This window comes from Xanthomonas cucurbitae (assembly GCF_002939885.1).
In the GTDB taxonomy this organism is placed as follows: Bacteria; Pseudomonadota; Gammaproteobacteria; order Xanthomonadales; family Xanthomonadaceae; genus Xanthomonas; species Xanthomonas cucurbitae.
The window spans coordinates 1-227,488 of record NZ_MDED01000002.1; the positions used below are offsets into that span (position 1 = coordinate 1).

Annotated in this window: 206 protein-coding genes, 1 tRNA gene, 1 other RNA gene and 4 pseudogenes (1 of these 212 cut by a window edge); 84 read left to right on the plus strand and 128 right to left on the minus strand. The window is 66.4% G+C overall.

Going from position 1 to position 227,488, the window contains the following annotated elements; all coding sequences use genetic code 11:
• The 5 genes and pseudogenes from XcuCFBP2542_RS19920 to XcuCFBP2542_RS01220 all read left to right on the plus strand — a co-directional run.
• A pseudogene (locus XcuCFBP2542_RS19920) lies at positions 1-206 on the plus strand (hypothetical protein); the annotation flags it as partial.
• A 49-nt stretch (positions 207-255) separates the two neighbouring features.
• Entirely contained in the window at positions 256-1,221 is a 966-nt protein-coding gene (locus tag XcuCFBP2542_RS01205; protein WP_104601818.1) for an SDR family NAD(P)-dependent oxidoreductase, read from the plus strand.
• Positions 1,222-1,473: 252 nt separating this feature from the next.
• The gene (locus tag XcuCFBP2542_RS01210) at positions 1,474-2,196 is read left to right on the plus strand and encodes a glycosyltransferase family 2 protein (RefSeq protein ID WP_104601819.1); all 723 of its coding nucleotides are present in this window, start codon (positions 1,474-1,476) and stop codon (positions 2,194-2,196) included.
• A complete protein-coding gene (locus XcuCFBP2542_RS01215) occupies positions 2,196-2,537 on the plus strand; it encodes a lipid-A-disaccharide synthase N-terminal domain-containing protein (protein ID WP_104601820.1) in 342 nt (113 codons plus the stop codon). The genes XcuCFBP2542_RS01210 and XcuCFBP2542_RS01215 overlap by 1 nt, the downstream gene beginning before the upstream one ends.
• A 192-nt stretch (positions 2,538-2,729) precedes the next feature.
• The gene (locus XcuCFBP2542_RS01220) at positions 2,730-3,320 is read left to right on the plus strand and encodes a hypothetical protein (RefSeq protein WP_372372431.1); all 591 of its coding nucleotides are present in this window, start codon (positions 2,730-2,732) and stop codon (positions 3,318-3,320) included.
• Positions 3,321-3,421: 101 nt separating this feature from the next.
• Here XcuCFBP2542_RS01220 and XcuCFBP2542_RS01225 read toward each other — a convergent pair whose 3' ends face one another.
• Genes XcuCFBP2542_RS01225 through coaBC form a run of 3 tightly spaced genes read right to left on the minus strand, consistent with a single transcriptional unit; the run spans position 3,422 to position 7,512 of the window.
• Positions 3,422-5,764, minus strand: coding sequence for a phosphomannomutase/phosphoglucomutase (locus tag XcuCFBP2542_RS01225; protein ID WP_104601821.1), 2,343 nt, complete (start codon positions 5,762-5,764; stop codon positions 3,422-3,424).
• A gap of 12 nt (positions 5,765-5,776) precedes the next feature.
• On the minus strand, positions 5,777-6,244 hold the full coding sequence (gene dut / locus XcuCFBP2542_RS01230) for a dUTP diphosphatase (protein WP_104601822.1): 468 nt from the start codon (positions 6,242-6,244) through the stop codon (positions 5,777-5,779).
• The gene (gene coaBC, locus XcuCFBP2542_RS01235) at positions 6,241-7,512 is read right to left on the minus strand and encodes a bifunctional phosphopantothenoylcysteine decarboxylase/phosphopantothenate--cysteine ligase CoaBC (RefSeq protein WP_104601823.1); all 1,272 of its coding nucleotides are present in this window, start codon (positions 7,510-7,512) and stop codon (positions 6,241-6,243) included. Before coaBC ends, dut begins: the two co-directional genes overlap by 4 nt.
• A gap of 96 nt (positions 7,513-7,608) precedes the next feature.
• Here coaBC and radC point away from each other — a divergent pair, with 96 nt between their 5' ends.
• The 5 genes from radC (at position 7,609) to XcuCFBP2542_RS01260 (ending at position 12,454) form a co-directional block, all read left to right on the plus strand.
• The gene (gene radC, locus XcuCFBP2542_RS01240; protein ID WP_104601824.1) at positions 7,609-8,286 is read left to right on the plus strand and encodes a RadC family protein; all 678 of its coding nucleotides are present in this window, start codon (positions 7,609-7,611) and stop codon (positions 8,284-8,286) included.
• Between the two features lie 86 nt (positions 8,287-8,372).
• A complete protein-coding gene (argS, locus tag XcuCFBP2542_RS01245) occupies positions 8,373-10,061 on the plus strand; it encodes an arginine--tRNA ligase (RefSeq protein ID WP_104601825.1) in 1,689 nt (562 codons plus the stop codon).
• Between the two features lie 177 nt (positions 10,062-10,238).
• Complete coding sequence (locus XcuCFBP2542_RS01250) at positions 10,239-11,129, plus strand: SPOR domain-containing protein (RefSeq protein ID WP_104601826.1); 891 nt, start codon at positions 10,239-10,241, stop codon at positions 11,127-11,129.
• A 6-nt stretch (positions 11,130-11,135) separates the two neighbouring features.
• A complete protein-coding gene (locus tag XcuCFBP2542_RS01255; protein ID WP_104601827.1) occupies positions 11,136-11,666 on the plus strand; it encodes a hypothetical protein in 531 nt (176 codons plus the stop codon).
• Positions 11,667-11,698: 32 nt separating this feature from the next.
• Positions 11,699-12,454: an SDR family NAD(P)-dependent oxidoreductase gene (locus tag XcuCFBP2542_RS01260; RefSeq protein ID WP_104601828.1), complete on the plus strand. Its 756-nt coding sequence runs from the start codon at positions 11,699-11,701 to the stop codon at positions 12,452-12,454.
• 167 nt (positions 12,455-12,621) lie between these two features.
• On the opposite strand, the gene XcuCFBP2542_RS01265 is transcribed toward XcuCFBP2542_RS01260, so the two are convergent.
• The 5 genes from XcuCFBP2542_RS01265 to speA form a co-directional block, all read right to left on the minus strand.
• On the minus strand, positions 12,622-13,665 hold the full coding sequence (locus XcuCFBP2542_RS01265; protein ID WP_104601829.1) for an acyltransferase family protein: 1,044 nt from the start codon (positions 13,663-13,665) through the stop codon (positions 12,622-12,624).
• Positions 13,666-14,287: 622 nt separating this feature from the next.
• Positions 14,288-15,619 (minus strand): glycosyltransferase, encoded by a 1,332-nt coding sequence (locus tag XcuCFBP2542_RS01275; RefSeq protein ID WP_104601831.1) that lies wholly within the window; start codon positions 15,617-15,619, stop codon positions 14,288-14,290.
• On the minus strand, positions 15,612-19,535 hold the full coding sequence (locus XcuCFBP2542_RS01280; RefSeq protein ID WP_249027593.1) for an amino acid adenylation domain-containing protein: 3,924 nt from the start codon (positions 19,533-19,535) through the stop codon (positions 15,612-15,614). The genes XcuCFBP2542_RS01275 and XcuCFBP2542_RS01280 overlap by 8 nt, the downstream gene beginning before the upstream one ends.
• A gap of 23 nt (positions 19,536-19,558) precedes the next feature.
• Positions 19,559-19,699: a hypothetical protein gene (locus tag XcuCFBP2542_RS19510; RefSeq protein WP_158251425.1), complete on the minus strand. Its 141-nt coding sequence runs from the start codon at positions 19,697-19,699 to the stop codon at positions 19,559-19,561.
• A 594-nt stretch (positions 19,700-20,293) separates the two neighbouring features.
• Positions 20,294-22,180 (minus strand): arginine decarboxylase, encoded by a 1,887-nt coding sequence (speA, locus tag XcuCFBP2542_RS01285; RefSeq protein ID WP_104601833.1) that lies wholly within the window; start codon positions 22,178-22,180, stop codon positions 20,294-20,296.
• A 233-nt stretch (positions 22,181-22,413) separates the two neighbouring features.
• Here speA and speE point away from each other — a divergent pair, with 233 nt between their 5' ends.
• Positions 22,414-23,271: a polyamine aminopropyltransferase gene (speE, locus tag XcuCFBP2542_RS01290; RefSeq protein WP_104601834.1), complete on the plus strand. Its 858-nt coding sequence runs from the start codon at positions 22,414-22,416 to the stop codon at positions 23,269-23,271.
• Between the two features lie 216 nt (positions 23,272-23,487).
• Here speE and XcuCFBP2542_RS01295 read toward each other — a convergent pair whose 3' ends face one another.
• From XcuCFBP2542_RS01295 to XcuCFBP2542_RS01310, 4 genes are all read right to left on the minus strand, one after another.
• Positions 23,488-24,093, minus strand: coding sequence for a PH domain-containing protein (locus XcuCFBP2542_RS01295; RefSeq protein WP_104601835.1), 606 nt, complete (start codon positions 24,091-24,093; stop codon positions 23,488-23,490).
• 192 nt (positions 24,094-24,285) lie between these two features.
• The gene (locus XcuCFBP2542_RS01300) at positions 24,286-25,074 is read right to left on the minus strand and encodes an outer membrane beta-barrel protein (RefSeq protein ID WP_104601998.1); all 789 of its coding nucleotides are present in this window, start codon (positions 25,072-25,074) and stop codon (positions 24,286-24,288) included.
• 424 nt (positions 25,075-25,498) lie between these two features.
• On the minus strand, positions 25,499-27,466 hold the full coding sequence (locus XcuCFBP2542_RS01305; protein ID WP_104601836.1) for a glycoside hydrolase family 84 protein: 1,968 nt from the start codon (positions 27,464-27,466) through the stop codon (positions 25,499-25,501).
• A gap of 387 nt (positions 27,467-27,853) precedes the next feature.
• Entirely contained in the window at positions 27,854-28,228 is a 375-nt protein-coding gene (locus XcuCFBP2542_RS01310) for a P-II family nitrogen regulator (RefSeq protein ID WP_274392113.1), read from the minus strand.
• A 149-nt stretch (positions 28,229-28,377) separates the two neighbouring features.
• Here XcuCFBP2542_RS01310 and ubiK point away from each other — a divergent pair, with 149 nt between their 5' ends.
• The 3 genes and pseudogenes from ubiK (at position 28,378) to XcuCFBP2542_RS01325 (ending at position 31,069) form a co-directional block, all read left to right on the plus strand.
• Positions 28,378-28,662, plus strand: a complete 285-nt coding sequence (gene ubiK / locus XcuCFBP2542_RS01315) for a ubiquinone biosynthesis accessory factor UbiK (protein WP_104601837.1) — start codon at positions 28,378-28,380, stop codon at positions 28,660-28,662.
• A gap of 15 nt (positions 28,663-28,677) precedes the next feature.
• Entirely contained in the window at positions 28,678-30,198 is a 1,521-nt protein-coding gene (locus XcuCFBP2542_RS01320) for a YifB family Mg chelatase-like AAA ATPase (protein WP_104601838.1), read from the plus strand.
• Between the two features lie 361 nt (positions 30,199-30,559).
• Positions 30,560-31,069: pseudogene (locus XcuCFBP2542_RS01325) on the plus strand (lipocalin family protein).
• A gap of 171 nt (positions 31,070-31,240) precedes the next feature.
• On the opposite strand, the gene XcuCFBP2542_RS01330 reads toward XcuCFBP2542_RS01325, so the two are convergent.
• Positions 31,241-31,417: a hypothetical protein gene (locus tag XcuCFBP2542_RS01330; protein ID WP_104601839.1), complete on the minus strand. Its 177-nt coding sequence runs from the start codon at positions 31,415-31,417 to the stop codon at positions 31,241-31,243.
• A 367-nt stretch (positions 31,418-31,784) separates the two neighbouring features.
• Between XcuCFBP2542_RS01330 and XcuCFBP2542_RS01335 the strand changes: the two genes are divergently transcribed.
• A complete protein-coding gene (locus XcuCFBP2542_RS01335) occupies positions 31,785-33,392 on the plus strand; it encodes an EAL domain-containing protein (RefSeq protein WP_104601840.1) in 1,608 nt (535 codons plus the stop codon).
• Positions 33,393-33,527: 135 nt separating this feature from the next.
• Here XcuCFBP2542_RS01335 and XcuCFBP2542_RS01340 read toward each other — a convergent pair whose 3' ends face one another.
• Together XcuCFBP2542_RS01340 and XcuCFBP2542_RS01345 are read right to left on the minus strand one after the other, a co-directional pair.
• Positions 33,528-34,649 (minus strand): fatty acid desaturase family protein, encoded by a 1,122-nt coding sequence (locus XcuCFBP2542_RS01340; RefSeq protein WP_104601841.1) that lies wholly within the window; start codon positions 34,647-34,649, stop codon positions 33,528-33,530.
• An 8-nt stretch (positions 34,650-34,657) separates the two neighbouring features.
• Complete coding sequence (locus XcuCFBP2542_RS01345) at positions 34,658-35,734, minus strand: ferredoxin reductase (RefSeq protein WP_104601842.1); 1,077 nt, start codon at positions 35,732-35,734, stop codon at positions 34,658-34,660.
• Between the two features lie 92 nt (positions 35,735-35,826).
• Between XcuCFBP2542_RS01345 and fabR the strand changes: the two genes are divergently transcribed.
• From fabR to XcuCFBP2542_RS01375, 6 genes are all read left to right on the plus strand, one after another.
• Entirely contained in the window at positions 35,827-36,474 is a 648-nt protein-coding gene (gene fabR / locus XcuCFBP2542_RS01350) for an HTH-type transcriptional repressor FabR (protein ID WP_104601999.1), read from the plus strand.
• 294 nt (positions 36,475-36,768) lie between these two features.
• Positions 36,769-37,569, plus strand: coding sequence for a hypothetical protein (locus XcuCFBP2542_RS01355; RefSeq protein ID WP_104601843.1), 801 nt, complete (start codon positions 36,769-36,771; stop codon positions 37,567-37,569).
• A gap of 606 nt (positions 37,570-38,175) precedes the next feature.
• Positions 38,176-38,457: a hypothetical protein gene (locus XcuCFBP2542_RS01360; RefSeq protein ID WP_104601844.1), complete on the plus strand. Its 282-nt coding sequence runs from the start codon at positions 38,176-38,178 to the stop codon at positions 38,455-38,457.
• A gap of 55 nt (positions 38,458-38,512) precedes the next feature.
• Positions 38,513-38,779: a hypothetical protein gene (locus XcuCFBP2542_RS01365; RefSeq protein WP_167526967.1), complete on the plus strand. Its 267-nt coding sequence runs from the start codon at positions 38,513-38,515 to the stop codon at positions 38,777-38,779.
• 77 nt (positions 38,780-38,856) lie between these two features.
• Entirely contained in the window at positions 38,857-39,450 is a 594-nt protein-coding gene (locus tag XcuCFBP2542_RS01370; RefSeq protein ID WP_104601846.1) for a DUF4142 domain-containing protein, read from the plus strand.
• 221 nt (positions 39,451-39,671) lie between these two features.
• Entirely contained in the window at positions 39,672-40,559 is an 888-nt protein-coding gene (locus tag XcuCFBP2542_RS01375; protein ID WP_104601847.1) for a TIGR01777 family oxidoreductase, read from the plus strand.
• A gap of 159 nt (positions 40,560-40,718) precedes the next feature.
• Here XcuCFBP2542_RS01375 and XcuCFBP2542_RS01380 read toward each other — a convergent pair whose 3' ends face one another.
• Positions 40,719-41,498 carry a histidine biosynthesis protein HisIE gene (locus XcuCFBP2542_RS01380; RefSeq protein ID WP_104601848.1) on the minus strand — a complete coding sequence of 260 codons (780 nt, stop codon included), beginning with the start codon at positions 41,496-41,498 and terminating at the stop codon, positions 40,719-40,721.
• A 248-nt stretch (positions 41,499-41,746) separates the two neighbouring features.
• Here XcuCFBP2542_RS01380 and XcuCFBP2542_RS01385 point away from each other — a divergent pair, with 248 nt between their 5' ends.
• From XcuCFBP2542_RS01385 to XcuCFBP2542_RS01425, 9 genes are all read left to right on the plus strand, one after another.
• Positions 41,747-43,183 carry a Do family serine endopeptidase gene (locus XcuCFBP2542_RS01385; protein WP_104601849.1) on the plus strand — a complete coding sequence of 479 codons (1,437 nt, stop codon included), beginning with the start codon at positions 41,747-41,749 and terminating at the stop codon, positions 43,181-43,183.
• A gap of 116 nt (positions 43,184-43,299) precedes the next feature.
• A complete protein-coding gene (locus tag XcuCFBP2542_RS01390; protein ID WP_104601850.1) occupies positions 43,300-43,662 on the plus strand; it encodes a hypothetical protein in 363 nt (120 codons plus the stop codon).
• Between the two features lie 3 nt (positions 43,663-43,665).
• A complete protein-coding gene (locus tag XcuCFBP2542_RS01395; RefSeq protein ID WP_104601851.1) occupies positions 43,666-44,154 on the plus strand; it encodes a hypothetical protein in 489 nt (162 codons plus the stop codon).
• On the plus strand, positions 44,151-44,534 hold the full coding sequence (locus XcuCFBP2542_RS01400; RefSeq protein WP_104601852.1) for a hypothetical protein: 384 nt from the start codon (positions 44,151-44,153) through the stop codon (positions 44,532-44,534). Before XcuCFBP2542_RS01395 ends, XcuCFBP2542_RS01400 begins: the two co-directional genes overlap by 4 nt.
• Positions 44,535-44,737: 203 nt before the next feature.
• Positions 44,738-45,844, plus strand: a complete 1,107-nt coding sequence (locus XcuCFBP2542_RS01405) for an AI-2E family transporter (RefSeq protein ID WP_104601853.1) — start codon at positions 44,738-44,740, stop codon at positions 45,842-45,844.
• Between the two features lie 122 nt (positions 45,845-45,966).
• A complete protein-coding gene (locus XcuCFBP2542_RS01410) occupies positions 45,967-46,692 on the plus strand; it encodes an HAD family hydrolase (protein ID WP_104601854.1) in 726 nt (241 codons plus the stop codon).
• Positions 46,693-46,744: 52 nt separating this feature from the next.
• Complete coding sequence (locus XcuCFBP2542_RS01415; protein ID WP_104602000.1) at positions 46,745-48,115, plus strand: leucyl aminopeptidase family protein; 1,371 nt, start codon at positions 46,745-46,747, stop codon at positions 48,113-48,115.
• 231 nt (positions 48,116-48,346) lie between these two features.
• Positions 48,347-49,438 carry a catalase family peroxidase gene (locus tag XcuCFBP2542_RS01420; protein ID WP_104601855.1) on the plus strand — a complete coding sequence of 364 codons (1,092 nt, stop codon included), beginning with the start codon at positions 48,347-48,349 and terminating at the stop codon, positions 49,436-49,438.
• Positions 49,435-49,977, plus strand: coding sequence for a cytochrome b (locus XcuCFBP2542_RS01425; protein WP_104601856.1), 543 nt, complete (start codon positions 49,435-49,437; stop codon positions 49,975-49,977). Before XcuCFBP2542_RS01420 ends, XcuCFBP2542_RS01425 begins: the two co-directional genes overlap by 4 nt.
• An 88-nt stretch (positions 49,978-50,065) precedes the next feature.
• Here the strand turns inward: XcuCFBP2542_RS01425 and XcuCFBP2542_RS01430 are convergent, their stop codons facing one another.
• The 3 genes from XcuCFBP2542_RS01430 to XcuCFBP2542_RS01440 form a co-directional block, all read right to left on the minus strand.
• Complete coding sequence (locus XcuCFBP2542_RS01430) at positions 50,066-50,854, minus strand: ThuA domain-containing protein (RefSeq protein WP_104601857.1); 789 nt, start codon at positions 50,852-50,854, stop codon at positions 50,066-50,068.
• Positions 50,855-50,945: 91 nt separating this feature from the next.
• Entirely contained in the window at positions 50,946-51,545 is a 600-nt protein-coding gene (locus XcuCFBP2542_RS01435; RefSeq protein ID WP_104602001.1) for a response regulator transcription factor, read from the minus strand.
• Positions 51,546-51,624: 79 nt separating this feature from the next.
• Positions 51,625-52,812 carry a sensor histidine kinase gene (locus XcuCFBP2542_RS01440; RefSeq protein ID WP_104601858.1) on the minus strand — a complete coding sequence of 396 codons (1,188 nt, stop codon included), beginning with the start codon at positions 52,810-52,812 and terminating at the stop codon, positions 51,625-51,627.
• Positions 52,813-53,214: 402 nt separating this feature from the next.
• Here XcuCFBP2542_RS01440 and XcuCFBP2542_RS01445 point away from each other — a divergent pair, with 402 nt between their 5' ends.
• The 5 genes from XcuCFBP2542_RS01445 to XcuCFBP2542_RS01465 all read left to right on the plus strand — a co-directional run bounded on the left by XcuCFBP2542_RS01445 (position 53,215) and on the right by XcuCFBP2542_RS01465 (position 59,127).
• The gene (locus tag XcuCFBP2542_RS01445) at positions 53,215-54,459 is read left to right on the plus strand and encodes an efflux RND transporter periplasmic adaptor subunit (RefSeq protein ID WP_167526968.1); all 1,245 of its coding nucleotides are present in this window, start codon (positions 53,215-53,217) and stop codon (positions 54,457-54,459) included.
• Between the two features lie 178 nt (positions 54,460-54,637).
• Positions 54,638-55,327, plus strand: a complete 690-nt coding sequence (locus tag XcuCFBP2542_RS01450) for an ABC transporter ATP-binding protein (RefSeq protein ID WP_104601859.1) — start codon at positions 54,638-54,640, stop codon at positions 55,325-55,327.
• A 12-nt stretch (positions 55,328-55,339) separates the two neighbouring features.
• Complete coding sequence (locus XcuCFBP2542_RS01455) at positions 55,340-56,500, plus strand: ABC transporter permease (protein ID WP_104601860.1); 1,161 nt, start codon at positions 55,340-55,342, stop codon at positions 56,498-56,500.
• Between the two features lie 7 nt (positions 56,501-56,507).
• Complete coding sequence (locus XcuCFBP2542_RS01460) at positions 56,508-57,833, plus strand: ABC transporter permease (RefSeq protein WP_170066930.1); 1,326 nt, start codon at positions 56,508-56,510, stop codon at positions 57,831-57,833.
• A 178-nt stretch (positions 57,834-58,011) separates the two neighbouring features.
• Complete coding sequence (locus tag XcuCFBP2542_RS01465) at positions 58,012-59,127, plus strand: alpha/beta hydrolase family protein (RefSeq protein ID WP_104601861.1); 1,116 nt, start codon at positions 58,012-58,014, stop codon at positions 59,125-59,127.
• Positions 59,128-59,199: 72 nt separating this feature from the next.
• On the opposite strand, the gene rarD is transcribed toward XcuCFBP2542_RS01465, so the two are convergent.
• Both rarD and yedA read right to left on the minus strand, forming a co-directional pair.
• Positions 59,200-60,117: an EamA family transporter RarD gene (gene rarD / locus XcuCFBP2542_RS01470; RefSeq protein ID WP_104601862.1), complete on the minus strand. Its 918-nt coding sequence runs from the start codon at positions 60,115-60,117 to the stop codon at positions 59,200-59,202.
• Entirely contained in the window at positions 60,114-61,010 is an 897-nt protein-coding gene (yedA, locus tag XcuCFBP2542_RS01475) for a drug/metabolite exporter YedA (protein ID WP_104601863.1), read from the minus strand. The genes rarD and yedA overlap by 4 nt, the downstream gene beginning before the upstream one ends.
• 120 nt (positions 61,011-61,130) lie before the next feature.
• Between yedA and XcuCFBP2542_RS01480 the strand changes: the two genes are divergently transcribed.
• Complete coding sequence (locus tag XcuCFBP2542_RS01480) at positions 61,131-61,520, plus strand: Rap1a/Tai family immunity protein (protein WP_104601864.1); 390 nt, start codon at positions 61,131-61,133, stop codon at positions 61,518-61,520.
• 84 nt (positions 61,521-61,604) lie between these two features.
• On the opposite strand, the gene XcuCFBP2542_RS01485 is transcribed toward XcuCFBP2542_RS01480, so the two are convergent.
• From XcuCFBP2542_RS01485 to rocF, 7 genes are all read right to left on the minus strand, one after another.
• The gene (locus XcuCFBP2542_RS01485; protein ID WP_170066936.1) at positions 61,605-63,257 is read right to left on the minus strand and encodes a M28 family metallopeptidase; all 1,653 of its coding nucleotides are present in this window, start codon (positions 63,255-63,257) and stop codon (positions 61,605-61,607) included.
• Positions 63,258-63,343: 86 nt separating this feature from the next.
• Positions 63,344-64,282 (minus strand): MBL fold metallo-hydrolase, encoded by a 939-nt coding sequence (locus XcuCFBP2542_RS01490; RefSeq protein ID WP_104601866.1) that lies wholly within the window; start codon positions 64,280-64,282, stop codon positions 63,344-63,346.
• Positions 64,283-64,365: 83 nt separating this feature from the next.
• Positions 64,366-65,655 (minus strand): tryptophan--tRNA ligase, encoded by a 1,290-nt coding sequence (locus XcuCFBP2542_RS01495; protein WP_170066931.1) that lies wholly within the window; start codon positions 65,653-65,655, stop codon positions 64,366-64,368.
• A gap of 154 nt (positions 65,656-65,809) precedes the next feature.
• A complete protein-coding gene (locus XcuCFBP2542_RS01500; RefSeq protein ID WP_104601868.1) occupies positions 65,810-66,019 on the minus strand; it encodes a CsbD family protein in 210 nt (69 codons plus the stop codon).
• A 233-nt stretch (positions 66,020-66,252) separates the two neighbouring features.
• Positions 66,253-66,387: an entericidin A/B family lipoprotein gene (locus XcuCFBP2542_RS01505; RefSeq protein ID WP_016904515.1), complete on the minus strand. Its 135-nt coding sequence runs from the start codon at positions 66,385-66,387 to the stop codon at positions 66,253-66,255.
• A gap of 77 nt (positions 66,388-66,464) precedes the next feature.
• The gene (locus XcuCFBP2542_RS01510) at positions 66,465-66,617 is read right to left on the minus strand and encodes an entericidin A/B family lipoprotein (protein WP_003486606.1); all 153 of its coding nucleotides are present in this window, start codon (positions 66,615-66,617) and stop codon (positions 66,465-66,467) included.
• A gap of 109 nt (positions 66,618-66,726) precedes the next feature.
• Positions 66,727-67,650 (minus strand): arginase, encoded by a 924-nt coding sequence (gene rocF, locus XcuCFBP2542_RS01515; protein WP_104602004.1) that lies wholly within the window; start codon positions 67,648-67,650, stop codon positions 66,727-66,729.
• A 319-nt stretch (positions 67,651-67,969) separates the two neighbouring features.
• Between rocF and XcuCFBP2542_RS01520 the strand changes: the two genes are divergently transcribed.
• The 5 genes from XcuCFBP2542_RS01520 to tmk all read left to right on the plus strand — a co-directional run bounded on the left by XcuCFBP2542_RS01520 (position 67,970) and on the right by tmk (position 71,617).
• Complete coding sequence (locus XcuCFBP2542_RS01520) at positions 67,970-68,422, plus strand: roadblock/LC7 domain-containing protein (protein WP_104601869.1); 453 nt, start codon at positions 67,970-67,972, stop codon at positions 68,420-68,422.
• A gap of 67 nt (positions 68,423-68,489) precedes the next feature.
• Entirely contained in the window at positions 68,490-68,849 is a 360-nt protein-coding gene (locus XcuCFBP2542_RS01525) for a roadblock/LC7 domain-containing protein (protein WP_104601870.1), read from the plus strand.
• Positions 68,850-68,943: 94 nt separating this feature from the next.
• Entirely contained in the window at positions 68,944-69,861 is a 918-nt protein-coding gene (locus XcuCFBP2542_RS01530) for a hypothetical protein (RefSeq protein WP_104601871.1), read from the plus strand.
• Positions 69,858-70,397 (plus strand): GTP-binding protein, encoded by a 540-nt coding sequence (locus tag XcuCFBP2542_RS01535; RefSeq protein WP_104601872.1) that lies wholly within the window; start codon positions 69,858-69,860, stop codon positions 70,395-70,397. Before XcuCFBP2542_RS01530 ends, XcuCFBP2542_RS01535 begins: the two co-directional genes overlap by 4 nt.
• A 539-nt stretch (positions 70,398-70,936) precedes the next feature.
• Positions 70,937-71,617 carry a dTMP kinase gene (tmk, locus tag XcuCFBP2542_RS01540; protein WP_104601873.1) on the plus strand — a complete coding sequence of 227 codons (681 nt, stop codon included), beginning with the start codon at positions 70,937-70,939 and terminating at the stop codon, positions 71,615-71,617.
• A gap of 406 nt (positions 71,618-72,023) precedes the next feature.
• On the opposite strand, the gene XcuCFBP2542_RS01545 is transcribed toward tmk, so the two are convergent.
• The 5 genes from XcuCFBP2542_RS01545 to birA form a co-directional block, all read right to left on the minus strand.
• Complete coding sequence (locus XcuCFBP2542_RS01545) at positions 72,024-72,383, minus strand: DUF1902 domain-containing protein (protein WP_208800414.1); 360 nt, start codon at positions 72,381-72,383, stop codon at positions 72,024-72,026.
• Between the two features lie 290 nt (positions 72,384-72,673).
• Positions 72,674-72,749 (minus strand) — tRNA-Thr (locus XcuCFBP2542_RS01550).
• Positions 72,750-72,781: 32 nt separating this feature from the next.
• Positions 72,782-73,642 carry an SPOR domain-containing protein gene (locus tag XcuCFBP2542_RS01555; RefSeq protein WP_104601874.1) on the minus strand — a complete coding sequence of 287 codons (861 nt, stop codon included), beginning with the start codon at positions 73,640-73,642 and terminating at the stop codon, positions 72,782-72,784.
• Positions 73,643-73,651: 9 nt separating this feature from the next.
• The gene (locus XcuCFBP2542_RS01560; protein ID WP_104601875.1) at positions 73,652-74,380 is read right to left on the minus strand and encodes a type III pantothenate kinase; all 729 of its coding nucleotides are present in this window, start codon (positions 74,378-74,380) and stop codon (positions 73,652-73,654) included.
• Positions 74,377-75,357, minus strand: a complete 981-nt coding sequence (gene birA / locus XcuCFBP2542_RS01565; protein WP_337999770.1) for a bifunctional biotin--[acetyl-CoA-carboxylase] ligase/biotin operon repressor BirA — start codon at positions 75,355-75,357, stop codon at positions 74,377-74,379. The genes XcuCFBP2542_RS01560 and birA overlap by 4 nt, the downstream gene beginning before the upstream one ends.
• Positions 75,358-75,432: 75 nt before the next feature.
• Between birA and XcuCFBP2542_RS01570 the strand changes: the two genes are divergently transcribed.
• Entirely contained in the window at positions 75,433-75,738 is a 306-nt protein-coding gene (locus XcuCFBP2542_RS01570) for a hypothetical protein (RefSeq protein ID WP_104601877.1), read from the plus strand.
• Entirely contained in the window at positions 75,705-76,502 is a 798-nt protein-coding gene (locus XcuCFBP2542_RS01575; RefSeq protein ID WP_104601878.1) for a M90 family metallopeptidase, read from the plus strand. Before XcuCFBP2542_RS01570 ends, XcuCFBP2542_RS01575 begins: the two co-directional genes overlap by 34 nt.
• A 106-nt stretch (positions 76,503-76,608) precedes the next feature.
• Here XcuCFBP2542_RS01575 and XcuCFBP2542_RS01580 read toward each other — a convergent pair whose 3' ends face one another.
• The 12 genes from XcuCFBP2542_RS01580 to aroE all read right to left on the minus strand — a co-directional run bounded on the left by XcuCFBP2542_RS01580 (position 76,609) and on the right by aroE (position 90,431).
• Positions 76,609-77,793: a DUF1501 domain-containing protein gene (locus XcuCFBP2542_RS01580; protein WP_104601879.1), complete on the minus strand. Its 1,185-nt coding sequence runs from the start codon at positions 77,791-77,793 to the stop codon at positions 76,609-76,611.
• A 41-nt stretch (positions 77,794-77,834) separates the two neighbouring features.
• A complete protein-coding gene (locus XcuCFBP2542_RS01585; protein ID WP_104602005.1) occupies positions 77,835-79,421 on the minus strand; it encodes a DUF1800 domain-containing protein in 1,587 nt (528 codons plus the stop codon).
• A gap of 122 nt (positions 79,422-79,543) precedes the next feature.
• Positions 79,544-80,914, minus strand: a complete 1,371-nt coding sequence (locus XcuCFBP2542_RS01590) for an ATP-binding protein (RefSeq protein WP_211292966.1) — start codon at positions 80,912-80,914, stop codon at positions 79,544-79,546.
• 74 nt (positions 80,915-80,988) lie between these two features.
• Entirely contained in the window at positions 80,989-81,672 is a 684-nt protein-coding gene (locus tag XcuCFBP2542_RS01595; protein ID WP_002808458.1) for a response regulator transcription factor, read from the minus strand.
• A 72-nt stretch (positions 81,673-81,744) separates the two neighbouring features.
• A complete protein-coding gene (locus XcuCFBP2542_RS01600; protein WP_223214472.1) occupies positions 81,745-82,050 on the minus strand; it encodes a hypothetical protein in 306 nt (101 codons plus the stop codon).
• 322 nt (positions 82,051-82,372) lie between these two features.
• A complete protein-coding gene (gene dusA, locus XcuCFBP2542_RS01605; protein WP_104602007.1) occupies positions 82,373-83,377 on the minus strand; it encodes a tRNA dihydrouridine(20/20a) synthase DusA in 1,005 nt (334 codons plus the stop codon).
• A 445-nt stretch (positions 83,378-83,822) separates the two neighbouring features.
• Positions 83,823-84,047: a hypothetical protein gene (locus XcuCFBP2542_RS01610; RefSeq protein WP_167526973.1), complete on the minus strand. Its 225-nt coding sequence runs from the start codon at positions 84,045-84,047 to the stop codon at positions 83,823-83,825.
• A 265-nt stretch (positions 84,048-84,312) separates the two neighbouring features.
• Positions 84,313-84,888, minus strand: a complete 576-nt coding sequence (locus XcuCFBP2542_RS01615; protein ID WP_104601881.1) for an ankyrin repeat domain-containing protein — start codon at positions 84,886-84,888, stop codon at positions 84,313-84,315.
• Between the two features lie 56 nt (positions 84,889-84,944).
• Complete coding sequence (gene katB / locus XcuCFBP2542_RS01620) at positions 84,945-86,450, minus strand: catalase (RefSeq protein ID WP_208800416.1); 1,506 nt, start codon at positions 86,448-86,450, stop codon at positions 84,945-84,947.
• 412 nt (positions 86,451-86,862) lie between these two features.
• The gene (gene dinG / locus XcuCFBP2542_RS01625; protein ID WP_104601883.1) at positions 86,863-88,998 is read right to left on the minus strand and encodes an ATP-dependent DNA helicase DinG; all 2,136 of its coding nucleotides are present in this window, start codon (positions 88,996-88,998) and stop codon (positions 86,863-86,865) included.
• Positions 88,999-89,215: 217 nt separating this feature from the next.
• Positions 89,216-89,569, minus strand: a complete 354-nt coding sequence (locus XcuCFBP2542_RS01630) for a hypothetical protein (protein WP_104601884.1) — start codon at positions 89,567-89,569, stop codon at positions 89,216-89,218.
• A gap of 10 nt (positions 89,570-89,579) precedes the next feature.
• Positions 89,580-90,431, minus strand: a complete 852-nt coding sequence (aroE, locus tag XcuCFBP2542_RS01635; protein ID WP_104601885.1) for a shikimate dehydrogenase — start codon at positions 90,429-90,431, stop codon at positions 89,580-89,582.
• Positions 90,432-90,483: 52 nt separating this feature from the next.
• Here aroE and XcuCFBP2542_RS01640 point away from each other — a divergent pair, with 52 nt between their 5' ends.
• Entirely contained in the window at positions 90,484-91,365 is an 882-nt protein-coding gene (locus XcuCFBP2542_RS01640; RefSeq protein WP_104602009.1) for a TolB family protein, read from the plus strand.
• Positions 91,366-91,426: 61 nt separating this feature from the next.
• On the opposite strand, the gene XcuCFBP2542_RS01645 is transcribed toward XcuCFBP2542_RS01640, so the two are convergent.
• Complete coding sequence (locus XcuCFBP2542_RS01645; protein ID WP_104601886.1) at positions 91,427-93,961, minus strand: PepSY domain-containing protein; 2,535 nt, start codon at positions 93,959-93,961, stop codon at positions 91,427-91,429.
• 196 nt (positions 93,962-94,157) lie between these two features.
• On the opposite strand from XcuCFBP2542_RS01645, the gene XcuCFBP2542_RS01650 reads away from it, so the two are divergent.
• Positions 94,158-94,910, plus strand: coding sequence for a DNA/RNA non-specific endonuclease (locus XcuCFBP2542_RS01650; RefSeq protein ID WP_104601887.1), 753 nt, complete (start codon positions 94,158-94,160; stop codon positions 94,908-94,910).
• Between the two features lie 161 nt (positions 94,911-95,071).
• Here XcuCFBP2542_RS01650 and hemB read toward each other — a convergent pair whose 3' ends face one another.
• Positions 95,072-96,067: a porphobilinogen synthase gene (gene hemB, locus XcuCFBP2542_RS01655; protein ID WP_104601888.1), complete on the minus strand. Its 996-nt coding sequence runs from the start codon at positions 96,065-96,067 to the stop codon at positions 95,072-95,074.
• A gap of 154 nt (positions 96,068-96,221) precedes the next feature.
• Positions 96,222-96,425 (minus strand): hypothetical protein, encoded by a 204-nt coding sequence (locus XcuCFBP2542_RS01660; RefSeq protein WP_208800722.1) that lies wholly within the window; start codon positions 96,423-96,425, stop codon positions 96,222-96,224.
• 248 nt (positions 96,426-96,673) lie between these two features.
• On the opposite strand from XcuCFBP2542_RS01660, the gene XcuCFBP2542_RS01665 reads away from it, so the two are divergent.
• Entirely contained in the window at positions 96,674-97,129 is a 456-nt protein-coding gene (locus XcuCFBP2542_RS01665; RefSeq protein ID WP_104601889.1) for a hypothetical protein, read from the plus strand.
• 279 nt (positions 97,130-97,408) lie between these two features.
• Positions 97,409-97,762, plus strand: coding sequence for a hypothetical protein (locus XcuCFBP2542_RS01670; protein WP_104601890.1), 354 nt, complete (start codon positions 97,409-97,411; stop codon positions 97,760-97,762).
• An 80-nt stretch (positions 97,763-97,842) separates the two neighbouring features.
• On the opposite strand, the gene XcuCFBP2542_RS01675 is transcribed toward XcuCFBP2542_RS01670, so the two are convergent.
• Both XcuCFBP2542_RS01675 and XcuCFBP2542_RS01680 read right to left on the minus strand, forming a co-directional pair.
• The gene (locus XcuCFBP2542_RS01675) at positions 97,843-99,657 is read right to left on the minus strand and encodes a DUF885 domain-containing protein (protein WP_104601891.1); all 1,815 of its coding nucleotides are present in this window, start codon (positions 99,655-99,657) and stop codon (positions 97,843-97,845) included.
• 168 nt (positions 99,658-99,825) lie between these two features.
• Positions 99,826-102,054 (minus strand): S9 family peptidase, encoded by a 2,229-nt coding sequence (locus tag XcuCFBP2542_RS01680; RefSeq protein ID WP_104601892.1) that lies wholly within the window; start codon positions 102,052-102,054, stop codon positions 99,826-99,828.
• Positions 102,055-102,318: 264 nt separating this feature from the next.
• On the opposite strand from XcuCFBP2542_RS01680, the gene XcuCFBP2542_RS01685 reads away from it, so the two are divergent.
• Together XcuCFBP2542_RS01685 and XcuCFBP2542_RS01690 are read left to right on the plus strand one after the other, a co-directional pair.
• A complete protein-coding gene (locus tag XcuCFBP2542_RS01685; protein ID WP_104601893.1) occupies positions 102,319-102,642 on the plus strand; it encodes a helix-turn-helix transcriptional regulator in 324 nt (107 codons plus the stop codon).
• Between the two features lie 3 nt (positions 102,643-102,645).
• Complete coding sequence (locus XcuCFBP2542_RS01690) at positions 102,646-103,911, plus strand: type II toxin-antitoxin system HipA family toxin (RefSeq protein ID WP_104601894.1); 1,266 nt, start codon at positions 102,646-102,648, stop codon at positions 103,909-103,911.
• A 143-nt stretch (positions 103,912-104,054) separates the two neighbouring features.
• Here XcuCFBP2542_RS01690 and XcuCFBP2542_RS01695 read toward each other — a convergent pair whose 3' ends face one another.
• Positions 104,055-104,744, minus strand: a complete 690-nt coding sequence (locus XcuCFBP2542_RS01695; protein ID WP_104601895.1) for a glutathione binding-like protein — start codon at positions 104,742-104,744, stop codon at positions 104,055-104,057.
• A gap of 252 nt (positions 104,745-104,996) precedes the next feature.
• Here XcuCFBP2542_RS01695 and XcuCFBP2542_RS01700 point away from each other — a divergent pair, with 252 nt between their 5' ends.
• The 5 genes from XcuCFBP2542_RS01700 to XcuCFBP2542_RS01720 all read left to right on the plus strand — a co-directional run bounded on the left by XcuCFBP2542_RS01700 (position 104,997) and on the right by XcuCFBP2542_RS01720 (position 112,562).
• A complete protein-coding gene (locus tag XcuCFBP2542_RS01700; protein WP_104601896.1) occupies positions 104,997-108,011 on the plus strand; it encodes a TonB-dependent receptor in 3,015 nt (1,004 codons plus the stop codon).
• Between the two features lie 154 nt (positions 108,012-108,165).
• Entirely contained in the window at positions 108,166-108,867 is a 702-nt protein-coding gene (locus XcuCFBP2542_RS01705) for a SapC family protein (protein ID WP_167526975.1), read from the plus strand.
• The gene (locus XcuCFBP2542_RS01710) at positions 108,857-109,870 is read left to right on the plus strand and encodes a cupin-like domain-containing protein (RefSeq protein ID WP_104601897.1); all 1,014 of its coding nucleotides are present in this window, start codon (positions 108,857-108,859) and stop codon (positions 109,868-109,870) included. The genes XcuCFBP2542_RS01705 and XcuCFBP2542_RS01710 overlap by 11 nt, the downstream gene beginning before the upstream one ends.
• Positions 109,871-109,879: 9 nt before the next feature.
• Complete coding sequence (locus XcuCFBP2542_RS01715) at positions 109,880-111,424, plus strand: tryptophan halogenase family protein (RefSeq protein ID WP_104601898.1); 1,545 nt, start codon at positions 109,880-109,882, stop codon at positions 111,422-111,424.
• Positions 111,425-111,554: 130 nt separating this feature from the next.
• Entirely contained in the window at positions 111,555-112,562 is a 1,008-nt protein-coding gene (locus XcuCFBP2542_RS01720; RefSeq protein ID WP_104601899.1) for an energy transducer TonB, read from the plus strand.
• A 956-nt stretch (positions 112,563-113,518) separates the two neighbouring features.
• Here the strand turns inward: XcuCFBP2542_RS01720 and XcuCFBP2542_RS01725 are convergent.
• From XcuCFBP2542_RS01725 to XcuCFBP2542_RS01750, 6 genes are all read right to left on the minus strand, one after another.
• Positions 113,519-114,712 carry an ABC transporter permease gene (locus XcuCFBP2542_RS01725; RefSeq protein WP_104601900.1) on the minus strand — a complete coding sequence of 398 codons (1,194 nt, stop codon included), beginning with the start codon at positions 114,710-114,712 and terminating at the stop codon, positions 113,519-113,521.
• The gene (locus tag XcuCFBP2542_RS01730) at positions 114,709-115,455 is read right to left on the minus strand and encodes an ABC transporter ATP-binding protein (protein WP_104601901.1); all 747 of its coding nucleotides are present in this window, start codon (positions 115,453-115,455) and stop codon (positions 114,709-114,711) included. The genes XcuCFBP2542_RS01725 and XcuCFBP2542_RS01730 overlap by 4 nt, the downstream gene beginning before the upstream one ends.
• A gap of 31 nt (positions 115,456-115,486) precedes the next feature.
• The gene (locus XcuCFBP2542_RS01735) at positions 115,487-117,043 is read right to left on the minus strand and encodes an alpha/beta hydrolase (RefSeq protein WP_104601902.1); all 1,557 of its coding nucleotides are present in this window, start codon (positions 117,041-117,043) and stop codon (positions 115,487-115,489) included.
• Between the two features lie 62 nt (positions 117,044-117,105).
• Positions 117,106-117,303, minus strand: a complete 198-nt coding sequence (locus XcuCFBP2542_RS01740; RefSeq protein ID WP_104601903.1) for a helix-turn-helix transcriptional regulator — start codon at positions 117,301-117,303, stop codon at positions 117,106-117,108.
• Positions 117,300-117,887: a hypothetical protein gene (locus XcuCFBP2542_RS01745; RefSeq protein WP_372372322.1), complete on the minus strand. Its 588-nt coding sequence runs from the start codon at positions 117,885-117,887 to the stop codon at positions 117,300-117,302. The genes XcuCFBP2542_RS01740 and XcuCFBP2542_RS01745 overlap by 4 nt, the downstream gene beginning before the upstream one ends.
• A gap of 453 nt (positions 117,888-118,340) precedes the next feature.
• Positions 118,341-118,613 carry a metal/formaldehyde-sensitive transcriptional repressor gene (locus XcuCFBP2542_RS01750; protein ID WP_104601904.1) on the minus strand — a complete coding sequence of 91 codons (273 nt, stop codon included), beginning with the start codon at positions 118,611-118,613 and terminating at the stop codon, positions 118,341-118,343.
• A 65-nt stretch (positions 118,614-118,678) separates the two neighbouring features.
• Between XcuCFBP2542_RS01750 and dmeF the strand changes: the two genes are divergently transcribed.
• Complete coding sequence (dmeF, locus tag XcuCFBP2542_RS01755; protein WP_104601905.1) at positions 118,679-119,656, plus strand: CDF family Co(II)/Ni(II) efflux transporter DmeF; 978 nt, start codon at positions 118,679-118,681, stop codon at positions 119,654-119,656.
• Between the two features lie 88 nt (positions 119,657-119,744).
• Here the strand turns inward: dmeF and XcuCFBP2542_RS01760 are convergent, their stop codons facing one another.
• Positions 119,745-120,467, minus strand: a complete 723-nt coding sequence (locus tag XcuCFBP2542_RS01760; RefSeq protein ID WP_249027591.1) for a ferredoxin--NADP reductase — start codon at positions 120,465-120,467, stop codon at positions 119,745-119,747.
• A gap of 140 nt (positions 120,468-120,607) precedes the next feature.
• On the opposite strand from XcuCFBP2542_RS01760, the gene XcuCFBP2542_RS01765 reads away from it, so the two are divergent.
• The 5 genes from XcuCFBP2542_RS01765 to XcuCFBP2542_RS01785 all read left to right on the plus strand — a co-directional run bounded on the left by XcuCFBP2542_RS01765 (position 120,608) and on the right by XcuCFBP2542_RS01785 (position 124,988).
• Positions 120,608-121,603, plus strand: coding sequence for an ABC transporter ATP-binding protein (locus XcuCFBP2542_RS01765; protein WP_104601907.1), 996 nt, complete (start codon positions 120,608-120,610; stop codon positions 121,601-121,603).
• Positions 121,600-122,412, plus strand: coding sequence for an ABC transporter permease (locus XcuCFBP2542_RS01770; protein ID WP_208800418.1), 813 nt, complete (start codon positions 121,600-121,602; stop codon positions 122,410-122,412). The genes XcuCFBP2542_RS01765 and XcuCFBP2542_RS01770 overlap by 4 nt, the downstream gene beginning before the upstream one ends.
• Positions 122,376-123,164 carry a DUF3800 domain-containing protein gene (locus XcuCFBP2542_RS01775; protein WP_104601909.1) on the plus strand — a complete coding sequence of 263 codons (789 nt, stop codon included), beginning with the start codon at positions 122,376-122,378 and terminating at the stop codon, positions 123,162-123,164. Before XcuCFBP2542_RS01770 ends, XcuCFBP2542_RS01775 begins: the two co-directional genes overlap by 37 nt.
• Before the next feature lie 115 nt (positions 123,165-123,279).
• Positions 123,280-124,218: a 2-dehydropantoate 2-reductase gene (panE, locus tag XcuCFBP2542_RS01780; RefSeq protein ID WP_104601910.1), complete on the plus strand. Its 939-nt coding sequence runs from the start codon at positions 123,280-123,282 to the stop codon at positions 124,216-124,218.
• Positions 124,219-124,472: 254 nt separating this feature from the next.
• Complete coding sequence (locus XcuCFBP2542_RS01785; RefSeq protein WP_104601911.1) at positions 124,473-124,988, plus strand: hypothetical protein; 516 nt, start codon at positions 124,473-124,475, stop codon at positions 124,986-124,988.
• Between the two features lie 6 nt (positions 124,989-124,994).
• Here XcuCFBP2542_RS01785 and XcuCFBP2542_RS01790 read toward each other — a convergent pair whose 3' ends face one another.
• From XcuCFBP2542_RS01790 to arfB, 15 genes and pseudogenes are all read right to left on the minus strand, one after another.
• Positions 124,995-125,402: an acyl-CoA thioesterase gene (locus XcuCFBP2542_RS01790; protein WP_104601912.1), complete on the minus strand. Its 408-nt coding sequence runs from the start codon at positions 125,400-125,402 to the stop codon at positions 124,995-124,997.
• Between the two features lie 255 nt (positions 125,403-125,657).
• A complete protein-coding gene (locus XcuCFBP2542_RS01795) occupies positions 125,658-125,984 on the minus strand; it encodes a thioredoxin family protein (protein WP_104601913.1) in 327 nt (108 codons plus the stop codon).
• Positions 125,956-126,450 (minus strand): flavodoxin, encoded by a 495-nt coding sequence (locus XcuCFBP2542_RS01800; protein WP_104601914.1) that lies wholly within the window; start codon positions 126,448-126,450, stop codon positions 125,956-125,958. Before XcuCFBP2542_RS01800 ends, XcuCFBP2542_RS01795 begins: the two co-directional genes overlap by 29 nt.
• Before the next feature lie 226 nt (positions 126,451-126,676).
• Complete coding sequence (locus XcuCFBP2542_RS01805) at positions 126,677-127,147, minus strand: hypothetical protein (RefSeq protein ID WP_104601915.1); 471 nt, start codon at positions 127,145-127,147, stop codon at positions 126,677-126,679.
• On the minus strand, positions 127,147-127,845 hold the full coding sequence (locus tag XcuCFBP2542_RS01810) for a DUF3800 domain-containing protein (RefSeq protein WP_104601916.1): 699 nt from the start codon (positions 127,843-127,845) through the stop codon (positions 127,147-127,149). The genes XcuCFBP2542_RS01805 and XcuCFBP2542_RS01810 overlap by 1 nt, the downstream gene beginning before the upstream one ends.
• Positions 127,846-127,886: 41 nt before the next feature.
• Entirely contained in the window at positions 127,887-128,930 is a 1,044-nt protein-coding gene (locus XcuCFBP2542_RS01815) for a ribonucleotide-diphosphate reductase subunit beta (RefSeq protein ID WP_208800724.1), read from the minus strand.
• A 167-nt stretch (positions 128,931-129,097) separates the two neighbouring features.
• Positions 129,098-131,608, minus strand: coding sequence for a ribonucleoside-diphosphate reductase subunit alpha (locus XcuCFBP2542_RS01820; RefSeq protein ID WP_104601918.1), 2,511 nt, complete (start codon positions 131,606-131,608; stop codon positions 129,098-129,100).
• 600 nt (positions 131,609-132,208) lie between these two features.
• A complete protein-coding gene (locus XcuCFBP2542_RS01830) occupies positions 132,209-133,252 on the minus strand; it encodes a DUF475 domain-containing protein (protein ID WP_104601919.1) in 1,044 nt (347 codons plus the stop codon).
• A gap of 106 nt (positions 133,253-133,358) precedes the next feature.
• A complete protein-coding gene (locus XcuCFBP2542_RS01835; RefSeq protein WP_104601920.1) occupies positions 133,359-136,067 on the minus strand; it encodes a bifunctional acetate--CoA ligase family protein/GNAT family N-acetyltransferase in 2,709 nt (902 codons plus the stop codon).
• Between the two features lie 258 nt (positions 136,068-136,325).
• Complete coding sequence (gene mgtE, locus XcuCFBP2542_RS01840; RefSeq protein ID WP_104601921.1) at positions 136,326-137,693, minus strand: magnesium transporter; 1,368 nt, start codon at positions 137,691-137,693, stop codon at positions 136,326-136,328.
• A 472-nt stretch (positions 137,694-138,165) separates the two neighbouring features.
• A pseudogene (locus tag XcuCFBP2542_RS01845) lies at positions 138,166-140,315 on the minus strand (M3 family metallopeptidase).
• Positions 140,316-140,557: 242 nt separating this feature from the next.
• Positions 140,558-142,723, minus strand: a complete 2,166-nt coding sequence (gene dcp, locus XcuCFBP2542_RS01850; RefSeq protein ID WP_104601922.1) for a peptidyl-dipeptidase Dcp — start codon at positions 142,721-142,723, stop codon at positions 140,558-140,560.
• Between the two features lie 199 nt (positions 142,724-142,922).
• Complete coding sequence (locus tag XcuCFBP2542_RS01855) at positions 142,923-143,912, minus strand: isoaspartyl peptidase/L-asparaginase family protein (RefSeq protein WP_170066938.1); 990 nt, start codon at positions 143,910-143,912, stop codon at positions 142,923-142,925.
• 120 nt (positions 143,913-144,032) lie between these two features.
• On the minus strand, positions 144,033-144,662 hold the full coding sequence (locus XcuCFBP2542_RS01860) for a lysophosphatidylcholine acyltransferase (protein ID WP_104601923.1): 630 nt from the start codon (positions 144,660-144,662) through the stop codon (positions 144,033-144,035).
• 2 nt (positions 144,663-144,664) lie between these two features.
• Positions 144,665-145,096, minus strand: coding sequence for an alternative ribosome rescue aminoacyl-tRNA hydrolase ArfB (arfB, locus tag XcuCFBP2542_RS01865; RefSeq protein WP_104601924.1), 432 nt, complete (start codon positions 145,094-145,096; stop codon positions 144,665-144,667).
• Positions 145,097-145,185: 89 nt separating this feature from the next.
• Between arfB and XcuCFBP2542_RS01870 the strand changes: the two genes are divergently transcribed.
• Positions 145,186-145,725, plus strand: a complete 540-nt coding sequence (locus tag XcuCFBP2542_RS01870; RefSeq protein ID WP_104602013.1) for a DUF2059 domain-containing protein — start codon at positions 145,186-145,188, stop codon at positions 145,723-145,725.
• Positions 145,726-145,935: 210 nt separating this feature from the next.
• On the opposite strand, the gene XcuCFBP2542_RS01875 is transcribed toward XcuCFBP2542_RS01870, so the two are convergent.
• Complete coding sequence (locus tag XcuCFBP2542_RS01875; protein WP_104601925.1) at positions 145,936-146,706, minus strand: pseudouridine synthase; 771 nt, start codon at positions 146,704-146,706, stop codon at positions 145,936-145,938.
• A gap of 80 nt (positions 146,707-146,786) precedes the next feature.
• On the opposite strand from XcuCFBP2542_RS01875, the gene XcuCFBP2542_RS01880 reads away from it, so the two are divergent.
• Positions 146,787-147,248 carry a thioredoxin family protein gene (locus tag XcuCFBP2542_RS01880; RefSeq protein ID WP_104601926.1) on the plus strand — a complete coding sequence of 154 codons (462 nt, stop codon included), beginning with the start codon at positions 146,787-146,789 and terminating at the stop codon, positions 147,246-147,248.
• Positions 147,249-147,331: 83 nt separating this feature from the next.
• Here XcuCFBP2542_RS01880 and ubiB read toward each other — a convergent pair whose 3' ends face one another.
• Both ubiB and XcuCFBP2542_RS01890 read right to left on the minus strand, forming a co-directional pair.
• Positions 147,332-149,005, minus strand: a complete 1,674-nt coding sequence (gene ubiB / locus XcuCFBP2542_RS01885; protein WP_104601927.1) for a ubiquinone biosynthesis regulatory protein kinase UbiB — start codon at positions 149,003-149,005, stop codon at positions 147,332-147,334.
• The gene (locus XcuCFBP2542_RS01890; RefSeq protein ID WP_104601928.1) at positions 149,002-149,646 is read right to left on the minus strand and encodes a ubiquinone biosynthesis accessory factor UbiJ; all 645 of its coding nucleotides are present in this window, start codon (positions 149,644-149,646) and stop codon (positions 149,002-149,004) included. Before XcuCFBP2542_RS01890 ends, ubiB begins: the two co-directional genes overlap by 4 nt.
• Positions 149,647-149,805: 159 nt before the next feature.
• On the opposite strand from XcuCFBP2542_RS01890, the gene ddlA reads away from it, so the two are divergent.
• A complete protein-coding gene (ddlA, locus tag XcuCFBP2542_RS01895) occupies positions 149,806-150,912 on the plus strand; it encodes a D-alanine--D-alanine ligase (protein ID WP_104601929.1) in 1,107 nt (368 codons plus the stop codon).
• Between the two features lie 199 nt (positions 150,913-151,111).
• Here ddlA and XcuCFBP2542_RS01900 read toward each other — a convergent pair whose 3' ends face one another.
• The 3 genes from XcuCFBP2542_RS01900 to oleC form a co-directional block, all read right to left on the minus strand.
• A complete protein-coding gene (locus XcuCFBP2542_RS01900; RefSeq protein WP_003468167.1) occupies positions 151,112-151,270 on the minus strand; it encodes a DUF1328 domain-containing protein in 159 nt (52 codons plus the stop codon).
• Positions 151,271-151,334: 64 nt separating this feature from the next.
• Positions 151,335-152,345, minus strand: a complete 1,011-nt coding sequence (gene oleD, locus XcuCFBP2542_RS01905) for a 2-alkyl-3-oxoalkanoate reductase (protein WP_104601930.1) — start codon at positions 152,343-152,345, stop codon at positions 151,335-151,337.
• Positions 152,346-152,444: 99 nt separating this feature from the next.
• Positions 152,445-154,097 carry an olefin beta-lactone synthetase gene (gene oleC, locus XcuCFBP2542_RS01910; protein ID WP_104601931.1) on the minus strand — a complete coding sequence of 551 codons (1,653 nt, stop codon included), beginning with the start codon at positions 154,095-154,097 and terminating at the stop codon, positions 152,445-152,447.
• A gap of 227 nt (positions 154,098-154,324) precedes the next feature.
• Here oleC and XcuCFBP2542_RS01915 point away from each other — a divergent pair, with 227 nt between their 5' ends.
• The gene (locus XcuCFBP2542_RS01915) at positions 154,325-154,708 is read left to right on the plus strand and encodes a YkgJ family cysteine cluster protein (protein WP_104602014.1); all 384 of its coding nucleotides are present in this window, start codon (positions 154,325-154,327) and stop codon (positions 154,706-154,708) included.
• Between the two features lie 594 nt (positions 154,709-155,302).
• Here XcuCFBP2542_RS01915 and XcuCFBP2542_RS01920 read toward each other — a convergent pair.
• The 5 genes from XcuCFBP2542_RS01920 to XcuCFBP2542_RS01940 form a co-directional block, all read right to left on the minus strand.
• Positions 155,303-156,457, minus strand: a complete 1,155-nt coding sequence (locus XcuCFBP2542_RS01920) for an AAA family ATPase (protein ID WP_104602015.1) — start codon at positions 156,455-156,457, stop codon at positions 155,303-155,305.
• Positions 156,458-156,533: 76 nt separating this feature from the next.
• Complete coding sequence (locus XcuCFBP2542_RS01925; RefSeq protein ID WP_104601932.1) at positions 156,534-157,436, minus strand: alpha/beta fold hydrolase; 903 nt, start codon at positions 157,434-157,436, stop codon at positions 156,534-156,536.
• A 139-nt stretch (positions 157,437-157,575) separates the two neighbouring features.
• A complete protein-coding gene (fic, locus tag XcuCFBP2542_RS01930; RefSeq protein WP_104601933.1) occupies positions 157,576-158,694 on the minus strand; it encodes a protein adenylyltransferase Fic in 1,119 nt (372 codons plus the stop codon).
• Between the two features lie 171 nt (positions 158,695-158,865).
• Positions 158,866-159,882 (minus strand): 3-oxoacyl-ACP synthase III, encoded by a 1,017-nt coding sequence (locus tag XcuCFBP2542_RS01935; protein ID WP_029218373.1) that lies wholly within the window; start codon positions 159,880-159,882, stop codon positions 158,866-158,868.
• Between the two features lie 101 nt (positions 159,883-159,983).
• Positions 159,984-160,304, minus strand: coding sequence for a DUF4156 domain-containing protein (locus XcuCFBP2542_RS01940; protein ID WP_104601934.1), 321 nt, complete (start codon positions 160,302-160,304; stop codon positions 159,984-159,986).
• A gap of 387 nt (positions 160,305-160,691) precedes the next feature.
• Between XcuCFBP2542_RS01940 and XcuCFBP2542_RS01945 the strand changes: the two genes are divergently transcribed.
• Both XcuCFBP2542_RS01945 and XcuCFBP2542_RS01950 read left to right on the plus strand, forming a co-directional pair.
• Positions 160,692-161,150, plus strand: a complete 459-nt coding sequence (locus XcuCFBP2542_RS01945; RefSeq protein ID WP_104601935.1) for an XAC0231 family protein — start codon at positions 160,692-160,694, stop codon at positions 161,148-161,150.
• Between the two features lie 27 nt (positions 161,151-161,177).
• Complete coding sequence (locus XcuCFBP2542_RS01950) at positions 161,178-161,654, plus strand: tRNA (cytidine(34)-2'-O)-methyltransferase (RefSeq protein ID WP_104601936.1); 477 nt, start codon at positions 161,178-161,180, stop codon at positions 161,652-161,654.
• Positions 161,655-161,728: 74 nt separating this feature from the next.
• Here XcuCFBP2542_RS01950 and XcuCFBP2542_RS01955 read toward each other — a convergent pair whose 3' ends face one another.
• The 6 genes from XcuCFBP2542_RS01955 to poxB all read right to left on the minus strand — a co-directional run bounded on the left by XcuCFBP2542_RS01955 (position 161,729) and on the right by poxB (position 169,426).
• Positions 161,729-162,952, minus strand: a complete 1,224-nt coding sequence (locus XcuCFBP2542_RS01955) for an MFS transporter (RefSeq protein WP_104601937.1) — start codon at positions 162,950-162,952, stop codon at positions 161,729-161,731.
• A gap of 104 nt (positions 162,953-163,056) precedes the next feature.
• Positions 163,057-163,680, minus strand: coding sequence for a hypothetical protein (locus XcuCFBP2542_RS01960; RefSeq protein ID WP_104601938.1), 624 nt, complete (start codon positions 163,678-163,680; stop codon positions 163,057-163,059).
• Between the two features lie 135 nt (positions 163,681-163,815).
• Positions 163,816-164,601: a hypothetical protein gene (locus XcuCFBP2542_RS01965; protein ID WP_104601939.1), complete on the minus strand. Its 786-nt coding sequence runs from the start codon at positions 164,599-164,601 to the stop codon at positions 163,816-163,818.
• A 297-nt stretch (positions 164,602-164,898) separates the two neighbouring features.
• On the minus strand, positions 164,899-166,239 hold the full coding sequence (locus XcuCFBP2542_RS01970) for a sigma-54-dependent transcriptional regulator (RefSeq protein ID WP_104601940.1): 1,341 nt from the start codon (positions 166,237-166,239) through the stop codon (positions 164,899-164,901).
• The gene (locus XcuCFBP2542_RS01975) at positions 166,224-167,666 is read right to left on the minus strand and encodes a sensor histidine kinase (protein ID WP_104601941.1); all 1,443 of its coding nucleotides are present in this window, start codon (positions 167,664-167,666) and stop codon (positions 166,224-166,226) included. The genes XcuCFBP2542_RS01970 and XcuCFBP2542_RS01975 overlap by 16 nt, the downstream gene beginning before the upstream one ends.
• Before the next feature lie 50 nt (positions 167,667-167,716).
• Positions 167,717-169,426 carry a ubiquinone-dependent pyruvate dehydrogenase gene (gene poxB / locus XcuCFBP2542_RS01980; protein WP_223214475.1) on the minus strand — a complete coding sequence of 570 codons (1,710 nt, stop codon included), beginning with the start codon at positions 169,424-169,426 and terminating at the stop codon, positions 167,717-167,719.
• 361 nt (positions 169,427-169,787) lie between these two features.
• Here poxB and XcuCFBP2542_RS01990 point away from each other — a divergent pair, with 361 nt between their 5' ends.
• Positions 169,788-170,384 carry an OmpO family porin gene (locus XcuCFBP2542_RS01990; protein ID WP_104601944.1) on the plus strand — a complete coding sequence of 199 codons (597 nt, stop codon included), beginning with the start codon at positions 169,788-169,790 and terminating at the stop codon, positions 170,382-170,384.
• 209 nt (positions 170,385-170,593) lie between these two features.
• On the opposite strand, the gene XcuCFBP2542_RS01995 is transcribed toward XcuCFBP2542_RS01990, so the two are convergent.
• The 5 genes from XcuCFBP2542_RS01995 to XcuCFBP2542_RS02015 all read right to left on the minus strand — a co-directional run bounded on the left by XcuCFBP2542_RS01995 (position 170,594) and on the right by XcuCFBP2542_RS02015 (position 173,680).
• Positions 170,594-171,619: an NAD(P)H-dependent glycerol-3-phosphate dehydrogenase gene (locus XcuCFBP2542_RS01995; RefSeq protein ID WP_104601945.1), complete on the minus strand. Its 1,026-nt coding sequence runs from the start codon at positions 171,617-171,619 to the stop codon at positions 170,594-170,596.
• A 15-nt stretch (positions 171,620-171,634) separates the two neighbouring features.
• Entirely contained in the window at positions 171,635-172,150 is a 516-nt protein-coding gene (secB, locus tag XcuCFBP2542_RS02000) for a protein-export chaperone SecB (RefSeq protein WP_104601946.1), read from the minus strand.
• Between the two features lie 109 nt (positions 172,151-172,259).
• The gene (locus XcuCFBP2542_RS02005) at positions 172,260-172,694 is read right to left on the minus strand and encodes a rhodanese-like domain-containing protein (RefSeq protein ID WP_104601947.1); all 435 of its coding nucleotides are present in this window, start codon (positions 172,692-172,694) and stop codon (positions 172,260-172,262) included.
• Between the two features lie 76 nt (positions 172,695-172,770).
• Positions 172,771-173,193, minus strand: a complete 423-nt coding sequence (locus XcuCFBP2542_RS02010; protein ID WP_104602016.1) for a hypothetical protein — start codon at positions 173,191-173,193, stop codon at positions 172,771-172,773.
• Between the two features lie 16 nt (positions 173,194-173,209).
• Complete coding sequence (locus XcuCFBP2542_RS02015) at positions 173,210-173,680, minus strand: YiiD C-terminal domain-containing protein (RefSeq protein ID WP_104601948.1); 471 nt, start codon at positions 173,678-173,680, stop codon at positions 173,210-173,212.
• Between XcuCFBP2542_RS02015 and XcuCFBP2542_RS19280 the strand changes: the two genes are divergently transcribed.
• From XcuCFBP2542_RS19280 to XcuCFBP2542_RS02030, 4 genes are all read left to right on the plus strand, one after another.
• The gene (locus XcuCFBP2542_RS19280; protein ID WP_146090289.1) at positions 173,664-173,882 is read left to right on the plus strand and encodes a hypothetical protein; all 219 of its coding nucleotides are present in this window, start codon (positions 173,664-173,666) and stop codon (positions 173,880-173,882) included. The genes XcuCFBP2542_RS02015 and XcuCFBP2542_RS19280 overlap by 17 nt on opposite strands.
• Positions 173,883-173,889: 7 nt before the next feature.
• Positions 173,890-174,663 carry a uroporphyrinogen-III synthase gene (locus tag XcuCFBP2542_RS02020; protein ID WP_104601949.1) on the plus strand — a complete coding sequence of 258 codons (774 nt, stop codon included), beginning with the start codon at positions 173,890-173,892 and terminating at the stop codon, positions 174,661-174,663.
• A 103-nt stretch (positions 174,664-174,766) separates the two neighbouring features.
• The gene (locus tag XcuCFBP2542_RS02025) at positions 174,767-175,744 is read left to right on the plus strand and encodes a uroporphyrinogen-III C-methyltransferase (RefSeq protein ID WP_104601950.1); all 978 of its coding nucleotides are present in this window, start codon (positions 174,767-174,769) and stop codon (positions 175,742-175,744) included.
• Positions 175,741-177,006 (plus strand): heme biosynthesis protein HemY, encoded by a 1,266-nt coding sequence (locus tag XcuCFBP2542_RS02030; protein WP_104601951.1) that lies wholly within the window; start codon positions 175,741-175,743, stop codon positions 177,004-177,006. The genes XcuCFBP2542_RS02025 and XcuCFBP2542_RS02030 overlap by 4 nt, the downstream gene beginning before the upstream one ends.
• Positions 177,007-177,198: 192 nt before the next feature.
• Here XcuCFBP2542_RS02030 and XcuCFBP2542_RS02035 read toward each other — a convergent pair whose 3' ends face one another.
• Together XcuCFBP2542_RS02035 and XcuCFBP2542_RS02040 are read right to left on the minus strand one after the other, a co-directional pair.
• Positions 177,199-177,744, minus strand: a complete 546-nt coding sequence (locus XcuCFBP2542_RS02035; protein ID WP_170066932.1) for a hypothetical protein — start codon at positions 177,742-177,744, stop codon at positions 177,199-177,201.
• A gap of 129 nt (positions 177,745-177,873) precedes the next feature.
• Complete coding sequence (locus XcuCFBP2542_RS02040; protein WP_104601952.1) at positions 177,874-179,169, minus strand: acetyl-CoA C-acetyltransferase; 1,296 nt, start codon at positions 179,167-179,169, stop codon at positions 177,874-177,876.
• Positions 179,170-179,257: 88 nt separating this feature from the next.
• On the opposite strand from XcuCFBP2542_RS02040, the gene XcuCFBP2542_RS02045 reads away from it, so the two are divergent.
• A complete protein-coding gene (locus XcuCFBP2542_RS02045) occupies positions 179,258-180,142 on the plus strand; it encodes a hypothetical protein (protein WP_167526978.1) in 885 nt (294 codons plus the stop codon).
• Positions 180,143-180,521: 379 nt separating this feature from the next.
• On the opposite strand, the gene XcuCFBP2542_RS02050 is transcribed toward XcuCFBP2542_RS02045, so the two are convergent.
• A non-coding RNA gene (locus XcuCFBP2542_RS02050) (sX9 sRNA) lies at positions 180,522-180,598 on the minus strand.
• A gap of 604 nt (positions 180,599-181,202) precedes the next feature.
• Between XcuCFBP2542_RS02050 and xopAG the strand changes: the two genes are divergently transcribed.
• Positions 181,203-182,720 (plus strand): XopAG/AvrGf1 family type III secretion system effector, encoded by a 1,518-nt coding sequence (gene xopAG, locus XcuCFBP2542_RS20210; protein ID WP_274392018.1) that lies wholly within the window; start codon positions 181,203-181,205, stop codon positions 182,718-182,720.
• Between the two features lie 136 nt (positions 182,721-182,856).
• Here xopAG and XcuCFBP2542_RS02060 read toward each other — a convergent pair whose 3' ends face one another.
• The 7 genes from XcuCFBP2542_RS02060 to glnA form a co-directional block, all read right to left on the minus strand.
• Entirely contained in the window at positions 182,857-183,504 is a 648-nt protein-coding gene (locus tag XcuCFBP2542_RS02060) for a superoxide dismutase family protein (RefSeq protein ID WP_104601954.1), read from the minus strand.
• A gap of 46 nt (positions 183,505-183,550) precedes the next feature.
• On the minus strand, positions 183,551-184,153 hold the full coding sequence (locus XcuCFBP2542_RS02065; protein ID WP_167526979.1) for a superoxide dismutase family protein: 603 nt from the start codon (positions 184,151-184,153) through the stop codon (positions 183,551-183,553).
• 179 nt (positions 184,154-184,332) lie between these two features.
• Entirely contained in the window at positions 184,333-185,757 is a 1,425-nt protein-coding gene (gene ntrC, locus XcuCFBP2542_RS02070; protein WP_104601955.1) for a nitrogen regulation protein NR(I), read from the minus strand.
• Positions 185,750-186,805: a two-component system sensor histidine kinase NtrB gene (locus tag XcuCFBP2542_RS02075; protein WP_170066933.1), complete on the minus strand. Its 1,056-nt coding sequence runs from the start codon at positions 186,803-186,805 to the stop codon at positions 185,750-185,752. The genes ntrC and XcuCFBP2542_RS02075 overlap by 8 nt, the downstream gene beginning before the upstream one ends.
• A 262-nt stretch (positions 186,806-187,067) precedes the next feature.
• The gene (locus tag XcuCFBP2542_RS02080) at positions 187,068-188,510 is read right to left on the minus strand and encodes an ammonium transporter (protein WP_167526981.1); all 1,443 of its coding nucleotides are present in this window, start codon (positions 188,508-188,510) and stop codon (positions 187,068-187,070) included.
• A gap of 22 nt (positions 188,511-188,532) precedes the next feature.
• Positions 188,533-188,871, minus strand: coding sequence for a P-II family nitrogen regulator (locus XcuCFBP2542_RS02085; RefSeq protein WP_002808480.1), 339 nt, complete (start codon positions 188,869-188,871; stop codon positions 188,533-188,535).
• 273 nt (positions 188,872-189,144) lie between these two features.
• Positions 189,145-190,554, minus strand: coding sequence for a type I glutamate--ammonia ligase (gene glnA / locus XcuCFBP2542_RS02090; RefSeq protein WP_064507962.1), 1,410 nt, complete (start codon positions 190,552-190,554; stop codon positions 189,145-189,147).
• A gap of 223 nt (positions 190,555-190,777) precedes the next feature.
• Here glnA and XcuCFBP2542_RS02095 point away from each other — a divergent pair, with 223 nt between their 5' ends.
• Positions 190,778-191,572, plus strand: coding sequence for an undecaprenyl-diphosphate phosphatase (locus XcuCFBP2542_RS02095; RefSeq protein ID WP_104601957.1), 795 nt, complete (start codon positions 190,778-190,780; stop codon positions 191,570-191,572).
• Between the two features lie 75 nt (positions 191,573-191,647).
• On the opposite strand, the gene XcuCFBP2542_RS02100 is transcribed toward XcuCFBP2542_RS02095, so the two are convergent.
• The 11 genes from XcuCFBP2542_RS02100 to XcuCFBP2542_RS02155 all read right to left on the minus strand — a co-directional run bounded on the left by XcuCFBP2542_RS02100 (position 191,648) and on the right by XcuCFBP2542_RS02155 (position 203,159).
• Positions 191,648-192,259 (minus strand): YbhB/YbcL family Raf kinase inhibitor-like protein, encoded by a 612-nt coding sequence (locus tag XcuCFBP2542_RS02100; RefSeq protein WP_104601958.1) that lies wholly within the window; start codon positions 192,257-192,259, stop codon positions 191,648-191,650.
• 601 nt (positions 192,260-192,860) lie between these two features.
• The gene (locus XcuCFBP2542_RS02105; RefSeq protein WP_104601959.1) at positions 192,861-194,933 is read right to left on the minus strand and encodes a tetratricopeptide repeat protein; all 2,073 of its coding nucleotides are present in this window, start codon (positions 194,931-194,933) and stop codon (positions 192,861-192,863) included.
• A 57-nt stretch (positions 194,934-194,990) separates the two neighbouring features.
• A complete protein-coding gene (locus tag XcuCFBP2542_RS02110) occupies positions 194,991-195,977 on the minus strand; it encodes a YheT family hydrolase (protein WP_104601960.1) in 987 nt (328 codons plus the stop codon).
• A 63-nt stretch (positions 195,978-196,040) separates the two neighbouring features.
• Positions 196,041-196,940, minus strand: coding sequence for a lysophospholipid acyltransferase family protein (locus XcuCFBP2542_RS02115; protein WP_211292962.1), 900 nt, complete (start codon positions 196,938-196,940; stop codon positions 196,041-196,043).
• Between the two features lie 21 nt (positions 196,941-196,961).
• Entirely contained in the window at positions 196,962-197,390 is a 429-nt protein-coding gene (locus XcuCFBP2542_RS02120; RefSeq protein WP_104601962.1) for a hotdog fold thioesterase, read from the minus strand.
• A 192-nt stretch (positions 197,391-197,582) separates the two neighbouring features.
• Positions 197,583-199,598: a phospholipase D family protein gene (locus XcuCFBP2542_RS02130; protein ID WP_104601964.1), complete on the minus strand. Its 2,016-nt coding sequence runs from the start codon at positions 199,596-199,598 to the stop codon at positions 197,583-197,585.
• Entirely contained in the window at positions 199,595-200,167 is a 573-nt protein-coding gene (locus XcuCFBP2542_RS02135) for a YceI family protein (protein ID WP_104601965.1), read from the minus strand. Before XcuCFBP2542_RS02135 ends, XcuCFBP2542_RS02130 begins: the two co-directional genes overlap by 4 nt.
• 3 nt (positions 200,168-200,170) lie before the next feature.
• On the minus strand, positions 200,171-200,647 hold the full coding sequence (locus tag XcuCFBP2542_RS02140; RefSeq protein WP_104601966.1) for a SixA phosphatase family protein: 477 nt from the start codon (positions 200,645-200,647) through the stop codon (positions 200,171-200,173).
• A gap of 16 nt (positions 200,648-200,663) precedes the next feature.
• On the minus strand, positions 200,664-201,296 hold the full coding sequence (locus tag XcuCFBP2542_RS02145) for a ParA family protein (protein WP_104601967.1): 633 nt from the start codon (positions 201,294-201,296) through the stop codon (positions 200,664-200,666).
• A 150-nt stretch (positions 201,297-201,446) separates the two neighbouring features.
• Complete coding sequence (locus XcuCFBP2542_RS02150) at positions 201,447-202,364, minus strand: AEC family transporter (RefSeq protein ID WP_104601968.1); 918 nt, start codon at positions 202,362-202,364, stop codon at positions 201,447-201,449.
• A 159-nt stretch (positions 202,365-202,523) separates the two neighbouring features.
• Positions 202,524-203,159 carry a tetratricopeptide repeat protein gene (locus XcuCFBP2542_RS02155; RefSeq protein ID WP_104601969.1) on the minus strand — a complete coding sequence of 212 codons (636 nt, stop codon included), beginning with the start codon at positions 203,157-203,159 and terminating at the stop codon, positions 202,524-202,526.
• Between the two features lie 195 nt (positions 203,160-203,354).
• Here XcuCFBP2542_RS02155 and XcuCFBP2542_RS02160 point away from each other — a divergent pair, with 195 nt between their 5' ends.
• The 3 genes from XcuCFBP2542_RS02160 (at position 203,355) to XcuCFBP2542_RS02170 (ending at position 209,002) form a co-directional block, all read left to right on the plus strand.
• Positions 203,355-207,062 (plus strand): indolepyruvate ferredoxin oxidoreductase family protein, encoded by a 3,708-nt coding sequence (locus XcuCFBP2542_RS02160; protein ID WP_104601970.1) that lies wholly within the window; start codon positions 203,355-203,357, stop codon positions 207,060-207,062.
• Positions 207,063-207,191: 129 nt separating this feature from the next.
• A complete protein-coding gene (locus XcuCFBP2542_RS02165) occupies positions 207,192-207,728 on the plus strand; it encodes a helix-turn-helix transcriptional regulator (RefSeq protein WP_104601971.1) in 537 nt (178 codons plus the stop codon).
• Complete coding sequence (locus XcuCFBP2542_RS02170; RefSeq protein WP_104601972.1) at positions 207,725-209,002, plus strand: type II toxin-antitoxin system HipA family toxin; 1,278 nt, start codon at positions 207,725-207,727, stop codon at positions 209,000-209,002. The genes XcuCFBP2542_RS02165 and XcuCFBP2542_RS02170 overlap by 4 nt, the downstream gene beginning before the upstream one ends.
• Positions 209,003-209,051: 49 nt before the next feature.
• On the opposite strand, the gene XcuCFBP2542_RS02175 is transcribed toward XcuCFBP2542_RS02170, so the two are convergent.
• The 3 genes from XcuCFBP2542_RS02175 to egtB are packed head-to-tail and all read right to left on the minus strand — an operon-like array spanning position 209,052 to position 211,610.
• Positions 209,052-209,330, minus strand: coding sequence for a DUF3253 domain-containing protein (locus tag XcuCFBP2542_RS02175; protein ID WP_223214476.1), 279 nt, complete (start codon positions 209,328-209,330; stop codon positions 209,052-209,054).
• 7 nt (positions 209,331-209,337) lie between these two features.
• Positions 209,338-210,324, minus strand: coding sequence for an L-histidine N(alpha)-methyltransferase (gene egtD, locus XcuCFBP2542_RS02180; RefSeq protein WP_104601974.1), 987 nt, complete (start codon positions 210,322-210,324; stop codon positions 209,338-209,340).
• Positions 210,321-211,610 (minus strand): ergothioneine biosynthesis protein EgtB, encoded by a 1,290-nt coding sequence (egtB, locus tag XcuCFBP2542_RS02185; RefSeq protein WP_170066934.1) that lies wholly within the window; start codon positions 211,608-211,610, stop codon positions 210,321-210,323. The genes egtD and egtB overlap by 4 nt, the downstream gene beginning before the upstream one ends.
• Before the next feature lie 65 nt (positions 211,611-211,675).
• Here egtB and XcuCFBP2542_RS02190 point away from each other — a divergent pair, with 65 nt between their 5' ends.
• Both XcuCFBP2542_RS02190 and XcuCFBP2542_RS19930 read left to right on the plus strand, forming a co-directional pair.
• Positions 211,676-212,863 (plus strand): aminotransferase class V-fold PLP-dependent enzyme, encoded by a 1,188-nt coding sequence (locus XcuCFBP2542_RS02190; RefSeq protein WP_104601975.1) that lies wholly within the window; start codon positions 211,676-211,678, stop codon positions 212,861-212,863.
• A gap of 49 nt (positions 212,864-212,912) precedes the next feature.
• Positions 212,913-213,122 (plus strand): annotated as a pseudogene (locus XcuCFBP2542_RS19930) (aminotransferase class V-fold PLP-dependent enzyme); the annotation flags it as partial.
• A 68-nt stretch (positions 213,123-213,190) separates the two neighbouring features.
• Here XcuCFBP2542_RS19930 and XcuCFBP2542_RS02200 read toward each other — a convergent pair.
• Genes XcuCFBP2542_RS02200 through XcuCFBP2542_RS02215 form a run of 4 tightly spaced genes read right to left on the minus strand, consistent with a single transcriptional unit; the run spans position 213,191 to position 217,012 of the window.
• A complete protein-coding gene (locus XcuCFBP2542_RS02200) occupies positions 213,191-214,663 on the minus strand; it encodes an ABC transporter permease/substrate-binding protein (RefSeq protein WP_104601976.1) in 1,473 nt (490 codons plus the stop codon).
• Positions 214,660-215,397, minus strand: coding sequence for an ATP-binding cassette domain-containing protein (locus XcuCFBP2542_RS02205; protein ID WP_104601977.1), 738 nt, complete (start codon positions 215,395-215,397; stop codon positions 214,660-214,662). Before XcuCFBP2542_RS02205 ends, XcuCFBP2542_RS02200 begins: the two co-directional genes overlap by 4 nt.
• Before the next feature lie 48 nt (positions 215,398-215,445).
• On the minus strand, positions 215,446-215,760 hold the full coding sequence (locus XcuCFBP2542_RS02210; protein ID WP_104602023.1) for an EF-hand domain-containing protein: 315 nt from the start codon (positions 215,758-215,760) through the stop codon (positions 215,446-215,448).
• Between the two features lie 46 nt (positions 215,761-215,806).
• Positions 215,807-217,012, minus strand: a complete 1,206-nt coding sequence (locus tag XcuCFBP2542_RS02215) for a DesA family fatty acid desaturase (RefSeq protein ID WP_104602022.1) — start codon at positions 217,010-217,012, stop codon at positions 215,807-215,809.
• Positions 217,013-217,153: 141 nt separating this feature from the next.
• Between XcuCFBP2542_RS02215 and XcuCFBP2542_RS02220 the strand changes: the two genes are divergently transcribed.
• From XcuCFBP2542_RS02220 to XcuCFBP2542_RS02235, 3 genes are all read left to right on the plus strand, one after another.
• Positions 217,154-217,993, plus strand: a complete 840-nt coding sequence (locus tag XcuCFBP2542_RS02220) for an ABC transporter ATP-binding protein (protein WP_104602024.1) — start codon at positions 217,154-217,156, stop codon at positions 217,991-217,993.
• A 177-nt stretch (positions 217,994-218,170) separates the two neighbouring features.
• Positions 218,171-219,181 (plus strand): TIGR00266 family protein, encoded by a 1,011-nt coding sequence (locus XcuCFBP2542_RS02225; RefSeq protein ID WP_104601978.1) that lies wholly within the window; start codon positions 218,171-218,173, stop codon positions 219,179-219,181.
• A 299-nt stretch (positions 219,182-219,480) separates the two neighbouring features.
• Positions 219,481-220,518: a patatin-like phospholipase family protein gene (locus XcuCFBP2542_RS02235; RefSeq protein ID WP_104601979.1), complete on the plus strand. Its 1,038-nt coding sequence runs from the start codon at positions 219,481-219,483 to the stop codon at positions 220,516-220,518.
• A gap of 170 nt (positions 220,519-220,688) precedes the next feature.
• Here the strand turns inward: XcuCFBP2542_RS02235 and XcuCFBP2542_RS02240 are convergent, their stop codons facing one another.
• Positions 220,689-221,171: an Lrp/AsnC family transcriptional regulator gene (locus tag XcuCFBP2542_RS02240; RefSeq protein WP_104601980.1), complete on the minus strand. Its 483-nt coding sequence runs from the start codon at positions 221,169-221,171 to the stop codon at positions 220,689-220,691.
• A gap of 129 nt (positions 221,172-221,300) precedes the next feature.
• Between XcuCFBP2542_RS02240 and phhA the strand changes: the two genes are divergently transcribed.
• Both phhA and XcuCFBP2542_RS02250 read left to right on the plus strand, forming a co-directional pair.
• A complete protein-coding gene (gene phhA, locus XcuCFBP2542_RS02245; protein ID WP_104601981.1) occupies positions 221,301-222,191 on the plus strand; it encodes a phenylalanine 4-monooxygenase in 891 nt (296 codons plus the stop codon).
• 152 nt (positions 222,192-222,343) lie between these two features.
• On the plus strand, positions 222,344-222,988 hold the full coding sequence (locus tag XcuCFBP2542_RS02250; protein WP_104601982.1) for a DMP19 family protein: 645 nt from the start codon (positions 222,344-222,346) through the stop codon (positions 222,986-222,988).
• A 126-nt stretch (positions 222,989-223,114) separates the two neighbouring features.
• Here the strand turns inward: XcuCFBP2542_RS02250 and XcuCFBP2542_RS02255 are convergent, their stop codons facing one another.
• The 4 genes from XcuCFBP2542_RS02255 to XcuCFBP2542_RS02270 all read right to left on the minus strand — a co-directional run.
• Complete coding sequence (locus tag XcuCFBP2542_RS02255) at positions 223,115-224,233, minus strand: GDSL-type esterase/lipase family protein (RefSeq protein WP_104601983.1); 1,119 nt, start codon at positions 224,231-224,233, stop codon at positions 223,115-223,117.
• 202 nt (positions 224,234-224,435) lie between these two features.
• On the minus strand, positions 224,436-225,092 hold the full coding sequence (locus XcuCFBP2542_RS02260) for an RpiB/LacA/LacB family sugar-phosphate isomerase (protein WP_104601984.1): 657 nt from the start codon (positions 225,090-225,092) through the stop codon (positions 224,436-224,438).
• 213 nt (positions 225,093-225,305) lie between these two features.
• Positions 225,306-226,061 carry a 2-dehydro-3-deoxy-D-gluconate 5-dehydrogenase KduD gene (gene kduD, locus XcuCFBP2542_RS02265; RefSeq protein WP_104601985.1) on the minus strand — a complete coding sequence of 252 codons (756 nt, stop codon included), beginning with the start codon at positions 226,059-226,061 and terminating at the stop codon, positions 225,306-225,308.
• A 753-nt stretch (positions 226,062-226,814) separates the two neighbouring features.
• Positions 226,815-227,488, minus strand: partial view of a LacI family DNA-binding transcriptional regulator gene (locus XcuCFBP2542_RS02270; protein ID WP_211292963.1) — the 3' portion only. Its footprint extends 385 nt past the window's final position; the window shows 674 of its 1,059 coding nt (coding positions 386-1,059); its start codon lies off the right edge, out of view; the stop codon is at positions 226,815-226,817.

Consider the following 227,488-nt stretch of genomic DNA (forward strand, 5'->3'; position numbering starts at 1 on the left):
TGAAAACGGCGAAAATCGAGGGTCTGAACGAGTTTTACGCGACCCAGGACGGCTTTTTCCGTCTCCTGGCTGCGTTGATCAGACAATCCCTAAAGCTGGAGGAAGGCAGCGACGCGTTGCTGGATCGCTTCGATGCCAGAGGAATTCAAGACATCATTACGCTCAATCGCGTCAACGTCGCCAAGAAGCGTTTCGGGTTGTTCTGATGCGCCCGCTTTTTTGCCCGACCGCTGCAAGCTTTACGGGACAACTCGTATGACCATTCTCGTCACCGGCGCTGCCGGCTTCATCGGTGCCTACACCTGTCGCGCGCTGGCTGCACGCGGTGAGGCGGTGGTGGGACTGGATAACTACAATAGCTACTACGACCCGCAACTCAAGCGCGACCGGGTGGGGGCGCTGTGCCCGGAGATCGACATCCGCACGCTGGATCTGACCGACCGCGATGGCCTGGCCGCGCTGTTCGAACAGATCCAGCCAACCCGCGTGGTGCACCTGGCCGCGCAGGCCGGGGTGCGCTATTCGCTGGAAAACCCGCATGCCTATGTCGACAGCAACCTGGTCGGCTTCGTCAACATGCTCGAGCTGTGCCGGCACCGTGGCGTGCAGCATCTGGTGTATGCCTCCAGCAGTTCGGTGTACGGCGACTCGGCCACCCCGCCATTCTCCGAAGACCAGCGCGTGGACCAGCCGCGTTCGTTGTATGCCGCGACCAAGGCGGCCAACGAGCTGATGGGCTACACCTATGCGCAGTTGTACGGCCTGCGCGCCACCGGGCTGCGCTTTTTCACTGTGTACGGTCCGTGGGGCCGGCCAGACATGGCGCCGCTGATCTTCAGCCGCGCGGTGCTGGCCGGGCGCCCGATCGAGGTGTTCAACCACGGCAGGATGCAGCGCGATTTCACCTTCGTGGACGACATCGTGGCCGGCGTGCTTGGCGCGCTGGACACGCCCAGCGACGCGCCGGTGCCGCACCGGGTGTTCAACCTGGGCAACCACACGCCAGTGGAGCTGGAGACCTTCATCGAGGTGATCGCCCAGGCCGCCGGTCGCCCCGCCGAGAAGGTCTACAAGCCGATGCAACCGGGCGACATGATCCGCACCATGGCCGACACGCGGCGCGCGCAGGCAGCCTTCGGCTTCGATCCGGCCACGCCGGTCGAGCACGGGCTGCCGCAGGTGGTGGAGTGGTGCCGGCACTACTTCGGCGAGCGCGCCTGAGCGTTTCGCGGCGCAGGTAACGCATCGGGCCAGGAGCGCCCGATCGCGCCCTTGCAGCCCGTACACTGGAGCAGATGGCACCTCCCTGGCTGCCGTCTGCGTGCCGCGGCAAGCGCGGCAGCCCTGCATGCGCAAGGCTACTGGTGCGCCTGCCGGTGCGACTGATGCGCACAGGCTTCATGCCTGGCTCAGACGCTCAGGGCACAATGCGCGATCTTTTTTGCTCTGCCCTCCTCCGGCCACCACGAATCCATGAGCCAACCTCAGCTTTCCGTCGTCGTCCCGGTGTTCAACGAGCGCGACAACGTCGCGACCCTGGTCGGCGAAATCGTCGCGGCGTTGCGCGGCCTGGTGGCCTTTGAAATCGTCTATGTCGATGACCATTCGCGCGACGACACGCTGGCTGTCCTGCAAGGCCTGAAGAGCACCACGCCAGAACTGCGCGTGCTGCATCACGTCACCCAGAGCGGCCAGAGCACGGCGGTACGCAGCGGGGTCAAGGCCGCGCGTGCCAGCTGGATCGCCACCCTGGATGGCGATGGCCAGAACGACCCGGCCGACATTCCCAAGTTGCTGGTGGCACGCAGCCAGGCGCAGCCGCAGGTCAAGCTGTTCGCCGGCTGGCGGGTCAACCGCCAGGATTCGGGCTCCAAGCGCTGGGCCAGCAAGTGGGCCAATGCAATCCGCTCGCGCATGCTGCAGGACAACACCCCCGATACCGGGTGCGGTATCAAGTTGTTCGAGCGCGACGCGTTCCTGGACCTGCCCTATTTCGACCATATGCATCGCTACCTGCCGGCGCTGATGCAGCGCGCCGGCTGGCGCACGGTGAGCGTGCCGGTGAACCACCGCCATCGCACCGCCGGCGTGTCCAAGTACACCAATCTCAATCGCGCACTGGTAGGCATCCGCGACCTGCGCGGGGTGGCGTGGCTGATTACCCGCAGCAAGCGCACCGCGGTGGAGGAGCGTTGATGGACACCAGCTTGCTGGACCAGCCGCTGACCTGGCTGTACTGGACCGGTATCCATGTCACTGGCTGGAAGTTGATCGGCTATGTGGGCGCGCTGATGTTCGGCGGCCGCTGGCTGGTGCAGTTCGTGGCCTCCAAGCGCGCTGGCAAGCCGGTGATCCCGCGGCTGTTCTGGTACATGAGCGTGGTGGGCAGCCTGATGACGCTGAGCTACTTCGTGTTCTCGGCCAAGCAGGATTCGGTGGGCGTGCTGCAGAACCTGTTTCCGGCGTTCACTGCGTTCTACAGCCTGTATCTGGATGTAAAGCATCGCGGCTGGAAGCGCGATCGGGCTGGGCATTGAGGGGCTGGGAATGGGGAATGGGGAATGGGGAATGGGGAATGGGGAATGGGGAATGGGGAATGGCGGTAAGCGGTAAGCGGTAAGCGGAATGTTGGTGCTGGCCGGCAGGTATGGCTGATCCGCAGTGGAGCGCGGCGCTTATTCGTACACGGCGTTGGGCAAACGGCCGACGCCTCGGTGCGCGGTTGGATGATGTTGCTGCCCTGGCGGCATGGGCAGGCTGTGGGCATGCCCAGTGCGCCCCTCCTTCGCTCCGTTTTCATGCCGATTCCCACTGCGGTGTATTGGCATCTATGCCTGCCCACCCACCAAGGCGTGCCGTTGTTTGCGGACTGGCGCTGCGCGCGCGCGGCTGCGGCCACGTTGGCGATGGCGCGCCATTGGCACGGTGCGCAGTTGCTGTGCTGGGTGCTGCTGCCACAACGCTGGTGCGGCTTGCTGCAGGCACCAGGCAAGGCCGGCTTGTTGCAACTGGCGGGCGCCGCACGGGTGGCAGCCGGCGACGCGGTCAATCGTGCGCGCGGGCGCGGCGGCACGGTCTGGCAACCGGCCATGCAGGCGGCAGCGCTTCCGGCCGAGATTGATCGCCGGCAGTTCGCGCGCAGCCTGGTGGCGTTGCCGTTGCGCGCCGGGCTGGTCGACCGGATCGGTGCGTATCCGTATTGGGATGCGGTATGGCTGCAGCGCGACGGCCTGCAGGCCAAAGCGCCACCGGTTGCGGCCAATGGCCTGCACCTGCATGCAGTGGCCGGCAGTGCCGGTAGCGGCCGTAGCGAGTGCTGAGCATGCCGATGCGATGCGCCCGCTTCGCCGCTGCTCTGTCAAGCCGCGTGCAACGGCGCTGCCGCCGGAGGGGCAACGCCGCCAGCGACCTCACCCCTCGCTCAAAACACCAGCGGATGCTCGGGCAGCAGCGCCTGCAATTGACTGCGAAACAGCGCGCGGATGCGTTCCAGCGCCGCCTCGCTGTCGGCTTCGAACCGCAGCACCAGGATCGGCGTGGTGTTGGAGGCGCGCACCAGGCCCCAGCCATCGACAAAGTCCGCCCGCAGGCCGTCGATGGTGGACAGCCGCGCCGATTCGAACGGCGATTCTTCGCCCGCCTGCGCACGCGCGACGAAGCGTGCCACCAGCGCATGCGCATCGCCGTCCACCGGCACCTTGATCTCCGACGTGGAGACGCTCTCGGGCAGGGCGTTCAGCACCTCGGACGGGGTTTCATCGCGCTGGGCCAGGATTTCCAGCAGCCGCGCTGCGGCATAGATGCCGTCATCGAACCCGTACCAGCGCTCCTTGAAGAAGAAGTGGCCGCTCATCTCGCCGGCCAGCTCGGCATCGGTTTCGCGCATCTTCGACTTGATGAGCGAATGCCCGGTCTTCCACATCAGCGGGCTGCCGCCATTGCGCAGCACGTAATCGGACAGCTTGCCGGTGCATTTCACGTCGTAAATGACCAGCGCGCCGGGATTGCGCTGCAGCACATCGGCGGCGAACAGCATCAGCAGGCGGTCGGGGAACACCACCGCGCCGTCCTTGGTCACCACACCCAGGCGATCGGCGTCGCCGTCGAAGGCCACGCCGATATCGGCATCGAAGCGCTGCACCATCTTGACCAGATCGTCCAGATTGTGCGGCTCGCTCGGGTCGGGGTGATGGTTGGGGAACCTGCCGTCGATGTCGCAATACAACGGCACGACGTCGGCGCCGATCGCCTCCAGCAGGCGTGGCGCGATTTCGCCGGCCGCGCCATTGCCCGCATCCACCACGACCTTGATCGGGCGGTCGAGCTGCACGTCATCGGCGATACGCTGGATGTAGGCATCGCTGAGATCGCGCTGCTCCAGCTCGCCGGGCGTGGCGGCGGTATGCAGGCGGCCTTCGTTGATACGCTGGTGCAGTTCGGCGATGGCCGTGCCGGACAACGTCTCGCCACCGATCACGATCTTGAAGCCGTTGTAGTCCGGTGGATTATGGCTGCCGGTCACCGCCACGCAGCTGCCGGCACGCAACTCATATGCGCCGAAGTACACCACCGGCGTCGGTGCCAGACCGATGTCGGTCACGTTGCAGCCGGCGCGCCGCAGACCTTCGATCAGGCCGTTGGTCAGCTCCGGACCGGACAGGCGTCCGTCACGGCCCACCACCACATCGCGCAGGCCCTGCGCCTGCATCACGCTGCCGATGGCCTGGCCGATCAGCGCCGCCACGCCGGGATTGAGATCCTTGCCCACCACGCCACGGATGTCGTAGGCGCGGAACATGTCCGTGGTGACCTGCACCGTCGCCGCCAGCGGCGGCGGCGGTGCTGCGTCCGCTTCCACCGCAGCGGCCTGGCTGGCGAGGCTGGCGTCGTGCTGCAGGCTTTGACCGAAGGTGGGTTCGTCGAGCACCGACGCGCTGGCGACACGGCGACGGGGCAACGCCACCCGACCACGGCTGGCCAGCGCCAGCAGTACGGCGATGACCAGCAGCAGCGCAGCCACGATCGCGCAGCCAACAGCGCCCAGACCCAGCGGGCCGTTGTCGCGTTGCGGGACGGCGGCGGCCACGCGCAGGCCGCTGCTGCCCAGCGGCTTGGCCAGTGTTTCGGCCGCGTCGGCCAGTGCCAGATTGCCCTGCTGGGCCACGTTGTAGCTGCCCTGGCGCAAGGCCAGATAGGCGCTGCCGGGCACCGCAATCGCGTCCAGCGGGCCGGTCAGGCGCAGCAGCGGCAGGCGTGCGTACACCACCGCCGGCTGCCCGCCCAGGCGCACCGCGGCGGCCATGCCAAGGCGCACCTGCCTGGCGTCGCGCACCACGCGCACCTGCGCCCGGTCGGCCACCTGCGCCGATTCGAGCAGGCTCAGCCGCGCATAGCCGAACTCCCTGGGGTTGGCGTAGGCTGCAGCAAGGTCGCCAGGCAACACCTGTACATCCTCGACGGCCTTGAGGCGTTCACGAATGGCCGAGGCGGCCGCCAGTGCGTCCCCATTGCCCAAGGCGGCAATCACCGGTGGCTGCTTGAGCACGGCATCGAGCTGGCTGGCCTGCGCGGCCATCGCCTGGCTGACTTGTTGCACGGCGCGGTCGCGGGCCTGCTCCAGATCCTGCGCAATGCGTTCCTCATGCCATTGCGTATAGCCGTTCCAGCCGAACCAGGCGGCCAGCAGCAGCAACACGCCCCCCAACACCGGACCGCTCGTGCGCACGCTGGACATCGATTGGCTGCGCTCGTTCGCCTTGCTCATGTGACTCCCCCGTCAGCGCACCCCGGTGTGGCCGAATCCACCCGCTCCCCGCGCGCTGTCGACGAAAGTATCCACCACTTGCAGGCCCACGCGCACGATCGGCAGGATCACCAACTGCGCGATGCGGTCGCCCGGCTCGATGGTGAAGGCCTCGCGACCGCGATTCCAGGTACTGATGAGCAGCGGGCCCTGGTAATCGGCATCGATGAGCCCGGTGCCGTTGCCGAGCACGATGCCATGGCGATGGCCCAGACCCGAGCGCGGCAGGACCACCGCACACAACTGCGGGTCGGCCAGATGGATGGCGATGCCGCTGGGGATCAACGCCGCATCGCCCGGTTGCAAGGTCATCGGCGCTTCCAGCGCGGCGCGCAGATCCATGCCTGCGCTGGCCTCGGTGGCGTAGGCCGGCAGCGGCCACACGTCGCCGAAACGCGGGTCGAGCAACTTCAGCTGCAACGCGTGGGTGGAGTGGCTCATGCCTGCAATCTCTCTGCGATCAGGGCCAGCAGTTGCTCGGCCAGTTGGGTCTTGCTGCTGCTGGGGAACACGCGCTCGCCATCCTGCCAATAAGCGGTAGCGGCGTTGTTGTCGCTTTCAAACCCGCCGCCCTCGATCCCGACCTGGTTGGCGATGATGAGATCCAGCCGCTTGGCCGCCAGCTTGCCACGCGCGTACTGCTCCACGTCGTGCGTTTCGGCCGCAAAACCGACCACCAGTTTGAGCGCGCCGGTCTGCGTGGCCACCTCGGACAGGATGTCCGGGGTGCGCACCAGTTCCAGGGTCAGGGTTTCGCCGGTCTTCTTGATCTTCTGCGACACCACCCGCTTGGGGGTGTAGTCGGCCACTGCGGCCGCGCCGATGTAGATATCGGCCGGGAAGGCGCCCAGGACTGCGTCGCGCATCTGCGCGGCCGAGCGCACGTCGATACGCTGTACGCCGGGCGGCGTGGTCTGGTGCACCGGACCGCTGACCAGCACCACGTCGGCGCCCTGGCGGGCGGCAGCAGCAGCTAGGGCATAGCCCATCTTGCCGCTGCTGCGATTGCCGACGTAGCGCACCGGGTCCAGGTCCTCGAACGTCGGCCCGGCGCTGATGACCATGCGCAGGCCTGCCAGCTGGGCACTGCTGGGAATGCATGCTGGTGCAGCGGCAGCCGGGGATGCGTCAGCCGCCGAGGGTGCGGTCTGCGCGCCTGCCAGTGCGGCGATGATCGCCGCCGGCTCGGCCAACCGGCCGGGACCGGATTCGCCTTCGGCCAGCGGGCCATCGTCCGGGCCCACCACCGCCACGCCGCGCGCGCGCAAGGTGGCGACATTGGCCTGGGTGGCTGCATGCAGCCACATGCGGTGGTTCATCGCCGGGGCCACGGTCAGTGGCGCGGTCGTGGCCAGGCACAGGGTGGTGACCAGATCGTCGGCCAGGCCGTGCGCCAGCCGCGCCAGCAGATCGGCCGTGGCCGGGGCGACGATCACCCGATCGGCCCAGCGCGCCAGTTCGATATGCCCCATTGCCTGCTCGGCGGCGCTGTCCCACAGCGTGGTGCGGGTCGGTTGCCCGGAAAGTGCCTGGAAGCTCAGCGGGGTGACGAATTGTTGCGCACCGCTGGTCATGGCGACCTGCACCTGTGCGCCGGCGTCGCGCAGGCGACGGACCAGTTCGAGCGATTTGTAAGCGGCGATGCCTCCGCCGACGCACAGCAGCAAACGCTGTCCGTCCAGGGGGCGGGCCTGAGTGGAGCCGATCACGTCGGAGTCGTCCTACGGTTACAAGGACAACTAGATTAGCCGATGGTCCTGCCTGGCCTGATGGGCGTGGGCGATAAGCACCGGCAATCTCGCCATATGCACATACACGACTGGCCCAGCACCGAACGCCCGCGCGAAAAACTCCTGACGCGCGGTGCCCCTACCCTCTCCGATGCCGAGCTGCTGGCGATCTTCGTCGGCTCGGGCCTGCGCGGCCAGGATGCGGTCAAGACTGCGCGCGAGCTGCTGCACCGGCATGGGCCGCTGCGCGTGCTGCTGGACCGCCCGGCCTCGGCGCTGGCGCGCCTGCCTGGCCTGGGCCCGGCCTCTGCCTGCAAGCTCAACGCGGCGCTGGAACTGGCGCACCGGCATTTGATGAGCGGGCTGGAGCGCGGCGAGGCGCTCAACGACCCGCCCAGTGTGGGCCGCTATTTCTCGCAGCGGCTGCGCGCACGCGCCTACGAAGTGTTCGCGGTGCTGTTCCTGGACAACCGCCACCGCGCGATCGCCTTCGAGGAAATGTTCACCGGCACCATAGACGGCGCCGACATCCATCCGCGCGAAGTGGTGCGCAAGGCGCTGCTGCACAATGCCGCGGCGGTCATCGTTGGGCACAATCATCCCTCCGGCAATCCGGAACCTTCCGAGGCCGACCGTGCGGTCACCCAACGCCTGCTGCAGGGGCTGGACCTGGTGGACATCCGCTTGCTGGATCACTTCGTGATCGGCGATGGCCGGCCGGTCTCTCTGGCCGAGCGCGGTTGGCTGGAATGAGCACGCCGCTCCCACCTGAACCATCGGCCGGACCCTGCGGCGCGCGGTCGGGTAAAATCGCTGGTTTGGTTCCAAGCAGATCCCACGTGAAAGCCCAACTCCGCGCATTGATCGGCCAAGGCATCGAAGCCTTGCGCGCCAACGGCACCCTGCCTGCCGACACCCTGCCGCCGGATTTTGTGGTCGAGCGGCCCAAGACACGCGAGCACGGCGACTTCGCCACCAATGCGGCGATGCTGCTGGCCAAGGCCGCACGCAGCAATCCGCGCGCACTGGCGCAGGCGCTGGTGGCGGCATTGCCGGCCAGCGACGAGCTGACTAAGGTAGAGATCGCCGGTCCCGGCTTCATCAATTTCCATCTGGCTCCCAGCGCGTACCAACGCGAAGTGGCGCATGTCATCAAGCAAGGCCACGACTACGGTCGCGGGCTGGCCGGCAACGGCCGCTCGGTGGGCGTGGAATACGTCTCGGCCAACCCCACCGGCCCGCTGCACGTCGGCCACGGTCGCGCGGCGGCAATCGGCGACAGCCTGGCGCGCGTGCTCGATGCCAACGGCTGGAACGTCAAGCGCGAGTTCTACTACAACGACGCCGGCGTGCAGATCGAGAACCTGGCGCTGTCGGTGCAGGCGCGCGCGCGCGGGCTCACCCCCGACAGCGCGGGCTGGCCGGAGAACGGCTACCGCGGCGACTACATCGCCGATGTGGCCAACGCCTACCTGGCCGGCGACCACGTCGACCTGGAAGGCCATTTGGTCACCGGCACCCAGGATCCGGCCGACATCGAGTCGATCCGCCGCTTCGCGGTGGCGTATCTGCGCAACGAGCAGAACCACGACCTGGCCGCGTTCCGCGTCGACTTCGATATCTATTTCCTCGAAAGCTCGCTGTACAAGGACGGCAAGGTCGAAGAAGCGGTGCAAAAGCTGATCGCCTCCGGCCATACCTACGAGGAAGACGGCGCGTTATGGCTGAAGTCCACCGACTTCGGCGACGACAAGGACCGCGTCATGCGCAAGTCCGACGGTACCTACACCTACTTCGTGCCGGACGTGGCCTACCACCTGACCAAGTGGCAGCGCGGCTACGAGCGCGCGATCACCGAACTGGGCGCCGACCACCACGGCTCGCTGACGCGCGTGCGCGCTGGCCTGCAGGCATTGGAACTGGGCATCCCGCAGGGCTGGCCGGAATACGTGCTGCACCAGATGGTGACGGTGGTGCGCGGCGGCGAGGAAGTAAAACTGTCCAAGCGCGCCGGCAGCTATGTCACCTTGCGCGACCTGATCGAGGAGACCAGCGCCGATGCCGTGCGTTGGTTCCTGATCGCGCGCAAGCCCGATTCGCAGCTCACCTTCGATATCGACCTGGCCCGCGCGCAGAGCAACGACAACCCGGTGTTCTACGTGCAGTACGCGCATGCGCGCGTGTGCAGCGTGCTGCGCCAGGCACAGGAAAAGGGCCTCAAGTACGAGCAGGCCAACGGCCTGGCCCAATTGGCGCGCCTGGACGATGAGCACTCGCTCGCGGTGATGCTGGAGCTGTCGCGTTACCCGGAAGTGGTGGAAATCGCAGGCCAGACGCTGGAGCCGTACCAGATCGCGCAGTACCTGCGTGAATTGGCGCACGCCTTCCACACGTGGTATCACAACAGCAAGGTGCTGGTGGACGATGCCGCCGAGCGCGATGCCAGACTCACCCTTGCAGTGGCGACCCAGCAAGTGCTTGCCAACGGCCTGGAACTGCTCGGCGTCAGCGCGCCGGAAAAGATGTAGCCACACCCCATGGCAGCCGGGCGTGGGCGGCATGCCCGCCTTGGCTGCGCAGTGGGCAGAGCGGTCGCGACCGCACAGCGCTGTGTCTGCCTTACCAGGGCGGTGGGTGCAGCGACAGCGACAGCCGCAGCAAGCCGGGCACACCGCCCGCAACGACACGATTCGGAGAAGTGGTAGATGGCAGCACGACGCGGTAAGAGCCAGGCACGACGCAACACCAGCAATGGCACACCCGGTTGGGTGTGGTTGGTGGCGGGCGCCGCGATTGCGGCGGTGATCTTCCTGGCCGCGCCCAACCTGTTCAAGAAAGACGGAGACGGCTTCCTGCGCGTGGGTCCGCGGGCCAACCCCGACGCGCAGCCCGAGCCTGTGGCCGATGCCGACACCGATACGCCGGCCGAGCTGCCAAAGCCCAGCACGCCGCCGCCCAAGCCGCAGGCCAAGCCCGGCGATGCGCAGACCCAGTACGACTTCTATACCTTGCTGCCCGGCAAGGAAGTCCAGATGTCCGATGCGGAACTGGCCGCCAGCGCACGCGCCGAGGAAGCTGCGCGCGCGCGCGCAGCGCTGGAAGGCAAGCCGGTGCCACCGGCACCGGGCGCCGCTGCCAGTGTCGTCGCGGCCACGCCTGCCGCCAGCGTGCCGGTGCCCTTGAACGAAACCGCCGCCCGCGTCCCCAAGCCGTTGCCGGAGGCCGGCCAGACCCGTCCGGCTGCCACGCCTGCGCCAGTCAGCACCGCCGCGCTCACCACGCCAGCGGCCGCAGCGCCCAAACCGGCCGTTGCCGCCACCACGACGGCAGCCAGCCCCACTGCGGCGCCTGCGGTGACCGACACCACCCGTTACATCCTGCAGGCCGGCTCGTTCGGCGCCTCCGGCGATGCCGAATCGACCAAGGCCAAGCTGGCGATGATGGGCCTGGCCGCACGCGTGGAATCGGCCGAGATCAGCGGCAAGACGGTATATCGCGTACGCATGGGGCCCTATGGCAGCGCCGGCGAACTGGCCGAAGCCAAGCAGAAACTCACCGGCAGCGGCTTGCCTGCCATCGCGATCAAGGCGCAGTAAGCGCAGGTGGTGCGCGGTCTCGCCGGCTCGGTACTGGGACTGCTTGCGGTGACCGGCAGCGCGCAGGCCACCGAGCAGATTCCCGATCGCATCCGGATCGACGGCCGGCAGGCACACCTGCTGGCGGAGCCGTTGTCCGGGCCGCTGGACGACCCCGCCACCTGGAAGCGCTTCGTCGCCAAGGCCGGCACCACCCTGGGCAGCTGCACGGCCAATTGGCGCGGTTACCAGGCGTTCTGGCGCCTGGACGCACGGCAGCTGGTGCTCGATCGCGTGGTGCTGGGCGCCTGCAACGACACACCGCCGGAATTGCCGCTGGAGGTGTTGTTTCCCGGCCAGCACGCGCCGGTACCGGCAGTGTGGGTCGATGGTGAGTTGATCGTCGCGATGCCGCCCGCCGCAGATGCATCATCGGCGGCGGCCAGCCATCTGCTCCTGCGGCTGCGGCGCGGCCAGGTGATCGCGCAAGACATCCTGACCGAGCAGATGCTGCGCGCCCGACGCGCTGCCGCTGCCAGCGGCCCTGCTGTTCCCTGAAACCCCCTCGTTCCCATCCCCTGGAGTTCCCCATGTCCAAGACCGTGCTCATCACCGGCGCCACCTCCGGATTCGGCAGCGCCGCCGTGCGCCGCTTTGCCGCCGCCGGCTGGAAGGTCATCGCCACCGGCCGACGCGCCGAACGCCTGGATGCGCTGGCTGCGGAACTGCCCGCCGGCCAGGTGCACACCGCCGCCTTCGACATGCGCGATGCGCAGGCACTGGCGGCGGCCATCGACGCAGTGCCGGCGGCCTTCGCCGACATCGACGTGCTGGTCAACAACGCGGGGCTGGCACTGGGCACGGCGCCGGCACAGCAAGCCGACCTGCAGCAGTGGCAGCAGATGATCGACACCAACGTCACCGCGCTGGTCACCCTCACCCACCGGCTGCTGCCGGCGTTGATCGCGCGCCGTGGCGCCATCATCAACATCGCCTCGGTAGCGGCCACGTATCCGTACACCGGCGGCAACGTCTATGGCGGCACCAAGGCCTTCGTGCAGCAGTTTTCGCTGGGCCTGCGCTCGGACCTGCATGGCACCGGCGTGCGCGTGACCTCGATCGAACCGGGCATGGCCGAAACCGAATTCACCCTGGTGCGCACCGGCGGCAACCAGGCCGCCTCCGACACGCTGTACCGCGGCGCCACCCCGATGACGGCCGAGGACATCGCCGAGCAGATCTTCTACGTGGCCGGCCTGCCGGCGCACTTGAACATCAATCGGCTGGAAATCATGCCGGTGACGCAGTCGTTCGCCGGGTTTCAGGTGGCGCGCGACGCGCAGTGAGGCCGTGCGGCTGAGAGGTGGCTGCAAACGGTGAGCACGCAGCATGCGGGATACGTTGCGCGGTGCGCCGCGCAAGGCATGTGGCGCATCGAACCGATTCATCAGAAAGCCGCGCATTGCGCGGCTTTTTTACTTGTACCCCTTCGACCGATGAACTACACAGCGCATTACGCCAGCTCGGCATCACTGCGCATTGCCGCACGCCGCCGTAGCAGCGCGCCGCGCAGCTGCAGGAAGGGAAGTTCCACCGCGTAATGGAGCAACGCGCCTGCCGCGAGCGCCACCACGCCATACCCCACGAATGCCAGGAGGCCTCGGCCTTCCAGCGTGGCGGCAAACCATTGTTGAGTCACATGAAACATCGCCTTGTGGGTCAGATACAGGCTGTAGGAAATCGCCGCCAGCCAGGCCGCGCCGGGTACGCGCAGGCGGCCAAACCTGCTGTCGGTCGCGGTGCCTGCCAGTACCAGCAAGGCCAGGCCGAAAGAGAGCACCGGCCAACCCAGCGCATTGCCGATCAGACCGGTGCGCTCGCGAAACAGCCACATTGCCAGGGCCGTTAGCGCACTGCCGGCCAACAGGCCGTCGAGACGGTTCCAGGTGGGGTAGTAGATGTCTTCGACAAACCAGTTGCGCTGCTGCCCGCTGCCGATCTGGTCCAGCGCGGTGTTGTGCAGCCACACGCTGCTGCGCAAGGCGATGCCGGCCACCACGACCGCCACGCACAGCGCGATGAAGCGGGCCGCCGACGGGCGTCGCAGCAATAGCGTGGCCAGCAGCGGAAACACCAGATAGAAATGCTCTTCCACGCACAGCGACCAGGCGTGCGAAAAGGCGGCCTGCTGGCCGTAATCGACGAACAGGTTCAGGGTGAAACTGGCGAACATCCACCACGGCGCCAGCCCGGGCGCTTCGCGAAGCCCCGGCCACGCCATGTAGACGATCAGCACCACCGCAAACGCCGGCAGGATGCGGAAGGCACGCCGCAGGTAGAAGTCCTTGAAATCCAGGCGCTGCCCGCGCGCCAGCGGCATGAGCACCTGGCTGCCAATCAGGAACCCGCTCAGTACGAAGAACAGGTCCACCCCCATCCAGCCGTAGCGCGACAGCCACGCCCAGTCCGGCCCCAGCCCGCCGACCACGAAGGAATGGAACAGCATCACCCAGACGATGGCGATGCCACGCAGCAGATCCAACGCCGGATAGCGCATGGGGAAATGGAGAACCAGGGAAGCCGGATTGTGCCGCACGCCAGAGTGCCTGTATGCATCAGGACGCCAAGCATCCGGCCCCTGTCACCCGGCAGCATCGCGGGCGCAGAACCTGATTGTGGTGCGCCCGCGATGCTTCAGCCACCTGATGCAGGTGCCAAACATGCTGCCGCAGACGCGATGCAGCTGCACGATGCGGTGATTGGAAAGCGCGACCACGTGCGGAGCGCGGGCGATCAGGCAGCGGACACGCGACTGGAACGGAGCAATGTTCGGAAGGCTCGCTCGCCATGGCGTCGCGGACGCCTGCGCGCCTGGCGGCGACGCTCGCCGGCAGCGCGCCACTGATGGGTCCGTGTCATTGAACCCCGCCTGCGTCGGCACTGCTAGCGCTCGTGCGGCGATCCAGGCCGCGCGTCGCCTGTGCAACTGGTGCTGGTTGGAAACACGGCCGTGTCTCTGCAACTGCACCTGCCTCTGCCTCTGCCTCTGCCTCTGCCTCTGCCTCTGCCTCTGCCGACGCAGCGTGACTCAACCGCACCGCCGGCAGTAGAGGCATGCGATGACGCGTCGGCGCACCGTGCGGCCGCGTGCTCGCCTTCGCGGCCCGCCTGTCTCTTCGTCAGGCCACCGCTGCCTGCGCCACCCGTGCGTGCGGCCTTGCTGCCTCCAGCAGTCCCCAGGCTTGCAGCTGATCCACAGCGGTGCGTACGCCATCTTCATCGCCGATGCGCTGCCCCAACGCACGCGCGGCCGCACGCATGGCCGGCGTACCGGCCTGACGCAGTGCGTCGGCCAGCCGCTGCGGCTGCAGCCCGACGCGAGCAAGCGCCGGCGGCGCCACCCCGCGTTGGGCCAGGCAATGCGCCCAGAACGGCTGGTCGTACCCAAACGGCAACACCACCGATGGAATCCCCGCCGTCAGCGTCGCACCGGTGGTGCCCGCGCCGCCGTGATGCACGGCCACGGCCACGCGCGGAAACAACCAGTCGTGCGGTGCGTGCTCCAGATGGAAGAAGCGCTCTGCATCGTCGGCAGCGGTCTCCTGGTTATCGGTCAGCCCGCCCCAGCCGCTGGCCAGCAAGGCGCGCTGCCCGGTCAGACGCACCGCCGCCTTGACCGTCGCGGTGAGCTGCGCCGCGTCGGTGCTGGTCATGCTGCCGAAGCCGATGTACAGCGGCGGTGGCCCGGCCTGCAGGAATGCCTGCAACGCTGCCGGTGGTTTCCATTGCGGCTGCGGCAGTTGCCAGAACCCGCAGACCTGTGCTCTGGCCGGCCAGTCCGGTGGGCGTGGGCACAGCTGCGCGCTGTAGCCGTAGATCACCCTGAGTGCGCTGCGGTCCGGGCCGCGCCACGGATAGGCCGGCAGTCCCAGGGCCGGGCGTACGATGTCGTTGAGCGCCGGGCGCAGCAGTTGCCAGCCGGCAAAGCGCGCCAGGTGATGCAGCGCCACGCTCACCCGCCCGGGCAGGCGGATGCCGGGCATCGCCATCAATGGCAGATGCCGCGAGGCGGTCAACGGCTGCAATTGCGCGAACACTACTGGCAGCCCGTAGGCCTGCCCCAGGCTGTGGGCCAGGAAGCTCGCGCTGCCCACCCCCAGGATCAACCCGGCATCGGTACAGGCCGCGCGGCCCTGCTCGGCCCAGTCGCGTGCCCCGCTCAGCAGCTGCGCGCGCAAGGTGCCCCAGATGCCGCGCCAGCCGCCACGCATCTCGGCCACGCTCGGGTTGCCCTGCAGCAGTTGCTGGTGGTCGCCGCTGAGTGGGAAGAAGTCCAGCCCGTTGGCGCGGATCAGCGCTTCGAAATTGCGGCTGGTCAACACCCGCACGGGATATCCGCGCTCGCGCAGGCCACGCCCCAGCGCGATGATCGGGCGCACGTCGCCGTGGGTGCCCAGGGTGGCAATGACGATCGGCCGATGCGCTGCAGGGCTTGCCGGGATCTCAGGCATATTCGGCCACCCCGTCGCTGGCGGTGGCAATGCTGCCGTCGCACTGGGATGCAGGCGCGGTGGCGGCGTGCAGCAACCTACAGAGCCTGGCCGAGTGCGTGGCCGACAGCATCGAATGATGGTCGCTGTCCAACCCATGCAGGTGCAACGTGCGCACGTAAGGACGCCAGGCCTGCGGCCGGTAGTCCACCCAACGCGCATCGTCGCCACCGGAGCTCATGCGAACATTGGCCTCGACGAACAGCACGTCCTGGTTCAATGCCCGGGGCCGGTGACGGCGCGCCAGGTGCAGATGGTGCTGAGTCACAGCGCCCAGGTCGTTCAGCAGCGTGGGGCGCTGTTCGAGCAGCTGGCGCACGGCTGGCAAGGTGGTCAGCCCATAGTGGTCGCACAGCAGGCTGGCCAGCTCGGCCACGGTGGTCGGCATCGGCTGGTTCGCGTCGAGGGTCAGGCCCAGCGCATGGACCGAGGCGCGCACGTTCTCCGACTCCGGCAACGCCGCGGCCTGTTCCAGATGCGGGTAGCTGTCCAGCATCGCCAGCAATTCGACGTCCTCGCCAAGGTCGTGCAGTTCGGCCGCAATGGCATGGGCGATCAGCCCGCCCAGTGACCAGCCGATCAATCGGTAGGGCCCCTGCGGCTGCACGCTGCGTAGCCGCGCCAGATAGTCGCGCGCAATCGCCTCGATGCTGTCCGGGCGATGCTGCGGGTCGCTCAATGCCGGCGACTGCAATGCGTACACCGGCCATTGCGGGTCCAGCTGCCCGAGCAGGGTGAGATACGACCAGCCCAGCCCGATCACCGGGTGGATGCAGAACAACGGCGTGGTGCCGGGCGTGCCTGCACGCAATGGCAGCAGCACGCCCAGGGGATCGTTCGCCGGCTGCGCGCTACGCCTGATCACCTCGGCCAGGCCGGCGATCGTCGGGGCATGGAACAGCGTGCCCAACGGCAGTTCGACACCGAACAGCTGCGGGAAGCGCGCCGCCATTTCCGCCGCGCGCAGCGAGTCGCCGCCCAGCTCGAAGAAGTTGTCGTCCACGCCCACCGCCTGGATGCCCAGCACCTCACGCAGCAGGTCTGCCAGCTGCAGTTCCAGCGCATCGCGCGGCGCCACCTGCGCACGCACCGGCACGACATCTGGCGCGGGCAATGCACGGCGGTCCAGCTTGCCGTTGGCCGTCAGTGGCAAGGCCGCAAGCATGACCCACAGGCTTGGCATCATCGCCGCCGGCAAGCGCTGCTGCAGATGCGCGCGCAGCGTATCGGTCGACGGCGCCGTGCCGTGCCTGCCCACCACGTAGGCCAGCAGCTGCACCGCCGTATCGCCGTCCTGGTGCGCCACCACGGCAACCTGCGCCACCTGGGCATGCAGCAGCAACGCGTTCTCGATCTCGGCCGGCTCCACACGATGGCCGCGGATCTTCAACTGCGCATCGGCGCGGCCGATGAATTCCAGCAGGCCATCCTCACGCTGACGCACGCGATCGCCCGTGCGGTACATGCGGCTGCCGTCTGCAGCGAACGGGTCGCGCAGGAATCGCTCGCTGGTCAACTGCCGCTTGCCGCGGTAGCCCTTGGCGACGCCGGCACCGCCGATGTACAACTCGCCGATTGCACCGGTCGGCAGGGGCTGCCGCTGCGCATCGAGCACGTAGACACGCGTATTGAGCAGCGGCCTGCCGATCGGCGGTGCCGCGGCGTCGGTCAACTGCAGCGGCATGATGGTCGACCAGATGGTGGTCTCGGTGGGCCCGTACAGCTGGGTCAGGCGCCCCACCCGGCCCAGCAACTGGCTGGCCAGTTCCGGCACCAGCGCCTCGCCGCCCACCAGCGCATGCAGGCGATCCAGTGCAAGGTCCTGGTTTGCCAGCAGGATGCGCCACAGCGACGGCGTGGCCTGCACCAGGCTGATCTGCTCGTGGGCGATCAAGCGCGCCAGGCCGCGCGGATCGTGGCTGATCCCGGCCGGTGCGATGACCACGCGCGCGCCCACCAGCAACGGAAGGTACAACTCCAGCCCGGCAATATCGAAGGTGATGGTGGTGACCGCCAGCACGCGGTCGCGCGGGCGTAGCGCCAGCTCGTTTTCCATCGCATGCAAGAAATTGAACAGATTGCGATGGCTGATCTCCACGCCCTTGGGCGCGCCGGTCGAACCGGAGGTGTACAACACATAGGCCGTGCCATCGGGCGTCGCCAGCGGCGCAATCGCTGCCGGCAAGAGCGCAGGGCGTGGGTCCAGCCAGACCATGCCGCCGATCAGGTAGCGCTTGCACAGCGCCGGCTCGCACACCAGCGCGATGGCACCGGAATCGTCGAGCATCTGGCGGTTGCGCGCGGCCGGGCTCTCCGGATCCAGCGGCAGGTATGCCGCACCGCTCCACATGATCGCCAGCAGCGCCACCAGCAGGTGCTCGCTGCGCGGCAAGGCCACGGCCACCACATCGCCGGGGCGCACGCCATCGGCGACCCACTGCGCAGCAATCCGCGCGGCCAGCTCGCACAAGGTGGCGTAATCCAGCGTGCGGTTGTCGTACTGCACGACCACGGCGGCCGGCATCAGTTCGGCACGCTGCAGCATCCCGTGCAGGAGTGTGGCATCGGCCGGCAGTGGCGCGTCGGTGCGGTTCCAGGTGTACAGCAGGCGCTGACGTTCTTGCTCGCCCAGTACGTCCACCTCGCCCAGTGCACAGGTGGGGTTGTCGAGCACGGCATCGGCCAGCTGGGTCAGGCGCCGGCAATGCTCGGCCAGCTCGTGGCTGTCGTACAACGCCGGGTTGGCATCCAGATCAAAGCGCAGTGCCGCGCCATCGCCACGTTCGTAGCAGAAGATGGTCAGGTCGTCGGCCGGACCGTTGGAGAGGTTGTGCGGCGTCGCATACGCCTCGCCGAAGCGCAGCGTGTAATCGAAGGCTTCGATGTTCACCGCCAGGCGTGCGAGCTTCTGCTCGATGCCGAACATGCCAAGGTCACGGCGCACGTCCTCGAAGCGGTATTGCTGGTGGCGCAGCGCACTCTTGACCACCGAGGCCACCTGTACGAACAAGGTGTGGACCGGCTGCTGCGGGTCCATCTTCAGACGCAGCGAGATCACGTTGGCAACCAGCCCGGCGGTGTGTCGGTAGCGCGCGTTGATCCGGCCGGTTACCGGCATGGCCAGCACCAGGTCTTCGGCGCCCGTGCAGCGGTAGTAGTAGGCCGCAATCAGCGAAATCAGCATCTGCGGCAGGCTGGCGCCGTACTCCTTGCCCAGCGCACGCAGGCGCACCATTTGCTGCGGCGAAAACTGCCCGATGCCACGCAGCAGCCCGGTGGACAGGTGATTGCCCGGCCGCGCCAGGGTCACCGGCGGCGGGAGATCGGCCAGCTGCTGCATCCAGTAACTGCGGTCGCGCTGAAAGCGATCGGAGTCGCGGTACTGTTGTTCCATCTCGATCAGCGACAACGCGCTGCCGTACTCGGCAGGCTCGGGCTCCACGTTCGCCGCATAGGCGTTATAGAGCACCGCCATCCGCTGCATCATGATCGAGGCGCAATAGCCATCCATCACCAGGTGGCTGACGCACTGCACCCACATGTGGTGATCCTCACCGAGGCGGAACACCGCGCAATGCCACAGCGGCCCATTGCGCAGGTCCTCAGGCTTGCGGATCTCCTCGGCCACCCAATGCTCGGCGGCATCGCGCGGCGCCGGGTCGTCGCTGACGTCGAAGAACGGCACTGGCGCGGTGTAGTCGGGCAGCACGACCTGGTGCGGCATACCCTCGTGCTCTTGGATGCACAGGCGCAGCGTGTCGAACTCGCGCGCCAACTGCAGCGTGGCGCGGATCAACAACGCAGGATCCAGTGGGCCGAACAACTCCAGTGCTTCGGACAACATCAATGTGTTGTCGGTATATAACTTACTGGTCACCCACAGGCCACGTTGTGCCATGGTCAGGGGAAACGATTGAACAGCGTCAGCGCGCATTGCAGGCATCCTTCTGTGTGGCGCACGATCGAACGGCGTGCCTGCATCGCAATGCGGCAAAGAACACGCCGGATCAGCGCCTGGCGATATGCGGGGTCGTTGAACATCGACGACTGCCGACAGTCGTCGGCAATGCACGATGGAAACGCACAATGAAACAAGGCGCACAACCAAAGCCACGACAGGCAGGCAGGTTGTTTAGGCGCTTGTCCCCGAACAAATTAGGACCAGGCTAGCAACTCGCGAATCTTTTGGACCGTGCAACAATCACGAAATGCATGCATCCAAGGAAATTCATTCTCAAAAATGTGATTTCTGATATCCATCAGAAAGCATATCGGCACTCATTCCCGGTTCTGCAAACCACCGGTCACTGTGCGAGCGGAAGATACCGAACGCACCTGATCCTGAAGCTGGACAACACACTTGCGTCGAGGCGGCAAGCATGACGCCAAGCAGCGGCACGTGCTTCCGTTGAGCATCATCGGCAGTTGCAGACACCATCCGGCAGCATCGCTGCGGGCACTGCTGACCATCACGGTGACGCACGTGCAAGATCGTCAGTCCATCACATCACATGCGTCTTGCACGTAGATGACAAAGAACATCTCGCGACGATACGCACACCGCTGTTTCGATTGGCATGTATCAGCGCCCTCGGCGCACGCTGCGGCACGCAGGCCGCAGCGCGTGAGCAGACTTCAACTCAAGGGTTCGTCGGACAGGTAGGTGTAACCAGTCAATCCGGCTTCCAGCGCCTGGCTCAACTCCTGCGCGCGTTCCGGCGTCAGCTGCGCGGCGGCGATGCGCTCGGCATAGGTCGCGCGCAACGTGTCCAGGTGATAGCCCACGTAATCGAGCATCACATCGGTGGTATCACCACGCCGCTGCTGCACGATGCGATATCCATCGCCGTCCACCGCTACTTCCACCGCGTCGGTATCGCCGAACAGGTTATGGATGTCGCCCAGGATTTCCTGGTAGGCACCGACCAGGAAGAAGCCGATGCGATAGCTTTCGCCGGCATTGAGACTGTGCAGCGGCAGCGAGCTATCCAGGCTTTCGTTCTCGACATAGGTCTTGACCATGCCATCCGAGTCGCAGGTCATGTCGGCGATGATGCCGCGCCGCTGCGGCGCCTCGTTCAGGCGCTCGATCGGCACGATCGGGAACACCTGATCGATCGCCCACACATCCGGAATTGATTCGAACACGCTGAAGTTGACGAAGTACTTGTCCACCAGTCGCTCGTTGAGCTCGTCCAGCACCGGGCGGTGGCTCTTTTCGTCGAAGCTCAAACGTGCGCGCACGCCGTGGGCAATGGCATAGAACAGGTCGTCGATGCGCGCGCGGTGGGTCAGGTCGATCTGGCCCAGCGCATAGGCGCTCAAGCCTTCGGCATGGAAGTGCTGGGCCTCCTGGAACAGTTCCACCGCCGGACGCACGTCCAGTTCGCCGTGGATCTCCCGCAGGTGGCGGATGGCCGCCGGCTCGTCGTCGTGCGCATCCGGCACGCGGCCTTCCGGCGCCTGCTCCACTTCGGAGACGTTGGCGATCAGCACCGCGTGGTGGGCGGTCATCGCGCGGCCGCATTCGGTGACGATGCGCGGTGGAGTCAGGCCGTGTTCTTCGCAGGCGCTGGCCAGCGGCTGCACGATATTGCTGGCGTAGGAATGCAGGCCGTAGTTGATCGAGCAATAGCTGCGCGAGCGCGTACCTTCGTAGTCGATGCCCAGGCCGCCACCGACGTCCACGTGGCTGATCTTCGCGCCCAGGCGCGAGAGCTCCACGAAATAGCGCGTGGCTTCGCGCATGCCATTGGCGATGTCGCGCACGTTGGAAATCTGCGAACCCATGTGGAAATGCAGCAGGTTCAGGCTGTCGGCGTATTCGGTGTCACGCAGCGACTTCCACAGGTCCAGCACCTGACGCGGCGACAGCCCGAACTTGGCCTTGTCGCCGCCGCTGTTCTGCCATTTGCCCGCGCCCAGCGAGGCCAGGCGCATGCGCACGCCCAGGCCCGGCTTGATGTCCAGCGCGCGTGCCTCTTCCAGCACCAGCGTCAGCTCGGACGGCTTTTCGATGACGATGAAGGTCTGCAGGCCCAGCTTGCGGCCGATCAGCGCCAGGCGGATGTATTCGCGGTCCTTGTAGCCATTGCAGACGATCAGCCCACCCGGACGCGACAGCGCCAGCACCGCCATCAGCTCCGGCTTGCTGCCCGCTTCCAGGCCGAAGCCCTCACCGTGATGGCCGGCCAGGGTGCCGGCCACGCCACGGTGCTGGTTGACCTTGATCGGGTACACGGCCGTGTAGCCGCCGGCGTAGTCCCATTCCGACTGCGCCTGCGCGAAGGCCGCCTGCAGCTTGCCCAGGCGCTGGCCCAGGATGTCAGGGAAACGCAACAGCAGCGGCAGTTTGGCCCCGGCCGCACGCGCGGCATCCACCACTTCGGGCAGCGACACTGCCGGGCCATCGGCGGTCGGTTTGACCACCACATGGCCGGCGGCGTTCACATCGAAATACCCATCGGCCCAATGCGGGATCGAGTAGGTCTTGCGGGCTTGGTCGAGGGACCAATCGCTCATTTCGTTGTCTCGGCTGGGGCAAAAGGGCGTGAATTGTAACGCCTGGCATGGACAGGGTCCGTTACAATCCGCGCCGACTTCACGCCCCGCTCCTGGTCGGATCGGGGCCGAGCAAGGGTCAGCCGCTGCGCCATCTGACTGCACGCGGCTGCGCCCAGCCCTCATCCGGCGCTTTGCGCCACCTTCTCCCGGTGGGAGAAGGGACAGCTCCCCTTCCTTTTTAGGATTTTTGCATGAGCAGCAACGACAACTGGTACATCGAACACTTCCAGCCCACCGGCTCGGCCATCGGCTTTCGCATCAGCGGCAAGCTGGACGAGGTGCAGTCCCCGTTCCAGAAGATCGAGATCTACCAGACCACCGATTGGGGCAAGCTGATGCTCATCGACGGCGCGGTGATGCTGACCAGCCGCGACAATTTCTTCTACCACGAGATGATCAGCCACCCGGCGTTGTTCACCCACCCCGCGCCCAAGCGCGTGGTCATCATCGGTGGCGGCGACTGCGGCACGCTGCGCGAGGTGCTCAAGCACCCGGGCGTGGAAAGCGCCACCCAATGCGATATCGACGAGCAGGTCACACGCATGTCGGAGAAATATTTCCCCGAGCTGTGCGATTCCAACCACGACGCGCGCGCCGAGCTGCTGTTCGACGACGGCGTGGCCTACATGGCCAACTGCCCGGCCGGCAGCGTGGATATCGTGATCGTCGATTCCACCGATCCGGTGGGGCCAGCCGAAGGCCTGTTCAACAAGGCGTTCTACGAGAGCTGCTTCAAGGCACTGAAGGACGACGGCCTGCTGGTGCAGCAGTCCGAATCGCCGCTGGCATTGCTGGACCTCATCAACGCAATGCGCACCGAGATGGGCAAGGCCGGCTTCCAGTCGTTCAAGACCCTGCCGTTCCCGCAGCCGTGCTACCCCACCGGCTGGTGGAGCGTGACCATGGCCAGCAAGCAGGCCAGGGCCGATTTCGCGTTCCGCAAGGCCGATGCGCAGGCCAAGGGCTTCGACACGCTGTACTACACCGCGCACCTGCACACCGGCGTGCTCGTGGCCCCGCCGTTCGTGGCCAAGGCGCTGGGTGAGTAAGCGCGCTTGGCATCGCGGGTGCCGCTGCGCGCTCGCGATGGCCTGGTCACTGCCGGCCTTGCGTAGGCACCAGAGTCAGGCGGAAAGGTCGTTGTCAGCGGCCTGCCGGCGGAGGCATCACCGGTCACGACCGTGCTGCTTCCCACACGTTCGCAGGTGCACCTGCCTGTCGGCCTCGCCGTCGTGTTTTCACGTCACGCCCAGCGGCGCGGCCGCTTACAGCCTTGCCAGTATCTCAGCCTTCTTCGCGTCGAATTCCTGCTGCGTGACCAGCCCGGCATCGAGCAGCTGCTTCAACTTGCCCAGTGCCTGCATCGGATCCTCTGCCGCAGGCGCTTGTGGCGCCGATGCGGGTGGAAGGTGCGCTGGCGGTGCGTGCACCACCACGCCACCGGCCGACACGCGCAGCTTCTCGATTTCCAGCTGCTGGCGTTTCTCGTAGGCGGCCTCCTCCACTTGCTGCGCGTAGGCGTACACCCGCCGCGCCTGCTTCTTGGGCAGGCTATCCACTGACAGATAGGCGCCCTGCGTGGTGCGGCACATGACCGTCGCCCCCAGCATCTGCTCGCTCATGTGTACATCGAGCACTTCACGCCAGGGGACATCACGAAACGTCATGCCGAACAACTTCGGATAGACCACGATGAACCGGCGGTTGGTCAGCACCACTGCATCGGGCGACAGGTTCATCACCATCTTCTTCTGCACGGCGATGTACTCGACCTGCTCGTCGCGGGTCAGCAACTCGGTGACCTTGGGCAGGATCTTGCCCACGGCCACCGGGTCTTGCTCGTCTGTCAAAAATTGCGCCAATGCGTCCATCTGCCCTTTCCAATGGCTGAGTCACTGCGTTGACCGTGACACTACAATACCCCGCATGGATGCCTGTGCAACGCCGGTGACCGTGCGCGGTGCGGCTCAAACAGGATCTTTGGCTGCAGCGTTGCTGATGCCACGCTGCCTGGGGCAGAAGGGCGGACGCTGCAGCCCGCCCTTCTGGACTATTCGCTCAGCTTAGAAACGGACTTCGAGTGAGGCGTTCAACACATCGGCTCGGTTGATGGTGAAGTCTTCTTCGCTGTAGTCGTTGGCGTAGAGATAGCGCGTGAACTGACCACTTAAACTGACATGCCGGCCAAGATCGATGCCCAATCCAGCGCCCAGATAAGCCCCATAGAAACGATCGCCGTCATAGCCGACAGACTCACCGCCCCAGTAACCCAGGCGAACCGAGGCGAACACCGGGCTGTCGCCGAAATTGAACCGCGCGTTCCCACCTAATCCTCCGAAACGAGCAGATGGGGCGAAAGCATCATCGGAGCTAAAGCGCTCGATATGTCCTGCAAAAGCCTCGATGCCGATCAGCGTGACCGCACCAGCACGCCAGCGATAGCCCACGCTCCCGCCAAGCATGTCCTGTTTGACGTCTTCAAACACCTCTGCCCTGCCACCCTGCACACCAAGGAAGACACCGCTTTTGAGGCGCTGTTCTTCTTCGCGCGGCGGCGGAGGTACATAGGCAGGCGCGACAGGCGCTGCCACTGCCGAGGTCTGCTCAGTCACCGTGCTGAAACCACTGGGCTCACCCGTTCCGCTTCCACCGACGGCCACCGGCGCTCCGCCGGTGCCGGCTTGCGCAGGGCGCGCCGATGGCGCTGCCGGCGCGGCGGCGCCCTGAGTGCCGGCCTGCTGCTTTTGCTGTTGACGATAATTATCCCAGCCGCGCGACAAGGATTGCGCTGAGGCCTGAGCCGTGACGCCAAGCGCCGTGCAGGCCAATAGCAGTGTTGCGGTCCTTTTCATCACATCCCCCTGAATGGTCGTCCCTCGTTTCCGCATCCTTACGCGCGCAGGCGGACCTGACGGGCGTCGGAAGTGGCATCGCTGCCGGTCATCTTTCGGGGGCGTCCCCACAGCGCGCGATACCGCCAAACCATCGCAGGCGACCTGGACAGGTATGCAAGCATGGGCGCGCTGCAGCCCCCTTGACCGCAGCGCGCACAGTGTCTGGAGTCGTTGTCGCTGTCAAGAAGCGCTCGGCCTGGTGGGCGACCGGGAGCGAACCCTGGCCGCACCTGCCCGCTGACTGGGTGCGTTCGAACGTCTCCATCCCGCGATACCAGCCTGTCGCAACGGAAGCCGCAGGCGACAGGCTGGTTCAGGGCACGCCCGTCTCGGGTACCCGCCAGGTCACCGAAGCGGGGCATGCCCGCCGCCACGCCCGCCGCTATGGTGTGGTGGCAGACGCCGCCGCTGGCGACCGATACGCGATCAGCTGCGGCGCCTCGGCCACGAACCGATCCAGCACGCCATCGGCGATCTTGACCGGTCCGCCGAAGCGCGTGGCGCCGGGAATCGATGGAATCGCGGCCGCCTTGGCCGCAACCGCGGCCGCATCGGCAAACAACGCCGTTGCCTCGCTGCTGCCGCGATTGGCCGCCTCCAGGCCGGCTGCGGTCTGCCGCAGCGCGCGGCCCCAGCCTTCCATCGCCTCCAACCACGGGCGTGATTGCTCGGCAAAGCCCTTGTCGGACACGCCGTCGCGGATGCGTTGCGGTGCGGCGGCGATCTCGTCGGCGGTGCGCGCCAATTCGGCAATCGCCTGGCTGCGTGCTGCCGTATCGCCCAGCGCGATCGCTTCGCGCACATGGTCGAGCACGGCCTTCAGGCGCGGCGCCTGTTCCTGCCACGGCTGGCTGCCGAAGGTGGGCGCCAGGTGCTGGGTATCGAAGAAGGTCAGCAATGCCGCCGTGACACGCGCATCGCCACCGGCCAGGTCGCGCGCCGCCGCATGCCAGGTGCGTTGCGCGTCGTAGCCTTTGTCGTTCCAGGCGTACGCCGTCAGCCCCATCACCGCAACGCGGCTGGGTACTTCCTGGTTCATCGGGTTGGATACGATGCCCGACAGCTCGGCCGACAGCCCCGCCTCGCGCCGTGCATACGGCGCCATCAGCAGGCGCCCGGCCGAGGTTTCGAAATCGTTGACCGGGTAGTTGTCCCACAACAGCGTCTTGCGGCCGAACGTCTTGGTGGCCGCGCGTGCATCCGGAATGGAAATGGCCGGCGGCACCACGTCGGTACCGGTCCACTGCACCACGATCTTCGGGTCCAGATGCTTGCGCAGCGCTTCCTTGTACGGGCTCTCCTTGGCGTCGAAGTATTCGGTGGGCACCATGATGAGTTCCGATGCCGCATCGTGGCGGGCAACCAGATCGGCCTGCACCAGGTTGAGCAGATGCGATTGCGCAATGCCTGCCGCCTGTGCGCCAGACTCACCGAAGGTGGTCTTGTCACGCTCGCAGTTCCATTTGGTGTATTCGATATCGTCCAGCGCCACGTAGAAGCTGCGCACGCCCAGCGCGCGGAAGGCATCGAACTTGCGCAGCAAGGCCTTGGCATCGGCCGGGTCGGAGAAGCACACCGTCGGACCCGGCGAGATCGCGTAGACGAAATCGACATGGTTGCGCTTGGCGGTGGCCACCAGTTGGCCCAGCGCCTTCAGGGTCGCCTTCGGGTACGGCGCGCGCCAGCGGTCGCGCGCATACGGGTCGTCCTTGGGGCTGTAGATGTAGGTATTGGCCTTGGTGCGCGCAAGGAAATCGATGTGCTTGATGCGATCGCTCATCGACCACGGCGCGCCGTAGAAGCCCTCGATCGTGCCGCGGATCGGCATGGCCGGGTAATCCTGGATCGTCAGCGTCGGAATGGCCGGCCGCTCGACCAGCTGGCGCAGCGTCTGCGCGGCATGGAACAGGCCATCGCCGTCGTGGCCGGCCAGCGTGATGAGGCCGCTGCCCAGCGCCACGCTGGCCAGCGTATAGCCTTCGGCATGGGTGTCCTGGCTGGCCTTGCTACGCGTCAGCGCATCGCGCACCACCTCAGCCTCGCCGGTCCCGACCACCACATGCGGACGGTCGAAGCTGGCAGGCAGACGCGAGGCAGTGGCAATCTTGGAGACCCCGGCCGAACCGAGCACGCGGCGCACCAGCGCGACTGCGGCCGGGTCGGCGCCCGGCGCCACCACCAGTACCACCGAGTCTCCCAGCGTGATCGTCCGGCCATCCAGGCTGATCGACACCGGGGTGGGGAAGATGGGCGGCTGTGTGACCGGTTCGGCCAGCGCCGGCAATGCCAGGGCCAGCGCCATCAATACCGGGAGCAGGCGCGCGCCCCGCTGCCTGTTGCCTAGCCGCATATCGAACTCCGGTATTGGAATGGTATTACTGCCTAGAGTAGGCAACTCGCGCCCCCGCGACAAGCGCAACCGGTTCTGCGCCCGCGCACCTTCTCAAGCAAGCTGGCACAGTCTCCGGCAGTCCGTGAGATCACTCAGACATAGCGACAGCCGAGCGTCTTCGGTATTGAAATGGTATGAATTCCGGGATCATTCGCGGCCTGCCGCGCCCGCAGCGCGCCCAGGCCGGCCACTACCGGCACGGCCAGCATCGCGCAGAGGTGGTTTCAAGACGCCAATGGAGCAGCCGGGGGCTTGCAACATGAGCGTGCAAGGTGATTCCAGGCACCCTCGCAGGCGCCGACCTGGCGACACTTCCGTCAGGTGGGCACGCCGGCAGCGTGCGCGTTACAGCGCGTCGCCGTCCAGCTCGCCGGTGCGGATGCGCACCACGCTGCCCAGATCGTAGACGAACACCTTGCCATCGCCGATCTTGCCAGTGCCCGCCGCAGCGACGATGGCTTCGACCACGCGCTCGGCCTGGTCGTCGGTCACCGCCACTTCGATCTTCACCTTGGGCAGGAAATCGACCACGTACTCGGCACCGCGATACAGCTCGGTGTGGCCCTTCTGGCGGCCGAAACCTTTCACTTCGGTCACCGTGATGCCTGCCACCCCGCAGCCGGCGAGCGCTTCGCGCACATCGTCGAGCTTGAACGGTTTGACGATGGCCATAATCATCTTCATCGGTGCAGGTCCCAGGGCGTGGCGGGCGCGCAGCATACCGTGGACGGCTGCAACACTCATCCACGCCGGCCCCTCCGTTTGGACGACAGCCGAATGGGACTATCCTTACCGCCTGCCGACTGCCTTGCCGATGTCCCGCGTGTTCCGGCCTGCATTAGGCTTCTGACGAACCTGCGGAGACCACCATGATCGATTTCAATCAGCTCGACGACCTCGCCCGCCGCCTCAGCGACCTGGTGCCGCCGGGCCTGCGCCAATCGCGCGAAGAACTGCAGAGCACCTTCAAGGGTGCCTTGCAGGCCGGCTTGGGCAAGCTGGACCTGGTCACCCGCGAGGAGTTCGACGTGCAGCGCGCCGTGCTGCTGCGCACGCGCGAAAAACTCGACGCACTGGAGCAGGCCGTCGCCGCCCTGGAAGCACGCGCAACCGGCACGCCGCCCAGTGCGGCGCCCGCCTCCAATACCCCCTGACCCGAGCCTGCCACCATGAGCCTGGCGCTGGTGCACAGCCGTGCCCGCGTGGGAGTGCACGCGCCTGAGGTTCGGGTGGAGGTGCATCTCTCCGGGGGACTTCCCTCCACCCAGATCGTGGGCCTGCCCGAAGCCGCCGTACGCGAATCGCGCGAACGCGTGCGCGCTGCGCTGCTGTGTGCGCAGTTCGAATTCCCGGCCCGGCGCATCACCATCAATCTGGCACCGGCGGATCTGCCCAAGGAGGGGGGCCGCTTCGACCTGCCGATCGCGCTCGGCATCCTGGCCGCTAGCGGGCAGATCGACCGGCAGGCGCTGGCCGAGTACGAGTTTCTGGGCGAGCTGGCGCTGACCGGCGAGCTACGCGGCGTGGACGGCGTGTTGCCAGCCGCCCTGGCCGCCGCACAGGCGGGACGACGGCTGATCGTGCCACTGACCAATGGCGCCGAGGCGGCCATCGCCGGGCATGTCCAGGCCTTTACCGCACGCACCCTGCTGGAGGTCTGCGCAGCTCTCAACGGCACCCAGCCGGCGCCTGCCGCGGAACTGGCGGTTGCCGCAGTCGGCGCGCGCGCGCTGCCGGACATGGCCGATGTGCGCGGGCAGCCGCATGCGCGCCGCGCCCTGGAGATCGCCGCCGCCGGTGGGCACCATCTGCTGCTGGTCGGCAGCCCCGGATGCGGCAAGACCTTGCTGGCCTCGCGCCTGCCCGGCTTGCTGCCGGACGCCAGCGAAGCCGAAGCACTGGAAACCGCCGCCATCAGCTCGGTCAGCGGCCGCGGGCTGGATCTGGCCCGCTGGCGCCAGCGGCCCTACCGCGCCCCGCACCACACCGCCAGTGCGGCTGCGCTGGTCGGTGGTGGCACGCATCCGCGCCCCGGCGAAATTTCGCTGGCGCACAACGGCGTGCTGTTCCTGGACGAATTGCCCGAATGGCAACGGCAAACCCTGGAAGTGCTACGCGAGCCTTTGGAATCGGGACTGGTCACGATTGCGCGTGCGGCGCGCAGCGTGGACTTTCCGGCACGCTTCCAGTTGGTCGCCGCCATGAACCCCTGCCCCTGTGGCTGGGCCGGTGATGGCAGCGGGCGTTGCCGCTGCAGCAGCGATAGCATCCGCCGCTACCGCAGCCGCATCTCCGGGCCGCTGCTGGACCGTATCGACCTGCATGTGGAAGTGCCGCGCCTGCCGCCCCAGGCGTTGCGTAGCGGCCACCCTGGCGAGGACAGCGCCAGCGTGCGCGCCCGCGTGGTCGCCGCACGGCAGCGGCAGCTTGCGCGCGGCGCCCTGCCCAACGCACAGCTCGATCAGCCCGACACCGACCGCCACTGCCGGCTGCACGGCGACGACCAGTTGCTGCTGGAACGCGCGATCGAGCAGCTGCAGCTGTCCGCACGCTCGATGCACCGCATCCTGCGGGTGGCGCGCACCATCGCCGACCTGGACGACAGTGCGGCAATTGCCACCGGTCATCTCACCGAAGCCATTGGCTACCGCAAGCTGGATCGCGCGCCGGGTACTGCCAGCGCGGCATAGGCGCAACCGCGACCGGGCTGCCTGACAGCAGCGCAACCGGCCCCCGGCAAGCGCTGTGCCGTATTGGCCGCTTGCCGCACCTGCAACTGGCACAGCGGCCGCCCCAGCCATTGCCGCCCCATCGCAGAAGGACAGCCTCCACGACGCTACCTGCCGCCATCCGCAGACTTGCACGATTGCCGGAATAGGCGATCGCCTGATTGCAGGACGCGATCGGCGGAGACCGGGTGGGCGAGCGATCGCGAACGCCATGGCGAGGGCCGCGGCTCCATGCGCCGTCGGTCGCCACAGGCCGTATCCCGACATGCACTTCATGGCCGTGCACGTACAACATCAATCATCCACCTGTCCGGAAGCCGTCATGCGCCAGCACCCCGAATTGTCCACTGTCACGTCGCTGGATCTGGATCGCTATCTGGGCACCTGGTACGAAATCGCCCGGCTGCCGATCCGTTTCGAGGATGCGGACTGCACCGACGTGTCGGCGCTTTACACGCTGCAAGACGATGGCTCCGTACGTGTGCAGAACCGCTGCCTGTCCGTGGACGGCAAGCTGGAAGAAGCCATCGGCTAGGCGCGGCCCATCGACGACTCCCGCGCCCGACTGGAGGTGACCTTCCTGCCCGAAGGACTGCGCTGGATTCCCTTCACCAAGGGCGACTACTGGGTGATGCGCATCGATGCCGACTACACCGCCGCCCTCGTCGGCAGCCCGGACCGCAAGTACCTGTGGCTGCTCGCACGTCTGCCGCAACTGGACGAGAACATCGCCCAGACCTATCTGTCGCACGCCCGCGAGCAAGGCTTCGACCTGGGCGCGCTGATCCATACCCCGCATACGGGGCGATTGACCGAACAGCCCCTGTCCTGAGTCCCGACAGCCGCGCCAGGCAACCGCCGTTGGCGCGATCGGGCGGGCGCCATGCGTCGGGTCCGATCGATCCGGCAACGCCAGGACCTGGAACGGCGGGGCGTCCTACCGACTGCATCACCGACCGCCCCGCCATCACGCCGGCTCGCCCTTGACCGACAGGCGCATGTTTCACCGGTTGAGCGTATCCAGATCCCTGGCCGCTGCCTGCGCGCCCTCCAGGCTGTCGAACGCAACGCCGGTCTCGCCGACCACGTACTTGATGAGTTCGCCATCGCGGGTGGTTTCGTGCATCTTGAAAATCGGCACCGCGTCGGTGCCGCCGACGCGCTCTTTCTGTGTTGTCATGAGTCGTTCTCCACTGCGGGGAGCGGGCCGAGCCGGTGAGCCCGGCAAAACCCGCATGGATGCATACGACCCTAGCGCGTGCACGCACGCGTGCGCGTGAACGTTGCCGCGACCGATGGCAATGGGTGCAAGAGGCGGCGATGGCTAAGGAATTCATCATTAATTCGCAGCGACAGCGCGCGCAGCACGCGCGCGTGGCGTACATTCGCCGCGTGCAGGCTCATCCGTTCCCATCCGTGTTCTTCATCGCATCGTGCTCCATGCATCGAGGCCGTTCCGTGACCAAGTCCGATGCAACACCTGCATGTCTGGCGCGTCAGTCGACGCGCCGCCATGCCGGATGCTTGCCACGCCTGCGGGCAGACGGGTGAAGCGTCAGCGCATCATCCGCGTCACCGTGCTGTTGGTCGTGTTGTGCGCCAGTGTGCCGGTCGGCCTGTCCTACTACTTGGCCTGGCGCCTGGCGCTGTCGCGCGAGCAGAGCAGGCTCAGCCAGTTGGCGTCGCTGTCGATCCGGCGCACCGAGGCCGCCTTTGGCCAGGCGCATGCCATGCTGCTGGACATGGCCAAGACGCGCACGCCGGCGTGCTCGCCCGCGCATCTGGCACAGATGCGCGCACTGGTGCTGACCAGCCCTGCCATCGAGGAGCTGGGGCACTTTCGGCAGCAGCGCCTGCGCTGTACCTCGTGGGGCAAGCTGCCCAAGGCACTTCCCCAGGCCCCGGCAGACTTCCTCGTGCGCAGCGGCATCTCGGTCACCACCCGGCTGCGCCCATTGGCCAATCCGCAGCACCCGCTGATCGCCCTGCGGCTGGGCGATTACAACGTGCTGATCGATCCAACCACGTTGGTGGATATCGATGTCCCGCCCGGCCTGCAGCTGGCAGTCGGAACACCCGAGGGGCACATCCTCAGCAGTACCGGCGCTGCGGCCGAGCGGCTGCTGACGGCTACGCATGCGCAGCCCACCGCACACGCCACGCAGGAGCAGGAACAAGAGCAGGTGCTGTACGGACGCGATCGACGGGGCGATTGGGTCGCCGTGGTCACCGAGCCGGTGGCCTATCTGCGTGGGCCGCTGGCAGCGGCTCGTTTGCAGGTGGTGCCGGCAGGCATCGCCGTGGCGGTGCTGCTGGTGACGCTGGTGCTGTGGGTATCGCGGCGGCGATTATCGCCATTGGCGCGGCTGCGGGTCGCGGTGCGGCGCGGCGAATTCGTGGTGCACTACCAGCCGATCATCGCGCTGGAGAGCGGCGCCTGTGTCGGCGCCGAGGCGCTGGTGCGCTGGCAGCAGCCCGATGGCCCGCTGGTGCCGCCGGACGCCTTCGTTCCGCTGGCCGAAGAAAGCGGCCTGATCCTGCCGATCACCGACCTGGTGGTGGCGCAGGTGGTGCGCGAACTCGGCCCCACCCTGGCGGCCGATCCCACCCTGCATGTGGCCATCAACGTCTCGGCCGAAGACATCAAGAGCGGCCGCGTGCAGTCGCTGCTGGCCGAGGCGCTACGTGGCAGCGGCGTTGACAGCGGGCAACTGTGGGTGGAGGCCACCGAACGCAGCCTGATGGATATCGAGGCCGCGCGCGCCACCATCATCCACCTGCGCGGTGCCGGCCACACGGTGTCGATCGACGACTTCGGCACCGGCTACTCGAGCCTGCAATACCTGCAGGGCCTGCCATTGGATGCGTTGAAGATCGACAAATCCTTCGTGGACACCATCGGCACCCACTCGGCCACCAGCGCAGTCACCGCGCACATCATCGACATGGCCAAGACACTGCGGCTACGCACCATCGCCGAAGGCGTCGAGCGCCAGGAACAACTCGACTACCTGCGCGCGCACGGCGTGGATCTGGCACAGGGCTGGCTGTTTTCCCGCGCACTACCGGCACTGGGTTTCATCGCCTACCACGCACGCGCCCGCGCGCGGGGCGCAGCGCAACACGCTAGAACCAGTCCCGCGCAGCCCGGTTGATTGTCCGCTGCGATGTCGAACGCGCATCGGCATCACATGCCTCGCGCGCCTGCCACGATCCGCCCCCCGCGCCTGGCCGCCACCGCTGGCCGCACGCCCACAACGCAGAAGGCCGCCCACCGGCGGCCTTCTGCGTCACGCGCGCTGCAACGCTGCGCTGTCCTGGGCAACCGGCCTGGGCCGGCTGGGGAAGGCATGCCGCACGATCCGCCACATCACCTGCCCGAACTGCCGCGGCAGCGAGCCGGTGTTGTAGTGCTGGCCGTAGCGCGCACAGACCTGCTTCACGTCGACCGCAATCTGCGCATAGCGGTTGGCCGGCAGGTCGGGATAGAAATGATGTTCGATCTGGTGGCTCAGGTTGCCCGACAGCACGTTCATCAGCTTGCCGCCGGTGAGGTTGGACGAGCCACGCAGCTGGCGCAGGTACCAGTGACCACGCGATTCGTTGCGGATCGACTCTTTCGGGAACACTTCCGCATCGGCGGTGAAGTGGCCGCAGAAGATGATGACGAAGGTCCAGATGCTGCGCAGCACGTTGGCGGCCAGGTTGCCCAGCAGCACGGTCAGGAAGAACGGACCGGCCAGCGCTGGGAACACGATGTAGTCCTTGAGCATCTGGCGGCCCATCTTGCGGCCGACCGGCAGGAACGAGGCGCGCAATTCGGCCGCCTTCATCTTGCCGGCGAACCAACGGCCCAGACGCAGGTCCTGGATCGCCACGCCCCATTCGAACAGCAGCGCGAACACCACCGCGATGAACGGCTGCAGCAGGTAGAACGGGCGCCAGCGCTGCTCGGGGAAGATGCGCAGCAGACCGTAGCCGATGTCATCGTCCATACCGCGCACGTTGGTGTAGGTGTGGTGCTTGTAGTTGTGCGTCTTGCGCCAGTTGTCGCCGGTGGCAACGATGTCCCACTCGTAGGTATTGCCGTTGAGCTGCGGGTCGCCCATCCAGTCGTACTGGCCGTGCATGACGTTGTGGCCCAGCTCCATGTTCTCCAGGATCTTGGACAGTGTCAGCAGCAGCACGCCGGCGATCCAGGCCGGAATCAGCACGCTGTGCACGAAGGCGCCCAGGAACAGCAACGCGCGGCCGGACACACCGGTCCAGCGCACCGCGGCCACGATGCGGCGGATGTAGCGCGCGTCGTCGGCGCCCACCTGGCGCTGCACGCGGGCGCGGATGGCATCGAGCTCGTCGCCGAAGGACTGCAGTTCGGCAGCAGACAAGGCGCGGTTATGGACTCGGCTCATGAGGTTCCTTACAGATCCAGGATCAGGTCGGTGCTTGGGGCACTGATGCACAGGCGCACCTGTGCGGTGGGTTCGTTGCTGCGCTCGCCGGTCAGCAGATGGCGCGTGGTGCCGGCCTGGCGCGCGCAGGCGCAGCTGTTGCAGATGCCCATGCGGCAGCCGTGCTTGGGCCGCAAGCCCTGGGCTTCCAGCCCTTCCAGCAGCGACTGGCCGCGCGACAGGCTAACGGTGCGGCCGCTGCGTGACAGCTGGACCTGCACCTGCCCGGCCTCTGCCTGTTCCAGCGTCGGCACGCTGAAGGCCTCGGCCTGAAATGCCGCCACGCGGCCCTCCAGGCGTGCACGTGCGGCCTGTACAAAGCCGCCCGGGCCACAGGCCATGACATGGCGCTGGTCCAGCGCGGCAATCTCATCCAACGGATAGGTGTCGATACGTGCAGCCGGTGTCTCGCCTTCGCGGGTGGTCAGCAGCTGCACATGCAGGCGCGGGTGCGCTGCAGCGAGCGCGTGGAACTCGTCCAGGAAGCAGGCGTCTTCGCGCTCGCGCACCCAATACAGCAGGTCGATGTCAGCCGGCATGCCGGCCTGCGCTGCGGACCGCAGCAGCGCACGCATCGGCGTGATACCGGAGCCGGCGGCCAGCAGTAGCAAGGGGGTCGGCGTAGCCGGCAGCAGCATGTCGCCAAACGCCGGGTCCAGCGACACCACCGTCCCCAGCGCGACCGCGTGTGCCAGGTAGCGGCTCACCTGCCCGCCCTCGATCGGCTTGACCGTGATCGCCAGGCGGCCGTTGTCCAGCACCGTCGGGCTGTAGCTGCGCAGCAGACGACGGCCGTCGATCTCTACGCCCAGGCTGACGTGCTGGCCGGCCTGCAGACCCTGCCAGTGGCCATTGGGCTGAAACACCAAGGTCACCGCATCGCGGCTGGCCGCACTGCGCTCGACCAGGCGGGCCATCGGCCGTTCCAGTGTCCACAGCGGGTTGATCCGGGTTGCCCAGAAGTCGAACAACTGCGGCGACACCAGGCGGCGCGCCAGCCGTGCGGGCAGCGGGGGGGAAGACTTGAGGGGAGGTGCCAGGCTCATGGAAGGAACTATACGCGTGCATGCACAGCCGTGTATACACTTGTATACTGAAGTAAGCGGCTATGATTCAGGCCCAAGCCTGGCTGTTGCCCATGACCTCCATCGCCCTGCCGTCTCACGACGCGTCGCCGTCACGCAAGCCGGCGATCTCACGCGAAGACCTGATTGCCGCCGCGCTGTCGCTGATCGGCCCGCACCGCAGCCTGTCCACGCTGAGCCTGCGCGAGGTCGCGCGCGAAGCCGGTATTGCGCCCAACAGCTTCTATCGCCAGTTCCGCGACATGGACGAGCTCGCCGTGGCGCTGATCGACCTGGCCGGGCGTTCGCTGCGCACCATCATCGGCCAGGCCCGCCAGCGCGCCACCTCCACCGACCGCAGCGTCATCCGCGTCTCGGTCGAGGCCTTCATGGAACAGCTACGCGCCGACGACAAGTTATTGCACGTGCTACTTCGCGAGGGCGCGGTGGGCTCGGATGCGTTCAAGCAGGCGGTGGAGCGCGAGCTCGCCTACTTCGAAGACGAGCTGCGGCTGGACCTGATCCGCCTGGCCGCCGCCGACAACGCCACCCTGCACGAACCGGCGCTGGTGTCCAAGGCGGTCACCCGGCTGGTATTTGCGATGGGCGCAGTGGCGATGGACCTGCCTCCGGAGAAGGACCCCGCGCTGATCGAGCAGATCTCGCAGATGCTGCGCATGATCCTGACCGGCGCACGCACGCTGGGCACGCACGGCCACTGAGCCCGACCGCCCGGCGCCAGCGGGCAATGGCCGTGGCCACGAACAGCGTCCGCGGGCCGACAGCATCCAAACCCGCATGGCGCAATCGGGCCTGGCAAGGGCGCCGCACAAGCGGCGCTTATCGTCCACAGCGGTGCAAGGCAACCTCATCCGCATGCGACCTGCATGGTTCAGTCATGTGGCCGCAGTACTCACCTCTACGCACATGCGTTTTACTCCTGCGACGCCATCGTGGCCCCACATTCGCGAGCCTGCCATCAGTCAGGACGCGTCCTTGAGCAACCCGGAGGCGACATGACCAGTGACGACAAGCAGCAACGCAGAGCAGAAGCGCAGGACCTCAACCGCGACCCAATTTCGGGTGCACCCGGGTCACATCCCGTGGGTGTGGGTGTAGGCGGCATTGCCGGCGGCGCGGCAGCAGGGGCGCTGGCGGGCACAGTGTTCGGGCCGCTGGGCACCTTGATCGGAGCCGCTGTGGGCGTGGTTGCAGGCGCCGCCGCCGGCAAGGGCGTCGCCGAGCGCCTGGACCCCACCGTGGAAACCGAATATTGGCGCCAGGAACATCGCAATCGCTCCTACTACAAGGAAGGCACTGATTACGACCGCGACTATGCCACGGTCTATGGATTCGGCCTGCAGGCGCGCGAGACGCGGCCCACCAGTACCTGGGAAGAAACCGAAGCCACGCTGGCGGGCGAGTGGCCGCGTAACCGTGGCCAGTCGCGCCTGGAATGGGACGACGCCCGCCATGCGGCGCGCGATGCGTGGGATCGTGCCGATCGCACCCACGCCGTGTACCGCGATGGCGATACCCATTATGAGGGCCGCTTCGATAGCGCCAGCTACCGCGATACCGAATATTCCTACGACGATTATCGCCCCGCCTATCGGTACGGCATGCAGGCGCGCCAGCAACATGCCGGTCGCCAGTGGGACGATCATCTGGAGCGCGATCTCGGCGACGGCTGGGACCGCTTCAAGGCCGGTTCGCGGCTGAGCTGGGAAAAAGCCAAGCACGCGGTACGCGACGCATTCGATTCGGATCGTCACGACGACGCGGCACGGCGCTATTCCACCGACCCGCGCGTCTGATCCATTACACCAGTCCAGCTTCAATCGCTGCAGCGAGGACGGGTCTCAAGCGACCCGTTCTCGCACGCGGATCGACGTTGCTCATTGCACCATCAGGCACAGGCCAAGGACGAGCAAAGCGACGACGACAAGGCTAAGGATCACGCGCCCGCCTCGCAATTCCAGCAAGGCATGCCACCACGGGTTCGCTGGCGGTGTAACGCTCGCGGTGTGCCGTTGGCCACGACCGTCCTGACTCTCCTGCATCCTGGATGCTCGCTCATTGCGTCCTCAGCGCACCGTAGCAACCGGACGTTACAAGTGCGTGGAACGCAGCAATCAGCGGGCGTGAACTGACAGTGCCGTGGTCGGATTGGCAAGCTGGCGACCGCTCACACGCAAGCTGCGCGTCTGCATGCATGCGCGTCGATTCACACCCGCAACGCCGCAGCTAATCGCACGCTGCCCATCGCATGCATGCGAAGCGTGTACATCCTGGACGCAAGTCTGACCAGTTAAGCGCATCGGCCTGCGCGATGGCGACATGGTCCGGTTCGATGATCGTCCGTTGACATAGCCGCAGCTACCCTGAGGGTCAAGTTTGTTTACGTTGGACTATTTCAGATCATGAGCAGAGACCCATCCGTCATCGATGTGCAGGCCGAGATCGCGCATTGGCAGGCGCGGCACGCCCAGGGCAATCTGGGTGCAGGCAAGTTCAGCGAACTGTCCCCGGTGGTGAAGATGGCCTGCGACATCTATCTGCAGGCGCCACGCTCCAGCGATCAGGAACGGCTACGGCTGTTCCGCGATCGCCTGGAGCATCACTTCATTTCGTCCAGCACCCAGTCCAACTACGAACAGTTGGCAACCGATTGCTGGCAACGCCTGGGCGCAAGCAACAACTGAGCATGCAATCGCTGCAACCGTGTAGAGCAGCACCCGTTATCCCTTGGAGATCGTCATGAAAACCCCGTATCAAGTGCAGCAGGAGCTGGAACGACTGGAGCGGCTGGTGCCGCACATCATCAGCGACCAGGGCGACCGCGCGGAGGAAATCCTTGGCTTCCATGTTGCCTGCCTGCTGGGCAGCGCACCTGCCAGCGAACACGGTCTGGTTCGCGAACGCACTGCGCGGATGGCGCGCCAGTGCCGCACCGCGCAGGATGCGCTGCGGGCACCGGTCCGCTCCTTGGGGATTGGCGCGGTCGCGCAGCCGCAGTGGGCCTGATCGACATCTCCCCGATGCCGCGCGGCGGCTGTTTCACATTTCAACGCCGGCACCTGCCGGCATATGTCAGGACATCCATGAAATCCCTTCTTGTCGCTGCTTCACTGTTGACCGTACTGTCCCTGACTGCCTGTGATCGCCCTGGCGGCGACGCGTCGCGCACTGCCCCTGCGGTGTCACCCAAGCCGACCGCTGCGCCGGTTGCCGGTAGCGGCACGACGGAATTGGCCAAGGGCGATGGTGGCGCGTTGGGCGTGTTGGCAGCCATCGACGAGAACGAAATCGCGCTGGCCAAGCAGGCCATCGCACAGGACCTGGGTGGTGCGGCCGGCCCATTCGCCGAACAGATGCTGCATGACCACCAGGCCAATCTGGAAAAGACCAAGGCGCTGGGCGCAGCCGACAGTCCGCGTGCGCAGGCCATCCGTGCCAAGGGCAAGGCAGCGACCGATGCGCTGACCCAAACGCTGACCCTGCCCGATGGCAAGGATGCGTACCGCAACGCCTTCATGCGCACCATGGTCAGCGACCACGGTGACGCCATCAAGATCCTCGACGCCGAGCTGCTGCCCGCCGCCGAAAGCGCGCCGGTCAAGCAGCATCTGGAACAAACCCGCCGGGTGGTCTCGGCGCACTTCGAGCGCGCTCACGCGGTGTCCTCGTCGAGGTAATCCGGCCGCACGTTCCGCCGAGCAACGAACGCGCCGGCTCGCCCGGCGCGTTCGCGTGAGCCAGCAAGCGATGCACTGACGGTTACTGCCAACAAGGATGCGCCGCTGACCCCACGGCACCAGGCGCAAACCGTCAGCGCGATCATGTCATCGCGTAGCTTCACCCGACTTGGGTGCACGCTGGCCTATCGTGCCGCATCGACTCGCTCCAGGACTTGCGCATGCGTCTGCTCATTACCGGTGGCACCGGCTTCATCGGCCAGGCCTTGTGTCCGGCGTTGTCCGCTGCCGGCTACCAGGTCTGCGTGCTGACCCGGGATGTGCAACGGGCCACGCGTCACTTCCCCGACATCGTCGCCGTGGACACGCTGGAGGGCGTGCAGGCCGATGCGGTCATCAACCTGGCCGGCGAGCCATTGGCGGAAGGCCGCTGGAGCGCCTCGCGCAAGCGACGCTTCCGTGACTCGCGGCTGGGCACCACGCGCCAGCTGCACGACTGGATCGAACACCAGCCTGCTGCGCAGCGCCCGACAGTGCTGATCTCCGGCTCGGCCGTGGGGTACTACGGTGAGCGTGGCGACACTATCCTGACCGAAGCCGATGATGCCGGCGACGACTTCGCCGCAGTGCTGTGCCGCGACTGGGAGCACGCCGCAGCCGGGATCGCGGCACTGGGTCCGCGCGTGAGCTGGGTGCGCACCGGCATCGTGCTGGACCGCGACGGCGGTGCGCTGGCGCGCATGCTGCCGGCGTTCCGGCTTGGCGGCGGTGGGCCGTTCGGCAATGGCCGGCACTGGATGAGCTGGATCCATCGTGGCGACATGGTCGCGTTGCTGTCATGGCTGCTACAGCACGGCCAGGCAGGCGCCTACAACGCCACCGCACCGACACCGGTCACCAACGCCGAGTTCGCACAGACGCTGGCCCGGGTGCTGCGGCGCCCGGCCATGCTGACGCTGCCAGCCGGCTTGCTGCGCCTGGGCCTGGGCGAAATGGCCGATCTGCTGCTCATCAGTCAGCGTGTAGTACCGCAGCGTGCGCTGGAGGCGGGCTTCGACTTTCAACATGTCCAGCTGGAGGCCGCACTGCGCGCGATTCTGCTGCGCTGAAGCAGCACGTCGTCCGCTCACGCCTTGACGCGGCGGGGATCCAGACGCTGGAAACAGACGCGGCCACGCGGCCATTGCATCGCGGGAGGTGCGCGCGGCCGCGACCGCCGCGCACTACGTCACCCTGGCCTGCAATGACCACAACAACCGCGCTGCCTGTCAGCGGGAGACGCGCTTGGCGACTTTCTTGCCAACCGCCTTGCGTGCCGCCGTGGTCTTGGCCACCGCGCGCGTTGCCGGGGTCTTGGTCACCTTGGCGGCCTTCTTCAATGCGGTCTTGGTCACCGCCTTCTTGACAGCGACCTTCTTGACGGCGGCTCGGCCGGCCGCCGGCGCCTTCTTGGCAACGCTACGGGCCACCGCCTTCTTCACCGCTGCCGAGGTCGCGGCGGTTTTCTTCGCTGCGGTTCGGGCACCCACCTGTGCCACTGCCGTCTTGCGTGCGGCGCGCTTGGCGGCCGTCTTGCTGCTCAGCGCAGCGGCATCGGCCTTGGCGTTGGCCTTGGCGGTTTCCAGCTTGTGCCTGGTGGCAGCCTTGCTGTCGGCGATCTTTTTCCTGGCGGCAGTCCCGGTGTTGCTCAACGCCTGCTTGGTCGCTGTCAACCGCTGCTTGGCCGCCTCCTTGGTCGCAGTGAGTTTTTCCTTGGCCGCGTCTTTGGACGCGCTCAGCGAGCGCTTGGTCCTGGCAACGCCGCGCTTCACGGCACCTGCCGCCTTGCTCGCCTTGTCCACAGCACTGTGCTCTGCCGCAGCAACGGCCTGACGCGCCTTGCGCACGCGCGTCTTGACCTCGTCCACCGCCGCGCCGGCGGCCTGCTGCACATTGCTGGCCGCCGCACTGGTGGCGGCGGAGAGGGTTTCGCTCAGTTCGTTGGCTGTGTTCTTGACGCCATCGACGGCGTCGGACAGCGTTGTGGTGACACCATTGCCGTTGCTCATAGACCCTCCTTCAGGGCGTCAGTGCTGAAACCGCGAGCGATGCGCGACGGCATGCGTGAATGCTGAACAGGCATCGGATCAAGCGGACGCTACGCCCGGCATCTACCGCTGTCAACGCGGCGGCACCATCGGCGGCCAGTTGCTTTCACCGGCAGTTACATTGCCGGCCGGCACTCTCGTTCAGCTTGATTTATGCCGTCAGACGCCCTAATTGTCTTTCGCCCATCGCGTAACCCGGAATCCGTTCCATGCGACCGCTTCCCACCCTGCTGACGCTTTCGCTGGCCGCCGCGTTCGGTGGCTTCGCCGCCACCGGCATCAACGCCTGGCTCGACAACCGCGCCGAGGCCACGCCCCCCGGCAATGCCGCTGTTACCCTGCCGGCGACGGCGGCGTTGCCCGCCGCCGCCGCCGGGCAGCCGGTGCCTTCACTGGCGCCGATGCTGCAGCAGGCGATGCCGGCGGTGGTGAGCGTGAACACCAAGCAGGTGGTGCGGGTGCGCAATCCCTTCTTCAACGACCCCATCCTGCGCCGGCTGTTTCCCGAGATTCCGCAGGAGCGCATCAACGAGTCACTCGGCTCGGGCGTCATCATCGATGCGCAGAAGGGCTACGTGCTCACCAATCACCATGTCATCGAGAATGCCGACGACGTGCAGGTCACGCTCGGCGACGGACGCACGGTGAAGGCCGACTTCATCGGCTCCGATGCCGACACCGATATCGCGCTGATCCGCATCAAGGCCGACAAGCTCACCGACATCAAGCTGGCCGATAGCGACCAGCTGCGCGTCGGCGATTTCGTGGTGGCCATCGGCAACCCGTTCGGCTTCAACCAGACCGTCACCTCCGGCATCGTCTCGGCGGTGGGCCGCAGCGGTATCCGCGGGCTGGGCTACCAGAACTTCATCCAGACCGATGCGTCGATCAACCCCGGCAATTCCGGTGGTGCGCTGGTGAACCTGCAAGGCCAACTGGTGGGCATCAATACCGCCAGCTTCAATCCGCAAGGCAGCATGGCCGGCAACATCGGCCTGGGCCTGGCGATTCCGTCCAACCTGGCACGCAACGTGGTCGAGCAGCTGGTGACCAAGGGTGTGGTGGTGCGCGGCACGCTGGGCCTGGAAACCCAGAACCTCACCCAGCAGATGTCGCAAGGCCTTGGCCTGGAATCGCAACGCGGCGCGCTGGTGACGCGTGTATTGCCGGGTTCGGCCGCAGCCGCGGCCGGGGTGCAGCCAGGCGACGTCGTGGTGGCCGCCAACGACCAGCGTGTGGACAGCGCCGAAGCCCTGCACAACTATGAAGGTCTGCAGGCGGTCGGGAGCGCGGTGACCCTGGATATCCGCCGCGACGGCAAGCCGCTCAAGCTCAAGGCGACCCTCAAGGAACAGGACCGCACGGTCGCCGGCGACATGCTGGACCCACGCCTGGGCGGCGCGACGTTCGCAGACCTGCCCGAGTCGCTGCGCCAATCCGGTATCAGTGGGGTCATGGTCAGCGAGGTCAAGCGCGGCGGGCGGGCGGCGGCCAACGGCCTGGTCTCTGGCGATGTGATCGTGGCCAGCAGCGTCGGCGAGGTGACCGACCTGGCCAGCTGGCGTGCCAACTTCCAGCGCAAACCGCAGCAACTGGTGGTGCGCATCCTGCGTGGCAACGCGCAATACGACGCATTGATGCGTTGAGGTGATGTGCAGTGCGACGGCATTCCACTAACACCTCCTACACCATCTCGATGCTATTGCTATTGCACGACCGCACGTGAGTGGCGGCTGCCATCAACGACCGAAGGAGATATCGCATGAGCCCCACCAATACCGAACAGCTGAAGGACAACCTGAGCGAAGCCGGCACCCACCTGAAGTCGGCTGCCAGCGCCGCCGGTGAAGCCGTCAAGGGCGCCACCAGCGCTGCTGGCGACGAACTCAAGCTGGGCCGCGCCAACGTCAAGGCCGAGCTGTCCGACACCGCGCTGGCCGGCATGGCCGCCGCCGAGTTCGGCGGTGCCGCCGCCAAGGAACAGATGGACGTGCTGGTCGCCAAGGGCAATGACCTGCTCGATAGCGCCACCGACCTGATTCGCGAGCGCCCGCTGGCAGCGTTCGGCGTGGCATTCGCCGCTGGCTGGGTCATTGCCAAGCTGGCACGCAGCAACGACAACTGATCCGTGAGCGATCAGGCTTCCACGGCGCCCGGCCCGGACGCTCCCGACGGACGCGGCGCAACGCCGGGGTTGGATGAAAGCGTACGCGCTGTCGGCACGGCCGGCCGCGAGACGTTGGGCGCTGCAAAGGACACCGGTCGCGCGCTACGCCGGCTGGTGTCGGCCGATCTGCAACTGGCCCGCAGCGCCTTCGGGCACGGCCTGGCCTGGGCGTGCGTGGCGGTGGTGTTCGGCGCCTCGTCCTGGCTGTTGCTGGCGGGTGCGATCATCGCCTTGTTGCAGCGTGCCGGGTTGTCGTGGTTCCAGGCCATGTTCTTTACTGCGCTGGCTAGCTTGGTGGTCACCGGCATCGCGGCGTGGCGGGTGTTCTTCTACTTCGACCACACCGGCCTGAACGCTACGCGGCGTCAGCTGGTGGAACTGGGCATTTTCGATGACGGCAGCGGTGACGAGGACACAACGTCCTCGCCCGCCAGCGGAGGACGCGCATGAAATTCGGCACCTTGCGTCAGCGCGTGGATCGCGCTGAGCTGTTGGTTGAAGGCCGTGCGCAGGAAACACGCGCACACTGGGGTCAGTTGCGGGACAGCTGGCGCGCCGGCTGGTCGCCACTGCGGATTCTGGCAGTGGGGTTCGGAGTGGGGTTTGTCACCGGCCGTAACGAACCGCAGGCCGCACTCGGCAGCATTGCCGGCAAACTGGGCGGCATTCCCAAGATCCTGCAGATGATAAGCACGCTCTCTGCGTTGTTCACCGCCCACCGCGCGCAGGAGGCCTCCGAGCAGGCCGAACGTGCTGCGGACAACGCCGAAGAGGTGGCGGCCGATCCGCCAGTGACGGTCGTGCAGGTGCCGGTGGAACGCGCAGCCTGAGCCAGTCCTGCATTGACGATGTGGCCAACGCGCAGACAGCCAGTTGGCCTACCAGGGCGATCATCGGCATTGCATCTCCGCTACGGTCTCCCCACACGGGCGCGTGGTGAATACTGCACGCACATGTTCTGTGCGCGCTGTTGACACAGTGTGCCGATAATGGCGCACCGCTGGCAGCACGCCAGTCTGCTGCCAGGGCGCGCATGTCTCTTCCCATCGATTCACCCGATCCTGCCGCACCGGCAGATCCGCTCCCGCCGACACCGGCACCTCGCCCGCGCGCTCCCGCCTCGTTGGTGGTGCTGGCGACCCTGGCAGTGGGTTTCACGCTGTGGGCGGCGCAAACCATCATCCTGCCGATCATGCTGGCAGCGTTCTTTGCGCTAATCGGTAACCCCATCCTGCGCGGGCTGCGCAAGCTGTACATTCCGCGCTTCCTGGCTGCGTTGATGGTGTTGTGCCTGGGCCTGGCCGCCACCGTGGCGTTGGCGGTGCAGCTGGCGGGTCCGGCAGCGGAATGGGTGCAGCAGGCGCCGCGACAGATGCGCCAGATTGCGCGCGACGTGCACGACCTCACCAAGCCGGTAATGCAGGCCAACCAGGCGGCGGAGAATTTCGCGCGTGCGGCCGGCGGTGGCGGGCAACGCGGCGTGCAGATCGTGCGCACGCAGATGGATGACCCGTACAAGATGCTGGTGCGCACACCCAAGCTGGCCGCCTCGGTGCTGGCGGTGGTGCTGCTGACTTTTTTCTTCATGGTGTATGGCGAGAGCCTGCAACGGCACGCGATCGCCCTGCTGCCCAATCGGCAGCAGCAACGCTTCACCACCGAAATCATGCTGGATATCGAGCGCGAGGTATCGCGTTATGTGCTCACCATCAGCGTCATCAATACGCTGGTGGGCCTGGTGTTCGCCGGCATTCTCTACGCGTTGCAAATTCCCCTGCCGGAAGCGCTGTTGTGGGGCACGGTGGTGGCGCTGCTCAATTTCGCGCCGTATGTTGGCCCGCTGATCGGCGTGATGCTGATGTTGCTGATGGGCTTTGTGGAATTCCGCACCACGCTGTCTTCGCTGCTGCCCGCCATCCTGTACCTGGCGCTGCATACCATCGAAGGCCAGGTGGTGACCCCCATCGTGCTGGGCCGCCGCATGGCGATCTCGCCACTGATGCTGATCCTGGCGCTGATGCTGTTCGGTTGGTTATGGGGCATGGTCGGCCTGCTGCTGGCGGTACCCCTGCTGGTCTGTATCAAGATGGTGCTGAGCCGGGTGGAGGGCACGCAGCGCTGGGCAAGGTTGCTTGAGTAGCCGGGAATGGGGAATGGGGAATGGGGAATCGCAAGAGCAGTGATGCGGCCCGCAGCTGCACTGCTCTACCCATTCCCGATTCCCGATTCCCCATTCCCACGCTACAGCCGTAAAATCGCGCGATGAGCTTCCAGATCAGCGCCATCACCCTCGACCTCGACGATACGTTGTGGCCTTTCGCACCGATCGGTGCGCGCATCGACCAGGTGTTGTACGACTGGATGCGCGAGCATAGTCCGGTGACCGCCGAGCGCTTTCCGGTGGAGGCCATGCGCACGCTGCGCGAGCGCAGCTTCGCCGACAACCCGCAGCTGCATCATGACCTGAGCGCGCTGCGCCGGTTGACGCTGGAAATGGCCTTGCGCGAAAGCGGCGGCGATCTGGCGCTGCTGGAGCCGGCCTACGAAGTGTTCTATGCCGCACGCAACCAGGTGGAGTGCTACCCGGATGCGCTCGACGCGCTGGCACGCATGGCCCGGCACATGCCGGTGGCCGCGCTCAGCAACGGCAATGCCGACCTGCAGCGCATCGGGCTGATGCATCACTTTGCCTTCCAGCTGGGTTCACGCGAACACGGCAGCGCCAAGCCGGAGGCGAGCATCTTCCTGGCCGCCTGCGCACGCCTGCAGGTACCGCCTGCACAGGTGCTGCACGTAGGCGACCACGAGCGCATGGATGTACTCGGCGCGCTGGATGCCGGGCTGCGCGCGTGCTGGATCAACCGCGACGGCGCGCAGTGGTCGCATCCCACCCAGCGACCGGATCTGGAATTCGACAGCCTCACCGGGCTGGCCGATTGGCTGGATGCCCAGCACCCGCACCCCGGCGGCGCGCGCGATGGTATCTGACCTCCCGCCTGAGCCGCCCCCATCTGGCGCACGGCGCCATTGAAGGATGTCCATGTCGCACCTCACCGGTTTCACCGATCCCACCGCCGCCGCGCTGCCGCTGCACGTACTCGACCGCGAAGGCTTCGCGCAGTGGTGCGCCGCGCAGCCCACGCGCGTGCTGGCGTGGGCGCAGGCACAGCGTTTCGATGCCGCACCGGGTAGCGTGTTGCTGCTGCCGGACGAGCAGGGCCTGGCAGGGGCGGTCATCGGGATCGGCGACCGCGCCGATGCCTACGCCTATGCGCATGCGCCGATGGCGTTGCCGCCGGCCAGCCGCTGGACCGTGGCGACTCCGCTGGATGCTGCCGAGCAAGCGTTGCTGCACCTGGGCTGGGGGCTGGGCGCCTATCGCTTTGCGCGCTACCGCAAGGTACCGCGCGCACCTGCCGAACTGGCGGCCACGCCGTCTGCGGCGACGCGCGCGTTGATCGAGGCCTGCATCCGCGTGCGCGACTGGGTCAACACGCCCACCGAAGACATGGGCCCGGAACAGCTGGAAGCGGCCACCCGTGCCGTGGCGCAGGCCCACGGCGCGCAGGCGGAGGCCATCGTGGGCGATGCGCTGCTGGCGCAGAACTTCCCCACGATCCACGCCGTGGGCCGCGCCTCGCATCGTGCGCCGCGGCTGATCCAGCTGCAGTGGGGCGATGCCGCGCATCCGCACTTGGTGCTGGTCGGCAAGGGCGTGTGCTTCGACACCGGCGGGCTGGATCTCAAGCCCGCCGATGGCATGCGCAACATGAAAAAGGACATGGGCGGCGCCGCGCACGCGCTGGCGTTGGCCGGGCTGGTGATGGCGCAGCAACTGCCGGTTCGGCTCACCCTGCTGATTGCGGCGGTGGAAAACGCCGTGGGCCCGAATGCCTTTCGCCCCGGCGAAGTGCTCACCACCCGTGCCGGCGTCACCGTGGAAGTGGACAACACCGATGCCGAAGGCCGTCTGGTGCTGTGCGATGCACTGAGCTACGCCACCGAGCAGAAGCCCGACCTGATCCTGGATTTCGCCACCCTCACCGGCGCGGCGCGCATCGCGCTGGGCCCGGATCTGCCGGCGTTGTTCGCCAACGACGATGCGCTGGCACAGGCCTGGATCAGCGCCGGCGAGCAAACCCGCGACCCGGTCTGGCGCATGCCGTTGTGGCGGCCTTACCTGCGCTATCTCAACAGCCATGTGGCCGATCTGGCCAACGCCGGCTCGCGCATGGCCGGCGCGGTGACCGCCGCGCTGTATCTGGAGCGCTTCGTCGCACCGGGCCAGCCATGGGCGCATCTGGACGTCTACGCCTGGAACGACAGCGACCGACCGGGGCGCCCGGCCGGTGGCGAAGCGCTGGCGCTGCGCTCGGCGTTTGCGATGCTGCAGCAACGTTACGCCGGCTGAGCAGCCTGGCGCCGTTGGGCTGCGGCGCGCCTGGACACCCGCCCGCCCTGTGCGCGGCAGCGGTAGCGTCTGTCTGGAACCACCTGGCGTGCCAGGCGCTGCGCCGCGGCGCTGGCCTCACACGCCCACCGCAGCGTGTTGCGGATGATGCGCCCAAGGCGTGGTCGGCGGCGGCGAAGGCGCGGCCGCACGCCCTGCCACACGCCCCCCATCGCCCCGCCGGAGCCAGCCATGACATTGCCACCTCCCTCCCCCCAGCGCGCGCGCCATCCGGTGCTGCCGCTGCTGGGCATTGCGGCTATTGCCGGTGGCATTGCCATCGCCTTCGCGTGGACCGCTGGCTGGATCGGCGGCGACCGGCTGACCGCCGCGCGCATGACCGACACCATCGAATCCAGCGGCCCGCCGCACCCGGGCTTCCGGCGCGCGCATACCAAGGGCGTCTGCGTCAGCGGACAGTTCCAGTCCAGCGGCAAGGCGAGCTGGCTATCGTCGGCGCGCGTCTTCGGCCAGACCAGCACGCCGGTGCTGGGACGGATGTCGATCGGCGGTGGCGACCCGCATGGCGCCGATGGACAGGCGCGCGTGCGCAGCATGGCGCTACTGCTGCGCAGTGACGACGGACAGGAATGGCGCACGGCCATGAACAGTTTCCCATTCTTCGTGGTGGCCACGCCGGCCGGTTTCCAGGCCTTGAGCGTGGCCTCCAGACCCGACCCGGCCACCGGCAAACCGGACCCGGCCAAGCTGGCGGCATTTGGCAAGCAGTATCCGGAGGCGGCCAAGTTCCAGCAGTGGGCCAAGACCGCGCCCTGGTCCGATAGCTGGGCCAATACGCAGTACAACGGCGTCAACGCCTTCCGCGCAGTTGCAGCCGACGGGCGCGAGCGCTACATCCGCTGGTCGATGCGCCCGCATACGCCGTTCAAGGAATTGAGCGCCGAGCAACGCAAGCAGGCCGATGGCGATTTTCTCGCCACCGATCTGGACGCGCGGCTGGCGCAGGGGCCGTTGCGCTGGGACATGGTGCTGACCGTGGCCGAACCCGGCGATGCAGTGGATGACCCCTCGCAGCCGTGGCCACAGAACCGCAAGCAGATCGTGGCCGGCACACTGACCCTGGATCGTGCGCAGCCGCAGGCCACCGGGCCGTGCCGCGATCTGAACTACGACCCGCTGATCCTGCCCAAGGGCCTTGCCGCCTCCAACGACCCGATCCTGGCCGCGCGTTCGTCGGTGTATTCGCAATCGTTCAACCGCCGCGAGCGCGAGATCGCCAGCGGCACCGGCAGTGCCGCCACCGGCCAGGGAGCAGGTCAATGAGCCGCCCGACGCATTTCAATCTCCCCGCACGCGTGCTGCATTGGCTGATGGCCGCGATGATCCTGACCATGTTGTTCGTCGGCGTCGGCATGGTCGCCTCGGTGACGCAACGGCCGTGGTTGATCGACCTGCATCGCCCACTGGGCATCGCAATCCTGATCCTGGCGGTGCTGCGCCTGGTCAACCGCCTGCGCCATCGCCCGCCGGCGCTGCCTGCCGACCTGCCGGTCTGGCAGAAGGCCGCGGCGATCGCCTCGCACTGGCTGTTGTACGCCTTGATGCTGGGCATGCCGCTGATCGGCTGGGCGATGCTGTCGGCCGGTGGCTACCCGATCGTACTGTGGCCAGGCGCCAACCTGCCGCCGATCGCCCCGCACGATCCGGCGCTGTACGCCTGGCTGCGCAGCGCGCATGGCTGGCTGGCGTACCTGTTGTTCGCCACCGTGCTGGGGCATCTGAGCGCGGCCCTGTTCCATGCCTGGGTGCGCCGCGATGGGGTGTTTTCCAGCATGGTGCGTGGGCAGCGGTCGGCGCGTTGATGGATTGGATGAGTGGTGGAACTCGTCTTGCACGAAGTGATTTCACTGCGCGGATGTACTCATCCCAGGAGGGAGAGGCGGCTAGGCGTCAATCACGGCGCTTTGCTTTGGCCGCTGGTGCAGGCGTTTCGATGCCCTTGCCGGTGGCGGCCCAGTAAATCCCGCCATACAGATGCTCCAGATAGCGCGGGTCGTTGTACGCCTCGGCCTGGTGGCCTAGCGCGGTGGCGAACACACGGCCACCTTCGAAATGGTGGTACCACGCCACCGGGTGGTGCTTGCCCATGCCCTTGGCGACCTGGCCCGGCCAGATCAGCGTGGGGTCGTAGCTGGTTTCATCCACCGTCAACAGCGTGACCAGATCGTCGCTGTAGGGTGGGTCGTACTCGTACCACTCATCGCTCCATACCCAGCGCCTGGGCAGGCCGGCGGTGGCGGGGAAGTTGGCATCCACCACGTCGACCATCGCCGTCTGCAGGTAGGGATGGGTGCGGAAGGAACGGCCGATCAGGTGGTCGTACCACTCCCACTCGCCGCGCTTGATCGCAAAGGCCTTGTGCACGGCGACTACGCCACCGCCATTGCGCACGTATTGTTGAAAATTGGCGCGCTGGGCCGGGTCCAGGTCGGTGGCCGGTGTATTGAGCAGCACGATGGCCGCGTACTGCGAAAGATCGCCATCGAAGGCCTTGGCATTCCATGCCCACACCATCTCCACATAATGCTTGCGCGCCATCGCTTCGAACTGCGGCTTGGCGACGGGGATATAGTCATGGTGATACTGATTGGGGATAGCCGCCACCAGAACCTTGAACTGCTCGGCGCAGGCATTGCCTGCGCAGGCCAGCAGCAGGCCGAACAGCCATAGGGATTTCATGTGTCGCTCGCCATGTCCACGCTGGTTGCGCAGTGTAGCTGCATCCCTGCGGCATGCCTTCGCATGGGTTTGGCATGGCGGTGGCGCGTTTCTACAACCAGCCCTTCTGCCGGGCCAGCCGATACGCTTCGATGCGGTTGGCCACACCGAGTTTGCCGATGCACTCGGACAGGTAGTTACGCACGGTGCCGTGCGACAACTGCAGCTGTTGCGCAATCTCGCTGGCCGAGCGGCCTTCGCCGGCCAGGCGCAATACCGTGCGCTCGCGTTCGCTCAACGGGTCTGCTTCCACCCAGGCATCCATCGCCAGTTGCGGGTCGATCACCCGGCCACCGCGATGCACCTGACGCAAGGCGCCGACCAGTTGTTCGGCCGGCGCATCCTTGAGCAGGTAGCCGGCCACTCCGGCATCCAGCGCGCGCCGGAGAAAGCCCGGGCGCGCGAAGGTGGTGACGATCATGACCCGCACCGGCAGCGAATGGCGCTGGATGCGCTGGGCCAGCTCCAGGCCGCTCAGCCCGGGCATTTCGATATCGGTGACCAGCACGTCCGGCTGCAGCCGCTGCAACTCGCGCCAGGCGCTCTCGCCATCGCCGGCGCTGCCGACCACGGCGATATCGTCTTCCAGCCCGAGCAGGGCCACCAGCGCGCCACGCAACAAGGCCTGGTCTTCGGCCAACAACACCCGGATCGTCACTTGCGCTCGCCTTTGTGCAACGGTTGCGCACGATAGCAGCGCGGGCCGGCAAGGTGCAGCGGCCGGCCGGCGCTCAGCGTGGTTGCGGCGCCAACGGCAGCGGCGCAGGCGGTTGGGCCGGCTCCGGCACAGGCTGCGGCAATGGCACGCTCGCGCGCAGGCGCATGCCACGCGGCAACGCCTCGACCTCCAGCGCACCGCCCACGGCCTGCAGGCGCGCGCGCATGCCGGCCAGGCCGTTGCCGGGCACGATCACCCCGCCACGTCCATCGTCGGTGATGTCCAGCAGGGCCTGTCCGCCCTGCGCCTGCAGGCTGACACGCACACGCTTGGCCTGCGCATGGCGCTGCACGTTGGTGGCTGCCTCGCGCAGCACCAGGGCCAGCGCGGTCTCGTGCCCGGACGGCAGTGGCAGCGGCTCCAGCCGGTCTTCCAGCACGATCCCATCCATGTCCAGCAGCACCCGCGCCGATGCCAGCTCGGCCACCAGCCCAGCCGCACGGATGCCGGTGACGGCATGGCGCACCTGCGCCAGGGCATCGCGCGAGATCTGCGCCACCGCCGCGATCTCACCGCGCGCTGCCTGCGGATCGCGCTCGATCAGGCGCACGGCCAGGTCGGACTTGAGCGCCACCAACGACAAGGTGTGGCCCAGCAGGTCATGCAGGTCACGGCCGATACGTTCGCGCTCGGCGGTGGCCGCCAGCCGGCGCACTTCATCCTGCGACAAGCGCAGCAGCGTGTCCTTGCGTTCGTTGACGCTGTAGACCGCGCCAACCGCAGCCATGCCCAGCACCGACACCGGCAACCACACCAGCGACGGCCAGGCCATCCCGAGCCAATGCGCCCAGGCCAGATAGCCGGCATTGAGCACCAGCAACAGCGCGAAGTGCCGCCACAGCGCCTGCCGCGTGGAGGGGCGCAGACTCAGGCAGGCAAACACGAAGTAGCTGATGCCCGCCGTGTACACCGGCAGCAGGGCGGCACTGAGCAGCCCCATTGCCCAGGCATAGCGGTTCAAGGTGTCGCGTGGCGCCAGCAACATGCGCGCGTACAACAGCAGGAACAGCGGATACGACAGCAGGGTGCAGAGCAACCAGGTGGTGTCGTAGCCTCGCGGAGAAAACACCGGCACCACGAACACCCAGGCCGACCACAGCAGGTGCACGCTGTCCATCCACGGCGACTGCGCTTGCGCCAGGCGCGCCGCCACGCGCGAGGTTGTGGCCGGACGCAGCCAGGCGGGAAGCTTCACATGCATCGCGGTCGGTCCCGAGGTGTGGATGGATTCTGCCACTGCCCGGCTTGCCTGTATCAACGCAGCGGCAGGGCGATGCCGGGCGAGTGCCCCCGTGGCTGTCGGCCGCTGGCCCTTGCGACGAGATGCGAGGCCGCCGCGCGGACAGGGCTTCCGGGCTGGCGCGCTGGTCGGGCAATGCATCCTGGCCGCCAGCCCCGGCCGATGACAGTCGCGCCTGTCATCGGCGTGGAGTGACAGCTGTCACTGGTGGGTGCGACGGTGCGGCCGCATGCTGCGCAGCACCTCGCAGGCATGCCGGGCCGTGCGACCGTCTGTCGCCACGGTGCCATTGGTGGCCTCCGGCAGCTTGCAGCGGGCCTGCTGGCCCGTCACATTCTGCGCAGCCTTCCGTCCTGGTTATCGATGAACACCTCCGCCGATCTGCTCAAGCAACTCCGTATCGACCGCCAGCAGCCGGTCACACCGCCGCCTGCACGCCGTGGCGGCTGGATCATTGCCGCCATCGTCCTGGTGCTGGTGCTGGCAGCGGCGGCCTGGTGGTTCACCCGCGCGCCGGTGGTCAAGGTGCAGACCGCGCCGGTGGTGGCGATCAGTGCCGGCAGCAGCAGCGCCTCGGTACTGGACGCATCCGGCTACGTGGTGGCCCGGCGCATGGCCACGGTGTCGGCACAGGTCACCGGCAAGGTGCGCGAGGTGATGATCGAAGAAGGCATGCGCGTCGAGCAGGGCCAGGTGATGGCCACGCTGGACCCACTGGATGCCGATGCGCAGCGCACGCTGTCGGCTTCGCAACTGTCGGCCGCGCGCAGCCAGGTCGACAACATGCAAGCGCAGCTGGCGGTGGCCAATGCCGATGCCGCGCGCCTGCAGTCGCTGGTCGGCGCGCAGCTGGTGTCGCGCTCGCAGTACGAGCAGGCCATCGCGCAGCGCGATGCCCTGCGCGCGCAGCTGCAGAACGCGCAACGCAACGTGCAGGTGGCGGCCGATCAGTTGGCCATTGCCGGCATCCGTTCGGACTTCAACGTGGTGCGTGCGCCATTCGCCGGCGTGGTGACTGCCAAGGCGGCGCAGCCGGGCGAAATCGTCTCGCCGTTGTCGGCCGGCGGCGGTTTCACCCGCACCGGGATCGGCACCATCGTGGACATGGAGTCGCTGGAGATCGAAGTGGAAGTCGGCGAGTCCTTCATCGGCCGCGTGCAACCGAAGATGCCGGTGGAAGCGGTGCTCAACGCCTACCCGGACTGGAAGATTCCCGGCGAGGTGATCGCCATCATTCCCACTGCCGACCGCGGCAAGGCCACGGTGAAGGTGCGGGTGGCGCTCAAGGTCAAGGACGCCCGCATCGTGCCGGAAATGGGCGTGCGGGTGAGCTTCCTGGAGGCGGCCAAGCCGCAGCAGGCCGCCACGCCGCAGGGCGTACGCGTCCCTGCTGCGGCGCTGGTCGAACGCGATGGCGACACGCTGGCGTTCGTGGTCGGCGAACGCAACACCGTGGCCGCCAGGAAAGTCACCACCGGCCTGGTGATGGGCGACGACCGGCAAGTGCTGACCGGATTGCATGCGGGCGATCGCGTAGTGCTGAACCCGCCACAGACGTTGAAGGAGGGTGGCACGGTGGCCGAAGCGGAGCCGGATGCGGCCGAGTAGCCGTTTTCGTGGTGGCAGCGCACACGCGCTGCGGTTGCGGCCCGGTACGGGTTGTCGTTGCTGCTGTGCCTGAATGTCGCTTTTCATCGCTGCCACAGCAGCGTCCCCGCCTCACCGCTGATGCAGTTGCCGTTGCCGCCCTTCGCTTCCCTCTTCCCTTGCATCGCCAGGACTCTCCATGACCGCTCTTGTCAGCTTGCGCAACATCACCAAGACCTACCAACGCGGCGCCGAGCAGGTACAGGTGCTGCACGGCATCGATCTGGAAATTGCCAGCGGCGATTTCGTGGCGCTGATGGGGCCGTCCGGCTCGGGCAAGACCACCTTGCTCAATCTGATCGGCGGCCTGGACAGCCCCAGCGGTGGCGAGATCGAGATCGAAGGCCAGCGCATCGACCGTATGAGCGGCGGCCAGCTCGCCACCTGGCGCAGCCATCACGTCGGCTTCGTCTTCCAGTTCTACAACCTGATGCCCATGCTTACCGCGCAGAAGAACGTGGAACTGCCGTTGCTGCTGACCTCGCTCAACGCCGCGCAGCGCAAGCGCAATGCCGAGATCGCGTTGACCCTGGTCGGTCTGCAGGAACGTCGCAGCCACAAGCCCAGCGAACTCTCTGGTGGCCAGCAGCAGCGCGTGGCGATCGCGCGCGCCATCGTGTCCGACCCGACCTTCCTGATCTGCGACGAACCCACCGGCGATCTCGACCGCCAGAACGCAGAGGAAATCCTGCGCTTGCTGCAGGAGCTCAACCGCGAACATGGCAAGACCATCGTGATGGTGACCCACGACCCCAAGGCCGCCGAGTACGCCACCCACACCATCCATCTGGACAAGGGCGAGCTGGCCGATGCGCCGCTCGTGCTCTGAAGGAGCGCTGCCATGAAGTATCTCTCGCTGGTGTGGGCGCAGCTGTTCCGCAGCAAGACGCGCACCTTGCTGACGTTGTTGTCGGTGGTGGCGGCGTTCCTGTTGTTCGGCATGCTCGATTCGGTGCGCGTGGCCTTCAGCTCCGGTGGCAGCGTCAGCGGCGTGAACCGGCTGGTGGTAGCCTCGCGGCTGTCGATCACCCAGTCGCTGCCGATCCGGCTGGAAGCGCAGGTGCGCCGCGTGCCGGGCGTGCGCGATGTGACTTCGGCCATGTGGTTCGGCGGCATCTACCGCGACCCGAAGAATTTCTTTCCCAACTTCTCGGTGGCGCCGAATTTCTTCGACGTCTACAGCGAATACGAGATCCCCAAGGACCAACTCAAGGCCTTCCAGACCACACGTACCGGCGCGGTGGTGGGTGAAACCCTGGCCAAGCAGTTCGGCTGGAAGATCGGCGACACCATTCCGCTGCAGGCCACCATCTTCCCGCGCGGCGGCAGCAACGACTGGCCGTTGCAGCTGGTCGGCATCTTCCGCATGAAGGACCGCACGGTGGCGGCCAACCAGGAACGCCAGTTGATGATGAACTGGAAATACTTCGATGAATCCAATGACTACATCAAGAACCAGGTGAGCTGGATGACAGTGACCCTGAGCAATCCCGACCAGGCCTCGCGCGTGGCACAGGCCATCGATGCGCTGTCGGCCAACTCCGATCACGAAACCAAGTCGCAGACCGAATCGGCGTTTCAGCAGGCCTTCGTCAAGCAGTTCGCCGATATCGGCCTGATCGTCACCTCGATCATGGCCGCGGTGTTCTTCACCCTGCTGCTGCTGACCGGCAACACCATGGCGCAAGCGGTGCGCGAGCGCATTCCCGAATTGGCCACGCTCAAGACGCTGGGCTTCCAGGACCGCACGGTGTTGAGCCTGGTGATGATCGAGTCGGTGGCGTTGATCGGCCTGGGCGGTTTGATCGGCATGGGCCTGGCGGCACTGGTGATCCCGGCGGTGTCGGTGCGCAGCGGCGGATTGATCCCCACGCAGAGCGTGCCGCTACAGACCTGGCTGGTGGCGCTGGCCCTGATGGTCGGTATTGGCCTGGTGGTGGGTGTGCTGCCGGCATTACGCGCGCAGCGCTTGAAGATCGTCGATGCCCTCGCCGGCCGCTGACAGGAGCATGCAGATGCAAAGCAAATGGAAGAACCGTGGTGCGAACCTGCTGTCGGTCGTGCTGCTGGCGGTGGGGCTGGGAATCTGGATCGCGCTGCCGTGGATCGGCGTGCTGGGTATCGCGGTGGCATTGACGCTGTGGCTGGTCGCCACCCGTAGCGGCCGCCTGTCGCTGGCCGCCGCACGCATCGGCATCGCCAGCCTGCCCCAGCGTTGGGGCTCCACCTCGGTGATCGTGGTCGGCATCGCCGGCGTGGTCGGCGTGCTGGTGGCGATGCTGGCAATGGGCCAGGGCTTCCAGGCCACGCTCAACAGCACCGGCGACGACACCACCGCCATTGTGTTGCGCGGCGGCTCGCAGGCGGAGACCAACTCGGTCATCACCCGCGACCTGGTGCCACTGATCGGTAGCCTGCCCGGCATCGCCAGCGATGCCAACGGGCGCCCGCAGGTGTCCCCAGAGCTGTCGCAGGTGGTCAATATCGCCTCGCGCACCGATGGCACCGATGTCAACGCGCAACTGCGCGGCGTGGGCGAGCAGGCCTGGGCGGTGCACCAGAAGGTCAAGATCGCGCAGGGCCGCCGCTTCACCCCCGGCCTGCGCGAACTGGTGGTCGGCAAAGGCGCGCTGAACCAGTTTCGCGGGCTTGAGCTGGGCAAGACGCTCACGCTCGGCAGCCAGCAGTGGACCGTGGTCGGCGTGTTTGCCTCCGGCGATGCGCACGATTCGGAGCTGTGGACCGATGCCCAGACGCTGGCCACCACCTACAACCGCAGCGCTTACCAGTCGATCAATGTGCGCACCACCGGCAAGGCCGGCTTCGCGCAGTTCGAGGCCGCCATGGCCGCCGACCCACGGCTCAAGCTGGATGTGGAAACCACCCGCGCGTACTACGGCAAGCAGGGCGGCGGCTTGAACAGGGTGATCCGCATCCTGGGCACGGTGATCGGCACGATCATGGCGGTGGGTGCGGTATTCGGCGCGCTCAACACCATGTATGCGGCAGTGGCCACGCGCGCGCGCGAAATCGCCACCATGCGCGCGATCGGCTTTCGCGGCACGCCGGTCATCATGGCGCTGATGCTGGAAACCATGCTGCTGGCGCTGCTGGGCGGGCTGCTGGGCGGGTTGATCGCCTGGGCGGTGTTCAATGGCTACACCGTGTCCACGCTGGGCAACAACTTCAGCCAGGTGGTCTTCCAGTTCAAGGTGTCGCCGGAGCTGCTGTGGAGCGGGCTGAAATGGGCACTGGGCATCGGATTGGTGGGCGGGCTGTTTCCGGCGTTGCGGGCGGCGCGGTTGCCGATCACCACGGCCTTGCGCGAGGTGTAGGCGGGCGGTGGCCCGCCCGGGAATGGGGAATGGGGAATCGTGACGGCCAAAGCAGCGCAAGCACGCCGCTGCGGCTGAATGTATTGCAGGCTGTCATGGTTTTGTCACCGCCGTGCGGTAGATGCACGGGCCGGCAGGCCGTAGCCTGCCCGGCCGTTTGCTCGATTGATGTACTGCCATGACGCGCCTGCTTCTGCTGGCCTGCGCCTGCCTGTGGCTGGCCGGCTGTTCTTCGTCTTCCACCTCGCTCAGCGAGCGCCTGGTCGCGCCCGGTGGGGTGTCGCCGTTGCTGGACGAAGAGCGCATCGCCGCCGCCATCGCCACGGTGCCCAACCGCAGTGGCCATGTGGTGACGCGCGACCAGGTGCCGATCTTCTGGCGTGCGATCGATCCTGGCCAGTACGCCCTGCACTACCGCTACCTGGGCCAGCGCCACGATCCGGCGCACGCGCTGGATGTGGACTTCACCTTTTCCGTGCCCACCGCCACGCCGCCTGCGCCGCGCGGCACCGTCGTGCTGCTGCATGGCTGGATGATGGATGGCGACTCGCTGCTGCCCTGGTCGCTGCAGCTGGCGCAGGCCGGCTACCGGGTTATCACCATCGACCTGCGCAACCACGGCCATTCCGGTGGCGGCCCGTCGGGCTACGGCACGCGCGAGTCCGATGACGTGATCGACGTGCTCAATACACTGCAGCCGCGTGGCGAAATCCAGGGGCCGCTGTACCTGTTCGGCATTTCCTATGGCGCAGCCACGGCGCTGTTCACCGCCGACAAGCTGGGGCCGCGCGTCGCCGGGGTGGTGGCGATGGAATCCTTCGCCAATGCCGGGCGGGGCATCCGCGACATGGTGCCGCACCTGCTGGCCGGCCAGCCCAGCGGCTGGCGCGGGCGGGCGGTGGCCGCGTATGCGCGCTGGCGCTACGCCGACCAGAACATCGACGCGGTGATCGCCGCAGCCGATACCCAACTCAAGCTGGATCTGGATCATGTCGATGTCGCGCACGCCCTGGCCGACACGCGCAGCTGCGTGCTGCTGCTGCATGGCGATGCCGATCAGCACATTCCGGTGGCACATGGCCGCGCACTGGCGCTGGCTAGTCCGCGTGCGCATTACCTCGAGCTGCCCGGCGAAAACCACCTGAGCCTGCCGCTACGGCTGGATCTGCTCGGCGGGCCGATCGGTCTATGGCTGGCGCAGGTGCAGCAAGACCCCGACCATTGCCCTGCACTGCAAGCGCTGCCGGCCTCCACGCTGGCGGTGGCCAGCCCCTTGGCGGTGCCCCGCAGTTGAGTGCGGCAATCGCTGCGCGCTGGGGCGCAGCGCGCGTGCCGATCCACATACCGGGCCGCACGTAACGCTCGCTCAGCGCGGCGCCAGCGGTTGCCGCGAACGCAGCACACTGTCGCCGACGAACAACAGCAAACCGACCCAGATCGCGGCGAATCCAATCGCCCGCCCCTGGTCGAACGGCTCGTGGAAGAACCACACCCCCAGCAATAACTGCAGGCTCGGCCCGATGTACTGCAGGATGCCCACCAGCGACAGCGGGATGCGCCGCACACCGTACGCAAATCCGATCAGCGGCACCGCCGTCACCACGCCACCGAAGATCAGCAGCAGATCGGTCCGCAGATCCCAGCCGCTGAAGAACGCGCCGCCATGGCCCTGTTCGCCCCATGCGGCAACCAGCAGTGCCGGCACGAACAGGTACACGCTCTCCACCCCCAGGCCCGCCACCGGGTCCACCGCCACCAGCTTGCGCAGCAACCCATAGAGGCCGAACGAGACCGCCAGCCCCAGCGCAATCCATGGCGGCGCACCGGCATCGATGGTCAACCACATCACGCCGATTGCGGCGCACACCACCGCCAGCCACTGGATGCCGCGCAGGCGCTCTTTCAGCACCAGCACGCCCAGCAACACGCTCAGTAATGGATTGATGAAGTAGCCCAGGCTGGCTTCGATCACATGCCCGGCATTGATGGCCCAGATATACAGGCCCCAGTTGAAGGCGATCGCCGCGCTGCTGGCGGCCAGCATCGGCAGTGCGCGCGGTTGCGCGGCAATCGTGCGCCACCAACGCAGGCCCGAGGTCGCCAGCAGCCACGCCACCACCAGCACTGCGCTCCACACGATGCGGTGCGCAATGATCTGCAGCGACGGCACCACCTTGAGCAGATGCCAATACAGCGGCACCAGGCCCCAGATCACGAAGCTCGCGGCGGTCATCAACAGACCGCGCCGCGCCTCCACCGCCGACACCGGCACAGCCGCGCTCATCGCCGCGCCCTGGCCAGGGTGACCACCAGGACGCCGGCCAGGATCACCGCCATTGCGCCGATATCGTGCGCGGTGAAACGCTCATGCCCCAACCATGCACCCAGCGCCACCGCAATCACCGGATTGACGTAGGCATAGCTGCCCGCCAATGCGGGGCGGACGTGATGCAGCAGCCACACATAGGCAGTGAATGCCACGATCGAGCCGAACACGCACAGGTAGGCCACCGCCAGCAGCCCCTGCGCCGTTGGCCAGGCATGCGGACGCTCGCCGATCAGCAAGCCGGTACTCACCAGCAACACACCGCCGCACAGCATCTGCCCGGCGGCGGTCATGAACGGCGACGGCAGATCGCGACCACGCGACCACATCGAACCGAATGCCCAGCCGATCGGCGCGATCAGCAATAGCACCAGCCCACCCGGCGTGGCAGTGAGGCTGCTGCCGGCGTTGAGCCATACCACCCCTAAGAATCCGATCACGATCCCCAGCCATTCGCCGCCACTGGCATGCTGCCCACGCAAGGCGCCGAACAAGGCCATCCACAACGGCACCGAGGCCACTGCGGTAGCGGCCAGGCCGGAGGACACGCTGCGCTCGGCCAGCACCACCATGCCGTTGCCCAGCAGCAACAGCGCCGCACCCATCAAGGCCACGTTCTTCCATTGCGCGCGCGTGGGCGCTGCCACGCCGCGCCAGCGCAGCACGCCGTAGAGCACGCTGCCGGCGAGGATGAAGCGCGCACCGGACACCATCGTCAGCGGCTGCGCCCCACCTTCCAGCGCGAACCGGATCGCCAGATAGGTCGACCCCCAGACCACGTAGACCAGCAACAACGCACTAACGACCAACCCACTGCGCGCGGGCGCGGCAGCGTCGTGAGAGAAAGACATCGGACCTGCCAACTGCAGCGGAAGCGTCAATTCTAGATCACCTGCACGCGCCGACGCCGCACAGACGGTGCACAGCGCGCGCGGTAGGGTGCGACTGACTCTCATCACGATGGAATGCCCATGCAGCGTCGTACCACTTGGTTGGCCCTGGTCGCTCTTGGCCTGTTCTCCACTACCGCAGCCGCCGCACGCGCACCTGAGTCCTGGGAGCTCACCGGCCGCGCGCTGATCGAAGCCGGACTGGATGGCTCGCTGGCACCCGAGATCGACGCACCCGGGCAGCCTGAGCTCAAGGTCATGGTCTCGGCCAGCCGTGCCGGCGCCTACCTGCTGGGCGTGGCCAGTGCCACGTATCGCACGCAGTGGTGCATCCCCGCAGACAAGGCCGGCCCGCCAGACCTGCGGGTGATTACCGCCGATCTCGCCGCGCTGCCCGATGCACGTCTGGACGAGCCAGCACCTGGCCTGATCGTCCAGGCGCTGGCCAAACGCTATCCGTGCCGCAGGTAGAACGCTGGCAGGCAGGTGGCCGGGGCAAGGCCTGCATGACAGCCGAGGTAACCAGGGCGCCCCAGGCAACGACGCCATCACGCGTTATTGCCGCGCCGCCTCGCTACGCGCGCGGATGGCCTTGAATTCCGACCCATCCTGCCAGCTCGGCCACTGCCGGCCATTGGCCAGCGCCACACCGACGTCGTAGACCAGCGTGGTATCGGCGGCATGCCCGCTGGCATCCCACTGCGGGGTCCAGCGGTCGCAGGGCTGGTGATAGCAGTCGGCGAAATACTTGTCGCGCAATGCCTTGCCCTTCGTAACGCCGCCTTCGCGCATATCCAGGCCGGGGCCGGCGGTGATGGCCGGCACGCCCATGCGCGCGAAGGCGAAATGGTCTGCGCGGTAGAAGAAGCCCGCTTCCAGATTCGGATCCGGCGAGTACGTGCGCCCGCGCGCCTTGGCCGCCTGCTCCAGATCGCCTTCCAGCGATACCCGCCCACGCCCCCACGAGGCGATGTCGCGGGTGGGACCATCAGGGCTGAACATCTCCATGTTGAGCACCGCCACGGTCTTGTCCAACGGCGCCAGCGGGTGAGCGGCGTAGTAGTTGGCGCCAAGTAAGCCCTTTTCTTCGGCGGTCAAGGCAATGAAGTACAGCGTGCGTTGCGGCTTGGGGCCGGCGGCGAACACGCGCGCCAGTTCCAGCACGCTGGCCACGCCGGTGGCGTTGTCCACCGCGCCACGGCGCACCGTATCGCCGGAGGCGTCGGCCTTGCCGATCCCGAACGCATCCCAGTGCGCGGAGAAGATCACCGTCTCGTCCGGGTGCTGGCTACCGGTGAGTTTGGCCACCACGTTATGGGTGACCACGCGTTCGCGCTTGAGCTTGAAGTCCACCGACAGGCGCGCATCGCCCAACGCCACCGGCGCGAAATCGCGCTGCTGCGCACGCGCCTTGGCCTGTTCGAAATCCAGCCCGGCCTGCTTGAACAACGACTGTGCCAATGCGCGTTGCATCCAGCCGCGCACCGGCACATGTTGCGCACGGGCATCGGCATCGCTGCGTTCGATATCGAACAGCGGCGACAGGCCCGAGCTCTGCACCGTGGCCCAGCCGTACGCGGCCGGCGCGGTCTCGTGCACGATCAGCACGCCGGCCGCGCCACGCCGCGCGGCTTCTTCGTACTTGTAGGTCCAGCGGCCGTAATAAGTCACTGCCTTGCCGTCGAACGCCCCAGGCTGCGCGCTCTCGAAGTCGGCATCGTTGATCAGCATCACCGCGATCTTGCCGCGCAGATCCACGCCCTTGTAATCGTCCCACTGCCGCTCCGGCGCGCTGATGCCGTAGCCCACGAACACCAGCGGTGCATGCTTCAGCGCCACGGCGGCCTGCGGGCGCAGGCTCTGCAAGGTCACATCGGTGCCGTTGACCAGGGTCTGGGTCTTGCCGCCCACGCGCAGGGTGGCCTGCACTGGTCCCTCCACCTGCGCACGCACCAGCGGCACCGCCTGCGTCCAGCGGCCTTGCTCGCCACCGGGCTGCAGACCCGCCGCCTTGAATTGTTCAACCAGGTAATCGACCGTGCGCTGCTCGCCGGCACTGGCCGGCGCACGGCCCTCGAAGTCGTCCGATGCCAGCAGGCGCACATGCCGCGACAACGCCTCGGCATCGATGCCGCCACCCGGCAGGTCGTTGGCGGCCTGGGCCACACCTCCGACAAACAGGCAGGCGGACAACAACAGGATGCGCATCGGATTCACGGTGAGGCCTTGCAACAGTTGGATGACAGACAGTTTACAAGTGCGGACCCCGAAGCGGGGATCATCCTGCGAGCGCGTCAACGCATCGCACGATCGAGCCAGCAGCCCAATCCCTGCGCATTGAGTTCGATATCGGTGGCCAGCAGCCGTGCCACGGCGGCATCGTCCAGCCGGCAACCGTGCTGGCGTGCGCGCTCAAGATAGAGCGCGGTCAACGCCGCCACCATGCAGCGATGGCGGTCTGCGCGTGCTACGCAACCCAGCGCAATCTCGGTCATCGCATGGATCTGCTGTACCAACGCCTGCGCCAATACAGCGGGCGATTCGACTCGTCCATAGTGGGTGAGATACATCGCCTGCGGCGCAGCCTCCACCAGGCGTGCGATCGATTGCAGCATCGCTTCGGGCTCGAATTGGACCGGCGAAGAAGTCGGCAAGATGAAGGCGCCCTGCTCGCTGTCGAGCTGGCGATACGACAGCCCGAAGGTATCGCCGGTGAACCAGCTGCGACTGCGCGCATCCCACACGCACAGGTGATGCCGCGCATGTCCAGGTGTCTCCAGGGTGCGCAGCACGCGCTCGCCCAGCAGCACCGGCTGCCCGTCGGCGGCCTCCACCACCCGCTCGGCCGGCACCGGCACGATCTGGCCGTAACTGCGTGCCACTTCCTCCTCCCCATACACCGCGGTGGCACCGGCAATCAGCCGCATGGGGTCGATCATGTGCGGCGCACCGCGTGGATGCACCAGCACGCGCGCGTTGGGCAGGTGCTGCAACAGGGCGCCGGCACCACCGGCGTGATCCAGATGCACATGGGTCAGGATCAACCATTCCACCTGTGCCGGCGCCAGCCCGGCCGCCTGCACGGCAGCAAGCAGGTGCGGCACCGACAGCGAGGTGCCGCAATCGATCAAGGCACCGCGCTGCGCCTCGACGACCAGGTACGCCGCATCGAACTGCGCCCCGCCAAAGCCGGTGTCGATGGTGTGGATACTGCAATCAACCGATGCTGTCATGGCGACTCCGTGGCTGCACGAGGCGTGATCGCAGGACCGTCGCCACGCGCGACCGGCTGTGCCCTGCCCAGCGAGGGTGGCAATCAGGCTTCGCGCAGCGCCTGCATGGCGGCAAGAATCCCATCGGCATCCGCCTGGGCATGCACACCCGGCAACTGCAGATCGCTGGCCTGCGCGGCCTGCTTCAGCCGCGCGATCAACTGCCCGGCATCGCGCGGGGAGGCAAAGCCATCGCTCTGCAGCAGCAGTGCGCCGGCGCCATCGTTCAACTTGAAGTAGAACTGCCCATCGCTTTCCCGGTATTGCTTGAACACCGGCAAGGCGATTTTTTCGCCGGCCTGCACCGCTGCCGGGCCCGCCTGATCGGATAGATCACGCAGCCCTACCGCGTCGCGCAGCTGGGCCAGCAGCGGGGTGGCGTAGCGCGCGCGCAGGCGTGCACCGCCAGCGCGCAGAATCGCTTCGATCCTGGCCGGCTCGGCCATCAGCGCCTCGTAGCGCGTGCGCAGCGGCGCAATCTCGCCATCGATGCGCTCGAACAGCTGCTGCTTGGCATCGCCCCAGCTGATGCCTGCGGCAAACGCCTGCCCGAAGGCCACCGTCTCCGCCGGCGTGGCGAAGGCCTGGTACAATTGGAACAACGCCGAACCCTGGGTATCCTTGGGCTCGCCCGGCGCGCGCGAGTCGGTCAGGATGGAGAACACCAGCTTGCGCAGCTCCTCGCGCGGGGCGAACAGCGGGATGGTATTGCCATAGCTCTTGCTCATCTTGCGGCCATCCAGGCCCGGCAAGGTGGACACCTGCTCGTCGATCACCGCATCGGGCAGGGTAAAGAAGTCGCGGCCGTACACATGGTTGAAGCGCTGCGCGAAGTCGCGGGCCATTTCGATGTGCTGGATCTGGTCGCGCCCCACCGGCACCTTGTGCGCGTTGAAGATCAGAATATCGGCCGCCATCAGCACCGGGTACATGAACAAGCCGGCGCTCACGCCGGCATCGTCGTCCTCGCCGTCGGCGCGGTTCTTGTCCACCGCGGCTTTGTAGGCATGCGCGCGATTGAGGATGCCCTTGCCGGCCACGCAGGTCAGCAGCCACATCAACTCGGTGGTCTCGGGCACGTCGGACTGGCGATAGAACCACACCTTGTCCGGGTCCAGCCCACAGGCCAGCCAGCTGGCGGCGATTTCGAGCGTCGATCGCTGCGTGCGCGCCGGGTCCTGCGCCTTGATGAGGCTATGCAGGTCGGCCAGGAAGTAGAAGCTCTCGGCGTCGGCGGCCGCGCTGGCCTGGATGGCCGGGCGGATCGCACCGACGTAGTTGCCCAGGTGCGGTGTGCCGGACGTGGTGATGCCGGTAAGAACGCGAGTGGTCATCTGCAAAGGCCAGGGAATCAGCCAACAAGTTTAACGGTTCCGCGCCGTGCCAGCCGTCATCCAGCGCCGCCGGCCCCGCACAAAAAAAGACGGACCGCATGCGGCCCGCCTTCCGGACGACGTGCTCAACCCCAAGGCGAGCGGGCGAGGTGACTCAGCGGTCGTCGTGCAGCGACTTTTCAAAAGCGCGCACTTCGGTCTGGGCGCGGTCGCGGTCCCAGCCGTAGCGCTCCTGCAACTTGCCCTGCAGATATTCGGCATTACCTTCTGCGACCTTGAAGTCATCGTCGGTGAGGTCGCCCCACTTGGCCTGCATCTGGCCCTTGAGCTGGCTCCACTTGCCGGAAATGATGTCTTTGTTCATTGCGGTTCTCCGCTGCATGCGGTCGCGATTGACCGTGTTGCCAGAGTGGTGCCAGCAGCGTTCCGCACAGGTCAAGAGATGTCTAGCCCATGCTCACCGCGATGAATGGTTGCCACGCCGTACGCCGCTTCCGAACGACTGGACCACGCCGCAGCGTTGTCTGGGTGAATCCCGAATGCCAACAGAAAAACGGGCCTTTCGGCCCGTTCTTGTTTACCGCTTCAGCAAGTAGATCACTTGCGTGCGGCGTCTTCGACCTTCTCGCCGGCGCCCTGCACGTCTTTGCCGGCACCTGCGACGGTGTTGCAACCTGACAGCATCCCGACCGACAACACTGACAGCACCAGCAGCACGATTGCACGCTTCATAACAGACTCCTTCATGGGTAAGCGGCGCGTTGCCGCAGATCAATCAATTTGAACAAGCCCCACGCAATGGGGGCGAATCAGCACTTACCGTCGCTGCATTTTTCGGCCGTCTTCTCGACCTTGTTGCCGGCGCCCTGCATGTCCTTGCCGGCGCCGGCCACGGTGTTGCAGCCCGTCATCACGCCGGCCGAAAACAGGCCCAGCACCATCAGTGTCAGCAGTCGCTTCATCGCTCTTCCTCGGTCTGCGCCCGGTGCGGTCGCACCTCGCTTGGCGCCAAATCTGACGGCGCGGACGTGGATTTGATGTGAACGGCGGCGTATCACGTTCAGCACTGGATCAATCGCGCATCAGGGTCGACTTGCCAAACAGGCTCTCCACCAGATCCACTGCCAGTTCCGCGGTGGCATTGCGGTTGTCCAGCACCGGATTGAGCTCGACGATGTCCAACGACCCCATGCGGCCGGTATCGGCAATCATCTCCATCACCAGCTGCGCCTCTCGGTAGTTCGGGCCACCTGGCACGGTGGTGCCCACTCCCGGTGCGATGCTGGGATCAAGAAAATCCACATCGAAGCTCACATGCAGATGAGTGTCGGCACTCATGCCCTGCAGCGCCGCTTCCATGGTGCGCTTCATGCCGGCTTCGTCGATGTAGCGCATGTCGTAGACGTCGATGCGGTGCTGCTTGATGAGCCGCTTCTCTTCCGGGTCCACCGAGCGGATGCCGATCTGGCGTACCTGCTCGGGCAGCAGCGCCGGCGCACTGCCGCCCAGGTGCGTGAGCGCCTGCGGACCCAGCCCGCACAGGCAGGCCACCGGCATGCCGTGCACATTGCCCGACGGGGTCACCTCGCTGGTGTTGAAGTCCGAATGCGCATCCAGCCACAGCACCCGCAGTGGGCGGCCCTGCTCGCGGCAGTACCTGGCCACCGCCGTGATCGAGCCGATCCCCAGGCAATGGTCGCCGCCCAGCATGATCGGCATGCGCCCGGCCCGCAGCTCGGCATCGCTGGCATCCATCAACGCCTTGTTCCAGGCCACCACTTCGTCCAGGTGCCGGTAACCGGCCTGCGGCAGCTGCCACGGATTGCGTGGACCGTCCAGATTGCCCAGGTCGCGCACCTCGATACCGCGCCCGGCCAACGCCTCCTGCAAGCCGGCGATGCGTAGCGCTTCCGGCCCCATCCGTGCGCCGCGGTGGCCGGCACCGATATCGGTGGGAACGCCAATCAGGGAAACCGGCAGATACTGCGTTGCCATGCATTGCTCCAGCATCGATAAAGCCATGCAGTCTAGGGGCGCGCGCGCGCCGTGACGTGCGGCAGCGCAGCACGCTGCCGCACCTGCCGCCGTTCCGGTATCACGGCGCCGGGGTTTAGATCTGCCGCAGCGTGCCGCTATCGTGTCGTGCCGCAGACGTGGCGGCGCGCTGAACGTTGCGGATTCTGCTTGTCTGATCGCTCAGTTAAACGCCTGAGGTTGGTGTGGCTGCGTGCTGGTACCGCGATGGTATGGCGCGCCCGCCAGCGCAGACCAGGCACCACGTACGCGCCAGGGCCATCAGCAACAGGGGATCTTCATGCCGCATAACGCCGTCAACCAGGTCGTCAAGGCTGCCGTGGGCGAGGTCGCGCGGGCGTCGCATCTCTACGATTTGCAGCGCATCGGGCGCGAGTTCGCGCAGACCATCGAGCGCGAGCCGGGCATTGGCCTGCTGATGCTGTCCACCGCCGATGGCCGTGCCATCACCGAGCAGTCCAGCCTGGACGTGGATGGCCGCCGCCTGGCGGCGATGGCCAATTCGTTCCTGACCCTGGGCGAGACCCTGGCGCGCGAATCCGGCCTCAGCGAAGCCGACTACGCCACCATCAGCACCCGCGGCGGGCAGCTGGTGCTGATCCGCATTCGTGCCGACAAGCCGTTGACGCTGACCGCCGTGGGCGGCGCCGACCTCAATGCCGCCGCGCTGCTGTTCAATGCGCGCGATTGCGCCGGGCGCCTGGCCACCGCGCTGGCACAGCCTGCCGGCTGATCCGCACGACACGGCGCGTGCCCGCAGCGCCATACCGATTTTCTCACCGTTTGGAAGGGGACCACCGATGTCGAAACTCAATCTGGAACAACTGCATTCACTCGCCGGCTTCGTTGGCGCCGCCCTGGTCGACAGCGATAGCGGCATGGCGCTGGGCATGACCGGCGGCACCGACCTCAACCTGGAACTGGCCGCAGCCGGCAATACCGAAGTGGTGCGCGCCAAGCGCCGCATTGCCGAGCAGCTCGGCCTGAACGACACCATCGAAGACATCCTGATTACGCTGGCGCGCCAGTACCACCTGCTGCGCCCGCTGGAAAGCAACGGCACGCTGTTCCTGTACGTGGTGCTGGACCGTAGCAAGGCCAACCTGGCGATGGCCCGTCACGAACTCAAGGCGTTCGAAAAGACCCTGGATTTCGGTTGATGCCATTGCGGCGGCGCGCACGCGTTGCCTGCCCTGCCTGTCGGTGCAAGCCGGCAGGCGTTGCCGATTCACTGCGCCCGGACGGCGCCTGCGCATGACCACACCCATCCACGCCATGCGGGTCGCTACGGCCGGCCTGGACCTGCTGCACACCACGCGCCTGAAACTGGCGTGTTCGCTGCTGCTTGCCGAACGCATCGACGTGCAACTGGGCGAATGGCCGCAGCACGCGGCCGATGTGGTGGTACTGGGCCTGGAAACCGCCGAGGGCCTGGCCGCCTGGCCGGCCTTGCAAGGCCAGCCGGTGCGGCTGCTGGTGATCTCGCGCACTCCCGTGGCCGGCGCGTGGCTCGCGCACGGCGCCACGGTGCGCGAACTCAACGAGCAGCTGCGCCTGCTGCTGTCCTCCCCGCAGACGGCGCAGACCGCCGAACCGGCACTGCTGCTGCGGTACTGCCGCGGCGAGTTCGGGCCGGCGCCGGTCCTGCTGCAACACGCGGGCCTGCAGGTTGGCGTGGATCCCGCCAATGGCTGCCTGCGGCTACCGGCCGGGGTCCGCCTGCCCACGCTGATCGCCGCCCTGGATCGTCCCGGCTGGCAGCATCTGGCCGATACCACCGATACCGTGCTGACGCAGCGCATCTCCTGCGAGGCGCTGTATTTCGCCCTGCCCGAGCATCTGCGTCCGGCGTTGCCGGCGGTGGATCCCCGCCATGCGCTGCAATTGCGGCAATGGCCAGAACTGAGCGCCGACACCAGCTCGCCCGCACAGCTGCTCGCCATTGCCCATCTGCATGCGCGGCCATGGCGCCCGCAGGCGCTGGCCAGCGCTTGCAAGCTGCCGCTGCAAACGGTGGAATGCCTGTTCGCCGCCGCATTGGCCAGCGGCCTTGCCCAGACTGCGGAGAGTTCCGTGCCTGCACTGCCGCCACGTCCGGATACCGGCAATTCCCGGTTCTTCTCCTGGGTCGCACGCCGCTTCGGCCTTTCTCTCTTCCAGGCACAATCATGAGTCTTCCAGCCAACAAACTGGTGTTCGTTGGCGGCATGGGCGCCGGCAAGACCACCGCAGTGCGCGCCATCTCCGACGTGGAGCCAGTCAGCACCGAGATGCCGCTCAGCCAGGACGCCTACGGCGACAAGACCTATACCACCGTGGCGCTGGACTACAGCTCGATCGAACTGGAAGACGGCGAACTGCTGCACGTCTACGGCGTGCCAGGGCAGAAGTACCTGGATTTCATGTGGCCGTTGGTGTGCGACGGCGCACTGGGCGTGATCGTGCTGGCCAACGCGCGCGACCCGCAGATGCCGGCGGCCACGCTCGCATTGCTGCACGAGTTTGCCCAGATCGCTCCCCAGGCCAGCCTGGCGGTGGGCGTCACCATGACCGACGAGGTCGAACACTTCCTGCTGCCGCCCTTCCGCGACGCGCTGGTAGCCGCGGGCTTCCGCATTCCGGTCATGCGTGTGGATGCGCGCTCGGCGACCCAGATCACCTTCCTGGTCAAATCGTTGCTGTCCTATCGCTACACCAACGCAACCTGAGCCAGCGCCGCGCCGGGTACGGCAAGGACCCGCAGGAAAACAAGGAATCCGGTCACGACGTGCCTGGTGGGCGTCACGCGGGGGATGCCGCCTCTAGGGTGGCGGCGACGCGTCCATCTTCCTTGCCGCCAGAAGCACGACTCGATCATGGTATGAATGAGTCCTGCGTCTGACTTATTCAGTATGACCAGCGGACCGAAGCGCTGGCATCGGGACGTTCCCGACATCGGGCAAGACATATCCGCGATGCATTATCGGACATAACGACGCCGCAACGGCCACGTCTGCCGTCATCAGGCGTCATGCGAGCGAGACACTGGCACGCCATGTGCCGCCGGTAGTCGCCTACGGCACGCCCGATGCCGCAGGCGCATGCTGCGAGGGGACAGCCGGCCGGTCGCGCATGGACCGGACAGGTCACCCCCTGGCCTGGCACGCACCTGCACGGTGCTGTCCGGGCGGCGTTACCGTGCATGGCAGCGGGCGCGGACGGCGGCGCGCAATACTGTTCCATTGGCGCGATCGGATAAAGTAGCGCGATGACAATCGAACTGAAGCCCGGCGGGCTATTGATCGCGATCGAAGGCATCGACGGCGCCGGCAAGACCACGCTCGCGCGCAGCCTGGCCACCGCCTTGCAGACGTCCGGTGCACGCGTGGTGCAAAGCAAGGAACCGACCAACGGCCCCTGGGGCACCCAACTGCGCCAGTCCGCCGCCACCGGCCGCCTGAGCGCCGATGAAGAAGCCGACCTGCTGATCCGCGACCGCCACGAACACGTGGACACCTTGATCGCCCCGGCGCTGGCGCGCGGCGACATCGTGATCCTGGACCGCTACTTTCCGTCGATGGTCGCCTACCAGGGCGCCGCCGGCCTGCCGCTGGACACGCTGCTGGAACGCAACGCCTTCGCCCCGCGCCCGGACGTGCTGCTGCTGCTCGACCTGCCGCCAGCCACCGGCCTGTCGCGCATCCGCGCCCGCGGCGATGCGCCCAACCATTTCGAAACCCAGGACAACCTGGAACGCTGCCGCACCATCTTCAATCGCCTGCAGTTGCCGGGCAAACATGTGCTGGACGCCAGCGCCGACGCCGACAGCGTGCTGCGCCAGGCACTGGCGATTGTCGCCGCCGCCCTCGCGCAACGGCTACGCAACGATGTCCATGCCGACCACGGCACTGCCGCGCTCCACGCCCTGTCGGCCGGCCGGCCGGCGTAAACGCTGCCTGGCGCGGCCCGCCCTTGGCGCGCCGCGCAGGACGCCGCGCCAAGCGCCAGCTGCCCGACTCCACCGGATGACGCGACGCCCTGCCCTTGCGGCGCAGCCACGCCGGCATGGCGCGCGAAGCGACGGGATTGTCGTGAGCGGCGGGCTTACAAATTGTCCAGGATCTGGAAAAATTCGTGCTTGCTCAACCCTGCTTGCGCCAACATCAGCTTGAGAATTCGCCGGTGGTAGGGAGAGTTGTGCTGGTCCAATGTGACCTTCCGAAAGGCTTGCCTTCGCCCGATACCCAGTGCTCGTGCGAGGTCCCATTCTGGGGCCTGGACTCAAAGCCCAGTTGCTTCAGCACCAACGTGAACTCTTTGTGCGTGACCGGTCGCTCCTTGACCATACGATCCGATCAGCAAGACGCAGGAACAACCGGAAGCATTTCCCGGAAAGGCTTCACGTCGCGCGCTGTGCAATGGAAAGCGCGTGCGATCTTCGCGACGTATTTGATGGCGTAGTAGCGAAGCCACTCAGAGGCCGGCGCCTTACGGCGCGTCAGAAGATAGTAAGCGTGCTGCTTATCCGGCCCAGCCAGGGCGTCCTTGACGTAATCGAGGATCTGCTCGTCCAGCTTGCGCCTTGCCTCTTCAAACGAGTCGGCTTGAGCGGCAAGTGAAAGATCGAGGCAGACTGCCATCCACAGCGCACCATCGCGCTCTGCGTAGCAGCGCAAGATTAGCTCGCTTGGGCGCATAGCGGCCTCCTGAGGCATGGATCAACCACCTTCCTGGTGGGTTGATCGGCAAATTCAGCAAAAACTTCAACACCCAGTTTGCACGGATGCTAGGTGCTTGACGACGGATCCTAAACTCACACAGGACATCTTGGTTAGCCTCTCGTCACACACAACCATGCACAGCAGCACACTCCCGGCCAAGCCCTTGATCGGAATTGCTTTTTTTGACCTGACAAAGCTTGAAGACAGACGGCGCGAGGACCCAGACTTAGCATGAATCCCTGCAGGCTGCGTCTCAGACTACTACGCGACACACCCTTCCGAGGTGGTGCCGGCACCCGGATTCGAACTGGGGACCTACCGCTTACAAGGCGGTTGCTCTACCAACTGAGCTATGCCGGCAAAGGCAGGCGCGTTGCGCGCCGATGCGTAGTCTAGCGTAGCGCGGCGCATTCTAGCGACCGCAGCCGGGAGGCGCCCACCGTGGCCTGCAAGGCGCCGGCCGCCACCGTGCTGCGCACATCGATCCACCAGCGCGACTGACCGCTGCCGCTGGGCACCAGCTGCGCCGGAAACCCTGCGCTCACCAGGCTGGCCTGGCGCCGTTCGGCGCGCTCGCGGCTCTGGTACTGCCCCAGTGCAACGGTATTGCCCTCGCCTTGGGCGATCACGTAATAGTCGCCGATGCCGGCGGCCGCAATCCGCTTGACCAGGGCCTGCGCGGCCGCGCGGTCGCCCACGTTGGGCAGCATCACCCGGAAGATGCTGACACCGGCATCGGCGTCTTCGCGCACGCTGACACGACTCACCTGCCCCCGCAGCCGCGTCAGCGCGGCATCGGCATCGCTGCGTGCCGCATACGGCCCGAGACTGGCGCAGCGCTCGGCTGCGGCCGGTGGTGTCTGACCCACCGACGCGGGCGCGGACGTTGCTGCAGCAGTCGCCGCCACGGTAGGCGTGGCATCGCGCGCAGGCAGCGCTGGCTGCTCGGCGGGCGGGGAGACGCGCGCGACGCCTGGGTCCGCAGGTGTCGTATTGGAGACAGCCGCTGTCGCCACGACCGGTGCCGGTGCCGGGTCACTGGAGGCGGTGACTGCGTCAGCCTCCGTTGGCGCAGCGACGGCCGGCGGCGGCCGCGAGGCGGCGGTGGCCGGCATCGGCAACACTTCCAGCCGCGCCACGCCGGTTGGCTGCGGCGGTGCCACCGGCGGTGCCGGCGGCGGCTGCATCGCCCACCACAACGCCACCCCGGCATTGAGGACGATCAACACCACGATGAGCGCGCGGACATACATGCGGCGATTCTAAGCGCAGGACGAATGGGTCGCCCAGGTGGCCAGGCCGTCCAGCACCAGTGCGGCGCGGAAGCTGGCGTCGGGCAACAACGGCAGCAGTGGCGGCGCGCCACCGCCATGCACCAGCAGTCGCACCGGCTCGCCCAGGCTGCGTTGCGCGTGGTGCAGGCTGCGCTCGATCAACGCCACCGCGGCGCCGTCGCAGCCGGAGGTCAAGGCATCGTCGGTGTCGTTGGCCAGCTCCACATAGTCGCCACCGCTGGCCGGCAGCTGCACCGCGCGCGCATGCAGCGCTTGCCGCATGGTGGTGGGCGAGGCGGCGATGCGCCCGCCATGATGCTGGCCGTCGGCACCGAGCACATCGATGGTCAGTGCCGTGCCCACCCCGGCCACCAGCACAGGTGCATTGCCCCGCGCACCCAGCAAGGCCAGAAACCGATCCACGCCAAACCGGCTGGGGTCGGCGTAGGCGATGCGAATGCCGGCGCAGTCGGCCACGGTGCGTGCGATGCGCACCTGCGCGAAACGCTCCTGCAGGCAGCCGATCATGCGCTGCGTCAATGCCGGCGCCGCCACGCTGGCCACGTAGGCAACGCGCCCGCACGGCAACGCCGCCAGTGCGGTCGCATCCATCGCTTCGGCGCCATGCGCCCAGGCCTGCACCTCGCCTGCGCGGTTGCCGTGCAGCGGCGCGTACTTGAACCGCGAATTCCCCAGGTCGAACAACCACTCGCTCATGCAGGTCTCACACTGACTTCTCCGGAGTGGAACAGCCGCTCGGCCTCGCCCAGTTGCACCCGCAAGGCACCGTCGGCGGCCAGGCCGAGGGCGACACCGCGATGCAGGCTGCCGGCCTCTTCCACCTGCACCGTACGGCCTTGCAGCACATCCAGCGCCGCATAGCGGGCCAGGAACGGGGCCAGCCCCTGCGCCTCGAACAGGTCCAGCGCCGGCAGCAGCGCCGACAGCACCGCGGCCACCACGGTATCGCGCGTCACTGCGCGGCCGGCCAGGGTATCCAGGTCCACCCACGGTTGGTGGATGGTGGCCGCGGCCGCTGGCGGCATATGCACGTTCAGGCCCAGGCCGATCACCGCGCGCGCGTTGCCCGCCATCTCCCCGCCGCCTTCGATCAGCAGTCCGCCCAGCTTGCGCCCGCGCGCCAGCAGGTCGTTGGGCCACTTCAGGCCGACGTCCGCAAACCCGCAGCCGCGCAAGGCCTCCGCGACCGCCACCCCGACCGCCAGGCTCAGCCCGGCGAGCTGGCCCAGCCCGCCGCTGAAACGGCGCGAGGCCGACAGATAGACATGCGCCCCCAGCGGTGAGGTCCATTGACGGCCGCGGCGGCCGCGCCCGCCGGTCTGGCGCTCCGCCAGCAACACCTCCACCCCGCACTGCGGTGCCGGACGCGCCAGCAGGCTGGTATTGCTGGATTCCAGCGTCCAGGCCACCTCCAGCGCCGCCAGCCCGGCGGCGGCCTCAGCGGTCATGGCGGCACGGATGCGCGCGGCGTCCAGCAGGTCCAGCGGTGCGGCCAGCCGGTAGCCATCGCCAGCGCGTCCTTCGATGGCGACGCCTGCGGCGCGCAAATTTTGAATGCGCTTCCACACTGCGGCGCGGGTCAACCCCGCATCACGCGCCAGCGCATCGCCGGACAGCCGGCCGCTCGCAAGTTTGGCCAGCAACGCGCGGTCATCCACGGCAACGGTTCCCAAATCGATCCGCGAAAGTATGCGCCAAGCCTTCCCCCCCGCCCAGCGCGGCTTGCGTGAGGGAGTGAAAACCGCGTTATGATCGGCGACTCACGCCGCTTGCCCTGGATGTGGACGATGCGCCGACTCACGGTTTGCCTGCTGCTGTCATTGGTTCCGCTTGCCGTCCTGGCATCGGACCGGCCGGTCGACGGCGATCATGACGGCTGCGTCAGCGACAACTCGGCCGCACGCGGCAGCGCGCATGGTGGCGAGCCGGCAACACGCACGCAACCGCACAAGCCGGCGCCATCCAGCGGCGGCGGCGGCGATACCGAAGGGCTGCTCCCGCGCGCGCGCATGCTGCCGCAATGGCACAGCTTTCTGCCCGGCATGTTCCGCTGATCCAGGGATGGCTGCGCTGGCTGCGGCGGCGCCCGCTGGAGATTCCCGATGCGCTATGGAACCCGGTACGCAGCGAATGCGCCTGGGTGGCCGCACTGGATCCATTGCGCCAGCAACGCCTGCGCACGCTGGCCGCAACCTTTCTGCATCAGAAAACCATTTCGCCGGTTGATGGCCTGCAGTTGCAGCCCGGGGATCAGGTGTTGCTGGCCGCCACCTGCTGCCTGCCGCTGCTGGAATTCGGGGCCGCCGGGTGGCGTGGCTGGTCGCAGCTGATTGTCTATCCGGATGCCTTCCGCGTGCAGCGCAGCCACATGGATGCGGCCGGCGTCATGCACGCCTGGGACGACACCCTGATCGGCGAGGCCTGGGAGCAGGGGCCGCTGATCGTCAGCTGGGCCGACGTGCAGGCAGACCTGCACGACCCGTGCGCCGGCTTCAACGTGATCGTGCACGAGATGGCGCACAAGCTCGATGCCCTGGATGGCGTGCTCGATGGCACCCCACCATTGCCGCGCGAACTGCAGCGCCGCTGGGCGCGCGACTTCCAGCAGGCCTTCGATGCCTTCTGCCAGCGTGTGGATGCCGGCGAAGACACCGAGATCGACCCGTATGCCGCCGAAGCGCCGGAGGAATTCTTCGCGGTGGTCAGCGAATACCACTTCTCCGCGCCGCAGGTGCTGGAACGGGTGATGCCGGCCGTGGCCGCGCATCTGGTTAGCGTCTATGGACCATCGCCGTTTGCGCCGCAGCCAGCGCGTTGATGCTGCCGCGCGGTGGCAGTGCATGACTGCGGCAGTCGCGTGAGTGAACTGCCCTCGCCAGTCAGATAACGCAGCAATCGCTCCTGCAGGCGCCTGTTGGCCGCGCCTACACCAAGCCAAGATCCCGTGGCGTCGCGTCCGGAAATACGCGCGCCAACTGCGCCGGTGAGAGCCCCCATAGCCGCTGCAGCACGCCGCCGAACAGACTGCGGTAATTGGTCAGCACCGGGTAATCGCGATTCTGCAGCAGCTGCGCCTGTTCCACGGCAACCTGTTCGCCCGCGATGCGCCCGCCGTGCACGCCGCCGCCCAACACCCAGTAGGTGGTGCCATGGCCATGATCGGTGCCCTTGCTGCCGTTCTCGCGGAAGGTGCGGCCGAACTCGGAAATCACCACCACCACGGTGTCGTTCCAGGCCGGGCCCAGTGCATCGGCGTACGCGGCCAACCCTTCACCCAGGTTTCGCAGATTGTTGGCCAGGCCGCCTGCGACACTGCCCTGGTTGGCATGCGTATCCCAGCCACCGACATCGACAAACCCCAGGCGGTACCGCTCGCGCATCAAGCTCGCCATGCGCCGGGTTTCATCGGCAAACGTGCGCGCACTGGCAGCGCCGCGCCCGGCCTGCTCCATTTCCTCGCGCAGCTGCGCGGTGACTTGCTGGCGCAAGGCCAATCCATCGCGGGCTGCGGCCGCCAGCGGCGTGCTGTCGTACATCTGCGACAGTATCTGTGACTGGCGCGCGTCCAGCCCGCCCTTGCCGACGCCCCGCAACGAAACGTTGGGCAGATCGCCGCCGCCTTGAAAGGTCAACGGTAGCGAATCGGTGAAGGCAATCGCCGGCACGCCGCTGAGCACGCCCGACAGGCGCGCCATGAAACCGGAACGGTAATCGCGGTGCTTACCCGCCTGACCGGATTCGATATCGTCCTGGGTTTCGAAATGGCTGCGCGAGGTGTCGTCGGTGCCGGCGAACGGCACGAACGCCAATTGCCTGCGCTGCCACAGCGGCAGCAAGGCATCGCGCATCACCGGATTCAAACCCCACTGCGTATCCAGCACGATGGCGCTGTCGAGATTTGCAGGATCCGGCCGCGCAATCGCCAGCGTGGGCCGCGATTGGTAATAGAAATCGCTGGCGTGCGGTACCAGCAGGTTATTGCTGTCGTAACCGCCACGCAGGAACACCACCAGCAGGCGCGCACTGTCGCGCGGGGCGGCAAACAGACGGCCTGTCCACGGCAGGCTCGCCGCAGCGGCGGAAGCAAGCAGAAAGCGACGACGTTGCATGGAGGTTCTCCTGCGGCGATGACCACACCGCATGCGATGAATCAGCGATAGTTGAAATCCGGCGACGACAACAAGAATCCATTCCATTCCGTCGGCGAGCGCGCCTGCTCCAGCGCCTGGCGCGTGCCCGCCGACAACGACGGTGCCAACCAGCGATACGACGCGCGCGTATCGATCTGCGTCACTGCGGGGATCGGCGTGTCGGTATCGCCGTCGCGCCGGAACAATTGTTTGGGCCCACTGCCCAGCGCGCGCGCCACCTCGAACCGGCGCGCCAATTGTCCGGAGCTGGTCCAGGCCTGCGATTGCAGCGACCACCCATCCGGCGTGATACGGCCGAACAACGGCTCACCCAGTTGCTGTACCCAACTGGCCATCGGGCCGGCGTTGCGGACCGGCTGGTCCGCATAAGCCAACCGCATCGCCGACACCACGAAGCGGTTCGGGTCCTTGAACTTGCGCGGTTGTGCCTGTGCGAACTCCGCAGAATCCAGCATGGTCTGCATGACCTTGGCAATATCGCCGTCGCTGTGCTGGAAGGTGCTGGCCATGCGCGCCACCAGCGCCGCCGGTGGCGTGTCGCTGACGAAATATTCGGCCATGCGCTGCGACACGAACTGCGCGCACGCCGGCTGGCGCACCAGCAGGTGCACGGCCTGTTCGATCTCCTCCAGCCCGCCACCGGCAATGCGCTGGCCGAGCAGCAACTTGTCGCCGGGCTGGTGACGCGCCGGGTTGAATTCGAACAACCCCTTGCGCACCACCGGTGGCTGACCAGGCTTGTTTACCGGCAGCGGCGGCGCGCCCGTTGCCTTGATCGGCACCAGGCCAGCGCCTGTGAGGATCAAGGCCAGCTGCTGCACATCCTGCTGGGTGTAGCCGCCATGCACGCCCAGCGTATGCAGCTCCATCAGCTCGCGCGCATAGTTCTCGTTGACCTTGCCCTTGGCGTTCTTGGCGTTGTCCAGATACTCCAGCATCGCCGGGCTTTCCAGCGTGGCCATCACCAGATCGGCAAACTTGCCGGTGGCGTTGGGGCGGATGGCGTTTTCCATGTAATCGGCGGCCATCCACTTCACCCGGCCCTTGTCGGCATACACGCTGAAGTGATTGAGCCAGAACCACACCAGCTGCTCGCGCAGTTGGTCCGGCGCGTACACCGCCCGCAACAACTGGGCCTGGCGCGCCTGGGTGAGCATCTGTCCGCCGCGTGCCTGCCAGTCCTTGCGCAGGGCAGCCTTCTCATCGCCATCGGGCATGTCCTGCAGGCGGATCTTGTCGGCCTCGTACTGGGTCAACAGGGTCACCAACGGCGTATGCAGCGCATCGAACTGCTGCAGCTGCGTGCGGATGGGTGCCGGCAAGACGGCATCGGCGCTGGGCCGCAACAGCAGCGTGCCGTAGCCCTTGGAACCGAGCCGCCGTAGCTGCATTGCACTGTCGGCATCCACGACGTAGGTGGCGCGCTGCAGCCAACGCATCTGCATCGCCGTCAACGGCGCTTCGGCAGCGTGGCCGATGACGGCGCTGGCGCCGCTGGCGACCAGCAACGCAAAACGCCAGCGCCAGCGGCGGACGCTCGCCGAGCGCATTCCCACGCCAGGTGCCTGTGCAACGCGCTTGACCATGCGGCTCTCCATCGCAACTGCCTGCCATCGGACCAGTATGGTCAAGCCAACGCACGAGGCGTTAAACGGTTGTCGGAGCGTCGGATGCCATTGCCGAAGAGTTCATCCGGCCAGGCGGGGCATCACAGTCCCGGCGGCAGGGTCACATCGAAGCGGGCGCCGCCCAGCTCCTGCGAGCGCACCACCTGCAGTTCGCCGCGGTAGGCCTTGATCAGATCCTGCACGATCGACATGCCAATGCCGTGCCCCTGCACGCGCTCGTCGCCGCGCACGCCGCGCTGCAGGATCTTGGCGACATCTTCCGGCGCGATGCCGGGACCGTCGTCTTCCACCGACAGGATCAGGCCGGCACGCCGGCTCCCGGTGGTGGGACCCGGCTGGGCGGTCAACAGCACGCGGCTACGCGCCCACTTGAAGCCGTTCTCCAGCAGGTTGCCCAGCAGCTCCTGCAGATCGCCCGGCTCGCCGTGGAAGCGCGCCTCCGGCGCGATATCGAATTCGCATAGCACACCCTTGACCGAATACACCTTCTCCAGCCCGCGGACGATTTCTTCGGCGGTTGGCTCGATCGGCAATGGCGCGGCAAACAACTTGTGGCCGCTGGAGGCCGCGCGCGCCAGCTGATACGACACCAGGTCGTTCATGCGACGCAGCTGTACATCCATCTCTTCGTGCAGATCGCGCTCGGAGGCCCCGCTGTCCAGCTGGGTGCGCAGCACTGCGATGGGCGTCTTGAGGCTATGCGCCAGATCGGCCAGCGTATTGCGTTGGCGCTCCAGATTATCGCGCTCGCTCTCGATGAAGGCATTGATGCTGTCGGTCAACGGCTCCAGCTCGCGCGGATGCTGCTCGCTCATGCGCTGGATCTCGCCGCGCTGCACCTTGGTCAGCTCGTTGATGACCCGCCGCAGCGGGCGCAGGCTCCATTGCAGGATGAAGGCCTGCAAGACCAGTAGCACCACGCCGGCACTGCCCAGGTAGAACCACACCGCACCGCGGAACACCCGCAGCTGCGCGCCCATCGAACGGGCGTCTTCCATCACGTAGATGGTGTACGGAATCTCGCCACCATGCTCGCGCTCGACGTAGCTCACGCCCAGGCCATAGCGATACAACTGGCCGACGCTGCCGTCGATCTGGGTCATCTCCAGCGGGCCGATGAACTCTTCCTGGCGCGGTTCGAGCATGCGGCCATGCGGGATGTTCGGCCCTTCGGCCGACATCGAGGTCCAGCTTTCATCCGGGCGCACGACTTCGACATACAGCCCGCCACCGGGCACGTCGAAACGCGGATCGGGTGGCTGTCCACCGATATACAACGAGCCGTCGCGCACGAAGTCGATATTGGCCGCATAGGCGGAGGCGTAGTTCTTCAGCCGCTCGCGCAGGTTGCGCTCGGCGGTGTCGGCGAACGCCACGTCCAGCGCATAGCCGGCCAGCGCCAGAAAGGCCACCAGGCTAAGGCTGGCGGCCAGCAGCTGGCGCGCCTGCAGGGAGCGCGGGCGCCAGCGTTTGTACCATTTGGAGCGCCCCGGCACGAAATCGTCCTGCTTGCCGACGTGGGACCTCAGCCTTCGGTACGCGGGATGGCGAAGCGGTAGCCGCGACCGCGCACGGTCTCGATCGGCTTCAGCTCACCATCGGGATCGAGCTTCTTGCGCAGGCGGCCGATGAACACTTCCAGCACGTTGGAGTCACGGTCGAAATCCTGCTGGTAGATGTGCTCGGTGAGGTCGGCCTTGGAGACCAGCTCGCCGGCATGCATCATCAAATATTCCAGCACCTTGTACTCGTAGCTGGTCAGATCGACATTGGCGCCGTTGACACTGACCGTCTGCGCCGCCAGATCCAGCGCCACCGGTCCGCATTCCAGCGTGGGCTTGCTCCAGCCTGCCGCACGGCGCAGCAGCGCGTTGACCCGCGCCAGCAGCTCCTCGACGTGGAACGGCTTGACCAGGTAATCGTCGGCGCCCTGCTTGAGGCCTTCGACCTTGTCCTGCCAACTCGAACGCGCGGTGAGGATCAGCACCGGGAATTTCTTGCCTTCGTCGCGCAGCGCCTTGATCAGTTCCATGCCCGACATCTTGGGCAGGCCCAGATCGATGATGCCGACGTCGAACGGCACTTCGCGGCCCATGTACAGGCCTTCCTCGCCGTCCTGTGCGGCGTCGACCGCAAAGCCTTCACGCTTCAGGCGGGCGGCAAGGGTCTCGCGCAGCGGAGCTTCGTCTTCGACCAAAAGGATACGCATGCACTCTCCCTTAATTACGTTGGCGGCCGACGGCCTGGGAATTTATGAGACTGAACGCCTGACTATCCACGTTCAGTGGTTATCGTCGCGTGGTGGGGTGCCGGACGGCGGCGCCCGCGGCCCATCGGCCTGCGCCTGCTGTTCCGGCTCGTACACGGTGTGCACGCGCCCATCCTTCATGTACTTGACCCGGTTGAGGTTACCGCCATCGAACGGCACGCGTTCGGCACCCAGGATCTGTCCACCGGTGGACCGCTGTACGTGCCGGATGGTGTCCGACAGGGTGCGGCTGCCGCCGCGCGCCGGCGCAGGCATCGCCTCACGCCCGCCCTGGCCCATCGGCGGATAGCCCTGCCCCCACGCCAATGGCGCAACCATGGCAACCGACAAGGTAGCCAAGGCGATGGAGCGGGCGCGGTGGGAGACTTGGGTCACGGCTGAATCCTAGCGGGTTGTTCAGGAACATTCAAAATGTGTGAAATCGGCAATCCATCGCAGCATCGCCAGGCAGCGGATACGCGCCAAATTCTTGATTTTGTGGGGTGAATCCGATCTGAACTTTTTAGCACGGAGTTAACGCCGTTCAGCCAAATGAACTCTGCACTTGCCGTGCATGCGTGCTGGTATGCCTGGCCATTCGACGTCCCTGGCGTTCAATGGCCGCACGCCAGCCGTCCAGCCAATGCAAGCGGCGAGCCAATCAGGCGACCACGCGCCAGGGCCGCTCGTCGGTGCGCTGCAACGCCTGCTCGACCAGCTCCCAGCCAGCCCCGGAACGATGCGCGCCTTCACTCAGCACCTGCCGGAACGCCCGACCTCCCGGCTGACCGTGGAACAGGCCCAACACATGGCGGGTGATGTGCTTGAGCGCCAGGCCCTGGTCGAGCTGCGCCTGCACATACGGCCGCAACGCGCGCAGCAGGTCCTCGCGCGAGCGCTGCGGGCGGCCGCTCAGCGCAGCCTCCAGGCAATGCAATACATAGGGATCGTGGTAGGCAGAACGGCCGAGCATGACGCCGTCGGCCCGTTGCAGGTGCGCCAGGGCGGCGTCGACGGTGGCGATTCCACCGTTGACCACGACCGGCAGCGACGGACGTTCCTGCTTGAGCCGATAGACCCAGTCGTAGCGCAGCGGCGGCACCTCGCGGTTTTCCTTCGGGGACAGGCCTTTGAGCCATGCATTGCGCGCGTGCACCACCACCATCGCCGCACCGGCGGCAACCACCTGGTCGACAAAGCTGGCGAACACGGCGTAGTCCTCGTCATCGTCCACGCCCAACCGGCACTTGACCGTGATCGGCAGCGTGGTGGCGGCGCACATGGCCGCCACGCACTCGGCCACCAGCGCCGGCTCGCGCATCAGGCAGGCGCCGAAGCGCCCGGCCTGCACGCGATCGGATGGGCAGCCGCAATTGAGGTTGATTTCGTCAAAGCCCCACTGCTGGGCGATGGCGGACGCCTGTGCCAATATCCCCGGCTCGCTGCCGCCGAGCTGCAGGGCCAACGGATGCTCGACCGGGTCGAAACCGATCAACCGCATCCGATCGCCATGGATCACCGCATTGGCATGCACCATCTCGGTGTACAGCCGCGCCGACGGCGCCAGCAGACGGTGGAACACCCGGCAATGCCGGTCGGTCCAATCCATCATCGGGGCAACGGACAGGCGCAGGGAAGCAGCGTAGCGATCGGCAGAGACGGTCATCGACGGTGGGCCGCAGCTGGCGGCCATTCGGAATGCGAAGCAGGATCAATAGCTTACACGGGCCTGGATGAATCTGCGGCCGTGCGCGACGGCAGGCTGCCTGGGCAGCTAGCGGTCGGCAGCATGATCGCCGACCCGTTGCACGGCAGGTTCCCGAAGACGGATCGGCTACCACCGATTCGCGTGGCTGCAGATCGGACGGGCTGTGCCCTCAGGTAGGCGAAAGTGCGGGGGGATCTACCGCAGAAAGAGGCCGGCAAGAGTGCCTGGCGCGACTGGGTCTTCCGTTGTGCACCGAGGATGCAGCCATCGGGTGGCATCGCATTGGCAATGCGTAGTGCTTGCCAGCAGTCGCCTATGCGCGGCGGACGGTGTGCATCCCCGATGACGCACGCAGCGCCCTGGACCGGTATCCGACCAGGCGCGCGGGTCTGGACAGGGGCGATCAGGGGTTGCGGATACCGACGCGCTCTTCGGCGCTCAGCGGCTTGCCGAGTGCGTGATACGAGGCGACCAGGGTCATCAGTGCGGTGCCCATCACCGCATAGAACGTCCACGAGGTGGCCAGTACGTGCACCTGGCCGAACACCAAGGCGACGACAGCGGTGGCGGTGCACAGCACCATGGCCAGCAGCGACATCAGGAAAGGAATGGAAGGATCGAGCTTCATGGTCCGGGGGTTCCAAGGTGCACTGACTGCAGCATCGGCTTTCCCGGCGGATTCTTGAATTGTTTTTCGCAGGCGTTTTTTTGCGCTTTCCAGGCCAGTCAGGGTGCGCTCAGTTTAATGTCAACGTCTTGGCGCGCAAGGGATTATGCATCAGGATTTTCCCGACACCCTGGCGGTGGCAGCGCAGGGGACGTCAATGTTTCAGCGCAGTTGCGGCGGAAAACCGACGCTGCGTACGCAGCGCCGAAAAGGGCGCGCGATGCGCTCAGCGCGCCGGGGCAGTGGCGAACTCGCCGCGTTGCAGCTTGGTGACGTCGTTGCCCTGCCCGTCCTTGAGGCTGAGGTCCGCGCCCTTGGCGGCCAGGTCATTGAGCACGTCGGTGCGCTGGAACAGCGCCGCGTACATCGCTGCGGTCTGGCCGGCGTTGTTGCGTTGGTCGGGCGCGCAGTCGGCCTGCATCAGGCGCTTGGCGATTGCCAGTTCACCCTTGAAGATGGCACCCATCAAGGCGGTGTTGCCGCGTTTGTCCTGCGCGCAGGGGTCGGCGCCGGCACTGAGCAGCTGCTCCACCGCCGGGCGCTGGCCGTGATAGGCAGCCAGGATCAACGCGGTGTAGCCCTTGTCGTCGCGGGTGTTGAGGTCGTAATGCGAGCGGATGAATTCGGCCAGCATGTCCTGGCGGCCTTCGCGCGCGGCATCGAAGAAATACTCGCGCAGTTGCAGCTTGATCTGCGCGGGGCTGGCTGCCGCAGTGCGTGCCGCTGCCGGCGGGGCCACCGGCGAGGCGGCCATGGCTGGCACGCAGACCGCGCTCAGCAAGACCAGCATCAGCGTGCGCATGTCGCTCTCCTGAAGAGGGACGGCACCGCGGCCTGGCCGCGATGCCGTTGGGTGGATCAGTCCTGCAAGCTGGAGGCCAGCTGCTTGACGCGCGCCAGATCGCCCTTGGCCACGCGGGCAACGCCGGTGCCGTACTCCGGATCGGCCTTGTACAGGAACGACAGGACGATGTGCTTGCTTTCGGCGTCGGTGTTGGCCAGCGACTCACCGAAGCTTTGCACCAGATCGGCGCGGTCCTTCTTGCTGTAGGAGCGATACAACTCGCCGGCCTGCTTGAAGTTCTGCTCGCGGGTGATCTTGGCCTGCTGGGTGGTGCCCGACAGCGGCAGTTCGCTGTAGCGCGCCGCGGTGTCCTGCGGACGCGGCTCCAGGCGGCTCGGCTCGTAGTTCACGCCGCTGGTGGTCTGGCCGATGTTGCCCTGGCCGTCCTGGTTGCCGTTGTTGACGGCCACGCGCGGGCGGTTGACCGGCAGGCTCAGGCCGTTGGCGCCGATGCGATACAGCTGGGTATCGGCATAGGAGAAGATGCGACCCTGCAACAGACGGTCTTCCGAAGGTTCGATGCCCGGCACCAGGTTGGCCGGCGCCATGGCGACTTGCTCGGTTTCCTGGAAGAAGTTGTCCACATTCTTGTTCAACACCATCTGGCCGACCTTCTGCTCCGGCACGTCCGGCCAGATCTTGGTGGCATCGAGCGGGTCGAAGTCGAACTTGGCCAGGTCTTCGGGCTTGAGCACCTGCACGTACAGGTCCCACTTCGGGTAGTCGCCCTTCTTGATCGCGCCGACCAGGTCGTTGGTCAGGTGGCTGTAGTCCTTGGCCTGCACTGCGGCAACCTGCTTGGGGTCGAGGTTCTTGATGCCTTGCAGCGTCTTCCAATGGAACTTGACGTAATGCACTTCGCCCTGCGCGTTGACCAGCTTGTAGGCGTGCACACCATTGCCGTCCATGAAGCGGTAGCCGGCAGGCGTGCCTTCATTGGAGTACAGCAGGGTCAGCGTGCGGGTACCTTCGGGCACATGCGAGAAGAAATCGAAGCGACGCGAGTCGTCGTCCAGATTGGTGCGCGGGTCCGGCTTGAACGCGTGCACCATGTCCGGGAACTTGATCGCATCGCGGATGAAGAAGGTGGGGAAGTTGTTGCCGACCAGATCCCAGTTGCCTTCGCTGGTATAGAACTTGGTCGCGAAGCCATGCGGGTCGCGTAGCGTTTCCGGCGAGTGATTGCCGTGCACCACCGATGAAAAGCGCACGAACACCGGGGTCTTTTCGCCGGCGCTGAACACCTTGGCCTTGGTCAGGCTGGACAGATCGGCGGTGGCGGTGAACTCGCCTTTGACGCCGGTGCCGCGCGCATGGACCACACGCTCGGGGATGCGCTCGCGATCGAAACGCTGCAGTTTCTGGATCAGCTGCACGTCCTGCAGCAAGGTCGGGCCGGTGGCACCCGCGGTCTGCGAGTTCTGGTTGTCGCCCACCTTGGCGCCGTTGTCGCGGGTCAGCACGGATTGGGCGAAGACCGGCGGGGCGATCAGTGTGGGGGCTAGCAGGGCTAGCACCATGAGGGATCCAGGGCGCATGGCGTCAGCTCGTAGTGATGGAGCTGAATCATGGCTAGCGGGCGATGGCGTGAGAAGTCGTTAGTTCTGATCGTTCTGATAGGCGAACATGATGATGATCGCGATGCGTGATATGCATCACTTTCTGCGTGGCATGGGGTTGCAGCCAACAGCGCTTCTCTGCATGTGGCCGCGCCGCTGGCGTTTGCATTGCATGACGAAACTGCCGATGACGATCAGGAAATACTGCCCAGTGAGGCGTGTCGATACGCCACTGTGCCAAGCGGCATTGCATTGCATCATACGGATCATCTGCGTTCGATCCGCAAAGCCCGTCACCTGCGGCCCACTGTCCGATGAAGCGATCCGGCCCGATGCGCCCTTCGTCGCGGCACAGCAGGTTCAAGGCACGCCATCAGCGCCCGATCACCCGCTTGAACGGCGGCAAGGCGTCGATGATGCGCTTGCCATAGCGGCGTGTGAGCAGGCGCGAGTCGAGGATGATGACGCGGCCATGGTCGCTGGAGCTGCGGATCAGGCGACCGGCGAACTGGGTAAGCGTGCGCAGTGCATGCGGGATCGCGATCAGGTTGAAGGCGTTGTGGCCGCGGCTTTCCAGCCATTCACTCAGGGTCGAGGTCTGCGGGTCGGTGGGCACGGCGAACGGCACCTGGGTGATGACCACGGTGGTGCAGGCTTCGCCCGGCAGGTCCAGGCCTTCGCCGAAGGAGTTGAGCCCGAACAACACCGAGCCCTCGCCGGCCGCGATGCGGCGCAGGTGTTCGGTGATGAGCTGCGACTTGTTGCCCTCGCCTTGCACCAGCACGCGGTTGCGCTGCGCCAGCGGCATCAGGTCGGCGACCTTTTCCATCTTCCAGCGCGAGGTGAACAAGACGATGCTGCCCTTGGCGCTCCAATCCAGTTCGCGCACCAGGTACTTGGCCACTTCTTTGGGGTGCCCCTCGCGGTCGTCGGGCGTGACCGGGAAATTGGGCACGATCAATTCGGCCTGGTTGGGTAGATCGAACGGCGAGGCCAGCGACGCCATCTCGGCGTGATCGGGCAGACCGTTATCGATGGCGAAGGACTGGAAGTCGCCGCCACCGGTGAGCGTGGCCGAGGTCATCACCACCGAATCGACCTCGTTCCAGATCATCGTGCGCAGCACTTGTGCTGCGGAGACCGGCGAGCAATGGCAGATCAGGTCACCATCGCGCGAGAGGGTGATCCAGCGTGCCATCGGCGGCTGGCCTTCCTTGTCTTCGCGGCGCCAGCCGCTCCACAGAGCGTGTTGCTGCTCGGCCATTTCCAGCGCCAGCCCCAGGCTGCGTTGCAACCGCTCGCGCGCGGCATCGTCCTGCTTGCCCTTGGCCACGGCGCTGTGCGCGGCGTGCACCCAGTTGAACAGCGCGCGGGTGTCTTCGCCCAGTTCTTCGATGGCCGGGCTCCATTGCGACGGTAACTTGCCGTTGGCCGCACGCCACAACGGATCGCGCTCGCCGGGCTCGGGTTTCCAGACGCGTTCGACCTCGGCATGGAAGGCCTTGAGCAATTTGGAAACGCGCGCAGCCACCTCGATGGCTTCGTTGGGCAGCAGGTTGCCGATCCTGTCCTTGTCCACCGCGCGGTACGCCGCAGCGATCAGGATCTGCAGGCGGCCGGTGCGCTTGGCCATGTCGTCCAGCGGCAGGTTGGCCGCGCCCTGGTCGATGGCTACGCCGGCGATGTGGTGGCCTTCATCGAGCACCAGCAGCATGTCCGCTGGCGGGGCGATCAGCGGCTGGCCGTTTTCGGCATCGCCCAACGACAGTGAGGACAGCAGCAGGGCGTGGTTGGTGACCACGATCTGCGCTTCGCGCACATCGGTACGCGCCTTGAGCACCGGGCACTGCGCGGCGTAGCTGCAACGGCGCCCCGCACAGCCCGAGGCCGGGGTGGTGATGCGCATGCGCAGCGGCACCGAGACCTGCTCGGGGGCATCGTCCAGGTCACCGTTCCAGGTACGCGCGGCGTAGGCCTTGGCGAGGCGCTTGGCCAACTCCGCATCCACCGGGCTGAGCGGGCGGTCGTAGAGCGCCTGCTCGTCTTCGAACATGGCGTTCTGGCTGGTGTCGCCTTCCAGCTCGGCGGCATTGCGCGTGCACAGGTAACGGGTGCGGCCCTTGGCCAGCGCCACGCTGGCCTCCAGCCCGGTGGCCTTGAGGAAGGCCGGGATGTCGCGTTCCACCAGCTGCGATTGCAATGCCACCGTGCCGGTGCTGATGACCAGCTTCTTCTTGGTGGCCAGTGCGATCGGCACGCCGGCGGTGAGGTAGCCCAGGCTCTTGCCGACACCGGTCGGTGCTTCGGCGATGCCGATGCCGCCGGAGGTAGCCAGCGCGCGCGAGACCAGGCCAATCATCTGGCTCTGCGCGCGGCGGGTGGCAAAGCCGGGTGTGTTGGCCTGCAGCTTGGCATAGGCGTCGCGGATGCCGGCCTTGATCGGGTCGGTCAGCACGCGCTGGGGGGGAACGGGCGCAGACGGCGCGGCCGGTGGGGCGAGATCACTCATCGCGCCATTTTCGCATGGACTGGCGCAGCCGCTGCGACCGACCGACGGCGCGGCTGAACGTGTGTGCCGAGCGCGCTGCGGCCAGACGTAGTGCTTCGCTGCAAGGCATGCCGATGGCATGGCCGGGCACCAAGGCGCTGCAACTGCCTCGATGCAAGGCGGCGGGCATGTGCCGCCGCACCGCCCTACCCCACGCCGGCAGGCGGCCCGAGCAGGATCAGCCGGGTCGACCCACGTCCGTCGGCAAGCGTTGCAGGCTGCGCGCCAGGGTCCACACCAGCAGGCCGATGCCCACCGCCTGCACGGTGGTCAGCACGAAGCTGCCGACCCCCATCAGCAGGGCGATCCTGCGCACGTCGCCCTGCTGCAGCAGCAGCATCGGGATGGCCTGCAGCGCGACTTCGGCCAGCACGCAGCCCAGCAGCAACCCCACCCCGGCCAGGCCGGCGCGCCGCAGCGGGCCGGCCGGCGCACGCCACAACAGCACCACGCCCAGCAGCACGGCGATCAGCAGCGGAACCCGCGACAGCAGGCTGGTGACCAGGCCCAGCAGCAGTTCGGTGGTGGTCATCGCTGCCGGTTCAGTCGGCGCTGACCAGTACCGCCTCGCGGGCACGCAGCGCGGCATAGACCGGGTCGGTCTCCGGGCGCACGCCATGCCACAGCGCGAAGCTTTCGGCGGCCTGTTCCACCAGCATGCCCAGCCCGTCGATGGCGTATCGGCATTGCGCCGCGCGCGCCCAGGCCAGGAACGCGATGGCGGTGGCGCCATAGTTCAGATCGACCGCGGCGGTCAGGCTGTTGACCAGGCTCAGCGGCAAGGCGAAGGCACCGGCATCGCGGTCGCGCCCGGCCGCGGTGGCATTGACGATCAGCTCGAAGTCGCCCAGCTCGCGCAGGTCTTCGATGTAACGCGACATCACCCGCGCCGGTTCGCCCAATGCATCGCACAAGGCATCGGCGCGTTCGGGCGAGCGGTTCACCACCACCATGTCGGTGATGCCGGCCTCCAGCAGCGCCGGTGCCACGCCACGCGCCGCGCCACCGGCGCCGAGCAGCAGCACGCGGCGGCCGCGCAGATCCAGGCCGTGGCGCTCGGTGAGATCGCGCACCAGGCCGGCACCGTCGGTGTTGTCGCCCTGCCACTGACCGTCGTTGCGCACCAGGGTATTGACCGCGCCGGCCAGGCGCGCGCGCGCGCTCAGGCTACTGGACAGGGCAAAGGCCGCCTCCTTCAACGGCAGGGTGACGTTGGCCCCCTTGCCGCCTTCGTCGGCGAAGCGCTGCAGCGCGGCGGCGAAGTCTTCCGGCAGCGCATCGATGGCTGTGTAGTCCAGCGCGATGCCGGTCTGCTTCCCGAAGTCGGCATGGATGGCCGGCGACAGCGAATGGGCAACGGGGTGACCGAACACGGCATAACGGGAGACGGGCATGTAACGCTCTCTGGTTGACTAGACTGTGCGCAGGATGAGGCAGGAACACCGCATGCAACTTCGATGGATGCTGCCCGCGCTGGCGGCGAGTTTACTCTTCGCGCCGTCGGCATCGGGACTGGCCGAATTCGGCATCGAAGGCATGGGCGTGGTCTCCACGCCGGCCAACGAGGCACGCGCCACGCTCAGCCCCGATGGGCAGCGCATCGTCTGGGCCAGCGATCGCCCCGGCGGGGCTGGCGGCTGGGACCTGTGGCAGGCGCAACTGCGCGGCGGGCGCTGGCAGGACGCGCAGCCGCTTGCGATCAACACCGCCCAGGACGAGACCACGCCGGTGCTCAGTGCCGACGGCCGCTGGCTGCTGTTCGCCTCGTCGCGGCCTGGCGGGGCCGGTGGTAGCGATCTGTACCGGGTGCCGGTGGATGCGCAGGGCCGGCTCGGTGCGGTGCAGTCGCTGGGCGCAGCGATCAACAGCGCGGGCAACGAACGCGCGCCCACGCTGTCGCTGGACGGGACGCGCCTGCTGTTGGCCAGCGACGGGCATGGCGGTGCGGGCGGCATGGACCTGTTCGTGGCGCGCTGGGACGGGCGAGCCTTCACCGCCCCCATGCCGTTGGGCGACATCAACACCGCAGCCGACGAATCCGACGCGGCCTGGCTTGCCGATGGCCGCGGCCTGGTGTGGGCGCGCGGCGCGGTCGGTGGCCCCAGCCAGCTGCTGCTGGCGACCTGCATGGGTGGCCACTACGGTGCAGGCCAGCCGCTGCCGCTGTCGTTCAACGGGCCGCAGGAACGCACCTTCGGTGCGGTGGTGGATGCGGCCAAGCCGGGCGAGCTGCTGGTGACCGGCAGTGCGCGTGCACCGCGTGCGGGGCAACTGGATATCTACCGGATGAAGGCACCGACGGTGGAGGGAGAGACCAGCTGCCGCTGAGTGGGCCGCCATCGGCCGCGCATGCCCGCCGCGACGATGTTCCTGCGGCGGCGGGCTCCGCTCAGTAGACATCGCGCCGGTAACGACCGGCGGCGGTCAGCGATTCCACCCGCGTCTGGCCCAGGATCTCGCGCAGCGCGGCATCCACCGCACGCGCCATGCTGTCCAGGCTGCCGCAGACGTAGAGCACCGCACCGCGATCGATCCAGTGGCGCAACGCGTCGCCGGCCTCGTGCAGACGATGCTGCACATAGCGCTTGTGCGCCTGATCGCGCGAGAACACTTGGTCCAGCTGTTGCAGATGGCCACTGGCCTGCCAGGCCTGCAGCTCGTCGTCAAACAGCCGGTCGTGGGCGGCCTGGCGTTCGCCGAACAGCAGCCAGTGCCCGTGCACCCCGGCCAGTTCAGCCTCGCGCAACAAGGCCCGCAGGCCCGCGATGCCGGTTCCGTTGCCGATCAACACCATCGGGGCAGCCTCCACCCGATGGAAGCCGGGATTGCGGCGCAGGCGCGCCTGCACCGGCATGCCGATCGGTGCGTGATGGATCAGCCAGCCCGAGCCCAGCCCCGGGCGGCCATCGGCGCCGGTGGTCAGCCGTACCACAACGGTCGCAATGCCATCGGCGGCGACGCTGGCCAGCGAATAGTCGCGGGTCGGCAGCCAATCGCAACCCTCCAGCCAGGTCTGCGGGTCCGGGCGGGACACTGCAGCGGTCGCCGGCGGTTCGGGCAGCACGCGCTCGGCGGCCGCACGTTGCAGCGGCAGCAGTTGCGCCTGCACATGCACCGACGCCTCTGCCGGCAAACCCCAGGCCGCCAGGCAGGCGTGTACCTGCGTGTCGGCATGCGCGGGCTGCACCTCCAGGATGTCGCCAGCCTGCCAGTGCGCATCGGCTGGCGGCTGCAGATCGATGCGCCAGATCGGCGCGAATTCGCTACCCGGATTCAGATGCGTGCGCGACGCCAGCACCCAGGGCGTTCGCTGCGGCCGCACCAGCGGTGCTGCGGTCAGCGGCGTCCCGGCAATCTGCTCCAGCTGCGCATGCCATTGCGCCAACGCCTGCGGATCGGTGTTGTCCATTTCCACCGCCGGGAACAGCGCGCGCGCGCCCTGCGCCTGCATCCATTGCTCGACCCGCCGCGAAAACCCGCAGAACTGCGCGTATTGCCGGTCGCCCAATGCCAGCACCGCGTAGGCCAGCTGCGGCAGTGCAATGCGCTGACGCAGCAGCTCACGTTCGACGTTGCGCGCCGCATCCGGCGGCTCGCCATCGCCGAAGGTACTGATGACGAACAAGGCGTGCCGCGTGGCGTGCAGCTGCGGCGCATCCACCTGCCCGAGCGGGCGCACCTGCACCGGCAGGCCGGCCGCCTGCAAATGCCCGGCCGCCTGCCAGGCCAGCCGTTCGGCAAACCCGCTCTGGCTGGCGAAGGCGATCAACCACGGTTCGGCCTGCGAGGCCGGCGGCGTGCCTTGCAACACCACACGCGCCGCACGCAGCGCACGCTGCTTGCCCCGCCGATCCAGGTACAGCATCCAGCCGCTGACGAAGAACACCGACATGCCCAGGCTGGCCAGCATCACCACGATGCGCCCCGGCAGCCCAAAGAAACTACCGGTATGCAACGGAAACATGCTGAGCATCCACTGCTGCCCGCGCGCCAGCAGCGCATAGTCGCGGCGCCCCAGCAGCGCGCCATTGCCGGGGTCGATCTCCAGCGTGTCGAAGGCACGGTCGTGATCGGGGTTGTCAGGCAGGAACCGCGCGATCAGCGGTTGCCCTGCACGCGCGGGAATGCGCAGATCCAATGCCGCGTGGCGGGTGGCCGGGATGCTGCCGAGGGTGCGCTGCACCTGCGCGAAATCCACCGTGGCCTTGGCGTGCGAGCGCTGCTCGACGTGCGGCACCGGCGCGGCGTCCAGCAGCACTGCCATGCCATCGCGATACCAGGTGTAGGACCAGGTCAGACCGGTCAGCGCCACCAACAGATAGACCAGCAGGCACCAGGTGCCAAATACCGCGTGCAGGCTCCACAAAAAGCTGCGTCCCTGCCGCCGCCATTCCACCGCCAGCCAGGTGCGCGGGCTCCACCAACGCCGCGGCCAGCGCAGATACAGGCCCGAGATGCAGAAGAACAGCAGGATCAGCGCGCACGCTCCGGTGATCGCCTGGCCGCGCTTGCCGGCGGCGAGATTGCGGTGCAGATCTTCGATGAAGGCAAATGCGCCGCTCAGCCGAGGGGCCGCCACGCGCTGGCCGGTGTAGGGATCGAAATACACCCGCGCGCTGCCCTTGGCAGGCAGGCGTGCGTTGGACGGCCGCATCCCGGTGGGGTCGATCAGCATGCGCGTGACCAACGGGCCGTTGCCGGGAGCATGCTGTGCCAGATCGAGCCGCTGCAACAGCACATCCACCGGCAATGCCTGCTCACCCGCCGCATGCCGCTGCGCCAGCTGCGCGATGGCTGGGTTGGCCAGCCGCACGACCTCGTCCTCGAACGACATCAACGCGCCGGTCGCCCCCATCACCGACAGCACCAGGCCAGCAGTGATGCCGAGCACCCAATGCAGTTGAAACAGCAGCGATTTGATCAAGACGGCACGAGATTGAATGACGTGAAGGCATTGTAGATGAGAATGCGTCTCATGCGGTGCGGCGCCCGAAACGGCACGCTGCGCGCGCCGCCCCGCAGGCGTCGGCGTCGGTCATCGGATGCACACCTCGCCGTCATCCAATGGACACGGTGCCTTGCCATTTTCTTCGCTCCCCCACTGGCAAGCGAGTCATCCAATGTGCTTCCTGTTGCGCGGCTGCCTGGTCCTGGCAGCGTTGTTCAGTACCTCCGCAGCGCTGGCCGCCACCAACTGCCCCTCGCTATACGCCAACGGCACGCCGCCGGGCGTGCGCACCGCCACCACGCGCACCACCGAGGTGTGCCATACCGAATACGCGCTGTTGGCCTCGGGCGTCACCAGGGACCCGGTGTATTCGGCCGAGCACCTGACCGACCAGCAGGTGGCCGGCGCCGAGGCCATCGGCCGGGTCGGTTCGTTCCATGAAGAAGCCGGCATCCCGGCAGCGGACCGTTCCAAGAGCAGCGACTACACCAATACCGGCTTCGATCGCGGGCATATGACCCCGGCCGGCGACGCTTCCACCGAAAGCTCGGAGAAGGAAACCTTTTCCATGGCCAACGTGGTGCCGCAGGACCACAAGCTCAACACGGGCGAATGGGCGCATATCGAAGAACAGGTGCGGCAGCTGGCCAAGCAGCACGGCGAGTTGTATGTGGTGACCGGCCCGGCGTTCGACAGCGGCACGGCGCCGACCATTGGCACCGACAAGGTCGCCGTCCCGGCTTACGTGTGGAAAGCGATCTACGAGCCGGGCGTGGGTGCCGGCGCCTATCTGTGTGTCAACGACAGCAGCATCAATTGCGACGTGGTCTCCATCGACGATCTGATCGTAATGACCAACGTGGACCCGTTCCCGTCGCTCAGCGCAGGCATGAAGTCGCAGGCGATTGCGTTGGTGTTGCCTTGAGGCGGAATGGCGGTTTGCGATTGGCAACAGCGGCGGCTGAGCCAGCGATGTGAGTGGTTGGCTCGGTGCAGCACCATGCGGTGAGAACGGCTCGGCGATGCCAGCCGCGCTCATCGATGTGCGCGAGCATCCGCTTCCCGGATGCTCGCGCGGCGTGCAGATCAGCGAGTTTCCTCGCGCAACCAGCGCGCCACCTGCGGCGCGAAATAGGTCAACACGCCATCGGCACCGGCGCGCTTGAAGGCCATCAGCGCCTCGAACACGCACTTACGCTCATCCAGCCAGCCGTTGGCTGCGGCCGCCTTGAGCATCGCGTACTCGCCGCTGACCTGATACGCAAAGGTCGGCACGCGGAATTCTTCCTTCACCCGGCGCACCACATCCAGGTACGGCATGCCTGGCTTGACCATCACCATGTCCGCGCCTTCTTCCAGGTCCAGTGCGATTTCGCGCAAGGCTTCATCGCCATTGGCCGGGTCCATCTGGTAAGTGGTCTTGTCGGCCTTGCCCAGGTTGCCGGCGCTGCCCACTGCGTCGCGGAACGGGCCGTAGAACGCCGAAGCGTACTTGGCCGAATACGCCATGATGCGCACGTTGAGATGCTTGTCGGCATCCAGCGCGCGACGGATCGCGCCGATCCGCCCGTCCATCATGTCCGAGGGCGAGACGATGTCCACACCGGCCTGCGCATGCGACAACGATTGCTTCACCAGCGCCTCGACAGTGATCTCGTTGAGCACGTAGCCCTTGTCGTCGATCAGCCCGTCCTGGCCGTGCGTGGTGTACGGGTCCAGCGCCACGTCGGTCATGACGCCCAGCTCCGGGAAGCGCGATTTCAGCGCACGTACCGCGCGTTGCGCCAGACCGTCCGGATTCCAGGCTTCGGCCGCGTCCAGGCTCTTGCCGGCCGGGTCGATCACCGGGAACAGGTCGATCACCGGAATGCCCAGCTCCAACGCGTTTTCCGCCTCGCGCAGCAGCTCGTCCAGCGACAGGCGCTCCACGCCCGGCATCGAGGCGATCGGCGCGCGGCCGGGCAGTTCATGCACGAACACCGGCCAGATCAGGTCATCGGCGGTCAGCGTGTTTTCGCGCATCAAACGACGCGAAAAGGCGTCGTGGCGCATGCGGCGGGGGCGATAGTGCGGGTGGGCCATGACAAGGCTCCTGGGGACAGCGCGCAAGTCTACGCCCGCCACCCCGCGCCAAACGCGCTGCGATGCAGTGTCGCAACGCTGCAACGCACCGGCCTGGCCCTGCTCCCGCCGGTGGCGCCTGCACGGGGCCGGCCCGGCATGGACGACACCGCTCTCAGATCACCCCGCCCCCCAGGCTCAGCCGGATCACCCCGACCACGATCACCAGGCCGTTGAGCAGCAAGCCGGTCTTGGCCCGGCCGCGATTGCCGGCCGAGGTGAACAGCAACGCGATTGCAGCGATCAGCGCACCCATCGCCGCGAACGGAATCAGGAACCAGTTGCCCCAGCCCAGCAACGGGATGAAGGCCAGCACCATCCACAACAGCGCCACGATGCCCCACAACAGGCTGATGAGTCCCAAAGTCCACCCCTCGTCGTCCAAAGAAGGCGCAAGCTTAGCCGTGCGCCCGGCAAGACGCCGTGGGCGGGTGGTCACCCTGACCAATGGCGGCTTGGCGACGGCCTCACGCAGGCCTGGCTAGTGTTGGGATCTGTCCGCTCAACTGCGGCGCCGTTCAGTCCGGGCGCCGGATCATCGCCATCACTACCCACGGGGGCTTCGGTATGAACCTGCATTCGCACATCAAGCGCGCCACGATCGCCGTGGCCGCCGCCGCCCTGCTGGCCGGTTGTGCCAGCAGTTCCAAGGTGATGCTGGGGCAGGCGCGCGCACCGATCGATCCGGCGCAAGTGCAGGTGTACCCGCACGCCCCGCCCGGCTCGGTGGAGATCGCCCAGCTCGAATCCACCAGCGCCGCCGGCTTCGGCACCCAGGGCCAGACCGATGCGGCCGTGCAGCGGCTCAAGCGCGAGGCGGCCAAGCTCGGTGCCAATGGCGTGGTCATCGTCGGCGTGGGCTCGGAGCGCTCCGGCGGGGGCCTGTCGGTGGGCGGCGGCAGCTATGGCGGGCGCGTTGGCGGCGGCCTGGGCATCGGCATCCCGACCACCCAGAAGCGCGCAGCCGGCATGGCGATCTGGGTGCCGGCGGGGGCGCAGACCCCTTCGCCCACGCCACCGTAAGTGCGGTGGCGGCCATGTCCCACTTTCTGCAGATCTCTTTTGAACGCTTTTCAACATCCACTGCTAAAGCAGCCAGGACCAGCCAATCCTGAATCGTAATGGCAGAAACCAGGCATGCCTCATGCTTGATGAAATCTGACGAACACCTCGGCCAGACTTGCTGAGCTGCTTTTTGCGAACGCTGCACAGGCCTGTATGCTTGGGCCAAAATTCGCAACCCTCGGGTCGATTGTTGGCCTCAGGGCTTGCAATAAACCGTCATTGACAGAAGGAATCGTGATGAAACGCTGGATATGGATATTGATCGGGGCTATCGGGCTTCAAACCTCCGCAACGGCAAGCACACCGCACCAAAGACTGGTCTGCCGCATGGACGACCCCTTCCTGTTCTGCTCGAAAGGATGCGACGACCCAGATTACAACTGGAAGCCGATCGATCCGATTTCAGGCACCTGGGTGGCGGTTCCTCCTTATTGTCCCGGCCCAACGCCTGTATCAACGAACTATTGCCAGGGATGGACGATGACAGCCATCGCGGCGCTCCAGCAATACACCAGTGTTTGTCCGGGTGCATTGAAGCAGGGGCAGTGGAAAGGCACCAAGCAACCAGAAATGGTGCCGTTCAAACACTAAGCAGTGCAGCCCGCGCCACACATGCAGCCGCATGTGTGGTTGCCCCAGTTGACAGTGACACCACTGCCGGGTCTCTGGCTTCAGTGCCTGTGCTGCTGCGCCGGAACGAACTGCGTTTCCACCGCCTTGGCCAACTGGTCCGGCGGGAGCAGGCCCTGGTCGAGCAGGAAATTGTTGAACGCCAGGCGGTCGAACTGCTTGCCCAGCGCCAGTTCGGTGCGCATGCGCAATTCCAGGATGCGGGTGTAACCGTAGAAATAGCTGCCGGCCTGGCCGGGCGCACGCACGCTGTAGCGATCCAGTTCCTGGCGGGTCATGGCCGGGGATAGGCCGACATCGTCTTCCAGCACCTGGCGTGCGCGTTCGCGGTCGATCAGGCCCAGGTTGAGCATCGGGTCGAGCATGGCACGGGCGGCGCGCAACAGGCGGAACTGCAGGGCGATCAGCTGCCCGTCGAGCGGCTCGTACGGCACCATTTCGGCCTCGGCATACAGGGCCCATCCCTCGACGTTGACCGAATTGAACGCAAACAGGCTACGCGCCAGCGAGACGCCGCGTTCGACCATCGCCGTGAACTGCAGCTCGTGGCCGGGGCGGCCTTCGTGCGCACTGAGCGTCCAGGCGGCCGAGCCGAAGTTGAAGTCGTCGTACTGCTCCTTCTGGCTGCCATCGGCGGACGGGTTGCCCAACGGCAGCACGAACTGCCCCTGCTGGCCGGTGTTGCCGATCAGCGGTGCGGGACGGAAGTGCGGGGCCGGCGACGCCGCGCTTTCGGCGGCGCTGCCCAGCCGCATCTGCATCGGGCGGTTGGGCACAGCGACGATGCGTTGCTGGCGGATGATCTGGTCGATCTGGTCGATCACGCCGCGGTAGTGCGTTTCCAGCTGATCGTCGGCGATCTTGTTGCCCTTGAGCGCGCGAATCACCTGCACGTAATCATTACCCTGCACGCCCTTGGCCTTGGCCACCAGTGGCGCCAACTGTTGCATGACCGAACGGGTTTCCATGAATTCCAGCTGCGCGCGCTGGATCAGCAACTGCGGGGCGATATCGATCCCCACCTGCTTGAGCTGGAACGTGTACAGCGGCTCGGGTAACCGGGTGTCCTTGCGCGCCTTGGGCAGCACGGTCTTCTTCGTCCAGGCGGCATAGTCCTTGAGCTGGGTGGACATGGCCTTGAGCGCCTCATCGGCGCCGGTGATCTTGTAGTCGGCGAACAGGTCCTGGATACCGGCGACGTAGGTGTCCACGTTCGCCAGCGCCTGCTGCACCTCGCGCTCGGTCGGCTGCAACAGCGCCTTGTTGCCGAGCTGTTCTTGGTAGCGTTGGCGTGCGAGCGTGGTGATCGGGGTGCTGCCCGGCAGCAATCCGAGATAGCGTTTGAGGCGGTCCAGCGCCTTGGCCCGCCGCGCGGCCGATACCTGTTCGGACAGCAGGTCGTTGAGGCCGCTGAACACCATCTGCGGCGCATCGACCCAAGGCAACAGATAGCGCTCGTTGAGCTCGCTACCCTGGATGTTCTGCTCGGCCGCGCCGATCATGATCTGCAGGTCCTGGCGCACGTTGGCATCGCGTTCGCTGGCAAGCCTGGCCTGCAGTTCGCCGCGCGCCTTGCGCATCGCCTCGCGATAGCGCTGCGCGTTGTTCGGCCCCAGATCGGCCACCTGGTCGTCGTAGCCTTCCAGCCCGAACGCCGTCGCCGACTCGGGCTGGAACGGTGCCTGCGCGGTCAGCAGGATCTGCGCATACCCGTTGCTGGTCTGCACCCAGGCCGGGCTGGCCGATGGCGCAGGAGCGGCCTGGGTCGATGCGGAGGTACCGGGCGGCTGCGGCTGTGCCAGCACCGGCAACGAGACGCCCAAAGCGAGTGCGACGGCGATCACAAGTGGTTTCATGGGACAGCATCCGTAAGAAGTAGCGCGACCCTACCCATCTGCGTCGAGGTCGGCAATGCCTCAGGAAACTGCACGTCGTCGAGCTAGGAACGCGCCGGCGCGCGAAGCCTTCCCGGTAACGCCCGTCGCGCTCGGGCGCGCTCCTACGGGAGCGCGCTGGCGGGGGGATTACGGCATCAGGCAACGCTGCAAAAACGCCTCTGCGGTCCGGTAGCGGTGCAGCGCAGCGCTGCCGGACAAGCCGTGCTTTGCGCCGGGATAGGTCATCAGTTCGAACGCGGTACCGCGTTGCTGCAACTCGCTCATCAGCGTGGTGGCGTTGGTGAACAGCACATTGTCGTCGGCCATGCCGTGGATCAGCAGCAACCTGGCGTTGAGGCCGTCCAGGTGGGTGGCGACGCGCGCGGCGCGGTAGCCTTCGGCGTTGCGGCCGGGTAGGTCCATGTAGCGCTCGGTGTAGTGGGTGTCGTACAGGCCCCAATCGGTGACCGGTGCGCCGGCCACGCCACAGGCGTACGCGTCGCTATGCCTGGCCAGCAGCATCAAGGTCATGTAGCCGCCGTTGGACCACCCCTGCACGCCGATGCGTTGGGGATCGACCCAGGGTTGCTGCTTGAGCCAGGCCACGCCTTGCAACTGGTCGTCCACTTCCACCGTGCCCTGCCTGCCGTACAGCGCACCACCGAAGTCGCGGCCACGCCGCGGGGTGCCGCGGTTATCCAGCGAGAACACCACATAGCCGCGCTGGGCCAGGTAGTGATCGAACAAGGCATCGCCGCGGCTGGGCCAGGCATCGAGCACGGTCTGCGCCGCCGGGCCTCCGTAGACGTAGACGATGACCGGGTAGCGCCTGGACGGGTCGAACTGCGCCGGCTTGGTCAGGCGGTACTGCAAGGGCGTCTTGCCGTCGGCCGCGGTCAGCGTGCCGAACTCCACCGGCCGCTGCGCGTCACGGTATCTGGCGTAGGGGTGTTGCGGATCGGCGAGATCGTTCTTCAGCAGCGTGGCGATTTTTTCGCCATTGGCGCGAAACAGTTCGATCTGCGGCGGGGTGGTGGTATTGGACCAGGTGTCGACATACACGCTGGCATTGCTGGCGAAGCTGGCTGCATGCGTGCCGTGGATGGCAGAGCGCTTCTCGATCGCGCCGCCGCTCAGCGGCACGGCGTAGATGTGGGTCTGCGTGGGCGCATCCTTGCTACCGGAAAAATACACCTGCCCGGCTTGCTCATCGACGGCGAGCAGCGCATCGACCACCCAGGGACCGGACGTCAGCGGCGTGAGCGTGCGCCCGTCTTCCGATGCCACGTACAGATGCTCGTAACCGCTGCGCTCGGAGTTCCAGATGAAGCGGCCATCCTTGAGAAACCGCAGGTCGTTGGTGAGCGGCACCCAGGTGGGCGAGGTTTCGGTGATGAGCGTGCGCTGCCTGCCGGTGGCCAGCGTGGTTTCGATCAGCTCAAGGGTTTTCTGGTCGCGCGACTGGCGTTGGAAGGTCAGCCGCTGCGCATCGCGCCAGTCCACCCTTGCCAGATAGATGTCCGCGTTCTTGCCCAGGTCGATCCACCTCGGTGCGGAACCGGCGCGCGGGGCGATCACGCCCAGTTGCACGGCCACGTTCGGCTGGCCGGCCTGCGGATAGCGTTGTTCGATCACCTCGGTGTGGTCGGCATACACCTCGGGGCGCTTCTGTACCGGCACGCGGGATTCGTCGATGCGCGCGAAGGCGATCGCCGAATCGTCCGGCGCCCACCAAGACCCGGTGTGGCGGTCCATTTCTTCGTCGGCGACGAATTCGGCCACGCCATTGCCGATGGTGTCGCTGCCGTCGCCGGTGAGCTGCACCTGCTTGCCGCTGGCCAGGTCGATCACCCACAGGTTGCGTGCGCGCACGAAGCTGACGAAGCCGCCCTTGGGCGACAGCTTGGCGTCGGTGGCGAAGCCTTCGCCATGGGTGAGCTGGCGCACGGCCGCCGCGCCGGTCTTGCGCAGGTCATACAGATACAGCTCGCCGCCGAGCGGAAGCAGCAGCGATTGCGCATCCGGCGCCCATTGGTAATCGACGATGCCGGCGTAGGCGGCGATACGCTGGCGTTCACGCCGGGCCTTTTCGACATCGCTCAAGCTCTCGGTGCCGGGCAGCACGACCTTGGAATCCACCGACAGCCGGGTCTGGCCGCTGGCGATGTCGTATTCCCACAGGTCCAGCTGGTTGCGGTCGCTGTCCTTGCCGCGCAGGAAGCTCACCCGCGCGCCGTCCGGGGCCACCTTGGGTTTCATCAGCGTCGGGCCGGACAGCGGCAACGGGCCGGTGATGGCCTCCAGGGTGAGTTTTTCGGCGTGAGCCATGGGAACGGTGCTGAGCATGAGGGCAAGGGCGGCGAACAGGGCGCGCATCGAGGATCCTGGCGGGAGTGCGGGCACAGGATGCAGGGGTGGGGTGGGTTTGAGAAGCAGTGGCCGTCCCGGCAGGCAGACCGCCGATCCCTGGCCATTGTCCCAACGCTGCAGGACCGAGGTAGGTCGCCGTGTATCGCTTCTGGTCAATGAGGTGATTGTCCCATCCCGTTCGTTTGGCTCATGGCGTGCTCATCGCCTCCAACTGGCAGAAAATTTCTTAAATGATATGCTTCTACCTAATTCATATAGTTTATGAAATTTATGCGCCGTCTCGAGACTGCTTACGCCACCTCTGCCAGCCAGCAAACCGCGCAGCACTTGGCCACACTGGTGAAGAACGCCCGGATTGCGCGTGGCTGGTCCCAGCTGAATCTGGCAGAGCGCGCGCGGATCAGCCCCGCCACCATGAGCCGTATCGAACAAGGCAACCTAGGCGCCTCCCTGGGTACCTGGTTGGCGGTGTTCGAGCGGCTGGGGCTGCTGGCCAAATTCGCCCAGCTGAGAGATCCCGCTTCCGAGGCGATCCTCGATAGCACGCGCGCCAAGCGCCCGTTGCGCTCCAACACCCCCGACATGGACTTCTAGGGCATGCCCTATGTCTTCGTGCATCTGCCCGGAGAAACGACCGCCGTCCCTGCCGGACTGGTGACGCTGTTCGAGCAGGGCATCCAGCTGCAGGCCTCGCGGTTCGCCTATGGCCGGCGCTACCGGGACCGGAACGCGCCGGCGGCGATCGCCGTCGATCCGGTCTCCCTGCCATTGGCCGATGCCGCTGGCGACCAGGTGCCGATCAACGGCCTGCCCCTGTTCGGTGCCCTGCGCGATGCCACTCCCGACGACTGGGGCCGGCGGGTGATCGAGAACCGGCTGGGGGTTCCCGCCAACGGGCTGCCCGAATCGCAGTACCTGCTGTTGGCCGGGAGCAACCGGGTTGGCGCGCTCGACGTGCGGCCCGCGTTGGACAGCACGCCGGACACTGCAGGCATGCCGGCGACGATCGACCTGCAATACCTGGTGGCCGCCGCCGAGCGAGTGGAGCAAGGGCTGCCGGTGCCGAAAGCACTGGAGAACTATCTAGTCGGGGCCCCTTCCCTGGGCGGGGCGCGACCGAAAGCCACCATCGCCCATGACGCGCGTGAATGGATCGCCAAGTTCCCCTCCGTGCGCGACAGGTTCGACGTGCCCAGCGTGGAGCGGGCCACCCTGGAACTAGCACGGCGTGCAGGGCTGTCCGTTCCCGAAACCGCGTTGCAGACCTTGGCCGATGGCCGGCACGTCATGCTGATCGAACGTTTCGACCGGAGGCCTGTGGCTGGCGGAATGGGGCGCCGGCACACGGTCAGCGCCCTCACGATGCTGGGGCTCTCCGAACAGCAGTCCCCGGACGCGCGCTATGCGCAGATCGTCCGCGTGATCGAAGACCGGGCGACCGATGGCCAGGTGGCAGCGCAGCGCGAGGAACTGTTCGCCCGCATGGTGTTCAACATCCTGGTCAGCAACGATGACGATCACCTGCGCAACCACGCCTTCGTCCACGACGATGGCGCATGGAACCTGAGCCCACTGTACGACGTCGTGCCCAAGCCGCAGGTCGGCAGCGAGCGGACGCTGCACCTCGGGGTGGGGCCCAGGGGGCGATGGGCCACGCTGGACAACGCTCTGGCCGGCCATGGCGACTTCGGACTCAACCAGCAGCGGGCGGCCAGGTTGATTGATCGCGTCGCAGCTGCGGTGCGTGTGTGGCGCGAGGTGTTCGAGGAGCTGGGCGTGTCGGAGAAGGACTGCACGTTGGTGAAAACCGCCTTCCGGCGTGCCGCCGATGTGGGCATGCGCGAAGTGGAACGCCATCTGTAAGCGACCGCCGGCCGTCGGCCCACGACACCTCACCTCATGCAGGCGGTGCTGGGCGGGCAAGCGCCGCGTTGCACTGCACACGCATGCCTCTGCCGACGCAGCGCGCCAGCACTGCGTCGGGCCTTCGCCCGACGCGAACTGCCTCAGCGCTTGCCGAACAGGTGCTTGCGCTCTTCATCGCTGAGCGGCTTGCCGGCGTTGTGGTTGACCTTCTCTTTGAGGGCATACGCGCGCTGGGTGGCCGGGCGGGCGGCGATGGCGTCGTGCCAGCGCTGCAGATGCGGGAAGGCGGCATAGTCGGGCTTGAGGTCGCCATACACCTCGATCCAGGGGTAGCTGGCCATGTCGGCGATGCCGTAGTCGGCTCCGGCCAGGAACGCGTGCTCGGCCAGACGCTTGTCGAGCACGCCGTGCAGGCGGCGGACCTCGGCGTTATACCGCTCGACCGCATAGGGAATCTTCTCCGGGGCGTAGACATTGAAGTGTCCCATCTGGCCGCTCATCGGGCCCAAACCGCCCATCTGCCAGAACAGCCACTCCAGCGCGGCGATACGGCCACGCGCATCGCGCGGCAGGAAGCGGCCAGTCTTCTCGGCCAGATACAGCAGGATCGCGCCGGACTCGAACACGCTCTGCGGCGGTCCGCCGTCGGCAGGCGCATGGTCGACGATGGCCGGCATCTTGTTGTTGGGCGAGATCTGCAGGAACGCCGGCTCGAACTGCGCCCCCTTGCCGATATCGACCGGCTTGATGGTGTAGTCCAGCCCGGCCTCCTCCAGCAACAGGGTGACTTTGTGGCCATTGGGGGTAGGCCAGTAGTACAGATCGATCATGGTGCGCTCCGGTGGGTCACGGGGCGACGCCCAACGGCGCCGGCTGCCCACGATGGTAAGACCGCCGGGGTGGCGGACGGGCGCACCCACCGGGCTGGGCTCTGAAACACTGTGTGGCACCAGTGACTCGCGCCCGATGCTGCATTGCAAGTTGACTTTGTTAAGCCAGCGGTCACAAATGCGCGATTGTTTGACGACCTTCACCTGTCCCGGACCGGGATCGGTGTTCTTTGCCCCGGGGAATGAATCATCGTGAAAGAACTACGCACCCTGCCGCGCACGCGGCGCTTGACGTCTGCCTTGCTGTTTGCATTGTCGGCTCCGCTGGCGGCACAGACCGCTCCAGCGCCGCAATCGGCGTCTACCGTGCCAGGTTCCAGCCAGTCCGACCCGGCTACCCTCGACACCGTCCAGGTCAGCGGCATCCGCGGCAGCCTCACCTCGTCGATGAACGTCAAGCGCGATGCGCAAGGCATCGTCGACGGCATCGTGGCCGAGGACATCGGCAAGTTCCCCGACACCAACCTGGCTGAATCGCTGCAGCGCATCAGCGGCGTGTCGATCGACCGCTCGCTGGGCGAAGGCTCGCGGGTGACCGTGCGCGGCGTCGGCCCGGACTTCAACCTGGTGCTGTTGAACGGCCGCCAGATGCCCGGCGCCAGCATCGAGGAATCCAACGCTTCCAACTCGCGCGCGTTCGACTTCGCCAACCTGGCGTCCGAGTCGATCTCCGGCATCGAGGTGTTCAAGACCAGCCGCGCCAGCACGCCCACCGGCGGCATCGGCGCCACCATCAACATCAAGACCACCCGTCCGTTGGACAATCCCGGCCTGCACGCCAATGTCGGCATCAAGGGGGTGCACGATGCGTCCAACGAGAACCTGCCCGGCCGCCTGCAGGGCGACTCACTGACGCCGGAAATCTCCGGCATCTTCAGCACCACCTCGGCCGACGGCCGTTTCGGCGTGGCGGTGACCGGCAGTTACCAGGAACGCGACTTCGGCTACAGCCAGGTCGGCGTGCCCAACGGCTGGCGTGCGTTCCGTGGCGATTCCACCGCCTACGGCACCATTCCGCAGCCCGGTGCGCCGGGTTCGGAGAACATCGTCAACCGCCCCGGCCCGAACGATATCTACTCGGTGCCGCAGAACCTCAACTACCGCGTGGTCGGCGTGGAGCGCCAGCGCACCAACGGCCAGTTGACGCTGCAGTACAAGCCGCTGGACAACATCACCACCACGCTGGATTACACCTACTCGGAAAACAAGATCCAGCAGCAGCGCAACGAAATGTCGGTGTGGTTCAACTATGGCCCGTCGGCCAGCGCCTGGACCAATGGCCCGGTGGCCGGCCCGATCACCTATTCGGAAATCGTCAATCCGCCCACCAGCGACCTGGCCACCGCCGGCTCCAACGCGGCCACCCGCGCCCAGAACAAGTCGCTGGGCTTCAACGTGGATTGGGCGGTGAACGACCAGTTCAAGCTCAACTTCGACATCCACCGCTCTACCGCCGAAGCCGGCCCGGACAGCCCGTACGGGTCGAGCAACTCGCTGGGCGTGTCCGGTTTCTACCGCGGCACCTCGGTGGTGGATTTCAGCAAGGATTTCCCGGTGCTGCAGCAGCAGCTGGGCGCCGGCCTGACCGGGCTGGACCCGTCGCGCACGCTGGTCACCGGCTCGGCGTTCCGCAACAGCTACATGAAGTCGGAGATCGACCAGGCCCAGGTCAACGGCGACTTCACCTTCGAAAACTATTCGCAGTTGAAGTTCGGCATCGGCAGCACCGAGGTCAAGAACCGCTCGGCGTTCTCCAACGTGCAGCGCGATACCTGGGGCGGCAACGGCACGGCGGCCGATTATCCGGACGACCTGTGGATTCCCAGCACGTTTACGCAGTACTTCGATGCGATCAACGGCAGCGGCAATCCGGCGCAGTTCAACCAGCTGTTCCTGTTCGACTTCGAGCGCGCACGTCAGGCCGCTGCCCGGGCCGCCGGCGATGAAGCGCTGTACCGCACCTCGCCGATCTACAACACCGACCGCCGCGTCACCGAAAAGTCCAAGAACGCCTACCTGCAATGGGGCAACAGCTGGGACGATCTGCGCGTGCCGATCAGCCTGGCGGCCGGCGTGCGTTACGAAGAAACCAAGGTGCAGGCGCAGGCGCTGGTGCCGGTGGCGGTGGGCATCGACTGGGTGGCCAACAACGAGTTGCCGATCCGGCTGGCCAATTCGGCGTTTTCCGGCGGCAGCGGCAAGTACGAATACTGGCTGCCCAGCCTGGACCTGAGCTTCAAGCTCACCGAGGACCTGGTGCTGCGCGGCAGCTATGGCGAAACCATCGGCCGTCCCGGCTGGGGCGACATCCAGGGCGGGCAGACGCTCAACCAGATCGCACGCATCGAAGGTGGTACCGGCCAGGAAGGCAATCCCGGCCTCAAGCCGCTGCTGTCGCACAACATCGACCTGTCGCTGGAGTGGTACTACAGCGACGCCAGCTACGCCTCGGTCGGTTTCTTCCGCAAGAACATCGACAACTACGTCGGCGTGACCACCCGCAACGATGCCTCGTTGGGTCTGAACACGCCGATCGGCGGCGCGTACTGGAACCAGGCCCTGGCCAATAGCTGCGCCACGGCCGACCTGACCTGCATCCGCAACTACATCTTCCGCAACTTCAACGGCCAGCCGGGTGTGGTGCGTGGGACCGACGACGCCAATGGCAATGCCACCGGCGTCATCAGCGGGCGGCCGGGCGACCCAGTGGCCAACTTCGCCATCACCGCGCCGGCCAACCAGCGCTCGGCCTCGCTGGACGGTTGGGAATTCAACGTCCAGCACATGTTCGGCGAAAGCGGCTTCGGCGTCTCGGCCAACTACACCAAGGTGGATTCCGGGCTGACCTACGACAACGCGGTGATCGGCGAGCAGTTCGCGCTGGAAGGCCTGAGCGATTCGGCCAACGTGGTCGGCTTCTACGACAAGGGCCCGTGGCAGGTCCGTGCGGCCTACAACTGGCGCGACCAATTCCTGGCCGCGCGGTTCGATGGCAGCGGCCAGCCCAACCCGGTCTATACCGAAGCCTATGGTCAGCTGGACCTCAACATCGGCTACCAGTGGAACGAGAATCTGTCGCTGAGCCTGGAGGCGATCAACCTCAACGATGCGGTACAGCGCCAGCACGGCCGTCATCCGAACCAGATCGTCTTTGCCACCCAGACCGGCCCGCGTTACATGCTGGGTCTGCGCTACAAGTTCTGGTGATGTGAGGCGATACCAGGCGTCCCGGCCGCGTGGCTGCCGGGGCGCTGTGCCAGCCTTCGTGTGCAAGTGCCGGATGCAGTGCGTCCGGCACTTGCCTGGCGAAAGGCAACTGGCCGAGCATGGGCCTCGCGCCCCCGCGTAGTAGGGTTGCCCCATGAACAATGCCGTGTTGTTGAACAATCTCGATCACCACGATCTGCGCGTGATTACCGCCCATGGCGCCGCCTATGGCGACAACGTGATGTCGGCGGCGACCTTTCCGCAAGAATTCCGCCAGTTGCAGGCGCAGTACCCGATCGTCTTCCACCGCAGCAGCGAGGGGCGGTTCCAGCCATTGGCCCTGCTGGGTTTGCGGCTGGGCGAGAACCTGTTCCTGGACGGCGCACGCTGGGATGCACCCTACGTGCCGCTGGCGATCCAGCGCCAACCATTCTTGATCGGCCAGCAACCGGAGGGGCCGATGGTGCATGTGGATATGGACAGCCCGCGCCTGAGCAGGCACGACGGCGAGCCACTGTTCCGCGAGCATGGCGGCACCACCGCCTTTCTCGATCACATCAGCCAGCTGTTGCGCACCCTGCACGACGGCCTGGCGGCCAGCGATGCCTTCGTCGAGCGCGCGCAGCGCTACGAACTGCTGGAACCGTTCGTGTTCGAAGCCACCCTGGACAATGGCCTGGACTGCCGCCTGGCCGGTCTGTACACCGTGCATGAAGAGCGCCTGCGTGCGCTCGGCAATACCGCGCTGCTGGACCTGCACCGCCACGGCGATCTGGAGCCGCTGTACATGGCGGTCGCTTCGATTGCGCAATTGCGTCATTTGCTCGAACGCCTCAACCGCCGCCATGCCGGCTGAGCCGCGCGCCATCGACGAACGCCATGGCCTAGCTGCGCAACAGCTGGATCCGGCGCTGCTGCGCTCGACCACCCCGCTGGTGCTGCGCGGGCTGGTGCGTGACTGGCCGCTGGCCCGCGCCGGCGCGCAGTCCGCACAGGCCGCCGCCGCCTACCTGCGCGGCTTCGACCGCGGCGAGGCGGTGGTGGCGCAGGTCGGCCCGCCGGAGATCGGCGGGCGCTTCTTCTACAACGCGGACCTGAGCGGCTTCAATTTCCGCCCTGAGCGCGTGCCGCTGGGCGTGGTGCTGGACACGCTGCTGCGCGACCTGGACAACGCCCAGCCACCGGCGATCTATGTCGGCTCCACCACGCTGGACACCTACCTGCCCGGCCTGCGTGCGGCCAACCCGATCGCGCTGCCGCAGGCCGAGCCGCTGGGCAGCATCTGGATCGGCAACCGCACCCGCATCGCCGCCCACCAGGACCTGCCGGACAACCTGGCCTGCGTGGTCGCCGGCCGCCGTCGCTTCACCCTGTTTCCGCCGGACCAGTTGGCCAATCTCTACATCGGCCCGCTGGATCTCACCCCGGCCGGGCAGCCGATCAGCCTGGTGGACATCACCGCGCCGGATCTGCAGCGCTTTCCGCGCTATGCCCAGGCGCTGGAGCACGCGGTGGTGGCCGAACTGGAGCCGGGCGATGCGCTGTTCATCCCCAGCATGTGGTGGCATCACGTCCAGGCGCTGGACGGCTTCAACGTGCTGGTGAATTTCTGGTGGCGGCAAAGCCCGGCCTACATGGATTCGCCGATGAACGCGCTGATGCTGGCGCTGCTCACCGTGCGCGACCTGCCGCCCGAACAGCGCGCCACCTGGCAGGAGGTGTTCCGCCACTACGTGTTCGAGCCGGATGCGCACACCGCCGCACACGTGCCCGAGACCGCGCGCGGGGTGCTGGCGCCAATGGACGACAGCCGTGCCCGCACCCTGCGCGCACGGCTGCTGCAACGTTTGAATCGCTGAGGATTGCCGATGGACCCTGCCCCCGCTTCCGATCCACGCCAGCGCCCGGTGCGGCGCGTGGTCATCGCCGGTGGCGGTACCGCCGGCTGGATGGCCGCCGCCGCCCTGTCCAAGCTGCTCGGCCGGCAGCTGCAGATCACCCTGGTGGAATCGGACGAGATCGGCACCGTGGGCGTGGGCGAAGCCACCATCCCCAGCCTGGTCACCTTCCACCGCCTGCTGGAGATCGACGAGGCCGCCTTCATGGCCGCCACCCAGGCCACCTTCAAGCTCGGTATCGCCTTCGAGCACTGGCGCGACGTGGACAGGCACTACATCCACTCCTTCGGCCACACCGGCACCGATCACTGGAGCGCCGGCTTCCACCACTTCTGGCTGAAAGGCCAGCAGCGCGGGGTGGCGCGCGACTTCGGTGACTACTGCCTGGAACTGCGCGCCGCCCAGGACGGGCGTTTCGCGCACCTGCCCAATGGCGGCATGAACTATGCCTACCACCTGGATGCGGGGCTGTACGCGCGTTTCCTGCGCCGCTTCAGCGAAGGCTTCGGGGTGCAGCGCATCGAGGGGCGTATCGGCCAGGTCGAAACCGACCCGGAGAGCGGCTTCCTCACCGCACTGACGCTGCAGGACGGCACCCGCGTGGAAGGCGACCTGTTCATCGATTGCACCGGCTTTGCCGGGCTGCTGATCGGCAAGACGCTGGGCGTGGGCAGCGAAGACTGGTCGCAGTGGCTGTTCGCCGACAGCGCGCTGGCGGTGCAGACCGAATCGGTAGGCCCGCCGGTGACCTACACCCGCGCGCGCGCCGACCAGGCCGGCTGGATGTGGCGCATTCCGCTGCAGCACCGGGTGGGCAACGGCATCGTCTATTCCAGCCGCTACACCGACCAGGACAGCGCCCGGGCGGTGCTGGAGCGCAACCTGCAGGGACGCGCGCTGACCGAGCCGCGCGCGTTGCGCTTCACTCCCAACCAGCGCCACCGCGTGTGGGAAAAGAACTGCGTGGCGCTGGGCCTGGCCAGCGGCTTCCTGGAGCCGATCGAATCCACCAACATCCACCTGATCCAGCGCGGCATCGTGCGCCTGCTGCAGACCTTTCCGCAGGTCATCCACCCGGTGGACATTTCCGAATACAACCGCCAGGCCGCCGACGAGATTGCCCATATCCGCGATTTCGTGATCCTGCACTACCACGCCACCGATCGCCGCGACACGCCGTTCTGGCGCGATTGCGCGGCCATGGACATCCCCGACACGCTGCGTCACCGGATCGCGTTGTTCCGCGAGAGCGGGCGGGTGTTCCATCGCGCCAACGAGTTGTTCGCGGAAAATTCCTGGGTGCAGGTATTGCTGGGCCAGGGCATCATCCCCCGCCAGCACCATCCGGTGGCCGACCTGATGGGCGATGCCGAGCTGGGCCAGTTCCTGCAGGGCATCCGCAGCCGGGTGGACAGCGCGTTGGTGCGGCTGCCGGCGCATGCGGACTTCCTGCAACGCTACTGCCCTGCCCCGCCGCCGCTGGGGGCGGCAACACCGGCCAGCCCGGCGCGATGAAATCGACCTGCGCCCGACGCAAGGCTTGGCTTCCACCGCCCCAGCAATGCTAGATTGCGGCTTTGCCGTCCACTGCGGGAACAGGGGCCGGCGCTCACCGCAGCTTTCGCACTCGGGGTAAGGGGGACGCATGTTGGATCTGACACAGGGCCGTATGGCACGCCGGATCGCGCCGGTCATTTTGCTGGTCGGCCTGGCCGCCTGCTCCAAGCAGGAAGACAAGGCCGCCACCACCGCCGCCACACCTGCCGCGCCTGCCGCCGCACCGGCACCGACGCCGGCCACCGCAGTCTCGCCGCAGGTGCAGTCGATGGGCGCCGACCAATTGCGCGAATCGGCCACCAAGGCGCTACAGGACAACCGCATGTACGCCCCGGCCGGCGACAACGCGGTGGAGTACTACCTGGCACTGCGCGAGAAGCAGCCGCAGGACGCCACCGTCAACAGCGCATTGACCGACCTGCTGCCGTACACCCTGATCGCCGCCGAACAGGGCATCAGCCGGGAAGAGTTTCCCGAAGCGCAGCGCCTGATCGCGCTGATCGAAAAGGTCGACCCCAAGGCACCGGCACTGCCGCGCCTGAAGAGCGGCCTGGACACCGCCATGAAGACCGCCGCCAGTCGGTCGGAGCAGGACGCCGAGCAGGCCAAGAAGCTGGCCGACGACAAGCTCAAGCAGGCCGCCGAACAGAAGCGCCTGGCCGAGCAGCAATCGCGCGAGGCTGCCGCTGCCCAGCAGATTGCCGCGCAACAGGAAACCGCCCGTCAGCAGGCGGCCGAAGCCGAGCGCCAGGCGGCCGCCAAACGGCCTGCCGAACCGGCAACGCCGACAGCCGCCGCACCGCGCCCGGCACCGGCCGCTGCTGCCGCTGCACCGGCAGCGCAATCGTTGCGCGCGATCAGCACCCCGGCACCGCGTTACCCGGCCGAAGCGCTGCGTGCCGGCACCTCCGGCGAAGTGCTGGTGGAGATCACCGTCGGCACCGACGGCTCGATCACCGCCTCGCGCGTGCTGCGTGCCAACCCGCCGCGCGTCTTCGATCGCGAAGCGCTCAATGCCGTGAAGCGCTGGCGCTTCGAACCGGTGGCCGCACCAGTGACCACCCGCCGCACGCTGTCGTTCAACCCGGGCAGTTGATGCAGCACCAAGCCCGACACGCCCTCGTAGGAGCGGCCCAGGCCGCGAGGGCGTTACCGGTATCCCTAACGCGCCGTTGCTATCGGTAGTCCCCCATCGCGGCCGGGTCCGCTCCTACGTGGTTGGTCGAGCGGCTGATGGCCGAGCACAGCCTGCGGCATCCAATCCCAACGCTCCTGTAGGAGCGGCCCAGGCCGCGAGGGCGTTACCCGTATCCCTAACGCGCCGTTGCTATCGGTAATGCCCCATCGCGGCCGGGTCCGCTCCTACGTCGTCGGTCGAGCGGCTGATGACCAAGCGCAGGCTGCGGCATCCCAATCCCCAACGCTCCTGTAGGAGCGGCCCAGGCCGCGAGGGCGTTCCCCGTATTACTAACGCGCCGTTGCTATCGGTAATGCCCCATCGCGGCCGGGTCCGCTCCTACGTGGTTGGTCGAGCGGCTGATGGCCAAGCACAGCCTGCGGCATCCGATCCCAACGCTCCTGTAGGAGCGGCCCAGGCCGCGAGGGCGTTCCCCGTATTACTAACGCGCCGTTGCTATCGGTAGTGCCCCATCGCGGCCGGGTCCGCTCCTACGTCGTTGGTCGAGCGGCTGATGGCCAAGCACAGCCTGCGGCATCCGATCCCCAACGCTCCTGTAGGAGCGGCCCAGGCCGCGAGGGCGTTACCCGTATCCCTAACGCGCCGTTGCTATCGGTAGTGCCCCATCGCGGCCGGGTCCGCTCCTACGTGGTTGGTCGAGCGGCTGATGGCCGAGCACAGCCTGCGGCATCCGATCCCAACGCTTCTGTAGGAGCGGCCCAGGCCGCGAGGGCGTTCCCCGTATTACTAACGCGCCGTTGCTATCGGTAGTGCCCCATCGCGGCCAGGTCCGCTCCTACGTCGTCGGTCGGGCGGCTGGGCGTTAGGTCGGAGACTGGAGACCTGCGGCGAACCACGGGTTGATCGAAAAACGCTTATCCCGAAATCGCCAAACGTTCCTGGTGGTAACGACGCACCGCTGCATACCACAGCACGGCCGCCACGCCGAAGCCGGCCAGCAGATACACCGCCCAGGTCTGCGCAGTGATGGTCTCGTGGCGGATCACCTTGAGCAGCATCTGGTTCTGCGCCAGGAACGGGACCGCGAAGTGCCACAGCTGGGTCTTCAGCGGATACGCCATCAATGCATAGCCCGGCAACATCGGCAGCAACAGCAACCAGGTCATGTGCGCCTGGGCCTCTTTCATGCTCTTGGCCGCAGCGGCCAGATAGGTCAGCAACGAGGTCCCCACGAACAGCATCGGCACCAGGATGAACAGCATCTGCAGCATCGGCACGAAGCCGACATTGAGCTGGCGCCCCATGTTGGAGGTGGACAACTGCGCGCTGAGCTTGAACGCCAGCAAGGTGAGCAGCAACGACACCATGCCGATCACGCAGGCGGCGGCGATCTTGCCGCTGACGATCGCACCGCGTGGGGCAGGCGTAGCCAACAGGGGTTCCAGCGACTGGCGTTCGCGCTCGCCGGCGGTGGCGTCCAGGATCAACGAGGCGCCGCCCAGGAACGAGGTGATCACCAGCAGCACCGGCAACAGCATCGCCATGACCTGGCCGCGCTTGGCATCGGCGGTGGCCAGGTCCTGCGCAGCCACTTCCAGCGGCCTGCCCACCTGCGCATCGATGCCGCGCGCCAGCAGGCGCAGGGCCCCCACCTGTTGGCTGTAGGCACTCAATGCCGCCTGCAGGCGCAGGCTCGGTACGTCGGCTTCGCGGCGGGTGCTGTCCTTGATGACCTCCACCAGCGCCGGACGCCCTTCGCGCCAGTCCTGCGCGTAGCTGTCGCTGATGCGCAGCGCCACATCCACATCCTGGTTGCGAATGGCCGCGGTCATATCGGCCGGCGGCGCAACGGCGTTGAGCCCCTGCGCGGCCAGGAAGCGCACCAGATTCGGAGCGTGTTCGCGACCGAGCGTGGGAATGTCCAGCGGCTTGTCGATCTGGGTGCGCACGCGGCTTTCGCTCAAGGCGCCCATGCCGAGGATCAGGATCGGATACAGCAACGGTGACAGCAGCAAGGCCAGTGCCAGCGTGCGGCGGTCGCGCGCGATATCGCGTAATTCCTTGCGCAACACCGTCCACCATGTGGCCAAAGGGGATGTCTTGCTCATGCGTGCAACCCCTCTTCCGATCCGATCGCCTTGACGAAGGCGTCTTCGAGATTGTCTTCACCAGTGGACGCGCGCAGTTCGTCGGCGCTGCCGGAGGCCACCACCGTGCCCTTGGCGACGATGACGATGCGATCGCACAGCGCCGCCACCTCCTGCATGATGTGGCTGGAAAAGATCACACAGCGCCCTTCGGCACGCAGCTGCTGCAGGAATCCACGCATGGCGCGCGTGGTCATCACGTCCAGGCCGTTGGTGGGTTCGTCCAGAATCACGTTGCGCGGGTCGTGCACCAGCGCCCGCGCAATCGCGGTCTTGGTGCGCTGGCCCTGGCTGAAGCCTTCGGTCTGGCGGTCGAGGATGTCGTCCATGTCCAGCGCGCCGGCCAGCAGCTGCGTGCGCTGGACGATCTGCGCACGCGTCATGCCGTGCAGCTCGCCGAAGTAGGCGATGTTCTCGCGTGCAGTCAGCCGCTTGTACACACCGCGCGCATCCGGCAGCACGCCCAGCGCACGGCGCACCGTCACCGGGTCGCGCGCGGCATCCGCGCCATCGACGGTGACACGCCCCTGGTCGGGTGACATCAGCGTGTACAGCATGCGCAAGGTGGTGGTCTTGCCGGCACCGTTGGGCCCGAGCAGGCCGGTGATCTGGCCATCGGCGGCGCTGAAACTGACCCCGTCGACCGCCTTCACCACGCCGGTCTTGGTCTTGAACGATTTGTGCAGGTTATCGACGACGATCATGCGTGCGCCTCCGTGGCGTGCTCGATGCGGCTCATGGTTCCCATCCATTGAACGAGGTGAAGGCGGGGACGGCGGAAAGATCGGCCACGCAGCGCGTATCCAGCGCGCGCGCGTTGGTGCTTTCCAGAAACTGGGCCATCAGCTTGGGCATGCAGCCCAGTGCCATGACGCTGTGGCCCTGGCCGGGCGCCACCAGATGCCGACCGTTCGGCAAGCCCTTGAGCACCACCTCGGCATAGCGGGGCGGCGTCACCGGGTCCAGTTGACCGGACAGCAACAGCGCCGGTACCTGCGAGCGCAGCGGCGCAGTGAAGTCGGCGGCGCGCTTGCCGGTGGGCCACACCGGGCAGGCGGCAAACACGCTGCGCGGCACTTCCTCGCCCAGCAACAGCGGCTGGTGCGCCGGGCTCGGACGATAGCGATCCGCGTCCTCGGCGCACACCACCGACCATTGCATCGGTTGGTTGATCTGCATGTCCATGTGCGACAGCGCCATCAACGGCGCGTAACGCCCGGCGGCCGCTTCATCCAGCACCAGCGGCAGCAATGCCGCGCTTTGTGGCGCATAGGAGAACATGAAGGCCAGGCCGATCACCGCATCGGCGGTCACCCGATCGCGCTTGACCGCATTAGTCCGCAGATCGCGGTAGTCCACTTCCGGCGACTCCTTGCGTAGCCGCTCCATGAGGGTGCGCAGCTGCACGCGCACATCGGTGGGAAAGCGCGCATGGCATGCCGGATTGGCGCGGCACTGCTCGGCCTGCAGCGTGAGCGCATCTTCGAAGGTCCGTGCGAACTCGCCACTGATGACCAGGTCGCTGGGGGCAACCCCATCGAGCACGATCGCCCGCGTGTGCGAGGGATAGCGCCGGGCATAGTGCTGCGCAACGCGCGTGCCATAGGAGACGCCGACCAGATCGATCTGCGGCACGCCCAGGGCCGCCCTGACTGCATCCAGATCGCCGATCGCCTCGGCGGTGGTGTAGTAGCGTGGATCGGTAGAGGCGCTCAGCGACAGCGCGCACTGGCGCACGTAGGTCAGCATCGCCTCCGGATTGGAGGAGATCTCCGCCTGCAGCGGCGTGCCGTCGGCATGTTCGCAGCGCAGCGGATGCGAGCCGCCGGTACCGCGTTGATCGACCAGGATGATGTCGCGCTTCTTGCGCACTTCACGCAGCGCGGCCGCAGCAATGGCCGAGACCTCGGTTGCCGATTGCCCTGGCCCGCCGGCGATGAAGAACACCGGGTCCTGCGTCGTGCCACCGCCGGCGTCGCTTTCCAGCCAGGCGATCTTCAACGCGATCTGCCGCCCCTGCGGGGCAGCCGGATTTTCCGCCACCTGCAGTTGTGCGCATTGCGCCTCGATGTTTCCTGCGGCGCTGCCGGAGCTGAGCGTGCAGGGTACGAACTGCAGGCGGCCATAGTGATTGCCGGCAATCGTGGCAGCCGGCGTGGCGGCGCTGCGCGGTTGCCCACTGCCGGGTGCGGATGCATCGGTCTTGCCGGTCGTGGGCGCTTGCGCGCGCTGGCATCCGGCCGCCAGCAACGCCGCCAGCAATGCCGCGGCCAGCGTCAGTTGTCTTCCCATTCCACCTCTCCTAGTGCCTGTTCGCTGACGATGCTGCCGGCCGCGTGTGACTGCCGCAGCGACTACCCTTCTTCATACAGAAACACCTGCTCGATCGGCTCGCCAAACAGGCGTGCGATGCGAAACGCCAGTGGCAGGCTGGGATCGTACTTGCCGGTTTCCAGCGCATTGATGGTCTGCCGTGAGACACCCAGCTGTTCGGCCAGTTCGCCTTGCGACCAGCCCTTGGCCTCGCGTAATGCACGCACACGGCTGTTCATTGATAGCGGCGTGCGTTGATGGCCTTGGTAAATCCATAGGTCATGCACAGCGCCGGAAACACCCAGATCATCGCCGCCGCTGCCGGCACTGCGATCAACTGCGCCGATTGCAGGAAGCCGGCAGTCATATAGACCATGCTGACCAGGCCAGCCGCAATGGCAATCGACTCCAGCTCGATGCGGCGTTGCATTTCATCCGAATCGCGCACGAAGCGCGCCACCGCGCGGATCACCAGCATCAACAGCAACGCAGGCAGCAGCGCAATCAGCACCCGCATCGCATTGGTCTGCACGCCGGCCAGCAACTGCCTCCAGCACAGCATCACCGCGACATAGCCCAGCATCGGCGGCGCAAACTCCTTGCGGTAGCGACGCACCAGCGCAGGCGGCGCGCTGTCGCGCAGGCTGTCGCGCCCCACATGGAGCATCAAGGCCACCAGCAAACCGCCGATGCCGCAGCCAATCAGCAAACCCTGGGTATAGTCGCTCATCTGCCACCGCAACCAACGCTGCGCCCCTCCCAGCAGGATCAGCACGACACTGGCGACCTGCAGCACACGCACCGCCACCGTTTTTGCGCTCACCGTGCACCAGCCGACGCAAAGCGCGCCCTTGGCGGTGATGCGGGCGGCTGCACGGCCGCGCCCGGAATTGCACTGCGGCACTCCTGCGCGGGGACAAGCGATCTGTTCCAGCCGTTTTTCACCCTGCACCCCTGTGTCAAGCTTCCTTGACACACAGCGTGCGCGCCGATGCAGGCCATGTCAAGCATCCTTTACATCGATTTCAGGGTTGCCGCTGCCGCCGAAGAGCGAACGCCGGCATCCGGCAACACCAGGCCACACCCCTGACCCATGTGCGCAGCAAGCGTCTGAAGCCGGACGTGGCCCATGCATTGCACAGCGTCCCCAGCCACAAAACTACATGGCCCGCAGGCCACCAGGGCGCCTGCCGACGCGCGCTGGCGTGTCGATCGCGCGTGCAACAGCGCGCAAGCATGCGATGACGCGCGCACCGCTGCCACCCTGTGCTGCGGCTTACTTCAGGTAGGTCTTGAGGATGGCCGCGATATCGTCCACGGCCAGCTCGCGGTCGGCCAGCGCCGGCGGCGTGGCGACGTGGTGCTTCAGATGTTCGCTGAGCAGCTCCACCATCAAGCCCTGCGCTGCGCCACGAAACGCGGCGACCTGGGTCAGCAGTGCCGTGCAGTCCACGTCCTGCACCAAGGCCTTTTCCAGACCCTCCACCTGCCCCCGGATCCTGCGCACGCGCGCCAGCAACCGGGATTTGTCGTGATTCAGATGCGCCATCGCTATATACCCCATGGGGGTATCTGAGATACCCTGTGGGGGTATCCTAGTCCGAGCGCTTGCCCATGTCGATCACCCAGGCCGCACCCCACTGCGCGCAGTCGCACCGCTTTGCCAGCGCCAACCCCCTGGCCGAACGCAGTACCCGCAAGGCCGTCATCCTGACCGTGGCGATGATGGTGGTGGAAATCGTCGGCGGCTGGACCCTCAATTCCATGGCCCTGCTCGCCGATGGCTGGCATATGAGCTCGCACGCGCTGGCGCTGGGCCTGGCCTTGTTCGCCTACCGCTTCGCGCGCCGGCATGCCACCGATGCGCGCTTCACCTTCGGCACCTGGAAGGTGGAAGTGCTGGGTGGCTACACCAGCGCGCTGCTGCTGTTGGGCGTGGCCGGGCTGATGACCTTCCAGTCGGTGGAGCGGCTATTCGCGCCGCAACCGGTGCAGTACCAGGAGGCCACCGTCATCGCCGTGATCGGTTTGCTGGTCAATCTGCTGTGCGCGTGGTGGTTGCGCAACTCCCACGACCATGCGCACGGTCACCATCATGGGCATGACCATGGGCAGACGCACGACGGACATGCGCATGCCCACCAGCACGACGGGCATGCCGACCTGAACCTGCGCGCGGCCCATCTGCACGTCGTGGCCGATGCCGCCACCTCGGTGCTGGCCATCGTCGCCCTGGTCGCCGGCATGCATTGGGGGCTGACCTGGCTGGACCCGCTCATGGGCATCGTCGGGGCGGTGCTGGTCACCGTGTGGGCCTGGGGGCTGCTGCGCAGTACCGGCAGGGTGCTGCTGGATGCGGAAATGGACGCGCCGGTGGTGGCGGAAGTGAAGCAGGTCATCGCCGCGTTCCCGCAGCCCATCGCCCTTGCCGACCTGCATGTCTGGCGCGTCGGCAGTGACCGCTATGCCTGCGTGGTGAGCGTGGTCAGCACGGCGCAGATCGACGCGGACGCGGTGCGCAGGGCGTTGCAGATCCACGAAGAGCTGGTGCACATCACGGTGGAAGTGCAGCACGCGGCGGCACTGGTGTAGCGCGACGACGGCGTGGCCGCCTGCCAACAGGCAGGCGGTGCATCAACACCAGGCGCCCGGCGCATCGCACGGCGCCTGGTGCGCCTGCTCAGGTCTTCGACGGCGCCGAACTGACGTATTTTTCGCGGCGGATCTGCGCATTCGGCAGGCCGGCGGCCTTCAGCGCCTCGGCGCAGGCGTCCACCATGTCCGGGTTGCCACACAGGTAGGCGATGTCGGTCGATGCATCGGGGGCGATCTCGGCCAGGTGCTGCTGCACATAGCCATGACGCACGTCGGCATGCGCCGGGGCGGGCAGCTCGCGCGAAAGGCACGGCAGGTAGCGGAACTGCGGGTGCGCCTGGGCGAAGGCGCGGAAGTCATCGCCATACAGCAGCTCGGCCGGCGTCCGTGCACCTTGCAGCAACACCACCTGCACGCTGCGGCTGGCGATCGTCTCGGCCAGCAACGGCAGCATCGAACGGTACGGGGTGACGCCGGTGCCGGTGGCGATCAGCACGTAGCGCTGGTTGTGGTCGCCCGGCTGCAGGCAGAAGCGGCCATACGGCCCGCTGGCCTGCAGCGGGTCGCCGATCTCCAGGCCTTCGAACAGCGCCGTGGCCGAGCCGCCGGGCACGAAGCTCACCGCAATGTCCACCGCCTCGCCCGGCCCCAGCGCATGGTCGTGTATGGTGGCCAGCGAATAGCTGCGCTTGGTCGGGGTGCCATCGGCAGCGGCGAAATGGATCTGGATGAACTGCCCGGGCTGGAAATCCAGCGGCTGGCCGTCATCGCGCACGAACTGGCAGTGGGCCACGGTGGGCGCGAGCATGCGCCGGTCGACAAGCTTGAGGGGGAATTGAACGGGCACGAACGTATTTGGCACAGTCTGTGATCGGGGCAAGCCCCCACGGGCTTCTATAATAGCGGCTGCAACTCGCTGCGCCGTGACCCCGGCGCGAAGGATCCTGCTTGACGCTTCCCTCTCCCGGTACGCCCGCGCTGCGCGTGTGCGACCTGCGCAAGACCTACGACAACGGCACCCAGGCGCTCAAGGGGGTGTCGCTGGACGTGGAGCCCGGCGACTTCTTCGCCCTGCTCGGCCCCAACGGTGCGGGCAAATCCACCTTGATCGGCATCATCAGCTCGTTGGTGAATCTATCCGGCGGGCAGGTGGAGGTCTTCGGCACCGACCTGGTCGCCCATCGCAGCGAGGCGATGCGCCTGATCGGCCTGGTGCCGCAGGAAATCAACTTCAACCTGTTCGAAAAACCCTTCGATATCCTGGTCAATTACGCCGGTTTCTATGGCATGCCACGCAGCGAAGCCGAGGCGCTGGCCGAAGTGGAACTGCGCCGCGCGCATCTGTGGGAAAAGGCCCAGGTGATGAGCCGCACGCTGTCCGGCGGCATGAAGCGGCGGCTGATGATCGCCCGCGCCATGATGACCCAGCCGCGCCTGCTGATCCTGGACGAACCCACCGCCGGGGTGGACATCGAGATCCGCCGCGACATGTGGCGCGTGCTCAAGGACATCAATGCCTCCGGCACCACGATTATCCTGACCACCCATTACCTGGAAGAGGCCGAGCACCTGTGCCGCAACCTGGCCATCATCAACCACGGCCAGATCGTCACCCAGGGCCCGATGCGCCAGCTACTGGCCAGGCTCGACGTGGAAGGTTTCCTGTTCGATATCGACGGTGAACTGCCTGCCCAGTTGCCGGCCATCGAAGGCACCACGCTCACCGCCATCGACGGCCACACGCTGGATCTGGACATGCCGCGCGCGATGGACCTCAACCGCGTGTTCGCCGCACTGGGCGATGCCGGCATCCGGGTGCGCTCGATGCGCACCAAGAGCAACCGGCTGGAAGAATTGTTCGTTCGCCTGACCGGGCCCGGCGAGAGTCCTGCCGCCCCGGCCCCTGCTGCAGCGGCGCCCGCGCGCCCGGCAGGTCACCCATGAGTCCTTCGGAGCCGTCGATGCCCGCCACGCCCGCAACACCCCGCCAGCGCAACTGGATCGCGCTGGGCACCATCGTGCGCCGCGAAGTGCAGCGCATCCTGCGCATCTGGGGCCAGACCCTGGTGCCGCCGGCCATCACCATGACGCTGTACTTTTTGATCTTCGGCGGGCTGATCGGCTCGCGCGTGGGCCAGATGGGCGGCTACAGCTACATGCAGTTCATCGTGCCGGGCCTGGTGATGATGAGCGTGATCCAGAACAGCTACGGCAATATCTCCTCGAGCTTCTTCGGCGCCAAGTTCGGCCGCCACGTGGAAGAGCTGCTGGTCAGCCCGATGCCCAACTGGGTGATCCTGTGGGGCTATGTGGCCGGTGCGGTGCTGCGCGGCGTGATGGTGGGCGCCATCGTGCTGGTCATCGCCATGTTCTTCACCCCGGTACGCATTCCACACCCGATCGTGACGCTGACCACGGTGCTGCTGGGCGCGACCATCTTCTCGCTGGCCGGCTTCGTCAACGCGGTGTACGCCAAGAAGTTCGACGACGTGGCGATTGTGCCCACCTTCATCCTGACCCCGCTGACCTACCTGGGCGGCGTGTTCTATTCGGTGAAGCTGCTGCCCGGCTGGGCCGAGGCGGCCACGCATGCCAACCCGATCTTCTACATGGTCAACGCCTTCCGCTACGGCCTGCTCGGCAGCTCCGACGTCCCGATCTGGGTGGCCTACACGCTGATGCTGGGCTTTGTCGCGGCACTCAGCACATTGGCGCTGTGGCTGCTGCGGCGTGGTGTGGGGTTGCGGAGCTGAGCGTGCAGTTCAGCGACTACATCGTGTTCGTGGATGAAAGCGGCGACCATGGGATGGCCAACATCGATCCGGCCTTTCCATTGTTCGTGCTGTCGTGCTGCCTGACCAGCAAGCGCGATTACATGGCTGCAGTGATACCTGCGATTCAACAGATCAAGTTCGCGACATTCGGCCACGATGCGGTGGTGTTGCATGAACGTGAGATACGTCGGGATTCTGCTCCGTTTTCGGTATTGCGTGATCGCGATAGGAAGCAGGCGTTCATCGATGCGCTGACAGACGCGTTGGCGTCCGCACCGATGACGATCTTCGCCACTGTGATCGACAAGCGCCGTCTTCAGGATCGCCAACGTGGTGAAAACCCCTATGAAGTCTCGATGCGTTTCTGCCTTGAGCGGATGTACTACAAACTCAACAAGCAGGGCCAGGTCACGCAATGCGGCGCGCCACTGACCACGCACGTCCTGTGCGAGGCGCGCGGACATAATGAGGATCAGGATCTGGAATTGGCATTTCGCCGAATCTGTGGCGGCGACAACTTTTCTGGTGTCGAACTGCCATTCGATCCGGTGATCTGCGACAAGAAAAGCAACGCGATCGGGCTTCAACTTGCAGACCTGATCGCTCGCCCCATCGGGATGCGTCAGCTGCGGCCGGAGCAGCCAAATCGCGCCTGGCAGGTCATCGAGCAGAAACTCGACAAGGATGCGACAGGCCGTTACCTGGGTTATGGGCTGAAGTGTTTCCCCTAAACAAAAGGCCCCGGCGAGTCCGCCAGAGCCTGATGCCGACCGAGAATCCCCGATCCGGTTGCAACCGTAGCACAGCGCCCGGCACCCACCAACTATCACACTGAACGGAGATCCTATGCGCATCCTCATCCTCGGCGCCGGCGGTACCGGCGGCTATTTCGGCGGGCGGCTGGCGCAGGCCGGTGTGGACGTCACCTTCCTGGTGCGCGATGCACGCGCGGCGCAGTTGCAGGCCGATGGCCTGCGCATCCGCAGCCCGCTGGGCGATGCGCAGGTGCCGGTGGCGCACGTCACCGCGCGGGACTTGCCTGCCCTGGTAGCGCAGCAGCCATTCGATCTGGTGATCCTCAGCTGCAAGGCCTATGACCTGGACAGCGCGCGCGAGGCGATTGCGCCGGCGGTCGGCGAGCACACCACCGTGTTGCCCATCCTCAACGGCCTGCGCCATTACGCGGCACTGGACGAACGCTTCGGCGCAGCGCGGGTGCTGGGCGGGCTGTGCTTCATCAGCGCGACCAAGGGCGAGCACGGCGAGATCGTGCACCTGGGCAAGCCGGCATCGCTGACGTTCGGCGAGCGCGATGGCAGTGGAGATTCTTCGCGGGTGCAGGCCTTCGCTGCGGCCTGCGCGCAGGCCGGCATCGACTACGTGGCCAGCAAGCAGATCGCGCAGGAGCAGTGGAACAAGTACAGCTTTCTCACTGCGCTGGCTGCGGCCACCTGCCTGATGCGCGCACCGGTCGGGGCGATCGTGGCCACCGACGATGGCCGCGCCCTCATCAATGGCCTGTACAACGAATGCCTGTGGGCCGCCGATACGGCCGGCCAGCCGATTCCGGAAGGCGCGCGTGCCAAGGCGCTACAGACGCTATTGCAGGTGGATTCGCCAGTGAAGGCATCGATGCTGCGCGACCTGGAAGCCGGCCAGGACGTGGAAGCGGCGCAGATCGTCGGCGACATGCTGGCGCGCGTGCGCGAGACCGGGCGCAATGCACCGCTGCTGATGGCCGCCAACGTGCACCTGCAGGCGTATCAGGTCTTGCGGCATAGCTGATCGGTATGGGGGGCGACCGTGCGCATGTGTCGCCCCCCATCCGCCCTTCGGGCACCTTCCCCCGCACGCGGGGGAAGGCATTAGTGGCTAGCGCAGCATTCCACCAGATCGCCTAACCGTTGCAGATCCTTCTCCCGCATGCGGGAGAAGGTGGCGCAAAGCGCCGGATGAGGGCACGCCGGGTTGGCACAACCTTCGCGCGGCCGCGACGTCACGCACACGATGCTCTGCATCCCTTCCCTGCCGCGCCTGCCATGAAGCTGCTCAGCCACCTGTTCCGTGCCGGTCATTTCGTGATCCTGGCGTTCTTCGTGCTATGCGCGGCAGGCCTGGTGGCGATGGCCGGGCTGGAGTTGTGGCACGGCTTCACGCCCGGTGGCGACATGGTGGTACGCGACCGCTTCAACGTGGTGCTGGAAGCCATCGGCCTGCTCACCGTGGCCTTGGTGACGCTGGAGCTGGGCCAGACCATATTCGAAGAAGAGATTCTGCGCGACGTCAAGGTCAGCGGGCCCACGCGCGTGCGCCGCTACCTGTCGCGCTTTTTCGTGGTGATCGTGATCGCGCTGGCGATCGAAACGCTGGTGTCGATCTTCGAGCTGATGCACTCCGACCCCGCCAAGCTGCCGTATGCCGCCGCAGTCGGGTTATGTGCGGCACTGCTGCTGATCGCCTGGGGCGTGTTCGTCAAACTCAATCGCAGCGCCGAAGAACTGGAACCCGAAGCGATGGAGGAAACCAAGCGCGAGGACCGCGAGGTGCAGGAATGAGCCAGGTCAGTCGCTGGAGTTCGGCAACGGTGCCACGGCCGTAGGCTTGCCATCGGCATCCAATGCGATCATCACAAAGTGGCCGCGCGTGCACAGCGCGCGCGCGCCGCTGAGCAGGTCTTCGGCGATCAGTTCCACTTCCACCTTGATCGAGCTGCGCCCCACCGATACCACGCGCGCGATGGTTTCCACCATCTGCCCCTGCCGGATCGGCAGCTTGAAATCCACCTGGTCCGAACGCGCGGTCACCACGGCGCGCCGCGCATAGCGCGAAGCGGCCAGGAACGCGGCCTTGTCCATCCACGCCAGTGCCTGTCCACCGAACAAGGTGCCCATATGGTTGGTGTGATTGGGGAACACAATCTCGGCCATGCGGGCTTCGGTCGGTGGGTGGGTCTGGGAGCTGTCCGACATGAGGGTGTCCACTGGGGTGGGGTGATCGATGCGTGCGGACGCAATTGCAGCAGTAGCGCCGCCAGGAAGCAGCACATTCGACGCAGCGGCGTGCGCGAGAGCGCAGCGGAGTCGAACGTTCTACGTCAGCCGGCGGGCGTGGCGATGATCCATGCCACGACCTGGTGCGATGGGGTTTATCGGTAACGCCGTCGCGGCCGGGTCCGCTCCTACGGCAATCTTGTGCGCGTCGGCATTTGCAGGCCGACCGGTGATTCAGAGGCTGGTCTTGACTGCGGTTTCCACCTGCGCCGGGGATTGGAAACCGGGCAGGCGCGCCACTTCCGCGCCATCGCGGTACAGCGCCAGGGTCGGGGTCTGGCGCAGGCCCAGGTCGCGGAAGAATTCCTCGCCAACCACTTCCAGCTTGACCTTCAATAAGGCCACACCATTGGCGGCGTCGCTGTTGGCGAACTTGTCCAGCGACATGTCGAGCATGCGGCAGCCGGGGCAGTTGTCCTTGTAGTAGTCGACCAGCAAGCGCGGATGCGCGGCCAAGGCGGCGGTGTAGTCGTCAGGGGTAGAGGCGTGGAGCGTCTGCATGGGGGAGGTTCTCGAACGGTGTATCGGTGAGGGCAAGGATGTGGTCGGTCCAGCGCTGGATCTTGGTGGCGTCGCGTTCGCCGTGGGGCATCTGTTCGATTTCCAGCCGCGGGTAGCGCGTACCGAAGAACGCAGCCATGCGCCGGGCTGCACCGCAATAGTTCTCCTCGCCCCACTGCGTCTCGCCAGTGCCGAATACTGCCAGGCGTTCCGGCTTGCCGACCGCGGCAACGAGCTGTTCGATGAAGCGCTTCATCTCCGCCGGCGTGCGCCCGGCGTTGATGCTCCAGCTGCCGAGGATGTAGAGATCGTGCTCGGCACCATCCGGGCACGCCTGCGCCAGCGTCTGGATGTCGGCATCGATCCAGGTGACCGCGTGGCCAAGTTCCTCGCAGCGCGCACGGATCGCACGCGCGACATCGCGGGTGTTGCCGCTGAGCGATGTGTGGGCGAGGAGGATGTGCATTTGCTCAATGATTAACAGATTCAGGAAAATTCAACAGCAAAAACAATGGGTTGCAGCTTTCTTCGACGTCTGGAGCTTCTTGACACCGCGGCACTGTGCCAGACGCACTTGACTCTAACGGTGGCTGAGCTAAGCTCCGCCTCGAGTTCACTGCCTATCGGCTTTGAACCTATCGAGGTCTCGGCCGCTGAACCCGCGTAGCGAATCAGCGGCCTTTTTTTGTCTGTTATTTCGCTTTGGTCAGCGAGCGGATGCACTCTTCGCGAGACCATGTCGGCGAACTTCGAATCTTTCCTATGCTGCTATCTGCTTGGTAGCAAGTGATGAAGTTAGCCTTGAGTGCCAAATCTTGTTTGAGCGATAGTGCAATCACGACCACAAAATCTTCATAGACCACCGCCACCCGGCGGGTGGCGTCAACCTGTCCGGCAGTTTTATCCCAGCCTTGAAATAGAGTGGCGTCCGGATGCGTAAGGGTCGCCTGAATCCAGTCGATTCGCTGCGCTCTTACTTCTGAAAAGGTGTCCTTCCGCCCATCCCACCCCGCGCTCTCGTAGAACGCGTGGTCAAACTTTTTTGCATCGAAGTAGACCCGGATCTCGTCTGGTGTCTGGATCTTGCCACGACAATAGATACGTTCGTAGTGCTGTCGGTACTGGGCAGAAGTTTCGTATTTGACCAACGGAGGCAATGGCATCACCAGCCTCCGTTGAGTCGAATCTTGAACAGGTTGAATTTCTCCTCGCCCTTGCTCGTTGGACCAAGTTCGCGACCTAATGCGCTTTCAATGCGGCTAACAACGGTGAACTTCGCAGTGTTAGGCATCAAGGTAGAATTGATCTTGCTACTAGCCGCTCCCAGCAACAAATCACACATCTGAATCAGTACTACTTCGTTAGACGGTAAGGACTGAACACTTTCAATTCTCGAGCTCAAATTTGCTCGCGACAGACACTGGGCGAGGACAGGCAAGCGCTTGGAATCACGATTGCTTTTCGCGTCACAGAAGATTCGATATTCATTAAAATCGAGAATCCAGTGGTGAAGGAGCTGGTAGTAGAACTTGTAGAACCCCAACTCCGCATCATCGTCATGCAGCGAAAGATCAATTTGGGTCCGATCAACCGCAATACATCGAAAACGAAGGTTCTCGCCATATGCGAAGAAAAGGTCGACCAGTTCTACGTAGAAGTCGCGACGATTAGGCGCAACCTTGCTCCACTTGATCTCGCCCCAAGCCCTATGTCGTTTTCGAAGGTCGCCAATGCGCGACTTAAGCTCATTCCGAACTTCCTGTGGAAGCCAAAGGCTTCCGATCATGAGGTAACGCGCACGCGGATTAGCAGACGTCAGGACGTCCGGATTCGCCTCATCGCAGTACACCTCAAATCTCATATGAGTTCGCAGATAGTTGGGAGATATGAGTGGTGAGATTCTTACAAGTCGTCGAAGCCGTTATCCGAATTCGTCTTCTTGTACGAGGCATTCCGCATCTCGAAGAAATCGGTCTTGGTCTCGGTGAAGTTGTCGGCGTAGGCCTTGATCCACGGCATCACGTTGTCGTTGGCGCCTTCGTACAGCTTCTCGATGCCGAGCATGCCGGCCATCTTGTTTGCGCGGTACTTCACGTAGCGGATCATCTCGTCCACGTCGATGCCGTCGATGCCATCCAGCACTTCGGCGGTCCACTGGGTTTCCAGGTCGATCGCGTGTTCGAAGGCCTTGTGCACGTAGTCGGTGAGCTGGTCGCCCTGCAGCGCCTGGTTCTCGCCGATGATGGCGCGAATCAGCTCGCTGATGAACTTCGAATGCGCCAGTTCGTCGCGGTTGATGAAGCTGATGATCTTGCCGGTGCCGGTCATGCGGTTCTGGCGCACCAGATTGTAGAAATACGCAAAGCCGGAATAGAAGTTGATGCCTTCCAGGATCGAGGACTGGATCAGCGAACGGATCAGCGTTTCGGCCGTCTTGTCGCGCATGAAGTCTTCGTAGGCGCCCATGATCGGCGCATTGCGCTTGATGATGGTCGGGTGGGTGCGCGCGATTTCGAACACGCGGTTCTGGTCGGCCAGGCCGGTGATCGAAGCCAGCACGTAGCTGTAGCTCTCGTTATGGATCACTTCCTGCTGGCCGATGATCGCGGCATTGGCATGCGCGGCCGGGTCGGTGATGTATTCGGCCACGTTGTAGATGAAACGCGTCTGCGGCGAGTCCAGCGTGGCCAGCAAACCGATGATCGAATCGTAGGCGTTCTTTTCACGCGCAGACAGCTCGTGGTACTGGCGCGCGTCGCCCTTCATGTCCACCTCGTCGGGGATCCAGAAGTTGGTCGACAACTCCTTGTAGGCCCGATAGAACGACGGGTACGGAATGTCGTTCCAGTTGAGGATGCCCGAGGTCTGACCATTGATGATGCCGGTCGAACGGTTGGGGTTGCGCGGCTCAAGGATCTTGATGCGGTCGAGCGGTGTTGCGGACAGGGCCATGGTTCTTTCTCGAATTTCACTGCGCCAATCACGGCGCTAAACGTGCTGGAGCAAAGCCCCCTGAGTCAGGGGGCGCGCCGACGGCGCGGGGGTGTGGAAGCTGATGAAGCAGGGTCCACGGTTCGCGCAGCGAACCGTGGAAGCGAAAGCGCGAATGCGCTTTAGCTACTGCACCACTCGCACTCACTGATATCGATATCGTTGGAACGCACGTAATACGTGGTCTTCAGGCCTTCGCGCCAGGCGGTCATGTGCAGGTCCAGCAGCGTGCTCGCACGGATGGTGCTGGGCACGTAGAAGTTGAAGCTGATCGACTGGTCCACGTGGCGCTGGCGGCGCGCGTTCTGGCGCACGCTGGCGAACTGGTCCACCTTGTAGGCACCCTTTTCGTAGTACGGCCAGGTGTCCAGCGACAGACCAGGCGCGGCGACCGGGCGACGGAAGTCCTTCTTTTCTTCGTAGTAGAACGCGCTGTAGATCGGGTCGATCGAGGCGGTGGAACCGGCAATCTGCGCGGTGCTCATGTTCGGCGCCACGGCCAGCATCCAGGCATTGCGCACGCCATTGACCGCCACCTGCGCCGACAGCTCCAGCCATTGCGGGCTGTTGTAGTCGCGCGCACGGAAGTACTCGCCGGTGTGCCAGTCGCTGCCACGGAACACGCTGTAGGTGCCCTTTTCCTTGGCCAGCTCCATGCTCGCCTGAACGGTCAGGTAGTTGATGCGCTCGTACAGCTCGTCGCTGTAGTCCTCGGCTTCGGTGGCATTCCAGTGGATGGACTTCTGCGCCAGCAGGTGGTGCCAACCGAAGGTGCCCAGGCCAATGGCGCGGTACTTCTGGTTGGTGATGGTGGCCTGCGGCACGGGCAACTGATTGAGGTCGATCACGTTGTCGAGCATGCGCACCTGGATCGGGATCAACCGCTCCAGCACGTCGGCACCCAGCAGATCGGCCTGGTCGGCCTGCACGGTGATCGCGCGGCCCAGGTTGATCGAAGACAGGTTGCACACCACGAAATCGCCGGCCTTCTTGGTGGTGACGATCTGATTGCCGCTGATGATCTCCTGCATCATCCGCGTCGGGCTCATGTTCTGCAGGATCTCGGTGCACAGGTTGGACGAATAGACCATGCCCTCGTGCTTGTTCGGGTTCTTGCGATTGACTTCATCGCGATAGAACATGAACGGGTTGCCGGTTTCCAGCTGGCTGACCATGATGCGCTTGAAGATCTCGATCGCCTTGACGGTCTTGCGCGTGATGCGCTCGTCGGCGACGACTTCTTCGTACTTGCGGCGGAAGCTGCTGTTGGCGTCGCCCTTCTTCTCGTCGTAAAAGTCCTGCAGGTACCAGCCCTTGATCCGCTTGACTTCGTGCGGATCGAACAGGTACCAGTCGCCGCGACGCTCGACCGCTTCCATGAACAGGTCCGGGATGCACACCGAGGTGAACACGTCGTGCGCGCGCAGGCGCTGGTCGCCGTTGTTCAGGCGCAGGTCCAGGAACGATTCGATGTCGCGGTGGAAGATGTCCAGGTAGACGGCGATGGCGCCTTTGCGCTGGCCCAGCTGGTCCACCGACACGGCGGTGTTGTTGAGCTGCTTGATCCACGGCACCACGCCGCCGGAGGAATTGGACACGCCACGGATCGCCGAACCCGACGAACGCACATAGCCCAGGTAGGCGCCCACGCCGCCGCCGTGCTTGGACACGCGCGCCACGTCGGTGTTGGAGTCGTAGATGCCCTGCAGGCTGTCGTCGACGGTGTCGATGAAGCAGCTCGACAGCTGGCCGCCCACCTTGCCGGCATTGGCCAGCGTGGGCGTGGCCACGGTCATGTACAGGTTGGACAGCGCCCAGTAGGCCTCGCCCACCAGCTGCATGCGGCGCTCGCGGCTGCCCTTGCCGGTGCCGATCTCGTCCTGCATCAGGTACAGCGCAATCGTCAGCCAGCGCTCCTGCGGCAGTTCGAACACGCCGCGCGAGCTGTCGGTGGCCAGGTAACGGGTGGCCAGCAGGTACAGGCCGTTATAGGCGAACAGCGTGTCGCGCTCGGGATCGATCATCTTGCCGGCTTCGATCAGTTCGTCCTTGGAATAGCGGCGCAGGATGTCGTTGGAATAGACATTGCGGTCGGCCAGGCTTTCCTGCAGGCCGACGAACGAGCCGTACTTCTGGCTGGCGTCGTAGAAGCGGTTGCGGCTGGCGCGCTTGTAGAGGCGGCGCAGGTACAGCCGCGCGGCAAAATGCTCCCACTCCGGGGTGGTCAGATCGACGCGGGCCTCGGCCTCGCGGATCAGGTGGTCGACCAGGTCATCGGCGTTGACGCTGTCCTTGCGCTCGACGAACCCGAACACCGAGCGCTTGTAGTCGGCCACGTCCAGCTGCGGGAACTCGGCATGGATCTGGTCGATGGCGCGCTCCAGGCGCTGCGGCTCGAACGGAATCCTGCGATTGCCCGCTTCCTTGGTGATCCAGGTGGAGACGTTTTGTTCTTCGATGGTCTGTGCGTGCATTGCAATGGCTTGGCGGGGAGGCGGCACGATGTCCGACGGGTCGGCCACTTCCGGCGCGCCGCAGGCGGGCGCGGGAACGCTGACGGGAACGCTGGTGGGAACGCTGGTGGGTGCGGCGGTACCGGTGGCGATCGCGGAAAGGGTGTCGTTGGTGGTCATGCGTCCTCCATGCGTAGGCACACGAACCCGCTGGGGAGCAGGCGACGGCCAGGAGAACCCAGAGGAGGCTGGCGAAACGGGACACACGACGCGCGGCCCATGGCCCACGGCAGCATCCTCACCAATCTTCTTGAGATCCCATGGCCGCCATCATGCGGTGTGCTGTCGCATGATGGTTCGGTCGGTGATGCCGCACTGCCGTCGTCGGGTCCTGAAGCGGCACGGCATTGCCGGAACGCGTACAGGCACTGAAGCGGGTGCCACGGGCGATGCGGCTTGCGCATCCGCCTCGTCGCTTGGTGCCGTTTGGGGGGCGGTCACCACCGGACCCCAAGATAGTGTGGTCACCCTAGGGGGTCAACACCAAATATGGAGAAATCTGCGCAGGCCTTGTGGCACAACGCGCTGTTCGGACGAGCGGTCGTACCGGGCTGCTGGAGGACGAATCCGACTGCGCAGGTCAAGTCGGGAAGGCCCTGAACCACATCCCGCACTCACCTTGCATCCACACCAAACGTGGTACGCGTCGCGTTTTTTGCCAACCGCCGCGCGAGCGGCCGCAAGCCGGCTCGCATCTGTCGGCTGACGGCGAAGCGCCGCTCAGATCTCGGTCGGACCGAGCTGGTTGCGCTTGCGATAGCGGATCGACGACCACACCGAGGCGGCGATGAAGGCTACGCCGATCAGGCCGGTCAACACTTCCGGGACGTGGTAGACGGTGCCCACCAGCATGATGATCGCCAGCACGCCGATGGCGTAATGGGCGCCATGCTCCAGGAACACGAACTCGTCCAGGGTGCCCTTGTGCACCAGATACACCGTCATCGAGCGCACGAACATCGCGCCGATCGCCAGGCCCAGCATGATGATGACCACATCGCGGGTGATGGCGAAGGCGCCAATCACGCCATCGAAGGAGAACGAGGCGTCCAGCACTTCCAGGTACAGGAAGGCGGCAATGCCCGAGCGCTTGGCCGGGCCCATGCTGCTGTCTTCGCTCTCTTCGGCCTCGAACAAGGCGTCCACGCTGCCGACCAGCAGGTACAGCAGGATGCCGCCCAGCCCGGCGAACAGCACGCTCTGGAAGATGGCATCGGGCAGGAACAGCTTGGTGCCCAGCAGCACGGTGACCGCCACGATCACCGACATTGCGTCCGCCTTGCCGAGCTTGCCCACCAGCCGCTCGATCGGGCCAAGCCAGTGCAACTTGCGCTCCTGGTCGAACAGGAAGTTCAGGAACACCAGCAACAGGAACATGCCTCCGAAGGCGGCAATGGACGGGTAGTGGTCGGTCAGCACCTGGCTGTAGCGCTCCGGCTCCTTGAGCGCCATCTGCATCACCGGCATCAGGCCCATGCCGGTGGCCACCGACACGATCACGATCGGGAACACCAGGCGCATGCCGAACACGGCGATCAGGATGCCCACGGTCAGGAACAGCTTCCGCCAGAATTCGTTCATGTGCTTGAGCACACCGGCGTTGACCACCGCGTTGTCGAACGACAGCGACACCTCCAGCACGCTCAGCACCAGGCACAGCCACAACGCCTGCCAGAGACCCATTGCGGTGGTATGCCCCCACCAGGCAGCCAGGCCCAGGCAGATCGCTGTGACCAGGAACGACATTCTGAAATCGCGAAACATTGGCACTCCCAGGCGGGCCGAGACGACAGCCGGAGCAACAGGCCAGGGCAAGGCCCGGCAGGTCCGGCGTGCAGTGGAGGATGGGGGACCGCAGCGTGACGCAACGTCAGGCCGGGCGTGGCGCGTCCATTATAGGCAGTGTCACCGCCATCAGGATCGCATCGTCCGGATCCGGGCGCACGCCGAAGCCCAGGCTCTGGCACATCGCCAGCATGGTGCGGTTCTCGCGCAGCACCTGGCCTTCGATCTGTTTCAGGCCCAGCCAGCGCGCGTACTCGATCATGATGCGCATCAGCTGCCAGCCGATACCGTGGCCCTTGAGGTCCGAACGGATCAGGATGCCGTACTCGCCGCCGATGTAATCGGCATCGGCATGCAGACGCACCGCGCCGAGCATGTCGCCGCTCCTGGGGTCGATGGCCACCAGCGCGATCGAGCGGGCGTAGTCCAGCTGGGTCAGGCGGGCGATGAATTCGTGGCTGAAATGCTTGACCGACTGGAAGAAGCGCAGCCGCAGGTCTTCGTCGGTGACGCGGGCGAAGAACGCGCGGAACAGCGCATCGTCCTCCGGGCGCACCGGGCGCACCAGCGCGTGGGTGCCATCGCCCAGGCCGATCTGGCGCTCCCATTCCTTCGGATAGGGGAAGATCGCAAAGCGCGGATGGCCGCGCCCCTTGTGCAGCTTGCGCGCCGGTGCCACCGCCACGCGGGCGTCCAGCGCGATCACCCCATCGCGGTCGGCCAGCAGCGGGTTGATGTCCAGTTCGGTGATTTCCGGGATGTCGGCGGCCAGCTGCGCCAGCTGGACCAGCACCAGCGCCACCGCGCGCTCGTCGGCGGCCGGCACGTCGCGGTAGGCCTTGAGGATGCGCGAGACGCGGGTACGCCCGATCAGCTCGTGGGCCAGGCGCAGGTCCAGCGGCGGCAGGGCGAGCTCGCGGTCGTTGATGACTTCCACCGCAGTGCCGCCACGCCCGAACACGATGGCCGGGCCGAACACCGGGTCATCGGCAATACCGGCGATCAGCTCGCGTGCCTTGGGCCGCAGCACGGTGGGCTGCACGATCACCCCTTCGATGGCTGCGTCCGGATGCGCAGCGCGCGCACGCGCCAGGATGCCGGTGGCCGCCTCGCGCACCGCCGCCACGCTGGACAGGTTCAGGCGCACGCCGTCCACGTCGGATTTGTGCGCGATCTCGCTGGACAGCACCTTCAACGTCACCGTGCGCCCGACCGCCAGCAACGGGTCGGCCAGCAGCGCGGCCTCGTTGGCGGTGGCGGCGACCTGCAACGGCACCACCGGGATGCCGTAGGCAGTCAGCAGCCGGTTGGTGGCCACCGGGTCCAGCCAGCGCCGGCCGGCGGCCAGCGCTGCTTCCACCAGCGTGCGCGCCACGCCGGCATCCACCACGAAATCTTCCGGCAGGCTGGGCGGGGTTTCCATCAACGCCGCCTGCGCCTCGCGGTAGCGCACCAGGTGGGTGAAGCCACGCACCGCATCCGATTCGGTGGCGTAGGTGGGCACGCGCGCGGCATTGAGCGCGGCGATGGCCGCATCGTCCTGGCCCAGCCATACCGCAAACACCGGTTTGTCGCGCTGGTAGCGGCTGCGCTGGTCCAGCGCGCGGGTCAGCGCCTTGGCCGCATCGGCCGAGGAGGTGAACGCAGTGGGCACGTTGACCACCAGCAAGGCATCGTTCTCCGGATCGTCCAGCAACGCTTCGATTGCCGCGGCATAGCGCGCGCCATCGGCATCCACAACGATGTCCACCGGATTGCTGCGCGACCAGCCTTCCGGCAACGATTGGTCCAGCCGCTCCAGGGTCTTGGCTGACAGTTCGGCCAGGGTGCCGCCGCGCAACACCAGCTGGTCCGCCGCCAGCTGCCCCACCCCGCCACCATTGCTCAGGATGGCCAGCCGCCGCCCCGGAAAACTGCCCAGCCGGCCCAGCGTTTCGGCGGCGGCGAATAGCTCGTCCAGCGCCCCCACCCGCAACAGCCCGGCACGCGCGAACGCCGCGCCATACACCGCATCCGAGCCGGCCAGCGCCTGGGCATGGGTATCGGCATGCGGATTGATGCGGAACTGGCGCCCCGATTTGACCACCACCACCGGCTTGGCGCGCGCGGCCGCACGCGCGGCCGACATGAACTTGCGCGCATCATCGATGCGTTCGACATACAGCAGGATCGCGCGGGTGCGGTAGTCGGTGGCGAAGTAATCCAGCAGATCGCCGAAATCCACGTCCAGCGTGTCGCCCAGCGACACCACCGCCGAAAAGCCTACCGAGCGCGCCACGCCCCACTCCACCAGGGCGGCGGCAATGGCGCTGGACTCGGAGATCAGCGCCAGGTCGCCGGCCTGCGGGCAGTGCGCGGCGATGCTGGCATTGAGCCGCGCGTGCGGGGCGATCACGCCCAGGCAGTGCGGGCCGAGGATGCGCATGCCCTTGGCGCGCGCGGCCGCCTCCATGCGCGCGGCCGGCGAACCGGGGCCGCGCCCCAGGCCGGCGGTGAGGATGATCGCTGCGGCCACCCCGCGGCGCGCGGCGATGGAAACGATGCGCGGCACGATGCGTGCCGGTGCGGTGATGACCACCAGGTCCGGCACCCACGGCAGATCGGTCAACCGCGCCACCGTGCGCACGCCATCGATCTCGCTGTAGCGCGGGCTCACCCAGCCGATCTGGCCGGGGAACCCGGCCGCGCGCAGGTTGCGCACCACCGCCCGGCCAGCCGACCGCTCGCGCGGACTGCCGCCCACCACCGCGACGGTGCCGGGGCGAAACACCTGCTGCAGGTGATAGGTACTCATCGTGCGGGGGACGCGGAAGCCATCGCACTACGGTACACGCACTGGGGGGCGAGGACATGCGCTGGCCGCTGCGGGCGATGCTGCCTGGTGGACACGCGCCGCCGAGTTGCTTGCCGTGGCGTAGAGGCGCCACTGGGCGCGAGGACGGTCTGGGCAAGGCCCTCGCGCCCAGGGGCGCTCCTACGTGATTGCTGCGTTCTGCGACAGTTCGCGTCCAGTGCGTCGGGCTGCGCAGCACGATGGCACGCCCATGGAGGCCTACAACAACGTGCCGCTCAGGATCATCGCCGCGATGCTGAAGTAGATCACCAGCCCGGTGACGTCCACCAGGGTGGCCACGAACGGCGCCGAGGCACTGGCCGGGTCGAAGCCCAAGCGTTGCAGCACGAACGGCAGCATCGAGCCGGACAACGAGCCGAAGGTGACGATGCCCACCAAGGCCGCGCCGATGGTCAGCGCCACCATCTGCCAATGTGGGCCGTAGTCGTACAGCCCGGCGTTCTGCCAGATGGCGATGCGCACGATCGCCAGCACGCCCAGGATCGCACCCAGGGTGAGGCCGGTGGGCAGCTCACGCAGGGCCACCCTCCACCAGTCGCGCAGGCGCAGTTCGCGCAGCGCCAGCGAGCGGATCAGCAGCGAGGTGGCCTGCGAGCCGGAATTGCCGCCCGAGCTCATGATTAACGGGATAAACAAGGTCAACACCACGGCCTTGGACAGTTCGTCCTCGAAGTGCTGCATGGCACTGGCGGTGAGCATCTCGCCCAGGAACAGCACGCTCAACCAGCCGGCACGCTTCTTGATCATCTGGCCAAAGCCGATGTGCATGTAGGGCTTGTCCAGCGCTTCCATGCCGCCGAACTTGTGCACGTCTTCGGTGGATTCGGCAATCAACGCATCCAGCACATCGTCCACGGTGACGATGCCCAGCATATGGCCGTTGCGATCCACCACCGGGATCGCCAGCAGGTCGTGGCGGCGGATCAGCCGCGCCACCTCTTCCTGGTCCAGCGCCGGGTCCACGGTGACCGGCGGATTGACCTGCGCCACCTCCAGGATGGGTGCGTCCGCAGCGCCGGTGATCAGCCGGCGCATGGTCACCACCTGCTGCAGCACGCGGGTCTGCGGGTCGAGCAGGTAGATCGCGTAGACGGTCTCGCGGCTACGCTCCACGTCGCGGATGTGCTGCAGGGTGCGCCCCACCGTCCAGTCGGTCGGCACCGCCACGAACTCGGTGGTCATCAAGGCGCCGGCGGTGTTGGGCGGGTAGCGCATCAACGCCTGGATCGACAGCCGCGCCTCGGCGCTGAGCAGCCACAGCAGCGGCTGGCGCTGGTCGGCATCCAGGCCGTGGAAGATGTCGGTGGCGCGGTCGTCGGCCATCTGGCCGAGTAGCGAGGCGGCCTGCTCGGCCGGCAGCTGCGCCACCAGCGCGCTGGCATCGCGCAGCTCGGGTTGTTCGAGCAGTTTCACCGCCCGCGCGGGCGACAACGCAACCAATACCTGCGCGGCGTCGTCGCGGTCGAGGGTGTTGAGATACTCCACCGCATCGGCCGTGTTGAGCTCGGCCAGCGGTGCGATCAGTGCATCGACGCCTTCGGCAAGGCGCAGGGTTTCGTCGTACATGGGGGTTCGCCTGGTGACGACCGTCGTCGATGACGGTCGGCGAACCTTCAAACCTCAGGCGCGCGCCAACCAGGTCATCGACCCGGGTCTAGGGTGACTGTCGCTGGACATGGATAAGGGCTCCGAAGGGTGCGCACCGACGGGTTGATCCGGCGGCGGCGCGGCGCAGTCTGCGCCGCCCGGGCCGGCTTGGTCAATGCCCCCTGCGACGCTCGCTCATGTCCGCTTCCGCTAGCAGGGCACAGGCGCCACGACAGCCCACGCACACGGTACGCACCACCGCCATCCATCGCGCCTAGCGGCCGTCGCCAAGGCATACCGACTGCCGGTTCCCGCTGTCGCATTCCGCCTCCCGCAGCGGATGGTCGAGCGCCTCATGCAATGCCGCCAGCGCCCGAGGTGCCGACTCAGCCAATCGCTCCCTGAAGGCGTGAGGGACACGCTGGCAGCAGCGAGCGACCGGCCGGTTCGCCTACTCGGTCAAGCCGCGATACTCCAGCAACGCCTCCACGCTGGGATCCCTGCCGCGAAAGTTGCGGTACAACGTGGTCACATCCACTGAATTTCCCGGGGCCAGGATCTTGGTACGGAAGATATCCCCGTTCTTGCGGGTAAGCCCGCCATGTTCCTCCATCCACTTGAATGCGTCATCGTCCAGGACCTCCGACCAGAAGTAGGCGTAGTACTTGGCCGCATAGCCGAAGCTCCAGATGTGGTCGAAGTAACTGCTCCGGTACCGTGGCGGCACATCGGGCAGGTCCACCTTGAAACGCCGCATCGTGTCGGCCTCGAACTTGGCGACGTCCTGGATCGGCGCATCCGCCGATTGGCCATGCAGGGCCAGGTCGATGATCTCTGCCGACAGGTATTCGGTGGTCAGATAGCCGCTATTGAATGTTCTGGACTTGCGTAGTTTCTCCACCAATGCGGCGGGCATCGCCTCACCGGTCTGGTAGTGCCTGGCGTAGTTGGCGAACACCTTCGGATCGTTGACCCAGTGCTCGTTGAACTGGGACGGAAACTCGCTGAAGTCGGTTGGCGTGGAGTATTGGGTCGTGGAGAACATGAAGTGCAAAGCGTGGCCGAATTCGTGGAACATCGACTTGACCTCGTCACTGCTCAGCAATGCGGGCTGTCCATCGGCCGGCTTGGTGAAATTGCACACGTTGTAGATCACTGGCTTGGCACCGGTCAGCGCATTGCGCTGGACAAGATTGCCGGCCCAGGCACCACCGGACTTGCTCTCACGCTGGAAATAATCGGTGTAGAACAGCGCCAACGACTTGCCGTCCACATCGAAAATCTCGTACACCTTCATATCCGCGTGATAGGTCGGAATATCGGTGCGCTGCTTGAAGGTGATGCCGTACAGCTGCGTGGCTGCGTAGAACACGCCATTGCGCAACACACTGTCCAGTTCGAAGTACGGCTTGGTCTGCGACACATCCAGATCGTATTTCGCCTTGCGCACCTGGGCTGCGTAGAAGTTCCAGTCCGATGCGGTCAGCTTGAAGCCTCCATGCTGCGCGTCGATCAGCGCCTGGATCTGCGTTGCTTCGTCGCGCGCCTTGGCAGTGGCGCGCGGCACGATATCGGTCAGCAGCTTCAGCGCGGCCTGCGGGGTCCTGGCCATCTCGTTGCGCAGGCTGTAAGCGGCGTAATTGTCGAAGCCGAGCAGCCTGGCCCGCTGCGCACGCACTTGTAGCAAGCGACGGATGGTATCGCGCGTGTCGTTGGCATCGCCCTGCTCTGCACGCTTTTCCGACGCTTCAAGTATCTGCGCACGTAACGCACGATCTTTGAGCGAAGCCAGCACCGGTTGTTGCGTGGTGCTCTGCAAGGCAAGCAGGTACTTGCCATCGAGCTTACGTGCCTTCGCTGCGGCTGCAGCGGCCGCGATGTCAGCTTCACTCATGCCATCGAGCCTGGCCTTGTCGTCTACCACTATCGCCGCAGCCGCCGTCGCGGCAGTCAGCTTGGTGTGGTATTGGGTCGTGAGGTTATCCTCTTCCAGATTGAGCTTGCGCAGGATGGCCTTGTCGGGATCTGACAGGCGTGCCCCGGCGCTGATGAATTTTTCATAGGCCAACTCGAGCAGACGCTTCTGTTCGGGCGCAAGCCCCAGGGTGTCGCGCTGGTCGTAGACAGCCTTGAGCCGTGCGAACAGCCTGGGATTCATCAAGGCCTCGTCATTGAGCGCGATGACCTTCGGACTGATGTCCCCGTCGATCGCACGCCGCGCGTCACTGGTGTCGGCAGACAACACGCTATAGAAGATGTTGGAGACATGGGAAAGCGTGGCACCGCTGCGCTCTAGGGCTTCTACCGTGTTTTCGAAGGTGGGCGGTGCCGGATTCTCGATGATCCGGTGCAACTCGATGCGTTTGAGCCGAATGCCTTCTTCCAGGGCAGGCAGGTAATCGCTGTCCTTGATCTTGTCGAAGGGCGGGGCCTGCAACGGGAGCGTGCTGGGAATCAACAGCGGGTTTTGGGCCAGACCTGCTGCGGGCGCAGCAGCCGTGCTGCCGGAGGCAGTGGTCGAAGCCGGGGGGAGGTGTCTTTTCCGCTGCAAGCGGCAAGACAGGCCATGATGGTGACGGCCAGAACGACGGGACGTTGCATGCGGTCGGGTTCCTGCAGGTGTGGGTTGCATGCAGCGGCACGGTGACCGTGAGCAGCGCGCATGGTTCGTTCCTCATCATGCGCATCGCTGCAGGGCATTGAGCCAGCTACTGTCTCAGCGCATCCCAGTATTGGCGCTCCCACGAGTAGCCGCAGGAGCGACCAGGAATCGGTGTCCCCTAAAGCGAACGGGATGGCGCGTGCCATCCCGTTCGGCCCTGCAATCGTTGCAGCGCACTCCCTCAGTCGGTCAAACCGCGGTTCTCCAGCAGCGCCTTGACGCTGGGATCCTTGCCGCGGAAATCGCGATACAGCGTGGCCAGGTCGACCGTATTGCCGCGCGAGAGGATCTTGGCGCGGAAGGTGTCGCCGTTCTTGCGGGTCAGGCCGCCGTTTTCCTTGAACCACTCGAACGCATCGTCATCGAGCACTTCCGACCAGAAGTAGGCGTAGTAACCGGCCGAGTAGCCACCGCCCCAGATGTGGTCGAAATAGGTGCTGCGGTAACGCGGCGGTACTTCGGCCAAGTCCACCTTGAAGCGCTTCAGCGCATCGGCTTCGTACTTGCTCACATCCTGTAGCGGCGCATCGGCCGGCTGGGTGTGCCAGGCCAGATCCAGCAACGCCGCCGACAAGTATTCGGTGGTGGCGTAGCCGCTGTTGAAGGTCTTGGCCTTCTTGATCTTTTCCACCAGCTCGGCCGGCATCGGTGCGCCGGTCTGGTAGTGCTTGGCGTAGTGGGCGAAGACCTTCGGGTCCGAGGCCCAGTGCTCGTTGAACTGCGAGGGGAATTCCACAAAATCGCGCGAGGTGCTGGTGCCGGCGATCGAGGGGTATTTCACCTTGGAGAACATGCCATGCAGCGCGTGGCCGAACTCGTGGAACAGCGTGGTGACGTCGTCGAAGCTCAGCAGTGCCGGCTGGCCGGCGGCCGGCTTGGTGAAGTTGCAGACGTTGTAGACCACCGGCTTGGCACCGGTGAGGCCGTCCTGTTCGACGAACACGTCCATCCAGGCGCCGCCGGACTTGCTGTCGCGCTTGAAGTAATCGGTGTAGAACAGCGCCATCGAGCTGCCGTCGGCATCGAAGACTTCATACACCTTCATGTCGGCGTGGTAGGTCGGGATGTCGGTACGCTGCTTGAAGGTGATGCCATACAGCTGCGTGGCCGCGTAGAACACGCCGTTCTGCAGCACGTTGTCCAGTTCGAAATACGGCTTGATCTGCGATTCGTCCAGGTCGTACTTGGCCTTGCGCACCTGCTCGGCGTAGAAGTCCCAGTCGGACGCGGCCAGTTTGAAATCGCCCTTCTGGGCATCGATGACCTTCTGCATTTCGGCCACTTCGCGACGTGCCTTGGCGGTGGCGGCCGGCACGGTGTCGGTCAGCAACTTGAGCGCCGCCTCCGGGGTCTTGGCCATCTGGTCGCCCAGGCTGTAGGCGGCGTAGTTGTCGAAGCCCAACAACTTGGCTTTTTGCGCACGCAGCTGCGCCAGGCGCTGGATGGTCTGGCGGGTGTCGTTGGCATCGCCCTTTTCCGCACGCGTTTCAGACGCCTTCAGCACCTCGGCACGCAGCTCGCGATTCTTGAGCGACGCCAGCACCGGCTGCTGGGTGGTGTTCTGCAGGGTGAGCAGATACTTGCCATCGAGCTTGCGCGCCTTGGCGGCATCGGCCGCGGCGGCGATGTCGCCCTCGCTCAGGCCATCGAGCCTGGCGGTGTCGTCAACCACCACCGCAGCGGCGGCCGAGGCGGCGACCAGGCGGGTGTGGAACTGGGTGGACAGCGTGGTTTCTTCCACGTTGAGCTTGCGCAGGCTGTCCTTGTCGGCATCGGACAGCTGCGCACCGGCACGGACCAGTTCTTCGTAATCGCGCTCGAGCAGGCGTTTTTGTTCCGGCTCCAGGTTCAGCGTGTCGCGCTGGTCGTAGAGGGTCTTGACGCGTGCGAACAGCTTGGGATCGAGGTTGATCTCGTCCTTATGCGCGGCCAGCTTGGGCGCGATCTCTTCCTGGATCTTCTGGCGTGCGTCGCTGGTATCGGCCTGGACCAGCCCGAAGAAGATGCGCGATACGCGCGTCAGCGTTTCGCCGCTGCGTTCCAGCGCTTCGATGGTGTTGTCGAAGGTGGGCGCCTGGTTGTTGTCGGCGATCTTGCGCACGTCGGCCAGGTGCTGGCGCATGCCTTCCTCGAAGGCCGGCAGGTAGTCGCTGTCCTGGATCTTGTCGAACGGCGGCGCCTGGAACGGCAGCGTGCTGGCGGTCAGCAGCGGGTTCGGCGCGGCATCGGCGGCCGGGGTAGCGGTGTTCTCGGACACGGGGGCGGACTCCTGACCGGACGGCTCTTTTCCAGAACATGCGGCCAGTGCCAGGGTGATGGCGGCGGCCAGAACGACAGTACGCGACATGGCGTGTGATTCCTGAGTGGTGGGTACGACAAACCATCACGCTAGCGGGTTTGCGCGGCGCCGGCATGTGCCGTTGGCTGGGCAAGGATGCATGGCGATGTGCGGAGCAGAGACGGCCGGCGGGGTGGGGGCACCCTCATCCGCCCTTCGGGCACCTTCTCCCGCAGGCGGGAGAAGGCAGTGACTCACGCTGGCTTCCTCAAAGCGTTTCGTCCTTGAAGATCGCCACGTGCGGGGCGCCGTCGGCACCGATCCAGCCGCGGTACATGCCTTCGGTATTGAACGGGAAGGCGATGTTGCCTTGCGCATCCAGCGCAATGGCGCCGCCATCGCCGCCGGCGGTGGGAATCTGCTGGTCGATCACCGCCTCGGCGGCCTGCTGCAACGACTGCCCGGCGTATTTCATGCGCGCGCAGATGTCGTAGGCGGCCACCGCACGGATGTAGAACTCGCCCCAGCCGGTGCCGGAGACGGCGCACTGCGCATTGGCATAGGTGCCGGCGCCGATGATGGGCGCATCGCCCACGCGGCCGTAGCGCTTGTTGGTCATGCCGCCGGTGGAGGTGCCGGCGGCCAGATGGCCGTTGCGGTCCAGCGCCAGCGCGCCGACAGTGCCAAAATGCCTGGCGGTTTCCAGGTCCAGCGCCGCCTGCGCCTGGCGGTCGCCGGCCTCGGCCTTGAGCGCCTTCTGCAGCTGCTGCCAGCGCTTGTCGGTGTGGAAGTAGCTCGGGTCCACCAGGGTGACGCCCTGCTCGCGCGCGAACTGCTCGGCGCCGTCGCCGACCAGCATCACGTGCCTGGAACGCTCCATGACGCGGCGTGCCAGCTGGATCGGGTTCTTGACCGTGTGCACGCCGGCAATCGCCCCGGCCTGGCCGCTGGCGCCATCCATGATCGCCGCGTCCAGCTCGTTCTTGCCGTCGTGAGTGAAAACTGCACCGCGCCCGGCGTTGAACTGCGGCGCGTCCTCCAGCACGGTGATGGTGGCGGCCACCGCCTCCACCGTGCTGCCGCCGCGGTTCAACACCGCATGCCCGGTGCGCAGCGCGCGTTGCATCGCCTCGCGTGCCTGGGCCTGTTCCTCGGCAGACAACCCAGACTTCTCCACGCCTGCGCCGCCATGGATCACCAGCATCGGGGTGGCGGCCAGGGTCGGACCGGCACACAGCAGCAAGGACAGGCACACCATGAGGATGGGCGAAGCGATCATGCGGTTTCCTGGTTGCACATGCGCACGGTGATCGGCAGGTGCGGATGGGATGAGATGCGTTTCGCAGGCCAGACCCTGTGCCCGGCCTCCAGCGGCGTCCTACAGCGTATCGCGATGCTTGCCTCGCCACGGCCGGTACCAGGTGCGGATGGCGGCGATGTCGGCGGCCATGTCGGTGCCGGTCCAGAACGGCTCGCCGATGCCCACGGTCTTGCTGGGGTAATCGAAGTACACCGGCAGGATCGGCACCTGCGCATCGGAGGCGATCTTCCAGAAGCCGGCCTTCCAGTGTTCGACGCGCTTGCGCGTGCCCTCGGGGGTAATCACATACCACATCTGCTCGGAGTTGCGGATCAGCCGCACCGCCTGGCCGATGGTGCCCTGCGGCGAACTACGGTCCAGCGGAATGCCGCCGAGTTTGCGCAGCAGCGGGCCCAGCGGCCACCAGAACAACTGCGCCTTGCCCAGCACGCGCACATCGAAGCCCAGCGCGAACTTGGCCGCAAAGCCCAGGAAACCGTCCCAGTTGGACGAATGCGGAGCCACGATCATCACCAGCTTGGGCTCATCGGGCAGCCGCCCGAGCAGGCGCCAGCCGGTCAGGCGCAGCGCGGTACGGCCCAGCCAGCGGCCGAAGCGGCCGTGCGCACGCGGCATTCTGGGCGGTGCTGGCTGCAGCAGGATGTTGGCCTGTGTGACCGGTGGCAACGACGGAGCGTCTTGACTCACGCTTACTCCCAGTGGGACGCGGAGCGTCCACGTTTGGTCTGACTGCGCTCACGCTTGGCATCCAGCCGCCGCAGCTTGGCGCCATGACTCGGTTTGGTGGCGACCCGGCGCTTGGGCACCGACAGGCACGCACTGATGATCTCGACCAGCCGCTCGCGCGCATCGTCGCGGCTGCGATCCTGGGTGCGGAAGCGCTGCGCATCGATCACCAGCACGCCTTCGGCGGTCATGCGGCGGTCGCGCCGCGACAGCAGGCGCGCACGCAAGGGCTCGGGCAGCGAGGGCGATCCGGCCACGTCGAAGCGCAGCTCCACCGCGGTGGACACCTTGTTGACGTTCTGCCCACCGGCGCCGCTGGCGCGCACGAAGCGCTCGACGAGCTCGCTGGGCGGGATCGTCAGGCTGGGGGTGATCTGGATCGGGTCGCTGGCCATACGCGTCGATTGTATCGGCAGCGGCACGCATGCGCGCGAACACCGGCTTCCCGTATGCTGCGGCCGGTTCCCCACTGCAGGACGCTTCGATGACCCCCGATTCGCTCGCCCCCGCCGGCGCGCTTGCCCGCCGCCTGATGCTGCTGGCCCTGCTGGCGCTGGCCACCCCGGCCGCGCTGGCGCAGGCGCCCACCGATGCCGACGTCAACCGTCTGCTGGCCGCTTCGCGCGCGCAGACCATGCTGGACACCATGCTGCCGCAGATCGAGGCGATGCAGCAGCAGCAGTTCGCCCAGCTCACCGCGCAGCGCCAGCTCGACCCCGCCGAGCAGGCGCAACTGCAGCGCATCCAGGAACGCACCCGCCAGACCGTGCGCAAGGCGCTGTCGTGGTCGGAGCTGCGACCGATGTACGTGGACATCTACAAGCGCTCGTTCTCGCGCGAGGATGTGCTGGCCATGGCCGAGTTCTACGAGAGCTCGGCCGGCCAGAGCCTGCTGGACAAGACCCCCGCCCTGACCCAGAACCTGATGGGCGCCATCCAGCAGAAGATGCTGCCGCTGTTTGCCGACCTGCAGAAGGATCTGGAGACCATCGTCAACGAGCCTGCCCCGGCGCAGAAGCCCTGAGGGGCGGGGAATCGGGAATCGGGAATCGTTAGAGCACAGCGCAAGCCCCTCTCCCTGTGGGGCGAGAAGGCACAGCTTGCGCGCCACTGGCGCGCGTACCTCGGAGCGCCCGGGGCGCGGAGCGAGGGTTGGGGTGAGGGTGCGGCTGCACGGAGTGGCACCAATCGCCACTGCCTTGCCCACTGGGAAGAGGACCACAGCGCGCCAGCGCTAAATCGCTGCCGCTACCTGCAACTGCGGCATGTCCCAGCCGAACAATGCGCAGGCCTTGACGAATTCCACATCCAGCGGTGCGGTGACGCCGATGCGCCTGCCATCGGCCGGGTGTGGAAACTCCAGGCGTTCGGCGTGCAGCAGCATGCGGTGGATGCCGAGCATGCGGAAGCTGCGGTTGTGGCGGCCATCGCCATGGCTGGTGTCGCCGATCATGTGATGCGACAGGTGCTTCATGTGCCGGCGGATCTGCCGAAAGCGCCCGGTCTGCGGCTGGCAGCGCAGCAGCGCATAACGCGAGGTGGCAAAGCCGGTGGAGGGGATCTCCAGCTCGCCGGTGGCCAGCCGCTGGAAGTGGGTCACCGCCGGCTTTTTCACCGGTTTGCCAGGGCCGCCATCCAGGGCGTGATCGACGACGAACTGCTCCTCGGCCGGCCAGCCGCGGCACACCGTCAGGTAGTGCTTGTCCACCTCGCCGGCCATCAGCGCCTTGCCCAGTGCACTGGCGCTGTCGCGGTCGAAGGCCAGCAGCAGGCAGCCACTGGTGGCGCGGTCGAGCCGGTGCACCAGGAAGATCGGCCGGCCCAGCTGCTCGCGCAGGCGGTCGGCCAGGAAGTCGTCTTCCCCGCGCGCCAGCTTGCTGTCGTGGACCATCAGGCCTGCGGGTTTGTCGACCACGGCCAGGACTTCGTCCTGGTGGAGAATCTGCAGATGCTTGGGGGATGTGCTCACCGGTGGATTATCCGCATCGCTGACACCGCCTGCCACTGCGCACGCGTGCCCATGCGCCGGTTGACCGCAGCACGGTGCCGGCAGAGCATGCAGATTCCCCACCGTGGACCACCCCAATGCGTACCTGGCTTCTGTTTTGCCTGCTGGCGGTCGCCCCGCTCGCGCAGGCCCTGGACCTGCCCTACGACGAACACGCCAATGCGGACGCGCAGCTACGCGCTGCGCTGGCCGCCGGCAAGAAAGCACATAAACCCACCTTGGTGATCTTCGGCGCCAACTGGTGCCACGACTGCCGCGCGCTGGACGCGGCGTTGCACACGGCCAGGAATGCGCCGCTGATCGACAAGTCGTTCGTGGTGGTCAAGGTGGATGTGGGCAACTTCGACCGCAACCTGGCGCTCAGCCAGCGCTACGGCGACCCGATCCAGAAGGGCATCCCGGCTGCGGTGGTGATCTCTCCCACCGGCACGCTGGTTTACACCACCCGTGCTGGCGAGCTGGCCAATGCGCGCAAGATGAGCGATGACGGCATCTACCAGTTCTTCGACCATGTGGCGCATGCCAACCACGCGCCCTGAGGCCATGGCCACCGCGCACGCGGCCTGCGCCGGCTGACCGTCGGGCAGCGTCGATGGGCCGTGTGGCGCAGGGAATACGCGACCTAGCGACGCAGCCAGGCCACCAGCAACGCGGCCGTGCCGGCGCCGCCGCTGATCCAGCTCCATACCGGTATCGTGCCCAGGTACCAACCGTCCGGATGCAGGCCGTACAGCACCGCGGCGACCACCAGCAACCCGCTGCCAGTGATGGCGGTGACCACGCGGGTCTGCAGCTTGCGCAGGCTCAACTCCAGCGCGCGCAGCTCGGTAGAGCGGATCTCCAGCTGATGGCGGCCTTCCACCTGCTGCTTCAGCCAGCTGTGCACCAGGCGCGGCATGTCCGGCGCGTGGGTCATGAGTTCCGGGAGCCGCTTGCCCAATTCGCCGAGCATGCGGCGCGGGCTGTAGCGCTCGCGCAGGATGCGTTCGAGCACCGGGCGCGCCACCGCCCAGATATCCAGCTTGGGGTCGAGCTGCCGGCCCACCCCTTCGATGTTGAGCAGGGTCTTCTGCAGCAGGATCAGCTGTGGCTGCAGGGTCAGCTCGTAGCGCTGCGCGACGCGGAACAGCTTGATGAGCACCTGCGCCAACGAGATTTCCGACAGCGGGCGGGTGAAGTACGGCTCGCATACCGAACGTGCAGCTGCTTCCAGTTCGTCGATGCGCACGTTCGAGGGCATCCAGCCCGCCTCTACGTGCAACTCGGCCATGCGGCGGTAATCCTTGTGGAAGATCGCCATGAAGTTCTCGGCCAGGTAGTACTGATCTTCCTGCGAGAGCTGACCCATGATGCCGAAATCCAGCGCGATGAAGCGCGGGTTGAGACGGCGCTCCGGGTCCGCATCGACCCAGATGTTGCCGGCATGCGCATCGGCATGGAAAAAGTTGTCGCGGAACACCTGGGTGTAGAACACGCGCACGCCCTTGGCCGCCAGCGCCTTTCGATCGATGCCGGCGGCGTCGAGCTTGACGATATCGTCGGAGGGAATGCCGTACACGCGCTCTAATGTGAGCGCACGCTCGGCGGTGTGCGACCAGATCACTTCCGGCACGTACAGATCGTCCGAGCCTTCCCAGAACCGGCGCAGCACGCTGGCGTTTGCGCCTTCGCGCTGCAGATCGAGTTCGGCAGACAGGGTGCCTTCGATCTCGGCCACCACCTCGCGCGGGCGGATCTTGTCCGCACGCGGGTGGGTGCGTTCGACCAGCGTGGCCAGCGAGTGCAGCAGCGCGATATCGGCATCGATCTGGCGCTCGATGTCCGGGCGCAGCACCTTGACCACCACTGCGCGACCCACGCCGTTGGCATCGGCCGGCAGCGTGGCCGCATGCACCTGCGCGATGGAGGCAGACGCCAGCGGCACCGTGTCGAAGGAGGCGAACGCCACACTGACCGGCAGGCCGAGCGCACGTTCGACGATCAGACGCGCAGCCTCACCGTCGAACGGCTTGACCCGGTCCTGCAGCAAGGTGAGTTCTTCGGCCACGTCGGCCGGAATCAGATCGCGCCGGGTCGAAAGGATCTGCCCGAACTTGACGAAGATCGGCCCCAGCTCCTGCAAGGCCAAGCGTAGCCGCGCACCGCGCGATTGCGCGGCGATTTCGGCGCTGGCGCGCGGCACGAACGGTTTGGCCAGGCGCAGCCAGCGCTCGGCCGGAGTGCCTTCGAGCAAGGCGTCCAACCGGTAGCGCAGGATCACCCGGCCGATGCGGCTGGCCCGCAGGATCGCCTTCATGCCGCGCCTCCGGCAGCGCGCAGGCGGGCGACACGCGCAGCCAGGCGTTCGACAGCGTCGCGCAGCTCGTCCACGTCATCGTGGAAGGCGTCCAGCTCGGCACGCGGCACCACATCACGCGATTCTTCGGTGACGAATTCGGCCGCGCTATGCGCCAGATCCGATGCGCTGCGGCGGGCCTGCTGCAGCGCCGTGCGGACCGCAGCGGCAATCTGCACGCCCAGAATCTGCCCGAACACCGCCACGAACGGCAGCTGCCAATCCGGATCGAAGCGCCCGGCCAGCTGCTGCAGCTGGCGCGCCAGTTCCGCATCGCCGGAGACCTTGAGCCGCCCTGCCGGCGCACCGCTGCGGCGCGCTTTGGCCAGGAACGGCAATTGCCCGAGCAAGCCGGCCAGGCTGCTGCGCACCGCCAGATCCGGTTCCTGCGCCGGGTCCACCGGCCCCACCAGCAGCCGGCGTTCGTGCACGCGGATCTGCAGGGCCAGGGCGGGCGCGTCCAGGGTCAGCGCAATCCGCTGGCCTTCCAGCGGCAGCAGGGCGTCGCGGGTATCCGGGTCCAGCGCCAGCGCGCGGTTGAGCGCGGCCTGCAGGGCCTGGCCGGCGAGCGGCTTGAGTGAGTTGAAAAGTGATCCGGGCATACAGGCATTCTACCGCCACCGCATGTCGCAGCCGCCTGATGGCGGTCTGCCTGTCGCTGTTGCGCGTTGCCGAAGCACCAGCACAACTGCCTGCAGGCTTCCGTGCGCTGCTCCCGCGCGGCATCCTGCCGCTTCCCTCAGCGATGGCAGGAACAGGCAATGCGCAAGATCCGGGTCGGTATCATCTTCGGCGGCAAATCGGCTGAGCACGAGGTCTCGCTGCAATCGGCGCGCAATATCCTGCAGGCGCTGGACCCGCAGCGCTTCGAACCGGTGTTGATCGGCATCGACAAGCAGGGCCAGTGGCATCTGAGCGCACCGGAAGGCTTTCTGCTCGATGCAGACGACCCTGGCAAGATCGCCCTGCATTGCAGTGGACGCGCGGTGGCCGTGCTGCCAGGCGCCGACACGGCGCAGCTGCGTCCGGTGGACAGCGAACAGGCGCTGGCACAGATCGATGTGGTGTTTCCGATCGTGCACGGCACCCTGGGCGAAGACGGCTCGCTGCAGGGACTGCTGCGCATGGCCAACCTGCCCTTCGTCGGCTCCGGCGTGCTCGGCTCGGCGGTTGCGATGGACAAGGACATGGCCAAGCGCGTGCTGCGCGAGGCCGGGCTGGCGGTGGCGCCGGGCGTCTGCCTCACCCGCCACACCGCCAAGCATGTCGATGCGCAGGCGCTGATCGCGCAATTGGGATTGCCGCTGTTCGTCAAACCGGCCAACCAGGGCTCGTCGGTCGGGGTCAGCCAGGTGCGCAGCGCAGACGCGTTTGCAGCGGCAGTGGCGCTGGCACTGTCCTACGACCACAAGGTGCTGGTGGAAGCGGCCGTGGCCGGCCGCGAGATCGAATGCGCTGTACTCGGCAATGCCGTAGCGCAGGCGAGTGTGTGCGGCGAGGTGGTGGTGCACGATGCATTTTATTCGTACGAGACCAAATACATCAGCGAGCACGGGGCCGACCTGGTGATTCCGGCCGACATCGATGCGCCCACCCAGCACCGAATCCAGCAGATCGCGGTACAGGCCTACCAGGCGCTGGACTGCGCCGGCATGGCGCGGGTGGACGTGTTCCTGTGTGCAGACGGGCGCATCGTGATCAACGAGGTCAACACCTTGCCCGGCTTCACCCGCATCAGCATGTATCCGAAGCTATGGGAGGCAAGCGGACTGGACTATCGGAGCCTGATTACCCGGTTGATCGACCTGGCACTGCAACGCCATGACGACGATCAACTGCTGCGTAGTGCGGTGGACACACGCCGATGAGCGCAGCGCCGTTGCGCACGCGCTGCCCGCCCCACCACACGGGCCTACTCCAACAAATGCAATCGCTGAGAAAACGTCTGTGACAGGCATCAAACAGCGCGAATAACGCCATAACGCAGATGGCCCGCCTCCTTGCGGAAGCGGGCCATCTGCGCGCCGGCCGGCAGCGCCGCTGCCGGGACGTATCGTGCGTGCGGCGTTATACCTTGCCGCGACGGAACATCGAGATCACCGCCAGGATCAGGAACACCACGAACAGGATCCAGGCGATGTTGGTCGCCGCACCGGCGATGCCGCTGAAGCCCAGCACAGCGGCAATGATGGCGATGACGAAGAAGATGATGGCGTAATGCAGCATGGCAATGATTCCAGAAGTTGTCGTGCCGAATCGGCGCAGACGTATCTTGTGGATATGCCGGTCTTTATCGGGTGATGGCGATGTCGTTGGAAGATGAGGATCGCAGGCGGTTGAGCCCTTCTTCGATGCTGATCTGCGGCACATAGCCAAAGTCACGGCGCGCCGGTTCCATGCTGTACCAATGCGGCGTGCACAGCTGTTCCACCAGGAACCGCGTCAGCGGCACCTCGCCTGGCAGACGCAACAGTGGCCACACCGTCTCGCACACCGCACCGATCCGATAGGCGGTCTTGAACGAGAGCGCACGCGTCACCGCCGGTGCATCCACGGCCGCCAGCAGGCGGTTGAGCAACTCGCGCATCGGCAGCGGTTCGCCGTTGGAAATGAAGTACGCCTTGCCGGCGCAGGCAGCGCCCGGCGCCAGATGCTCGAACGCAGCGAAGTGCGCCTGCGCCGCGTTGTCGATGTACGTGCTGTCCACCAGATTGCTGCCATCACCCACCATGCGCAGCCGCCCGGCACGTGCGCGCGCAGCAAGACGCGGAAGCAGATGATTGTCGCCTGGCCCCCATATCAGGCGCGGGCGCAACGCCACCGTCGCCAGCTGCGCGTCGTTGGCTGCCAGCACCGCACGCTCGGCGATCGCCTTGGTGGCGGCATATGCGGCGCGCAGGTCTTCGCCATACGGCACTTCGTCGGCATCCAGCCCTTCCACCGGATTGGTGGCGCGATGGGTGACGCTGGGCGTGGACGTATAGATCAGCCGAGGCACGCCATTGGCGCGGCAGGCATCGAGCACGTTCTGCGTGCCCACCACGTTGGCCTGGTGATAGCTGTCGTAGCTGCCCCACGCACCGGCCTTGGCCGCGTTGTGAAACACCGCATCGATCCCGCCGAAGGCATGTCGCACCGCCTGCGGATCGGCCAGGTCGCCCCGGATCTGACCCACGCCCAGTGTCTGCAGCACCGGGTAATCGCCGCGCTGGAAACTCACCACCTCATGCCCGCGCGCGCGCAGGCCACGGCACAACGCCTGGCCAAGGAAGCCGCCACCGCCGGTCACCAATACCTTCATCGCGCCGCTCCGTTCGTTCGAGGGAGCACACCATAGCCGGCCGCCATCGCCTTGGCGAATAGCCCACCGACACGCATCTGATTGACTTGCTGCAGACCGTCATCCACGTTGTTGCGCCGCCCACACCGCCAACCTCTCGCGGCCGATCTTGGCGTTATGGCGGATATCCACCGGAAAACCGGGATGCCGAAGGAAACGCGCGATGCCGGCGGTGTGCGGGTGCGCCGCGCCCAGTGCACGCAATGCAGTTTGCACCTGCGCAAAGGCCGACGCCGACACGCCCGGCTGCAACTCGACGCACAGCACCGGCTGTTGTTGTCCAACCGCGCCCACGCCGACCAAGGCGGTACGACGCACCTGCGCATGCACGTTGAACACCGGCTCCACCTGTTCGGTGTACAGCGGGCCGCTGGCGGTTTCCACGCGGTGGGTCTTGCGACCGCAGAACCACAACTGGCCCTGGGCATCGAAATAGCCGACATCGCCCATGCGGTGTACGACGCGCTCGCTGCCATCGTCGCAGCGCTCGCGGATCTTGGCGCTACGGGTGGCCGCATCGCGATTGAAGTAGGTATCGGTAGTGGTGGGCCCGGCGACGGTGATCTCGCCCACCTCGCCCACCGCCAGCACGCGCACGCCACTCCACTCGGCAATCGCCGCATCGTCGATGGCAATGATGCGCACCTCATTCGGCGCGACCACCTGGCCCACGCAGGTGCCCGCACCAGCCTCGGTGGCCGCGCGCGTGGCGTCCAGGGTGCGGCCTTCGATTGCCGCCACCGGCAGGCATTCGGTCGCGCCGTACGGCGTCCAGAACTGCGCATCGGCCGGCAGCAGTGCGCGGATCTTCGCCACCACATCCGGTGGCACCGGCGCACCGGCCGAGGTGACCAGGCGCACGTTGGGGAGCGGCTGCCCATCATCGGCCAGCACGCGCATCAATGCGGGCGAGCCGAACAACTGGGTGACACCGAAGCGGGCGATTGCATCGTGCAGCTTGCGCGGGTCCGCGGTGGCCGGGCGGGTCGGGTCCATGTCCGGAATCACCGAAGTCAAGCCCAGCGCCGGGTCGAACAAGGCGAACGGCGGAAACGTCGGTAGGTCCACACCGCCAGGCTGCATGTCGAACGCATTGCGCAGCAGCTCGATCTGTCCGACAAAATGCCGGTGCCGGTACACCACACCCTTGGGCACGCCAGTGGAGCCGCTGGTGAACAGGATCGCGGCCACATCGTCCGGCGCGGTGTCGGCCAGCTGGCTCCCGGCGCCCGCCCCATCGCGCTCCACCCGCGCCAGGGTCACCCCGCCCCAGCCGTACCGGCCGCCAACGGTGACGATCTGCTTGGCAGAACGCGCCCAGCGCAGCAACCGGCGTGCCAGCTGCGCCAGTGGAATGCCGATGAACGCCTGCGGCTGCGCTTCGTCCAGACACTGTTTGAGGGCGCGCTTGTCGATGCCCGGGTCCACCAGCACCGGCACCGCACCGGCCTTGAATAACGCGAACATCAGCAGGAAGAACTCCGGCGACGGCCGCACCATCACCACCGCGCGCATGCCGCGGCCGATGCCATGCACTGCCAGCCCGGCCGCAATCGCATCGCTGCGCGCGTCCAGTTCGGCATAACTCAGGGTCACATCGTAGGCCGCGAACCCATTGGCGCCACGGCGTCCCGGGCAGCGGATGGCGATCTGATCGGGGCGCTCGCGCGCCAGCTGCGGCAGCGTGGCCGCGATATTGCAGAGGCTGGTCATTGGGTGATTATCGCGGATAACGCGCCGCGCATGGAGTGATGCACGGGCAACTGCACCAGCGCGTCCGTGTCCCATTGCCGGCGCGTGGCCTGGATCGACGTCGTTGGTTGCGCACCGGCCGCGTGAACCGCTCATGGCGTTGCACCGCACGCTCTTGTTTCGAGGCGCAATTCGGTCAGAATGCCGCGCTCCCTACGCTCGTTTTGCCGCGCAAGGCCCGGCATGCCATGGCACACCCCTGCCTTACCTGCGGCGCTTGCTGCGCCTATTTCCGCGTCAGCTTCCACTGGAGCGAAGCCGATCCCGCCTTGGGCGGCAGAGTGCCGGTCGAATTGACCGACGCGCTACGCACCCACGAACGGGTGATGCGCGGCACCTCGCAAGCGCAGCCGCGCTGTATCGCGCTGGACGCCGACATCGGCCGCTACAGCCGCTGCAGCATTCACGACCGCCGCCCCTCCTCCTGCGCAGCGGTACCGGCTTCGCTGGAATTCGGCCAGCGCAGCGCGCAGTGCGACAAATCGCGCCTGGCGCATGGCCTGCATGCGTTGACCGAGGCCGACTGGGACGGTGTGGACGAGGCACAACGCAACCGGTTGCCGATCGAATAGGAATAATTCAACTTATCAACTCATTGATGCTTGCGACTGCGCGACTTAGGCTTGGAGAAACTCTTGCAGCTACCAGAGGTCTCCAATGTTGTGCCGCAAACTCGCATAGGTGGACGTTGTAGCCTGATCCTGGCTTAGTGCTATCTCGTTCCGAGACCATTTCTTGTCTTATCAAACGCTTTGAAGATTTTGACGCCAAGCTTACAATCTTTCTTTTTGGATCGATTAAATCATCGGATGACTTCGGCATTCGCGACCGAGATACATGGAGAAAGTCTGCAAAAGCTTCCGAATCTGCTAGCAGCCAGCTTTCTGCCTCAGCAACAGCGAATCGCAACAAAAATTCATGCGGCACACCATGAGGGACCCAGCGCCTAATCATTTCAACCACGCACTTGCCATCAGTGTCAGCAATGCACAAAACAGGGAAAACACTAACAAGGCCAAAATATCGCCTCAATCCAGCTTGAAGTTTAGTTACCCCATTCGTATTTATTACAGGCAATGCCAGTGTGCACTGCCCTACATCTTCAACCAACCTAGAGCCGAGGGCGCATGTAAGTGCATCTTCGCCTATAACATAGAACGCTGACATCAGAACAAACCCATCTGTTCGATGCGTTCAGGCCTTGTCTTAGGAAGAAGAACTTCAGCCGGATTCAGACCATTTTCCATCGCTACAACTTCTTCTTCATTAGGCTCACGAATCTTTGTCCCATTTTCTCCAATTTCAAGCAAAAGTACCCATCCTGGATCGCTCACTGCAGCTATCAAGTTGTCGCTATGCGTGGTTACTATAACTTGGCGGGCCGCTTTCTTCCTGCTTCGCAAAACCCTATCAATCATCAGAGGGATATACTCAACAATTGCATCATTCAGTGATAGCTCCGGCTCTTCCAACAAGAGCATTCCATCGCCTTCTTGTAATGCCCAGAGCAAACCAATAAGCCGCAATGTCCCATCAGAAAACTGCTCTTCCCTTTGCCAAGCGCCGTTGACTCTCCAATGGTCAAAGCGAGCTTCGAGATGAGGTGCTCCAGTAACCTCATCCTTTTTAAACTGAAGCTGCGAAAATTGAGGAACAGCAACTTTTAGAGCTTCGGCAATCCGTTTTAAACGAGCCGCCTGAGTCTTCTGGGGAGTCCTTGCTATCCGCTGCAACAAGCCCTGGCCAAAGGGATCGCTCTCTATCATTCTTCCGCTTATCTCTTCACCAAATTTCAAGAGTTGAGGCACTAGATGAAGATATGTAGTAGACCCAAAGAATTCAGCTAATTCACGGAATCTGGCATTGTTATTGATCTGCTCCATGTGGGTTTGCGTCAAACGAACCTCATCAGAGGAGTCATTTAAATCAGGTCGAGATATTATTTCTTCACCATTACATGTGACCACTTCTCGCGTGATGAAAACACGCTGCGCACCCTTGCCTTCAGCCTTGAAAGCAAGCATATAGGTCCATTGTTTTGCTCCGGGATCAAGTGATTCTGAAATTTCCAACTCAATACTAACTTCAGGATCCCGTCTCGCGTGCAGGCTCCGGAGCTTGGACATGAATCCACGCTCTTTGAGTGCTTTTTGCAGCCCTCCACCTTCAACCTGAGCAACCGTTCTCAAGAACCTGAAAACGTCCAAGAGATTCGACTTTCCTGAAGCGTTCGCCCCAATCAGAAAAGCACGCGGAGACAGCCCGACATCAGCTTCACGAAAATTGCGCCAGTTCTTTAATTTGAGTCTTGAGATTAGCACTTCATACTCCAAAACTTCAGGGTCTGACCAGTGAGCCACATTGGCCTGGCGGAAATTTGAGAATTACTTTACCAAGCTAAAGCCGATGACGCTCCAAAAATGCACGAATCGCTGGCACCAGCACCTCGTGCTTGTCTTCCAGCACGTAGTGGTTCGCATCGTCGAACGCGGTGACTTCGGCCTGCGGCAGCGCGCGGCGGAAGCCGGCCAGGAAGTGCTTGTCGAAGCAGATATCGCGCAGGCCCCAGGCGATGAAGGCCGGGCGGTCGGCGAACGACGGCAGCACCTGTGCCGAGCGTTCCAGCAACGACCAGCCCTTGTCGGCCGGCGACAGCGGGATGTCCTGCATGAAGCGGATGGTGGAGATGCGGTTGCGCCAGCTGTTATAGGGCGCCACGTAGGCACGCCGTACCGCCGCGGGCATGCGCCGCGACACGCCCAGCCACGAGGCGCCGGACGAAAACGCATTGAAGGTGCGGATGAACCATTCGCCAGGGCGCCAATGCCGGCCCATCGCGATCTGCCACGGCATCGGCTTTTCCGCCGGCAGCGGGAAGGCTGCGGTGTTGGTGATGACCAGCCGCCGGACCTGCGCATGGTGCGACAGCGCCCACCCGAAGCCGATCATGCCGCCCCAATCGTGCACCGCCAGCGTGACCGGGCCGGTGATGCCCAGGTGCCGCAACAGCGTGTCCAGGTCGTCCACGCGCGACTGTAACGTGTAGTCGTAGCGCGGCTGCGCGTCGGGCGCATCGTCGGGCTTGTCGGACAGGCCCATGCCGATGTGGTCGGGCACGATGCAGCGGTAGCGGTCGGACAGGCCGCTCACCAGATGTCGCCACAGATAGCTCCACGACGGATTGCCGTGCAGCATGAGCACAACCTCGCCATCGCGCGGGCCTTCGTCCAGATACGACATCGCAATGCCGGCACGCACCTCAAGGCGCTTGGGAGTGAAGGGATAGCCGGGGTAGTTCATGAAAAACGTATCCGATGTGTTTCAAGAGGGTCTGCACGGCTCAGGCGCTGACCTGGCACATGTACAGCAACGGCTTCGCGCATGTCGGCAAGCTCCAGCAAGACAGGCGATGCAAGCCCGCTGCTTTGCTTACTCGGCATCAGTGCTGAATTCTTTGTGGCAACGTATACCGCTGCGCTGCATGCGCATTGTCGGACAGCAGGCGCAGATACGCCGGATGCAGGAACAATTTCTCTTTCCCCATGCGCTGCTCGTGCAGTACGCCGATATCCACCAAGTCGCGAAGATAACGCGCCGCAGTTTCGCGCTTGGCGATACCGGCGTCTACGACGTTTTGAATGCGGCAGTAAGGTTGGCTGAAAAGCACATCCACCAGTTCGCGGCTGTAGGTTTTCGGGCGCTCTGCACGAACCCACTCACATGCATGCTCATGCAGTTGGCGAATGGCCTCAATCTTGGCGCCGGTCCAGCGTGCGGTATCGGCAACCGCATCCAGCATGTAAGCAACCCATTCGGCCCATGCGCCGTCGCGCGTGACGGCCAACAGCAAGCGGTAGTAATCCGCCTTGCGTTCGATGATGTAGCGCGACAGGTACAGCACAGGTTGATCCAGCAGATCCTGCTCGACCAGCATCAAGAGATTGAGCACACGTCCAGTACGCCCATTGCCGTCGGTGAACGGATGGATAGCCTCGAATTGATAGTGCGCCACTGCCATGCGAATCAATGGATCGATCTCGGGCGTCTCATGGATGAAGCGCTCCCAATTGGCCAGCTTTTCGCGTAACACCGCCTCGCCGACTGGAGGCGTATAGATCACGTCACCGGTCTGCTGATTGGCCAATGCCGTGCCAGGTACACGCCGCACCTGCATTTGTGCATTCTTGATGCGAGTGCACACGATCTCTGCTGTGCGGGTGGAGAGCGGGCGCGTACGCAGCGAAATAAAGCCCTCCTGCAACGCGGTGCGATAGCGCAATGCTTCTCGCGTTGCTGGATTGGCAGCGTCTTGATGCTCGGCGTAGCGAAACAGCTCATCCGTGGTGGTGACGATGTTCTCGATCTCCGAACTCGCCTGTGCTTCCAGGATGGGAATGGTATTGATCAACACGGCCGGGTTTGGCAAATGTCCGGTGGCCTGGCGAAGCGATGCCAATGCCTTGTGCGCCTCAATACACGCCTTCAGCAACCCCCGGGTTTCAAGCTCCACCGCAGGCGGCAACGGCGGCAGGTCGTTATACGGACGCTGGGGATCCATGCGATGGGCTCATGTCGACGGAATCGACATGATGCCAGCGTCATGTCGAAAAAACGGTAATCTCATACTTGGCGAGACTGCCATGAACGCAGTTAGCGCCTGGAGTGGGATGGAACGTGGCAACCGCTCGCTAGAAAGCGGCCATCCCATCTCTGGGATGGCCGTGCGGTTTCACCAAACCACTTCGGCCATCGAGCAATTCAGGCCCGAGCCGATCCCCATCAGGGCGATGCGGTCGCCCTTCTTCAGGCGGCCCAGTTCCTTGAGCTTGCTCAGCACGATCGGCACCGAGGCCGGTCCGATGTTGCCGTGCTCGCCGAAGATGGTCATGACCTTGGCCGGGTCGATACCGAACGACTTCACGAATGACGCGGTGTGCGGGCGGCTGACCTGGTGGATCACGAACTGGTCCACTTCGTCCACTGCCCAGCCCAGCACCTGCTTGGCAGCCAGGAAGGTCTTCTGCGCCAGTTTGATGCCTTCGATCAGCAGCAGGCGGGTGTCGGTGACCATGCGGTCCAGGTTGCCCCGGCACAGCTTGTTCCACTCGGTGGCAGAGCGGGTCACGCCGCCCTTGTAGCGCGGCGCGTCCGGCACCAGCTCCGAGCGCGCCATCACCATGGCAGCGGCACCGCAGCCCAGGGTCAAAGCGGCCAATTCGTTGCGGAATTCCTCTTCGGTAACATCCGGGGAGGTCATGCGCTCGAGGGTCTTTTCATAGACCAGGTTGGCGGTCTCGCCGTCGACGATCAGGGCGTAGTCGATTTCGCCACGCTCCAGCATGCGCGCGGCGATGTCCATGCCGTTGATGAAGGCCAGGCAGGCATTGGCCACGTCGAAGGTGACGCAGTGGTCGCCCACGCCCAGATTGCCGGACACGATGGAGGCCGTGGACGGCTCCAGGTAGTCGCGGCTCACCGAGGTGTTAACCAGCAGGCCGATCTTCTCGATGCCGATGCCGGCATCGGTCAGCGCCTTGCGCGCGGCCTGGGTGGCGGCGTCGGATGCCTGGACATCCTGGTCCCACAAGCGCCGTGCATGGATACCGGCAACGTCGCCCAACACGTCGGTCTTGATCCCGAGGCGGTCGTAGGTTGGTTGCAGGCGCTCGTTGATTTCCTTGGAAGTCAGCGTGTGCGGCGCATCAATATGCGCCAGTCCCGCGATGGAGACATTCTGGAAGAGCATCGAAGTAGCGCCATGGCGTCAGGCGAGGGGGCGCTAGTCTAGCTGCTGGCCGGTTTTACCGCATCTTTACAATTACATCGCCCCCGCCCCAGCCCAACGGTTCAGCGCGGCGGGCAGCGGAAGGCGTTGAAGCGCTGGCTCCCCTCGGCCGGCTGGCCCTGCGCCTGCACGGCATTGGCGTTGGCGCCCGGCGCTTCGTTGCGGGCCAGGGTTTCCAGTTCTTCCTGCACGCGCAGCGGGTTGCGGTTGTAGAAGCCGACCTTGCTCTTGACCGACACCACCACCTCGCCCTGCTGCTGGCAGCCGGCCGGCACCTGGCCAGCCGGGAGAACCCTCACCGTCTTGCCGCTTTGTTCGATCGGCACCCAGGTACAGGCGACGGTGGTGGTGGCAACCAGGACAGACAGCATCAGCACGCGCATACGGCATCACACCTGTGGGCAAAGCCGGATTGTGCCGCAGTCGGCTGGCCGCGCAGCGCATGCCACTGCTCCTACGACACACCGCATTCAGTCCACCGGGAACCGCCGCGGCGTGCCCAGTGGCGGGCACGTCCGGTTGTCGGTTGCCCGCAAGCGTGTCCGGGTGTCCGGACGCGGACACCCGGCAGATCACAAAATATCCATTAGAAACAACTGCATGTGGTTGGCACACCGTTTGCTCACTACCTCTTGCCTCTCGGAGCAAGCTACCGATAGCTGACTGATAGCTGAATAGAAACCAATCCGGCAGCAAAGTTCTTGTGCATACCTAGATGGTGTACTACATTACTACTACACCAATTATCACCCACGCCAAGAGACCTCGCCATGAACGCCCAGACCCTGCGCCTCGCCCTCTCCGCCGCCCTGATCGCCGCTGCCTCCCTGAGCGGCGCCGCGCAGGCCAGCAACCTGACCACGCTGGACGCGGTGCAGGTGCGCCCGTCCGCAGACCAGGTGACCCAGCAGACGCTGGAGCGCGCCAGCACCATCCGCACCCTTGCCGCCGTGCAGGTGCGCCCTTCCACCGAGCAACTGGCCGCCCTTGCCACCGAAGCGGCCGGCCCGCGCGTGGTTACCTTGGCAGCGGTGCAGGTGCGCCCGTCGGCCGGGCAACGCGCCGAGAGCATCGGCTACCGTACCGCCACCACGCAGGTCACTGCCGGCCGTGCTGCCGCCACGATCGGCGCACTGGTGGGCGAAGCCATCGTGAAGCTGCCGGTGCCGCAGCTGCAGCCATCGCCGGTCGAGCTGGAAGCGCTCATCGGTGCCGCCACAGGCCTGTGAGCCGCGCGCACCGCTACACTTGCGCGCATGCCAGCTCCCGTCCTCGACGTCATCCTGTTCCAACCAGAAATTCCGCCCAATACGGGCAACGTGATTCGCCTGTGCGCCAATACCGGCACGCGCCTGCACCTGATCGAGCCGCTCGGCTTCGACCTCAGCGACAAGCAGCTCAAGCGCGCCGGCCTGGATTACCACGAATATGCCCAGTTGCAGGTGCATGCAGACTTGCCCACCGCCCTGGCGGCGATCGCGCCCAGTCGCGTGTTCGCGCTGAGTACGCGCAGCACGGTGCGGTATGACAGCCCGCACTTCGCCGATGGCGATGCATTCCTGTTTGGCCCGGAGACACGCGGCCTGCCGGCCGAGGTGCTGGAGTCGATCCCGCCGCAGCACCGGCTACGGCTGCCGATGCGCCCGGACAACCGCAGCCTGAATCTGTCCAACACCGTGGCGGTAATGGTGTTCGAAGCCTGGCGGCAGTGGAACTTCACCGGTGGCCAGTAGTCCCGACGGCCAGCACGACGCCAGCAACAGCGAGCGTCCACCGACCATCACGTCTAGCAGTCGCGCCCAGCACATCAGGCCTGCGGCTGCAGTCCGTTAGCCGCCTGCAACATGCCGCGGCAGCCGGCCCATAGCGCTACCGCCAGCAAGGCGATCGCGCCCAACGACAGGAACGCGATGCGGTAACCGAAGGCATGCGCCAGCCAGCCCCCGAACGCCGGGCTGAGCGCCGCGCCGATGCCCTGCACCGTCATCACCGCACCCTGGCCGACATTGACCCGGCCGGTGCCCTGCAGCAGGCGCGCCACCAGGGCCGGCACCACCACACTTTGCAGCCCGGCGCCCAGGCCATCCAGCACCTGCACTGGAAACACGCCCCAGCCCTGGATCACCGACGCGGCCACCAGCGCCCGCAGCGGCAAGGCCATGAAGGCGACCAACAACACCCACCAATGCCCGTGCACCCGGATCCAGCGCATCGCCAGCAAGGCCACCACCACCATCGTGGCCTGCGCCACCACGATCGTGGTGGCGGTCAGCGCGCTGGGGTCGCCGGCATGCGCCGCCACGATCGCCATGCCGTAGAGCGGCAGCATGGCGGCGTTGCCCAGATGGAACAGCCCCAAGGTGACGGCCAGCACCGCCAGCGGGCGGCAGGTCAGCAAGACCCGCCAGCCGCCCGGCGCATCTGCGCCGTCGGCATGGCGCAGGCCACGTGCGGCACGGTGATCGATGGCATCGGCCGGAATCGCCAGCACTGCCGCCAGTGCCAGCACGCCGAACAACGCCGTCAGCGCAAATACCGCAGCAAATCCGTAGCGCCACCCTAACCATCCGGCCAGCACCGCGGCCAGCATGTTGCCGGCATGGTTGGCGACCTGGTTGCGTGCCAGCTGATGGTCGAACCCGCGCGCGTGCACTAGCCCCAAGGTGATCCCGGTCAATGCCGGGCCGATGCCGGCTGCGGCAAGTGCCGAAGCGATCTGCGCGGCGACCACACCGGATGAGGTGGGCCGCAGCCAGATCAACGCGGTGGCCAGCAGGATCGCCAGACAGCCGATCACCACCACCGCGCGCTTGCGCCGGGTGGCATCGACCAGCGCGCCGGCCGGCGTGGTGGCGAGCATGCCAGCGATGCCACCCACGCTCATCACCGTGCCGATCGCCGCCACGGACCAGCCTTTCGACTGCAGAAACACGCTGAGAAACGGCCCCAGCCCGTCCTGCACATCGGCCACGCTGAAATGCAGCGCTTCCAGTGCGCGCGTACCGCGCGGTCTGGCCTGGCTCATCGGCATGGCAGTGCTCCGCCATGCGATGCAACGCCGGCACACAGGCCGGCGTGCGTGACAGACCAGAGGGCAACCATCTCAACCGCACACGGTGGCTGCATGTCCGGCTCCTAATGCTTGGGCTTGGGCTTGGGTTTGTGTGCAGGGCCGTGCGGCGGATGCGCGATTTGCTTCAGCGTCGCCGCCTTGCTGCCCAAGGCATGGGCATGGATCAACAGGCCGTGCGGGGTTGCCTTGGTATCGCCTTCGGCGACCAGCGATTTGCCGACCACCAATTGCTTGGCGAACTGGGCGCCGGCATGCGGCGGAAACCGCACCGTCACCTCGTCATCGAGCAGCACGCCATGCACCTGCCCGTGCGGGCCGTGCAACAGCCGCGCGATGGTGCCGGCGTGCTGGGTAAATTGCGGCTTGGGCAGCTTGGGAGGCTTGCCGGCCGGCGGCTTGGGTTTGGCATGCGGCCCGTGCGGGCCCTCATCGACGATGCGCTTGCCGCCCGTAGGGTCGATCGCCAGCGCCACCAGCATGTCCACATCGCGCGGCTTGAGCCCACGCACGCTCAGCGCGCTGCCCGGCTTGAGCGCCTTGAGCAGGGCCGCCGACAGGTGCGGTGGGGTATGCACTTCGGTGCCGTCGGTCAGCAACAGGCCATCGATATCGGCCTTGGGATTGAGCAGGAACCGCGCCAGAGTGCCGCGGGTTTCGGGAAGAAAATCAGGATCGACCCAATGCATGGTTGAACTCCAACAAGAGAGGACCGGCCAATGCCGGCAAGCCGCGCCCTTCGCCCTGCCTTGGGCAGGGCGAAGGTGCGCGTAAACGTCAGTGCGGGCGGGCGCGTCTGTGTGGCATTGGCCACCGACACACGGTCAGCGCGGCAGCGGCACGGCCGGTGCCGGTGGCACCGCAGGCGGCAGCGGACCATCCGGCCGCGGGGGGCTGAACAAGGCACGCTGCGAGGCGCGGTCGCGGCCCAGCCCGGTGGCCTCGATCGAGCGCCCGGCAGCGTTGGCCACCCCGAAGCCACGCACGCTCAGGGGCGCGCCGATGCGCAGCAGCTCGGCGAACTGCAGCGCCAGATGCGGCGGCATCCGTACCACGGTGCCATCGCTCAGCAACGCACCGTTGACCTCGCCACCCGGCCCGTAGACCAGGCGCTCGATGCGGCCCTGCGCTTCCAGCGGCGTCAAGGCGGCCGGTGCCGGTGGCGCGGGGGGCGCCGGTGGCATGGCACCGGCCATGGGCGGGCGATCCACCACCTCACGCTTGCTGCGCGTGGAACGGATGCTGCTGGCCCGTAGGACCGGCAGATCGCCCAGGCGATAGCCCTGCACGGTGACCGCATCGCCACGGCGCACCGCCGCCTGCAGTTCAGCGGACAGATGCGGCGCGATGCCAACCTGGGTGCCGTCGCGCAACCACAGGCCATCCACCTCGCCATTGGGATTGATCAGGAAGCGCTCCACGGTACCGGTGAGCTGCACCGGCGTGGCGGCAACCGGCGTCGGCGGCGCAGGCGGCATCGGGGGAGGCGGTGGCGGCATGCCGGCCGGCGCCCGCGCGGCGGCCGGCGTCGCAGGCGGCGGTGGAACCTGCGCGGCGGCGGTGGCCACGCTGCAGGCCAATGCAAAGGCAAGTGCGGTCTGACGCATCATGAGTGATCTCCAGGGCGGCAGGAGCGCCGCTCGCAGGGAGTACAAAGCAGCAATCGTGCCAACCTTTAACCCCTTGTTTTTACTGACTTGCGTTGCGCACCCGGGCCGGCAGGCGTCCGTGTTTCATCCACTGGCCGTCTGCTTTGCGGACAACTTTTTCGACCTGTCCGCCTGGCAGGCACTGCGCCGCGCTGCGATTGCAGAATCCACCGCAGCGGCCACGGCGTGGCGGTCGTCACGACCGGGGCCATCACCTCGTGCGCCACCGCATGGCCGTACTGGTGCGTGCCCGCGTGTTTACTGCAACCCGTAGTCGTCCAGCTTGCGATACAACAGCTGCCGGTGGATGCCAAGCCGACGTGCCGCCTCCGCGCGATTCCCCCCGCTGTGCGCCAATGCCTCCTGGATCATCTGTTTTTCCAGCCGCGCCACGGCGTCGGGCAGGCTGGTTTCCGGCGGAATCGGTGCGGCGCGCGGCGGCTCGGCCTCGCCCAGTGCCTCGTCCAGATCGTCCACCTCGATGCTGTGCCCGCGCACCAGCACCTGACAGCGCTGCACCACGTTGCGCAGTTCACGCACGTTGCCGGGCCAGGGATACGCCAGCAGGCGCGCCTGCGCCGCAGCCGACAGCCGGCGCGCACTGCCCTGTCCGTTGCGCAGGAAGTACTGCGCCAGCAGCACGATGTCCTGCCCACGCTCGCGCAATGGCGGCAATTCGATCGGCACCACGTTCAAGCGGTAGCGCAGGTCGCTGCGGAACTGCCCCGCAGCGACCCACGCCGCCAGATCGCGATGGGTCGCCGCCAGCACGCGTACATCCACCTTCTGAGCGCCGCGCCCGCCCAACGGGGTCACTTCGCCCTCCTGCAGGAAGCGCAGCAGCTTGGCCTGCATCGGCAGCGGCATGTCGCCGATCTCGTCCAGGAACAAGGTGCCACCATCGGCTTCGCGAATCAGGCCTGGGCGGTCGCTGGTTGCACCGGAAAAGGCGCCCTTGCGATGGCCGAACAACTCGCTTTCCATCAGCTCCAACGGGATCGCCGCGCAGTTGACCGCAACGAAGGCGGCGCCCGCACGCGCACTGGCACGATGCAGCGCGCGCGCGGCCAACTCCTTGCCGGTGCCGGTTTCACCAGTTATCAGCACCGCCAGGTCGGAGGCGGCCGCCAGGCCGATGCGCTTGTGCACCGTCCGCATCGCCGGGCTATGCCCGACCAGTGCATCGTCTTCCTCGGGCAAGACCGCCAACGCGACTGCGGGTGCGGCATTGGTACCGTTCAACAACGCGCGCTCCACTACCGCGACGATGTCCGCGCGCCCCACCGGCTTGACCAGATGATCGAACGCGCCCAGCGTCATCGCCTCGATGGTGTTACTGCTGGACACGTGCGCGGTCAGCATCACCAGCGGCACCGGCGGCGCTGCGGCATCGGCGGCGTGCGCGCGCAGTACCTCGATGCCATCCATGCCGGGCATGCGAAAGTCCACGAATGCCAGGTCGATACCGCCGGCACGCAGCTGCGCCAGCCCCTGTGCACCGTCGCTGGCGGCAACCACCTCGTGCCCGAGCGAGCGCAGCGTTGCCTGCAAGGTGGCCAGGAATGCTGCGTCGTCGTCGATCATCAGGATGCGCGCCATGGCAACTCCATGCTGAAACAGGTCGTTCCCTCGGCGTGGCGGTAGTGCACCTGCCCACCATGTGCGCGTGCGATCTCGCGCACCAGCGCCAGGCCCAGGCCATTGCCGTCGCTGCGGCCGCTGACGAAGGGCTCGAATAGCTGGTCGGCGATCGGCTCGGGAATGGGCGGGCCGTGGTTGCTCACCTGCAGATGCAGGACACCTTCACGCGCGGCCGCCTGCACCGTCACCGGCGTCTGCGGATCGGCATGCTGCAACGCATTGCGCACCAGATTGTGCAGCGCCCGTCCGAGCTGCTGCGGATCCAGGCGCCATTGCAGCGGTGCATCCGGCATCAATACGTGGGGACGTGGCGTATCGGGCGGCAGCGCGTCCGGATCCAGCACATCGGTCAGCCAGTCCTGCACCAGCACCGCCTCCAGCTGCAGGCGGATCGGCTGCACCATGCCGAGCAGGCTTTCGACCACGCCATCCAGGCGCCGGATCTGCCCCAGCATCAGCTCGGCATGCGCGGCGTCCTCGGTGGAGACATCGCGCCTGGCGATCTCGTTTTCCACCGCCAGGCGCATGGTGGCAATCGGGTTGCGGATCTCGTGGGCAACGGTGGCGGTCATGCGCCCGAGGGCGGCCAGCCGTTCGTGCCGCGACAACGCGTCGGCTAGCATGCGGCTCTGCGCCAAGGCCTGGGCATTGCGCTGCGCATACTCGTTGACTGCTGCGCCCAGCCGATCCAGTTCGGGTGCCCCTGTCACCGGAATCTGTGGCAGTTCGGATTCGGCGGCCAGTGCCAGCCCGATGCGATGCAGGCGCTGGCTCCAGCGCCGCACCACCACGCCGAGCGCGATCGCCGACACCGCCACCATCGCCAGGATCAGCAACATGCCGATCACCAACGGCCGCCATGCATCCGAGCTGCTGGCCGGCACCCGCGCCATGGTCCAGGCCGCCGTGCCGCTGGCCATGGGGCAGGCGGCGATCAACAACACCTCGCGGCTGCCATCGCGACGAAACTGCGCCGGCTGGCCGCCCTGCGCGCTCTGCCGCGCCGTTGCCACGATGCTGGCCCACTCCGCCGCGGGGATATCGGTCTTGCGGTCGCTGCCGTCATAGGTGGGGTACGCATAGGCCACAAAGCCCGTGTCCAGGCTCCACACCCCGCCCTCCACGCCGGGCGCATCGGACAGCACCAGTTGCACCACCACCGCGGCCAGCCCGGCGCTATTGTCTCCACGGCGTGCAGCCTCGCTTGCGCCGGCATAGCGCTGCACGATGCGCGTGCATTGCGCGCGCAGTTGCTGGCGCGCCTCGTCCAGCCGTACGCCTTCGGTTTGCCGGTACAGGCCGTACAGCATCGTGGCCACACCCAGGCAGGTGGCCACGATGACCACCCAGATCAACAGCAATTGCCGGAGCAACGAACGGGGCATGATGCGCGATCCCGAAATGGTGGGCGATGCGGCAGATGGCAGCGGCCACCTCAGCGGAAATTGGTCTTCACCAAATCGATCACTTCTTCGCCACGTCCGCTCATCACCGCCTTGAGCATGTACAGTCCCATGCCCTTGGCTTGTTCAAGCTTGATCGCCGGCGGCACCACCAGCTCCTGGGTGGCGACACGCACATCCACCAGCGCCGGCCCGGAATGCGCAAACGCCTGCCGCAAGGCGCGTTCCAATTGCGACGATTCGTCCACGCGGATTCCCAGGATGCCCATCGCATTGCTCATCGCCGCAAAGTCCGGGTTGCGCAGCTCGGTGCCGGTATCCATGTAGCCGGCGGCCTTCATCTCCATCGCCACGAAACCGAGCGAGGCATTGTTGAACACCACCACCTTGACCGGCAGGGCGAGCTGCGCCAGCGAGATGAAATCGCCCATCAGCATCGCAAAGCCACCGTCGCCGGACAGCGAAATGACCTGACGCCCGGGAAACGCCGCTTGTGCGCCCAGCGCCTGCGGCATCGCATTGGCCATCGAACCATGGTTGAACGACCCCAGCAGGCGCCGCTTGCCATTCATGCGCAGATAGCGTGCAGCCCACACCGTCGGCGTCCCGACATCACAGGTGAACACCGCATCCTCGTCGGCGACCTGGCTGACCAGGCGGGTGACGAACTGCGGATGCAGCGGCTCGCCGGGATCGGCGGGCACCGCCAGATCGTCCAGCCCCGCGCGCGCGCTGCGGTAATGCGCCAGTGCCTTGTCCAGAAAGCGGCGGTCTTCGCGGCGCTGCAGCTGCGGCAGCAACGCAGCGATGGTCTCGCCCACATCGGCGGCAATGCCCAGCTGCAGCGGCGTGCGCCGCCCCAGCGCACCCGGATCACGATCCACCTGCACGATGGTGGCGTCCTTGGGATAGAACTGCCGATACGGGAAATCCGTGCCCAGCATCAGCAAGGTGTCGCAGTTGAGCATGGCGTGGTAACCGGAGCTGAAGCCGATCAGGCCGGTCATGCCCACATCGAAGGGATTTTCCCACTCCATGGATTCCTTGCCGCGCAGCGCATGCACGATCGGCGCACCCAGCGTATCGGCCAGAGCCACCACCGCATCGTGCGCACCGGCGCACCCGCTGCCGCATAACAAGGTGATCGACTTGCTCTGCTGGAGCAGCTCGGCCAGCTGCTGCACATCCTCAGCAGCCGGCAACACGCGCGGCGCACGCAGGGCCGGCCATGCGCTGGACAGGTGCTTGTCTACTTCCAGCAGCGCAATATCGCCAGGAATCACCACCACTGCCACGCCTTGCTGCAGGATCGCCGTGCGCATCGCCCGATGCAGCACTTCCGGCAGCTGCGCCGGAGTGGTCACCAATTCCACGAAATGGCTGCATTCGCGGAACAGCTCCTGCGGATGGGTCTCCTGAAAATAGCTCAGGCCGATCTCCGACGAGGGGATCTGCGCGGCGATCGCCAGCACCGGCTGCCGGCTGCGGTGGCAGTCGAACAGACCATTGATCAGATGCAGGTTGCCCGGCCCGCAACTACCCGCACACACCGCCAGCCTGCCGGTCACCGCCGCTTCGGCGCCTGCGGCGAAGGCGGCCACTTCCTCGTGGCGTACATGCATCCACTCGATGGTCTGCATCTCGAGTAGGGCATCGGTCAGGCCATTGAGGCTATCGCCCGTCACTCCCCAGATGCGCTCCACCCCGGCGCTGTGCAGCGTCTCGGCCAGGAACTGCGCCACTGTTTTTTGCTTGCCCAAGACGCCGCTCCGCCGTTGTTCGAAGAGCTGCCATGCTCCCAGTGGCGATGTCAGTGCCATGTGCTGGTCAACCTAACCCGTGCAAATACCGCCTATTTCGGCAACTTTTCCAACTCGCTCCATGGACGTGGCCAAGGAATGACCAGCCCGTCACGCTTTGCCCCGGTGTTACGCACATCTGCAAACCACCACAAGAAAGCGCAGCTGAATCTGGCGCGATGATTCATCAACTACTCAGTCCAGAATTCATGTCGCGTTCCAACGCATAACGGAGAATTTACATCTCGGCAACGAACGGCATCCGCCTCAGCGCCGGCCCAAACCATAAGTACAGGTATCGATCATGAAGAATTCCCTGCTGGCCCTCGGCCTTCTCGCAGCCCTGCCGTTTGCGGCCTCCGCTGCTGAAAACATCTCCTACAACTTCGTCGAAGGCGACTACGTGCGCACGCCGACCGAAGGCCGCGACGCGGATGGCTGGGGCGTGAAGGCCTCGTACGCCGTCGCTCCGAACTTCCACGTGTTCGGCGATTACAGCAAGCAGAACGCCGACACCAACAACAGCGTGTTCGAAAGCTCCAACTCCGACTTCCAGCAGTGGGGCGTTGGCGTGGGCTTCAACCACGAGATCGCCACCAGCACCGACTTCCTGGCACGCGTTGCATACCGCCGCCTGGATCTGGACACCCCGAACATCAACTTCGACGGCTACAGCGTGGAAGCCGGCCTGCGTAACGCGTTCGGCGAACACTTCGAAGTCTATGCCCTGGCTGGCTACGAAGACTTCTCCCGGAAGCGTGGCGTCGATCTCGGCGACAACTTCTACGGCCGCCTCGGCGCCCAGGTGAAGTTGAACCAGAACTGGGGCATCAACGGCGACATCCGCATGGATGGCGACGGCAACAAAGAATGGTCGGTCGGCCCGCGCTTCAGCTGGTAAGCCGCTCGTTTGACTGCAACGCGACCTCTCTCCCGCGTTGCATCGGAAGCCCGGTCCCCCGACCGGGCTTCTTTCTTTTGGGCGATCGGTTGCGATAACGCGCTGCCGCCATCCATGCAAAGGACGACCGGCAGACGGACGACCGGCAATGCCGGGCGCTTGCCTGGGTCCGATCTCGATCCGCCGGACCGGGGGACAATGCGCTGGACTCAGGTGAACAGGGTCTGCGGATACTCGGGCTTGCGCTCACGCGCCAGCAGGCCCTTCAACCCGGCCTCGGGGGTGATTTCCCCATGCAGGACGGCGCGCACGGCGTTGGAGATCGGCAGTTCGATACCGTGCTGTTCGGCCTGGCGCATGACTTCATCGGCGGTCTGCACCGACTCCACCACCTGGCCGATCTCGCGGATCGCATCGTTCAGGCTCTGTCCCCGTCCCAACGCCAGGCCCAGTCGCCGGTTGCGCGACAGATCGCCGGTGCAGGTCAGCACCAGATCGCCCAGCCCGGCCAGCCCCATCAGGGTTTCCGGGCGCGCACCGATCACCGCGGCCAGGCGCAGCATTTCGTTCAGGCCACGGGTAATCAGACCGGCGCGCGCGTTGAGGCCCAGCTGCATGCCATCGGCCACGCCGGTGGCCACGGCCAGCACGTTCTTCATCGCGCCACCCAGCTCGGCACCCACCATGTCGTCGCCGGTATAGGCGCGGAAGGTGGGGCCATGCATCGCATCGGCCACGACCTGCGCAAACGCCGCATCGTCGCCATGCACGGTGATGGCGGTCGGCAAGCCCAGGGTGACCTCTTTGGCAAAAGACGGCCCGGTGACCACGGCCAGTGGAACGGCCGGGCCGAGCAGGTCGCGCGCCACTTCATGCAGGAAGCGTCCGGAACCCGGTTCAAAGCCCTTAGTCGCCCATGCCACGCCAGCGTTGGCCGGACGCAACGGAGCGATCAGCCGGATGGTTTCGGTAAACGCATGCGAGGGCACTACCACCAGGATCCAGCTCGCATCGGCAATGGCCGACTGCAGATCGGTGGTGGCGCGCAGCGTGTCCGGCAACGCGATGCCGGGCAGATAGCGCGCGTTCTCGTGGCGGCGGTCGATGGCATCCACCATCGCCGCATCACGCCCCCACAGCACGGTCGAGTGACCGTGCCTTGCCAGGAGCGCGGCCAAGGCCGTGCCCCAGGAACCGGCGCCGAGAATGGCGATCTTGTGGGTCGAATCGCTCATCGGCGCAACCGCGGTTCAGGCGTTGCCGGCCGGCTCGGAATCGGCCAGCGAGGTGCCTTCGCCCTGCGAGCGCTGGCGCAGGGTTTCTGCGTACAGGGCTTCGAAGTTGATCGGCTGCAGGTAGAACGGCGGGAAGCCGCCGGCCTGGATCAGGTCGCTGACCAGGGTGCGCACGTACGGGAACAGGATGTTCGGGCACTGGGTGCCGAGCAGCACGTCGATCGCCTGCGGCTCCAGGCCGACCAGGCCGAACACACCGGCCTGCTGCACTTCGGCCACATACGCGGTCTTGCCGCCGGCGGTGCAGGTCAGGGTCACGGCCAGCACGACTTCAAAGGCGTTGTCGTTGAGGCGCTGCACCTTCTGATTGAGGTTCAGCTGCAGCTCGGGCTGGTTGGCATCGTTGAACACGGCCGGGGCGTTGGGCGACTCGAAAGAAACGTCCTTGACGTAAATCTTTTCGATGGTGAAGGCGGGGCCAGCAGCGGTATCGGCCGGCGCAGCGGCGCCGTTGAGGGTTTCGTCGGACATTCCTAACTCCAGAAAACGGTTCGGTGGGTGCAACGTTGAGTGATGCAGAGGTGAAAACGCGAGTATCTCACGCAAGCAATGGGGGCTTGGGGACGCCGCACAAGGCCGATCAACGGCCCTTGATCAAGGGCAACTCGGCCATCTGCCAGGCAGCCACGCCGCCATCGAGCCAGTACACCTGTTCGAAGCCGGCCTTTTTCAGCGTCTTGGCAGCGCCTGCAGAGGCATTGCCGCTGCGGCACACGACCACCACCGGCGACGCCTTGGCGTTGGCCAGCAGCTTGCCGGCTGGGTCGAACTTGGCCAGCGCCACGTTGCGGCTACCGGCGATATGGCCTTTTTCGAAATCGACCGCGGGCGACAGATCGATCACCAAGGCGTTTTCGCTGTTGATGAGCCGGGTCAGCTCGGCCGGCTTGAGTGCGCGATAGCCGCGAAACAGGCGCGCGACCTCGGTCACGATCAGGGCGATGGTCAGACCCACCAGGGCCAGCGACAGCATGGGGTTGCGGCCGACAAAGGCCTGCAGCTCTTCGAAATTCACGGGATCAGGGTCAGGCGAGCGGGCGGGAATTGTCGCACAGCTGGCGCGCGCGACGGCCAGCGGGCGCCACGGCCGGCTACTGGCCCTTCCACAGATCAGGCAGGCCGTTGGCCAGCCACCAGCGTTTGCGTTCGGCATCCCAGCGCCAGATCTCGATGCTGCGCACCAGCCGCTCGGACTGGGTATTGCGGTTGATGACGCGCAATTCCACTTCACGGCGCAGGTCGCCACCGGGGTCTTCGCCGGCGCGCAGCTCGCGATAACCGGAGATCTGGATCTGCTCATAGCGCGAGCGTTCCAGGTCGCTGAGCGGATGCGCCTGCGCATAGGACGGTTCGACAAAGCCCTGGGCTGCATCGAAATCGCTCCAGCGCACCGCCGCCGTATAGGCCGCCCGCGTGGTTTCCAGTGCGCGCGCCTGCGCCCGGCTGCCGGCAGTGGCCAGCCCGCTCAGCATCACCAGGCCCAGCAGGACCATCGCTCCAATGACTGCACGCATCCGCCCAATCCGCATCCTACCGCTTCGGGAACGCCACGAAACGTCCGCTCAGGGTCGCCGCAGCGGTGCCCGACCCCAGCGCGATCTGCGCACGCATGCCGATCCGCGCCTTGCCGCGCTGGCGGAAGGTGGCCAGGAACGTCTCCCAGCCACCCGGTTCGGAGGGCGCCGCGTCGGCCACCAGCTCTTCGTAGACCGGCGCCACGTAACGCAGCTGGCTATCGGCCACATAGACGTCGGCGGCGTGCCCGGCCAGTTGCAGTTGCAGGGTCAGCCAGCCCCAGCCGGACAGCGTCATCAGCGAGGCCAGGCTGCCCCCGAACGCATTGGCCTTGTCGTTGACGTTGGCCTGCAACGGCGCACGCAGGCGCAGCGCGCCATCGTGCAATCCATCGACGGCGATGCCCATCGACAGCACCGGCGGCATGGCGATGAACTGCTGCTGCAGCGACTGCAGGGCGGAGGCAAGCGTGCACGAAGAGGTCATCGACAAGAGCTGGGAAAGCGGCGAAGGGCGGCATCATGCCGCAATGTCCGCCAAGCGTGTTGTGCTGGCGCTCGACATGCGGTACCGCATGGTGAACGAGGACGGGATGGCGGCGGCGCGCGGGATCGGCATTCATCAGCATTCAGTGCTGAACCGGCACAGGCATGGCCGATGCGCCTGCAACGGTGCCGCTCTCGCATAATCGCGGTATGACCCGGCCCCTTACCACCGACGCTTGGACCCTGATCTCGCTGCGACCCAGCGGCGAGCATGCAGCGCTGCGACGAGCCGCCGCACGGCACGATGGGCGCCTACTTGCGCTATCGCCGTGGCGGCTGCAGACCGACGACAGCGACCAGGCCCGCGCCGCGTTGCAGCTGGCACTCCAGGCGCCGATCGCGCTGTTCACCAGCCCGGCGGCGGTACGCGCCGCGCATCGGCTGGTGCCGCTGCGGCGGCCGCCACAAGCGCACTGGGTCAGCGTCGGCGAAGGCACCGCGCGCGCATTGCATGCCTGCGGAGTCGATCGCGTGGTGCGCCCGCAACGCATGGACAGCGAAGGCCTGCTGGCATTGCCACTGTTCCAGCCGCCGCTGCAGGCGGTGGGGCTGGTCACCGCGCCAGGCGGGCGCGGCATGCTCGCACCGGCACTGGAACAACGCGGCGCCCGCCTCCTGCGCGCCGATGTCTATCGCCGCATCGCCGTGCCGCTGCGCCGCTCGGCGGCACCAGCGTTGATGGAGGCACTGCCGCGCAGCGTCCTGGCCCTGAGCAGTGCCGAGGCACTGGCATTGGTCCTGCATCAGTTGCCGAGCACAGTGGTCGCGGCATGGCGTCAGCGGCCGGTGGTGGCCTCCAGCGAGCGCATGCTGGCAGCGGCACGGACTGCAGGCTTCCAGCACACAACGCGCGCTGCCGGTCCACTGCCGATGCAACTGGCCGCTGCCGCTGCCGCCGTCGTGACATCGTCGCAACCTTGCTGAACTGCAGGCCCAGGCACAGCTTGCGAGCGTCTGCCGGGGCACGCCATGCTGTGGCCGATGACGGCGGTGCCCGCGCCGGTCGTGACCGCTCGAGGATGTCCGAATGACCCCACTGTCCACTCCTGCGCGACGTGTCCCCTGGACCTGGCTGCTACTCGCGCTGGTGGTGGCTGCGGTGGGCGCGGCGCTGTTGCTCGGCTGGCGCGCATGGCAAGGCTACCAGGCGGCGCAGCTGCAGGCCGCCCAGGCGCAGCAGCAGCGTTGGGACGGCACGCAGCAACTGCTGCAAACGCTGCGACGCGATCAACGCCTGGCCAACGAGCGCCTGCAGGATGCGGCCGCCACCAACCGCGTCCTGCGCGACGAAATGCTGGGTTTGAGCCAGCGCAGCGCTCTGCTCGAAGAGACGGTGCAGAAGTTGGCAGATCCCAACCGCCATGGTGCGCAGGCCCTGCGGCTGGATGAAGTGGAACTGCTGCTGCGGCTGGGCCAGCAGCGGCTGAGCATCGCCGGCGACGCCGATGGTGCACGCCGTGCCTACGCCCTGGCCAACGGGGCGCTCAACGGCATTGACGATCCGGGCTATCTCAATCTGCGCCAGGCGCTGGTGCAGGAGCGCGATGCGCTCGATCGCCTCGGCATCGGTCCGCAGGCCCAGGTTGGGCATGCACTGGACCAGCTGGCCGCCGATCTGCAACGCCTGCCGGAGCGTTCTGCGGCTGTTGGCGACGCGCCGCGGCCGTGGTGGCAGAAGGCGCTGGCGCCGCTGGTGGAGATCGCCCCCAGCCGCGGCCAGGTGGTGCTCACCGGCAGCGAACGCCACGCCGCCGAGGATGCGGTGCAGATCGAAATCAGCCTGGCACGCGCCGCCGCCGAGCGCGGCGATGCCGACGGTGTTGCGCAGGCGTTGCGCCGCGTCGATACCTGGATGACCCGGCGGTGGCCGGATTCGGCGCAACGCCGCCAGCTGCGCGCACGCCTGCGCACGCTGCAACAAGCACCACTGCGTCCGCGCCTGCCGGAACTGGGCACCACCCTGCTGCAATTGCAGGCCATGCGTGAAGGGAGATCCAACCAATGAAAGCGATGCGTACCGTTCTGATCCTGCTGGTTGCCGTGGCGCTGGGCGTGCTCGGTGCGCAATGGCTGTCGCACCAGACCAGCTACGACCTGGGCAACGTGGTGGTCAGCGTGGGCGGCAACGATTACCGCGCCGCCATGCCGCAGGCGGTGCTGATCCTGGTGATCGCGCTGCTGGTGCTGTGGTTGCTGTGGACCTTGGTCAGCCTGCCGTTCCGCGTCTGGGGCACGTACCGTCGCAAGCAGGGCCGTGCGCGCCTGATCGAAGGCCTGCGCGCCGCCGATCACGGCCAATGGCAGCGCGCCGAGCGCCTGCTGGTCAACGCCAGCGAGGACGAGGACGTCAGCGGGATTGCGCTGGCCAGCGCGGTGCGGGTGGCCGATGCGCGCGGCGACGAAGCGGCGGCCAATGCGCTGGCCCAACAGTTGGCCGAGCGCGATCCCACTGCGCACGCCCTGTTGCAGGGCGAACGCCATCTGGCACGTCAGCATCCAATCGAGGCGATCAATGCGCTGGACAGTGCCGCCGCGCAGCCGCTGCCGGCCCGTGGCCTGCTGCTGCGCACCCACGCGCTGACCCAGATCGGGCGCGCCGACGAAGCCTATGGTCAACTGGGCGCCCTGCGCCAGCAGGCGGTACTGGCGCCGGAGGCGTATAGCGCATTGGAGGCCACGCTGGCCGAACAGACCCTGCTGCAGGCCGGCGACGCCAATGCGCTGGCCGAACGCTGGGAAGCCTTGCCGAAGACGCTGCGGACCCTGCCGGCCATCGTGGCCGCCTATGCACAGCGTGCGGCCGTGCTGCACTGGGACGATGCCGCCGTGCACAGCCTGGAACAGGCGCTGGATACGCAATGGGACGAAGCACTGGTGCGCCTGTACGGAGTGCTGCCGCTGGAAAAATATGATTCGCGCCGTGCCAGCGCGCAGCGTTGGCTGACCCAGTATCCCGACAGCCCGGGCTTGCTGTTGACGCTGGCCCGCCTGGCGCGCCACCAGCAGCAGTGGTCGCAGGCCGAAGAGTTCCTGCATCGCGCACTCGCCCAGGGTGCCGGTAGCGAGGCCTGGGAAGAACTGGGACATGGGTTTGCCGCTGCTGGCGAGCTGCTGGCGGCGCAGCATTGCTACGCCAATGCCCTACGCGCGGCACGCGGCGAGCCGGTGATTGAGGGCATGCCGCAGCCATCGCACCATGGGACGCTAGTCGCGGTAGGGACCCTGCCCGCAGCCGATCCGCTGGCGCCGGATGAACGCCTGCCTTGATTGGCGTGCGCCGCGCCCGGCGACGGCGCGGTGTGCGCAGGAGCTGGCTGGCGGTGACTGAAACGCAGAGGCATCCGTTCGTATTGGCGCTGCGATAGCGCCCGGTTCAAGCATGCACGCACGCATGCGGAGGGAAGGATTCGACGCCTTGCGCCGCCCTGCACAGGCGCGGGAATCTGCCGCAGCGCCGGATCAATCGCCGCGCAAGGCCTCCGGCGGCGGCGGTGGCAACGTATCCAGGAACGCATCGCAGGCGCCGAGATAACGGGCCTGGTGATGATCGACCAATCGCGGCGACAACACCCGCGATCCCAGCCTGCCCACCAGCAGCATCGCCGCCATCACCGCGCTACCGATCACCCAGCGGAACTCGCTGTGCAGCGACAGGCCGCAGACCAGCAAGGCCAGCACCGAGGCCAGCGTCACGGCGACGTAGCGCACGCGACGACGCTCGTGCAGGCGACACAAGGTGAGCACATGCGGGCTGCGCTTGCGCAAGACGATCGCCAGGATCAGGTACGGCAGCACGCCCAGCAGCAGCGCGGCATAGATCACCGGGTGGTGCCAATGAAAGATGTAGCGACGCGGTGGCATGTCCGCCGGCGCATTGCACTTGACGCAGCGCGGCGGCAGGTTGGCGCCCGGCGTGCACACCAATACATCGCCCTCGCGCCACACATCGCCCCGCACTGGCGTCAGGTAGAGGGTGGGTGGCTCGTGCTGTGCATCCTTGGACATCCATGCGTCCTTGCAGGTTGGAGATTCGGGATTCGGGATTCGGGTTTGGGGATTGGGGATTCGCAAGAGCGGGTTTCGCCTTTGCGAATCCCGAATGCCCAATCCCCAATCCCACGCTGTGCAGCAGCGTCAGCGCTCGACGATCGCCACCACGCCCATGCCACCGGCGGTGCAGATCGAAATCAGCGCGCGGCCGCCGCCGCGTTCTTGCAGTTGCTTGGCGGCGGTGGCCACCACGCGTGCGCCGGTGGCGGCGAACGGGTGGCCGGTGGCCAGCGACGAACCCAACGGGTTGATCTTGTCCGGGTCGATGCGGCCCAGCGGCGCGTCCAGGCCCAGCCGCGTGCGGCAGTACTCCTCGCTCTCCCAGGCGCGCAGCGTGCACAGCACCTGCGCGGCGAAGGCTTCGTGGATTTCGTAGATGTCGAAGTCCTGCAGGCTCAGGCCCTGGCGCGCCAGCATCTGCGGCACCGCGATGGTCGGTGCCATCAGTAGGCCTTCGCCGTGCACGAAATCCACCGCCGCCACCTGCGCATCGCGCAGATAGGCCATCGGCGTATGGCCATGCGCCAGCGCCCAGGCTTCACTGGACAGCAGCACCGCAGCGGCCCCATCGGTGAGCGGGGTGGAATTGGCGGCGGTCAGGGTGCCGCGACCGGACGTCTTGTCGAACGCCGGGCGCAACGTGGCGAGTTTTTCCAACGAGGTGTCCGCACGCAGGATGTTGTCGCGCGAGACGCCGCGAAACGGCGCGATCAAGCCGTCGAAGAAACCGCGCTCATAGGCTGCGGCCAGCTTGTGGTGCGAGGCCACCGCCCATTCGTCCTGCGAATCGCGCGAGATGTTCCACTGCTTGGCCATGTCCTCGCAGTGGTCGCCCATGCGCTTACCGGTGCGCGGCTCGGCCACGCCGGGGAACTCGGGCTTGAGTTCGGCCAGCTTGAAACCGCGCAGCAGCGTCCTGAGCTTGTCGCCAGTGGCCTTGGCACGATTGGCAGCCATCAGGCGTGCGCGCAGCTTCTTGCCATAGACGATCGGCACTTCGGAGGTGGTGTCCGAGCCGCCGCCAATGCCCGAATCGATCTGGCCCAACGCGATCTTGTTGGCGATGGTGATGACCGAATCCAGGCTGGTGCCGCAGGCACGCTGCAAGGTCAGGCCCGGGGTCAGCGGCGACAGCCCGGACGACAACGCGGCCTCGCGCGCCAGGTTCCAGTCCGACGAATGCTTGATGACCGCGCCCATCGCCACTTCGCCCAGCTGCTGGCCGTGCAGCCCAAAGCGCTCGACCAGCGCGCCCAGCGTGCGCACCGACATGCCCAGGTTGCCCACGTCCGCATAGGCGGTGTTCTGGCGACAGAACGGGATACGGACGCCACCCAGGATGGCGACGGGACGGGCTGCGGGCATCGGCTGACCTGGCATGGAAGACTCGGGGACATGGCCTGCACAGGGCCGGCAGGCATAATGGTTGCAGTGTAGCTTCGACCCCGTGATGGGCCAACCGCGAATCATGAGCAAGACCGAACACGGCGTGACCGCCATGGGTGTATTGGCACTGGAATTGACCGGTGGAAGCGCGCCCGAGCACGGCGCATTGGCGCCCGAGCAGGCCGGCATGCTGGCCGAACGCATCGGCCGCGACCTGGCGCAATGGATCCCCGAGGTCCGGGAACTCGAACTCAGCGTGGCCATGGCGCATTTCGACCCGGCCGAAGTGCTGCGGCCGGGCTGGCCGCTGCACCGCCGCTTGGAAGAGCTGCATGCCCGCGCGCCGGGCCGCGACCAGGGCCCGCGCGTGCTGGCCTTCGGCGCCGATGCGCACGGCGAGATTCCGTTGCCGTTCCAGGCCGATGCGCAACTCACCGGCGGCGGGCTGCGCGTGCTGCCGTTCCTGCTCACCGGCGATGCGCAGCGCGTGGCCACCGTGGCCGATGCGATGGAAGAGGTGCTGCTGGCCCAGGGCATGGCCCAGGCCGATACCGCGCTGCTGGCGCAGGAGAGCTTTGGCGCGCGGATCGAACACGCCCGCTACCTCACTGCGCACGATCTGGCAGCGATGATCTCGATGCAGTACGACAACCAGGGCCTGGCGCCGCTGTGGCCGCTGCTGGAAGCGGCGCTGCTCGCCCCAACCAGCGAGGAGTGGCTGGACCAGGCACCGGAGCCGCTGCTGCGCTATGTCGAGAGCGAAGTGCGCATTGCACTGTTCGATCCGGCCGGCTGGTGCGATTACTACGCACACGATCGCGCGCACTGCGAGCGCCTGCGCGGTGTCTACGAACAATTCCTCTCGCGCCAGCGGCAGATGGCCGCGGTGCTGGACGCCCACGGGCTGCCGGTGCTGTATGTGCATGTGGAGCCTGGACAGGATCCGCGGCAGGCGCTAGCTGCATAAGCTCGTCAGCCGACTCGAACGCTCCCGCATGGGTGACCGTGGAGACGACGGGGCTGTATGTAGACCATGTAAGGCGTGCCTGCGCCTCCCATGCACGGTTGCTGGGGCAACCGATGCAGCGGAGCGCCGGCATGGCCGACGTCGTGGCTGGGACCGGCCAGGGATGCAGGGATGACGGGCTGGCGATTGCCACCGACGCCGTGCCTGCGGGGAAGTGCATTTGCAGACCTGCAACGCGCCCATCTAAGACCGCACCGGGACGAGGTCTGAGCCCTGGCCGAACGGTTGAGTGGTTGCATCAGTAGCACACCCTTGGCGATCATCTGCGCAGTGATTGGATCGCATCGAGCGGCGTTTCGACGCGTGCCGGCCTCAGTGCGACTGGTAAACCGTAGCGAGCAATCATCAGGGTGGGTGCACACGGCGCGCAGGAAGCGGAGTGTATGCGCGGTACCTATCAACTCCGAGCACTGGCCGCGCCCGCCTGGCGGCCGCACAGTGATTTGTCAGCGAAGCTTAGGGTGTCGAACGATTTCCAGATGGGCAATCCCCATCCTGATCCTCGATCCCCCTACCTGCATACCGTGGTCGATATCACACATGCGTGGCTCTGCCATACCACAGCGCATCGCTCGACCGGATGCGCAAGATGCCCCTCAGCGCACTTGCTCGTTTATGACATCACGTCTTCGCGGTCGAAATGGACGCACCCTTAGGCAACAGGCATAGTCGTTGCGCGATTGGACGGAAACAGACCACAGGCCGCCACGCTCAAAATTCGGCTGCTGCTATGAATATTGCGTGCAGCATCGACATTGCCTGCCGGCACATTGAAGCAGGTGCAGCAGTCCGCATCGACGCGGACAACAAACCAAACCATGACGAAATCGCAAGCTGACCGGCACCCGCTTTCTGCTGATGGGTGAGTGCAAATCAACCACGCAGCCACACATAGCGACACTCATGTTACGCAAGTAACGGTCTTTCGCTGCCATGCTTCGCGGAGTCTCGACTCAATTGGAACAGCTGGTCTCCATCCTACACTTGAGAGGACACATCCATGCGCACCAAGCCCGCGCAACCATTGGCCACCATTCAACGACTTCTTGCCTCCGACCCCTCGCCAACGCACTCCCCCTCTGCGCCGTCGCTCACATCGCTGGGCACCAACCAAACGACCGGCTTGCTGGGGGGCTTGCCCGCACGAAAAGCCGGGCAAGCAGCGCAAGAAGGCCCACGCCAGGAAAACGGCGGGCGCGGCAAACACTGGGCATCTCGGGCCGCCAAATACGCGCTGGGAATAGCGGGTGCCGGTTATGTTGCAGATAACTTTTTCTTGTCCACGACCACGTTGGTCGATGGCAAAGCCGGGTTTACCGGCAATGATCGACTGGAAAAGGCATGTGCAAAAGCTGAGAAGTATCACGCGCGATACCACAGCGCTACCGAAGAAGAGCGCGCATCCCATTGTCGTCCTTTCGTACCGATCAAGACCTGCGGGTCCAACCAGTTCGCCACCATGAGCGACTACCGCGCGGCGACCAAAGTCCATGTCGGTCATCTGTTCGACACCGAAACTGCACGGGAATCGCTGCTGACCAACCTCTCCTGTCTCAAGGGCGAGCGGATCAAGCAGGAGTGCATCGCCAAGTATGCGCCTGCGAACGTCCCGGCAGATCCGGACCTGAGCAAGAGTCCGCTGTACGACGGGAAAAACAAATACTCGCTGGCCGGCGTCGCCAACCCCCAAACCGGAGCAAGCGGTTATACCTCGCGCTCCATCACCCAACCCTTCATCAACCGCGGCGTGCAGCACTTCATACAGGCTTCGCAGAGCGCCAAGGCGCGGTCTCTCAAACAATGCATGGAGTCGCTTCAACGCGCATTGGGCGGCAATGATACGCTCAGCAGGCAAGCACAGCACGCCGCCGGCCAGGCAATCCTGAACTTCCGGCAGGTCTATGCTGCCGACGAGCATTGGGGTCACCCTGAGAAGGTCATCATGAAGACCCTGATCGCCAACGGGCTGCTGTCTCAGAAGCAAACCGACAGGATCGATGCGACCTTGATGTTCGAAGATCCGTCCATCAGTGCCCTGAAAAGAAACACCAGCATCGCCGGGCCGTTATTGCAGAAACTGGAAACGAAGATTCAGTCCAGGCGCCTGCGGGATCAACCCGAGGCGCTTGCGGATTTCATGGAGATGACAAAACAGAAGAACATGGAAGGCCTGCCAATTGCGCACTTCAAACTCAGAGCGGACGGTACCGGCTTTGAAGACTGCTCCGGCTTGGGCGACTCGTTCACCAGTGCAAATGCCGTTGCGTGCATTAACCACGCACGCTTGATGAGCGGCGAGCCGCGCCTTTCGCAACAGGATGTCGGGACCGTGGTTGCCTGTCTTAATGCCGTATACGACGATGCCAGCAGCATCCGGCATTCGCTGCATGAGATCGCACGCGGATCCTTCGTCGGCGCCGGCTACACCACCGAGGACGCCGATGCGTTTTATGAGGAGATCTGTAAGGATGCTGCACAGGCATTCTATGCGGGAAAGTCCATGATCCGCAGCGACTAGCGCTCTATTTTCAATTGCCCCTGCCCATCCTATCAGTGGTGGACGCAATACAGCACCGGGTGCGAATTCCACGATCGCGGTGATGGCGACCGAAATGCGCCGCAGTATGGACCGCGACGCAACGCAAGCCATGCGTTTACCTGGTGGCTGCCTGTGCGTTGTCGGTGGTAATCACGCCGCAGGCCAGACGGCCGCCGGCATTGCCGGTGGGCTGGGTTTTGTAGTCATCCGGATCGGCATGCACGATCACGGCGTGCCCTGCGATATCGAACTGGTCGGCCTTGCCGAGATTGACGTTGTTCGACACCGGGGCGTCGATGCTGGCGTTGCCCTGCGCATCGGCGGTGATGTTGGGCATGTCGCCGGCATGATGCGGGTCGGCGCTGACATTGCCGTGATCGGACTGGGCAGGGTTGAAGTGGCCGCCGGCACTGCTGCCGTCCGGCGCGCTGCAGTCGCCTTTTTCGTGGATATGGAAGCCGTGTTCGCTGTTGGGCTTGAGCCCGCTGAGCTGACCGGTAACGCGCAGCGCGCCGTCCACGGTCTTGAAGGTCACCGTGCCTTTGACCTCATTGCCCTTGGTCGGCTTGAGCTCGGCGGTGGCCGTGGTGGTGGCCGCCGCTTCGGTGACCATGGAGGCGGCATGCTCGCCACCATGCGCCGCTTCGGCCGGCGTACCGGCCTGCGGCGCGGGCGCGGGATCGGCCGGTGCCGGCGCTTCGCGCTTGCAGGCGGTCAATGCCAGAGCAGTGGCCAGAAACAACGTAGTGGGAAGAATGCGCATGGAAAGCTCCTGTAGAGACCGCAAACGCGGCCATGGATGCCCCGACTCAGGGCTGCGAAGGGGGGGTACGCCACTGAGTGACGCGAATGACGCCGCACGCCAGCCGTGCACCGGCATTGCCGCTGGGCTGGCTGCGGTCATCGTCGGCATCGGCATGCACGATGAGCGCCTTGCCGACCACGTCGTTGGGCGCGCCGTCGCCCAGGCTGATGCCCGACACGATCATGTCCAGATGCGCGACGCCCTCGGCATCGGCACGCAGGTTGTCCATGTCGCCCAGGTGATGCGCGCCGTTGCCGGCCCGCCCGTGCGGCGCCCCGGCGGGATTGAAATGCACACCGGCACTGCTGGCATCGGCCGCGCTGCAATCACCGCGCTCATGCACATGAAAGCCGGCCACCGCGCCGGCACGTAGCCCACCGACGGTGCCGGTGATGCGGATGCCCTGCAACGCAGGCACCAGCACCACCCGGCCGCTGACCAGACTGCCCGATGCCGAAGCCAGCGCGGCGTCGGCCTGCTGCACCGGGCGCGCGGGCACTACCCGCGCTGCCGGCGGTGGCGGTGCCTTCGGCGGTGGTGGCGTGCTGCTGCAGGCAGCCAGCGCCAGCGCGGTAGCGGCAACGAGCGTGGACGAGCGATAACGCATCGAGCTGTTCTCCTGATCTGATTGGGAACCTATGCGGGCGCGTGTTCACGGGTCATGAAATGCGCCCACGGGCAGCCCACGAGTTTACGGGGGAGGTGTCGCGGGCCGGGATATGCGCGAAAGCAACCTACCCCCTCTCCTGCAGGCGGGAGAGGGGCTCGACTCCGCGTACGGGCACATCAGCGGCGTTTGCGCCCTGGCCCGAGTTTGCGGGTGACCGTGTTGCGGCCAAGGCCCAGGCGGGCGGCGGCTTCGGCGCGGCGGCCCTGGGTGAGTTGCAGGGCGGCTTCGAGCAGGGTCTTGTCCAGGCGTTCGCGGGCTTCGGCGTGCAGGCCTTGCGCACCTTCACCCAGGCGCTGTGCGGCCCAGCTGGAGAGCAACTCGTCCCACTGGCCTTCGCCGCGTGCCGCACGGCGGCCGCCACGCGTGAGTGCGGCATCCACGTCCAGCACATCGATGATGTCGGCAGTGGCCAACGCGGCCAACCGCCAGCAGACGTTTTCCAGTTCGCGCACATTGCCGGGCCAGTCGTAGCGGCGCAGTGCTTCCAGCGCGGAAGCCGACAGCCGCTTGGGCAGCATGTCGAGCTTGCGCCCGGCCATGGCCAGGAAGTTCTCGGCCAGCTGCGCGATATCGCCGCGGCGTTCGCGCAACGGCGGCAGTTGCAGGCGCACCACGTCCAGGCGGTGCAGCAGGTCGGCACGAAAGCGGCCCTGTTCGACCAGCGCTTCCAGATCCTGATGGGTGGCGGCGATCACGCGCACGTCCACGCGGATCAACTCGCGCCCGCCCACGCGAAAGAATTCGTTCTCTGCCAATACACGCAGCAGACGGGTCTGCAACGGCAACGGCATGTCGCCGATTTCGTCCAGGAACAAGGTGCCGCCGTCGGCCTGTTCGAAGCGGCCGATATGGCGCTTGGTGGCACCGGTGAAGGCGCCGGTTTCGTGGCCGAACAATTCGCTTTCCAGCAGCTCGGCGGGAATGGCGGCGGTATTGAGCGCGACGAACGGCTTGCGTGCGCGTGGCGATTCGTTGTGCAGCGCGCGGGCCACCAGTTCCTTGCCGGTGCCGGTCTCGCCGTTGATGAGTACCGACAACGGCGCCAGCGCCAACCGGCCGATGGCGCGGAACAGGGCCTGCATCGCCGGGGTGTCGCCGATCAGCGATGCCGAGCCTTCGACCACCACCGTGGCGATGCCCGGCTGCACGTCGGCGTCGGCGTCGGGCAGCGCCCGCGCCGCCAGTGCCACCGCATCGTCCAGGTCGAATGGTTTGGACAGGAATTCATGCGCGCCGCCGCGGAAGGCGCCGGCGGTGCTGGCGACATCGGTATACGCCGACATCACGATCACCGGCAGCTGCGGGTGCTTGGACTTGAGCTTGTCCAGCAGGGTCAGGCCGTCTTCGCCGGGCATGCGCACATCGGTGAACAGCAGGTCCGGGGTAGGACGCATCGCCAGCGCCTGCAGCGCAGCGGCAGCGCTGTCGAAGCCATCGACGGCGTAGCCGGCATCGCGCAATGCCGTGGACAGCACGAAGCGGACCGAACGGTCGTCGTCGACCACCCAGATGTGGTGGGATGCGGCGGCGGCCTCAGCCATGCAGATGCTCCTTGTCGTGATCGCCGGCCAGCTCGGGCAGCAACAGGGTGAAAACGGTATGGCCCGGACGCGAGCGGTAGGTCAGCGTGCCGTGGTGTTCGCGCGAGACCTGCTGGGCCAGCGCCAGGCCCAGCCCGCTGCCTTCGGCACGGCCGCTGACCAGCGGCAGGAACAGGTGCTCGGCCAGCTCTTCGGGCACGCCGCCGCCGTCGTCGATGATCTCCAGCCGCAGCGACATCGCATGCACGCGGTCGCGGATGCGCTGGCCGTGTTCGACGCGGGTACGCAGCGTCACCCGGGTGGCGCCGGCCTGGAAGGCGTTGCGCACCAGGTTCCACACCGCCTGTGTCAGGCGGTCCACATCGCCGAGGATGTCGGGAATGCTGGGGTCGTAGTCGCGCTGCACCTGCACCGACCATCCGCCCTCGGCCTCGGCCAGGCGCAGCACCCGTTCCAGTACGACGTGGATGTTGAGGCCCTGGTGCGGGCGCAAGGGCGAGGGCGACAGCAGACGTTCGAGCAAGGTGTTGAGGCGCTCGATCTCGGTGCCGATCAACTCGATCAGCTCGCGCTCGTCCTCGTCGCGCCCGCCCGAGCGGCGCGCCAGCAGCTGAGCGGCGCCCTTCAGGCCGGCCAGCGGATTGCGCAGCTCGTGCGCCAGGCCCTTGAGCGCAGCGCTCAGGGCATTGGGCAAGGCGTGGGTGGGATCGAGCGCAGGGAATTCATCGACCGGATGGGTCTCCAGCAACCAGCCGCCGTCGTCCAGCCGCGACAGCCAGCCTTCGGCAAAGCGCGGCGCGTCGTTGGGCAGGCCCAACGCCAGCCGGTGCAGGCGCAGTACGTCGCGCTCGTCGTTGAGCAGGAAGCGCGCCAGCGCATCGCCCTGCACTTCCAGGGCGGCCAGCGGTTGATCGACCAGCCGCCGGGCACTGACCCCGAGCCAGCGCGCGAACGCCGGGTTGACGCCCAGTACGCGGCCCTCGCGATCGGCCCAGGCCACCGGAGTGCCCAGGCTGTCGAGCGACGGAGTGGAGGTGGTCATCACCATTGCACCAATTTAGTGCAAACCCTTGCCGGCCGCGCGCAGGGCGCACTGGATCTGGCCGGCATGGAAAACGATGACGCCCGGCGGCGACGGCCGGTACCGCGCGTGCGCATCTGCGCGCCGACCAAGACAGACGTGGGGCTGGTCATGCAGTCACCTCGGCAGTTGACCCGCGCCAGCCGGCGAGGGAGACGCCGACCCGGCGCAGGCCGCGCCGGTCGGCGGGTTGCGCTGCCCGCAGCGGTGGCGCCACGGGCGGTCATGCTCAGGACTCGTACGCCGCTTCGCCGTGCGAGGTGATGTCCAGGCCCTCGCGCTCGGCGTCTTCGGTCACGCGCAGGCCGAACACCAGCCTGGCGACCAGGAAGCCCACCACCGACACCACGCCGATCCACACCACGGTGATGCCCACGCCCAGGGCCTGGATACCGACCTGGTGCACGATGTCGTAGTCGCCACCCTTCTGGCCGCCCAGCGAGGCCGCCGAGAACACGCCGGTCAGGATCGCCCCGATGATGCCGCCCAGGCCATGCACGCCGAACACGTCCAGGCTGTCGTCGGCACCGAGCAGGCGCTTCAGGCCGGTGACGCCCCAGACGCACAGCACGCCGGCCGCCAAACCAATGAAGATCGCACCGAACGGACCGACGGTGCCGCAGGCCGGAGTGATGCCGACCAGGCCGGCCACCATGCCCGAGGCCACGCCCAGGGCGGAGGACTTACCCTTGATGATCTTTTCGGTCAACGACCAGCCCAGGATGGCCGCCGCCGTGGCCAGCAGCGTATTGAGGAAAGCCAGCGCCGCGCCGGCATTGGCTTCCAGGTTGGAGCCGGCATTGAAGCCGAACCAGCCCACCCACAACAGCGAGGCGCCGACGAAGGTCAGGGTCACGTTGTGCGGCTTGATCGCCTCACGCCCCAGCCCTGCCCGCTTGCCGACGAAGTAGGCACCCACCAGGCCGGCGATGCCGGCATTGATGTGCACCACCGTGCCGCCGGCAAAATCCAGCGCGCCCAGCCCGAACAGATAACCGCCGGTAGCCCAGACCATGTGCGCCAGCGGCAGATAGCCGAAGGTGAACCAGATCACCGAGAACAGCAGCACCGCAGCGAACTTGGCGCGTTCGGCGAAGGCGCCAACGATCAGCGCGCCGGTGATGCCGGCAAAGGTGGCCTGGAAGGCAACGAACACATATTCCGGCAGGCTCACGCCCTTGGTGAAAGTGGCCGACAAGGTGTCGATGCTGACCCCCTTGAGCAGCGCCTTGTCCAGATTGCCGATCCACGCGCCTTCGCCGGAAAACGCCAGGCTGTAGCCGTACACCACCCACAGGATGGTCAACAGCGAGAACACCGTGGCGACCTGGATCAACACCGACAGCACGTTCTTGGCGCGCACCATGCCGCCGTAGAACAACGCCAGACCCGGCACCACCATCAACAGCACCAACAGCGTGGAGGTCAGCATCCAGGCGACATCCCCCTTGTTGACCACCGGTGCGGCCTCGGCGGCCGCCACCGGTGCGGCGGGCGGTTGCGCGGACGGCAACGGTTCGCTGGTGACCGGTTCGGTGGGCAACGGCGTGATCTGTGCACCGGACTGCGCGTGTGCGCTGCCCATGCCGCCCGCCAGCAGCGCGCTGACCAGCATCAGTATGCACACGCTGTAGAACCGGGCCTTCCACCCGGCAACAAGAGCTGTCTTCATACGGACTCCGGGGGGGTTGGACTCAGAGCGCATCGGCGCCGATTTCGCCGGTACGGATGCGCACCACCTGCTCGATCGCGGTGACGAAGATCTTGCCGTCGCCGATCTTGCCGGTGCCGGCGGCGTTCTGGATCGCCTCGACCACCGCGTCCAGGCGGTCGTCGGTCACCACGGTTTCGATCTTGATCTTGGGCAGGAAGTCCACGACGTATTCGGCGCCGCGATACAGCTCGGTGTGGCCCTTCTGGCGCCCGAAGCCCTTGACCTCGGTGACGGTGATACCCGACACGCCAGCGGCGGACAGGGCCTCGCGGACCTCGTCGAGCTTGAACGGCCGGATGATGGCGGTGATCAATTTCATGCGCATACCCCGAAAGGTGGAAGGAACCGGCCGGCATTGCGCCGCCCGGCGGTGTCATTCACCTGGATGCCAACCCCGGCATCCAATCGTTCGCAGAGCGCGCAGACCTCGGTCGATGCACTGCATCCACCGCGTGGGAGAGGTCAGGCCCGCGCGCCGCGAACGGTGTGCTTTCGCTTACCCCTCAACGCCACGGCAGCGCCGTGGCGTTGTCGAAATGGGCGGCGATGGTGCAGGTGGGAGGGAGGGCCTGCACCATCGCCGCGGTGGAACTCAGTTGCCGTAGTACAGCTGGTATTCCAGCGGATGCGTTGCCGCGCGGAACTTGGTGACTTCCTGCATCTTCAGCGCGATGTAGCCGTCGATGAAGTCGTCGCTCATCACGCCGCCGGCCTTGAGGAACTCGCGGTCCTGGTCCAGCGCTTCCAGTGCCTGGTCCAGGCTGGAGCAGACCTGCGGGATCAGCTTCTCTTCTTCCGGCGGCAGGTCGTACAGGTCCTTGTCGCTGGGTGCGCCCGGATCGATCTGGTTCTTGATGCCGTCCAGGCCGGCCATCATCAGCGCGGTGAAAGTCAGGTAGCCGGACTGCAACGGATCGGGGAAGCGCATTTCGATACGGCGTGCCTTCGGATTGGTGACCCACGGAATGCGGCACGAAGCCGAGCGGTTACGCGCCGAATAGGCCAGCATCACCGGTGCTTCGAAGCCCGGCACCAGGCGCTTGTAGCTGTTGGTACCGGAGTTGGCGAACGCGTTGATGGCACGGGCGTGCTTGAAGATGCCGCCGATGTACCACAGCGCCAGCTGCGACAGGCCGCCGTAGCCGTCGCCGGAGAACAGGTTGGTGCCGCCCTTGGTCAGCGACTGGTGCACGTGCATGCCGCTACCGTTGTCGCCGACGATCGGCTTGGGCATGAAGGTGGCGGTCTTGCCGTTGCGGTAGGCAACGTTCTTGATGATGTACTTCATCGTCAGCAGCTCGTCGGCCTTCTGCACCAGCGAGGAGAACTTGGTGCCGATCTCGCACTGGCCGGCGGTGGCCACCTCGTGGTGGTGCACCTCGGTCTCGATGCCGACCTGCTCCAGGGTCTTGATCATTTCCGCGCGCAGGTCGTGCAGGGTGTCGGTCGGCGGGACCGGGAAGTAGCCGCCCTTCACGCCCGGGCGGTAGCCACTGTTGCCGCCGTCGTACTTGGCGCCGGTGTTCCAGGCCGCTTCTTCAGAACCCACCTGGAAGAAGGTGTGGCCCATGTCGTTGGCAAAGCGCACCGAATCGAAGATGAAGAATTCCGGCTCCGGACCGAAGAACGCCTGGTCGGCGATGCCGGAGGACTTCAGGTAGGCCTCGGCGCGTTTTGCAATCCCGCGCGGGTCGCGCACGTAGCTCTGCATGGTGGCCGGGTCGAGGATGTCGCAGGTCAGCACCACGGTCGGATCGGCGAAGAACGGATCCAGGTAGGCGGTGCCGGCGTCCGGCAGCAGCACCATGTCCGACTCGTTGATGCCCTTCCAACCCGCGATCGAGCTGCCATCGAACATCTTGCCTTCTTCGAACAACGCCGGCTCGATGATGTTGGCCGGAAAGGTCACGTGCTGCTGCACGCCACGCATATCGACGAAGCGCAGGTCGACGAACTCGACCTTGTTGTCCTTGATCAGCTTTTCAACATTTTCCACGGACATCGGAAGAAACCTCGGATTGGAGTGAAGTGGCTCGTGGGCGGTACTACAGCAGGGACCATGCCAAGCTACCGCGCTTCACAAGTCGTTGATTTTACTGACCTCGGTCGAGACCGCTGCAGCTGCGAAAACACCACCGTGGTGCAAATCGACTCCATCTTGCACCGATATGGTGCATGCGGCAATGCACTATCCTTTGCCCTCCCCCGCACTCCTCTCCCGCCCGATGTCCGACCTCATTTCCGCCCTGTTGCTGGGCATTCTCGAAGGCCTTACCGAATTCCTGCCGATCTCCAGCACCGGCCACCTGCTGATCGCCGAACAATGGCTCGGACGCCGCTCGGATTTCTTCAACATTGTCATCCAGGCCGGCGCCATCCTGGCCATCTGCCTGGCGCTGCGGCAGAAGCTGTGGACCCTGGCCACCGGCCTGGGCGAGCGCGCCAAACGCGACTACGTGCTCAAGATCGGCGCGGCCTTCCTGGTCACCGCAGTGGTGGGCTTGATCGTGCGCAAGGCCGGCTGGCAGCTGCCGGAATCCATCCATCCGGTGGCCTGGGCACTGCTGATCGGCGGTGTGTGGATGCTGGTGGCCGAGCATTTCGCCGGCAAGCTGCCCGAGCGCGACGTGGTGACCTGGAAGGTGGCCATTGCCGTGGGCCTGGCACAGGTGGTGGCCGGCGTGTTTCCCGGCACCTCGCGCTCGGCGTCGGCAATCTTCCTGGCGATGCTGCTGGGCCTGAGCAGGCGCTCGGCGGCGGCGGATTTCGTGTTCATGGTGGGCATCCCGACCATGTTCGCGGCCAGCGGCTACGCGCTGCTGGAGATGTACAAGGACGGCGGCGTCGGCAGCGAGAACTGGACCGATGTGGCGGTGGCGTTCGTGGCCGCCACCATCACCGGCTTCATGGTGGTGAAGTGGCTGCTGGGCTACATCAAGCAGCACCGCTTCACCGTGTTTGCGGTGTACCGCATCGTGCTCGGCGCAGCCTTGCTGCTGTGGTTGCCGGCCGTGGCCTGAGGCGGTCACGCGGCCCTGCCGTGACCGCAGCGACGCTGCGGATCAGGGCAGCTGCGCAGGCGCTGGCGCCGGGTCTCAGCGCAGCGCCGGATTCAGCGTGTAGGTGCCATACAGCGCGGCCTCGGCCAGTACGTGGCCTTGCATCGCCGACAGCAGGTCGGCAGCGCTGAACGGGGTCGGCAGCGGCAGCTGCGCCACATCCAGCGCGAACACGCGAAAGAAATAGCGGTGCAGGCGCAGGTCGTTGAACGGTGGGTATGGGCCGTCGTAGCCCAGGTAGTCGCCCGCCATGTCGGGATTGCCGGCGAACCAGTGCGTGTAGGAATTCAGGCCCTGGCGCGCGCCTGCGGGACGGGCTGGTTGGTGCTTGCCTTTGGCCACGAACCCGTCGCTGCAACTGCCTTGCGCAATCTCGTGCACGGTGGCGGGGATATCGGCCATGGCCCAATGCACGAAATCGGTGCGTGGCTGCTCAACCGGGATCTGCAGATCCTGACGCCCTACCGTCTCCGGCACCGTCGGCACATCCGGGTCCAGGCACAGCAGCGCGAACGCGCGCGTGCCGGCGGGCGCATCGCGCCAGGCCAGGTGCGGATTGCGGTTGGGCGCGAAGCCGTCCGGGGTGCCGGCGGCGAATTCCACCGCAATCGGCTTGCCGTTTTCGATGCTGGTGCTGGTCAGACGCATGCGGAGTCTCCGTGGATCCAGGGCCGCCCAGGGTGCCTGGATCTGCGCAGCAGCGGAAGCAGCGGCGTGCGTCGGCGTACCCGCACCCGTAGGAGCGGCCCGGGCCGCGAGGGCGTTACCGATATCGGTGGGGCCCCATCGCGGCCGGGGCCGCTCCTACGGGGTTGGTCGGAGGTTTGGAGTGTAGCGGCACCAAGTGCAAACGCGGAGCCACATGCAGTTGTAGGAGCGGCCCAGGCCGCGAGGGCATTACCGATATCGGTGATGCCCCATCGCGGCCGGGGCCGCTCCTACGGGGTTGGTCGGAGGTTTGGAGTGTAGCGGCACCAAGTGCAAACGCGGAGCCGCGCACATCTGTAGGAGCGGTCCGGGCCGCGAGGGCGTTACCGATATCGGTGGTGCCCCATCGCGGCCTGGGCCGCTCCTACGGGGTTGGTCGGAGGTTTGGAGTGTGCGGCACCAAGTGCAAACGCGGAGCCGCGCACATCTGTAGGAGCGGCCCGGGCCGCGAGGGCGTTACCGATATCGGTGGTGCCCCATCGCGGCCTGGGCCGCTCCTACACGGCAATGCGCGGTTAGGGCCGGGGCCGCTCCAGGGTTGTCAGTCCTGTGGGTAGCCGAAGCGCACCGCAATCAGCGTAAGCTGATCGAACTGATCGCCCAGCACGCCGCGATAGTCGCGCCAGCGGCCCGCTGCCAGCCGCGCCGGCCCGCGTGGTTCGATCAACGGGAAGCTCAGCCCGAACGCCTGCTGCAATGCGTCGGAAATGCCCTGCGGGTCGTTCTCGATGCCATCCAGGCGAAGGATGCGGTGCGGGTACAGGTCGCGTTCGTGCAGCACCGCCAATTGCTCCAGCGCCACCAGCAGCCAGTCGGTGGCCTGCTGCGGCGATTGCAGTGCCAGCGGTGCCGGGGCCCCGGCCGAGAGCCAGTCCAGCAGCATGTCGCGCGGGTCGCGCAGCGCGATCGCCAGGCGCCCCTCGGGCAGATGCGGGCGCAACGCACCCAGTAGGCTGTTGTCCCACCACAGCAGCCAGTCGATGACATTGCCGTCATCGATGGCGCGGCGCGGCAACTGCGCCTTCCAGCCCTCCACCAGCGCCATCGGCGCGAGCTCGCCGGAGGCCAGTTGCTCGACGGTACGGTAGCTCTGCAATGCGTCCGACGGCGGGGTGGTGCCGTAGCGATCGCCGCGTACCAGCGGGGTGGCGGCGTCCATCACCGCGATCAGCCGTTCGACATGCGAGCCGGGCACGCCCCAGACGAACAACGGGCGCGCGGTGACGGTGTCGGGAATGGTCCCCAGCGCCGGCCACTGCATCGGCTGGCTGGCGGCCAACGGCGGCAACGGCAGCCGGTGCGGGGCCTGTTCGCGCTGGAACTGCATCCAGGTGGCCAGCGCCGCGTCGGGTTGCCCGGCGCGGTCCTGCACGTTGCCCAGCCAGGGCCGCAACACGGTCTGCTGCGGCGCCGGCAGGGAGTCGATCAGCGATTGCACGCAGGCGATCGCCGCCGCCGGGTCCCGCGCCAGCAGGGCTTCGACGATGCGCTGCTCGCCGCTGATGCGGCCCGGTTCCACCGCCACGATCTGGCGCGCCACCATTTCCGCTGCATCGGCATGGCCCTGCATGTCGTGCACGCGCATCAGCGCTTCCAGCGCCGGCAGGTGCTCGGGCATGGCCAGCAGCCAGCGCTCGATCACGCCTTGCGCCTGCGGCCCGCCGACCGGCTCCACCGCCAGTCGGGCCAGCCACAGGTCATGCGCATTGGCCGAAGTGGCCAGCGCCGCGTCCAGGGTGTCGCGCGCATCGTCCACCGCGCCCAGCCGCTCCCAGGCGGTGAGCAGCGCATGCAGGGTGCGGCGATCAGCCGGCCAGTGCGCCAGCGCCAGGCGTAGGTGCGCGGCGGCCTGGTCGGGGCGCCCGGCCTGCAATTCCATCTCGCCGGCAAGCCTGCGCATGGCCGGGATGTCGCCGCCGGGCTGGGCCAGCACGCCCTGCATCGCGGTCAGCGCATCGTCCAGGCGCCCCTGCTGCTGGGCCAGTTGGGCAATGAAGGCGCGCAGCGCGGTGCCGGGTGGGTTGAGTTCCGCCACGCGTTCGAACGCACGCTCGGCGAAGGCGAAATGCTCCTTCTGCAGGTAGGCAAAGCCCAGTGCGAACATCACCCGCGCATCGTCGGGCAATTGCTCGGCGGCGCGGGTGAGCAGCGCCAGCGCGCGGTCGCTCTGGCCCCGACGCATCTCCACCACGCCGTCGACCGCCAGCAACTGCGGGTGCTCCGGCGCCAGACGCGCGGCGGTGCGGCTCAGCCGCTCGGCGTCGTCCAGATCGCCACGCGCCACCGCCAGATGCGCCTGCATCACGTAGGCATCGAACTGATTGGGGTCCAGCGCGGTGCTGCGCGACAGCGCGGCATCGGCCGCGGCCAGATCACGCGCGGCCAGCAGCAGGCCGGCACGCAGCAGGTGCAGGTCGGCGTCTTCCGGGGCCAGCGTCAGCGCGGTGTCGATGCTGGCCAGCGCCAGCGCCGGCTGACCTTGCTGCTGCAGGGCCAGCCCGAGCCAGCGGTGCGGCGGTGCGGCGTCCGGCGCGGCCGTCACCCATTCGCGGGCCAGTGCCACCGCATCGTCGGCCGCATTGCGGCGCAGGGCTTGAAGAATGGCGTCTTGCATGGCGGCGGTGTGTCCCGGACAAACCGCTATTGTAGCGATGCGCGGCGGGGCGCCGACCTACCGGGTGGCAGCCAGCCGCTCGGCCACCCAGCGTTCGGCAAAGCCGTCGCCACGGGCGTTTTCCAGAAAACCGCAATGGCCGCCCCAGCGCGCGATCTCCAGCTGCGCCTGCGCCGGCAGGCGCCAGGCGGCGAAGTCTTCGAACGGAATCACCGGGTCGTCCTGGGCCATCAGGATGGCTGCGGGCACCTGCAACCCCGCCAGCCGCTCGCCGGCGATCGAGTAACTCTCGAAATATGCTTCCAGCGAGCCATGGCCGGTGTGCTGCACCGCCAGCCAGGCCATCAAGCCGCGCATGTCCAGTGCCAGGGTGGCGTCGTCGTAGCCATGCTGGTCGGGAAACAGGGCGCGCTTGCGCAGCAGCGAATCGCGCCATTTACGGCGGAAATACCAGTCGTAGAACTGCGGGCCCTTTTCCAGCTGGGTCATGGTGGCGGCCGGGTCCAACAGCGGGCACACCGCCGCCACGCCGGCCAGCGGCAACCCGGCGGCCGGCGCACGCAAGGCCAGCCGCAGCGCGAAATTGCCGCCCAGCGAATATCCGGCCGCCAGCAGCTGCGCCGACGGAAAGCGCTGCCACAGATCGCCTGCGGCGTTGACTACCTCGTCGATGCGGTCGGAGTGGAACAGGTCCACGTTGAGATGATGGGTACCGCCGTGGTCGCGGAAATTCAGCCGGAACACCTGGTAGCCCAGGCCAAGCAGGCGCGCAGCGGTCAGCCGCATGTAGTTCGAATCGGCGCTGCCTTCCCACCCGTGCAGCAACAACACGGTGCCGCGCACCGGCGCATCGCCGGGTGGCACGCTCAGCCAGCCCTGCAGGCGCACGCCGTCGCCGCCATCGAGGATGTGTTCGCTGGTGACCGCGCCACTGGCGGCCAGCAGCTGCCGGCTGCGCAACCGGCGCAAGGCGCTGCTGCCCAGCACCGATTGCACATGCGGATTACGCAGCCAGCGCGGCGGCTGGTAGTCGGAGGCGTTCATGCGCACGCCTGGCCTGCTGGTGGCAGCTTGACGATGGCGGCGATGCGCACCTGCATTGCCGGCTCAGGACTCCATCGCGGCGATGATGCGGTGCCGCGAGGTATCGGCCAGGCGACGCCGCCCTTCGATGTCCAATGCCCCGATCGGCTCCAGGAAATGCACCTCCGCCAGCCGCGACGGCTCACCGAGCAGGCGCACGATATTGGCAAAGAAACTCTCGCGCTCGCCAAAGGCCACCACCGCCTGCGCATTGCCGCGCACACCGTAGCGCAGCGCCACCGGCTGTACCGGCACGCCGGCTTCCACCGAGGCCTGGAAGATGCGCGCATGGAACGGGCCCACTTCGGTGCCGCCGCGGGTGCGCCCTTCCGGAAACACGCCCACCGGCTTGCCGCTGCGCAGGCGCTGCAGCATTTCCTGCAATACCCCGCCCATCGATTCGGTGTTGCCGCGCTGATGGAAGATGGTCTGGCCCTTGGCCGCCAGCCAGCCCACCAGCGGCCAGCCGGCGATCTCGCGCTTGGCCACGAAGCCCATCACGCGCTGGCTGTGCAGCATGGAGATATCCACCCAGCTGACGTGGTTGGCCACGAACAGGGTGGCGCCAGGCAACGGCGTGCCGACGCGGCGCAGGCGGAAGCCGAAGATGCGCATCAGGTTGCCCTGCCACCAGCGGATCATCCGCTCGTCCAGGGTGTCCTCAGCGCCGGTACGGATGCGCGCCAGCGGCGGCGCCACCACGCACAGCATGGTGATCGGCAGGCAGATGCACAGATGCAGCAGCAGCACCGGCACCCGGTACAGGTACCGCAACGCGCGCAGCACGCCGCCAGCATCGCGCGTGGCGTCCAGGGATGACTCGCTCATTCGACCAACGGGACCGGTAGCAGGGGGAGGAGGCACGGCTATTGTGACAGCAGCTTGGCGGCGGCGCAGTGCCGGTGGCGCACGGCGCTGTTCCACCCATGCGCCTGGCGGACGCGCTCAGCCATCGTTGCGCGCCACCACCGCCAGGGTCAGCCGCGACACGCACACCCGTTTGCCGGCCGGATTCTCGATGACGATGTCCCAGACCTGGGTACTGCGCCCGACGTGCACCGCGCGCGCGGTACCAGTGACCAGGCCCTGGGTGGCGGCCCGCAGGTGATTGGCATTGATTTCCAGCCCCACGCAGATCTGGCTGCGCAGGTCCACGCACAGGTTGCCGGCGCTGCTGCCCAGGGTTTCGGCCAATACCACCGAAGCGCCACCATGCAGCAGGCCATAGGGCTGCCGGGTGCGCGTGTCCACCGGCATGGTGCCGCGCAGCCAGTCGTCGCCGACCTCGGTGAACACGATGCCCAGGTGCGCGATCAGGCTGTCGCGGCTGGTGGCGTTGAGGGCGGCGAGGTCGACGGGTTCGCGAAAAATCATGGGCTGGGAATCGGGAATGGGGAATCGGGAATCGGGAATCGGGAATCGGGAATCGGGAATCGGGAATCGCAACAGCATCTGCGGTGCCGCGGCCGGATGCAACGGCGGCGACGGGTCGCTGCACTGCCACGACGGTGACAGACCGGGCGGGAGCGTTGCATGCGCCCGCTGCACGTCCCGGCAGCGGGGTGCTCAGAGAATCGGCACCAGGCCGGCGCCAAACGCTGTGAGCATGCGCACCAGCAGCCACTTCGGCCCCACGTTGACCTCGGGGAAATCGCCGACCGCCACATAGCACTGGCGGAATTGCGGGTCCTGCCGCTTGAGTGGGAACGGGCAGCCCGGGCCGGGCTGGAACTCGTAGTTGGTAGCGTAGCGCCAGGGCCAGAAATCCAGCACCGGCAGCGCTTCGGACATCTTGCCCACGCTGTAGTTCAGACCACTGAGGACCGGCGGCTTCTCGCGCGACGCCACCGTCCAAGCATTCTCCGGGCTGATGTCGCGTTCGATGCTCGCCGCCAGCGCCTGCGCAAAGCGCACATCGTCGATCACCACCGCCGCCTCGGTGTTGTAGTTCTCGCTGCGCGGGTCGAAGTTGTGCGTGCCGATCACGCCGATGCGGCGGTCCACCACCAACGATTTGGCGTGCAGACCCATGCGTGCGCCGGCACGGGTCACCGGCAGCGGTTTGTTGACCGCACGCGTGCCCAGGAACGAGGGCCGGGTTTCGGTCCGCAGCACGCGGCGATCAACCGCGCTGCCGCCGGGCGCCCGGCCGCCACCGCTGCTGCCGCGCAGCGCGCTCGCTGGCGCTCTGTCTGCCCCACCGCCACTGCTGCCACGCATCGCATTGCCGGCCGCGCTGCCACCGATCAGGCGGTTGTCGCGGCTGTCTTCGTTGGTCTGCAACGCCGGGTTGAGCGGGTCCGGCACCAGGTTGGCGTAGTCCACCGGTGCATCCAGCGGAAACGGCTTGAACTCGTAGACGTTGAAGCCCAGTTCGCGCAGGTTGCGGCGTTTGAACTTGTACGACAACGCATACACGATGGGGTTGTCGGTAGCCGCCAGGCTATTGCTGGACACCACGATGCGCGGCGGTTGCGGGCGGGCGCGCAGGCTGCGGAAGATCGCCTGCGCCTGGTCGGACAACACCAGGTACGGCGTCTGCAACAGCACTTCCTGCTGCGCGCCGGCGATCAGGCTGTCCAGTTCCGGCGCGGTGGACACCGCCTTGGCGGCGTGGTCCTTGCGATGCTTCTGCGGCAGGTCGGCCACGTACAGCACGCGTTGCACCGGCATGGCCGGGGTGACGAAGGCATCGCGCACGAACTGCGGATCGCGCGCCTCGCGATCTACCCGCGCCACCCGGTCCGGGCGGCGGAACTGCGCCGGCGGCATCTGCGGCACGCCCTGCTCCAGCAACAAGCGGCCCACATCGTTCAGTCGTTCGACCGGGATGCTGCGCCGCGCGCGCCAGAACGCATCGAAGTTGGCGGCCATGGCGCGCACTTCCGGTCCGGCCAGGATCACGTCGCGGTCGCGGAAGTTGTATTCGCTGTCCCAGTCGTAATAGTCGTCCTGGTAATTGCGCCCGCCCACCACCCCCAGCACGTCGTCCACCACCAGCAGCTTGTTGTGCATGCGCTGGTTGAAGCGCCGGAAACAGCACAGCACGCTGCCAACGTAGTCGAAGTAATTGAGCTTGACCTTGCCGAAGGTGGGGTTGTAGATGCGCAGCTGCAGGTTTTCATGGCTGCCGGCCAGCGCACCGAGAATCTGCAGGTCGGTGATCGCCGAAAGCTGATCGATCAGGATGCGTACCTTGACCCCGCGCCTGGCGGCGTCGGTCAAGGCATCCAGCACCATGCGCGCGCTGTCGTCCTTGTCGAAGATATAGGTCTGCAGGTCGATGCTGCGGGTAGCGCTGCGGATCAGGTTGAGCCGGGCCACCAACGATTCTTCGCCATGGTCGACGATGGTGGCGTAGTGGCGCGGTGCGCTTGGCGTGGAGGCGCTCATCGCATCGCCCCCCAGCGTGCGCAACGGCGAAGGCAGGGCGCAATGGTTGGCCTGCGTGCACTCCACCACGGTGCTGCGCGCGGCAGCGGCCACGGCGGCGGCACGGTTGCGTTCGATGTTCGACAGACCCGCGCATCCGGTGCCTAGCAACAGCGTTGCCAGCACCAGGACCTTCAACAGCCACTTCACGGGCGCCGCGCCTCCTGCAGACGCCCGCGCAAAATAAATGTCACCCTGTCGCCCAGGGCCATCTGCCACGCATTCATTCCATAACGTCCACGCAGGACCGTACCCCGGCTGATCACCTCGCAATCATAGCCCGGCCGGGCGCACTCCGCGGACGCCACATGCAGGGTTTCCATGTGGGTGATTCCGCGGATGGTCAGGTTGCCGAGGATGTCGCCCCCCTGCGTGACAACGCCCCGGGTGTAGGGCAACGACTCGAACTCCACCACCGGGTAGCGGGCCACGTCGAAGAAATCCTCGCCGCGCATCCAGCCGGTGTAGCGGTCCTTGCCGGGGATCTCCACCTGGGTGGCGTCCAGCCGAAAACGCACCTGTTCGCGTCCGTCGGCCAGCTCCACCACCTCACCATGAAAACGCGGAAACAAGCCCTCGATCCTCATGCCGAAGCGGGTCCTGATCTCGAACCCGAAGCGCGATTGCGCCGGGTCGATCACATGCACCTGCTGCTGCGCGAGGCAGGGCAACGCGGCCCACAGCGCCAGCCAGGCGACCCAGCGCAGCGACAGTGACACCGATCAAGGCCACCAGAACGCGGTCAGGCGGGCGATGCCCGGCTCGATGGTGGCCTCCAGCGGAAGCGCCAGCAGCGCGATCGAGGCGGTCGGCATGCCGCGGTAGTCACCGCTCTGGCCGCTATGCATCAGCGCCGCCAGGCGTTCCAGGCCCGGGTTGTGCCCGACCAGTAGCAGGCGCTCGGCGTCGCGGTGTTCGTCCACCAGGCTGGCCAGGGTGCCGGGGGTTGCCTCGTAGATGCGCTCGTCCAGGCGTTGTTCGATGTAGCCGGTGAGTTCGAGCACCGCTTCCAGGGTTTCGCGCGCGCGCCGGGCCGGCGAGCACAGCACCCGGTCGGGCACCAGCCGCTGTTCGCGCAGCCAGCGCCCGGCGGCCTCGGCTTCGGCAATGCCGTGCGGCGACAGCGGGCGGTCGAGGTCGGCCTGGCCGGTGTCGGCCGGCTCGGCATGGGCATGTCGCAACAAGATCAATTCGCGCATTGGGAACGTTCCGGTTCTAGGACTTTTTGAGCCACTTCAGCAGTGGCTCCCAGTCCTGTTGATGGTCGCGCACCTGCGCCGAGCGGTAGTCGAACAAACTGCGCCCCAGGCCGGCCATGACGACATAGGCCTGGGTATCGCGCAGCTGGGCCACCAGCGGGTACGGCCAGCTGCCGATCATGTCGGCGGCCTGTTGCGAGGTCTGGGTCCAGGGACGGGCGCGATTGAGCACCAGCCCCACCGGCAGTTTGCGCTGATGCACGCGCGGCACCTTGGCCAGGGTGTTGAGGAAGCCCACCACCGCTTCGATATCCAGCGCCGACGACAACACCGGCACCACGACGGCATCGACATGGTCCAGGAAACCGCCCAGGTCATCTGCCATGGCGCCGGCCGGGGCATCGATGACCAGGTAATCGGTGCCCTCGGGCACGGCGGCCTGCCAGTTGCGGCGTTTGGTGGCATCGATCGGCAAGACCGCGCTTTCCAGACTGGCCCGGCGCTGCGCCCAGCGCGTGGACGACCCCTGGGGGTCGGCATCGGCCAGCACGGTGCGCTGGCCCTGCAACGCCGCATGTGCGGCCAGATTGGTGGCGATCGTGGTCTTGCCGACGCCGCCTTTGGAAGCGGCCACCAGGACTGTCTTCATGCACGCCTCGCTTCCGGGAGCTGGCAGGCAGCGTACACCGCGGCCGGGTGAGGAAGTAGTTGAAAAACGTTAAACGCGCCGGCATGCCGGCAACGCCTGGCGAACGAGGCCGCAACGCGGATGTGCCAGCGTGGATGGGGACGCTTGAGGTCAGCGTGCCAGCTGCGCCAGCAGCCAGGCCCACGCGGGCAGGGTCAACAACGACAGCAGGATGCTGTAGCCGACCATGGCTGCGGCCAGACGTGGTGCCAGGCGATGCGAAATGGCCAGCGCAGCGGCGGTAATCATGCTGGGCATGGCCGACTCCAGCACAGTGGTCTGCAGCATCAGCCCATGCAGGCCAAGCGCCCAGGACAGCGGCAACGCCAGGATCGGCATCACCGCCAGCTTGAACACCAGGCCCAGCGCCAGTGGCTTGAGCTCCTCGGCCGGCAGGCGCAGCTGCAGCGAGAAACCCACCGCCAGCATCACCAGCGGCAGCATGGCATCGGCCAGGCTCTTCAGGCCGGCGCCGATCCAGCCCGGTGGCTGCCCGGGCATCAGCGTCAGCGCGAACAGCAGCGCCCACAATGGCGGGAATCGCAGCATCCGCTGCACGATCACCCTGGCGGTGGGTGGGGTGTCGCCGCTGTAGCGCGCCAGGACGTACAGGCCGAACGTGGACAGCAGCACGAAGGTGCCGAACTGGTCGTAGACCACCGCGTACGGCAGGGCTTGATCGCCAAGCAGCGCACGCACCATCGGAAAGCCGATGAAGCTGGAGTTGGTGAACACCACGCACATCAACAGCGCGGCGTAGTGGGCGCGACCGATGCGCAGCAGGCGGCTGCAGCCCCATAGCAACGGCACGATGAGCGCGGTCAGCAGCCAGGGCGTGGCGATCAACCCGCCTAGCGACGCATCCAGACGCAGCCGCGGCACATAGGTCAGCACCGAGGCCGGCAGGCAGATGGACAGCACGATGCGGTTGAGCACGTCGGCGCTGCTGTCCGGCAATACCTTGCACCGTGCAAATACCAGGCCCAGCCCCAGCATCGCCAGGATCAACGCAAATGCATCCACCGCCATGGCGACATCGTGTCCGTCAGAAAGCCGGCCACAGCATCGCACGACGCGCGGCGCGCCCGGATCGGCGCGTGGCGGCAACGCCCCTTGCCGCCACGCCGCAGATCTCGCTGGTCGCCAGCGGCAACGCCAACCGCAGGCATTGCCCGCACGGCGCGCCGGTTACGGCGACGCCGGCGGATTGGCCTGCCAGGCCGCGAACACCTCCGCCAGGCCGGTGCGATCGACCTCGCGCCAGTCCGGCAGCAGGCTGGCATAGTTGGCGGTGCTGCCCCAACGGTCCGGCCAGGTGCGCACGGCGGCGGCGTACCACTCGGTCGCCTCTTGCTTGTGACCGGCGCGCCACAACGCCAGTGCGGCGGCAGTAGGCAACCACTCCGGCGCAGCCGGGCGGCCGTTGGCCAGATTGGCCCACTGCTGCAGCGCCTGGTCCGGCTTGTCGGCACGCAGCAGGTCCCAGCCGTAGTTCCAGGTGATGGCGCGGTATTGCTGGCTGCCACTGGAGACCAGCGCCAACGCGCCCTGGTAAAGCTCATCGCCCAACTGGGTCCGCCCGCCAGCGTAGGCCAGCGAGGCCAGCTGCGCGCGCGGTTCGGCGGCACGTGCGTCACGCTGCACGATCGTGGCCAGGCGATCGACAACGGCGTCGCCATGTCCCTGCACCGCCACCACCGGCTTGGTCGTGGCGCGGTCTTCGTCGAAATAGAACTCTTTTGGCTTGGGCAGACCTTGTGCCTGCGCCAACGACCACACGCCCCCGAGCAGGACCAGTGCGGCCCATGCGTATTTCCTTTTCACCGTGTTTTCCCCTGACAGCAAACGATGGTTCCCGTTCCCATCCTAACCGCAGCGCGACGGGCATGCATCCGTGCACCGCCTAGGCGCGTGAAGACTGGCTGCTACACTTCCGGTCGCCATTTTAGAGCCGTCGGACGGGTCATGCAGTTTCAGATGAGACGTCCCAGCTCCACAGCCACCCTTTCCGGGCACGCCATGACCAGTACCGCTGCACTTTCCTCTCCAGACGCTGCCAATATGCCGGAGCTCGTCCGGGTGGATGCGGACTACGCGCTGGAGCACAAATACACGCGTGCCGACGGCCGCATCTACCTGTCGGGCGTGCAGGCGCTGGTGCGGCTGCCGCTGATGCAGCGGCTGCGCGATCAGGCCGCCGGGCTGGACACGGCCGGCTTCGTCAGCGGGTATCGCGGCAGCCCGCTGGGCGGGTTGGACCTGGAACTGTGGCGCGCACGCAAGCATCTGGACGCAGCCAGGGTGACCTTCGCCCCCGGCCTCAACGAGGACCTGGCCGCCACCATGGTGTGGGGCACCCAGCAGACCAACCTGTTCCCCGGCGCCAAGGTGCAGGGCGTGTACGGCATGTGGTACGGCAAGGGCCCGGGCGTGGACCGCAGCGGCGACGTGTTCAAGCACGGCAATGCCGCCGGCACCTCCCCCTACGGCGGCGTGCTGGCGCTGGCCGCCGACGACCACGCGTGCCGCAGTTCGACCCTGCCCCATGGCTCGGAAGACGAATTCGTCAGCGCGATGATGCCCATCCTCAACCCGGCCGGGGTGCAGGACATCCTGGACATGGGTCTGCTCGGCTGGGCGATGAGCCGTTACACCGGCCGCTGGATCGGCTTCAAGACCATCGCCGAGACGGTGGAATCGTCCGCCTCGGTGCAGGTGAACCCGTTCGCGCGCAGCATCGTGCTGCCGGAGGACTTCGCGCTGCCACCGGGGGGCTTGAGCATCCGCTGGCCAGACCCGCCGGTGGACCAGGAGATGCGCCTGCATCGCTATGCAGTGGCCGCCGCGCAGGCGTTCGCCCGTGCCAACGGCATCGACAAGGTGGTGCTGGATTCGCCACAGGCCCGGCTGGGCATCGTCACCACCGGCAAGAGCTACCTGGACGTGTTGCAGGCGCTGGAATACCTGGGCCTGGATGCATACGCCTGTGCGCAGATCGGCATCCGCGTCTACAAGGTCGGCATGACCTGGCCGCTGGAACCGGTGGGCATCAGCGCGTTTGCCCGCGGGCTGGAAGACATCGTGGTGGTGGAGGAAAAGAAGGCCTTCATCGAGCGGCAGATGAAGGAGCTGTTCTACAACTGGCCGGCCAGCGCCGGCGCGCGGCCGAGCATCGTCGGCAAGTACGACGAGCACGGCGCGTGGATCCTGCCTTCCACCGGCGAGCTGACCCCGGCCACCATCGCTGCGGTGATCGGCAGGCGCATCCTGCGCCTGCTGCAAGCGAGCACGATCAATACCGATTCGATCGAGCAACGGTTGCGCTGGATGGATGCCAAGGAAGCGGAAATGGCGCTGCCCCGCGCGCAGTTCCCGCGCGTGCCGCATTACTGCTCCGGCTGCCCGCACAACACCTCCACTGCGGTGCCGGAAGGCTCGCGTGCACTGGGCGGCATCGGTTGCCACTACATGGTGACGTGGATGAATCGCGCCACCGATACCTTTACCCATATGGGGGGCGAAGGCGTCACGTGGTCCGGGCAGGCACCGTTCACCGACACCCCGCACGTGTTCCAGAACCTGGGCGATGGCACCTACTTCCATAGCGGCTCGCTGGCGATCCGGCAGTCGGTCGCCACAGGCGTCAACATCACCTACAAGATCCTCTACAACGATGCGGTGGCGATGACCGGCGGGCAGCCGGTGGACGGCACGCTCAGCGTGCCCGACATTGCGCATCAGTTGCGCGCCGAAGGCATCCATGAGATTGCGGTGGTCAGCGACGACATCGGCAAATGGACGCGGCGACGTGACCTGTTTCCGCCTGAGGTCGCGTTTCACGATCGTGGTGAACTGGATGCCGTGCAGCAGCACCTGCGCACGGTCAAGGGCGTGTCGATCCTGATCTTCGACCAGACCTGCGCCACCGAAAAACGGCGTCGTCGCAAACGCGGCAAGCTCATCGACCCGCCCAAGCGGGTGATGATCAATTCGCTGGTGTGCGAAGGCTGCGGCGATTGCGGCGAGAAGAGTTTTTGCGTGTCGGTGTTGCCGAAGGACACCGAATTCGGGCGCAAGCGCCAGATCGACCAGTCCAACTGCAACAAGGATTATTCCTGCGTCTCGGGCTTTTGCCCGAGCTTTGTCACCGTGCATGGCGGCGCACCGCGCAAGGGCAAACAACGCGATGCCAGCGCGTTGCTGGAGACGCTGCCCGCACCGCCGCAGCGCACGGCGCTGGAACAGCCCTGGAACATCCTCATCACCGGCGTCGGCGGCACCGGGGTGGTGACCATCGGCGCGCTGCTGGGCATGGCCGGGCATCTGGAAGGCAAGGGCGCCACCGTGCTGGACCAGACCGGCCTGGCGCAGAAAGGCGGCGCGGTGACCACGCATATCCGCATCGCCCGCCAGCCCGACGACATCCACGCGGTGCGCATCGCTGCCGGCGAAGCGGATCTGGTGCTGGGCTGCGACATGGTGGTGGTCAACGATTATTGGGCGCTGTCCAAGGTGCGCGATGGCCGCACCGAGGTGGTGCTCAACACCTACGAAGCGATGCCCGGCACGTTCACCACCCAGCCGGATCTGCAATTCCCCGCCGCCGAGATCATCGCCGGCGTGCGTACCGCACTGGGTGGGCGCGATCCATTGCTGCTGGATGCCACGCAACTGGCCACCGCCCTGTTGGGCGATGCCATCGCCAGCAATCTGTTCGTGCTGGGCTACGCCTGGCAGCATGGGCTGGTGCCGTTGTCGCATGCGGCGCTGATGCGCGCGATCGAGCTCAATGGCGCGGCGGTGGCGATGAACCAGCAGGCCTTTGCCTGGGGCCGGCTGGCCGCAGTGGATCTACCGGCCGTGCAGCGCGCTGCGGGCCTGCCCGGCTCGGGCGCACCGGCGCACCTGCAAGGCGACACGCCGGCGGCACGCGTGCCAGGCCGTTGGGAAGACCATGACCTCAGCGGCCAGAGTGCGCCGCGCGCGTTGGCGCAAACCGATGGCGGCACGCTGCACGGCGACGTTGATGCACCGACCGCCCCGCTCGATGACGAACAACTGGCGCCCTCGCTGGACGACGCCATCGCGCGTCGCATCGCCTTCCTGACCGACTACCAGGATGCAGCCTACGCGCAGCGCTACCGCGCGTTGGTCGAACGCGTGCGCAGCCACGAGGCACAGCGCGTGCCCGGCAGCAGCGCGCTGACCGAAGCGGTAGCCCGTTACGCCTTCAAGCTGATGGCCTACAAGGACGAATACGAAGTGGCGCGGCTGTACACGCGCGGCGACTTCCAGCGTCGGCTGCAGCAGCAGTTCGAAGGCGATTACACGCTGCGCTTCCATCTGGCGCCGCCGTTGCTGGCAAAGAAGGATGCGCAGGGCAATCTCATCAAGCGCGAGTACGGGCCGTGGATGTTCACCGCCTTCAAGCTGCTGGCACGGTTGAAGTTCCTGCGCGGCAGCAGGCTGGACGTGTTCGGCTACACCGCCGAGCGGCGTGGCGAGCGGGCGCTCATCGCCGATTACCTCGCAACGGTGGAGGGTTTGCTGGACCGCCTGGATGCCGACAACGTGGGCCTGGCCGCGCAGATTGCCAGCATTCCCGAACATATCCGCGGCTATGGCCACATCAAGCATGCGCACCTGCGCGAGGCCAAGGCGCGCGAGGCGGCGTTACTGGTGCAGTGGCGCAATCCGAGGGCGTTACATGTGGTGCAGGCGGTGTAATGTCATCGATCGATGACATCCCTCCCATGTAATCGTTCGGTGACTCCAGCAGGCCTGCTGATTTCCATGTCTGAATGTCAGCGATCGCCGACATTGCGGCAGTGTCGTCGATCGCTTACATTCGGCTACATGGACACCGTACGCACCCCTTCCGATATCGGCAACGTCATCCGCGCAAGGCGCAAGCATCTTGGCTGGGATCAGGCTCGCCTTGCCAAGCAGATCGGTGTGAGCCGACAGTGGATCGTCGACATCGAGAAGGGCAAGCCGCGCGCCGAGCTGCAATTGATCCTCAGGGCGCTGCACGTGCTGGGACTGCAGCTAGCGCTGAGCCCGGGCGCCGCTCAGGCGCAGGAGCGCGAAATGCTCGACCCCATCCCCGCCGCATCGATCAATCTCGATGCAATCCTTGAACGTCACCGCGGCACCCTGCCGCCAGGCACCGGCGTTGCTCATCCATCCAACAGCGCCACCCCCAGGTCGTTCTCCGCCCTGTCGCAACAAGCATTCAAGACCGCGTACTCGACTATCGATACATTCCAGAAGCGGCATCCAGCACACGGGGTCTTGAAAAAGCAGTTTTCGGTGCTCGATGAACCGAAGGTCGTTGCTACAGCAAAAAAATCCGCCGTCACGTCCGCCTCGAAGAAAAAGGACGATCGATGAGGCTATTGACGTTGATTGGAGATCAGGTGATCGGTCATCTGAGCTCCGACGCGCATGGCCGCCCGCTATTTGCCTACACACGCGATTGGCAACGATCGAAGAACGCGTTACCGCTTTCATTGAATCTTCCCCTCAGCCGGGAAGATCACCCAACCGCGGCCGTTGGTGCGGTGTTGTGGGGCTTGCTGCCCGACAACGAAACGACAGTGCAACGCTGGGCCTCCAGATTTCAGGTCTCGCCGCGCAACCCGCTTGCCCTGTTGGCGCACGTTGGTGAGGACTGTGCCGGGGCGGTGCAATTCGTCACCGAAGACCGGCTCGCGGACGTGCTGTCCGGCGCCAGCGATAGCATCGAAGTTCTGACGGATGCCGAACTGGAAACGCGCCTGCGCAGACTGCGTCGCGACATTGGCGCGGCACGTCAGGTCGATGATGTCGGTCAGTTCAGCCTGGCCGGCGCGCAGGCAAAGATTGCCTTGCTGCATGATGGGCGGCAGTGGGCCATCCCGGCCGGACGCATCCCGACCACGCACATCCTCAAACCACCGAGCGGCGAATACGACGGGTTCGTCGAAAACGAGCTGTTCTGCCTGCGCCTGGCGAACAGCATCGGGCTACCGACTGCGGCCTGCCAGGCGCTGCGCTTTGGCGAGGAGACCGCCATTTGCGTCGAGCGCTACGATCGTCTGCAGATCGACGGAACGCTGCTGCGCATCCACCAGGAAGATATCTGCCAGGCGCTGGGAGTGATGCCGCAGATCAAGTATCAGAACCAGGGCGGCCCTGGCGTTGAGGCGATATCACAGCTCTTATGGACGCACTCGTCGCAGCCGCGGCAAGACGTCGAAACCCTGTTCCAGGCGCTGGCCTTCAATTATCTGATCGGCGGCACCGACGCACACGCGAAAAACTATTCACTGCTGCTCGGCCAGGGCGGGCAGGTTCGTCTGGCGCCGCTCTACGACATTTCCAGCGCTCTGCCGTACCCGCAGCTGCAGCGACGTCGGATCAAACTGGCAATGAAGATGGGCAGCCATTATCGCTGGTGGGACATCCGTCCGAGCGACTGGGTACAGGTCGCCAGCACATTGCGCCTGGACGCATCGGAGTGCCTTGCATGGATGCACCGGGTCGCCAGCGACATGCCAGATCGCGCGCAGGAACTGCTTGTTGCGCTTGCGCGGGAAGGCGTCGCGCACCCGATCCTGGAAGCTCTGGTGGGGGAAATCGCCAACGCATGCAGCCGCATGCGCAAGCTGTTGCAGCCGGATTGATCGGTTCGATGCGATCACACGGCAGGTGGCTTATCCAATCCACGTAGCGTCAATCGAAGTGCGGCCCGCGCATCAATCGGATCGGCCCACGCAGCGTGGCAATCTCCACGCGCTGCCCCTGTTGGGTGATCCGCACGATGCCCTGCTCCGCCGCCTCGGCTGCCACCGCGCGCACCTGCGGCATCAAGGCACGCCACACCGCCGCGTCATCGCTCAATGCACGCGCAACCTCCGAAGGGCAGATGGAGTGCTGCGGCCGCCGCTGTGCGAGCAGCTGCCGCATGACCGCGACAATCTGCGCATCGGCCGGCCGCTGCTCGCTGACCACCTGCGGCTTACAACGGACGCAGCAAACGCAGACCGAACCAGTCTTTGGCATCGTTCCAGCCATGGGTGACCTTGAGCCCGGCCGCAGCGGCCAGCTCGGCGAAACGCGCATCGGTGTACTTGTAGCTGTATTCAACCTGCATCGCCTCGCCTTTGGCAAAGGTAAATTCCCGTCCACCCACCTGCACGCGCTGGTCGCGCTGGCTGATGAGGAAGGTTTCGATGCGGCCGCGTTCGCGCGCATACACCGCGTGGTGGCGGAAACCGTCGAGATCGAAATCGCTGCCGATCTCGCGGTTGAGCCGCGCCAGCAGGTTCAAGGTGAACTCGGCAGTGACGCCGGCAGCGTCGTTGTAGGCGGCTTCGATCAGGTCGGCATCCTTGTCCAGATCGATGCCGATCAACGCGCAACCGTCGCTGCCCATGGTCTGGCGCATTGCATCCATCAGTGCAATAGCCGCAGTGTCGGTGAAATTGCCCAACGTCGAGCCGGGGAAGAACACCAGATGCCGGCGCGCCGGGCGCTGTGCGGTGGGCAGCCGCAATGGCTTGGTGAAGTCGGTGCAGACCGGCAGCATCTGGATCTGCGGAAACTGCTGGGCCAACCGCGCGGTGCTTTCCAGCAGCGCGGTGCGCGAGATCTCCAGCGGGGTGTAGGCCACCACGTCGCGCAGGCCTTGCAGCAGCAGCTCGGTCTTGCGGCCGCTGCCGCTGCCGTATTCCACCACGTGCACGCCGGCACCGATGGCCTGTGCGATCGCGCCCATGCTGGCGTCCAGCAAGCTCAGTTCGGTGCTGGTGAGGTAATACTCCGGCTGCCGGGTAATGGCCTCGAACAACTGCGAGCCGCGCGCATCGTAGAAATACTTGGAGGGCAGGGTCTTGGGCGTTTGCGACAGCCCGGCCAGCGCATCGGCGGTGATGTCGTCCGGCTGCGGACGCAGGTCCGTCAGCGCGGCCTGGGCGCGTTGCATGGCATGGGCGGCAGCGTTCACGGCAGATCCTTGGCAAGGCGCACACCGGCAAACTGCCAGCGCGCGTCGGAGGGGAAAAAGTTGCGGTAACTGGCGCGCATGTGGCTGGCCGGCGTGGCACAACTGCCGCCGCGAAGCACCCATTGCGCGTTCATGAATTTGCCGTTGTATTCGCCCAGCGACCCCGGCCATGGCGCAAAGCCCGGATACGGCAGATACGCACTGCCCGTCCATTCCCAGACATCGCCGAACAACTGCTGCAGGCCGGTGTCCACAGCCTGCGCGCCGCGCGGATGCAAGGCATCGCTCTCGACGAAGTTGCCCTGCACCGGCACGCCTGTAGCAGCCAGTTCCCACTCGGCTTCGGTGGGCAGGCGTGCTCCGGCCCAGCGCGCGAAGGCATCGGCCTCGAACAGGCTCAGATGGCAGACCGGCGCATGCGGATCGCGCATGCGCCACCCGTCCAGGGTGAACTCGCGTCCCTGCGCATCCCAGTACAGCGGATGCTGCCAGCCCTGCGACTGCACCATCGCCCAGCCGTCGCTGAGCCAGGCGCCAGCGTTGCGGTAGCCGCCGTCGTCGATGAACTGCTGGAATTCGGCATTGCTGACCACACGGCTGGCCAGCGCATGCGTACCGACCAGCACCCGGTGACGTGGCGACTCGTTGTCGTAGGCGAAGCACTCGCTGTGCGGCCAGGCCGGCGCGCCGATCTGTGCAATCTGCTCCTCGCGCGCATGCCAGCGCACCGCGCTGCCGACGACCAGCGGCGCTGCAGGCGTATTGCGATAGGCAGGCTGCAGCGGGTTGCTCCACAGCGCGTGCTTGATATCGGTCAGCAGCAGCTCCTGATGTTGCTGCTCATGCTGGATGCCCAGTTGCACGATGGTGCAAGTCTGCGCATCCAGCAGGCCGTCGCACAGGCGTTGCTGCATCTGCGTATCCACCGCCGCGCGATAGTCGCGCACCTGCTGCAACGACGGTCGCGACAACACGCCGCGGCGCGCGCGTGCATGCATCGGGCCCACGCTCTGGTAGTAGCTGTTGAACAGGAAATCCCAGGCCGGATCGAACACGCGGTAGCCCGGGTCGGCCTGCAGTACGAACCGTTCGAAAAACCAGGTGGTATGTGCCAGGTGCCATTTGCTGGGGCTGGCATCGGGCATGCTCTGCACCATGGCATCTTCGGCGCTCAGCGGTGCGGCGAGGCGGTCGCTGAGCGCGCGGGTCTGCGCGTAGCATTCCAACAGGCGGCGCTGCTGGTGCTGGTGGTCGACCAGCAAGGGTGAGGGTGCAGGCATCGTCATATGCTTGGGGAGCGCCCGTGAACGCGCCGTGTCGGTGCGATGGCGGTCAGCGGTAAGCTGTCGGCATGTCATCGCCCTTGTTGTCCAGCCCGCTCCCCATCCCTCTGGATTGGGCACACCGCCAGCAGGCATTCGCGCTCCCCGATGAATTGGTCTACCTGGACGCCGCTTCGCGCGGGCCGTTGTTGCGCGCGGTGCAGCAGGTAGCGCATCAGGCGGTGGATGCACTGGCCACGCCCTGGCGATTGCCCTTCGATGCGTGGCTGCAGCAGATCGAACAGCTGCGCACGCTTGCGGCCGGCCTGTTCGACCACGATGCCGACGCGGTGGCCTTGCTGCCATCGGCCGCACATGGCCTGGCCACGGCCGCACGCAACCTGCCACTGCAACGCGGCGACGCGGTGCTGGTACTGGAGGGGCAATTCCCGTCCAACCTGCTGATCTGGCAACGCCGCTGTGCGGAGGTGGGTGGGCGGATCGTGGCGGTACCGACCAGCACCGGCACCGTGTTGACCGATGCGGTATTGCAGGCGATTGCCCAAACTCCGGCGCTGCGTATTGCCAGCCTGCCGCAGGCGTATTGGCTGGATGGACGACAACTGGATCTGGACCGCATCAGCGCCGCGCTGCAGGCTCGCGGCGCGGCGCTGGTGCTGGACCTGAGCCAGAGCCTGGGCGTGTTGCCCAACGACCTGCCGCGCTGGAAGCCCGAGTTCGTGGTCAGTGTCGGCCACAAATGGTTGCTGGGGCCGATGGGCTTGGCTTGGCTGTGGGCGGCGCCGCACTGGCGCGCGCAGGGTGTACCGATCGAAGAACACTGGCTTGGCCGTGATGCCGGCAGCAGTTGGGAATTTCCGAGTGCGCAAGCGCCGCAGTATCGCGACGGCGCGCGCCGCTTCGATGCAGGGGGCGTTGCCGATCCGTTGCGCATTGCGATGGCGACGGTGGCGCTGCAGCAGGTCAGTGCATGGCAGCCGGTGCGCATCGGGCAGGCGCTGGGCGCGCTCACCGCGCAGTGGGATGCGGCCCTACAGGCCCGTGGGCTGGGCAGCTGGTGCCCGGCGGGGCACGCACCGCATCTGACGGCCCTGCAGCCGCCAGCATGGCAGTTGGAAACGGTGGCGAAGACCTTCGGCGAACTTGGAGCGATCTGCACGCGGCGGCATGGACGTCTCCGTATCGCACCGCATGTCGGTGTTGCCGAAGATGCATTGCTCAGCCTGGTTGCAGCGCTGCCAGATCAGCATCCGTAGAAGCGGACCCGGCCGCGACCGGCATTGCCGGGAAACGCCCGGTCGCGGCCGGGTCCGCTCCTACGGGCTCTGGCATGCACCGCATCTGACGGCTCTGCAGCCGCCGGCACGCCAGTTGGATGCAGTGGCGAAGACCTTCGGCGAGCTTGAAGCGATCTGCACGCGACGGCATGGACGTCTCCGTATCGCACCGCATGTCGGTGTTGCCGAAGATGCATTGCTCAGCCTGGTCGCAGCGCTGCCAGATCAGCATCCGTAGGAGCGGACCCGGCCGCGACCGGCATTGCCGGGAAACGCCCGGTCGCGGCCAGGTCCGCTCCTACGGGTTCATGATGGTTGGCGGATGCGCAGCCCGCGCGGCGTGACCCAGCGCTCCAGTCCTCCGAACACGGCCTGTACCAGCAACGCCAGCAGCGCGGCAGGCACCGCCCCTTCCAGGATCAGGCCGATATCGTCCAGGCGGATGCCGGTGAGGATGGGCTGGCCATAGCCGCCCGCGCCGATCAGCGCGCCCAGCGTGGCGGTACCGACGTTGATGACCGCTGCAGTCTGGATCCCGGCCACGATCGTGCGGCGTGCCAACGGCAACTCGATGCGCCACAGCCGCGTCCACGCCGGCAGGCCGATCGCCTCGGCGCTCTGGTGCAGCTCGCGCGGGATCGAGGTCAGCCCGGCATGCGTGTTGCGCACGATCGGCAGCAGGCTATACAGCAACAGCGCCGCAATCGCCGGCTTGGCGCCGATACCGAACAGCGGAATCATGAAGACAAATACCGCCAGTGAGGGCAAGGTCTGCAGTACGCCGGTCAGCGACAGCACCAGCTGGCCCAGCCGTGGCCGTCGTGCCGCCAGCACGCCCAATGGCAGGGCAATCAGCAATGCCAACCCCAACGAGCTGCCCACCAGTGCCAGATGCTCGTGGGTGTAACGCCATAGCCGGCTAGTGCGCGAGGCGGTGTCCGAGACAGGCTTCACGCCCAGCCATTGCGCGGCCACCGCAGATTCGGGCTTGCGCTCCAGCTTCACCTGCGCATTGAGGTGCTGCATGGCCGCTTCGTCGATGCGTCCCTGCAGGCCTTGCAAGGTCTCCAGCATCTGCGGCGCACGCTGTGCCAGATCCTTGCGGTACAGGAACACAGCCTGGTACTCGGGAAAATAATGGCGGTCGTCGCGCAGCACCTGCAGGGTGTAATACGCAATCTCCGCATCGGTGCTGTACAGATCGGTGACCTCGATCGCGCCGCTGTGCAGCGCGCGATAGGCCAGGTCGTGATCCAGGCCGGTGGCGGTTTGCGGCAGGGCATAGGCGGCGCGCACGCCCGGCCAGCCGTCGGCGCGCTGCATGAATTCGTTGCTGAGGCCGATCTTCAAGCCCGGGTGGCGCGCCAGTTCGGACAACGTGGTGATGCCCAACGCCTGCGCGCGCTCGCGCCGCATGCCGAACGCATAGGTGTTCTGAAAGCCGAGCGACTGCGTCATCGCCAACCCGCGCGCGTCCAGTTCGGCGCGCAACTCGGCGTGGCTGGCCTTGGGGAGTTGCAGCAGTTCCTGTGCCAGGGTGCCGGTGTATTCAGCATAGGCATCGATCTGCCCGGTTTCCAGCGCGCGCCACAGGATGCGCGTGCCGCCGAGCTGGGCGCGATGTTGCACATCCACCCCATCGCGCTTGCCGGCGGCAGTGGCGATTTCGCCCAGGATCACCGCTTCGGTGAAGTTCTTCGAGCCCACGTTGACTTGCGCGGCGTGTGCGCCCAGGCTGCACAGCAACAGCAGCACCGCCACCACCGCACGCGCGATCATGCGGCGTCGCCGATGCTGCGCTGCGCACTGAGAAACCGCTGCACGAACGGGTCGGCCGGGTGCTCAAGCAGCGCGCGCGCACTGCCCTGCTGCACCACGCGGCCGGCGCGCATCAGCACCAGGGTGTCGGCCAGATACGCCGCCTCGGCGACATCGTGGGTGACCAGCACCACGGTCTTGCCGAGCTGGGCAAACAGCGCGCGCATCTGTGCCTGCAGGTCGTAGCGCACGATGGGGTCGAGCGCGCCCAGCGGTTCGTCCAGCAACAGCGCCGGTGGGTCGAGCATCAACGCGCGGATCAGGCCAACGCGCTGGCGCTGCCCACCCGACAGCTGGGCCGGATAGCGCGCCAGCAACTCCGGCGACAGCTGGCACAGCGCGCACAACGTCTCCACGCGTGCGTCGATGCGCGCGCGCGTCCAGCCCAGCGTCTGCGCCAGCAACACCACATTGCTGCGCGCATCCAGGTGCGGAAACAGACCGCCTTCCTGGATCACGTAGCCGATGCGCTGACGCTGCGCCTGCAGCTGCTCGCGTTGCAGTGGCGTGCCATCGAAGGCAACCGTGCCGCTGTCGGGCCATTCCAGCCCAACCAGCAGGCGCAACACGCTGGACTTGCCGGCGCCACTGGGCCCGATCACCGCCGTGGTGACGCCCCTGGCAAACGCCAGGCTGACGTTGTCGAGCGCAAGGGACTGGCCGTAGCGCCGGCTGACCTGATCGAGTGTGAACATGCGCTCGAGCGTGCCGAAGACGACGTCAGCCGAGCGCGAAGGCGCGCATCAGCGCGGCGGCGCCAGCAGTTCGCGTGCACTCAGGTAGCCGTCGCCGTTGGCATCCTGCCGCGCGAAGCGTTCGATCAAGGTGGCGCGATGCGCGGCGCGGGTGATCGGCTTGCCGCGCCGGCCAGGCAACTCCTCGCCCTGCAGCACGCCATCGTGATCGGTATCACGCTGATCGAAGGCGTAGCTCATCCAGGCCAGATATTCGTCGCGGCTGACCCGGCCATCGCCATCGGTGTCCATGCGCTTGAGATACTCCTGGCTGTCCTGCACCTGGGCATGCGCACTGCCGGCAGCGGCGCACACAAGCCACATCGCCAGCAGCAGGCGTCCGCTCGATTTGCTCGGCGTGCCACTGCGCTTACGCACCACTCAGCGCATACCCCTTGAGCCGTGCCGCATAGGCCTGCAGCGCGGCATTGCCGCTGGCTTCGGCTTCATGGCACCACTGCTGCAATTGCTTGAGCCGTTCGGAGGCGTCGTGACTGCGCGCTTCCAGCACGGCGGTCAGACGCGCGCGATACTCCACCAACGTGCGCATGCGTGGGCGCTGCGCCACCCAGGCCTGCAGCTGCGCGCGTGCATCCGGCTGCAGCCAGCGGCCATCGTCGACCAGACCCTTGCGCAGGCGGCGCGGCAACAATTCGCGCAGCTTGGCGCCGGTGGCAGCGGCTTCCTCGCGCAGTGCCGGCTTGAGCACGTTGCGCTGATAGTCGGTCATGGCCTGGAAGCGATGCGACAACAAGGCCTTGAGCGTGTCGGCATCGGGCACGGCGATGTTGGGGCGGATATCCAGCGACGGCGCCACCCGCAGCACCTTGGCAAGGCCCAGCGCCTGCAGGCCGACAATGGCGATCCAGCCGATATCCAGCTCCCAGCGCCGCATCGAGAAGCGTGCCGAACTGGGGAAGGCATGGTGGTTGTTGTGCAGTTCTTCGCCGCCGATCCACAGCGCCCACGGCGTGAGGTTGGTAGAGGTGTCGGCCGATTCGAAATTGCGATAACCCCACCAGTGGCCCAGCCCGTTGACCAGGCCGGCGGCCCAGAACGGGATCCACGCCATCTGGATCGCCCACAGCGCGATGCCGGGCAAGCCGAACAGCACTGTGTTGATGACTGCGAGCGCGATCGGACCGGCATTGGCGTGCGGCGTATACAGATGCCGTTCGATCCAGTCCGACGGCGCGCCCTTGCCGTATTGCTCGATGTCCGCGCGCTCGGCACGCGCCTGCCGATACAGCTCCACGCCGCGCCAGAACACCTGGCCGATGCCCTTGGTCTGCGGGCTGTGCGGGTCTTCGTCGGTTTCCACCTTGGCGTGGTGCTTGCGATGGATCGCCACCCACTCGCGAGTAATCATCGAGGTGGTGAGCCAGGTCCAGAACCGGAAGAAGTGCGCCAGCACCGGGTGGAAATCCACCCCGCGGTGCGCCTGGCTGCGATGCAGGTACAGGGTTACCGCAAAGATGGTGAGCTGGGTGACCACCAGCAGCACGGCCAGCATGCCCCAGGCACCCAGGCCGGCCACGCCGGAGGTGAGGAAGTCGATGATCGGGTCGGGCAGCATCGGCAGTTCCACTGCGGCATCTCGTTGGTTGGTACAGACATGATGGGGGCGATCGCGGCAAACTTCACCCTTCGCTTGCGTAGGGTGTTCCCGCATTCCTAACGCGGTTCACACCTCTCCCGCCACTGCCCGATGTTGCGTATGACTGCTGGTGTTTCTTCCTCTGCTGCTACCGATACGAGCGCCCCCGCGTTGATCGAACTCGACCAGGCAAGCGTGATGCGCGGCCAGGTTCGCGTGCTGCATAGCGTGTCCTTGCGCATCGCGCTGGGGCAGCACACCGCCCTGCTTGGACCCAACGGCTGTGGCAAGTCGTCCTTCATCAAGCTCATCACCCGCGAGCTGTATCCGCTAGCGCGCGGGGACGGCCAGGCGGCGGTGAAGGTACTGGGGCAGACGCGCTGGCAGGTGGACCGGTTGCGCGCGCAGCTGGGCATCGTCACAGGCGATCTGAGCGTCAACCTGGCCGAGATGCCGGGGCTGGATGTGGAAAGCGCGGTGCTGTCCGGCTTCTTCGCCAGCTACGTGGTGCCGCCGCACCGCGAGATCAGCGACGACATGCGTGCCCGTGCACGCGAAGCGCTGACCCTGGCGCGCGCCTTGCCGCTGCTGAACCGCCCGTTCGCCGAATTGTCGGCCGGCGAAACGCGCCGCGTGCTGATCGCCCGCGCGTTGGTCAACCGCCCGCAGGCGCTGTTGCTGGACGAGCCCTCCACCGGCCTGGATCTGGTCGCGCGTCAGCACCTGCTCGACACCATGCGCCACCTTGCCCAGCAAGGCATCACACTGGTGCTGGTGACCCACCACATCGAAGAGATCGTGCCGGAGATCGCGCGGGTGGTCCTGCTGCGCGCCGGCAAGGTGGTGGCCGATGGCAGCCGCGAGGCGGTGCTGACCGATGCCAGCCTGTCGGCGGTGTTCGATGGCCCGGTGCGGGTGCAGCGCGATGGCGAGCGTTACTGGGCCACGGTCGGCACGTAGGCGCCGTCGCCGACGGCGGCACGCACGTCGGCGCACTGCACCACATGCAGCCCACGGCGGCCAGCGAAACCTGTCCGCTGCGGGAGCGCATGACCTTGAGCGCATGACCTTGGACAGGGGACGCAGTGGCCGCTGCCAAGGCTAGACTCCGCACACACATAGACAGGAGTCATCCCGATGGCCCAGTGGTATTTCCATGTTCCCGGACAGGCCGACCGCATCGGTCCGCTCGATGATGCCAGCGCACGCGCGCATGCCCAGCGCCAACCCGATGCGCTGGCCTGGCGCGACGGACTCGATGGCTGGACCCCGGCCCGGCAATTGGCCGAGTTGCAGAGCAGCGGCAGCGCCCCGCCACCGCTGACCGGCGCGACCGGCACTGCCGACGCCATCGATTACCGCATCGTTGGCAACGACATGCAGTTCGTCGAAGTGGAGCTGGACCCCGGCGAAAGCGCGATCGCCGAGGCCGGCGCGCTGATGTACAAGGATGCGGCCGTGCAGATGGACACCGTATTCGGCGACGGCTCGCATGCCGGCCAGAGCGGTGGCAGCGGCTTGATGGGCAAACTGCTCTCCGCCGGCAAGCGCGTGGTCACCGGCGAGAGTCTGTTCACCACCGTGTTCACCCATGCCGGCAGCGGCAAGGCCAAGGTGGCGTTCGCCGCGCCCTACCCCGGTACGGTGCTGGCGCTGCGCCTGTCCGAGCACGGCGGGCGGCTGATCTGCCAGAAGGACAGCTTTCTGGCCGGCGCGCGCGGGGTGTCGCTGGGCATCGCCTTCCAGAAGAAGATCCTCACCGGCCTGTTCGGTGGCGAGGGCTTCATCATGCAGAAGCTCGAAGGCGACGGCTGGGTGTTCGTGCACGCCGGTGGCACCGTGGTGGAGCGCACGCTGGGCCCGGGCGAGCGCATCGACGTGGATACCGGCTGCGTGGTCGCCTATCACGCCGGGGTGGACATGGACGTGCGCCGCGTGGCCGGCCTGAAAAGCATGTTCTTCGGTGGCGAAGGCGTGTTCCTGGCGACCCTCACCGGCCCCGGCAAGGTGTGGCTGCAATCGCTGCCGTTCTCGCGCATGGCCGGGCGCATGCTGCAGGCCGCGCCGCAGGGCGGCGGACAGCAGCGCGGCGAAGGCTCGGTGCTGGGGGGTCTGGGGCGGCTGCTGGATGGTGATAACCGGTTTTGAGGCTTGGGTGGCGGCGCCGTTCGGCGCGGTCCTGGGGGTGGGTCGGTTGTCTTTTGGCCAAGGAGAACGGCCTCCCCCATCCGCCCTTCGGGCACCTTCCCCCGCAGGCGGGAGAAGGGCATCGCATTCTGCCCCCTCTCCCGCCTGCGGGAGAGGGTTGGGGTGAGGGCAGCGGGCAAAAGCGGGCACGCTCCTCACCCGCCAGCGCGATCGGCGCCGCCTGGACGCCTCCCGTCCAGATCAGCCGCCGTTTTCGCAGCGCGTGTATTCTCCCTCGCCTTTCCCAATACGTTTCCGCCATGACCGCGCTCCGCCGCCCCCGTTCGCTCACGCTGTTGTGCATGCTTGGTCTGCTGGCGGCCTGCGGCGGCGAGCCGCGCGCGGCCGCGCCGGCACCGCTGGTGCAGGCGCCGACGGCCGGCGCGCCCAAACCGGTGAAGATCGGTATCGCGCTCGGCGGCGGCGCGACCAAGGGCTTTGCGCATATCGGCGTCATCAAGATGCTGGAAGCCAACGGTTTCGCGCCGGTGGTGGTGTCGGGCACCAGTGCCGGCAGCGTGGTCGGTGCGTTGTATGCCAGCGGCATGGATGCGTTCCAGATGCAGGAAAAGGCGGTGGCGCTCGACCAGACCAGCATCCGCGATGTGCGGCTGTTGTCCGGTGGCCTGGTGCAGGGGCAGAAGCTGCAGGACTACGTCAACGCGCAACTCGGCGGCAAGTCGATCGAGACGTTGCGCAAGCCGTTCGCGGCGGTGGCCACGCGCCTGGAAGACGGCGAACGGATCGTGTTCGTGCGCGGTAATGCCGGCCAGGCGGTGCGCGCGTCCAGCAGCATTCCCGGCGTGTTCGAGCCGGTGACCATCGGCAACTATCACTTCGTCGACGGCGGCGTGGTCAGCCCGGTACCGGTGGATGCGGCACGCCAGCTTGGCGCCGAGTTCGTGGTGGCGGTGGATATCTCCAGCAAGGCCAGCGGCAAGAACCCGGGCGATCTGCTGGGAACGGTGAACCAGTCGATCTCGATCATGGGCCAGCGCCTGGGCGAGGCCGAACTCAAGCGCGCCGACGTGGTGATCCGCCCCAAGGTCAGCGATATCGGCTCGGCCGATTTCAACCAGCGCGGCACCGCGATCCTGGAAGGCGAGCGCGCGGCGATGGCGGCGATGCCGCAGATCCGCGCCAAGATCGCGCAGTTGCAGGCCGCACGCCGCAGCGCCGTGCGTACCGCGGCCGAACAGACCGCCGCGGCAAAACAACAGGCCTACCAGCGCTGCCTGGAACAGCGCTCGCGCTGGAGCAAGTTGCGTGGCAAGGACGAAGACTGCGTAGCGCCGTGAGGCCGCTGCCGCCGGGTGGAATACCGGGTGCCGTGCGAGATGCGCCCAGGCCAGGATCACTCGGTAAAGCATCGCGGCCTGGGCCGCTCCTACACGGGCGGTTGAAGCGCGCGGCACCCCTGCTCCTGTAGGAGCGGCCCCGGCCGCGACGCCTTACCGATCAACCGGCATCAGCCCAGATGCGACAGCGGCAATCCCTCCGGCGCCTTGACCGTGCGCAGCACGAAGCTGGAATTGACGTCGGAGACACCGGTGGCGTTGAGCAGGCGGTCGAGCAGGAAGCGCGAGAAATGCTCCAAATCGCGCACCTGCACCTGCAGCAGGTAATCCATGTCGCCAGTCAGCGCCCAACAGGCCACCACTTCGTCCCAGCCACGCACGCCGTCGGCGAACAGCTCGATATCGGCCTGGCCGTGCTGCTCCAGCTGCACCCGCACGAAGGCCTGCAGACCCAGCCCCAGTGCACGCGCATCCAGCCGCGCGCCATAGCCGGCGATGATGCCGGCGGCCTCCAGCCGCTGGATACGGCGTAGGCAGGCCGAGGCGGAGAGATTCACCTGCACGGCCAGCTCGGCGTTGCTGCTGCGCCCCTGCGTCTGCAACAGGGCAAGCAACCGCAGATCAATGCGGTCCAATGCGATGGATGGATTCATATGTTGCGCAGCAGCAATAAGGGACGCATGAATCTTGCGTGCAGTAGGGTTATTTGCGCAAGATTCGCAAGCCTGTTGCGCAGCGATCCGATTAAGGTGGAACACTGCCGCCATGGAGTTTGAGTCCGCATGAACACCGTCCCGCGCCGCGTCGAAAACCAGCTCACCGACAAGGGCTATGTGCCGGTCTACACCACGGCCGTGGTCAGCCAGCCGTGGGACGGCTATAGCAGCGACGACCACGCCACCTGGGGCACGCTGTACCGCCGCCAGCGCGAGTTGCTGGTGGGCCGTGCCTGCGATGAATTCCTGCAGGCGCAGGACGCCATGGGCATGGACGACACGCAGATTCCGCGCTTCGATGCGCTCAACCTCGTGTTGCAGGCGGCCACCGGCTGGACCCTGGTGGGCGTGGAAGGCCTGCTGCCGGAACTGGATTTCTTCGATCACCTGGCCAACAAGCGCTTTCCGGTGACCTGGTGGATCCGCCGCCCGGACCAGATCGATTACATCGCCGAACCGGACCTTTTCCACGACCTGTTCGGGCATGTGCCGCTGCTGATGAACCCGGTGTTTGCCGACTTCATGCAGGCCTATGGCCGCGGCGGGGTCAAGGCGCATGGCATCGGCGCCGAGGCGTTGCAGAACCTGACCCGCCTGTACTGGTACACGGTGGAATTTGGCCTGATCGACACCCCGCAAGGGCTGCGCATCTACGGTGCAGGCATCGTCTCGTCCAAGGGCGAGTCGCTGTATTCGCTGGAGTCCGACGCGCCCAACCGCATCGGGTTCGACCTGCAGCGCATCATGCGCACGCGTTACCGCATCGACACGTTCCAGAAGACTTACTTCGTCATCGACAGCTTCGCGCAGTTGATGGACGCCACCGGCCCGGACTTCACGCCCATCTACGCCGCACTGGCGCAGCAGGCGCAGGTGCCGGCTGGCGATGTGCTGGACAGCGATCGGGTGTTCCAGCGCGGCAGCGGCGCAGGCTGGAGCCACGACGGCGACGTGTGAGGCCACGCGCGATCAATGACATGCGGCGGCGCAAACCAGCCTGCGCCCGACCGCAGCGCACGCAGGCGGCAGCAGCGTGCGCCTGGCGCGCCGGCTCGACAGCGTCGCCAACGCACACTAAGGTCGAAGGCTGACCACATCGCCTTCGCCCAATGGACCTGACGCATCTGCGCATCCGGCGCCTGGAGCTGGACGACACCCGCCTGCTGTTCACCCTGGCCAATGGCATGCGCATCGATGAGCCGATCCAGGCCCATCGCCTGTTGCAGCGGGCCGCACCGCCGCAGCGCGCGCAATGGCAGCTCACCGAGGACGGCTACGGCGTGAACTGGCCGGCGATCGCGCCGCCCACGGCGGACGGCCTGTTCAACATGCCCGATCTGCTATGGCGCCGCCGCGCCGCACGCGCGCAGGCCAAGCTGGCAAGCCTGCGTGGACGGCTGGATGCACTCTCGCCGGGCGAGCGCGAGCTCATTGCACTGGCACGGCTGGACGCAGACATGAGCGAGAGCGGCTATGCGCGCTATTTCGATCGCTGGGACGCAGCCACCCGCAGCGCCGCATTGCAGGGCCTGGCGGCGATGGGCGCGGCGCAGACGCGGCAGGCCATCGAAGGCCTGGGCATGCTGTTCGAACGCCTGGAAGAGAACCCGGACCTGCTCAGCATCGAAGACATCCTCGATGCCATGAACGAGACCGAGCGCCAGCGCGTGCAAGGCTGGGAAGAGGTGTATTACCGCCGCGTGGGCGATCTGGCGCGGCTGGGGTTGGCGCACTACGGGGTGGACAAGGCCTGAGCGGCCACACCGCGTTGCCGGCGGCACTGTACGCGGCGCCGCTGCGAAGGCGAGCACGCTCTGCCGTCGAGCGGGCAGTGACCTGCACACCACCAGTCATGCGCAGCCAATACCGACACACAGGGCTCAGCGCGCTGGCTTGGTCATGTACGCCAGCAGCACGATCAGATCCTCCTCGCCGGTCTGCTGCAGCGCATGCGTGCTTCCCGGCCGTGTCAGCAGCGCATCACCGGCCGCCACTGGGTAGTGCTTGCCATCCAGCGCGTACAGGCCACGGCCGCTGACGATGTAGTAGATCTCGTCCTTGTCGTGCAGGTGCAGGCCGATGCCGGCGCCCTTGTGCAACACGCGCTTGCGCAGCACGAACGTCAGCCCGGGCGCGTCGGCGAAGAACGGATACGCCGTGGTGGGACCGGCACCGCCGTGCGGGCCGGGTTGTTGACGGGCGAGGTCGCGTTCGTGCACCACCAGCGAAGGATGTGCCTGTGCGGCGCGTTGCGCGGCAGTGTCGGGCGCGGCACCGCAATCGGCGTCGCGGCGCAACTGCGGTTTGAGCGCTGGTTGCAACTGCACCCAGCCGTTCACCACCAGGCAGGCGACGGCAGTGGCACCGGCGCGGCTGAAGTGGGTGCCATCGGCAATGTTCTTTTCCGGCACGAACAGGAAATACGGCTTGGCGGCCTGCTCGCCGAGCGCGCGAATCCAGTCGCTGGAGCTGGCGTTGAGATCGATCAGGCCCACGCGCTCGTCGGCGGCGAGCTGCTGCATGGCCAGGGTGTAACGGCCGTGCGTGTCGAGCAGCGCGCCGAAGTCGTAGAGCAGGCGTGCGGCCGGGGTGATCAGGATCGGGGTGGCACCGGTGGCGCGCGCAGTGGCAATAAAGCGGCGCAGCAACTGCACATAGTCGGTGTTCGGATCGGTGTAGCGGCTGGGGTCTTCGCGCTTGGCGTCGTTGTGACCGAACTGGATCAGCAGGATGTCGCCGCGTTGCAGCTCTTTTGCGATGGCATCCAGTCGCCCTTCAGCGATGAAGCTGCGGGTGCTGCGGCCACCCTTGGCATGGTTGTGCACCTGCCACTGCGCGGGGTCGAACCAGTCCTGCAACAGTTGTCCCCAGCCGGCCTGCGGTGCACGCTCCGCGCCGTACTCGGCGGCAGTGGAATCGCCGGCGATGAAGATGCGGTGGGGCGCGGCCTGAGCGAGGCCGGTGCAGAGCAGCAGCAAGGCGAGGAGCAGCAGAGGCATGGTGGCTCCGGGGAGGTGGCAAGTGCACGGCGCTGTTCCTTCTCCCTCTGGGAGAAGGTGCCCGGAGGGCGGATGAGGGCGCGGGCGTCCTGGAAATGCTGGACCGCCTTACAGTCGTCTCACGTCTTTTCCGTTTGGAGCAACTGTCTTCCGCCGTACCCTCACCCCAACCCCTCTCCCATTGGGAGAGGGGCTTTAGCCGTTACGCAGCTGCGGCTTCGCTCTTGCCAAGCAGGCCGGCGACGAAGCTGCGGATTTCCGCGTCCTGCGCGTTGTCGAAGAAGCACTGCTGGAAACGCTCGCCGCCAATGGCCTGCTTGACCAGCTCCGGGTCGATGGCGCGCAAGCCGTCGAGGTAGGACTTGGCGGTGGCCTGCTTGACCTGGGCCAGGATGCCGGCGTTGGCAACCTGCGACTCGCGACGCTCGGCCGGGTAGCCCATGCCGCGTTCGCCGCTGAACGCCTTTTCGAAGATGTAGCGCACGTTGATTTCCGCGCCCCAGCCGTAGCCCTTGGCGAACGCCAGCGCCAGCGCGTTGCCGTTGTTGACCTGGGCGAACAGGTAGGCATCGGTCGGCTCGATGCAGTAGCCGCAGAACACGCCCGGATGCGCGTTCAACGACATCATCGCGCCCTGTCCGGTGCCGCAGCCGGCCACCACGAAGTCCACCGCCTTGGCGTTCAGCAGCAGGCTGGCGGCGATGCCCAGGTGGATGTAGGTCAGGCGGTGGTCGTTGTCGCCGTCCATGCCGACATTGAAGACGGTGTGGCCCTGCTCACTGGCGACGTCGTTGAGCTGCTGCAGGATCACCGGGTTCTTGGCGGCCTGGCTAAACTCGTTCATGAGTGCGATTTTCATGGAAATGCTCCGATTGGGTTGGGGAAGCGTGGTGCGGGAAAGGCTGGAGGCTCGCGTGCTGCGGCGAGGCGTTTTCGATTGCGGTTCCGGTCGGGTAACTACCCTCATCCGCCCTTCGGGCACCTTCTCCCGCCTGCGGGAGAAGGACGCGGCCTCGCAAACACCGGGGATCGTGCGCGTCGGACGGTACGCATCATCGTCGTGCGATCTGGCTCAGCGTGCCAGCCAGCCGCCGTCGACCGGGATGATGGCGCCGTTGACGTAGTCCGAAGCGCTGCTGGCCAGGAACACCGCCGTGCCGCCCAAATCGGCCGGCACGCCCCAGCGCGCGGCCGGGATGCGGTCCAGGATGGACTTGTTGCGATCGGCGTCGGCACGCAGCTGGGCGGTGTTGTCGGTGGCCATGTAGCCCGGCGCGATGGCATTGGTGGTCACGCCCTTGCTGGCCCATTCGTTGGCCAGCAGGCGGGTGATACCGGCGATACCGGACTTGCTGGCGGTGTAGGACGGCACGCGGATGCCGCCCTGGAAGGACAGCATCGAAGCGATGTTGATGATCTTGCCGCGCCCCTGGGCGATGAAGTGGCGGCCGGCGGCCTGCGCCATGAAGAACGCCGATTTCAGGTTGACGTTGAGCACGTCGTCCCAGTCCTGCTCGCTGAAGTCGACCGCATCGGTGCGACGGATCAGGCCGGCGTTGTTGACCAGGATATCCAGCCCGCCCAGGCCGGCGATGGTGCTATCGACGATGCGCTGCACCGGCTCGATGCTGACCAGGTTGGCCTCGATGGCGAGGAAGCGGCGGCCCAGCGCCTTGACCTTTTCCTCGGTCTCGGTGGGCGCCTGGATGCCGGCGGCGGCAATATCGGCACCTGCCTGCGCCAATGCCAGCGCGATGCCCTGGCCCAGGCCGGTATTGGCACCGGTGACCAGTGCGACCTTGCCTTCGAGACTGAACGGATTGCTCATTACCTTATCGCTCCTGCTGGGTGTATCACGGTGTGAGGGGTGAACCGCGCGATGCGCGGCAAGGTGCCTGCGGTTGCAGCCCCGCGCGGGACCGCCGGTGATGACGTGAGCTGGCAGACAGCGCGCGCGTGCAGGTCGGTGTATCCAGGGTTTCGCCGTCCAGTGCCCGGGTAAAGGCGTACGGATCCTCGTTGCTGGCGCCCTCGATCGCATCGGGGTGGGTGGCGCAATGCATTTTGCGGTACAGGGATATGCGCCTCTCCAGTGACAAGCGGGGGTCGTGTGCTTGCACCCGACTAGTCTAACGGCTCTGGTTAACCGGTGTCATTGCGCAGTGCAAGATGGAGCTGTGGCCGAATGGGAACTTCTTCCCCCGTCGGGAGAAGATGACGCGTAGCGCCGGATGAGGGTGCGAGGCTGCGCGTGCTGTGTGGGTGCGCGGTTTGGTTGGTCGGGGAGAAGCTCATCTGCGCCTCCTCCGTCAGCTCATGACTGAGTTTAGATGGTTGTCTGCCGCGGTACCCTCACCCCAACCCCTCTCCCGCAGGCGGGAGAGGGGCTTCACGGCAGCGAGCGGCGGACTGCCTTCTCCCGCCTGCGGGGGAAGGTGCCCGAAGGGCGGATGGGGGCAAGCTGTTGGCCGATCGAACCAGCTGTTCCCACCCTGTCGGGCACAACGCCCTGCAAGGTGGAGCGGAAGGCCGGCACCGTGGCGCGCGGCCCTCAATCTTCCGGCGCGGCACGGCGCAGTGCTCAATCCTCCGGCGGCTGGCAGGAGTCGCGCACGATCAGGTGCGGGCGCACGCTGGCGGTGGGCAGCTGCGGGGCATTGTCGGGCTGGATCAGCATGGCGGCCGCAGTACGCCCGGTGTCACGGGTGTGGCGGCGCACCGAGGTCAGCGGCGGCCACAGGCGCGAGGCCAGCGAGCTGTCGTCGTAGCCGATCACCGACAGCTGGCGCGGGATGTTGATGCCGGCGCGCAGGGCGACCTTGTAGATACCGGCGGCCATTTCGTCGTTGCCGGTGAAGATGGCGGTGGGGCGCTTCTTGCCCAGCAGCAGCTTTTCGGCCGCGGCCACGCCCGATTCGAAGGTGTAGCCGGCCTCCACGATGCGCTCGGGCGGCAGCTCGATGCCGCGCCGGGTCAGCGCGTCGGCAAAGCCGGCGGTGCGTTCGATCGAGGAGCGGTAGGCACTGGGGCCGGTGACCAGGGCGATGTCGCGGTGGCCCAGCGACAGCAGGTAGTCGGCGGCCTCTGCTGCGCCGTCGCGGTCGTGGGTGATGACCGTCTGCGAGGTAGCGTCCAGCGCGACCGAGGCGATGCGGGTATAGCGGCAGCCGATCTCTGCCAGCATGTCGGCCAACGCCTGGTCTTCGGAGGCGCGCGGCACCAGGATCACCCCGTGCAGCTTCTGCGCCTGGGCGA

Coding starts and splice junctions, on each gene's coding strand:
- XcuCFBP2542_RS01205 (WP_104601818.1), top strand. CDS start 256: ATGACCATTCTCGTCACCGGCGCTGCCGGCTTCATCGGTGCCTACACC.
- XcuCFBP2542_RS01210 (WP_104601819.1), top strand. CDS start 1,474: ATGAGCCAACCTCAGCTTTCCGTCGTCGTCCCGGTGTTCAACGAGCGC.
- XcuCFBP2542_RS01215 (WP_104601820.1), top strand. CDS start 2,196: ATGGACACCAGCTTGCTGGACCAGCCGCTGACCTGGCTGTACTGGACC.
- XcuCFBP2542_RS01220 (WP_372372431.1), top strand. CDS start 2,730: ATGTTGCTGCCCTGGCGGCATGGGCAGGCTGTGGGCATGCCCAGTGCG.
- XcuCFBP2542_RS01225 (WP_104601821.1), bottom strand. CDS start 5,764: ATGAGCAAGGCGAACGAGCGCAGCCAATCGATGTCCAGCGTGCGCACG.
- dut (WP_104601822.1), bottom strand. CDS start 6,244: ATGAGCCACTCCACCCACGCGTTGCAGCTGAAGTTGCTCGACCCGCGT.
- radC (WP_104601824.1), top strand. CDS start 7,609: ATGCACATACACGACTGGCCCAGCACCGAACGCCCGCGCGAAAAACTC.
- XcuCFBP2542_RS01250 (WP_104601826.1), top strand. CDS start 10,239: ATGGCAGCACGACGCGGTAAGAGCCAGGCACGACGCAACACCAGCAAT.
- XcuCFBP2542_RS01260 (WP_104601828.1), top strand. CDS start 11,699: ATGTCCAAGACCGTGCTCATCACCGGCGCCACCTCCGGATTCGGCAGC.
- XcuCFBP2542_RS01265 (WP_104601829.1), bottom strand. CDS start 13,665: ATGCGCTATCCGGCGTTGGATCTGCTGCGTGGCATCGCCATCGTCTGG.
- XcuCFBP2542_RS01275 (WP_104601831.1), bottom strand. CDS start 15,619: ATGCCTGAGATCCCGGCAAGCCCTGCAGCGCATCGGCCGATCGTCATT.
- XcuCFBP2542_RS19510 (WP_158251425.1), bottom strand. CDS start 19,699: ATGTTCAACGACCCCGCATATCGCCAGGCGCTGATCCGGCGTGTTCTT.
- speA (WP_104601833.1), bottom strand. CDS start 22,180: ATGAGCGATTGGTCCCTCGACCAAGCCCGCAAGACCTACTCGATCCCG.
- speE (WP_104601834.1), top strand. CDS start 22,414: ATGAGCAGCAACGACAACTGGTACATCGAACACTTCCAGCCCACCGGC.
- XcuCFBP2542_RS01295 (WP_104601835.1), bottom strand. CDS start 24,093: ATGGACGCATTGGCGCAATTTTTGACAGACGAGCAAGACCCGGTGGCC.
- XcuCFBP2542_RS01300 (WP_104601998.1), bottom strand. CDS start 25,074: ATGAAAAGGACCGCAACACTGCTATTGGCCTGCACGGCGCTTGGCGTC.
- XcuCFBP2542_RS01305 (WP_104601836.1), bottom strand. CDS start 27,466: ATGCGGCTAGGCAACAGGCAGCGGGGCGCGCGCCTGCTCCCGGTATTG.
- XcuCFBP2542_RS01310 (WP_274392113.1), bottom strand. CDS start 28,228: ATGCTGCGCGCCCGCCACGCCCTGGGACCTGCACCGATGAAGATGATT.
- ubiK (WP_104601837.1), top strand. CDS start 28,378: ATGATCGATTTCAATCAGCTCGACGACCTCGCCCGCCGCCTCAGCGAC.
- XcuCFBP2542_RS01320 (WP_104601838.1), top strand. CDS start 28,678: ATGAGCCTGGCGCTGGTGCACAGCCGTGCCCGCGTGGGAGTGCACGCG.
- XcuCFBP2542_RS01330 (WP_104601839.1), bottom strand. CDS start 31,417: ATGACAACACAGAAAGAGCGCGTCGGCGGCACCGACGCGGTGCCGATT.
- XcuCFBP2542_RS01340 (WP_104601841.1), bottom strand. CDS start 34,649: ATGAGCCGAGTCCATAACCGCGCCTTGTCTGCTGCCGAACTGCAGTCC.
- XcuCFBP2542_RS01345 (WP_104601842.1), bottom strand. CDS start 35,734: ATGAGCCTGGCACCTCCCCTCAAGTCTTCCCCCCCGCTGCCCGCACGG.
- fabR (WP_104601999.1), top strand. CDS start 35,827: ATGACCTCCATCGCCCTGCCGTCTCACGACGCGTCGCCGTCACGCAAG.
- XcuCFBP2542_RS01355 (WP_104601843.1), top strand. CDS start 36,769: ATGACCAGTGACGACAAGCAGCAACGCAGAGCAGAAGCGCAGGACCTC.
- XcuCFBP2542_RS01360 (WP_104601844.1), top strand. CDS start 38,176: ATGAGCAGAGACCCATCCGTCATCGATGTGCAGGCCGAGATCGCGCAT.
- XcuCFBP2542_RS01365 (WP_167526967.1), top strand. CDS start 38,513: ATGAAAACCCCGTATCAAGTGCAGCAGGAGCTGGAACGACTGGAGCGG.
- XcuCFBP2542_RS01370 (WP_104601846.1), top strand. CDS start 38,857: ATGAAATCCCTTCTTGTCGCTGCTTCACTGTTGACCGTACTGTCCCTG.
- XcuCFBP2542_RS01375 (WP_104601847.1), top strand. CDS start 39,672: ATGCGTCTGCTCATTACCGGTGGCACCGGCTTCATCGGCCAGGCCTTG.
- XcuCFBP2542_RS01380 (WP_104601848.1), bottom strand. CDS start 41,498: ATGAGCAACGGCAATGGTGTCACCACAACGCTGTCCGACGCCGTCGAT.
- XcuCFBP2542_RS01385 (WP_104601849.1), top strand. CDS start 41,747: ATGCGACCGCTTCCCACCCTGCTGACGCTTTCGCTGGCCGCCGCGTTC.
- XcuCFBP2542_RS01390 (WP_104601850.1), top strand. CDS start 43,300: ATGAGCCCCACCAATACCGAACAGCTGAAGGACAACCTGAGCGAAGCC.
- XcuCFBP2542_RS01400 (WP_104601852.1), top strand. CDS start 44,151: ATGAAATTCGGCACCTTGCGTCAGCGCGTGGATCGCGCTGAGCTGTTG.
- XcuCFBP2542_RS01405 (WP_104601853.1), top strand. CDS start 44,738: ATGTCTCTTCCCATCGATTCACCCGATCCTGCCGCACCGGCAGATCCG.
- XcuCFBP2542_RS01410 (WP_104601854.1), top strand. CDS start 45,967: ATGAGCTTCCAGATCAGCGCCATCACCCTCGACCTCGACGATACGTTG.
- XcuCFBP2542_RS01415 (WP_104602000.1), top strand. CDS start 46,745: ATGTCGCACCTCACCGGTTTCACCGATCCCACCGCCGCCGCGCTGCCG.
- XcuCFBP2542_RS01420 (WP_104601855.1), top strand. CDS start 48,347: ATGACATTGCCACCTCCCTCCCCCCAGCGCGCGCGCCATCCGGTGCTG.
- XcuCFBP2542_RS01425 (WP_104601856.1), top strand. CDS start 49,435: ATGAGCCGCCCGACGCATTTCAATCTCCCCGCACGCGTGCTGCATTGG.
- XcuCFBP2542_RS01430 (WP_104601857.1), bottom strand. CDS start 50,854: ATGAAATCCCTATGGCTGTTCGGCCTGCTGCTGGCCTGCGCAGGCAAT.
- XcuCFBP2542_RS01440 (WP_104601858.1), bottom strand. CDS start 52,812: ATGCATGTGAAGCTTCCCGCCTGGCTGCGTCCGGCCACAACCTCGCGC.
- XcuCFBP2542_RS01445 (WP_167526968.1), top strand. CDS start 53,215: ATGAACACCTCCGCCGATCTGCTCAAGCAACTCCGTATCGACCGCCAG.
- XcuCFBP2542_RS01450 (WP_104601859.1), top strand. CDS start 54,638: ATGACCGCTCTTGTCAGCTTGCGCAACATCACCAAGACCTACCAACGC.
- XcuCFBP2542_RS01455 (WP_104601860.1), top strand. CDS start 55,340: ATGAAGTATCTCTCGCTGGTGTGGGCGCAGCTGTTCCGCAGCAAGACG.
- XcuCFBP2542_RS01460 (WP_170066930.1), top strand. CDS start 56,508: ATGCAGATGCAAAGCAAATGGAAGAACCGTGGTGCGAACCTGCTGTCG.
- XcuCFBP2542_RS01465 (WP_104601861.1), top strand. CDS start 58,012: ATGACGCGCCTGCTTCTGCTGGCCTGCGCCTGCCTGTGGCTGGCCGGC.
- rarD (WP_104601862.1), bottom strand. CDS start 60,117: ATGAGCGCGGCTGTGCCGGTGTCGGCGGTGGAGGCGCGGCGCGGTCTG.
- yedA (WP_104601863.1), bottom strand. CDS start 61,010: ATGTCTTTCTCTCACGACGCTGCCGCGCCCGCGCGCAGTGGGTTGGTC.
- XcuCFBP2542_RS01480 (WP_104601864.1), top strand. CDS start 61,131: ATGCAGCGTCGTACCACTTGGTTGGCCCTGGTCGCTCTTGGCCTGTTC.
- XcuCFBP2542_RS01485 (WP_170066936.1), bottom strand. CDS start 63,257: ATGCGCATCCTGTTGTTGTCCGCCTGCCTGTTTGTCGGAGGTGTGGCC.
- XcuCFBP2542_RS01490 (WP_104601866.1), bottom strand. CDS start 64,282: ATGACAGCATCGGTTGATTGCAGTATCCACACCATCGACACCGGCTTT.
- XcuCFBP2542_RS01495 (WP_170066931.1), bottom strand. CDS start 65,655: ATGACCACTCGCGTTCTTACCGGCATCACCACGTCCGGCACACCGCAC.
- XcuCFBP2542_RS01500 (WP_104601868.1), bottom strand. CDS start 66,019: ATGAACAAAGACATCATTTCCGGCAAGTGGAGCCAGCTCAAGGGCCAG.
- XcuCFBP2542_RS01505 (WP_016904515.1), bottom strand. CDS start 66,387: ATGAAGCGTGCAATCGTGCTGCTGGTGCTGTCAGTGTTGTCGGTCGGG.
- XcuCFBP2542_RS01510 (WP_003486606.1), bottom strand. CDS start 66,617: ATGAAGCGACTGCTGACACTGATGGTGCTGGGCCTGTTTTCGGCCGGC.
- rocF (WP_104602004.1), bottom strand. CDS start 67,650: ATGGCAACGCAGTATCTGCCGGTTTCCCTGATTGGCGTTCCCACCGAT.
- XcuCFBP2542_RS01520 (WP_104601869.1), top strand. CDS start 67,970: ATGCCGCATAACGCCGTCAACCAGGTCGTCAAGGCTGCCGTGGGCGAG.
- XcuCFBP2542_RS01525 (WP_104601870.1), top strand. CDS start 68,490: ATGTCGAAACTCAATCTGGAACAACTGCATTCACTCGCCGGCTTCGTT.
- XcuCFBP2542_RS01530 (WP_104601871.1), top strand. CDS start 68,944: ATGACCACACCCATCCACGCCATGCGGGTCGCTACGGCCGGCCTGGAC.
- XcuCFBP2542_RS01535 (WP_104601872.1), top strand. CDS start 69,858: ATGAGTCTTCCAGCCAACAAACTGGTGTTCGTTGGCGGCATGGGCGCC.
- tmk (WP_104601873.1), top strand. CDS start 70,937: ATGACAATCGAACTGAAGCCCGGCGGGCTATTGATCGCGATCGAAGGC.
- XcuCFBP2542_RS01545 (WP_208800414.1), bottom strand. CDS start 72,383: ATGCCTCAGGAGGCCGCTATGCGCCCAAGCGAGCTAATCTTGCGCTGC.
- XcuCFBP2542_RS01555 (WP_104601874.1), bottom strand. CDS start 73,642: ATGTATGTCCGCGCGCTCATCGTGGTGTTGATCGTCCTCAATGCCGGG.
- XcuCFBP2542_RS01560 (WP_104601875.1), bottom strand. CDS start 74,380: ATGAGCGAGTGGTTGTTCGACCTGGGGAATTCGCGGTTCAAGTACGCG.
- XcuCFBP2542_RS01570 (WP_104601877.1), top strand. CDS start 75,433: ATGATCGGCGACTCACGCCGCTTGCCCTGGATGTGGACGATGCGCCGA.
- XcuCFBP2542_RS01575 (WP_104601878.1), top strand. CDS start 75,705: ATGGCACAGCTTTCTGCCCGGCATGTTCCGCTGATCCAGGGATGGCTG.
- XcuCFBP2542_RS01580 (WP_104601879.1), bottom strand. CDS start 77,793: ATGCAACGTCGTCGCTTTCTGCTTGCTTCCGCCGCTGCGGCGAGCCTG.
- XcuCFBP2542_RS01585 (WP_104602005.1), bottom strand. CDS start 79,421: ATGGTCAAGCGCGTTGCACAGGCACCTGGCGTGGGAATGCGCTCGGCG.
- XcuCFBP2542_RS01595 (WP_002808458.1), bottom strand. CDS start 81,672: ATGCGTATCCTTTTGGTCGAAGACGAAGCTCCGCTGCGCGAGACCCTT.
- XcuCFBP2542_RS01600 (WP_223214472.1), bottom strand. CDS start 82,050: ATGGTTGCGCCATTGGCGTGGGGGCAGGGCTATCCGCCGATGGGCCAG.
- dusA (WP_104602007.1), bottom strand. CDS start 83,377: ATGACCGTCTCTGCCGATCGCTACGCTGCTTCCCTGCGCCTGTCCGTT.
- XcuCFBP2542_RS01610 (WP_167526973.1), bottom strand. CDS start 84,047: ATGAAGCTCGATCCTTCCATTCCTTTCCTGATGTCGCTGCTGGCCATG.
- XcuCFBP2542_RS01615 (WP_104601881.1), bottom strand. CDS start 84,888: ATGCGCACGCTGATGCTGGTCTTGCTGAGCGCGGTCTGCGTGCCAGCC.
- katB (WP_208800416.1), bottom strand. CDS start 86,450: ATGGTGCTAGCCCTGCTAGCCCCCACACTGATCGCCCCGCCGGTCTTC.
- dinG (WP_104601883.1), bottom strand. CDS start 88,998: ATGAGTGATCTCGCCCCACCGGCCGCGCCGTCTGCGCCCGTTCCCCCC.
- XcuCFBP2542_RS01630 (WP_104601884.1), bottom strand. CDS start 89,569: ATGACCACCACCGAACTGCTGCTGGGCCTGGTCACCAGCCTGCTGTCG.
- aroE (WP_104601885.1), bottom strand. CDS start 90,431: ATGCCCGTCTCCCGTTATGCCGTGTTCGGTCACCCCGTTGCCCATTCG.
- XcuCFBP2542_RS01640 (WP_104602009.1), top strand. CDS start 90,484: ATGCAACTTCGATGGATGCTGCCCGCGCTGGCGGCGAGTTTACTCTTC.
- XcuCFBP2542_RS01650 (WP_104601887.1), top strand. CDS start 94,158: ATGTGCTTCCTGTTGCGCGGCTGCCTGGTCCTGGCAGCGTTGTTCAGT.
- hemB (WP_104601888.1), bottom strand. CDS start 96,067: ATGGCCCACCCGCACTATCGCCCCCGCCGCATGCGCCACGACGCCTTT.
- XcuCFBP2542_RS01660 (WP_208800722.1), bottom strand. CDS start 96,425: ATGGTGCTGGCCTTCATCCCGTTGCTGGGCTGGGGCAACTGGTTCCTG.
- XcuCFBP2542_RS01665 (WP_104601889.1), top strand. CDS start 96,674: ATGAACCTGCATTCGCACATCAAGCGCGCCACGATCGCCGTGGCCGCC.
- XcuCFBP2542_RS01670 (WP_104601890.1), top strand. CDS start 97,409: ATGAAACGCTGGATATGGATATTGATCGGGGCTATCGGGCTTCAAACC.
- XcuCFBP2542_RS01675 (WP_104601891.1), bottom strand. CDS start 99,657: ATGAAACCACTTGTGATCGCCGTCGCACTCGCTTTGGGCGTCTCGTTG.
- XcuCFBP2542_RS01680 (WP_104601892.1), bottom strand. CDS start 102,054: ATGCGCGCCCTGTTCGCCGCCCTTGCCCTCATGCTCAGCACCGTTCCC.
- XcuCFBP2542_RS01685 (WP_104601893.1), top strand. CDS start 102,319: ATGCGCCGTCTCGAGACTGCTTACGCCACCTCTGCCAGCCAGCAAACC.
- XcuCFBP2542_RS01690 (WP_104601894.1), top strand. CDS start 102,646: ATGCCCTATGTCTTCGTGCATCTGCCCGGAGAAACGACCGCCGTCCCT.
- XcuCFBP2542_RS01695 (WP_104601895.1), bottom strand. CDS start 104,744: ATGATCGATCTGTACTACTGGCCTACCCCCAATGGCCACAAAGTCACC.
- XcuCFBP2542_RS01705 (WP_167526975.1), top strand. CDS start 108,166: ATGAACAATGCCGTGTTGTTGAACAATCTCGATCACCACGATCTGCGC.
- XcuCFBP2542_RS01710 (WP_104601897.1), top strand. CDS start 108,857: ATGCCGGCTGAGCCGCGCGCCATCGACGAACGCCATGGCCTAGCTGCG.
- XcuCFBP2542_RS01715 (WP_104601898.1), top strand. CDS start 109,880: ATGGACCCTGCCCCCGCTTCCGATCCACGCCAGCGCCCGGTGCGGCGC.
- XcuCFBP2542_RS01720 (WP_104601899.1), top strand. CDS start 111,555: ATGTTGGATCTGACACAGGGCCGTATGGCACGCCGGATCGCGCCGGTC.
- XcuCFBP2542_RS01725 (WP_104601900.1), bottom strand. CDS start 114,712: ATGAGCAAGACATCCCCTTTGGCCACATGGTGGACGGTGTTGCGCAAG.
- XcuCFBP2542_RS01730 (WP_104601901.1), bottom strand. CDS start 115,455: ATGATCGTCGTCGATAACCTGCACAAATCGTTCAAGACCAAGACCGGC.
- XcuCFBP2542_RS01735 (WP_104601902.1), bottom strand. CDS start 117,043: ATGGGAAGACAACTGACGCTGGCCGCGGCATTGCTGGCGGCGTTGCTG.
- XcuCFBP2542_RS01740 (WP_104601903.1), bottom strand. CDS start 117,303: ATGAACAGCCGTGTGCGTGCATTACGCGAGGCCAAGGGCTGGTCGCAA.
- XcuCFBP2542_RS01750 (WP_104601904.1), bottom strand. CDS start 118,613: ATGGCGCATCTGAATCACGACAAATCCCGGTTGCTGGCGCGCGTGCGC.
- dmeF (WP_104601905.1), top strand. CDS start 118,679: ATGTCGATCACCCAGGCCGCACCCCACTGCGCGCAGTCGCACCGCTTT.
- XcuCFBP2542_RS01760 (WP_249027591.1), bottom strand. CDS start 120,467: ATGCTCGCGCCCACCGTGGCCCACTGCCAGTTCGTGCGCGATGACGGC.
- XcuCFBP2542_RS01770 (WP_208800418.1), top strand. CDS start 121,600: ATGAGTCCTTCGGAGCCGTCGATGCCCGCCACGCCCGCAACACCCCGC.
- panE (WP_104601910.1), top strand. CDS start 123,280: ATGCGCATCCTCATCCTCGGCGCCGGCGGTACCGGCGGCTATTTCGGC.
- XcuCFBP2542_RS01785 (WP_104601911.1), top strand. CDS start 124,473: ATGAAGCTGCTCAGCCACCTGTTCCGTGCCGGTCATTTCGTGATCCTG.
- XcuCFBP2542_RS01790 (WP_104601912.1), bottom strand. CDS start 125,402: ATGTCGGACAGCTCCCAGACCCACCCACCGACCGAAGCCCGCATGGCC.
- XcuCFBP2542_RS01795 (WP_104601913.1), bottom strand. CDS start 125,984: ATGCAGACGCTCCACGCCTCTACCCCTGACGACTACACCGCCGCCTTG.
- XcuCFBP2542_RS01800 (WP_104601914.1), bottom strand. CDS start 126,450: ATGCACATCCTCCTCGCCCACACATCGCTCAGCGGCAACACCCGCGAT.
- XcuCFBP2542_RS01805 (WP_104601915.1), bottom strand. CDS start 127,147: ATGCCATTGCCTCCGTTGGTCAAATACGAAACTTCTGCCCAGTACCGA.
- XcuCFBP2542_RS01810 (WP_104601916.1), bottom strand. CDS start 127,845: ATGAGATTTGAGGTGTACTGCGATGAGGCGAATCCGGACGTCCTGACG.
- XcuCFBP2542_RS01820 (WP_104601918.1), bottom strand. CDS start 131,608: ATGACCACCAACGACACCCTTTCCGCGATCGCCACCGGTACCGCCGCA.
- XcuCFBP2542_RS01830 (WP_104601919.1), bottom strand. CDS start 133,252: ATGTTTCGCGATTTCAGAATGTCGTTCCTGGTCACAGCGATCTGCCTG.
- XcuCFBP2542_RS01835 (WP_104601920.1), bottom strand. CDS start 136,067: ATGAGTACCTATCACCTGCAGCAGGTGTTTCGCCCCGGCACCGTCGCG.
- mgtE (WP_104601921.1), bottom strand. CDS start 137,693: ATGTACGACGAAACCCTGCGCCTTGCCGAAGGCGTCGATGCACTGATC.
- dcp (WP_104601922.1), bottom strand. CDS start 142,723: ATGTCGCGTACTGTCGTTCTGGCCGCCGCCATCACCCTGGCACTGGCC.
- XcuCFBP2542_RS01855 (WP_170066938.1), bottom strand. CDS start 143,912: ATGGTGTGCCTGTCCTTGCTGCTGTGTGCCGGTCCGACCCTGGCCGCC.
- arfB (WP_104601924.1), bottom strand. CDS start 145,096: ATGGCCAGCGACCCGATCCAGATCACCCCCAGCCTGACGATCCCGCCC.
- XcuCFBP2542_RS01870 (WP_104602013.1), top strand. CDS start 145,186: ATGACCCCCGATTCGCTCGCCCCCGCCGGCGCGCTTGCCCGCCGCCTG.
- XcuCFBP2542_RS01880 (WP_104601926.1), top strand. CDS start 146,787: ATGCGTACCTGGCTTCTGTTTTGCCTGCTGGCGGTCGCCCCGCTCGCG.
- ubiB (WP_104601927.1), bottom strand. CDS start 149,005: ATGAAGGCGATCCTGCGGGCCAGCCGCATCGGCCGGGTGATCCTGCGC.
- XcuCFBP2542_RS01890 (WP_104601928.1), bottom strand. CDS start 149,646: ATGCCCGGATCACTTTTCAACTCACTCAAGCCGCTCGCCGGCCAGGCC.
- ddlA (WP_104601929.1), top strand. CDS start 149,806: ATGCGCAAGATCCGGGTCGGTATCATCTTCGGCGGCAAATCGGCTGAG.
- XcuCFBP2542_RS01900 (WP_003468167.1), bottom strand. CDS start 151,270: ATGCTGCATTACGCCATCATCTTCTTCGTCATCGCCATCATTGCCGCT.
- oleD (WP_104601930.1), bottom strand. CDS start 152,345: ATGAAGGTATTGGTGACCGGCGGTGGCGGCTTCCTTGGCCAGGCGTTG.
- oleC (WP_104601931.1), bottom strand. CDS start 154,097: ATGACCAGCCTCTGCAATATCGCGGCCACGCTGCCGCAGCTGGCGCGC.
- XcuCFBP2542_RS01915 (WP_104602014.1), top strand. CDS start 154,325: ATGGCACACCCCTGCCTTACCTGCGGCGCTTGCTGCGCCTATTTCCGC.
- XcuCFBP2542_RS01925 (WP_104601932.1), bottom strand. CDS start 157,436: ATGAACTACCCCGGCTATCCCTTCACTCCCAAGCGCCTTGAGGTGCGT.
- fic (WP_104601933.1), bottom strand. CDS start 158,694: ATGGATCCCCAGCGTCCGTATAACGACCTGCCGCCGTTGCCGCCTGCG.
- XcuCFBP2542_RS01935 (WP_029218373.1), bottom strand. CDS start 159,882: ATGCTCTTCCAGAATGTCTCCATCGCGGGACTGGCGCATATTGATGCG.
- XcuCFBP2542_RS01940 (WP_104601934.1), bottom strand. CDS start 160,304: ATGCGCGTGCTGATGCTGTCTGTCCTGGTTGCCACCACCACCGTCGCC.
- XcuCFBP2542_RS01945 (WP_104601935.1), top strand. CDS start 160,692: ATGAACGCCCAGACCCTGCGCCTCGCCCTCTCCGCCGCCCTGATCGCC.
- XcuCFBP2542_RS01950 (WP_104601936.1), top strand. CDS start 161,178: ATGCCAGCTCCCGTCCTCGACGTCATCCTGTTCCAACCAGAAATTCCG.
- XcuCFBP2542_RS01955 (WP_104601937.1), bottom strand. CDS start 162,952: ATGCCGATGAGCCAGGCCAGACCGCGCGGTACGCGCGCACTGGAAGCG.
- XcuCFBP2542_RS01960 (WP_104601938.1), bottom strand. CDS start 163,680: ATGCATTGGGTCGATCCTGATTTTCTTCCCGAAACCCGCGGCACTCTG.
- XcuCFBP2542_RS01965 (WP_104601939.1), bottom strand. CDS start 164,601: ATGATGCGTCAGACCGCACTTGCCTTTGCATTGGCCTGCAGCGTGGCC.
- XcuCFBP2542_RS01970 (WP_104601940.1), bottom strand. CDS start 166,239: ATGGCGCGCATCCTGATGATCGACGACGACGCAGCATTCCTGGCCACC.
- XcuCFBP2542_RS01975 (WP_104601941.1), bottom strand. CDS start 167,666: ATGCCCCGTTCGTTGCTCCGGCAATTGCTGTTGATCTGGGTGGTCATC.
- XcuCFBP2542_RS01990 (WP_104601944.1), top strand. CDS start 169,788: ATGAAGAATTCCCTGCTGGCCCTCGGCCTTCTCGCAGCCCTGCCGTTT.
- XcuCFBP2542_RS01995 (WP_104601945.1), bottom strand. CDS start 171,619: ATGAGCGATTCGACCCACAAGATCGCCATTCTCGGCGCCGGTTCCTGG.
- secB (WP_104601946.1), bottom strand. CDS start 172,150: ATGTCCGACGAAACCCTCAACGGCGCCGCTGCGCCGGCCGATACCGCT.
- XcuCFBP2542_RS02010 (WP_104602016.1), bottom strand. CDS start 173,193: ATGCGTGCAGTCATTGGAGCGATGGTCCTGCTGGGCCTGGTGATGCTG.
- XcuCFBP2542_RS02015 (WP_104601948.1), bottom strand. CDS start 173,680: ATGACCTCTTCGTGCACGCTTGCCTCCGCCCTGCAGTCGCTGCAGCAG.
- XcuCFBP2542_RS02020 (WP_104601949.1), top strand. CDS start 173,890: ATGACCCGGCCCCTTACCACCGACGCTTGGACCCTGATCTCGCTGCGA.
- XcuCFBP2542_RS02025 (WP_104601950.1), top strand. CDS start 174,767: ATGACCCCACTGTCCACTCCTGCGCGACGTGTCCCCTGGACCTGGCTG.
- XcuCFBP2542_RS02030 (WP_104601951.1), top strand. CDS start 175,741: ATGAAAGCGATGCGTACCGTTCTGATCCTGCTGGTTGCCGTGGCGCTG.
- XcuCFBP2542_RS02035 (WP_170066932.1), bottom strand. CDS start 177,744: ATGTCCAAGGATGCACAGCACGAGCCACCCACCCTCTACCTGACGCCA.
- XcuCFBP2542_RS02040 (WP_104601952.1), bottom strand. CDS start 179,169: ATGCCAGGTCAGCCGATGCCCGCAGCCCGTCCCGTCGCCATCCTGGGT.
- XcuCFBP2542_RS02045 (WP_167526978.1), top strand. CDS start 179,258: ATGAGCAAGACCGAACACGGCGTGACCGCCATGGGTGTATTGGCACTG.
- xopAG (WP_274392018.1), top strand. CDS start 181,203: ATGCGCACCAAGCCCGCGCAACCATTGGCCACCATTCAACGACTTCTT.
- XcuCFBP2542_RS02060 (WP_104601954.1), bottom strand. CDS start 183,504: ATGCGCATTCTTCCCACTACGTTGTTTCTGGCCACTGCTCTGGCATTG.
- XcuCFBP2542_RS02065 (WP_167526979.1), bottom strand. CDS start 184,153: ATGCGTTATCGCTCGTCCACGCTCGTTGCCGCTACCGCGCTGGCGCTG.
- ntrC (WP_104601955.1), bottom strand. CDS start 185,757: ATGGCTGAGGCCGCCGCCGCATCCCACCACATCTGGGTGGTCGACGAC.
- XcuCFBP2542_RS02075 (WP_170066933.1), bottom strand. CDS start 186,805: ATGGTGATGACCACCTCCACTCCGTCGCTCGACAGCCTGGGCACTCCG.
- XcuCFBP2542_RS02080 (WP_167526981.1), bottom strand. CDS start 188,510: ATGAAGACAGCTCTTGTTGCCGGGTGGAAGGCCCGGTTCTACAGCGTG.
- XcuCFBP2542_RS02085 (WP_002808480.1), bottom strand. CDS start 188,871: ATGAAATTGATCACCGCCATCATCCGGCCGTTCAAGCTCGACGAGGTC.
- glnA (WP_064507962.1), bottom strand. CDS start 190,554: ATGTCCGTGGAAAATGTTGAAAAGCTGATCAAGGACAACAAGGTCGAG.
- XcuCFBP2542_RS02095 (WP_104601957.1), top strand. CDS start 190,778: ATGTCCGACCTCATTTCCGCCCTGTTGCTGGGCATTCTCGAAGGCCTT.
- XcuCFBP2542_RS02100 (WP_104601958.1), bottom strand. CDS start 192,259: ATGCGTCTGACCAGCACCAGCATCGAAAACGGCAAGCCGATTGCGGTG.
- XcuCFBP2542_RS02105 (WP_104601959.1), bottom strand. CDS start 194,933: ATGCAAGACGCCATTCTTCAAGCCCTGCGCCGCAATGCGGCCGACGAT.
- XcuCFBP2542_RS02110 (WP_104601960.1), bottom strand. CDS start 195,977: ATGAACGCCTCCGACTACCAGCCGCCGCGCTGGCTGCGTAATCCGCAT.
- XcuCFBP2542_RS02120 (WP_104601962.1), bottom strand. CDS start 197,390: ATGATTTTTCGCGAACCCGTCGACCTCGCCGCCCTCAACGCCACCAGC.
- XcuCFBP2542_RS02140 (WP_104601966.1), bottom strand. CDS start 200,647: ATGCGCGAATTGATCTTGTTGCGACATGCCCATGCCGAGCCGGCCGAC.
- XcuCFBP2542_RS02145 (WP_104601967.1), bottom strand. CDS start 201,296: ATGAAGACAGTCCTGGTGGCCGCTTCCAAAGGCGGCGTCGGCAAGACC.
- XcuCFBP2542_RS02150 (WP_104601968.1), bottom strand. CDS start 202,364: ATGGCGGTGGATGCATTTGCGTTGATCCTGGCGATGCTGGGGCTGGGC.
- XcuCFBP2542_RS02160 (WP_104601970.1), top strand. CDS start 203,355: ATGACCAGTACCGCTGCACTTTCCTCTCCAGACGCTGCCAATATGCCG.
- XcuCFBP2542_RS02165 (WP_104601971.1), top strand. CDS start 207,192: ATGGACACCGTACGCACCCCTTCCGATATCGGCAACGTCATCCGCGCA.
- XcuCFBP2542_RS02170 (WP_104601972.1), top strand. CDS start 207,725: ATGAGGCTATTGACGTTGATTGGAGATCAGGTGATCGGTCATCTGAGC.
- egtB (WP_170066934.1), bottom strand. CDS start 211,610: ATGACGATGCCTGCACCCTCACCCTTGCTGGTCGACCACCAGCACCAG.
- XcuCFBP2542_RS02190 (WP_104601975.1), top strand. CDS start 211,676: ATGTCATCGCCCTTGTTGTCCAGCCCGCTCCCCATCCCTCTGGATTGG.
- XcuCFBP2542_RS02200 (WP_104601976.1), bottom strand. CDS start 214,663: ATGATCGCGCGTGCGGTGGTGGCGGTGCTGCTGTTGCTGTGCAGCCTG.
- XcuCFBP2542_RS02205 (WP_104601977.1), bottom strand. CDS start 215,397: ATGTTCACACTCGATCAGGTCAGCCGGCGCTACGGCCAGTCCCTTGCG.
- XcuCFBP2542_RS02210 (WP_104602023.1), bottom strand. CDS start 215,760: ATGTGGCTTGTGTGCGCCGCTGCCGGCAGTGCGCATGCCCAGGTGCAG.
- XcuCFBP2542_RS02215 (WP_104602022.1), bottom strand. CDS start 217,012: ATGCTGCCCGACCCGATCATCGACTTCCTCACCTCCGGCGTGGCCGGC.
- XcuCFBP2542_RS02220 (WP_104602024.1), top strand. CDS start 217,154: ATGACTGCTGGTGTTTCTTCCTCTGCTGCTACCGATACGAGCGCCCCC.
- XcuCFBP2542_RS02225 (WP_104601978.1), top strand. CDS start 218,171: ATGGCCCAGTGGTATTTCCATGTTCCCGGACAGGCCGACCGCATCGGT.
- XcuCFBP2542_RS02235 (WP_104601979.1), top strand. CDS start 219,481: ATGACCGCGCTCCGCCGCCCCCGTTCGCTCACGCTGTTGTGCATGCTT.
- XcuCFBP2542_RS02240 (WP_104601980.1), bottom strand. CDS start 221,171: ATGAATCCATCCATCGCATTGGACCGCATTGATCTGCGGTTGCTTGCC.
- phhA (WP_104601981.1), top strand. CDS start 221,301: ATGAACACCGTCCCGCGCCGCGTCGAAAACCAGCTCACCGACAAGGGC.
- XcuCFBP2542_RS02250 (WP_104601982.1), top strand. CDS start 222,344: ATGGACCTGACGCATCTGCGCATCCGGCGCCTGGAGCTGGACGACACC.
- XcuCFBP2542_RS02255 (WP_104601983.1), bottom strand. CDS start 224,233: ATGCCTCTGCTGCTCCTCGCCTTGCTGCTGCTCTGCACCGGCCTCGCT.
- XcuCFBP2542_RS02260 (WP_104601984.1), bottom strand. CDS start 225,092: ATGAAAATCGCACTCATGAACGAGTTTAGCCAGGCCGCCAAGAACCCG.
- kduD (WP_104601985.1), bottom strand. CDS start 226,061: ATGAGCAATCCGTTCAGTCTCGAAGGCAAGGTCGCACTGGTCACCGGT.